This window comes from Polycyclovorans algicola TG408 (genome assembly GCF_000711245.1).
Lineage (GTDB): Bacteria > Pseudomonadota > Gammaproteobacteria > Nevskiales > Nevskiaceae > Polycyclovorans > Polycyclovorans algicola.
In genome coordinates this window covers 1,482,712-1,709,092 of record NZ_JOMH01000001.1, presented here as the reverse complement: position 1 = coordinate 1,709,092, position 226,381 = coordinate 1,482,712, and the positions used below count along the sequence as shown (strand labels likewise).

The window sequence follows — 226,381 nt, the reverse complement described above, 5'->3', positions numbered from 1 at the left end:
GGCGACCAGGTTGCCATCGAAGTACAAACGGCGGCGGTCACCATCCGCATGCAAGGCGAAGCGCTGGCCGACGGCAGTGTCGGCCAGCGCATCGCGGTGAAAAATCTCAGCTCGGGTAAGCGTGTCGAGGCGGTGGTGCGCAGCAGCGGCACCGTGCAGGTGCCGCAATAGCCCGCCTTACTGGGTCTGCCGCTCCTTCAGCGTTTCGCGAATCGCCTCACGCTTCTCGGCACAGGCGGCCGGGTCGGCCGCGCAGGCTTCGCGCCGCGCTTCGGCGCGCACTTTCATCTGCGCCTTGATCTCTTGCTTGCGCGCTTCGCAGGCGGCGGGATCTGCCTCACAGCGGGCTTTGGCGTCAGTGAGCCGCGCTTTGATCTTCTCGCAACGCTCGGGATTTTCCGCGCAGCGGGCCTCGATGCGGGCGCGCTGCTCATCGGTGAGCTTGCCGTGGTCATCGGCCGACGCGCTGCCCATCCACAGGCCCGCTAGAAGGCAGGGAATCAACAGGGATATTTTCACGGCGCTACTCCGTCACAAGGATTGAACGATCACCGAGACGGCTGATCAGCAGGCCGCGACAGTGGGTCCTGCAGGGTGAACTTGTCCTGAGCGCAGGGGAAGTGGCGCGCTAGGCGACGCCGCGCGCCTTGCCCTCCCAAAAAGGCTTGCGCAATTCGGTTTTGAGAATTTTGCCGGCGCCCGAGATCGGCAGGGCATCGCGAACGTCCATGCTGCGCGGGCACTTGTAGCCGGCGATCAGCCCCTTGCAGTGGGCGTAGAGGGCGTCCTGGTCCAGCGTCGCGTCCGGCTTGAGCACCACGGTGGCATGCACTTTTTCACCCATGTCGTCACAGGGAATCCCGATCACCGCGCAGGCTGCGACGCTGGGGTGCTTGGCGATGGCGTTCTCGACCTCGACCGAGTAGATGTTCTCGCCGCCAGAAATGATCATGTCCTTGAGCCGGTCGACGATGAACACATAGCCGTCGGCGTCCATAAAACCCATGTCGCCGGTGTGCATCCAGCCGCCTTTCAGGGCGGCGGCAGTGGCATCGGGTTTGTTCAGATAGCCCTGCATGATGTTCGGGCCACGGGCAATGATTTCGCCCACTTCGCCGCGCGGCACTTCCTGATCGTCACCATCGACCACGCGCACCTGCACGTGATAACTGCTGCGGCCGCCGGAGCGCACCTTGTTGAGATGCCGCGACTCGGGGCGGTGCATGGCGTCCGATAGAGCGGTCATCACCGCCGAGGTTTCGGTCATGCCGTAAACCTGCATCAACTGCGTGCTCGGCAAGACTGCCATGGCGCGGTCGAGCAGCGACTCGGACGCTGGAGAGGCGCCATACATCACGCGCTTGACGCTGCTGGTGTCGCGTTCCTTGGTCGCCGGAAAATCCACCAGCGCCTGCAACATCGCCGGCACCAGCAACAGGTCGGTGATCTTGCGCGACTCGATCAAGTCAAGCACCGCATCGGGCTTGAATGCCGGCAGCATCACGTGCTCACAGCCGCGCAGCAGCAGGCAGGTGATCAGCATCATGTCGGCCAGATGGAACATCGGCGCGGCGTGCAAGCCCACCGCCCCTTCCGGCAGCGCGCCTTCGGCCAGCAGGCTCAGGGCCGAACTGCACACGTTCAGATGGCTCAGCATCACGCCCTTGGGCGCGCCCGTCGTGCCGCCGGTGTAGAAAATGCCGAACAACGCGTCGTCGCCAACTTCCAGGTCCTCAATGGCGGCATGCCCGGCAATCAGCGCTTCGTGGTTGCGGGCGCCCTCCGGTGCCGCGCCATCACCACAGAAAATCAAGGTGCGCAGCAGCGGGCACCCTTCCCGCAGCGCCGGCGCGTGCGGCGCAAAGGTGTCGTCGATAAACAGGGCGCTGCATTCCGAATCTTTCAGCGAGTAAATGATCTCGGCCGGGCTCCAACGGAAATTCACCGGACTCACCACCGCGCCCAGCCAGGCAATGGCCAGATACGCCTCAAGGTACCGGTCAGAGTTCAGCGCCAGAATGCCCACCCGATCACCCTGGCGAATGCCGATCTCGCGCATGCCGGAGGCCAGTTGCGCGACCCGGACGTGTAGTTCACGAAAGGTTCTGACCCGGTTACCGCAAACGGTGGCGACCGCATCGGGCTTCTGCTGCACCGCGCGGTGCAGACCTTGGGTAAATTGCATCACGACGCTCCTCTGACTTTTGGTTTTGCCGGAGTCTGCTTCAAAGCAGCGCGCTTTGCGTCTAACCGAAAGTTTAGGCGCGGATCTGCGCCTGTTTGGTTTCAAAGCGCTCACCGCTTTTGAAAGTGGTGCCAGCCGGGACTGCCGCCGGCGACGCCTATCAGCAGGCTCGCTGCGTCGTTTTGGGTTTCAAAACCTTCAACGCTCGGGTTGATGGTTCAGTTGGCCGGGACTGCCCCCGGCGGGGCACTCACTTTTCTACTGCTAGAAAAGTAAGCAAAAGAGACACCCCATGTTTCGGCTTTGGGCTTGTAGCCCAAAGGTCCCTGCGCTTCTCGCGTCAGGCGGGCTTGCGCAACTCGCTATCGCTCAGACAAGCGCAAGCCTTGATCGCCTGCCGCTGCGATGCTCGGCCGAAACAAAGGGGGAGAACGTCAAAAACGGGCGAATCTGTATTCCCCTCTCCCGCTTGCGGGAGAGGGGCTAGGGGAGAGGGCGGCGCCCGGAGGGTGCCGGAGACCTTCGCGTCTGGATTCGACACGCGCCTATGGCGCGCCCTCTCCCGACCCTTCGGGCCACCCTCTCCCACAAAAGTGGGAGAGGGGAACTGTCTGAAGCAGCGCTGCGGGCTTCTTGCTTCTTACCCCCGTCTGACCGGGCCGAGCATCGCAGCGGGGGCGGGATCAGACTCGCGGTTGTCTGAGCGCAGCGAGTTGAAGCGAGGCCCCGCGCCTGCGAGAAGCGCAGGGCACCCCGCGACAGCGGGGCCCGGCAGTGGGGCACCTTCTTTTGGTTACTTTTCTTGGTGCTTCAAGAAAGGGAACTGCACCGCCGGGGGCAATCCCGGCCGACAGGTCCATCAGAACGAGCCGTGACGGTCATGAAACCCAGCTCACCAGCAGGCCCGTCAAAACCGGCAGCGCGGCCGATGAAACCTACAAAAGCGCCCCCCTTCAAGCCCCAATCAACGCCACCCCCACCGGCAACAACGCCCGCGGGTCAATCATCTGCACCAACCCCTGCGGCGTCCGCGCAAACCCGCAAAGCGCCAGTGGGTGCACGCCAATGTGATGCGGCTCGATGGTGTCGGCTTCGATCTTGATCACGTCAGCCACCGCGTCGACCCGCAAGGCAAAGCTTTCCGGGTGAATGTCGACAATCACCAGCGTGCCAACCTGTTCCGGGTCGTGCGGCGGCAGCGCCAGCGGCAGGCGCAGGTCGAGCACCGGCAGCACCTCGCCGCGCACGTGCATCACCCCCAGCAATGCCGGCGGGCCACCGGGGATGGGGTCGGCCGGCTGGCCGCGCATCACCTCGCGCAGCCACGGCACAGGCAGCGCGTAACGCTTGCCGGCGAGCAGCGTGAGTAACCACGGACCGGGGGGAAATGCGGTGTCGTTTGCGGCGTTGGCACAAAGAGCGTTCATGATTCGGGCGTGTCGTTGGAGGCCGGTGCATCGGCCACTTCGGTGTGTTCGGCAGCGAGCACAATCAGCGTGACGCGGCGGTTCTGGCGACGGCCCTCAGGGGTATCGTTCACCCCCAGCGGTCGAAACTCGCCGTAACCGACCACCGAGAGGCGACCGGGCAGCACCGACTGATCCCGCAGCCGCCGCACCACGGTGCCGGCGCGGGCCGCTGACAGTTCCCAGTTGGACGGAAACACCCGGGTGCTGATAGGCCGGTCGTCGGTATGGCCTTCAACCCGCACCCGGTTGTCGAAGCCGGCAAGAATGCGGCCGATCTCGTCCATCACCGGCAGCACGTCGTGGGCCAGATCGGCCGAGCCGCTGGCGAAGAGCAGGTCGGTGTTGATCTCGACTTCCAGCCAGCTGTGACGGTGAACGATGCGCACCATGTCGTCGGCCAGCAGCGGCGCCAGGGCTTGGATGATTTCATCGCCGATGGCCTGCAGGGTCGGGTCCACGGCGGCCTCGGCCTGCACCCTCAACGCTGGACCGTCGGGCGTCATGGCCAGCGGACGTACGTCGGGCCGCGCCTGTGAGATGGGCTTGCGCTGCAACATTTCACGACCTTCCTGGCGGTGCGCCGGCGCATTGAGCGGCGGTGCCTTCTGGTCACCGCCGTCGCCCTTGGCGAGGTGATCGCCAATCTGGATCGGCATCGGTGACTTGGGCGTGCCGCCGAAGGCGGCCGACATCGATGCCGCCGCAACGCGGTATTTGCCCTCGTTGATCGACGACACGGCGTACATCACGACAAAAAATGCCAGCAGCAGGGTCACCAGGTCGCCATAGGGAATGGCCCAAGCTTCGTGGTTGACGTGATCTTCGTGGGGTTGCTTGCGGGCCATGGCTGCGCTCCGGTCAGTGCAGATAGCCCGACAGGCGGGCTTCGATGTTGCGGGGGTTTTCGCCGCGGGCGATGCTCACCAGACCTTCGACCAGCATCTCCTGGTCGCGCGAGCGGGCATGGATGATGGCCTTGAGTTTGTTGGCCATGGGCAGCAGAAACAGGTTGGCGAAGCCGATGCCGTAAATCGTGGCGACGAAGGCGGCAGCAATGCCGGCGCCGAGTTTTGACGGGTCGGCAAGGTTCTGCATCACCGCCATCAACCCCATCACGGCACCGATAATGCCCAGGGTTGGCGAGTAGATGCCGGCGCTCTCGAACACCTTGGCGGCGGCCAGGTCGTGATGCTCCTTGGCGCTGATTTCGACCTCCAGCGTCGCCCGCAGGGTTTCCGGCTCGGCGCCGTCGACGAGCATCTGCAGGCCTTTCTTGATGAAGTCATCCGGCTGCGCGTCCACCGAGGCTTCCAGCGCCAGCAACCCTTGCCGGCGGGCGGTGTTGCTCCACTCGACGATCTGTTCAATGGCCTGATGCGGATTGCTTTTTGGGGGCATGAACACCCACTTGGCGATGGCCATGGCGCGCTTGAGCGTCGCGCCCGGCGTGTGCAGACACACCGCCGAGATGGTGCCCAGCACCACGATCATGAAGGCCGCACCCGACAGCAATGCGGTCACGCCGCTGCCCTTGAGAATGCTGCCGCCAATCACCGACACGATGGCCAGGATGATGGCGGCAAGGCTGACGATATCCACGGCTCAGGCCTCCATGGCCGGACGTTCCGGCGCGGTGAGTTCATCCGGATTGAGAATGACGGCGATGCGACCGTCACCGGTCACTGCCGCGCCGCCATAGCCCGGCAGGCCGCGCAGCAGCGCACCGGGCGGCTTGACGACGATGTCTTCGCGGCCTTCCACGGCATCGACCACCAGGCCGCAGTCGCCGCGGCGGGTGCTGACCCGCACCAGCAGCTTGCGCGGGCCTTGTGGCGCGCCCAGCCATTGATCGAGGAAATACAGCGGAATCGCCGGTTGCGTGCCCGACCACAGCGCTTGCCCGCTTCGTGACTGCACCTTGCCGGGCTCGAACGGCTGCAGGTCGATGATCTGCCGCAGCGGGACCGCCAGCGAGCGTCCGGCACAGGCGGTGCGCAGCGTCGGCAGAATCGCCAGCGTCAGCGGCAGGATCAGTTCGACGACGGTGCCGCGACCGGTCTCACCGCCGAGCACCAGCCGTCCGCCGAGGCTGCGGACGCTGGCAGCCACCACGTCCATGCCCACGCCGCGACCTGACACGGCCGACACCGCTTCGCGGGTCGAAAAGCCGGCCTTGAGAATCAGCTCGCGCGCCTGCGTCGCGCTCAGTTGCGCGGCGGCGGGTTCGTCGAGCAGGCCCTTCTTCACCGCCGACGCACGGATGGCGTCGGGGTCCAGCCCTTTGCCGTCGTCCTCAATGCGCAGCATCACGCTGTCGCCGCGCTGCTGCGCCGACAGGCAAAGCCGCCCGACCGGCGACTTGCCCAGCGCCTGACGCTGCGCCGGCGTTTCAATGCCGTGGTCGATGGCATTGCGGACCAGGTGAATCAGGGGGTCGGCCAGGGCATCGACCAGGTGTTTGTCGAGGTCGGTGTCTTCACCGACCAGCACGATCTCGACCTGCTTGCCCAGCTCTCGGGCCAGGTCACGGGCGACGCGCGGAAAGCGGCTGAACAGGCGGCCCACCGGCTGCATGCGGCAGCGCATCACCGCATCCTGCAGGCGCAGGGTGACGCGGTCGAGTTCGCCGAGCAGGCGCACGTGTTCGGTGCCGTCCCGCTCGTCCGCACGCTCGCCGCCCTGGGCTTTGAGCCGGTTGCGGACGATCACCAGTTCGCCCACCAGCGCCATGAGACGGTCGAGGCGTTCGGCGTCGACCCGCACCTGGGTGTCAGGCCGGCGCGGTGCAGCGGCCTTGTCGGCGGGCTTTTCCACCGGCTGGGTGATCACCTTCGCGACCGGCGGCGTCACGGCAATCTCACCGCCGGCCTGCAGCTGGTCGAGCATGGCCTCGAATTCGTCTTCGCTGATCAGTTCTTCGACACCCTGCCCCAGCAGCACGTCGAAGGCGGCCAACACCTCGGCCGGCGCCGGCTGGGGCTCGGTGCCGTCGTGCAGCGCCGCGACCTGTTGGTCGAGTACGCGGGCGGCGTCCAGCGCGGCGTCGATCAGGGCTTCGGTGATCTCCAGCTTGCCGTCACGCACCCGCCCGAAGGCATCTTCGGCGCGGTGACACAGGGCCACGACCACGTCGAGCGCAAGGAAGCTGGCGCCGCCCTTGACGGTGTGAAAGCCGCGAAAGACCGCGTTCAGGGTGTCGGCCGATGGGTCGTCGGTAAGGCGCATCAGGTCGTCGCCCAGCCGTTCGAGCAGGGGCGTGGACTCGTTGAGAAAATCGGCGAGCAGGCTGGGATCGTCGGTCATCGGTCACAGTCCCAAGGCGTCAAGCAGGTCATCGGCATCACCCTGCGTCGACGCGGCGCCGTCAAGCTCGGCGATGGCCGGACCGCAGCCGCGCGACAGATCCACCTCGGGCGTGCGCGCCGCCACCGGGCGCCCCTCGGCCAGCGCCAACAGATCGGCCTCCAGCCCGCGAATGATCTGCGTGACGCGGCGGATGATCTGGCCGGTCAGGTCCTGGTAGGCCTGTGCGGCATCGAGCTCGGCACAGTGGCCACGCTGTTCGCGGATCAGTGCCTCAAGCCGGCCGCGCGTGTGTTCGGGCAACGACGCGGCGATGCGACCCGACGCATCCAGGCTGCCGCGCAGCGCATCAACCTTGTCCAGCGTGGTGTGCGCGGCCGATTCGGTGAGCGCCACCACATGGTCAAGCCGGGCACAGGCATCGGGCAGGGCCAGGCGCGCCACGTCGACCAGGCGCGTGTCCAACGGCAGGCTATGCAGGGCCTGCTGAAACGCACGGGTGACGCCGCGCAACTCATCGCGCAACGCCCCCTCCGGCGGTGGTGGCGGGTCGGTGTGCATTAGGCGGCCTGCGCCAGGCGCTCGAACACCTTGTCGAGTTTTTCCTTGAGGGTGACGGCGGTGAACGGCTTGATGATGTAACCGTTCACCCCGGCCTGGGCGGCTTCGATGATCTGCTCGCGCTTGGCCTCGGCGGTGACCATCAGCACCGGCAACTTGGCCAGGGACGGCTCGGCGCGAATCGCCTTGAGCAGGTCGATGCCGGTCACGCCGGGCATGTTCCAGTCGGTGACGACGAAGTCGAAACCGCCCTGCTTGAGCATTGGTAGTGCGGTGGCGCCGTCGTCGGCCTCGGCGGTGTTGGTAAATCCAAGGTCGGCGAGCAGGTTCTTGACGATGCGGCGCATGGTCGAGAAGTCGTCGACGATGAGAATTTTCATGTTCGGGTTCATGGGAGGTCTCGGTGGTGATTCGGGTCAGGCGGCTTCGGAAAGATGGGTCCAGTCGCTCAGGCGGGCGCGCAGTCGCACCAGGGCCTGGCCGTGCAGTTGGCAGACGCGGCTCTCGCTGACGCCGAGCACGACGCCGACTTCACGCAGGTTGAGTTCGTCCTGGTAGTACAGGCTCATGACCAGCTTTTCGCGCTCGGGCAGCTGGTCGATACCGCGTGCCAATGCCTGTTTGAAGTCGTCGCGCAGCAGATCGCTTTCGGGTGAGTCGTGATGGGCAAGGCGCTCGAGAATCGACGGGTCGGTCTCGGCTGCGCCGTCCAGCGACAACAGCGGTGCACGCGCGGCGTCTTCGACATGCTGGTGGTATTCGCCGAGGCTGATGCCCAGTTCCTTGGCGATGTCGGCATCGGCCGCTTCTTGGCCGGTGCGTGCCTCAACCCGGCGCATGGCGTCAGCCAGCTCGCGTGCGCGGCGGTGTACCGAGCGCGGCACCCAGTCGCCCTTGCGCAACTCGTCGAGCATGGCGCCGCGAATACGAATGCCGGCGAAGGTGGCGAAGCTGGCCCCCGCGTCGCTGCGAAAATGTTGCGCGGCCTCAATGAGCCCCAGTTGTCCGGCCTGCAGCAGGTCATCGACCTCGACCGAAGACGGCAAGCGGGCCAGCAGGTGATAGGCGATGCGCCGCACCAGCGGCTGGTGGGCGGTGATCAGCTCTTGCAGGGTCGGGACCTGCTGGGCGCGATAGGCCTCGACGACGGCGTTCATGCAAAGGCTCCTGCGCCAATCAGGCGCTCGACGAAGAACTCGACATGGCCCCGCGCACCTTCCGGCGGCGGCCATTTGCGAATCGTTGCCGCCAGATTGCGAAACGCCACGGACGACGGCGCGCTGGGATACGCCTCGACGACGGCGGTCTGGCGACGAATGGCACGCTGCAGATACTCGTCGTAGGGCACGCCGCCGAGGTAATTCAGTTGCACGTCGAGAAAGCGCTCCGACACCCGGCGCAGGTGCTCGAACATCTCGTAGCCGTCGGCCGCCGAGCGAATCATGTTGGCGATGACCTGCGCGCGGTGAATGCCGTGGTCGCGTGACAGCACCTTGATCAGGGCGTAGGCGTCGGTCAGGGACGCCGGTTCGTTGTTGGCGACGATCAACACGTCCTGCGCCGCCCGGCAAAAGGTGGTGACGCTGTCGGCAATGCCCGCAGCGGTGTCGACCACCAGCGTGTCGATGGGCCGCGCCAGTTCCGAGAACGCGCGAATCAGGCCCACGTGCTCGGCGTGACTGAGGGAGGCCATCTGCTTCAGGCCGCTGGCGGCCGGCACGATGGTCAACCCGGCCGGGCCTTGCACCAGCGCCTCATTGAGCGTGCAACGACCTTCGAGCACATGCCCCAGATGAAACATCGGCTGCAGACCAAACAGCACGTCAACATTGGCCAGGCCCAGGTCGGCGTCCATCAGCAACACCTGCTCGCCGGCCAATTGCAGTGCCAGCGCCAGGTTGGCCGAGACGTTGGTCTTGCCCACCCCGCCCTTGCCACTGGCCACCGCCAACACACGCACCGGGCGATGCCCGTCTTTACGGGGCTGCAATCCGGCGGCCTGGGTGAAGCGGGAGATGATGGACTCAGCCATGACGCACGTGCTCCAGACCAGCGTTGAGGGTGGACATCGGCGGCGGCATGGCCACGGCGGGGGCGCCCGGTTTGCGCGCGACCTGCATGGCGCGCAACACCACGTCGGCGGCACGGGCCAAATGGAAATCTTCGGGGACCCGCTGGCCATCACACAGCGCGGTCAGCGGCAGTTGATGCTCCAGCGCAACCGACAGCGCGCCGCCCAACCGGGTGCACTCGTCGAGCTTGGTCAGCACCAGTGCCGTCGGCCGCGCGGGCTTGAAGCGGTGTACCGCCGCATCCAGGTCTTCGCGCTGTTGACCGGCGGGCAGCACCAGCCAGCTTTGAATGTCGTCACTGCGGCAGCCAAGGGCGTCGAGCGAGGCAACCAGCCGTTCGTCGCCCGGGCTCATGCCGGGGGTGTCGATGAACACGCAGCGGCAGTCGCTCAAATCGCGTAGGCGCTCGCCCAGTTGCTCGGGCGCCTGGGCGACATAGAGCGGCACCCCCAGCAGTCGGGCGTAGGTCGACAGTTGCTCTTCAGCGCCGATGCGGAAGGTATCCAGCGAGATCAACGCCACCTGACGCGAGCCAAAGCGGCGCACGGCGCGGGCCGCCAGCTTGGCCAGCGTGGTGGTTTTGCCGACGCCGGTGGGACCAATCAGGGCGACACGCCCCCCGGTTTCCAGCACCGCCGGGGCGCTGACGGTGAGGTGCTTCGCCAACCAGCCGACCGGCAGGCAGCGGGTGCGGGTTTCGTCGGCATCAATCGGCAAGGTCGCGGCGATTCTCTGGCCAATGCGCGGCGAAAAGCCGAGTTGTTCCATCAAGGCCAGCAGTCGCGCCCGGTTGGGGTGCGCCTGGGCAATGCGGGTTTCGGTGGCGGCCAACGTCGCCTCAAGCAGGCCGCGCAACTCGCCCAGCTCGGTTTCAAGGCGGCGAATTTGCGGGTCGATGGCCCATTCAAGTTGGCGGCTGTCGCGCGGTGACTCGGCCGGCTCGGGGTTTGCCGTCCGTACCGGCCGCGGGGCCGCTTTGGCCAAGGCTGCGGCGGGCTTGACGGTGGGCGCTTCACTGCGGGCCACGGCCTGACGCATCAGCGCCTCGTCGTAATCCACTGCGGCGACCACTTCGACGCCGTCCTGCCGGGTGTGGCTGGCGAGGATGACCGCATCGGGGCCCTGCTCTTCGCGCACCTGGCGCATCGCCTCACGCATGCTGCCCGCCAGAAACCGTTTGATCTTCATGCCCCGACTCCGTTGACTGCGCTAACCGATGGTGCCGAGATGGCGAATGCGGGCCGTCTCGGGCAATTCATGAAACGCAAGGACGTGGACCTGCGGAACCGCGGCTCTGAGAAAGCGCGCCAGCACCGAGCGAACCGTGCCGGGAACCAGCAGCACCGTGGGTTCGCCGAGGGCCTCCTGCTGTTGGACGTTTTGGTGCAGCGCGCTTTGAATCTGGTCTGCAAGGCCGGGCTCCAGGACTGCGTTGGTGTGTTGCAAGGCTTCTTGCAACAGCTGCTCCAGCGGCGCCGAAAGGGTGAAAACCGGCAGATCAGCGGTCGTGCTCTGCCCCAGCGCCGCCACGATTTGCCGCGACAGGGCCTGGCGCACGGCAATGAGCAAGGCCTGCGGGTCGGTGGTGCGCGGCGCGTGCTCGGCCAGCGCCTCGAGAATGCCGCGCAGGTTGCGCACCGGGACACGCTCGGTGAGCAGCCCCTGCAGCACCTTGGCGAACACCGCCAGCGACAGTTGTTTGGGAATCAGGTCTTCCACCAGCTTCGGCGCGTGGCGGGCAGTGGCGGCGAGCAGTGCCTGCGCTTCTTCAATGCCCAGCAGCTCATGGGCGTGCTGCTTGAAGATCTGGCTCAGGTGGGTGGCCATCACCGTGGCGCAATCGACCACGGTGTAGCCCTGCGCCTGCGCGTACGCGCGATTGCCGGGCTCGATCCACACCGCCGGCATGCCGAAGGCGGGGTCGCGTGTCGAGATTCCGTCAACCGTGTCGAGCACCTGGCCGGCGTCCAGCGCCAGGTCGCGATCGGGATGACACTCGGCCGACGCAATCTCGACACCGTGCAGCAGAATCCGGTACTGCGACGGCGGCAACTGCAGGTTGTCGCGCACGTGCACGGCGGGGAACAGAAAGCCCATCTCTTCGCTGAGCTTGCGGCGGATGCCGCGAATGCGGCTCATCAATTCACCGCCCTGGGTGGCATCGGCCAGCGGGATCAGGCGGTAGCCGAGTTCCAGCCCTAGCGCGTCGATCAGCGGCAGGTCATCCCACGCCAACTCGGCCGGCGCACTCGGAGCGCCGTCGCGTTCACCACTTTCGGCCGGTTGGGCCAAGGCGCGCCGATGCAACAGGTAAGCGAGCCCGCCGAGCAGAACCGCAAGCAACAGGAAGGCCATATTGGGCATACCCGGCACCAGACCAATCACGAACATCAACCCCGCCGCCATGGCCAGCGCACGACCGTCGCCGACCACTTGCTTCTGCATCTGCTGGGCCATGGTTTCGGCGCGTGACATGCGCGTCACCAGAATCGCCACCGCCACCGACAGCAGCAGCGCCGGAATCTGCGCCACCAAGCCGTCGCCAATGGTCAGCAGGCCATACACCGCAAATGCCTCACCAAAGCTCAGTCCATGCGAGAGGGCGCCAATGGCCACGCCGCCAAACAGGTTGACCACGAGAATCAGAATGCCGGCCACGGCATCGCCCTTGACGAACTTGCTGGCGCCGTCCATCGCGCCGTAAAAGTCCGCCTCGACCCGCACTTCTTCGCGCTTGGCCTTGGCCTCTTCACGGGTGAGCAGGCCCGCATTCAGATCGGCATCAATGGCCATCTGCTTGCCGGGCATGGCGTCGAGGGTGAAGCGCGCCGAGACTTCCGAGACGCGCCCCGCACCCTTGGTGATGACCGCGAAATTGATGATGGTGAGGATGATGAACACGACAAACCCCACCGCGTAGTTGCCTCCGATCACGAAGCTGCCGAAGGCCTCGATGACCTTGCCGGCCGCGTCGCCGCCCTCGTGGCCGTTGAGCAGCACCACGCGCGTCGAGGCGACGTTCAAGGCCAGGCGGAACAGCGTGGTGATCAGCAGCACCGTCGGAAACACCGTGAAATCAAGCGGTCGCAGCACGTACAGCACCGCCAGCAGCACCACCAATGACAGCGCAATGTTCAGGGTGAAAAACAGATCCAGCGCCAGCGGTGGCAGCGGCACCACGATCATCGCCAGCAGCAGGAACAGCATCAGCGGCGCGCCCACGGCCTGGAGCCCGCGGGTGCGGAGTTGCGTCATTGCAGTGGTCAGGCCAGGAGTCATCGACGGGCGCGGTGAGGGGTCACGCAACCTGCTGCAGTCACCGCTCCGCCATTGAGCCAAGGGCCGCTTTGGGCGGACAGATGGTCGAACCGCTGATTACACTCGTCCGCTCACACCAACCCGAGTTCGCTGATCACGATGGACGCCGTTCGCCTCGACAAATGGCTGTGGGCCGCGCGCTTCTACAAGACCCGCACCATCGCAAAGACCGCCATCGAAGCCGGCCATGTGCGGGTTGAGGGCGACCGTAGCAAGGTCGCCAAGGAGGTGCGTGTCGGCATGCTGATCCGCGTTCGACAAGGTCAGGACGAGCGCGAGGTCGTGGTCGAAGCGCTGTCCGATCAGCGTCGTGGCGCGCCCGAGGCGCAGTTGCTCTACCGCGAAACCGACGACAGCATCGAACGCGGCAAGGCCGCCCGGCTGGCGCGAAAATCCGAATCTTCGGCCACACCCGACAGCCGACCCAACAAGCGCGACCGGCGCCTCATCAACAGGCTCAAGCAGCGCTTTCTCGACGACTTATAGCCCCACACATCAAAAAACCCCGCTTGCGATGGCAAGCGGGGTTTTTTTGGCTGACCACAACATCAACGAAACAGCCGCGCGTCGACGCTGTAACGGCCTGCGCCGTGGGCCACGAGCAGCAACAATCCCCCGGCAATCGCCAGGTTCTTCATAAACATGATCTGCTCCACCGGGTTGCTGAAATCAGCGTGAAACAACACGGCCGAAACGATGCTGAAAACCGCCAAACCCAACCCGGCGACTCGGGTAAGCAAGCCGATCAGCAAGGCGAGGCCGCCGCCCAGTTCGGTGACGATCACCAGCGGCAGCAGCGCGCCGGGCACGCCCATCGCCGCCATGTAGCCCTGGGTGGCCTCATAGCCGCCGATCTTGCTCCAGCCCGCGCCGATGAAAATCAGCGCCAGTAAGAGCCGGGCCAGCACGTCAATGCCCGGGCCACTGCGGTCGAGTAAATCCTTGAGTGTGTTCATGGTGTGTCGTTCCTTGTGTTGACGGGTTCAGGCGGCCAGTTGGCCGATACGCTCGGCGGCACGGTCCAGCGCCTCGCGCTTGGGTTCGTCGCCCATCGCCAGACCCTCGGCGTAGACGAACTCGATGTCGGTGAGGCCGATGAAGTTGAGAAAGGTGGTGACGTAACCGGTTTGCGTGTCTGCGGGGGTGCCCTGATAAAGCCCGCCGCGCGCGGCCAGGATGTAGACCTTGGCACCGCCCAACAGCCCCTCCGGACCGTTGGCGGTGTAGCGGAAGCTGACGCCCGCGCGGGCCAGGTGATCAAAGTAGGCCTTCAGTTGCGAGGGCACGCCGAAGTTGTACATCGGCAGGCCCAGCACGATGACGTCGGCGCTGCGCACCTCGTCAATCAGCGCGTCGCTCTCGGCGACGATGGCCTGCTGCTCGGCCGTGCGGGATTCGGCAGGCGCCAGAAAGGCCTGAAAGCGCGCGCCGTCCAGATGCGGCAGCGGCTGAGCGGTGAGGTCGCGGACCACCACCTGGGCCTCGGGGTTGCGCGCGGTCCACGCGTTCACGAAGCGCTCGGTCAGCTTGGATGACTGGCCTTCGCCGCCGAAGAGGCTGGTGTTGATCTGGAGCAAGGTGCTCATGGGGATGACTCCGGTGTGTGAATGAGCCGTCATTGAGCGCTTGCATGATTCGATATAAAAGCGGATTTTATCGCTGATAATTATCGATTGATTAGATATGACGGCCAAAATCAGCCTCGACCAGTGGCGCGCCCTGGTGGCGGTGGTGGACGCAGGCGGCTATGCGCAGGCCGCCGAGCTGATCCACAAATCGCAATCCACCCTCACCTACGCGGTGCAGAAGATCGAACGCCTGCTGGGCCTGCGCGTGTTCGAAATCCGCGGCCGCAAGGCGCACCTGACACGCGAGGGCGAAACGCTCTGTCGCCGGGCGCGCACCCTGCTGGATGAAGCCGAAGCGCTGGAACTCGGCGCGCGCGGCATGGCCGAGGGCTGGGCGCCGGATATTCGCCTGGCGGTCGAGGTGATCTTCCCGACGTGGCTGCTGCTGCAGTGCTTCAATCGCTTCGCGTTGGAGCGACCGGAAATTCGCATCCACCTGCACGAAACCGTGCTCGGCGGCACGGTCGAAGCGCTGACCGAAGGGCGGGTGGAATTTGCGATCACCAGCCACGTGCCCGAGGGCTTTTTCAGCGACCACCTGATGCGCATCCGCTTCGTCGCCGCCGCGCATGCAGACCATCCGCTACACCACTTGGGTCGGCCGTTGACCCATGACGATTTGCGCCCGCACCGGCAACTGGTGATTCGCGATTCGGCCCAGCAGCGCACCCTTGACAGCGGCATCTGGCTGGGCGCCGACCAGCGCTGGACGGTGAGCAACAAGGCCACGTCGATTGCCGCGGCGGTCATGGGCATGGGCTTTGCCTGGTACCCGGCCGAAACCATCCAGGGCGAACTCGAAAGTGGGGTGCTGAAAGCCCTGCCGCTAACCGAAGGCGCAGAACGCTTTGCCGAGCTGTATCTGGTATTCGCCGACCGCGACTACCGCGGCCGCGCCACCGCCCGCATGGCCGAAATCATCCGCGAGGGTGTGAGCAGCTTGTGGCCTGGTTGACAGGCTGCGTCCATCGCAAACTGGCACCACGGGCTCAAACAAAAACCCCGCAGATGCGGGGCCCTTTGATGCAGCGCCCGCTCAGATTCGCTCGATGATGATCGCGGGTGCCATACCGCCACCGGCGCACATCGTCACCAGACCAAACTGCTTGTCGCGGCGTTCCAGTTCGTCGAGCACGGTGCCGATCAGAATGGCGCCCGTGGCCCCAATCGGATGGCCCAGCGCCATGGCGCCACCGTTGACGTTGATCTTCTCGCGGTCGATGTCGAGGTCGCGGATAAACTTTTCGGCGACCACCGAGAAGGCTTCATTCACTTCAAAAAGGTCAATGTCCTTGAGGCTGAGGCCGGCACGCTGCAGCACTTTTCTTGCGGCGGGGACCGGCGCATTGAGCATCAGCGTGGGGTCGTCGCCCATGTTGGTGGCGGCAATCACGCGGGCGCGCGGCTTGAGGCCGTGGGCGCGGGCATAACTTTCGGACGCCAGCAGTACCGCCGCAGATCCATCGACCACGCCCGAGGAGTTGCCGCCGTGGTGCACTGGAATGATCTTGAGGTCGGGGTATTTCTGCGCCACCAGCTTGCGATAGGTGGTGCCCTGCTCATCCAGCGGATGGTCCATCAGATCGGCAAATGACGGGTTGAGCTTGGCCAGGGCCTCCAGCGTGGTGCCGGGGCGCGGGAACTCCTCGCGGTCCAGCGCCAGCGTGCCGTCGTCGTGATAGACCGGGATCAGCGAACGACTGAAATAGCCGTTGCGAATGGCGTGATCGGCACGCTGTTGGCTGATCACCGCCAGTTGGTCGAGCGCGTTGCGGTCAATGCCTTCCAGCGTGGCGATGGCATCGGCAGCCACGCCCTGCTGCGGCTGCGGGTGCATGGCACGCAAATGCAGGTTGCCCATGTCGAGGAACGGCGAGGCCGGTGCGCCGCTGCGCTGCGACATCATTTCGGTTCCCCCTCCGATCACCAGGTCCTGCTGCCCGCTGGAGATCGTCGCGGCCGCCAAACTCACGGCGGTGATGCCGGAGCCACAGAACCGGGTCAGCGTGACGCCACTGGAGCGCACGTCAAAGCCGGCGTCCAACGCGGCCATGCGACCGAGGTCGCTGCCTTGCGCGCCAGTCTGGTTGCTGGCGCCCCAGATCACGTCATCGACCTGGGCGGTGTCCAGCTTGTTGCGCTCGACCAGCGCCTTGAGCACGGCGGCACTGAGGCGCTGCGGATGGAGACTGGCGAGTGCACCCTTGCCGGGCTTGCCGATGCCGCGCGGGGTGCGGCAGGCATCGATGATCCAGGCTTCGGACGTCAGGGGTTGGGTGCTCATTTCAGATCCTTGTCTCAGTGAGATCGCAGTTGCGGTCGACAATGATAAGGAAGCATACGATTTTTCGCCTGAAACCCACTCCGAAGCGCTGGCCGATTCAAGAGCTCATCGAGCGGTGACCGGCGCCGGGCCTTGGGCATCGCCTTCTTCGCCAATCACCGGATGCGACGAACCCACCCCGCCCAATTGCTCGCTGAGCATCTGGTCCACGTCGACCAGGGTCGGATTGTTGAGCACCTCGTTGAGCCGCTGGCGGTCCAGTTGGCCGGTCCAGCGCGCCACCACCAGGGTGCCGATGCCGTTGCCGGTGAGGTTAGTGAGTGCGCGGGCTTCGGACATGAAGCGGTCGATGCCGACGATCAGCGCGATGCCCGCCAGCGGAATGATGCTGTCGAACGCCGCCAGTGACGCGGCCAAGGTCACCAGGCCCGCACCGGTCACCCCAGCCGCGCCATTGGACGAAATCAGCATGAACACCAGCAGGCCAATTTGCGTGCTGATGGGCACGTCGATGCCGAAGGCCTGGGCGATGAAGATCGCGGCCATGGTCATGTAGATGGCGGTACCGTCAAGATTGAAGGAATAGCCGGTGGGAATGGTCAGCCCCACGACCGAGCGCGGTGCGCCCGCAGCTTCCAGCTTGACCAACATGCGCGGCAGCACGGTTTCGGACGACGAGGTGCCGAGCACGATCAGCAGTTCGTCCTTGATGTAGCGGATGTACTTGAAAATGCTGAAGCCGCACCACCAGCAGATCGGCCCGAGCACGCCGAAGGTAAACAGCAGACAGGTCAGGTAGAAACTGAACATGAACTGCGCCAGCGAGCCAAGAATCTGGCTGCCGTACTCGCCGATGGTGAACGCCATGCCGCCCATCGCGCCGATGGGCGCCAGCCACATGATGATCTTGATGATGCCGAACATGATCTTGGCGAGGGTGTCCAGCGCATCGACCGCGCCCTGGGCGCGAGGCCCCAACATGGTGATCGCGCAAGCCACCAGAATCGCCAGCACCAACACCTGAATCAACTGCCCTTCCACGAACGCACTCATGAACGAGTGCGGCACCAGGTTGAGCATGAAGCCGGTGATACCGCCGCCACTGATGCCGCCGGCGGTACTCAGGGTGGACTCGGCCGTGGACGCGTCAAAGGTCGAGATATCCAGCCCCAACGACGCACCGGGCGCCATCAGGTTGATCATGACCAGACCGATGCCCAACGCGAACACCGTGGTGATGTGGAAATAAATGATGGTGCGCAGCGCCAGCCCGCCGGCCTTGGCCAGATTGCCCAGGCTGGCGATGCCGACGGCAACGGTGGCGAAAATGGTGGGGGCAATCACGACCTTCACCGTCTTGATGAACAGGTCGGCCATCCATTTCATGTTGGCGCCGAGCTCGGGCGCGAACAGACCGATCAGGATGCCGACGGCAATACCGACCAACACCCAGAAATAAAGGTGATGCCAGAGCGGCGGACGGGCCCGGACAGGGCGGAGCGGAGCAGTGATCGCATCGGACATGACAGAGGCCACCTTGATTGCGCGGCCTTTCGGCGACCGCACCGCATACTGGCAGTGCAGACCAGCCTGTCCAATAACGCATAGGTACTAGGGCCTGTTAACAATTGCCGTATCGCTGCGTTGCCGTCCGTTTTTTCGCCAGGCAAGGCGCGACTGAGGAAATCTGGTCATTCCAAATGACCAAGGCGCAACGCCGCATGGCGGAAAAACAGCAAGCAACCCGAAGGGCCCGGCCGCAGCGATGGGCCAATTGTCGACAGCCCTAGAGACCTCGCGAGCGACAAGATCATCGGTGCCGGAGAAAATCCAAGGTCAATCGATTGAAAGCGGCCGCGTGCTCCCATTGTGCCCAATGCCCGCAGCGCGGCAGCACGTGCAGGAGCGCGTTGGGTACGCCCCAAAGGATTTTCAGTCCGTGATCAAGTGGCACGAAACGGTCATCCCGCCCCCATACCACCAGGGTCTCCGCCTTGATCTCGCCGAATCGATGCGAAACATCCCAGGCCGAGAGCGGCACCTTCTGCGCGCTGATCAGGAAATTCTTCAGATGCTCTGGGCTTCGCTGGATATTTTCCCAGCGACCCTGGATCAGCTCCTCGGTGATCAGCGACTGATCGTAGATGAACACCTGGATCATCTGCTTGAGGTTTTCGTAGCTGGGTTCGGCGTAGAGCTTGAACAGCAGCTTGATGCCCTCCAGTGGCATCGGGCAGAACAGGCTCGGTCCCATTCCGCCCGGTCCCATGAGCACGAGCTTGCCCAGCCGCTCCGGATATTCGATGGCGAAATTCAGCGCGGTCGCGCCGCCCATCGAGTTGCCGACCAGATGCGCCTTATCGATGCCCAGCGCATCCATCAAGCCCTTCACCGCGCGCGCGTTGACCAGCCCGCGCTGCTCGTCCATCACCACCGTGTCGGACTTGTTGAAGCCCGGTGAGTCCTTGAGGATCACGCGATAGCCCGCGTCCACGAACGCGCCGATGTTCCGCGAGTAATTGCTCCAGCCTCCCGCCCCCGGGCCTCCGCCGTGCAGCATGATGACGGCCTCGCCCTTGCCGGCATCGTTGTAATGGATCAGGAAGTTATCGAGCCCCTGTTCGTTGATGCGGACCTGACGGCTGCTGCTTGCTTCGGTCAAATTGCTCATGGTGCTCTCTGGTATCGGAGTTCAAGACGCGAGATATGGAAACGGACTGCCCGAATCAAACCGGCGCGCGCAAGGGCTTGTGCCCCCACATGCTTGGGACGTCGTGACGAGCAACCGACCAGGACGCGTCGACCCCGCGCGCGCCCCAGCCAAATTCCACTTCCACGCCCGAGGGCGAGGCGCAATAAAACGACACCATCTGGTCGTTGCTGTGCCGACCGATGGTCGTAGTCAGGCAGTTGTCGCCGTCGAGGCGGTCGAAGGCATAGCCCACGTCGTCCAGAGATTTCACTTCAACCATGAAATGATGAATGCGCTTGGGCATCGGGAACGCCGCCAGCGCCAGCGTGTGATGACGACCGTTGCAGTGCAGGAAATACGTTGGGATCACCACGCCGGGCGCAAGCGTCATGTCGATGACGTCAGTCATGCGAAAACCCAGTACCTCCGTGTAAAAGCGCAGCGCGACCTGCGCATCCGGAACGATCCGCACAAAGTGGCCCAGCCCTTGGTCGCCAGTCAGAAAGCCGGTGACGCCGGCGCTGGCGATGAATGGCCGGTCGCTCACTTCGCTCGGGCCGTAATAGATTTCCAGCGGCAGACCGAAGGGGTCGGCGAAGCAGATCAGGCCGAGCACCTTGCGCGTGCGTGCGAGCGCCTCGTCGCCGACCCGAACCTCGACGCCCGCGCTGCGAAGCGCATCCGCCATCTTCTCCATCGCGGCCTGGCTGGCGACTTCGTAGCCGGCATAGGCCAGATCGTCGTCCTGTCCTTCATGCACGGCGATGCGCCAGGCGCGTGAATCCATGCGAAAGCAGCTTGCATCCGGCTGCGCCGGCGCTTCCATCAACCCCAGCCTCTGACCGAGAAAGCGGCACCAAGCCGGTACATCCTTCACCGCAAAACCAAGGTATCCAAGGCTTTCGACGCTCATCGTTTTTCTCCTTGAGCAAGTTTCAGTTTTTCGGGCAGATCATGGCCACCCGCGGCAGAAAAGAAGCCGCGGACGCCGAGCCCGCCGTCGTAGTTCAGCGTGGAACCGGTCGCGGGTGCCGCATCCGTGCGCGAGGCGAAGAACACGTAGGCTCCGGTGTATTCCTCGACTGCGGGCATGCGTCCGATCGGCAGCACGCTCGCCAGCAGGTCGGCCAGCGGCACCGATGAAATGGACTGCTCGCCCAGGCCCAGAGAACCCGGCCCGCGCAAATCGGTACCGATGCCGCCCGGCGCTACACCGTTGACGCGAACATGCGGCGCCAGCTCGAACGCGAGTTCGCGCACCAGCCCCACCACCGCGTGCTTGGACGCCGTGTACAACGGCCCCCCGCCGTTGGGATAGAAGCCGGCGTTCGAGATCGTGAAGATCACGCTGCCGCGACTTTCGACCAGGGCCGGCAAGCAGGCCTTGACAGCGAGCAGATAGCCCTTGACGTTGACGGAGAAGACTTCGTCGAACGCGGCGTCGATGCGGTCTTCCGGCAGATCCACCAGCGGCGTCGAATAATCCCAGATGCCGGCGTTGGGGATCACGCAGTCGATGCGCCCAAAGCGCTCGGTACAGTTTGCGGCTGCGGCCTTGTGATCGGCCAGCGAGCGGACGTCGCCCAGGCAGCTGATCACCTTGTCGCCATGCGCCGTCTCGATCAGCTTCAGACGTTCCGCGGATTTGTCGAACACCGCCACACGCGCGCCTTCGGCCACGAAGCGGTCTACGAGCGCCCGCCCGAGGCCGGACGCGCCGCCGGTGATCAGGGCCACTTGGTCTTTCAGTCTCATGCCGCTCCTTTCGTTCTCGTTCTAGTTGTCGATGTTCAAGCGGCACTGGCCGCAGACCGGGCACGCAGTAGCTCACGAAGATTGAAGGCTGGATCGCGTAACTCCGGCAGCGTCACGCGGGTTCTGGCTTCAACCAGCCGGGCGGCGATCGCAAAATCCTTGCTTGCATCCACGGCCACTGCGGCGGCCACGGCGTTGTTGTGCACGCGCAGCATCAGCAGTGGACTGCCTCGCTCCGTGTTGCCACGCAGCAGCCAATCGCCGGGGCCATCAAAGTCGCCGATGGTCTCGATACGATGTCCCGCAATCTCGGTCCAGGCGCGCGGAATTTGTGGCGATGGTTCCACTCGGCCGAGCATGGCAGCGGCAGCGGCAACGGCCTGCGCCTGGCTGTTCAGATAAGTTTCCAGCGAGCGCTGACCACCCTCTCGAAGCGGCCAGCGCGCCGCATCGCCCGCCACGAACAGATCGGGGCTCGCACTAAGGCCGGTGGCATCCACCGGCACGCCGCGCGAGCAGGCCAGTCCTGCCTGCTGCGCCAGTTCCGTGTCGGGCTCTGCACCGACGCAGACCAGCACCACGTCAGATGAAACCCTCACACCATCAGCGAAAGCCACGGCGCGCACTCGACCGTCTTTGCCCTCGAACGCGCTGATCCGCGCATTGCGCTGCACCACCACACCGAGCGCTTCTAGCCGTTCACGGCACCAAGTTCCGACCCGCCGGCCAAGCACGCGCAGCAGGAGTTCGTCTGCCGATTCGATAATTCTGACTTCGGCACCGGCCTTGCACGCTGTGGTGGCCACCTCGCAGCCGATCAGGCCGCCACCGATGATCGACAGCGACACACCGGGCCCAAGTCGGCCGAGCAGATTCAAGCTGTCGGCCTTGTCGCGCAGGGTCAGAACGCCATCGAGCATTGCGCCCGGCACGCTCAGCGTCCGCGCCCGGGCGCCCGTGGCCAGCAGCAGCCGGTCATAGGACAGACTCGCACCCGAGGACAGCCGCAGCCAGCGATGCGCGGGGTCGATCTGCTGCACGCGCTCGCCGAAATAGACATCCACCCCCGCCGCGGTGTACCACCCGGCTTCGTGCAGCGGTGGCGGTTCTGACACCCCGCCGGACAACACCGACTTGGAAAGCGAGGGGCGGTCGTAGGCCGGAACGGGCTCGTCACCGAACAGGTGGATGCGTCCGTCATAGCCCTGGTCACGCAGGCTGCGCGCGGCCGAAGCTCCGGCCAGCCCGAAACCGACGATCGCAATGTTCCGGATCACAGCGTTACGGCTTCCGCGTCGAAATCGACGAACACCTCATCGCCTTCCAGCCGAACCGCGAAGGTCTTCAGGGGCCGACTGGCCGGGGCCGACTTCACCTTGCCAGAACGCACGCAGAACTTGCCCATGTGCAACGAACACTCGACGACGTCGCCATCGAGATAACCGTCCGACAGCGACCAATCGCCGTGCGTACATCGGTCCTGCGTGGCGAAGAACTCGCCATCGACTTTGAACAGCGCCAGCGGAATCGGAAACTGTTCCAGCTTCAGCGCTTCACCCTCTGCCACATCAGCGCGGCCACAGACTCTCACGAATGCCATGGTTCACCCTTCAAAAGAACACGCTGAGGTTGTTCGACAACAGCGTGCCCTGGTCGATCAGGATCGTACGGCGCGCGATCTTGAATCGCATGTCGGTGGCGCTGCGGCGCAGCACGTCGCGCCGCTCGCCCGCGAAGATATCGACCTGCCGTTCCAGCCGGTTCCGGTACAGCAGGAAGGCCGAGCTGACTTCGTAGCTGTCGCACTCGCTGCTCGGGCTGATCATCACGTTGGTGACCATGTGCCGCGTGCGCGAGGGCGGATTCTCTGACCAGCCGAACTCGCTCGTGGCCTTGCGCACACGGCCGTACAGGGTGGCGTAGGTGTCATCGAAGTGAGCGAAGTCGCCGTCGCCGCTGTACTCGAGATCAGCCTCGCGCATCATGCGGGTGGTCCGTAGCGGCATGAAGTATCGGAGGTCCGGCTCCATCAGGCCTAGCCAGGCCTCGTAGGCGCGACTGTCGAGCAGCACCGCCTCGCGGTAGTAGAACTGCTCGATCTCTTGTTGCAACAGCGGATCGGTTGGCTTTGTGCCCATCTGCATAAGCTTGCCGATGTCCAGTTTTTCAATCGTCATGGTGGTGCTCCGGAAAAGGCGGTCGGCAGGCTAGGCATCGGGCTTAAGCGTGTCCCAGCTAGGCTCGGACATCATCCGCGCCCAGTGCTGGTACATGCCGCGCGCGGCCTCTTCGCCATAGACGTAGCCGATACGGCCGGGGAAGTTCTGATCGTCCGTGCGCGAGCGGCCCAGCCCCATCTGCGCATTGAGCGGCCGGCTGCGCGCCTTGTGACCACGCAGCACCTTCTGTATCTCCACCCAGTTCTCGCCGTCGTCCTGTTCCAACACGCCGCCGGCAGAGAAGGTACGGATGTTCTGACGCCGGAACTCTTCCTTGACCTCAGGCGGAGCATCAGCATCGACCAAGGCGAAGGCCCAGACCTCGATCTCGTTTGGGCCGCGCGGATGCCATGTACGAATGGTGTTGATGCCCGGCAGAAACGAACAGGTCGGGAAAATCGTGGTGTGCTGCCCGAACATGCGCTTGGCGGGCATCTGCTGGAGGCGACCCTCTGCAATGTCAGCCGCTGCGCCCTGGGTCCAGTACTGCGTAACCTGCGGGCCCATGACGCCCATCAGAATGCCGGGTTCGTCCACGTACCAGCCTGCCCCGTGGCCGCCCCAGGCAGCACGGAACTGATGGCCCTGGGTGGGGATTTGGGCGTCGGCCAGGCTCATTTCCGGCGGCATCCCGGCGAGAAGGCCAGACAGATGCGACACCGTGCCGGCGTGGTACATGTCACTACAGAACTGCTCGGCGGCGAATTTCCAGTTGCAGGGGATCACCCACTTCTGAATGCCGCCGATGGCCTCGGTGCCCGCCGGCGAGCGATCAAGCATGACATCCATGTAGGGCTTGGCATCGCCGATGTAGGTTTCCAGATCGGGCGCATCGGCGTCCCAGTTGGCGAACACGAGTCCCTTGTAAATTGCGACCCGCGCCTGCAGCGGGCCCCAGTCGGCCTTGTCGAAGCCGCATTCGTGTTCCTGCTTCGAGCAGTACGCGGTGTCCTCGTAGGGCACGCTCACCAGGTTCCCTGCGATGTCGTAGGCCCAGCCGTGATAGCTGCATGTGAAAGCCTTGGCATTGCCCGCATCGGAGCGGCAGATACGCATGCTGCGGTGCCGACACTGGTTCAGGAACACGCGGAGGCTGCGGTCCTTCTGGCGCACCAGGATGACCGGGTCTTCGCCCATATAGGTGGTCAGGTAGTCCCCGGTCTTGGGCACGTGACTGACATGTCCCAGCAGCAGCCACGAGCGCGCGAACACACGCTCCAGCTCCAGCTCGTAGAGATCCAGGTCCGAGTAGATGCGCGGATCGAGCAGCCCCTTGTCCTGGTCCACCAACGCGCGAATCGCCTCCGGCGTCCAGGTGCGCTTGAACCTCAGCGGCACTTCCGTGGTGTCCTTGCCCGTGTCGCTCATGTTTTGATTCCTCCAATGATCTGCGCCTGGATGGCGCTATGAAAAGCTCGTTTAACCGCTGACGGTCCGGCGGATTGAGGCAACAGACCATGCTTGCGCACCGCCTCCAGCGAGGCCTCGATGTGTAACTTCAGCAAGGACGCGCACAACTCCTCATCGCGCGCCAGCGCCGCGTCGTGCAAGGCCTGATGTTCTGCGTGAACATCGCGTCCTGGCGAAGGGTGATTGGCAGTCAACCGCCGATACCGCTCCATGTGCAGATACAGCACCGCGCGAAAGCGCCGTGACCACTGCGAGGGACAAGCGCTCAGCAGCGCCTCGTGGAAGTCGCGATTGCAGCTCTCCCACGGCTCGAACCAGATGCGAGGATTCTTTGCCGCGCGTGGATGGATTCGCGCCAGCCTGCGAAACGTGGCGGCAACCTCCAACTGCCAGGCGTCGCCACCCATGCGCACGCTCTGGCGCAGTGCCTGGCACTCGACGAGCACGCGCGTGTGCGTCAGGTCTTCCATATCGGCCAGCGACATCGGTGCCACGCGAAAGCCGCGCTGCGTCTCGGCCTGCGCCAGGCCCTCAGACACCAGCAGGGACAGGGCTTCGCGCATCGTTCCGCCGCTCACCGCGTAGCTGCTTTTGAGATGCGCCACCGCGAGCCGCGAGCCCGGACCCAGGCGACCTTCCAGAATGTCGCGACGCAGCCGACGCAAGGTCAACTCGATCAGGCTGCGAGCATCCATGCTGTCGCACGCCGCACGACCGGCCTGGTCAGAATGCTGCGCGTTCGATATCACCTGATGTGTCCCTCCAGCCTTTGCTTGACCGCGTGTGTAATCGCAATTAGGCAAACATCTATAACCTGGTTCGTTAAAAATGTCGATATTTTTTATGCCTACTCAGCCCTCCAGCTTCCGCCACCCGCCGTTCCGCTCACTGACCGTTCGTTGAAATTCGCCAAAGCTCATCGGAGGGCAGCCATTTGTGCCGATCAGGTTTGCGTTTGGGTTTATGGCACTTGATCGTGCTGGCCTCGATGGGTTGCGGTTGTGGCCGCGAATGTGCCGAAACTCCTTAACGCCACGACATCTCGGATATTCATGTCGCGTCCGCCACCGCGGCCGGTGCAGCAAACAGCTCCGGCAGGCAACGCAGCTCGAAGATCAGCATGGCCAGCGTGACGTCATCACTCACCTTGTAAGGCCCACGTAGCTTGACTTGCCGGCTCGGACCACCGTGCGGCTCAGTAAAGACGTGTCGGGCTCCGATGCACTCGCAACGCCGCAGCAAGAAATTGCTTGCACTTACAGACAGATTGCGTCCGCAGTTCGCGATGTGAAGGGAAACGCCGATGAAAATACGTCGGCTACTCGATCATCAGCCTATAAACAGCGCGATCCATTTCGAATCGATACCCCGTTGCGTCAGAACGCGCTCGTCCAGAACGCCGCGCCCTGTGAGAGTTCTCACGAGAGTCGGTCGTGTCCCACAACGCGCTTTGCTCAAGCGCGCCGCCCGAACGAACGAATGGTTGGAGGCGCTGCACTAGTGCCGGTTCGCCATTCCGGATAAAGATGCCGCCATGTACGACGCCCCCCAAACGCGCGCGCAGCGACTGGCCCTGACGCTTGCCGTCGCGGCCGTGATCGGCTTGACGGCCTGGCTGGCCGGGTCGCAGTACGGTCGCTACAGCCTGGTCGCAAACGCTGACCAAATTCGGGAACAGCTGCGCCTGCATGACGACACCCTGCAGGCCCTGATCGAACGCTATCGGGTCCTGCCTGCGGTGCTGGCACTGGACCCGGAGGTCCACGCCGCGCTGGCCGACGAATCCACCGATGCCGCGCTGACCGAACAACTCAACCGCAAGCTGAGCCAGATCAACGGCGCCGCCGCCACCTCGACACTGACGCTGCTGCACCGTAATGGCCGCGCCGTGGCTGCCAGCAACTGGGCATCGGACGACAGCAACGTCGGGGTCGACTATCGCTTTCGACCCTATTTTCAAGAAGCCCTGACCGAGGGAAGTGGCAGCTTCTATGCCCTGGGCGTCACCACGTCGGTCCCCGGGTATTTTCTGTCTCAGGCGGTTCAGGATGCCGAGGGGCGCACCCTGGGCGTGGTGGTGGTCAAGCTGGTGCTCGAGTCGCTGCAGGATCTGTGGCGCGACCTGCCCGACACCGTGCTGGTCAGCGACCGCTACGGCGTCATTTTTCTCAGCAGCGTGGACGCCTGGCGCTACCGCGACCTTTATCCATTGGACGCCGAAACCCGTGAACGCCTCGCGGCAACCCGCCAGTACGGCGATACGGCGCAGACCACGATGCCCCTGAAGGACCGCGACCAACCGCTGCCGGACGCGCGTCGGGTCCGGCTCGAAGGCCGCGACGACATGCTGTGGATGTCGCGCCCTTTGCCTGACCAGGGCTGGACCCTCCATGTGATGCGTCCCCTCGCCCCTGTGCAACTCAACACCCTACTGGTCAGCGCTGCCGTGGCCGGCGGCCTTCTGCTGGTGACGCTGCTGGTGCTCTACCTGCAACAACGCCGCCGCATGGCCGTGATGCGCGAGCGCGGTCGTATCGAGCTGGAAAGCCTGGTCGCGCAGCACGCCGCCGAGATGCGCACCGCCCAGGATGGTCTGGTGCAGGCCGCGCGCCGCGCCGACTACGGCGAGAGCCCCAGCCTTCAGCACCTGCCGCAAGGGGTTTGCGTGATCGATGCCGAACAACGATTGATGGCCTGGAACCGTCGCTACGTCGAACTGTTCCGCTTCCCCCAGGAGCTGATCCAGGTCGGTCGGCCCATCGAGGACGTCCTTCGCTTCAACGCCTCGCGCGGCCTGCTGGGCGCCGGCCCGGCGGAAGACACCATCGCCCGGCGCCTGGAGCACCTGCGCGCCGGTCGACCGCACATGCACGAGCGCGAGGGGCCAGACGGCACGGTCATCGAGATCCGCGGAAACCCGCTGCCAGACGGTGGCTTTGTCACCAGCTACGCCGACATCACCGCCTACAAACAGGCTGCGCGAGAGCTGCGCTCGCTGGCCGACACGCTGGAGCGGCGCATCGACGAGCGCACCCGCGACCTTGAGGTGGCCAAGTCGGACGCCGAGCGCGCGAATCGCTACAAGACCCGCTTCGTGGCCGCAGCCGTCCATGACCTGCTGCAGCCGCTGAACGCGGCCCGCATGTTCACCTCGGCGCTGCGCGACCGGGTCCAGGGGGAAACGCTGCGCGGCCTCACCGACAGCGTCGATGGCGCGCTGGCGGCGCAGGACGAAATTCTCGACAGCCTGCTGGACATCTCGCGGCTGGAGTCCGGCGCACTGGAGGTGCGCCGCCGCACCCTGGCCCTGGGTCCGCTGCTCGATTCACTGGCGCGGGAAATCGGCGTGTTGGCCGAGGCCAAGGGACTGCGTTTTCGCTATCACCGCACCCGCGCCGTGGTGATGAGCGATGAGGCACTGCTGCGGCGCATCGTGCAGAACTTTCTGTCCAACGCCCTGCGCTATACGGCGCGCGGCAGTCTCCTGCTCGGCGTGCGGCAGGCCGGCGAGCAAGTACGTATCGAGGTATGGGACACCGGGCCGGGCATTGCCGAGTCGCAGCAAGGCATGATCTTCGAAGAATTTCGCCGCCTCGACAGCGGCGGCGATCTGCAGGCGCGTGGCGCCGGTCTGGGTCTGGCCATCGTCGACCGTATCGCCCGCCTGCTGGGACATCGCGTCGGACTGCGCTCATGGCCGGGCCACGGCAGCGTGTTCTCGGTCACGGTGGCGCGGGGTGATCCGGCGCAGGTGATCAGCGCGGCGGCGCCCACGCCAGCGGTCAGTGACTCACAATTGAATGGCCGGCACATCTGGTGTGTCGACGACGATTTGCGGGTCCGCGAAGGGCTGGCAGCGCTGCTCGACACCTGGGGCTGCAGGACCACGCTGCTCGCCAACGCCGAACAGGTGCTGGACGCCGCCACCCCCGATGCGGTCCCCGACCTGCTGCTGCTCGACGTGCGGCTGGGGGACGACCACGGCCCCGATCTGGTGCCGCAACTGCTGCATCGCTGGGGCCGGCCCGTGCCGCTCATTCTGGTCACCGCCGAGCGTGACGAGGTGCTGCGTGAGCAGGCCCGCGCGCAGGGCTGGGGCTGGCTGTCAAAGCCGGTGGCACCCGCCGCTCTTCGGGCGCTGATGACCCAGCGTTTGCTGCGCAGCCGTGACGCCTGAGCGCAACGGTTACTCGGCTGCGACCGGGGCCTCGTCGCCCGGCGCCACATCGGGCTCAAGCGAGCGCACCAGCACCGCCGCCTGGGTGCGGCTGTAGCAATTCAGCTTGCGCAGAATCGCGGTGACGTGAACCTTGACGGTGTTCTCGGCCAGGCCCAACTCGTAAGCAATCTGCTTGTTGAGCAGGCCGTCGGCGATGCACATCAGCACCCGCACCTGTTGCGGTGTGAGCTGCGCCAACTGGGCGGCCAGCCGGGCATCGGACTCACTGGTCTCGGCCGCCTGCTCGGGAAACCAGATACCGCCCGCCATGACCTGGCGCACGGCGTCGAGCATCTGGGCCACCGGCGCCGACTTGGGCACAAAGCCGGCCGCACCAAACTGCTCGGCACGGCGAATGGTGCGCGGATGGGCGTTCGACGAAATGATGATCACCGGCAGCTCGGGGCGCTCGCCGCGCAGAAACACCAGTGACGAAAAACCGCGCGCGCCGGGCATGTGCAGGTCAAGCAACACCAGATCGACATCAGGATGCGCGCGGACCGCCTCTTCCAGCGAACGCAGGCTCGAGGCTTCCACGGGAGGCTGGCCGGCCGTCAGCTCGCCCAGCGCGTGGACAATGGCACTGCGGAACAACGGGTGATCGTCGGCAATGACCAGCTTCATGGGGTGATGGTCGTTCGCGTCCGCAATCGATGCAAGCGGACCTGCCGCCTGGCCCCAGCGCGGCACCTCGCCGATCACGCCGGGCGCGACCGACGTCATGACGACGGGACTGCAACTCGGTCACGCGGCACCACGCGGGTTTCCAGCGCCGCCGGTTGAAAGTCGGGCGCGAAACTGCAGGCGCCGCCGAAGTCGCCACGCAAATCCTCACAGCGCGCCGCGATGCCCGCCGGCGTCGGCTTGCTGCCGGTCTCGACCCACTGCAGCAACCGATCGACCAACGTCGCGTAGGTGACGTCACTGATGTAGCCGTGCGCGCCCGCCGTGGTGAAGGTTTGGACCAGACGGTCGCCGCTGCCGCCTGAAGTCATGGTGTCTTTGAAGAAGGCGTCGAGCTCGACGAACGCGGTGGGGTCGTCGATCCAGCGCGTGGTGAGCACCGGCACCGGAATCTGCCCGGTCGGGTCGGCATCGTCGGCGAAACGCTGCACGGCAACTGCACTGGCCTGATAGCGCAGCACGCCGGCGTTGAGTGCCTCGTCGTCATCCGATCCCTGATAGACGGCGCCGGTATTGCCGAAGGGGCTCAGCCGCGAGGTGCGCCGACTGACGATGTCCTGAAAATGAAAAGTGGCCCATTCCAGATGCGCCTGGATGCTGCTGGCCGGGATGCGAATGACCTGCTCAATGACCTGAATCTTGTCGCGTTGCGCTGCGCTGCGCTGTGACGCCGAACGGTCGAGCCCCAGACATTCGGCGGTGCGTGCGCGCAGGTCGGCGCGCGTCATGTCTGAGGCGACGGGCAGCCCGATGTTCAGCGAATAGCCCAACTCGTCAGGCCGCGGGTGGTTATCGCAGAGGTACTGGTACACGACCCGCAGGTCCAGACGAAAATCGTAGGAGCGCGTGCCGCCGGCCAACACGCCGCTGGTGAGCAGCACCCCGTCATAGGGCGCGCTGCCCTCGGTCTCGGCGGTGAACATTTCGGCCGCCTTGGCCGCAACCCCCGCGCCCCAGGACTGGCCGTGGAGCACCGTCCGTGCTGGCGTGGCGACGTGGTCGTTGAAGATGCGCCTCAGGTTTTCGGTGTCTTCGGCAGCGGCGCGTACCGCCACACCGCCCTGGCGGAAGCTCGACCCGGCCCAGGCGTATCCCGCCTCCACCATCACCGCCCAGCGGTTCAGGTCATCTTCGACGCGCTGCGCGGTGGGGGCGCCGAGGCTGGGGCCACCGTGGGCGTGCAACATCAGGTGCCCGTTCCAGTTGTCGGGCATGGCGATCAGGTAAAACGCACCGCGTTCGTCCTGACCTGCAAGACACGACACCGTGGACGGCACACCGCTCGGGCAGCTCACTGCCATGGGCCGCACCTCGGTCCCCTCGGCCGGAAGGCTGTGCCCGCTGCCTCCACCGCCGCAGGCGCCGAGCACACTGGCTGCCACCAGCGTGCCCGCGATGCGCCCGACGCGCGTGGCCCGGTCAGTGTGGCCCCGGCGCACCTTAGTTCACCACGCCCAGCTCGAACGCCGGTGGGTCGCCGGCCGTCGGAATGAATCCGTAAATGCCGCCGCTGAACAGGAAGTTGCCCGACACGCCGCCGTCGACCTCGGTCACGCCGCTCACGGGCGTGTCGAAACTGAGCAGGGCCGATGTGTCACCGCGGCTGAAGTCGGCGCCCGCAATGCTCACACGGGCATTGCCACCCGCCGTATCGAGCGTGTTGAACGTGCCATCGGCAACCCCCGAGGCCAACGCATCCTGCGGCGTGAACAGGCGCATGCCGTGGCTGGCGGCAGACTCGCGCACCAGTTGCAGCGGCACCGCACTGCCGTTGACCAGACCGATGACCATCGAGCCGCTGAGTTCTCCGCCGCTGGTCACCGCGCTGCCCTCGGGGTCGGTGGTGAACAGGTCAAAGGCATCGCGGCCGGCGTTGTAGGTCAGGTAGCCCTTGTCGGTGCGCGCGCAGCCTGGCGAATAGGTGACGAAACGGTCGCTCACCTCATCGCGGCACAACTGGAAGGTGCCGGCATTGCGGATACGACCGGAACCGCCATAAGGCAACACCGTCGCGCCGTCATGCTGGGCACCGATGACGTTGGCAATGAAGGCCACGGGGTTAAAGACCGTGGGCGTCTCGGCATTGTTGAAGGTGTCGGCAAAGGCCAGCAGCGGCAGCACGGTGGTGCCGTCGCCAGCGGTCACGCCGCCCTGCAACACGCCGCCCGAAGCCAGGGTGAACTCGGCGCCGCTTTCGTCGGTGCTGTAGGTGCACTCATCCACAGGCGTCAGCGTGCCGCTGAGTTCGGTGCCGACCGTTCGCTGCACGCTGGCGTCGATGGTGATGCTGTAAGCCAGCGTGTCCGGGTCCAGTGCCAGCGTCAGCTCTTCACCCGCCGTGTTGCCGCCCTTGTAGCTGGCCGCCGCATCCGGCAAGAAACCGCAGGCCGCCACGGGGGGCAACGTCGGCTCGGCATCCTCACCGGTGGCCCGCAGCCCCAGCGCCAGCGCCGGGCCCTCGTCAGCGGGCACGAATGCGTAGACCTCACCGAGGATGATCAGGTTGCCGGCGATGTCGCCGTCGGCTTCAGCCACACCGAACGTCGGCGTATCAGGCGTCAACGTGCCAGTGGCGTCACCGCGGGTGATGTCGGTGTCGGTCACCGTGACGAAGGCGTTGCCGCCGTCGGTATCGAGCGTGACAAAGCTGCCGCCGACCAGCGGCATCGCCTCGCTGCTGTCCTGGGGCTGCAAGGTGTGCAGGCGCAGACCGAAGCCGGCGACCGCATCGCGTACCAGCTCCAGCATGACCGTGTCCTCGCCCACCAGGCCGATGATGGCCGAGCCACTCAGCGTTCCGCCGCTGGTCGGCGTGGGCTCTTCGGGCGGCGTGCTGTAGCGCTCGAAGACGTCACGGTCGGCGTTGTACGTCAGGTAGCCACGCTCGCGAGGCTCGCAGTTGTTGTCGTACAGCGCGAAGCCATTGGCGTCGTCCGGCAGGCATACCTGCAGCGTGCCGGCGTTGCGCAGACGGCTGGCCCCGCCCAGCGATTGTTGGCCCGCCCCGGCGTCATGCACGCCAATGACGTTGCCGATGAAGGCCGCTTCGTTGAAGCGCTCGGGATCGGCTGCATTGTTGAAGGTGTCGCGAAACGCCAGCAGCGGCGCGAAGTCACCGTCGTCGGGTGCGGTTGCGCCGCCCAGCAGCAAGCCGTCGCTGGCCAGGGTGAACACGGCGCCCGCCTCGTCGCTGTCGTAGGTGCAATCCTGCTCGCGCGGCACCAGGGTGCCGCCGAGCACGGTACCGGCGGTGCGCTGCAGGCTGTCGTCGATGGTGATTTCGTAGGCCATGGTGTCCGGGTCCAGCGACACGGTCAGCTCTTCACCCCAGGTGTTGCCGCCCTTCCAGGTGACGGCGTCGACCGGCAGGAATGCACAGACATCCGGATCAGGGTTGACCACTTCCGGCGGCGGACTTTGCGTGCCGTCGATACAACCCTGAAGACCCAGGCAAAGACCGGCCACGGTGAGCGCGGAGGGCAGACGAAACGGCGCCAGGGGCGCGGTGTTGAGTTTGATTTTCATAATGGTCTCCTGAGGGCTTCAGAACAGCACCTGGGCGCGCATGCCAATCGACTGGCCGCTGTCCGGGCCTTGAAAGGCCCCGACCTTGTTGTCGGTTTCCCAGTCGACGTAATTCAGCATCAGCCGTGCGTGGTTGTTGAGGTACCAGTTGACGCCCACCGTGGTGCGACGGGCGTCGGCGCCGTTGGGGGCATCGGTGAAGTCGTAGTGATCGGCGCGGGCGGCAATCTCGAAGGCGCCGATGCCGCCCTCGGTGACCGGGCGCAGCACGCGGGTCGTGCCCCAAACGCCCGAGCGGGTGCTGAAACCGGGCTTTTCACCGGTGATCAGCCAGCCGGCCGACACCGACCAGGCATCGCGATCGACGCGTTCATTGAGACCCATCGGACCAATCCCGGCGACGATGCGCCGCTCGGTCCACTCGGCAAGGCTCCAGACGCTGCGGTACACCCCGCCCAGCTCGAACCCGTAGCCCTCGTCGCGCTTGGGGTCGGCCAAGGAACTCGACGACACGCGCAGGTTGTCGTTGAAGTTCTGGCCAATGCGCGGCACGTTGTTGATGGCAGTGACGTCATCGGCCAGCTCTTCGTAGTAGTACCAACTGCCGAGGTGCACGAAGCCGGTGCCGGTTTTGATCGGGTTGAGGTGACCGCGAACCGAATAGGTCACCGAGTCGTTCTCGTTGCCCTCGTTGTCGATCTGGTCGCCGGCGACGCTGGCGCCGATGTGCCAGTTGCGTCCATACACCTTGTAGTTGGCACCCAGGCCGTAATAGCCGTTCACCGCCGCGCCCACCTGCGCCACGGCGTTGCGCTCCATGAACGGGTTGCGCGCCAGGGTGTTGCTGCCGTCAATGCTGCGGTCCTTCAGCCGGTTGCCGAGAAAGATCTCCATGGGCAGCCCGAAGCCGCGCCAGCCCCAATTGATCCACGCATCCTTGACCGACACCGCCTGGTTGGCGAAGTCGGCATCGACCTTGTAGCGCATGGCGCCGATCTGGCCCTGGGCCCCCAGCCGAACGGCGCGAAGCTCGGTACCGCTGATGTTGCGCTCGTCAAAGTTCGAGCCGCCGGTGCTCGACAGATCGAACATCACCCGGCCGCGCAACTGCATGCGGTAAAAACCGTCTGCGGTGCGGAACTCGGGACCGCCGCGACGCCAGCTGGTCAGGCCATTGCCGCTGCCGGCACCGCCGCCGCTACCGACCTGCGCCATCTGCAATTGCAAGGACTCGATCTGGTCGTAGAGCGCCTCGATCTCGGCATTGCCGTCGGTGTCGGATCGTCCGGATTCCAGCGCGCTGAGACGCTGTTGCAACGCCTCGATCTGTGCGCTCTGCTGCTCGATCAGTTGCACGAGTGCCGCCTGCGACGGATTGGCGAGCAATGGCGGCGACAACAGGCCAAGGCCCAGGGCGCCCGCAATGGCGGTGGTTGTGAAGATTTTCATGGACTTCTCCTCGTGAGCCCGGCTCTGGGTGCCGGTCGGTCAATTGCAAAAAGGCGACGTGATCAGGGCGCCGTGCGAAGGCGGCGCATAAAGCCGTGCTCGCGCGCCCAGCGACTGAAGCGCAGCGGCCACGCAGCGGGTTCAGTACCGGCCCGCCCCAGGCCCCAACTGTGGCCGCCGGTTTCAAGCAGCAGCAGATCGCTAGGAATCGACCGTGCCTGCAGCGCCTCGAACATCACGCGGCTGTGGTCGGGGTGGGCGATGGGGTCGTCCAGCGCGTGTACGAGAAACATCGGCGGCGTGCTGTCATCAACCCACAACTCGGCCGAGAACATGCGCTCGACGTCGGGCGCGCGGTCCATGTGCTGGCGGGTGCGCGTGGTGTCCAGCGGCGGGCGCATCGACACCACTGGATAGAGCAGCACCGCAAAGTCCGGCCGCGCCGATTGCCGGTCGGCGGCGTCAAGCGGTTCGTAGAAATCGTGGGCGTGGCGGGTCGCCGTCATCGCCGCCAGATGCCCGCCGGCCGACATGCCGAGAATGCCGATCTGTTTCGGGTCAATCGCCAACTCGGTGGCCCGCTCGCGGAGGAGGCGAATCGCCCGCTGGCCGTCCTGAATCGGTGCCTCCGGGGCCCAGCCGTCGCCAGGCAGGCGGTAGACCATCACCGCAGCGGTCACGCCCATCGACGCCAACCACTTGGCCACCGGCTCGCTGCCGCGACCCACCTGGATGCGAAAGTAGCCACCACCACCGGCAATCACCACGGCCGTGCCGTTAGGGCGCGCCGGTTGATAAACCTCGAGGCGGGCGTGCGAGACATTGCGTACGGCACCGGTGCCGGAGCCCTCGCGACCCACCGCCTCCGGCCCATTGACCGGGCCATTTTCGGCGACCTGTGCTGGCCAAAGGTCGATGACCATCGGCTCGGTCGCGTGCGCGAGGCCGCCCAGCAGCATCAGTGTCAGTGCGAAAGCCAGGTTGCGGCGCATTCGGTTCATTGGCGTCCTCTCGATCCCCCGGATGAAAGCCAGAGTGGCTGTGTCAGGGCTGATGCCGTTGTACCCCCGGGGCGCCCGGGCTCCAATAACTCATTGGTGTTAGGGCCACTTTCGCGACGTGCGCAACATCGGCAGATGCAGGCGTTCCCGGGTTGTTCAGCCAACAGGCCCGACCATGTATGCAGCAATCAAGCTCGAGGCAAAGCGTTCAATCGCGCGACCACCCTCGGCACAAGAATTGCGCGAGTGAATGCCATTCAACTGTCAAAGGCCGCTACATCCCATGCCGCTGCCGAAACCTGTCGTACTGGTCCTGGTCTGTCTGCTGCCCACGTGGGCGCAGGCCTTCGACTTCGACACCCTGAGTGAGCGTGCCCGAGAACTGGCCGAGTCCGGCTACCAGAAGCCTGATGTCGCCTTGCCGGAAACGCTGTCGTCGCTCGACTACGACCGGTATCGTTCGATTCGCTTCGACACGCGAAAGTCGCTGTGGCGCGACGCGGACCGGCCGTTTGAAGTGCAGTTTCTTCACCCGGGCTTCAACTACCGGCGGGCGGTGAAGATCAACGTGATCGACGCCGACGACGTCAAGCCGCTGCCCTTTGACCCTGACCTGTTCGACTACGGTCCCAACGAGATCGACCGCGAGGCAGTACGTGACGCCGACCCGGCGCTGGGCTTTTCAGGGTTCCGCGTGCATTTCCCGCTCAACGACAATGACGAGAAAGACGAGGTGCTGGTGTTTCAGGGCGCGAGCTACTTTCGCGCCTTGGGTGAGGCACAGGGCTACGGACTTTCGGCGCGCGGCGTGGCGCTGGACACCGGCGAGATGTCGGGCGAGGAGTTCCCTGAATTCACCGAATTCTGGATTGCCCGCCCCGGAAAAGAGGACCGGCATCTGGTCATCTACGCGCTGATGGACTCCCCGCGCCTGACCGGCGCCTACCGCTTTGAACTGCACCCGGGACCGAGCACGCGCATGACGGTTCGCGCCGAACTTCACGTGCGGCAAGAGGGCGGCAAGCTCGGCCTGGCACCGCTGACCAGCATGTATCTGTTCGGCGAGAACCAGCGCGCCGCGCAGCCCGACTATCGACCTGAAGTCCACGACTCCGACGGCCTGTCAGTGCATGTCGATGACGAATGGCTGTGGCGGCCGCTGGTCAACCCGAAGCGGCTGCAGATCAGTAGCTTCGCGGCCAAGCAGTTGCACGGCTTTGGGCTGATGCAGCGCGATCGCGACTTTCACCGCTACGAGGACCTGGAGGCCCGCTTCGAACGGCGACCCAGCGCCTGGGTGGCACCGCGCGGCGATTGGGGCGCAGGTCGGGTGGAGCTGGTCATGATTCCGACGCCTGACGAAACCAACGACAACATCGTGGCGTACTGGGTGCCCGATATGTCGCCAGAAAGCGGTCAGCCGCTGCGCCTCGAGTACGACCTGCGCTGGCAAATGCGCGCTGAAACCCAACCGCCTTTGGCTCGCGTCGTGCAGACACGCACGGGTCACGGCTGGCAACAATCGAAAGATGACACACAGCGGTATCACATCGACTTTGAAGGTGACGCACTCGATGCGTTGCCGGATGACACGTCGCTGCGCGCCGATGTCTGGGCGGGTGAGCGCGGCACCGTGGTCGAGCAACAGCTGTACCGAAACGAGGTCACCGACGGCTGGCGACTGAGTCTGCGCATCCGCAACGAGGCGCCCGACCGCCCGCTTGAACTCCGCGCCACGCTCAAGCACGACGACGAGGCCGTCTCGGAAACCTGGGCGTATCTGGTACTGCCCACCGACGCAGGACGCTGGTTTGACCCCGGCTGACGGCACCAAGCCGCAGTCACCCCGCGAGGCGGCGCGCGAGCGCCTGATCGGTTCCGCCGGTGCGCACGCTTCAAGCGCTTTCGGGGTTGACCGTCGCGGTGAGGCACGTCTGCTCACGACACCCCCGCTCACGCGCGCCTCGATGACCCCCCGGCCGTGGAATCAAAACCCGTTGCTGCGCCTGGCCGCGGCACTGCGCCGCGCGGTGCTCGGCAACCGCGGACGCATCAACGCGCCTGGCGATTCCGAACCGCCGCCGATCGCGCCGGGCCCTTCTGGCGCCCACCCGCCCGGGCGGGCGCGCCGCGTGCTGCTGACCGGGCTGATTCTGTCGCAGACGGTGCTGGCCACCTACCTGATGACAGCCGTACTGCCCTACGGCGGCAGCAGCGGGCTGGAGCTGCTGATTCTGGTGCTGTACGCGCTGCTGTTCTCGTGGATTTCGGCAGGCTTCTGGACCGCCATCATGGGGTTCTTCGTGTTGCTGAAGGGGGGTGATCGACACGCCATCAACGCCGCCGACACGGTCGACAACGACATTGATCCGGCCGCCCGCACCGCGTTGCTGGTGCCCATCTGCAATGAAGACGTGCGCCGCGTGTTCGCCGGGGTGCGTGCCACCTGGGACTCACTGGCGCAGACCGGCGCGGGCGCGCATTTCGACCTGTACATCCTCAGTGACAGCAATGACCCCGACCTGCGCGTGGCCGAGCTGCAGGCGTGGTTTGATCTGGCCCGGGAAGTCGAAGGCTTTGGCCGCATCTTCTATCGCCGCCGCACGCACCGCATCAAACGCAAATCCGGCAACATCGCCGACTGGTGTCGTCGCTGGGGCAGCGCCTACCGCTACATGGTGATTCTCGACGCTGACAGCGTCATGTCGGGAGACTGCCTGCAACGGCTGGTGCAATTGATGGAAGCGCACCCGCGCGCCGGCATCATCCAGACCGCGCCGATGGCCATGGGCCGCGATACGCTTTATGCGCGCATCCAGCAATTTGCCAGCCGCGTCTACGGCCCGCTGTTCACCGCCGGGCTGCACTTCTGGCAGTTGGGCGAATCGCACTATTGGGGGCACAACGCCATCCTGCGGGTGGCGCCGTTCATGCGCCACTGCGCGCTCGGTCGCTTGCCCGGCCGCGGCGGTCTGTCGGGCGAAATTCTCAGCCATGACTTTGTCGAGGCGGCCCTGATGCGCCGCGCCGGCTGGGGCGTGTGGATCGCCTACGACCTGCCCGGCTCTTGGGAAGAAATGCCGCCGACACTGCTCGACGAACTGAAGCGCGACCAGCGCTGGTGCCAGGGCAATCTGATGAACTTCAGGCTGTTTTTCACCCAGGGGCTGCACCCGGCACATCGCGCGGTGTTCATGACCGGGGTGATGGCCTACCTGTCGGCGCCGCTGTGGTTCGCCTCGCTGGTGCTGTCGACCGCACTGCTGGCGGTGTTCGTGCTGCAGGGACCGGTGTACTTCGCCGAGCCTTACCAGTTGTTCCCGCTGTGGCCGCAATGGCGGCCAGAGTGGGCGGTGGGCCTGTTCGGCGGCACCCTTGGCCTGCTGCTGCTGCCCAAGCTGCTGGCCGCGCTGCTGATTGCCCTGAAGCCCGCCGAAGCGCGCGGCTTTGGCGGTCGCGGGCGGCTGTTCGTCAGCACCGTGCTGGAGATGCTGTTTTCGGCGCTGCTGGCGCCGATCCGTATGCTGTTTCACACCCGCTACGTGGTCATGGCGCTGCTCGGACTGCCGGTGCGCTGGACCTCACCGCCACGCGACAACGCCCAGACCCCCTGGTCAGAAGCGATACGTCGCCACGGTGGCGGCACGGTGCTGGGGCTGGCGTGGCTGTTGGGCGTGTACGGGCTCAACCCCAGCTTTCTGCCGTGGTTGCTGCCGGTGGCCGGGTCCCTGGTGCTGGCCGTGCCGCTGTCGGTGATCAGCGCACGAATCGGCCTTGGGCTGGGCGCGCGCGAACTGCGACTGTTTCTGACGCCTGAGGAAGCCTTGACGCCCCGGCCCTTACGCCGGCTTCAGGCCGCACTGCGCCGCGCCGGTGCGGCGCCGCCAGGCTTTGCCGACGCCTGGCGCGATCCGCTGGTCAACGCCCTGTGCCTGCTCGCCGAGCGTCCGCGCCGCAACCGCAAACCGCGCGACAAAGCCGAAACCCGGGTCCTGATCAAACAACTGGCACAACAGGGCGCGGACACCCTCACACCACGCGAGCGCAATCATCTGCTCGCCGACAGCGACGCCTTGAGCGTGTTTCCACTGCCCGTGGCCGCGCCACGTCAAGAAAAATCATCAGCGGTAAGCGCTGATGAATCGGTGCTTGCCTAGCGCCAACCACTGCCCGCAAAGACGCCCGGCTCAAAGATTGGCAGCTCCACCCCTTCGCCGGTAACGGTGTGCGGGTTCGGCGCGGTCAGCACGCCCAGCAGCGGATTGAGTTCGCTGGTGATCGGCGGCAGTTCGACACCGCCGATGAAGCCGATCAGGCCGGTGATGCCGCCCAGACTCTGGGTGCTGACAATCGAGGCGAACTGGATGTTGCGCTCGAAAAAGATCAGCCCCACCTCGTCACCGGTCTGCAGCATTTCGCCTACCGCCGGCAACAAAATGGTGTCGTTGCCGACCTCGCGGTTGGCCGTGTGCACGCCTTCGACGAAGCCGGTGACCTGGTCATCGACCAGAATCAGTTCATCGCCACGCCGTATGCCCACGCCCACCAGCGCGCGGGTGGTGTTCACGGTAGCGCCGGGCGTGACTTCAAGACGACTGATTTTCGGCGCACCGGCCAGCACCAGACCGTCACGGTCGATGGTGGTAACGGGCACAAACTGCGGATCAGGCGCCAGCGACGTCACGGTGGTCGAGAAGCTGGGCAGATTGGCGGCGACCGTCCCGGCACCCTGCTGCTGCCCCACCGGGAAGTCGTCCAGCGCCACGCCGCGCGCAGGGGCGACGTGCGCATCGGCGGTGTCGGCCACCGAAATGCACACCTGCGGAATGGTTTGCAACGCCAGCGTTGAACTGCCGCGCAGATGGACGTCGAGCCAGCCAATGGCCGCATCAAGACCCGACACCGAACCGCAACGCGCGTCACCTTCGACCTGATTGGCGAGCGGATTCATGTGCGCGCCCTCGTTCGACAGCAGCCGCACGTCACCGCCGGCCTCACGGAAGTACTGCCAGTTCCAGTAGGCCTCGGTGAGGTTGAAGATTTCGTCGCGGTTGCCCTGCAGAAACAGCGCCGGCACCGGCCGCAGCACCGCCTCGGTTTCGCCGAAGCCCCAGGGCTGGTTGTCACGCTGACGGTTGCGGAAGTAATTCATGCCGTTGGTGAAGAACAGGTCCAGAGTTTCTTCTTCGGTCACCGGGCGCGGCATGGGCGGCAGCAAGGCTTCGTCGGACGCCGCCTGGAACAGGTCCGGCCGGGTCCGCAGACGGGCCGCGCCGACCCCTTGTACGCCCAGCAGATTGCACAGCGTCGCCACGATGGGCGTGTTGGTCACGCCGCCGGTGGCGGCGAGCAGGCACAGCAGTCCGTCAAAGCCCTGTTTGACGGTGTCACCCGGTAACAGGCTGTACGCGAGGTTGTGCCAGGTGCCGTTGGGAATGATCGCGTCGATGCGCGCGTCCAGCGCCGCCAAGGGCATCTGAAAGCCGCCGCCGTAGCTGTAGCCCAGCGTACCCACGCGGAAGTCGCGCGCAATACCGGTCTCCGGTTGGGTGGCCACACCCAGGGCCTCAGCGTTGTCGAACACCCAGTCGAGCACCGCCATGGCATCGCGGGTTTCGGCCGCAGGGTCAATGATGCGCGCCGCACCGCCGCCATTGTCCGGCACTGACTCGCCGTGCCCGCGTTGGTCAACGCTGACCACGACATAACCGCGCTGCGGCAACGCCCGAGTCAGCGCATCAAACGACGGAAAGTTGGGCAGGCTGCGGTCCGGCTGCGCGCTGTCGGCAATCGTGGTTTGCCGCGAGCCGCCGTAACCATGGCTTTGCAGCACCACCGCAAACTGATCGCCGGGGCAACGCGGGGGCAACAGCACGCTGATGGCGATGTCGGTGGTCGGGGTGATGTTGTCGCCGGTCGGGTCGAGGTCCGACGCCACCGGGCTGGTCACCGTCTCGTTGCGAACCTCGGCCGGTGTCGGCTCGGCGCAGCGTGCGGTGGGCGGCAGTGGCTCGATGCGCGGCGTGTTGTCACCGCCGTCGAGGGTGTCAAACGAAATGTTGTCGCCACAGGCAGCGAGGCCCATCAGGCCGAGCGCCGTCACGCCGATGAGGGGCCAGCGCGGCAGGGTCTTGGTCGTCATCCAGAAAATCCTCAGCGAGTTGTCTGGCCGTTTGATTGCGGCCAAATCGTGAACGTGCCGGGGAGAATACGCTGATACAAAAGCGTCACAAAGGGCGACGCCGAGCCAAACAAAAAAACCCGCAGTTGGGGTGCGGGGTTTTGCGCGGCTGCTGCCATGGCTCAGGGCAGCGGAATAACCGTGTCGACCCGACGGCCCAAGGACTGAATTCGCGTGTCGTCGGTGATGGACGTCTCGGCCATCGCGAACGGCGCTTCTCGCGGGAAGAGTTCCTGGAGGTAGGCCGCAAGCGCGTGCTGCTCGGTACCCGGATCAGCAAAGTCGACGCCAAAGTCGGGTAGCCCGCTGGCGAGGCCACAGGCCGCAGGGCGGCTGCCGTCTTCGGCCAGATAGGTGCACTCGCCTGCCACGGCCGCCGGGAACGGGTATCCATCGCCGCCCCGCTGCAAGAAGCCCAGGGTCACCATGCCGAAGGTCCGGTCCGGGTCCCCCACGATCACGCCGTTCTGAACCAGCACATCGGCCGCGCCTCCAGCGTTCGCGCCGTTGTCGTCCAACACCACCAGCGAACGCACCCGGTCGCCGTCAGGCCGGGTGGTGTCGTAGCTGAAGCGGAAGCCGCCGATCTGCGGGAACCGGCCCTGGCGTGAAGGCTGCAAGGCGACGCCGTGTTCCAGCAGGGCGCGCAGCTCACTGGCCGTCACCGTCACCACCGCCAGCCCGTTGTTGAAAGACAGTGCAGTGTTGATGTCGAACTGCGACACGTCACCAGCCTGCTTGCCCGCCGCGGGAATTTCTTGAGGCGGTCGCAACACCACCTCACTCGCGTCGGTTGACCCCGCCGGCTGCTGAACTTCACCGATGGCCGCCCGGATGCCGCCGCCATTTTTCAGCGACAAGGTCACCGCGGGATCGGCCTGCTGACCAATGAACAGGTTGGCGTCTGCCGTCAGATTGCCCAGGTTGGTTTCTTCACCGCGCACCCCAAAGTCGGCGCTGCCCGGCGCACGCCCTTCGAGGAACACCGTCGTGGCGCCAAACACGTTGCCTTCGCGCGCACTCAGCACCTCGGCGATGGCATCGGCGACGGCCACCACCTCGGTATTGGGCGCCGGCCCACCCAAGGCGGTCACGCCCGCCTCGTCGGTCGCGTAAGCCCCATTGATCGCCGGGTTGAGCGTGCCGGCAAGCACGCGGCCGTCGCCATCGAAGCCCACAACCAGACGGCCGACATAGCGGTATTGACCATCGGTGTTGACCAGCAACACCGGCTCGCCGCCGCCATCGGTGAACGTTTCGGGATAGGTGCCGGCCGCGCTGTCACCGCTGCGCAGCACGTCATTGTCATCGGCGAGGATCGTGTCGGAGCCACCCCCGACAATGATGTCGACATCGCGCAGCACGCGCGCCAGACGCCGTTCGATGTCGAGCACTTGCATGTGGGCCAGCAAAATAATCTTGTCCACGCCCTGCGCGGTCAGGCCGTCAACGGCGGTCTGGATCTCGACGGCCAGCGCGAGGATGTCGGCCGACGAAGGGGCTGGATCGAAGCCTGCCGGGGTGATCACCACGTCCGGCCCCGGCGAGGAGATGGTCGCCAGTGTCGGCGTTGTGGCACCGACGATGCCGATGGTTTCGCCGCTGACGGTCAGGGTCACGCTGCGCGCGACGCTGTTGGGCACCGCAGAGGCACCGTCACCCACCACGCTCCCGCTGAGAGCGGCGTCGCCACTGAAATCGAGGTTGGCCGACAGGTACGGGAACTGCGTGCCTTCCCAATCATTGCCATCGGGGTTGACCAAATCGGCAATGCGCGCCGTGCCCTGATCGAAGTCGTGGTTACCCAGCGCAGAGGCCTGTACGCCCAGGGCATTGAGGATGCGAATGTCGCCGCGGCCGCTGCAGTTGTCGGCCACGGCACCGCAGTCGGCACCAATCAGTGGCGCCAGCAGGGGATCTGAGCTGGCCGAGAAGAACGCACCCGGGATGAAGTTATCGCCCGACGAAAGCGTCAGCGTGGCGTCCGGCATGCTGGCCTGCAGCCCACCAAGTACGGCCGACAGGCGCGGCGCATCGTCAATCGCCGGACCGGCACCTTCAAAGTCGGCCATGTGCAGCAATTGCAGTGTGAAGGCGGCCTCGACCGGGTTGACCGACACCGTGACGGTGGCGGTGTCGCTGCCGCCACGACCGTCGGCAACGGTGTAGATAAAGCCGTCAGTGCCGCTGAAGCCGGCAACCGGCCGGTAGTTGATGCGCGTGCCATTGATGATCTCAACCGTGCCGTCGTCGGCGTCGCCGACCGCACTGATGACGAGGTTGTCATCGTCCGCATCGGTGTCGTTGCCGAGAACGTCGAGCAGGTTTTGGGCACTGTTGGTGGTCACCACCACGGTGTCGGCCATGGCCACCGGCGCATCGTTGGCAGCGGGCACTTCGACCGGAACTTCGACCTCGGTCACCGGGCCCGGTACGCGGACAATCTCTTCGTCATCGCAGCCGGTTGTCAGCACGCTGGCAAACAGTGCAGCCGCCATGACCAGCGGCCTGGGTTGAATCGACATGAGGCTCTCCGAGTTCGGCGCGCAGGCAAAACGCCGCGCACTTCGGGAGCCTAGGCAGAGCAGATGTCGTCATCGTGTCGGGCGGGCGACAGAACGATGACGCGTCCCGCCCTGCCGGGTGATCAGCTGAGCGCGGCGTGCAGCGCGTCGAGCACCTTACCCAGGGTGCCGGTCATGAGGGCAAAGTCGGCCTCGAAGGCGATCTGCGCGTTGTCGACCCGGTCGGCATCTTCGTTGTCGGCTTCGAGAAACTTCACCTTTTTGATGACCAGCGGTTCGGTGAGGGTGAAGGCCAGTTGCCCGTCCCAGGTCAGTGCCAATTGCGTCGCCCGCAAGCCTTCATCGACGTGGCGCTTGAGTTGTGCCGGCAGCAATTCATGACGCACGTAACGCACCACCGAGCGGGTATCGTCCGAGCCACTGAGCTCGCAGGCATCGTCGATGAAGAACTGTCCTGGCGCCTGACCGGCCATCAGCCAGTTCGTCATGGTCACGGCCGGTGAGCTGTCGACCGTCCACGGCACCACCGGCAAGGTGCCCAGCGCGTCGCGCAGGTGTTCGATCAGCACTTCGGCTTTGCTGGCGGTGCCAGTGTCGACGACGATGCGCTTGGCGTCGGGATCGATCCACGCGCGCAGCGCGGTGCGGCGGGTGAAGGCGCGCGGCAGCAGTTCTGCGGCCACCTGTTCCTTGATCTCTTTCATCAACTTGCGACCCGGCTTGAAGCCGCGCTGCTGCTCGAAGGCCTCGGCCTTGTCGGCGGCAGCATCATTGACCACGCCGCTGGGCAGCAGGCGGGTTTCCCAACCCAGGGCAATCAACAGGTGCTTGCCCAGCGACTGCACCAGCACGCCGTCATCGGCGGGCGGCACCCAGCCGGTGATTTCCGGACTCGACGCGGGGCACGGGGCCAGCGGCCGCTGTGCCAGCAGGGTTTCGAGCGCGGCCGGCGGCAGGGTCCAGTCGGCATCGAGTTGAAACACGCAAAGCTGCTTGAACCACATATCGATATCCGGCAGGCAAAAGGGGCGGCGATGGTACCCAAACTGCGGCCCTGCGATGTGTCGCTGCGGTATCGTTGGCAAATGAAAATTTTCGATGCCGTAACCGTGGCGCTGCTACAAGACGGCGACCTGCTGATGACCCACCGACTGCCGGAGATGACCGCATTCGGCGGCTATTTCGCCTTCCCCGGCGGCAAGGTCGACGCCGAAGATGACCTGACGCCGCCCGCCGCGTTGGAACGCAAACTGCCCGATGTGGCACCGCGCCTGCTGCGGGCACTGGCGCGAGAGTGTGCCGAAGAACTTGCCATTGACCTCGACGCGCTGGCCGATGCCGGCGAGATCATCGAACTCATCAATCTGGGCACGGCACTCACGCCGCCGATTGCCGAACGCCGCTTCAACACGCACTTCTTCAAGCTGGTGTTGCGCAATCGCCCGACCCTGGTGGTCGATCCGCGTGAAGCATCTGATGCCCGATGGGCGCCGACGGCCGAATGGCTGCAGCGCTACAACCAAGGGCGTCTGCTGGTCGCCCCGCCGACCCGCGCCACCGTGCGGGCGCTGGGCGCATCCGTCGACGCCATCCACGTTCCCGACCTGGCGGCCGGCAGCCACGATGACGACAAGGGGGCAAGGCTGATCGAACCCCTGGCCGGGGTGCGCATCCTGCCGGTGCGTTCACACACCCTGCCGCCGGCGCATCACACCAATGCCTTCGTGCTGGGTGACATGCAAAGCCACCGCATCCTCGTCGACCCCTCGCCCGCCAGTGACGACGACCTGGAAATGCTGGTCGCGCGCGTCGCCGACATTGGCGTGCACGAGGTGTTCATCACCCACCATCATCCCGACCATTGGGAGCGCGCCGACACCGTGGCCACCCGCCTTGGCGCCACCGTCGGCATGAGTGCCGAAACCCGCCGGCGCATTCGCGGCAGTCATCCCGACGCCTTCGCCGACATCGAAATTCACGAATACCGCGAGGGGGACGTGGTCTGCCGCTGGCAGGGCGAAGAGGTCAAGGTCATCGAAGTACCCGGTCACGACCCCGGCCAGTTGGCGCTGATGCCCGAAAGCCGCCAGTGGTGCCTGGTCAGCGACCTGATCCAGGGCATCGGCACCGTGGTGATTCCCGAAGACGGCGGCAACATGGCCGACTACTTTGCGTCAATGCAGCGCGTCATCGACCTCGACCCGGCCGTGGTGCTGCCGTCGCACGGCATGGCGATGGGCGGCACTTATCGCATCAAGGCGACGCTGGATCACCGCAAGCAGCGCGAGGCGCAAATTCTGGCCCTCAGCGAGCAAGGCCAGAGCGTCGCCGAGATGCTGCCGCAGCTTTATGTGGGCCTCGACCCACGGCTGGAACCGCTGGCGGCGATGAACATCCGCATGCACCTCAACAAGCTGCGCGACGAAGGGCGGCTGGCGGCCTAGCGTCAATTCTCGGCCTCAGCCGGTTGACACCAGAGCGCCCCACAAGTGCTGCGCGTTGGCGCGTCAGACGTCTCTTACGGCTTCGGCGGGGCCAACGGCAACACCAAGGTGTCGACCAGACCGGTCAGCGGCGACGTGTCCAGCGGCAGCGGCTGAAAGGCATCAAGACGCGGCACCACTGACGACAACGACCCCAGGCCGGGAAGCGCCGGGGCCACGTCCAAGGTGGTCACCAGCAGTCCGCCGACGACATTGGGCTCAACCAGGCCCATCGGTGCGGCGCGCGGCAGATTCAGCGGGCCAATAACCAACGGCGGGGGCTGTGCCAGCACGCACGTGGAGGCAAGCAGGGCGGAGGCCGCCAGTGTCAACTTCACAATCATTAATTCAACCTTGGTCTGCGCTGGGGGACGACGACGGTCGGCTGAGCCGCCATCGCTGTTCATGAATAAACTGATCGTTCAATTATAACCGCAATACCCGGTGCACACCTGTCCTGAAATGCCTTGAACCCATGCAGGTCACGGCCTACATGGGTCCCGTCAGCCACCAAAGTGGAGCAACCAACGACCGTCGCGTTGCGGCACCATGGGATGCTCGCCACACTCGCTTGCACCCGAAACCTGACCGCGCACGCGCAGACCGGACCTATTCCACGAACCCGCTGCGTCAAACCACAGCCGAAGATGAGAGCCCGCATGTCCACGATGAACTTTGACCTTGGCCCCGACCTCGACAGCCTGCGCGACGCTGTTGCCGACTTCGCCCGCCGCGAAATCACCCCGCTGGCCGAACGGACCGACCGCGAAAACGCCTTCCCCGCGCCGCTGTGGAAGAAGCTCGGCGAGCTGGGCGTGCTCGGCATCACCGCCAGCCCGGACGTCGGCGGCCTGGGCTTGGGGTATCTGGCCCACACGGTGGTGATGGAAGAAATCTCCCGCGCGTCGGGCAGCATCGGATTGTCCTACGGCGCGCACTCCAACCTGTGCGTGAACCAGCTCGACAAGAATGGCAACGCGGCACAAAAGGCCAAATACCTGCCCAAGCTGATCAGCGGCGAACACGTGGGCGCGCTGGCCATGAGCGAAGCAGGCTCGGGCTCCGACGTGGTCAGCATGAAGCTGCGCGCCGACAAGCGTGGCGATCATTACGTGCTCAACGGCAACAAGATGTGGATCACCAACGGGCCGGACGCCGACACGCTGGTCGTCTATGCCAAGACTGACACCCATGCCGGACCGCGCGGCATCACCGCCTTCATCATCGAAAAGGGCTTTGCCGGTTTCAGCACAGCGCAGAAGCTCGACAAGCTGGGCATGCGTGGCTCCAACACCTGCGAACTGGTTTTCGAAGACTGCGAAGTACCCGAAGAAAACGTGCTCGGCGCCGTGGGGCGTGGCGTCAACGTGCTGATGTCAGGTCTTGACTACGAGCGCGTGGTGCTCTCCGGCGGCCCGTTGGGACTAATGCAGGCCTGTCTGGACGTGGTGGTGCCCTACGTGCACGAGCGCAAACAGTTCGGCCAGGCCATCGGCGAATTCCAGCTCATGCAGGGCAAGCTCGCTGACATGTACGTAGGCCTCAATGTCAGCCGTGCCTATGTGTACGCGGTGGCCAAGGCCTGCGACCGTGGCGAGACCACCCGCAAGGATGCGGCGGGCGCGATTCTCTATTCCGCCGAAAAGGCCACGTGGATGGCCGGCCAGGCGATCCAGGCGCTGGGCGGCAACGGCTACATCAACGACTACGCCACCGGGCGGCTGTGGCGCGACGCCAAGCTGTACGAGATTGGCGCGGGCACGTCGGAGATACGGCGCATGTTGATCGGGCGGGAGCTGTTCGGGGAGACGGGCTGAGCGTCTCCGCTGTTCGGCCCAAGCGCCTTATATTTTTCGTACGTTTAGGCGTACGATGCATGCCGAGCTTGGAGATTCTCATGAGCACCACCCTGACCGCCAGCGAGGCCCGCGCCAATCTTTATCGTCTGATGGATGAGACGGCTGCGTCCCATCAACCCATCCTCATCTCAGGCAAGCGCCACAATGCGGTGCTCGTCGCGGAGGAGGACTGGGCCGCCATCCAGGAAACGCTGTTTCTGTTGTCGGTGCCCGGCATGCGCGAATCCATCAAGTCCGGCATGGCCGAACCGATCACGTCTTGTGCCGAAGAGATCAACTGGTGAGTTGGCGCGTCGTCTTTACCAAACAAGTCCAAAAAGACGCACGCAATCTCGGCTCTGCCGGTATGAAGGACAAGGCTCAGTCGCTCTTGTCCGTACTTGCCAAAAACCCGCTGCAAACCCCTCCACCATACGAAAAACTAGTCGGCGATCTAGCCGGTGCTTACTCCCGGCGCATCAATATTCAACATCGACTCGTTTACCAAATCGTTGAGGCTGAGCACACGGTGAAGGTCTTGCGGATGTGGTAGAGCATTATCCTTCCTAGGAGAGATTAGATGATCTACACAGAAGAGCTCATCAATAGCGTTTCTGCCGAGCCAATTACTGGCACCGTTCGCATATGTGAGCTTGCGGAAAACGCACTGGACGGCATGGGTAACGAATGGACCGAGCGCGAGTATGAAGTGCTGATTGAGGCATCAGCATTGATTGAGAGTCTTATAGAAGCAAATATCATAGAGTGCCCAATCCATCCTCCCGAGCTCTTTGGCGACATTATTCAAGATTGTCGACAGATTTTGAATTTCCTCATGGAGGTGAAGCGGCTGTTCTCGGCAGAGCAGTCACTGGCAAAGCACCAAAGTGCCAAGGCAAGATTTACAGCCACTTTGGGGGCACGATTCCACTATGAATTCTCACAGGGCGACCTTGATGAAGTTCAGCGATTGATTAATGAGCTAAGGGATATGGTTTCAGCATCCACACATCTCGAAGACGAGCATCGCCACAGAGTTCTCAAGAGACTTGAGAGGCTGCAGTCAGAATTGCATAAAAAGGTCTCCGATCTTGACCGTTTTTGGGGGCTAATAGGCGATGCTGGTGTTGTCTTTGGAAAGTTAGGAAAGGATGCGAAACCTTTTGTAGATCGCATCACCGAAATATCGCGCATTGTTTGGCAGACTCAAGCTAGGGCGGAAGAGCTCCCGAGCGGAACGCCAATACCAAAACTAGAGGACAAGAACGCAGAAGAATAGGCATAAGCATTTATGCATGCTCAGCGGCCCTTTCAGGTGGCGGCTTATGCCCAAACGTCAGGCGTGGAGAAAAATGGGTCAAGGCCACCCAATCCGCATGACGCACAAAAAAACCCGGGCCATGCCCGGGTTTTTTGTGATGTGATGCCGCGTGGGTGCGACTAGTCTTCCACGGCTTCTTCAACAGCGTCACCGGCATTTTCCATCGCGTCTTCCGCGTCTTCACCAGCATCCTTCAGCTCTTCGTTGTCACGGGTGTCGGTGGCATCACCGAATGCGTCGGTGGCTTTTTCCATTGGTGTTTCTTCGGCTTTCTGACATGCCGCAACGCCCAGCCCCATGCTCAAAACAAGCGCAATCAACAGGTTACGAATAATCATAGTGAACTCCACTTAGTGTTTGTTGTGCCTACCAAAGCTCTCGAATCGGGTTCGAGAGGCGTCCGAACGGGACTCCCATACGCTGAACACCATCTTATTCTTGCCCCGTAGAAACCTCGACACCTTCCGGGCAGAGGCAGCAGGGCAAACGAGCCGGGGCCTGGTGGACATTCACCGTGCGGACTCCGTCCCCAAAAACAGCGGATACGCCGGATTGTCGGACTCGGACCACCACGGGTAGCCCAGCGTGTTGAGCGCTTCGCGGCAGGCGGTCCATTCGCCGCGCGGCACCTGCAGGCCGCACAGCACGCGTCCATAGGCGGCGCCGTGGTTGCGGTAGTGAAACATCGAGATGTTCCAGCGGCTGCCGATGGCGCTGAGGAAGTCCAGTGCGGCGCCAGGGCGTTCGGGGAACTCGAAGCGGAACAGGCGCTCGTCCTTGAGGCCCGGCGCGCGGCCGCCGACCATGAAGCGCACGTGCATCTTGGCCATTTCGTTGGCGGTCATGTCGACCACCGGGTAGCCGTGTTCGCGCAGCTTATTGATCAGCGCAACCCGCTCGGGCTCGCCGTCCGGCGTGCGAATCCCGGCGAAGACGTGCGCATCACCATCGACGGCGTGGCGGTAGTTGAACTCGGTAATCGAGCGGCGGCCGATCTGCTTCAGGAACTTGCGGAAGCTGCCCGGCTGTTCGGGGATGGTGACCGCAAGCAGGGCTTCGGCCTCGTCACCCAGCTCGGCGCGCTCGGCGATGTGGCGCAGGCGGTCGAAATTGACGTTGGCGCCCGACAGCGTGGCGACCAGGTTCAGGCCATTGACGCCCTTTGCGGCGACCCACTTCTTGATGCCGGCGACCGCCAGCGCACCCGCCGGCTCGGGCATGGCACGTTGGTCGTAGAACACGTCGCGGATGGCCGCGCAGATCTCATCAATGCTGACGGTGAGGGTTTCATCGACCAGATGCCGGGCGACGCGAAAGCACTCTTCGCCGACTTGCTTGACCGCCACGCCATCGGCAAACAGCCCCACCTGCGGCAAGGTCACGCGCCGGCCGGCGGCCATGGCGGCGGCGAAACAGTTGGAGTCTTCAGGCTCCACCGAGATGATCTTGACCTTGGGGTTGACGGCCTTGATGGCGGCCGCGACGCCAGCCAGCAGTCCGCCACCGCCGACACAGACGAACACCGCATCGACCTTGGGGCACTGGTCGAGAATCTCGCGACCAATGGTGCCCTGCCCAGCGATCACCAGCGGATCGTCGTAGGGGTGGATCATGGTCATGCCTTTCTCGGCCGCCAGCGCCAGCGCGTGTTCGCGCGCTTCGTCATAGGCATCGCCGTGAAGGATGGCCTTGCCGCCCAGACGCCGCACCGCGTCGACCTTGACGCCCGGCGTCGTGCGCGGCATGACGATGGCGGCGGTCAATCCCAACTTGCGCGCGGCCAGCGCCACGCCTTGCGCATGGTTGCCGGCCGAGGCCGTCACCACGCCGCGCTGGCGCTCGGCGGGCGTCAGGTGCGCAATCTTGTTGTAAGCGCCGCGCAGCTTGAAGCTGAAGACCGGCTGCAGGTCTTCACGCTTGAGCCACACGCGATTGCCCAGCCGCTGGCTGAGCTGCGTGGCTTCTAGTAGGGGCGTGATCTGCGCGACGTCGTAAACGCGCGCGCTGTCGATAAGTTTTTGGTAGCGCCCGAGCAAACGCGACAGATCGGCAGCGCCGGGAGCGGAGACGTTGGAGTCGTCCAATGGTGGGCCATCTGGAAGCGGTGGAGATTGCCCTATCATACGCGGCCATTTCTCGGTTCCCTGTGCCTGTGACCCCGACACCCGCTGCGCCGCCACTCGATCCTAACCATGCCATCACCTTTCTCGGTGGCGGCAATATGGCTGCGGCGCTGATCGGCGGTCTGCTGCGCAACGGTCACACACCGTCGGCGATCAGCGTGATCGAAACCGACCCTTCGCGCGCCGCGCGTCTGGCTGCCGACTACGGCGTCGACGCAACGGCCACCCAGCCCGGACGGCTCAGCCACCAGATTGTGGTGCTGGCGGTCAAGCCGCAGCAAATGCACGACGCGCTGCGCAATCTGCGGGTCGCGCCCGATTGCACGGTCGTATCAATTGCAGCGGGACTCACGGTCGAACAGCTGGCTGTCGATCTGCCACAGGGCTGCGCCATCGTTCGCTGCATGCCCAACAGCCCGGCCTTGGTCGGCGCCGGCATGACGGTGCTGTTTGCCCCCAAGGACACCTCCGACGCGGCACGCGCCCAGGCCGAAGCCGTGCTGGCCACAGCCGGCCCCTGCGAGTGGCTAGACGACGAAGTACTGTTGGACGCCGTCACCGCCATCTCGGGCTCCGGCCCGGCCTACTTTTTCCGCTTCGCCGAAGCCCTGGCGGCCTCGGGCGAGGCCTTGGGTTTGCCGGCGAACCTCGCGGCGCGCCTAGCGCGACAGACGTTGATCGGCGCGGGGGCCTTGGTCCGCGAGCAGGCCGATGACAGCCTTGCGACGCTGCGTGCCAATGTGACCTCGAAGGGCGGCACCACCGAAGCCGCACTGGCCGCGTTTGAAGACGGTCAACTGACAGCCCGCGTACACGACGCGGCGTTGGCGGCGGCGCAACGCAGCCTGGCGCTGCGCACGCCGGCGCCCCCATCGACAGGGAGCCTCTGAGCATGTCCGGCGGCAATCAAGCATTGTTTTTTCTGGTCACCACGGTGTTGGAGCTGGTGATTTGGGTGTTCTGGCTACGCCTGCTGCTGCAGGTGGTGAAGGCCGATTTTTATAACCCCATCTCGCAATTTGTCTGGCAGGCGACGCGCTTCCCGACCGACTGGCTGAAAGGTTTCATGCCATCGGTGCGGGGCATCAATCTGGCGGTGTGCGTGGGGCTGGTGCTCAGTGCGCTGGCGTTTGTCTACGCGGTGGTGACGCTGGTGGGCACCCAGGTGGGCGTCGGCTCGGCGCTGCTTTACACAGTGCTCAAGTTGTTGGTGATGCTGCTGGCGCTTTACACCTTCACCCTGTTCGTCCAGGCCATTTTGTCGTGGGTGGGTCCGGGCACCCAGAACCCGGCGGCCACGGTGCTGTGGAGCATCAACGAGCCGCTGCTGCGCCCTGTGCGCAACTTTATTCCGCCCATTGGCGGGCTTGATCTGTCGCCGCTGGCGGTGATTATCGCGCTGCAAGTGCTGAGCCGGCTGGTGCCGCTGCCGGGGGTGCTGAGGTAGATGAGCGCAACTTTGTCGGCCCCCGGCTCGGTGGGCGTCGTTGCGCCGGAGAAGCTGGCGTTTGAGTCACCGCTGCAGCTTGAGTCCGGCAAGACGCTGCCGCGCTTCGACCTGATGGTGGAAACCTACGGCGCGCTCAATGCCGACGCCAGCAACGCGGTGCTGATCTGCCATGCGCTGTCGGGTGACCATCATGCCGCCGGCGTGTCGGCCACCGATGACCGCAAGCCCGGCTGGTGGGACTCGGCCATCGGCCCTGGCAAGCCCATCGATACCGATCATTTCTATGTCGTGTGTCTGAATAATCTGGGTGGCTGCCGCGGCTCGACCGGCCCCAACACGCCCAATCCCGCCACAGGCGAGCTCTACGGCCCCGACTTCCCGCTGCTGACGGTGTCGGACTGGGTGCGCTCGCAGGCGATGCTCGCCGACCGGTTGGGCATTGGCGCCTGGGCAGCGGTGGTCGGCGGCTCGCTGGGTGGCATGCAGGTGACGCAGTGGGCCATCGACTTTCCTGAGCGCGTCCGCAACGCAGTGATCATTGCCAGCGCGCCGCGGTTGTCGGCGCAGAACATCGCCTTCAACGAGATTGCCCGCCAAGCGATTCTCACCGACCCGGCGTTTCATGGCGGCCGCTTTTACGCGCACAACACCATCCCGTCCACCGGGCTGAAACTGGCGCGCATGCTCGGTCACATCACTTATTTGTCGGACGAGGCGATGCGCGCCAAATTCGGAAATGAGCTGAAGGCGCCCAAACCGGGGTTCAACTTCGATGTGGAGTTCGAGGTTGAAAGCTACCTGCGCTATCAGGGCCAGCGCTTCGTTGAGCGCTTTGACGCCAACACCTATCTGCTGATGACCAAGGCGCTGGACTACTTCGACCCGGCACGCGATTACGGCGGCTCGCTGACCCGCGCGTTTCAGCATGTGCAGGCGCGCTGTCTGGTGGTGGCCTTTACGTCGGACTGGCGCTTCGCCCCCGAACGCTCGCGCGAGCTGGTTCGCGCACTGCTGGATGCGCGCAAGGACGTGTCGTACGCCGTCATCGATTCGAGCCTGGGCCACGACGATTTTCTGATGCCGATTCCGCACTACCACGACGTGCTGGGCGGCTTCATGGCGAGGGCGCGGCCATGACCAAGTCGGTCTTGCGTCCGGATTTCGCGCTGATCAGCCGCTGGATTCCGCGCGGCGCCCGGGTCCTCGACCTCGGCTGCGGCGACGGTGAACTGCTGTCGTATCTGGTGGCCGAGCGCAATGTCACCGGCTACGGCCTCGACATCGACGAGCCGCACATCACCGCCTGCATCCGTCGCGGACTCAATGTCATCGAGTCCGACATCAACGATGGCCTGCGCGACTTTGCCGACCACAGCTTCGACGTGGTGATCATGTCGCATGCGCTGCAGGCACTGACGCGGCCCGATGAAGCAGTGGCCGACATGCTGCGGGTCGGGCGTCAGGCCATCGTCACCTTTCCCAACTTTGGCCACTGGCGGGTGCGCACCGCGATGTTTGCCGGCCGCATGCCGCTGACGCCGACCTTGCCCGACCGCTGGTTCGACACGCCCAACATCCACCTGTGCACGGTCAACGACTTCGAGGTGCTGTGCCGCGAGCGCGGCTGGGCCATCCGCGACCGCCATTTGCTGGACCGCAGCCACCGTCAGGGGCACTCGATCAACCTGGCACCCAACCTGTTCGGCGAGATTGCGCTGTACCTGCTCGAGGCCGACGCCAAACCCCGCGCGCCATGATCAAACACAGCCTTGCCGCAGTCATCATTGCCGTCCTGAGTCTGGTCGCGATGCCCGGTCACGCCGAGCAGGTGGTGCGCGAGGGCGACATCATCATTCACTACACGGCGATCCGCACCACCCTGCTGACGCCCGAGGTTGCAAGGCGCTTTGACGTCACCCGCAGCCGTAATCAAGCGCTGTTGGTGATCAATGCCCAGCGCGATACCGGTGAAGGGTTGCCGACGCCGATTGCCGCCACGGCCACCGGCCATGTCACCAGCCTGCTGGGTCACCGCCAGACGCTGGACCTGAAGCCGAAGCGCGAGGGCGATGTGCACTACGTGCTGGCGCGCTTCGAAACGCTCAACAGTGAGTACCTGACCCTTGACGTCGAGGTGACCCCCGAGGGGCACGACACGGCCATTCAGGTGCGCTGGCAGCAGCAGTTCTACAACGATTGAGCCTGAGCTTTATTCGGCCAACATGACCGCGCTCAGCGGCACTCGCGCCACACCGGGGTACGACAGGCTGCCCATATACAGCGTGTCGCCCCGGCGCTTGACGCTAGTAATGGGTCCAAAGATGTCGCTGCCGCTGGCCTGCGCGTTGGCAACCACCTGTCCGTCGGTGTCGAGCGCCACGATGGCCGCATAGGGCTTGGGTTCCGGGTGCATCCACTGCGGGAGGCGGAAGAGGATTTTGCGCACCCAGGGCTGCGGCAGAATGCGGTCCAGCAGCGGGTCACGCGGCGCATAGAGCGCCAGCCAGAAGCGACCCTCATCGTCATAGCTGATGTTGTCAGGAAAGCCAGGCAGGTTGTCGATGAACACGTCGGTGGTGCCGGCCTGCGGCCCTTTAAGCCAGTAGCGGGTCACCTGATAGCGCCCGGTTTCGGTCACCAGCACGTAGTCCCCGTCTGGCCCCACGGCGATGCCATTGGCGAAATACAGTCCGTCAACCAACGTTTCGGTGGTGCCGGTGACGGGGTCATGGCGCAACAGGCGGCCGGTGCCGGCGTGCTCGAAGAAGTCGTGCATCAGCTCGTCCATGCCGAAGCGGTGCGAGGCGTCTGAGAAGTAGATCCGCCCGTCCGGTGCAACGTCGACATCGTCGACAAAGCGGAACGGCCGCGCATCCGACTCGGTGCTGAGGGTGGCCACCTCGCCATCGGCATCGATGCGCAGCAGGCCATTGATGGCGTCGGCCACCACCAGTCCGGCCTCGGTCATCACCATGCCCAGCGGTCGGCCCCCCGTGTTCGCCAGTTCGGTGACCCGGCCACTGGCCGCATCCAGCGTGACCACGCGACCATCGACGAAGCCTGTGTAGAGCGCGCCATCGGCATCGAAGGCCAGCCCTTCTGGCCCCACCCCGGCGTCGGCCGCCAGCACCTCGACCGATTGCAGGCGCTGGTTGACGGCAAATGGCCCTTCATCGGTGGCCGGTGCCACCGGCGGCGACCACGACTGCGGATCAATCGGTACCGGCCAGAACAACAGGTAGGCTACAACCAGCACCAGCAGGCCGACAGCGAGGCGTTTCATGAAAGTGACCCAGCGTTCAATTTGCCGTGGAGTCTGCTGTCCCCCGGCGGTGCTGACAAGGCCGAAAGTCAGCAACCGCTGATCGTCAAGGTGACGCCGACTCGCGGGCTGCTTGGTCGTCAGGCGACGCACGAGTCCGCACCACCGTAGAAAGCAGATCGGTGATGGTCACCAACTTCTCGCGCGGCTTCGTCTGCGCAGCCCCGCAGCGCGACTCCTTGGCTTTGATCGCCAGCCAGTCGGCGTAATCGGTTGGGGCCAGACCGCGCTGGCGCAGGCGGTTAAACAGCCCACCGGGATCGACCGGCCGCGAAGCCAATGCCGGCGCGTCGGCCAGCAGCTGGGTCAAGGTTTCGACGGCACATGCGCTGTTGGTGCCGACGATGCCCGACAGCCCGCGCTTGATCCATCCGGCGGCATACAGTCCGTTGCCGTCACCAACGCGCCCGGCCTGGTGGACGATCACGCCACTGCCGGCTGCGACAGATCAAAGTTCTGGTCGCGACAAGCGGAATGGCCGTTGTACCCGCCGACGAACGCCGTGGCGGTGTGGCTACCGGGCAGGTCTTCGCCTGGGATGTCCAGCGCGCAGGCACTGGTGCAGCGCTTCTAACAAAGCGTTACGAGATGGCGCGTGTGATTGGGTGCCGATCGAGGCGCGAAAAGGAGCGATAGCGGGCACGATTGCGACACCGAGCAACGGAGCGCTGTGCTCAAGCGCGCCGCCAGGGCGAATGAATGGTTGGAAGCGCTGCACTGGGGTCTGCTCACAATTGGCGCATCACTTGTGAACAGGCTCTAAAAGCCCAGTTCCGCCCGACGCGCCTCGGCAGTGGGCAACGGCGTGCCGGTTTGGCGCACGACCGGCAAGCGACCGGCCTGCTGCGCGTTGCGGGCGATCCAGTGTTCCTGATCCGGCGGCAGATCAAACGCCTCCTGTATGGCCTGTACCGGACACGCTGGCACGCAGGCACCGCAATCGATGCAGGTGTCCGGGTCAATGTAGAGCATCTCGTCATCGCCACGAAAGCACGCCACCGGGCAGGTGGCCACGCATTCGGTGAAGCGGCACCGCTGGCAGTTGTCAGTCACGACATGGGTCACGGCGTGTTCCTCGTCAGATGAATCAAAAAGATGAAGGCGACGACGGGTCGGGGGCCGCTCAGACCCGGCTCACCTCGACGCGGTTGTCGGAAAAGGTCGGCGCACCCCCCAGGTCGGCCATTGCCGTGGGGTTGAGCGCCGCCGGCGTGGCCTGCGCCCGCGAGGTGGCCACCCAGTGGCCCATGGGTGCGATGACCACGCCCGGAATGGTGTCCTCGCCGACGCGGGCCACCGCGACGAACGCGCCGCGGTCGTTGAACACGCGTACCGCATCGTTGTGGGCTATGCCCCGCGCTTCGGCGTCCGCGGGGTGCAGCACCACCTTTTGCTCGCCCTCGCGTGCGGCCTGACGGCGGTGGTTGGGATAGGTCGAGTTCAAAAACGAGTGGCTCTTGGGCGACATCATCGCCAGCGGGTAGCCACCCCTGCCGTTGCCGTCGACGTGACCCGACTCGTTGGGCGGCCGATAGGTGGGCAAGGCCGGCACGGGCCCACCATCCTGGGCCTCGGTGTAGCCCTGACGAAAGGTGGGCAGCACGAAATTGCCGCCCGCCGCCATCGATGCCAGCAGCTCTACCTTGCCCGATGGGGTGGGAAAGTTGCCCTCGGCGTGGGGCGCGTAGACATCGGACGCCGGGAAATTCAGTCGTGCCCAACCCTGCGCCTCGAGCGTCTCCGGGGTGACGCCCTGCATGACCGGGCTATTCCAGTCCAACGCCTCGTTCATGATCTGCGCGTCGCTGCGCTGGAAATACGGGTCATCGAATCCCATGCGCTGCGCCAGGCGGCGGAACAGCTCGGAATTGGTGATCGCCTCGCCCTGCGGCGGTATCGCCGGCCGGTTGAGGGTGAGGTAAAGATGCCCCCATGAGAACATCAGGTCGTCCTGCTCCACCTGGGTGGTGGCCGGCAGAATCAGGTCGGCGTAGCGCGCGGTGTCGGTCACAAAGTGCTCGCTGACCACCGTGAACAGGTCGTCGCGCGACAGGCCTTGGGTGAGGCGCACCTGGTCGGGCGCCACCACCAGCGGGTTGCTGTTGTAGATGAACAACGCCTGGATCGGCGGCTGAAGCGCGAGGGCGCCCGTCAGCGCTTGCCCGAGCTTCCACTGGTTGAGCACCCGCGTGCCGGGCGCGATCAGATCGGCGCGATGCAGCCGCTCCCAGTTCACCGGAAACGCCCACAGCGGCAATTGCAGGATGCCGCCGCCGGGTTGGCGCCACGCGCCCACCAGTGCCGGCAAGCAGGTCAGTGCGCGCACCAATTGCCCGCCGCCGGCGGAACGTTCGATGGCCACACCGATGCGGATCGCTGACGGCTTTGCGGCGGCGTACTCGCGGGCCAGCGTGCGGATCACCTCGGCGTCAACGCCAGTTTCGCGCGCCGCGAACTCGGGGGTGTACTGCGCCACGTGCGCGGCCAGCTCGGCGTAGCCCAGGGTGTACTGCGCGATGTAGTCGTGATCGACCCGATCTTCTTCAATGATCACGTTCATCATCGCCAGCGCCAGCGCGCCGTCGGTACCGGGACGCACGCGGATGTGCTGGTCGACCAGCGCGCTGGTCTGGGTGCGCGCGGGGTCGATCACCACCACCTTGGCGCCGCTTTTTCGTGCCCGGTCGATGAACGGCCACAGGTGGGCGTTGGTGCTCAGCACGTTGCACGCCCACAGGATGATGAAGCGAGAATGCTGCAGGCTCTCGGGGTCCATGCCCGGCGTCGGGCCCACGGTCATGATGTACGCGGTGGACGCGCCGGAGTCGCAAAAGGTGCGCTCCGAAACCGTCGCGCCGAGTTTGTTGAAGAACGGATCGCCCACTGTCAGGCCGTTGACCAGTCCCTGGGTGCCGAGGTAGCTGTAAGGCAGGATGGCCTCGGGGCCGCGCTCGGCGATGATGGCCTTCCATTTGGATGCGACGGTGTCGAGTGCGTCGTCCCAGCTGATGCGTTCGAACTGCCCCGACCCCTTGGGGCCGCTGCGGCGCAGCGGGTGCAACACCCGCTCGGGATGGTAAACGCGCTCCTGGTAGTGGTTGGTCTTGGCGCACAACCGGCCTTGGGTGAACGGGTGATCAGGGTTGCCGCGTACGCTGGTGACGCGGCCATCCTGAACGTTCACTAACATTGAGCAGGTGTCGGGGCAGTCGTGCGGGCAGGCACCCAAAACCGTGATCTGCTGATCTGAAGAGTGGGGGGTCGACATGAACATCCTCGCGATTCGAGTGGGAGGAGTAGCTGTGCCACGGGTACGACCTGAAGGCTTACACGCTCAAAGGCGTGCCGCTCCCCCTCCAAAGTACGGGGCTCGATCAATGATGACAATGGCCGGACGAACCGGTCAGCGACGCAACGTTGATTATTGGCAACTGCGGGGCATTGGCTACACTCAAGTTCATATGGCCGGCAGTGACAGAGACCGGCCCCCGATTCTTATCCAAGGGGAGCGCTGCATGAACCAAGAACCCACACCCATCGACATGCTGTTGAAATGGGCCGCCGAACGACCCACTTCGCCGTGGTTGTTCCAGCCGCGGGACGGTCAGTGGTCGTCGATCACCTGGGGCGAGGCCGCCGATCAAGTCAGACGCATGGCCGGCGCACTGAAGGGCTTGAATCTGCCGCCGAAGAGCGCCATCGCCATTTCGGGTCGCAACTGTGCGCACTGGTTTCTAGCCGACATCGCCATCGCCATGGCCGGGCATATCAGCGTCGGGCTTTATCCCAAGCAGGCGCAAAGCGCGGTGAGTTACATCCTCGGTCACTGTGAGGCCAAGGCAGTGTTCATCGGCCCGATGCCGGACCCCAAAGACTTCGACGAGGCGCTGCCCAAGGGCATCATCAAGATCGGCATGCCCTATCCCAAGCTCGGGATCGAGTGTCAGTACCAATGGGACAACCTGCTGGCCGAGTACCCGCCGCTGGAAAAGCCGGTCGAGCGGGCCCCCGACGAGCTGGTGACCCTGGTGTACACCTCTGGTACGACCGGCAACCCCAAGGGCGTGATGATCAACGGTCGCAACATGACCTTTGCCGCCGAGGGCCTGCAGAAGGTGATGCCGGCGCAGGGCAAGGAACGGTTCTTCTCGTATCTGCCGCTGGCGCATGCCTTCGAGCGCGGCGCGGTAGAGATGTCGAGCCTCTACTTTGGCGCCGAGGTGCACTTTCTCGAAGACATCGAAAAGCTTGCCGTGCAATTGGCCGAGGTCGCGCCGACACGCTTCTTCGGCGTTCCGCTGGTGCTGGGACGCATCCAGGCCGGCATTCTCAAGAAGCTGCCGCAGAAGAAGCTCGACACCCTGCTCAAGCTGCCGATCATCTCCGGCCTGATCAAGAAGAAGATCAAGACCGGCATCGGCCTGCAAAACGTGCGCTATCTGATTGTCGGCGCCGCGCCGGTGCCCATGCCATTGATGGAATGGTTCAAGAAGCTCGACATCGAAGTGCTGCAGGGCTACGGCATGACCGAGAACAATATCTATGCCACCGCCAACCTGCCGGGCGCCAACCGCCTCGGATCGGTCGGCCGGGCGATGCCGGGCGCCAACATGCGGATCTCGGGCGACGGTGAGATCCAGTTCCAGCATCCGGGTGTGATGGCGGGTTACTACAAGGACGATGAAAAAACCCGCGAAACCTTCACCGACGACGGCTGGCTGCGCACCGGCGACCGCGGCAAGGTCGATGAGCAGGGGTATCTGTTCATCACCGGCCGGGTCAAGGACATCTTCAAGACGCTCAAGGGCAAGTACGTGGCCCCGGCGCCCATTGAAGGCGCCATGGCGCGCAACACGCTGATCGACCAGCTTTGCCTGGTCGGTACCGAGCTCAAGCAGCCGATTCTGCTGGTGTCACTCAACGACGCCGGTCGCGCCATGAGCAAGAGCGAGGCCGGTGCCGCGCTGGTGGCCGACATGGAGGTGGTCAACGCCAAGCTCGAAGCGCATGAGCAGATCGCCAAGGTGCTGGTGGTGAACGACGTCTGGAGCATCGACAACGGGCTGATGACGCCGACCATGAAGGTCAAGCGCAACGAGGTCGAGGGCCGCTACAAGGACCTGCTGACCCGGCATTGCGAAAGCCGTGAAAAGCTCGCCTGGGAATAGGCTGGCATCACCACAATCGGTCCACCGCAGGTGGGCCGACTTCTTTGGGGAGACCCCGCATGATTCGTCGCACCCTTCTGACGCTGGTCTTGACACTGGCGACGGTCGCGCAGGCGGCGCCACCGAGCCTGCCCGAGATCGACCGCTATCGCGGCCTGCTGCATTTTCTGCAGGTGAGTGAAACCCCGCAGTCGATGCAACCGCTGTTCGATGCCGCCGAGAGCGTGCAGTCGGCGGTGATGCGCATCGACGACAGCGGTTACGCCTGGTTGGAGCGCGTCAGCGACGATGATGCCGTGGCCATCCAGGCGCAGCTGGAAGGCTTGCGCCTGCACCGCGGGCTGGACGTCTATGCCGAGCTCGACACGGCGGTGATGCATGACTTGGCGCTGCAGCACGGCCGGCCGGTTGACCAGGCGTTTTTCGCTGGCCTGAAGGACGCTTATAACGACCAGGGGCTGCCGGTGTATCTGGACCTCACCAACCGGGCCTCGCCGTGCGTGCGTTTTGACCCGCCCGAGGTGCTCATCGACCAATACGCGCACTGGCAGACCTTTGCGCAGGCGCATCCCGGCGCGTACGGCAAATTCGTGGGCCAGTGGCTAAGCGACATCGAAGACGTGATGGCGCAGGGCACCTGCACCTGCACGCAGGAGCAGGCCCCGGTCGAAGCCGCGCTGCACGCTTTCGTGGCGGCTTTCCCGAAGACCCTGGTGCGTGCCGACATTCAGGCACGCCTGCAGCAGCTCAAGAACCAGCCTTACGAAAAACCGGTGTGGTGCCGCTAAGCCGGCTCAGGGGTTAAAGACAACCGTCTTGGTGCCGTGAATGAGAATGCGGTCTTCGAGGTGGCAGCGCACCGCGCGGGCCAGCACCTGGCGCTCAAGGTCACGACCCAGACGCTTCAGGTCGTCGACTTCGTCGCGGTGTGACACCGGCGCAACGCCTTGGTCGATGATCGGCCCCTGATCCAGCTCGGCGGTCACGTAATGCGCCGTCGCGCCGATCAACTTCACGCCCTTGTCGTACGCCTGCTGGTAGGGATCGGCGCCGGCAAAGGCGGGCAGAAACGAGTGGTGGATGTTGATGATGCGGTGCGGGTAATGACTGACGAAGTCGCCCGACAGAATGCGCATGAAGCGCGCCAGCACCAAAAAATCGGCACGGTCGCCGAGCAGCGACAGGATGTTCGCCTCGTCTTCGGCTTGACTGCCGCGACTGAACGCAACGTGCTCAAAGCGCACACCAAAGCGCTCGACTTCACTGCGCAGCGCATCATGGTTGGAGATGACCATGGGAATGTCGGCGCGCAGTTCGCCGCGCTGCCAACGCCACAACAACTCCATCAGCGCGTGGTCGTGTTTGGAGACGAAGATCGCCATGCGCGGACGGCGGTTGGCAAAACTGAGGCGCCAGTCCATGTCGAAGCGACGCCCCACAACCTCACCGAAGGCCCGGGTCAAGGTGGCGTGGCTGACATCGAGTCCGGGGGTCTGAAATTCCAGCCGCAGAAACAAGGTGCCGCCGCTGGCATCGGTGGCGTGCTGATCCAGTTCGGTGATGTTGGCGCTGTGTTCGAACAGAAAGCCGGTCACGGCCGAGACAATGCCGGGGCGGTCCGGGCAGGTCACCAGCAGGCGGGCGGTGGTTTCGGGGGCGGATAGCACGAAGCGTCTCGGTCGTCAGCGCAGGGCGCGCGAGTATATCGACGCGGCAGCAACTAATCCTCGTGCGTTCCGCTTTGGGCCGCGGCCTTGGCCTCGGCTTTGTGCGCCAGGATGAGCAGGTCGAGGGTGCGCCCCTGCGCCTCGCAGCCGGCGTGCTCGGCGTCCGAAATGGTCACGTCTTCGTCAAGAAATCCGGCCAGCATCAGGTCGGTGATTTTCTCGCGCTCGCGCTGCAGCACTTCGAGGTTCATGGCCTCCAGCTCTTCCATCGAGAATTCACGACAGTAGTCGGCGTGCGCACCGCCAGCAACGAAAACGAGCGCGGCGGCGCACAAGTGTCGGATGGGTCTCATGACCCGCAATCTAGCAACATCCGTACGCCGCTTCACGATGCGTCGAGCGGCGGCAGGTCGTCTGGTGCGCCTTCGGGGGCCTCATCGGGGTAGACGATGCGGGCATTGAACGGCTTGCCCGTGTCTGGGCTGTGCACGTTGGAGATACCGCGGTACTCCACCAAGCGTCGCTCTTCCGGCTCGTAGGTCACCTGCAGGTCGTCGACCAGCAGCCGCAGCAGCGAATCAAGCTCGATGGTGAATTGCACGGCCGGCTTGCCGTCAAAGTCGGCTTCGCCGGTCTTGCGGATTCTGAACCGGTAGCTGTCGAGGTTGCCCGCCACTGCCAGACGGATCTTGACGGTTTCGCCGTCCATCAGCGCCTTGAAGTTGTCGCGAATCTGGCTGTGAAAGCCGGAGTCGGCCGCGAGGTCGTCACCCGCCTTGAGGGTCTTCTCGCTGCGCTTGCCTTCATTGATCTTGAACATGGCCACTTCGTCACCGACCGACGAGATGCCCTCGGCGTAATCGGCGTACGGCAGGTCCAGGCGATAGACCGGCACCGATGGGTTGTCGGCGAAATCCATGGTTTTCTTGCCCATCGGACTGCCGTCGGGGCCGACGTAGTGGATGGTGCCGCTTTTCCACACGCCATCTTCGATCACCTGCTCATGCACCTCGGTGTAGAGGTACTGATCAGATTCAAGGTCGAAAGCGTATCCGTAAAAGCGAAAGGTTTCGGCGTGGGCCATGAGGCTGAGACTCGCGAGAGAAAAACCGATGAGCGTTCGAATCATGCTGCGTCACTCCAATTCAGGGGCAGCGGGCAACGCCGCAATGGCGTAGGGCTGACCAAACGTGGGGGCAATGAAATCATTTTCCGGCAACCCGGCGGCTGAACGTGCGACCGCCAGCGCGTCCACAGGTTCGATCTGCGCTTCTTCTGACAACTGAAAAGTACCAAAGTGAACCGCAATGCTGCGTACGGCCGCGAGGTCGAGGTGGGCCTGCACCGCATCTTCCGGGCTGGTGTGCTGGTACTCGGTCAGCCAGCGCGGCTTATAGGCGCCGATGGGCAGCAAGGCCAGCCGGAACGGGCCGAAAGCTGCGCCGCTGTCGGCAAAATGGTCGCCGTAGCCGGTGTCGCCGGCAAAGTAGACCGGCCCTCCCGGCGCGGTGATGGCATAGGCCATCCACAGGCTGCGGTTGCGCTGACCCTTGCCGAAGCCCCGGCCGGTCCAGTGTTGCGAGCGCTGACCGTGCACGGTGACGCGCTCGTTCAACGCGACCGGCTCACCCCAATCCAACGCCGTCACGTCCTCAAGGCCCTGCTCGCGCAGCCAGCCGTCTTCGCCCAGCCCGACGATGAACTGCGGTTGATGTGCGGCCTGCAGGCGCTGCAGGGTGGGCAGGTCAAGATGGTCGTAATGGTCGTGCGAGATCAGCACCGCGTCGATGGGCGGCAATTGTTCGAAACGCAGTCCCGGCGCGACGAAACGCTTGGGGCCCAGCCACTGCACCGGGCTGGCGCGGGCGCTCCACACCGGGTCGGTGAGCAGGTTAATGCCGTCGATCTGAATCAGCACCGTGGCGTGGTTGATCACCGTGACCTGCAGCGCGCCTTCTGCGACACGTGCGGGGGGATCTGCGAAGTCCGGCGGCGTCAGATCGCGTGTCCATTCGCCCGGCTCGCGCTCACGGTAATAACGCCAAAGCTCGCGCCAGCCGACGTTAAAGGGCTCGTCGTTGTGAAACCGCTCGCCATCAAAGTGATCGCTCACCGGACCCTGGTAACGCGCGCCGCTGGCGCAGGCCGCCAGTAGCAGCACGACCAGCAGCGCTGCACTGCGCGGCTGCAGGATCACCGCTTCTCGAACAGGTAGTGGCCCACGCCCCACTCATTGCCGTCGTCCAGCCCGAAAAACTCGGCCACGGCCATATAGAACATGCGCCAGCGGTTGAACCAGATTTTGGCTTCGGCCTTGCCGCCATAGGCTTTTTCAAAGACCGGCATGATCTGCTCACGCGCCGCGTCCATGCCCGCCAGCCAATGATTGGAGGTTTTCTCGTAGTGGCTGCCCGACACCCACCACTGACGGGCAATCTTCAGGTCGTCCTGAAAGTGGGCGAACAGGTGCTCGCTGGGCATGGTGCCGCCGAGAAAAAAATACTGGGTCATCCAGTCGTTCTCGTCCTGCACTTCATAGTGATAGGCGAGCAGCTTGTGGGCAAAAATGTGCACGAACAGCTTGGCATCGGGGCGCATCCAGCGACTGATCTTGCCCAGCAGCAGGCCGTAATTCTTCATGTGCTCGAACATTTCGATCGACATGACGCGGTCAAAGCCGGCCTCGATGCCGTTGGCCGGGAAGTCGAAATCGACGATGTTGCCGGTGATGATCTGCAGGTTTTTCAGCCCGCGCGCGGCGGCCTGGCCCATGATGAATTCACGCTGGCCGTGGCTGTTGCTGAGGCCGACGATCTCGCTGTTCGGGTAGCGCGCCGCCAGCCACAACGACAGCGAGCCCCAGCCGCAGCCCACGTCCATGATGCGCATGCCGTCGACCAGACCGGCGCGCTCGGCATAGAGCGCCAGCATCTGCTGCTCGGCCTCGGCGAGCGTCTCGGCGCCGGTCGGGTACAGGCAGCACGAATACTTCAGGCACGGCCCCAGGTGACGGTGGAAAAACTCGGCCGGCACCTCGTAGTGCTGGACGTTGGCATCGGCGGTGTTGACGGCAATCGGGCTGGCGCGCAACTCGCCCAGGAAACGCGCGAAGTTCTCACTGCGACGCTCCTGATCGACGCTGTCTGGCGACTGCAGGCGTGCGCGTATCAGCTTGCGCATGCCCGCTCGGGCCACGATATCGGGCACCAGGCCCTGCTCGACCCACTGGATGGGATTCATGCTTGGTTCTTGACTCGGTTGATGATCTGGAAAAGGGATGCCGTCGAACGACTCTGCTCAGGACTTCTTGGGGAACCATGGAATCAGCGGCGAGGTGGTGCGCATGTACTCGGCAAATCCCGCCTTGCGCTTGGCCATTTCGGCTTCAAGCAGCGGCATGCCCGACAGTCGGGTCAGTAAAAATGCCATCACCAGTGGCGCAATCAGCGCCGTCCAGCCCCAGGGCGCGCCCCAAGCCAGTGGCACGTAGGCCAGCCAGTGAACGCACTCGAAGAAGTAGTTGGGGTGCCGCGAGTAGCGCCACAGTCCGGTTCGGCAAACTTGGCCGCCGTTGGCCGGATCACTGCGAAAACGGTCCATCTGCGCATCGGCCACACCCTCGCCGACCACCGCGACAAACCAGATCAGCACCGCCACCACCATCAGCCCCATCGGCACGCTGTCGGGCCGGTAGCTGGCCGCCGCGAAAGCCGACGCAGCGAGGACCAGCGTGAACAGGTTCTGGAACTGGTAGAAAAAAAACAGGTTGCGATTGGCGTTACGGTCCCAATCGAGCCGCAACTTGGCGTAACGAAAATCTTCCGGTTTGCCGGCCATGCGCATCCACAGGTGAGTGCCCAGCCGCATGCCCCAGACCCCGCCCATCAGTGCCACCAACATGCGCACTTCGGGTGGTGCGCTACCGGCCACGCCGAACAGCACCGCCAGCAGGCCCAGCGACCATGCCCAGATGGGGTCGACGACGCCGCCATTGCCGGTCCGAAACTGAATCACCCAGGCGACACATTTCGCGGCCACAACAACAACGACCGCGAGGCACATCAGGTCTAAGAGGTTCATAAGGTCAAGGGTACACTCAGGCCCCCAGTACGCGAGACACGGCAACCATGGATGCACAACCGGCCATACGCCTTTTGGAGTCGGGCATTGCCTTCGTCGAGCGCAGCGGCCTCAAGGTCGAAGTGCTGGAGCGTGGCCGCGTGGTCTGCCGCATGCCGTTTGCCGGCAACGCCAACCACATTGGTACGATGTACGCTGGCGCGCTGTTCACCTGTGCCGAGATTCCCGGCGGCGCGCTGTTTCTGTCGAGCTTTGACCCGGCCCAGTGCTTCCCCGTCGTCAAGTCGCTGGACCTGAGGTTTCTCAAGCCCGCCACCAGCGACGTGCGCGTCGACATTCGCCTCAATGAGCCGGAAATCGCCCGCATTGACGCCGACCTTGCGGCACACGGCAAAGCCGAATTCGTGCTCGAAGGCGACCTCACCGATGCGCAGGGCGTGGTGGTGGCCCACTCCCGCGGCGTTTATCAGTTACGCGCCATCGGCCCGAAAAAATAATCGCCAGCGCGCGCAGGGTTTGCCGGGCACGCCGTGTATCACCGGGGAAGGCGCTGCATGTTGCACGCCAAGGAGCCCCATCATCATGAACCTGAAAACCCCCTCCCTCACCCTGATCTCATCCCTTGCCGCCGGTCTGCTCATGGCCGCCAGCGTCCATGCCGGCGACGGCCACAAAGGCAAGAAATACGGCGATGGCGATCGCCCCACCAGCATCAGCCGTGACGCGTTCGTCGAGAAAAGCGGCGCCCGCTTCGACAAGGTCGACGCCGACGGCGACGGCGTCATCACCGAAGCGGAAGTGGATGCCGCCATGGGCGAAAAATCCAAGCGCTGGGCCCACATGGGCAAGCACTACTTCAGCAAGATGGACGTCAACGACGAGGGTCAGGTCAGCCGTGACATGGCCGTGAATCTGGCAGCCGCACAGTTCGACAAGATGGACAGCGACGGCAACAGCGAACTCAGCCGTGACGAAATGAAGGCCCACCGCGCCGAGATGAAGGCCAAGTACGCAGAGAAGCGTGCCGCCAAGCGCGACGCTGGCGACGAAAGCTGATCGATATGGCGCCACCGCCATCAGGCCACCGTCGTCCGCACAATGGATGATGAGGACTTGATGGCGGCAACCGCCCAGGGTGACGCGCAAGCGTTCTCCGGGCTGGTTGACCGCCACGCGGACCGCATCATGGCCTTCGCCTTTCAAGTGCTCGGCTCGCACAGCGAGGCCGAAGATGTTGCCCAGGACGTGTTCGTCACGCTCTGGCAAAAAGCCGGTGACTGGCGGCCCGACCGGGGTCGGCTCAGCACCTGGTTGTTCCAGATCACCCGCAATGCCGCACTCAGCTACCGGCAGCGCACCCGCAGCCGTGAACACCACTGGCACGACGAACCGCCCGACCTTGCCAGCGACCTGGCCGGCCCCGAGCAGCAGGCCATGGCCGAAGACGAACAGCGCGCCGTTGATCAGGCCATCGCCGCCCTGCCAGAACAACAACGCAGCGCACTGCTGTTGGTCGTACGTGAAGGATTGAGCAACCGCGACGCCGCTGCGGCGCTGGACTGCTCACTCAAGGCGCTGGAGGCCCTGCTGGTCCGGGCCCGACGACAACTGCGCGCCACGCTGCAAAATCCCGCTTCGCAACCCTTACCGCAGACCGTTCCACAGGACGAACGCCGATGATGACCCCCGACACCTTTCAGCAATCTCTTGACCTGTGGGGCAGCCGGCTCGACGACTGGCCCAAGGCCGAAAGCCAAGCCGCCCGCAGCCTGCTGGCAGAAAGCGCGCAGGCCCGCGCGGCGCTGGCCGACGCTGAGCGGCTGACGCTTGCGTTGCAGCGCACCATGCCGCAGCCGGCCAGCGACGCGCTGAAGTTGCGGCTCAAACGCATCCCCGCGCACTACGCCCATCCCGGCCGGGCCGCAGCGGCGACCCCCACGCCACGCTGGACGCCCAACTGGTGGTGGGGCGGTGGCGCGGCGGTGGCCAGTGGCAGCGTCATGGCGCTGGGTTTCATGGCCGGATTCACCGGCCTGATCAGCCTCGATGGCAGCCTCGTCGACTGGGCCGCGCTGGCCTACGGCAGCCTGTGACGATTCATTGACCTTTATGCGAGTGTGCCCATGACCCGCTACCCGAAACACTTCATTGCCCTGGCGGTCATTGCCGCCGTGTCGATCACGATCAACCTGTTGGTGCTGGGCAGCCTGGCGGGCGAAAGGGCCGGGCACTCACGCCACATGGAACGCGGCCTGATGCGCCAGATGATCGGCAGCGTACCGCCCGAGGTTCGGCCACTGCTGCGCGATGAACTGCGCGAACGGCGCGACGACCTGCGCGGCAACTTCCGCGCCATGCGCGAGGCGCGGCGCGAGGTGTCCACCGCGCTGGGCGCAGAGCCTTTTAGCGACGCCGCGCTGCGCGATGCCCTCGCCGCGCTACGCCTGCAAACCGACACCGCGCAGGCGCTGATTCATGCGGCCATGGCCGATACCGCCGACGTGCTCACAGCCGAACGGCGCCTGGCCTGGGCCGAGCGCCAGTGGCGACGGAGACGGCTGCCCAGCGAAGACATGGTGGAGGCGCAGCGCGCCGGCGAGGACGCGTCAGTCGAGGCGGAACAGGCCCGCCAGCCCGGAGGTTGAGCGCGCCAGGCTCTCGCGCCACGGCCAGCCCCGAATGGCCCGGCCGGTTTCGGCGCAGGCGAACCCGGGGTCTTCGCCATCACCCAGCAGCAAACGGTAGTCGACGGTCAGTTCGGTACCGGCCGGCAGGTCATCAAGCGCAAAGATAAAGCCCAGATGCCAGAGCCCGTTGGGCTGAAAGCTGTGGTTGACGAAGCACTCGTCAGTCCATTCCGGTGTGATCGAGAACCACGACTCGAACCAGCGCACGCTGGCCTGCACTTCGAGGCTGTCGGCCGGATATTCGCGCAGCTTGGCCTCGGGCCACACGGTGTGCAGGTTGTCGGGGGCGATCATCACCGCACCGCGCGGCACCGCGGCGGTGAGCCGCAAACCCTTGCCGGCGCCGGGTATGCGCGAGGCCACCACTTCATAAGGCACGACGATCACGCCGCCACGCCGGTCGGCACGGGGATGAAGGCGTAGTCGCCCGGTTCGCTGAAGCTGCGGTAGTCGCAGGTGATCTCGTCGCCGGCGTTGATGGCCCGGACAGCGACGTAAGCATCGAGCGCTTCGTCCCAAATCGCGTTGGGATCGTCGGTGTGGTTGAAGAAGCGTGCGTCGTCGGCGCAGTAGTACCAGGCATCGCTGAGCCGGTGTTCACCTTTGCCGCGATAGCAGTATTTGATGAACTCCGTGCGCACGGCCGTGGGCATGGCATCGAGCTCGGCGTCGTCCAGGATCAGCACGAAGCGCGCGTTGTAGCGATAGATGACCGTGCCGGGCGCGATGTCGGCGCCCGCCATCAAACCGGCGCCAGCAATGCCGCTGGGACCGACAAAGTGTGCGACCTGCATCATGGTGCCGCGCCTCCCGCGAGGTGAACAAGCTCGTCAATCGACCGGCAATGCGGCGCCGGGGCACTCCATCAATGCCGGGTCGCGCGCACGTCGGCGGCGGCATCGGCGGCGAACAGCTCGACCACATCGGCGCCGGTGTAACGATAGCCGCGTCCGCAAAACTCGCAGTTGACGGCCACCTCGCCCTGCTCGGCGATGACGGAGTCCACCTCGTCGCGGCCCAGGCCCAGCAACATGGCGCCAATCTGCTGGGTTGAGCAGCGACAGACCAGCTCGATCGGACGCGGCTCGAACACCCGCACCTCGTCCTCGGCAAAAATGCGGTTCAGCAGCTCAGCGCCGTGCCATTGCTGCAGATCGTCGGGCGTTACGGTGCGCATCAGCGCGTAGACATGTTCCCAGTTGGCGTCGACCGCGCCCTCGCGCTCGGGCAGGCGCTGCACCAGCAATCCGGCCAGCTTGCCGTCGCGGGCCGACAAACGAATCAGGGTCTGCAGCTGTTCGGAGCGGCTGAAATAGATCTGCAGCGCTTCGGAGAGCGCCAACCCGACCACTTCGACCATGGCCTGATAGCGCTCGCCTTCGCCCTCGGGCTCGATCATCGCCGCCAGCAGGCCGCCCCGCATCAGCGCCTGGAAATCGCCTTCGGCGTCGGGTGCGTGCTTGGCCATGCCGCGCAATCGCAACTGTTCGTCGATCTGGGTCACCAACAGCTTGACCGGGCCTTCGCCCTGAAATTGCAGGTTGAAGCGACCCGGCTGGGTCATGTCGGCGGCCAGCAGCGGCGCGGCAGCCAGCGCCTCGCCGAGCTGGGTGGCCACGTCGGGCGGGTAGTCGCGCCAGCCGAACATGGCGTCGAGGTTCTCGGTGATCTCCACCCAGTAACCGCGCGCACCACGACCTGGAATCAGAAACGGCAGCAACTGGTTCATTCGCCCGCCAGTGCCGTCTTCAGCAGGCGGTTGACCGCATCCGGATTGGCCTTGCCCTGGCTGACCTTCATCACCTGTCCGACAAAGAAGCCGAACAGTTTGTCCTTGCCTTCGCGGTACTGCGCAAGCTGGCCGGGGTTGGCGTCCATCACCTGCCGGATGACCGCCAAGATCGCGCCGTCATCGGTGATCTGCTTGAGGCCCTTCTTGTCGATAATGGTGTCGGCGTCGCCCTCGCCTTCAAACATCGCCTCGAAGACGTCCTTGGCCATCTTGCCCGACAGGGTGTTGTCGGCGATGCGTTTCATCAGGCCGGCCATCATGGTCGCGGTGATGGTGCTGCCGGCGATGCCCTGCCCGGCCTTGTTCAGCCCGCCCAGCAGGTCGGTGATGATCCAGTTCGCGCAGAGCTTGGCGTCGGCGCCCGAGTCCTTGACCACGGTCTCGTAATAGTCCGCCAGCGGCCCTTCGCCGGTGAGCACCGTAGCGTCGTACACCGGCAGGCCGTACTGGGCGACAAAGCGATCACGCTTGGCCTCGGGCAGTTCCGGCAGGGTGGCGCGGATGCGCTCGATCTCTTCGTCGGTGACGATTACCGGCAACAGGTCGGGGTCGGGGAAATACCGATAGTCGTTGGCATCTTCCTTGACGCGCATGCTGCGGGTTTCACCGGTGCCGGGGTTGTAGAGCCGGGTTTCCTGGATGATTTTGCCGCCGCCTTCAATCACTTCGATCTGCCGCTCGATCTCGAACTCGATGGCGGCGTGCACGTAGCGGAATGAGTTGATGTTCTTGGTTTCGGTGCGCGTGCCGAACTTTTCGGCGCCTTTGCGGCGCACCGAGACGTTGGCGTCGCAGCGGAATGAGCCTTCCTGCATGTTGCCGTCGCAAACCCCCAGATAGACGACGATCTGGTGGATTTTCTTCAGGTAGGCCACGGCCTCGTCGGCCGAGCGGATGTCAGGCTCGGAGACGATTTCGATCAGCGGCGTGCCGGCACGATTCAGGTCGATGCCGGTCTCACCGACAAAGTTTTCGTGTAGCGATTTGCCGGCGTCCTCTTCCATGTGCGCGCGGGTGATGCCGATGCGCTTGGTGACGCCATCCACCTCAATATCCAACTTGCCGTGCTCAACGATCGGCAGCTCGTACTGCGAGATCTGATAGCCCTTGGGCAGGTCGGGGTAAAAATAATGCTTGCGCGCGAACACGCAGCGGCGCGCGATCTGTGCGTCCACCGACAGGCCGAACTTGATGGCCATTTCAAGCGCCGCACCATTGAGCACCGGCAACACGCCGGGCATGCCCAGGGTGACGGCATCGGCTTGCGTGTTGGGCGGCGCCCCATAAGCGGTGTTGGCGCCGGAGAAGATCTTGGTCTTGGTCGCGAGCTGGCAATGCACTTCCAGCCCGATCACCACTTCCCAATCCTGACGTGCCATTAGTTGAACCCCTTCGGCATCTGCGTGTGCCAGGCGGTGGCCTGTTGATACTGGTGCGCCACGCTCAACAGTCGCGCCTCACTGAAATAGTTGCCCATCAGCTGCATGCCGACGGGCAGGCCGTCGGAGAAGCCCGCCGGCAGGCTCATCGCCGGAATGCCCGCGAGGTTGGCGGCGATGGTGTAGATGTCATTGAGATACATCGCCACCGGGTCGTCGGTTTTCTCGCCGAAGCGGAACGCCACATCGGTGGTGGTGGGCGCGAGGATCAGGTCGACTTGCTCGAAGGCTTGGGTGAAGTCCTGCGAGATCAAGCGCCGCACTTTCTGCGCCTGCAGATAGTAGGCGTCGTAATAGCCGTGACTGAGCACGTAGGTGCCGATCATGATGCGCCGCTGCACCTCGGCGCCGAAGCCCTCACCGCGTGACTTTTTATATAACTCTTCGAGATTCTTCACGCTTTCGGCACGATGACCGAAGCGCACGCCGTCGTAGCGCGACAGGTTGGAGCTGGCCTCGGCCGGGGCGACCACGTAATAGGTGGGCACCGACAGCGGCGCGCTGGGCAGCGTCACCGGCACCATGGTCGCGCCAAGGCTTTCCAAGGTCTTGATGGCGGCATCGACCGCAATCCGCACGCCGGGCGACATGCCGTCGCCGAAAAACTCTTCCGGCAGGCCGATGCGCAGTCCCTTGACCGGCTGCGACAAGCCGCTGACCAGGTCATCGACCGGCCGCTCGGCACTGGTGGAGTCCAGCGGGTCGAAGCCGCTCATCGCCTGCAGCACATGCGCCGCGTCTTCGGCCGAGCGCGCCACCACGCCGCCCTGATCAAGGCTGGAGGCGAAGGCGATCATCCCGAAGCGTGAGACACGGCCATACGTCGGCTTGATGCCGGTCAGGTTGGTGAGTGCGGCGGGCTGACGGATCGAGCCGCCGGTGTCGGTGGCGGTCGCCACCGGTGCCAGCCCTGCCGCGACGGCTGCGACGCTGCCACCCGACGAACCGCCCGGTACGCGCTCGAGGTCCCAGGGGTTCTTGACCGGGCCGTACCACGAGGTCTCGTTGGACGAACCCATCGCGAACTCATCCATGTTGGCCTTGCCGAGCATCACCATGCCTGCCTCGGCGTGCAGCTTTTTCACCACCGTGGCGTCGTAAGGCGCGACAAAACGATCAAGCATGCGGCTGGCGCAACTGGTCCGCACCCCTTCGGTACAGAACAGATCCTTTTGAATGAGGGGAATGCCGGTCAGCGTCGTGGCGTTGCCCTGTGCCAGGCGCCTGTCGGCGGCATCGGCCTGGGCCAGCGCCTGCTCGGCGGTGACGGTGATCAGGCTGTTGAGTTGGGGGTCCAGCCGCGCGATGCGGGCCAGGAAGTGCTGGGTCAACTCGCGCGCGCTGAACTGCTTGCGGTGCAAGCCGTCCGACATCGCCTTGAGGGAAAGGGTGTGCATGGGGACTCGTGAGGCTTAAAGATTGAGGGGTAAGGGGCCCAAGCGCCGAGTGAGGGATCACGCCTCACACCTGACGTCTCACGCGTTATTCGATGACCCGCGGCACCCGATAAAGGCCGTCTTGCACCGCTGGCGCGTGGGCCTGGTAGGTGTCGCGACGGTCGGGCTCGGTGACCACGTCGGGGCGCAGGCGCTGGTGCATGTCCAAGGGGTGGGCCATGGGCAACACCCCCTCGGTGCGGGCGGCCGATAACTGCCCCACCATGTCGAAAATCCGGCTCAGTTGCTGGCTGTAGGTCTGCACCCGATCGGGGGCAAGGTCCAGCCGCGCAAGGTGCGCGACCTGTTGAATCTGGTCTGGCGTTAGGGTCATGGCAGTGGCGTCGTGAAAGCGGCGTGGCGCAGCGGACTTTCGTCTATGATGACTGAGCCGCGCCATTGTATGCTGCGCGATGCTCACCCGGGCGCTGAACCCTTCGATGCCCGCCCCTCTCCACACTCCAAGACACTCACGCTCTCGATGATCGACGCCGTCCGTCGCCTGTTCGTCAATGATCTTTCCATTGACCTCGGCACCGCAAACACCCTTATCTATGTACGCGATGAGGGCATCGTCCTGAACGAGCCGTCGGTGGTGGCCATCCGGCTCGACGCCAAGGGCAGCAAGAAGATCGAGGCCGTGGGCATCGACGCCAAGCAGATGCTGGGTCGCACCCCGACCAACATCTCCACCATCCGACCGATGCGTGATGGCGTGATCGCTGACTACACCGTCACCGAAAAAATGCTGCAGTACTTCATCCGCAAGGTGCAAAAGGGCCGACTGATGCGCCCCATCACCCGCGTGGTGGTTTGCGTGCCCTACGGCAGCACCCAGGTCGAGCGTCGCGCCATTCGCGAATCGGTCGAAAATGCCGGCGCGCGCCGGGTTTATGTCATTGAAGAACCCATCGCCGCGGCACTGGGCGCCGGCATTCCGGTCGGTGAAGCCCGCGGCTCGATGGTGGTCGACATCGGCGGCGGCACCTCCGAGGTCGCGGTCATCTCCCTCAACGGCATCGTCTATGCCGAAAGCGTGCGCATCGGCGGCGACAAGTTCGACGAAGCCATCGTGTCCTACGTGCGCCGCCAATACAACATGCTGATTGGCGAGGCCACCGCCGAGCGCATCAAGCAGGAAATTGGCACCGCCTTCCCGGGCCATGAGGTGACCGAGATCGACGTCGTCGGCCGCCACCTTGCCGCGGGTGTGCCGCGCAACTTCACCATGAACTCGAACGAAATTCTGGATGCGCTGCAAGAGCCGCTGGCCGGCATCGTCAAGGCCGTCAAGCAGGCGCTGGAACGCACCCCGCCAGAACTGGGCTCCGACGTCGCCGAACGCGGCATCGTGCTCACCGGCGGCGGTGCCCTGCTGCGCGATCTGGACAAGCTGATCAGCGAAGAAACCGGCCTGCCGGTGATCATTGCCGAAGACCCGCTGACCTGCGTCGCCCGCGGCGGTGGCATGGTGCTCAACATGCTCGATCGCCAGGGTGACTTCTACAGCTTCGACTAAGGTACGGCGCGCGATGGGCCTGCACGCGTCTCCAGCCACTGCCGCCGCGCCCGACGCCCGCCGCCGCCATGCACGGTAACTACGTCGACCCCGATTCCGGACAGATCCGCGTCGGCGGTCTGGGCTTGCCAACGCTGCTGCTGATGTTGGTGTCGATGAGCCTGGTCTTCACCGATCACCAAGGCGATCACCTGCTCAGCGTGCGCGAGGCCCTGGCCACGGCGCTGTCGCCGCTGGTCTGGGTGGCACAAACACCGGTCCGCGCCGGCTTGGTCGCCGAGCGCCTGCAAAGTCGCGAGTCGCTGGAGCAGGAGAACCAGGCGCTACAAACCACCCTGCTGCAACTGCAGGCGCGCCTGCAGCGGCTGGAGTCCATCGAAGCTGAAAACCAGCGCTTGCGTGAGCTTTTGGCGTCCAGCGAAGCGCTGGACGAGAAGGTGCTGATCGCCGAGATCATCGACATCAACCAGGACCCCTATCGCCACCAGATCACCCTCAACAAGGGCCGTCGCGACGGCGTCTACCGGGGCCAGGCGCTGATTGACGCCTACGGCGTGCTCGGTCAGGTGCTTGAGGTCTCGCAGCGGCACGCGCGGGCCATCCTCATTACCGACCCGGATCACGGCATCCCGGTCGAGATCAACCGTACCGGACTGCAGACCATCGCCGTCGGCAGCGGTGACGGCGCAGGGCTGCGACTGCCCTTCCTGCCGACCAATGTCGACATCCGCGAGGGCGACCTGTTGGTGTCGTCACCGCTGGGCGGCCGGTTTCCGCCGGGTTATCCCGTCGGCCGCATTCACAGCCTGCGCAACACGCCGGGGGCGCATTTTCTTGAAGCCCGCGCCCACCCCAGTGCCCAATTAAACCAGGGCCGACAGGCGCTGCTGGTGTGGGCCGAGAGCCTTGACAGCATTGAGGCCGAGGAGGCCGCGATGAGTGCGCCCGCAGGCGCGGGGGACGCGGCGGAGAATCCTGAGGAGACCCTCCTGCCCTCACCGTTGCCCAGCGGCGAGCCCAGCCCTGCCCCGAGCCCGAGCCCGAGCCAAAGCGAGGTTCGGCCGTGAAGAACGGACGCGCGGGCTTCTTGCTGTTGCTGGTCAGTGTCACGGTGGCGGTGATGCTGCAATTGTTGGTGCTGCCGGAATGGATGCGCTCATCGCGCCCTTACTGGCTCCCGCTGGTGCTGTCGTACTGGGCCCTAACCCAGCCGGGCGGGACCTTGCTGCTGGTCAGCGCGATTGCCGGCCTTGGGCTGGATGTCGCCTTTGGTACGGCACTGGGCCAGCACGCCCTGGCCAACGTCGTGCTGGTTTATCTCATCGCCCGTCTGCGAACCCTGTTCGTGCTGCTCGACACCTGGCAGGTGATGTTCGCGTTGGCGCCGCTGTGGGCCCTGTACGTGTTCATCCTGTTCTGGCTTGACGGCCTGACCAACCGCAGTGCCGACCCGACGCTACGCTGGATGCCCATCATTGCAACCACCTTGATCTGGCCGGCGATCTACGGCCTGCTGAAAGGCTTGCAGCGCACCAAAAGGGAGGATTAAGTGCCCGGTCCCCGGGGCACACTCTGACCATGCCGCGTCGTGAATCCCTCAAAAATCTGCAGCGCGAGAAGAACCTGTTTGCCGGCCGCATCGTGGTCGGCGCCATCATCTGCGTACTGATGTCGGGCGGGCTGTTGTTTCGACTGTCCGAATTACAGATTCAGGGCCACGACTACTACACCACCCGCGCCAACGACAACCGCCTGCGGGTGGTGCCCGTGCCGCCGGTGCGCGGCCTGATCTACGACCGCAGTGGCGTGGTGCTGGCTGAGAATCGTCCAGCCTTCGGTCTGGAAATCACCCCGGAACAGGTCGATGACATGCCGGCGCTGCTGGCGCAGATCGGCGGGCTGGTCCCGCTCACCGAGTCCGACATTCAACGCTTCAATGACCGCGTCGCCCGCACGCCCCGGTATCGCGGCGTGCCGCTGCGCACCCACCTGAGCATGGAAGAGGTGGCGCTGCTCGAGGTCAACCGTCACGACCTGCGCGGTGCCGAGGTCACGGCCGGCTTGACCCGCAACTACCCCATGTCGATCGAGGGCGCGCACGTGGTCGGCTATGTCGGCGGCATCACCGAGGCCGACCTGCAGCGCATTGACACCGACAGCTACCAGGGCCTGGGGCAAATCGGCAAAGCCGGCCTTGAACGCTTTTACGAAGACCGCCTGCGCGGCACGCCGGGCGCCCGCATCATCGAGGCCAACGCCTTCGGTCGACCGCTGCGCGAGATCGAACACCGCCCCGGCCAGGCGGGGCAGAACTTGCATCTGACCCTCGACGCCGAGGTGCAAGCGGTCGCTCAGGCGGCCCTGGGTGAGCTCAACGGCGCGGTGGTCGCCATCGACCCGCGCAGCGGTGAAATCATCGCCCTGGTCAGCAAACCCGGCTACGAACCCCACCATTTTGTCGAAGGCATCGACGCGGCCAGCTACCGCACCCTGCTGGAAGACCGGAACCGGCCGCTGTTCAACCGCGCCCTTCAGGGCCAATACCCGCCGGGCTCGACCATCAAGCCGGCCATGGCCGTCGCGGGACTCGAACACACCGTGGTCGATCCCGAACACCGCGAATTCTGCCCCGGCTCGATGCAACTGCCCGGCTCCATCCGACAATTCCGCTGCTGGCGTCGCCGCGGACACGGCTGGATGGACATGGTGTCGGGTGTCATGCAGAGCTGCGACATCTACTTTTATCAACTCGCGCTCAATCTCGGCATCGACCTGATGCACGACTCGATGCAGCAGTTCGGTCTGGGCAACGTCACTGGCATCGACCTGCCGCTGGAAAGCGCCGGTCTGATGCCGTCACGCGCCTGGAAGCGGCGCACCCGCGGCGAGTCGTGGTACCCGGGCGAGACGCTGATCGTCGGCATCGGTCAGGGCTACACCTTGGCCACACCGTTGCAGATGGCCCACATGACCGCCCGCCTGGCGATGCGCGGTGAAGGGTTTCCACCGCACCTGCTGCGCGAGACGGTCGACCCGGTCACCCAACAGCGGGTCACGCTCAGCCCGGCGGCGCTGCCGCCGATCACCCTGCGCAACCCCGAGCACTGGTCGGCGGTCATTCAGGCGATGGTCGACACCGCCCACAAACCCGGCGGCACTGCGCTGCGGATCGGCCAGAATGCGCCCTACCTGATCGCGGCCAAAACCGGGACTGCGCAGGTGGCCTCACTCTCACAGGAAGACAAAGTGGCGCGGACCCTGGAAGACACCCCGGTGAGGCTTCGCGACCACGCACTGCTGGTGGCCTTTGCCCCAGCCGACAACCCGCAGATTGCCGTGGCGGTGCTGGCCGAACACGCCGGCAGCGGCAGTGCGGTGGCGGCGCCGGTGGCGCGCAAGGTGATGGACCAGTACCTGCTCGGTGAGGTGCAGTACGAATCGCCACCGCCGGTGATCGCGCCCTACACCGGCGAACTGCGCAACGCCAGCGGGGTTGTGCCCTGATGGCCTTGATTGACGTCGGCGGTCAACGCGGCAATCCCACTCTCTCGGACTGGTTCGAGCGCTGGCACATCGATTCGTGGCTGTTGTCGCTGCTGCTGATCCTCAGCGGCTTTGGCATGTTGATGCTGTATTCGGCTTCGGGTCACGACTTTGGCGCCGTCGGCGCTCAGGCACGGCGGCTGGGCCTTGGCTTTGTGCTGATGATTGTCGTTGCCCAGGCACCCCCGGAGTGGTACCGCAGCGGCGCCGGCTGGCTCTACGGCGGCACCGTGCTGATGCTGGTGCTGGTGCTGGTGCTGGGGGACTCGGCGAAAGGCGCGCAGCGCTGGCTCGACCTGGGCGTCATCCGTTTCCAGCCTTCCGAGCTGATGAAGCTGGCGATGCCGCTGGCCATTGCCGCCTATCTGCACCAGCGCACCCTGCCGCCGCAGCTCGGCAGCATGGCGGTGACCCTGATCCTGATCGCCGTACCCACCGGACTGGTGATGGTGCAGCCCGACCTTGGCACCAGCCTGCTGGTGGTTGCGGCCGGCGGCTTCGCGCTGTTCTTCGCCGGTCTGCGCTGGCGCTGGATCGTTGGCGCCGTGGCCCTGGTCGCTGCCGCCGCGCCACTGCTGTGGCTGCGCCTGCACGACTACCAGCGTGGCCGCATCCTCACCCTGTTCGATCCCGAGCGCGATCCGCTTGGCGCGGGCTATCACATCACCCAGTCGAAAATCGCCATCGGCTCTGGCGGCGGCTTTGGCAAGGGCTGGCTGGAGGGCACCCAGGCCAAGCTCGATTTTCTGCCCGAGGCCAACACCGATTTCATCTTCGCCGTCATTGCCGAAGAGCTGGGACTGATCGGCGTGGTTTTGCTGCTGCTGATTTATCTCGCCATCGTCGCGCGCGGGCTGATCATCGCGCTGCGGGCGCAAGACACCTTTCAGCGCCTGCTCGCCGCCGCATTGACGCTCAAGTTCTTCGTGTATGTTTTCATCAACATCGGCATGGTCATTGGCCTGCTGCCCGTGGTTGGCGTGCCGCTGCCGCTGGTCAGCTACGGCGGCACCTCGGCGGTCAGCCTGCTGGTCGGCTTCGGCATGCTGATGTCGATCCAAACCAATCGCAAACTACTGGCAAATTGAACGTGCAAATCGGCCCGCTGCTTCTCGGATTCACCTGTCTGGCACTTGCACCACTGGCCACGGCCCAGTACGCCGACCATGTCGACGCCGACAAGGTGTACCAATCGCTGCAAGATGACCACGGCTTCTCGGCCGAACAACTGGCGTGGGCGCGCGCGGCGCTGGCCGACGCCAAGAAGTTGCCGCAATTGATCCAGCAGGAACAGACCGCCCCGGAACGCACCGAGACCTGGACCCGCTACGCGCGGCGTATCGACACGCCGCGCATTCGCGACGGCGCCGCCCTGCTGCGCAGCCACGCCCGGGCGCTGGCCGATGTCGAGCATGAATACGGCGTGCCCCCGTCGGTGGTCGCGGCCGTGCTCGGCATCGAAACCCGTTACGGCAACATCACCGGTAATGTGCGGGTACTCGACGCACTGGCGACACAGGGGCTCGATCACCCCACACGCACGCCGTTCTTCCGCAGCGAATTGGTCGCCTTTCTGGTGCTCGCCGACGAAAAGGGCTGGGACCCCCGCGAAGCCAAGGGTTCTTACGCTGGCGCGATGGGCGCTGCCCAATTCATGCCCAGCAACTACCGGCGTCTGGCAGTCGACTTCGACCGCGACGGCGACACCGACCTGTGGCAGATGCCCGATGCCATCGGCTCGATCGGTCGTTATTTCGTCGACTACCGCCCCGCGCTGGCATGGCGCCGCGGCGAACCGCTGCTGGTGCGCGCCACGGCCAGCCGCCCCTTGCCGGACGATTTGCCGGTCAACCAGCGCCAGCCGGACCTCACCTTTGCCGAGCTTGCTGATCTGGGCATCACCCCCAGCGTGGCCTTGCCGGATGACTTTCCGGTCGGCATTCTCAGCTTGCCGCTCGACGACGGCAGTGACGAAATCTGGATTGCGCTGCACAACTTTTACGCCGTGATGACCTACAACCCCCGCGTCTTTTACGCCATGGCGGTGGCCCAACTGGCCGCCGAGATCACTGAAGAGGCCTACCCGGCGCCATGACCGGGGGCTCAAAAAAGCCGCTCAGACGCCGCCGGATGTCCGTCGTTGCCGGGTCGAGACTGTCTGTCGTCGGCCTCCTGCTGACCCTCACCGCCTGCAGTTGGCAAGACACGCGCACCCCCCCGCGGTCAGGGTCAGAGTCTGGGCCCGAACCGACGGTGGTGCGGCCCAAACGTCCGAATGCAGTGCGTCATGAGCCCCCGGCCTCGTCACGCGGTCGCTACTCCCTTGCGCAGGACATCGGCCCCGAAGACCACGAGGTACCGGCCGATATCATGATGGTTCCCGACGCCATTCCTGTTCACGAGCCCCCTTCGCGAGGCGGCAACGGGCCGGAGTACACGGTCTTTGGCGAAACCTATCGGGTCAAGGACAAGCCGCACGGCTATCGCGAGGAGGGCGGAGCCTCGTGGTACGGCAAGAAATTTCACGGTCACTTGACGGCCAACGGCGAGACCTACGACATGTTCGCCATGACCGGGGCGCACAAAACCCTGCCGATTCCCAGCTATGTCCGCGTCACCCACCTCGAAAACGACACGTCGGTGGTCGTTCGCATCAACGATCGCGGTCCGTTCCATGAGGGCCGTATCATCGACCTGTCGTACGCCGCCGCCGCCAGACTGGGCATGCTGAGAGAGGGTTCGGCCAAGGTGCGGGTCGAAGCCGTGGTGCCTGACGCGTCGGCCACTGCGGTCGCCCAGGCACCGCCGGCCCCGACGCCCACCATTCGCGCCTCGATGTCGGCACCCCCTGACGATACCCCGGTGCTCAGTGCCAACGGCACACCGGCGGGCTACTGGCAGGCGGGCGCGTTTACCCTGAACGCCAATGCCCAGGCGCTGTACGACTCGCTGATGCGCACCGCCATCAGGCCGGTGTCGATACACGCGCTTTTGCGCGGCGAGCAGCGCTGGCACCGCGTCGTGGTCGGGCCTTTTGGCAGCCGTGCCGACGGCGAAGCCGCGCGCCAGCAACTGGTCGCAAGCGGCCTGAACCCGCAATGGGTCGTCACCCGTTGAACGGCACCTGCCTGGCATGAGCCCTCTGCTGACGCTGACACCCGCGCAACGCGAACGTTTCCTGATCCGTGCGGTGCCCCTTCACTGCCAGCTCGGCATGCGGTCGGTCAGCTGCAGCGAAGGCGGCATGCGCATCGACCTGCCATGGTCCGAGGCTCTGGCCGCCAGTGCCGAAAGCGGCCTTCATCCCGGTGCCATCGCCACCCTGATCGACGCACTCAGCGGCTCGGTGGTGTTGACGCGCATGCACGACTTTCGCCGCTCGGCAACCCTTGATCTGCGCCTCGACTTCGTGCGCCCGGCGGTGCGCGGAGAACCCGTGGTCGGTGAGGCCGAAGTGCTGCACATCGATGGCAACCTCGCCTTCACCCGTGCGGTGGCACACCACGGCAACGTCACCGAGCCGGTGGCGGTGTCCAGCGGCTGCTTCGCGGTGTTCAAGGGGCATGGCGGCAACCCGCTGGCCGAGCTCGAGGAGCCCTTGCCGACTTTCGTCCCCTGGCAGCCAACACCTGTCAACGGCGGGGCCAGCCCGCTGCAACGCATCTTTGATGCCGTGCCCTATTCGCGATTGATGGGCTTTGAGGCGGGCCTCGACCAGGGCAGCGTCACCGGCCGTCAGCGCTATGGCGCACACCTGATCGGCAATCCGGTGATGCGCTCGTTGCACGGCGGCGGCATCGCCAGCCTGCTCCAGCTCACCGCCGCCGCACAGCTCATGGCCCGGAGCGGCGCATCAACTTTGCCGCGGCTGTTCAACCTCAATCTGGAGTTTCTGCGCCAGTCCGCCCCCGCCGACGCTTATGCCCGCGCCGAGGTGATGTCGCTCACGCGGCGCTTCGCCAACCTGCGGGTCACGGCCTACCAGGACGATCCGCAGCAGCCCATCGCCATGGCCACCGTGCAGTTTGTCCTAGTCTAAGTCTCGGCCTCAGACCCGTCGCACCGCCAGCACTCCATCACCGTTGAAGCCGGTGGTGAAGCCCGCGCGCTGCAGGCGCGTGGCCACTTCGTTGGGCACGTCGCGGCGGCTGGTCAGCTTGTTGGGCGCGCCGGTGTAGTGAAACAGGCGACCACGCGGCCGAAGCACCCGTGCCAACTGGTCATAAAAGGCTTGTGAATACAGCTCGCCGGCAATGCCAAAGCGCGGCGGGTCATGCAGCACCGCGTCAACCGAGCGCTCAGCCAGGCTGGTGATCCGTTCGACCACATCGGCATGCGTCAGGCTCAGCGCGTCGTCGTCCGACACCGGCGACCACGGATTGAGACCGCGCAACCAGATCACGTCGGCATTTTTTTCGAACGAGATCACCTGGCGCGCGCCGCCGTCCAGACACCATGCAGCGAAGTAGCCCAGCCCGCCGCAGGTGTCGAGCACCAGTTTGCCGCGCGGCGCGATCAGCCCCACTTTGCGCCCTGCATCGGCATACGGCGATACCTTCGCGGTGGGCAGCATCTTGATGCCGTCGATCTCAAACGTGGGCGCGCCCCAATCAGTCGGCACCAGCTTGATCAAGCCGTCGGTGAAGCGCGAGACGGCCGCGAAGCGATCATCGGCCCAGTGATAGATCGTGCGGTCCTTACAGTCGGTCATGAAGGGGAATGACTGCCCCCGCAATTGCCACGCCGATTCAGACACTGTCACCTCGGTCTGACTACGGTCCAGGTCCAGCGAACAACGCAAGCGCTCAACGCCGCCGTCACGCGCCGCCAGCAGCGCGGCGTGCACCGGCAGGGTCAGCAGGGGTCCGATACGGTCATTCATGGGGCGCAGATGGTACCTGCGGCTGCGGCGGGTCATCGATCATCGCGTTAGGGCGGGTTACGCTGTCGGCTTATTCGCCCGCGAGAATCCATGGCTGACGTCACGTTCACCCTTGAAGCCGAATCCGTCGAGGTCAATCAACTGCTGAAACTCGTCGGTCTCTGCGACAGCGGAGGCGCCGGCAAGGCCTTGGTGGCCGAGGGCCGCGTCAGTGTCGACGGCCAGCCCGAAAGCCGCAAAACCGCGAAGATTCGCGCGGGACAAATCGTCAGGTGCCAAGCAATGTGCATCCGTGTGATCGCCGCACCCACCTCGTGAGCGATCTCGATCCGGTGTTGCGGCGCTATGTCGGTCACTACCCTGCCAACACCCAGGCGCAGGTGCGTGCGCTGGTGCTGGAAGGGCGCCTTGACCGCTATCTGGCCGACAAATATCCGGCGCAACACGACATCCAGACCGATGCCGCGCTCTACGACTACACGCAGTCGCTGAAGCAGCAATACCTGAAAAGCGCGCCGCCGCTGCACAAGGTTCAGTGGCAGGCCAAGCTCGATGTGATGCACAACGTGCTCGGCCTGCACACCGCCATCTCACGGGTGCAGGGCGCCAAGCTCAAAGCCAAAGCCGAGATCCGTATCGCCGGCCTGTTCAAAACCGCCGCGCCGGCATTTCTGGAAATGGTCGTCGCCCACGAGCTGGCCCACCTGCGCGAGCGCGAGCACAACAAGGCGTTCTACCAACTGTGCCGCCACATCCAGCCGAGTTACCACCAGGTCGAGTTTGACTTGCGATTGTTGTTGCTCAGCCGCAGCCTCGCATCAACCGCACCGGGCAGCTGAATTAGGGCCATAACCCACTCGGCCGCAGCGATGCGCCAATTGTTAACAGGCCCTAACTGACGCGGTAAACCTTGTACTCGACGGTGCCGCCCTTGAGCAGCCGGCCCGCACCGACGAACAGGGTGTGATTGACCCAGGCGTATCGGGGGTCGCCGCATTCAAGTCGCGGCGAGGTGCGGAAGTAGGCATCGGCGAACTGCGTGGCGGCGCCGCTCTGCAAGGCACCGCCCACGGTCTCATTCATTTCCAGAAAGCCGTGGTAGTGGATGTAAATGAACGCCCCGTCGTGGGTTTCAATCTGCCCGCGCACGTCGACGCGACCAAATCCATCGTTGCCCACCAACAGCCAGTCGGCGCCGGAAAGAAAGGTCCCTCGCAAGCGTTCGCCCGTCACGGTGCCAGGGCCGGCCGGGAACACCATCCGCACACCAACCGGTGTCGGACCGATCTCCAGCGGCGGTGACAGCTGCGAGGTAAACGAGAACTCGTGAATCAGGTTTGCGGCTTCGCCAGACACGGACATAAAGACTCCTCTCTCATGCACTCAGGGTTATGTAAACGGCGTCGACCGGTTGCCCCACGCGCTACCTGAGGCCGTCGCGCCAATTTGAGACGAGTATAGCCAGGTCAGATTGACCGCCTCAGCCCTCCGTCAGCGCACGTCCGGTCGACGCGTGGTAAACGAGTTACACACCCTTGAGTTGAGTGTGATGAAAGTTTTCCATTGCGACCATTGCCAGCACACCGTCTTCTTCGAAAACGTCCGTTGCCTGAGCTGCGGCCACACCCTGGCGTATCTGCCTGACATCAGCGACATGACGGCGCTAGCCCCCGAGGGCGACGGTCGCTGGCGTTCGCTGGCGCCGGCGTGCAACGGTCGGCATTACCGACTGTGTGACAACTACGCCGGGCCCGGCGTCTGCAATTGGGCGCTGCCGGTTGACGCGCCGCACACGCTTTGCCCGGCTTGCCGCCTGACCCGGGTCCTGCCCAACCTGAAGCAGCCAGGCAACCTCGAAGCGTGGCGCAAGCTCGAGGTGGCCAAGCGGCGGCTGGTGCACAACCTGGTGGCGCTGAATCTGCCGCTGCGAAGCCACCTCGACGACGCCCAAACCGGGCTGGCCTTCGACTTTCTCAGTGACGACGGTCACACGCCCGACGGTGGTGCCGTGCTTACCGGCCATCAAGACGGCCTGATCACCATCAACATCGCCGAAGCCGACGACCTTGAGCGTGAGCGCCGACGCCTCGCCATGCACGAGCCTTATCGCACGGTGCTTGGTCATTTTCGCCATGAAGTCGGCCACTATTACTGGGACTTGTTCAAGGTCGACACGGCGTGGCTGGGCGCGTTTCGCCAACGCTTCGGTGACGAGCGCCAGGACTACGCCGCCGCACTGCAGCGTCATTACGACCAGGGACCGGTCGCCGACTGGGCCCTCCAGTACGTCACCAGCTATGCCAGCACCCATCCGTGGGAAGACTGGGCCGAGACTTGGGCCCACTACCTGCACATGACCGATTCGCTTGACACGGCCGCCGCCTGCGGCTTCTCGCTGCGCCCCAGCCGGTCCGACGAGCCCTCCATGGCCGTGCCGCGCGGCGATGCGATCACCCGCCGGCCCTTCGATCTGCTCATTGAAGACTGGCTGGCGCTGATCTACGCACTCAACAATCTCAACCGCAGCATGGGCCTCGCCGATGGATATCCCTTCGTGCTTGCCGCGCCCGCGATCGACAAGCTGCGCTTCGTGCACGAGACCGTGCTCCAGCGCTGACCCACACGCCGCACGGCTCGGGCAGACGTCAAGTGACCGAACCAGCCAGTCGCGTCAGGGCCCTTGCGGCAATGCCCAAACGGATGAACGGATCAGCCTCGTCACCGCGCAGCAGGGCCAGGCGCTCGTCGACGGCAGCGATGGCGTCGGCGTGGCGGGTTTCCCAGGCGTCCAGATTCGACTCGTCCAACACGCTCAGGGTCAGGTCACGCTGAACCGCGAACAGGTCCTCGCGCAGTTCGACCCTCGCCAGCGCCGGCCAGCGGCCACCCACCTTGAGGCTGGTCAACGCAGCATGCAGGCCGGGCATGTCGAAACGGTTGCCGACCTCGAAATACCGGTTCGCCACTTTGGCAGGCGGCGCGTCCCGCGAGGCCTTGATGGCGACCAGATCGGTGAGCACGCCCAGGTACCGCGTCTTGGCCAGCGCTTCAGCGACGGCCTTCTCATGACCCTCGTGGCGTAATGCCGCGACCGCCGCGCCGTGGTCTTCGGCGTAGCGGCTGGGCAACTGCGCGGCGAAGTCATCCTGCCGCAGCCGCCGGGCAAACACCGCGTGGCGCTGCACCTCGTCGGCAAGCACCGTCGGCGGCCCTTCGCGGCGTATCAGCAGGCTGCGGGTCAGATGTTTGAGCAGGCCGGTCACGCGCCGCTGGTAAGACTGGCGTAGCGCAAACTGGCCGACGCGTGGCGTGTCCAGCCAGGCCCATTCATCGGTCACATTGACCAGCCGCGTCGCCACCGCCCAGGCGTGGACGACCTGCGCGCGGCTTGTGCCGATTTCGGTTGCCAGCCGGTGCGCAAAAGGCGCGCCCATGCGGTTACAAACGCTGTTGGTGAGAATCGTGGCAATGATCTCGCGACGCAGGCCATGTTCGGTCAGCGCCTTGCGGTAGCGCTTGACCAACTGCGGCGGAAAGTAGGCCAACAGATCGTCGGTAAAGGCCGGGTCATCGGGCACATCGCTGGCCACCAGATCATCGAACAGCGCGATCTTGGTGTGCGCCAGCACCACGGCGAGCTCGGGCGCCGTCAGGCCCTGACCGGCACGCCGCCGGCTCTGCAGGGTTTCATCGTCGGGCAGGCCGTCGACCACGCGATCAAGGTCGCCGCCCTGCTCCAACGCCCGCAACAGGTTCACGTGCTCGTCACCGCGCTCGGCCTGTTCGGCCACGGCAAAGCTCAGCGCCGAGGACTGCACCAGGTTGTCGTGCACCACGGCGGCGGCCAAGGCGCCGGTCATCGACACCAGCAGCGGATCGCGCGTCTTGCGGGTCAGCCGGCCCTGCTGCATCAACTGGTTGAGCGGGATCTTGATGTTGACCTCGCGGTCCGAGCTGTGCACACCACCGGCGTTGTCGATGGCGTCGGTGAACACCCGCCCGCCGGCCAACGCAAATTCCACCCGGCCGGCCTGGGTCAGCCCGAGATTGCCGCCCTCGCCCACCACTTTGACGCGCAGATCGCCGCCGTTGACGCGCACCGCGTCGTTGGCGCGGTCGCCGACGTCACCGTGGCTCTCGTGCCGCGCTTTCACATAGGTGCCGATGCCGCCGTTCCAGAACAGGTCAACCGGCGCCTTCATGATCACCCGCATCAGTTCAAAAGGCGTCAGCCTCGCCGTGTCACAGCCCAGCGCGCGCTGCGCGGCGGCGCTGATGTCGATCTGTTTGCTGGCGCGCGAATAAATGCCGCCGCCCTTGGAGATCAGCGCAGCGTCGTAGTCGTTCCAGCTCGACCGCGCCAGCTTGAACAAGCGCTGGCGCTCGGCGAACGAGACTGCCGGGTCGGGATCGGGGTCGATGAAAATATCGCGGTGGTCGAAGGCGGCAATCAGCCGGATCTGCTTGGACAGCAACATGCCGTTGCCGAACACGTCACCGCTCATGTCGCCGACGCCCACCACGGTGAACGGCGTGGTCTGAATGTCGTGACCGGCCTCACGAAAGTGTCGCTTGACGCTTTCCCACGCGCCGCGCGCGGTGATGCCCATCTTCTTGTGGTCGTAGCCCTGACTGCCGCCAGAGGCAAACGCATCGCCCAGCCAGAAGTCGTAGGTCGCAGCCGTTTCATTGGCGAGGTCAGAGAAGCTGGCAGTGCCCTTGTCGGCGGCCACCACCAGATACGGATCGGGTTCGTCGCGGCAAATCACGCCCTTCGGTGGCACGATCTTTTCGCCCTTGCGGTTGTCGGTGAGGTCGAGCAAGCCGCCCAGAAAATCCACATAGGCGGCGCGACCGGCCTTGGCCCAGGCCTCGCGATCACCGCGATCCCCCTGCTTGACCACGAAGCCGCCCTTGGCCCCCACCGGCACGATGATGCTGTTCTTGACCTGCTGCGCCTTGACCAGCCCCAGCACTTCGGTGCGGTAGTCCTGCAATCGGTCGGACCAACGCAGGCCGCCGCGCGCCACCTTGCCGCCGCGCAGGTGCACCCCTTCCATCTGCGGGCTGTAGACGAAAATCTCGAACATGGGCAGCGGCTTGGGCAGCTCGCTGATCTGGGTCGGATCGAGCTTGATCGACAGCACCGGCTTGTTGAGCGCCACGTTGGTGCGCAGCGTCGCCCGCACCACCGAGCGCGCGGCGCGCAGCACTCGGTCGGTGTCCAGCGCCGGAATGGCATCCAGCGCCGCGTCGATGTCGGCACTCAGCGCGTTGGCATCGGCCTGGCGTTGCTCGGCGCTGCGGGTGGCATCGAACTGCGCCAGAAACAGCCGCACCAGCAGGCCGGCAACGTCAGGGTGCGCCACCAGCTGCTGCTCGATAAAGGCCTGCGAATACGGCAGGCCGGTCTGCACCAGGTAGCGAACCACGGTGCGCACAATCACCGTCTCACGCGCCGTCAGACCGGCGGCAAGGACCAGCGCATTGAGTGGGTCGTCTTCAATTTCACCGGCCAGCAGGGCGGCAAATGCGGCTTCCATACGCTGCTGCTGCTCGCTGGCGGATCCGGCGCAGCGACCGACCGGACGCACGTCGAAGGCATGAATCCAGGCCCTGTCCTGCGTCGTGGTTGCGGCCACGGCGGTCGGTGACTGGCCGGTCACGTACAGGCCAAAGTGTTCGAGCTTGGGCAGCACCTCCGACAGCGCCGCGGGCTGGCCGTGGCTGTAAAGCCGCAGATGGGTGAAGCACTGCTCGACCTCCGCCGCCGCCTTGTCGACCGGCAGGCGCATGATCATCAAGCGGGTGTCACCGAGTTGCGCCAGGGCATCAAGGTCGGCGATGGCGGTGTCGAGGTCGGTGCGCTCCTGATAGGCCATCGGCAGTGCCTCGGCATAGGTCTGCGCACGCTGCACCGACTCGGCGGTCTCGCCCAGCCGGGCGATCAGCCGCTCGGCCCAGGTTTGCGTCAAGGTCAACAGCCGTGCCTCCAACGCCTTGAGATTTTTGGGCATCGGCGGCGCCTGCGGCGTGGTCAGCCGCACGTAGATGACCGCGTGACGACCGCCGCGTGGGAATTCCACCCGGCGGTCAATATCGGTCGCGCCCAGTTCGGCCTGAAGGGCGTCGATCAGCCGATCACGCAGCACACGGCCGTACCGGTCACGCGGCAGGTAGAGCAGCGCCGAGAAGAAGCGTCCGTAGCGGTCACGGCGCATGAACAGCCGCAGTTGATGGCGGTCGCGCAGCGCCATCACGCCGGTACCCAAGGCGTACAGCTCGTCCTCGGACGACTGCCACAACTCGCTGCGCGGCAGCATCGCCAATGTGTCGCGCAGCGTGCGGCTGCCGTGCGAACCCTCGGCATAGCCCGCCCGGGCCAGCACCCGGCTGACCCGTTGTCGCAACAGCGGTATATGTCGCGGCCGCTCGATGTACACGTCCGTGGTGAACAGACCAATGAAACGCAGCGTGCCGATGATCTCGCCCTGGGCGTCGAGGCGCTTGACCGAGATCACGTCGAGCAATTCGTCGTGGTGCACGCGCGCGCGCAAGGTCGACTGGGTGACCACCACCAAGCGGCGCGAATCGGTGTAGCGGTCGAGCTCGCTGCGCTGGGCCATCAAATCGTCGGTGTGCGCCAGGCGTCGACCTGGGGCGGCAAGGCCAAGGCTGTTGCGCAGGTCGGGCTCGAAGCCTGCCGCGCGGTCGAGCCGCCGGGTCGGCTGCACGGCAAAAAAGGTGAAATGCCCCTCGACCAGCCAGTCGAGAAAGGTGGCGACCTCGGCAGCCTCTTCCCTGAGCGCACCCTGGGTGACGGCGCGACACGCGGTGGCGGCGTCGCGTGCGGCCTTGCACATCGGCTCAAAGTCGTCGACCAAGTGGCGCAGCTCGGCCAGCGCCTCAGCGACATCGTCGCGCAGGGCCTTCTCGGCGGCGGCATCGGCCGGTGCCCATTGCAGGTGAATCTGAATCAGCGATTCCAGCGCACCCTCGTCGCTGACCTTGAGGGTCTTGCCCTTGCGGTCGAGACGCAACTGCGGGTGAAAGGTGGCAATCACCTGGGCGCCGTGACGGCGCAGCGTCAGTTGCAACGTGTCGACCAGAAACGGCCGGTCGGGGCAGACGGTGAGCAGCCGGTACTCGCGCGGTCCGGGTCCGCTCAGCCACTCGATGCGGCCTTGTGGGGGTGGCGCCTTGGCGGCCAGTTTCTGGTGCGCCAGCGCCGCCTCAATGAGCCGCGGCGTGGCGAACAACCCCAGCACTTCGGTCGACGCCTGGCGGTAGTAGGCGGTCAACCAGTCGCGCTGCGATTTCGGCGCGTCGGCCCAGCGCGATGCTGCGTTCACGGTGGTTTGCGCCATGGTGAGATCTCCTTGTTCGGGTTTATGGTGCGCCTCGACCTCTCGCCAGCGCTGCGCCAATTCACCATAACCTGCACCGGCTGATCGGGTTGCGCGCTGCCATACTCGCCACTCGACAACCCACTCCATGGCAATGACAGACCGCGAGCACCCGTCAATGCTCCGCCCCAGGACGGCCCATGACCGATAAACCCATCGCCTCAGCGCACGCTGCGCAAGCCCAACGCCACCGGCAGATCTTCTGGACGCTGGTCGTCCTGTGGGGCATCGTCGCCTACTTCGCGGGCGACTGGCTGGCCGACAACATGCGCTTTCGCGTCAATGATCTCAACGCGATATCCGGTGCGGGGCAGATCTCGCGCGACGCCGAAGGCATTTACTACCACGTCAACAACGCCAACAAGGCCCGGGCGATTTACCCCGATCTGGCCCCGCCGACCTATGCCTACGATTGTCTCGACTGCCGGCGGGTGACCAGCGAGCAGATCACCCAGATCACCCAGTTTTGCGCCACGGCCCAAAACGATTCACTGCCGGAGCTGACCTTCGAGGTCCCGTGCCGCACTTGGGCACCGCAGCACGATCTGGCCAAATTCATGAGCTTTGCGGTGTTTCTCGTCCCGCTGTTGCTGTGGCCGATCATTCGCTTCTTGTTTTCGCGCGAGAAGCTGATCATCGACCCCAAGCAGAACCAGCTTCAGTAGTCCGCAGATCCGACAGGACGTCGGGAATGGCGCGGCGCAGTTGGAAAAACCCTTTTGCCGCGTGAGGCCAGAAAGCCGCGTCCCACTCGCGAACCTGCGTCGCCACCGTCAAGCCGCTGGCGCGCCATTGTCTGATCGGCGCGGCCAACGCGTCCTGCGCCGCACCCACCGGCACATAGGGCATGACCAATTGCTGCAACTCGGCGTCTTTGGCCCAGGCCAGCACCGCCTCGACATCGACCACCGGTGCAGCGGCCAGACGCTGCCGTGCATCCTCGCGCGCCGCACTGCGAAACGCCTGCACGGGCGGCGACAGCATCGCTTCATCACCGCTGCGCAGCACCGCTGTCGCGTCAAGGGGGCGCGCCAACCGTTGTCTGAGCTGGCGATGGAGCTGCCCGTCACCATCAAGATCGTCAGCGTGCAGCAGCCAGCCGGTGCGGGCATTCGCATCAACGACTGAGGAGGTGGGCACCGGCCCGGCCGGCGGATGTTGCGGCTGGCCCAGCGGCGCCGCGTCTTCCACCAACTGGCCGCGCGGATCGAAGCGCCCCTGGGTAAATCGGGCAATGTTGTCGGCACGCGCCAGATAGTGCTTGCCCGCAGTGTGCAGACCGCCCACCCAGCGCCACGACAGGGTGTTGGATGCCGCATCGCCATCGAGCAGGTGGGTCAAGAACCAGTCGGCACCCAGGACCCAGGGCAGGCGCAGGGTGAAGATCCAGATCGACGCCGCCCACATACGCGCGTGATTGTGCAGATAACCGGTGTCGCGCAGTTCGGTCGCCCAGGCATCGAAGCAGGCAATGCCGGTCTCCCCCGAGATCGCACGCTGATAGTCGGGCAATCGTCGTTGCGAGGCGCATCGCAGCAGCTCGGTCTGGTAGTCGTGCCAAACCTGCGGACGGCGCTCCAGCCAGCCCTTCCAGTAGGTGCGCCAGCAGACTTCCTGCACAAACTTTTCAGCGGCGTCGCCGTGCATCTGAGCGGTGGCCAGCGCCACCTCGGACTCCAGCAGCAGGCGCGTGCGCAGGTAAGGCGACAGACGCGACACCGTCGCTGGCTCATTGGGCCCGCGGTCGAGGTTTCGCTGTGCGGCGTAGTCTGCCCCGGCGCGCGGCGCAAACGCAGCCCACTGCTGGCGCGCGGCATCACGCGTGGCATCGAACCTCATGGCGCGACCTCGGCCACGGCATCCAGGAGCGCGGGTACGTCGACCCGCGCGCCCAGTTGTCGCAGCAGCCAGTAATGGCCACTCAGCGCACGACCGACGAAGGCCAACGGAGGAATCGGCCGGGTGTTGCGCAGCCAAAGCCCGATCTGCTGCCGGGCCACGCGACGGCTATCGTCGATGAGGCGCCCGTCGGCAAAGTCGAAAGGCCGCTCGGCAAACAACCGGTCGGTCCCCGCCGCGGCCAGGGCGCGATACTGCGGCGAAAGCTCGGCCAGCAATCGGGCCCGGTGTGCAGGGTCATCCGCCGCCGTCGAGAGTCCTCCAAGCTGATACGTCGCCTCGTGCAGTTGCGCCCAACCGTGGTGTCGCAGGGCGGCGGCGATGGCCCGCATCTGTTGGCGATGGTCCACGCTCACCTCGCGCACACAGCCGAAGTCATAGACCGTGACCCGCCCATCGGCATGGAGCCCGAAGTTGCCGGGGTGCGGATCAGCATGTACCCAGCCACTGACCAGCACCTGTTGCAGCAACCAGCCGAGCAAGCGGGTCCCCAGCTGATCGCGCACCTCGGGGGCATAACCCAGTGCGGCGTCAATGCTCGGGGCGGGCGCCCACTCGGTGACCAGCACGGCTTCGGTGCACAGTGCTGCCACCGGCGCCGGATATTCCACACCCGGCCAAGCCGCATGCCGCGTCATGGCCTGTAGGTAGGTCAGTTCGCGTTGGTAATTGGTTTCTTCCTTGAATCGCGCGCGCACCTCGTCAAGCAGACCGTCCAGGGCTTTGCCGTCCACCGGCAGCAACTTGCCCATGCGCATCAACCGGCCCAGGGCCTTCACGTCTTCATCGACCGAATCGGCCACGCCGGGATAGCGAATCTTCACCACCACCTCGCGGCCATCGTGCAGGCGGGCGCGGTGCACCTGGCCAATGGATGCGGCAGCGAGCGCGACCGGGTCCAGGTGCGCGACCTGCGCCCACTGCGCGACCGACCACTGCGCATCCAGCACCCGCTTCATTTCGGCAAACGGATGCGCCACGGCGTCTCGCTGCAGCCGCGCCAGCGGTGCCGCCAGGCCGGGCGGCAGCACATCGGCGTACTGCGAGGCGAGCTGCCCCAGCTTCATGGCCGCACCCTTCATGTCGCCCAGGGTGCGAAACCAGTCCTCGCCGACTGCGGCCCAGGATTCATCGCCGCCACGGCCCCGCAGCTTCGACGCCGCCAGGCGCCCCATCGAGCGCACACCCGCCATCAAGACCTTGCCCGAGCGCGCCATCAGTGGCGTCCTCCATCCATCACACCCACCACTGTCGAGCGTCGCGTCATGGCGCCATCATCGCCCAGCCCGGCACACCCGGTCATGCGCCGGGCAAAGATGACAAAACGTTCATGAAGTCGACAGCTTGCCGCCACCGGACAGGGCAGAGACTGCACCGATCTTGATGACGGAGCGTGCATTGGCTTTCCGATGGTGGACCTCTCCGGCGGCGGCACTTGCCCTGCTGGCCAACGCCGTGTGCGCAGACCCACTCCCCCAGCAGCTAGATGTGCCGCCGGGCAAGCCCGTCTACATGGATTTCTGGGCCAGTTGGTGCGTGCCCTGCGCGCAGTCATTTCCGTGGTTGAACAGCGTGCAGGCGCGCTTCGGCGACGAAATTCACGTGGTTGGCGTCAACGTCGATGCCCACAAGAAAGACGCCGCGCGCTTCTTGCAGCGTTTTCCGGCCACCTTTGCCCTGGCCTACGACCCCGACGGCACGCTCGCCCAACGCTACGGCCTGCAAGGCATGCCCAGCGCAGTGCTGCTGTCGCCCGACGGCACCGTGCTGTGGCAGCACAGCGGCTTTCGCGCTGCCGACATTCCCGACTACGAAGCCGCCATTTTGAGTGCCCTGAAATGAAAATCGTGATTCCACTGGCCCTGCTGGTTGGTCTTAGTGGCTGCGTCAATGTCCAGCCGTGGCAGCGCGGCACCCTGGCGCGCGCCGACATGCAGCCGGTCACCGACGCCGCCCAGGCGGCTTTCGAAGACCACACCTACTTCAGCAAAGAAGCCTCCAGCGGTGGGCGGGGTTTTGGTGGCGGAGGCTGCGGATGCAACTGAACCCTTGCGCTCTGGCTGCTGCGCTCGACATCTCGCGTCCCGGCGGTGCTCGGGATGCTCATGTATCGACGCCATGCACTCCGCTCCCTGCGCTCCAGCGGAACGCGACCTGTCTTCGCTCGCAACGCCAGAGCGTTCAAGGGCATTTGTCGGTGTTGAACGCCGCCGCCTTGGCGCTGTTGGGCCTCAGCAGCACGGCCAGTGGCCAAACCGCCGAACCGGGCTGGGAATTTGATTCCTCGACGCTCGTCTACAGCGAAACCGACGGCCGGGTGCAGGCGGTGGAACCCAAGCTGCGCGCCACGCGGTACGGCCAGGACGGGCAGATTCTGACCGGCGCCGTCACTGTGGACGTGCTCACCGGCGCCTCGCCCAACGGTGCCGCACCGGCCTCGACGCCGCAAACCTTTTCGCGCCCCTCGGGCAACGGCCAGTACAGCGCCGCGCCCGGCGAAACGCCGCTGGACGACACCTTCAAGGACACCCGTGTGGCGCTGGACGGCGCCTATACGCTGCCCCTCGGCACTCGCAACTCACTGACGATGTCGGCCAATGCCTCCAACGAATATGACTACAGCTCGTTTGGCGGCGGTGCCACATTCACCCGCGAGTTCAACCTGAAAAACACCACCGTCAGCCTGGGCGCCAACGTTGCCAGCGACAGCATCGATCCCGAGGGCGGCATTCCCGTGGGGCTGTCACGCGTGCCCGGACCCGGCGAACCCACCGGCCGCGCTGAGGGCGGCGACTCCAAAACCATCACCGACCTGCTGGCCAGCGTGACCCAGGTGCTCTCGCCCGACAGCCTGGCGGTGTTCAGCTATTCGATGAGCCTGTCTGACGGCTACCAGACCGACCCCTACAAGCTGCTGTCGGTGGTCGGGTCCGACGGCGAGCCGCTGCGCTACGCCTACGAACTGCGCCCCGACCAGCGCACCAAACACGCCGTGTACGGGCAGTACAAGCGCTTCGTGTTTGAGCGGGATGTGTGGGACATTTCCCTGCGACTGATGACCGACGACTGGGGCATCGTCTCGCAAACGCTGGACAGCACCTACCGCTGGAACTTTACCGACAACCGCTACCTGGAGCCGCACCTGCGCTACTACCGTCAGGGCGAGGCCGATTTTTACCGCACCGCCCTGTTCGACGGCGAAGAAAACACGCTGCCATTCGCCAGCGCCGACCAGCGCCTCGGCCAGTTCGATGCCGTCACCGTGGGCATCAAGTACGGCCAAACCTTGCGCAGTGGCAACAGTTGGTCGCTGCGGCTGGAGGGCTACACACAGCTCGGCAAGACTGCCGGGGTGCCCGAGCAGGCCGCCGCCGGGCTGGCAAAGTTTGATCTGGAGCCCGAACTCAGCGCCGTGATGCTCACCGCCGGATACCGGTTTCGCTGGTGACGGCCGCGCCCGCCCCCTGGTCACTGACGCGCAGCCCCGACGGTCACTGGCGGGTGCAGTTTCAAGCCATGGCCTCGCCCTGCGAGGTGCTGATGGATGGGGTTTCCGAGGCCACCGCGCAGCGGCTGGCGGCGCTGGCGTTCGACGAGGCGCAGCGCATTGAACGCACCTGGAGCCGCTACCGTGATGACTCAGTGGTTGACCGCCTCAACCGCGCCAACGGCGCGGCGATGGCGGTCGATGGCGAAACGGCGCGGCTGATCAACTTTGGCGCCGCCCTGCATACGCAAAGCCAGGGCGCGTTTGACCTCAGCTCCGGCATTCTCGGCAGGCTCTGGCGGTTTGACGGCCACGCCCACTGGGCCAGCGCTGAGGCGGTCGCCGACTTGCTCGAACACGTCGGCTGGCAGCGGGTGCTGTGGGACGGCACAACATTGCAAATGCCTGCCGGCATGGCGCTGGACTTTGGCGGCATTGGCAAGGAATACGCGGTAGACCGCACGCTGGCGCTGCTCAGCGCCGAAACCGACGCGCCAGTGCTGGTCAACTTTGGCGGCGACCTGGCCGCCAACCGGCCGCGCCTCAATGGCCAGCCTTGGCAGGTGGGCATTCTTGAGTCCAGCGTGCAGATCAGCCTGCGCCACGGCGGCATCGCCACCAGCGGCGACGCGTTTCGTCACCTTTGGCATAACGGCCAGCGCTTCAGCCACATTCTGGACGCCCGTACCGGCTATCCGGTTAATGGGGCGCCACGCGCGGTCACGGTTGCGGCGCCCACCTGCTCAGCGGCCGGCGCCCTCAGCACACTGGCCATGCTGAACGGCGCAGACGCCGAAACATTCCTCGACGAACAAGACGCCGACTACCATGTCCATCGTTGAGGTGGCCGAACATCGGGCGCCCGTCACGGAGCCCTTCATGCGCCTGCTGCTGATTGAAGATGACGCCGAACAGGCGCGCTTTGCGGTGAAAGGCCTGCGCGAATCCGGCCACGCGGTGGACCATGCCGCCAATGGCCGTGATGGCCTGTTCATGGCGGTATCAGAGCCTTACGACCTGCTCATCGTTGATCGTCTGCTGCCACAGATGGACGGGCTGACGGTCATCACTGCGCTGCGCGCCAGCGGCAACGCCACGCCGGTAATCATTCTCTCGGCGCTGGGCCAGGTCGATGACCGCGTGCGCGGCCTCAAGGCCGGGGGCGACGACTACCTCGTCAAGCCCTACGCGCTGGTCGAACTGTTGGCGCGTATCGACGCGCTGCTGCGCCGTCACCGTGACCCCGCCATCAGCGACACCAAACGGGTCGTCGGCGACCTTGAGGTGGATCGCCTGTCCCGCACCGTCAGCCGCGCCGGACAGCGCATCGACCTCAAGCCGCAGGAATACCGGCTGCTGGAATATTTAATGCAGCACGCCGGTCAGGTGGTGACCCGTACCATGCTGCTCGAAGGGGTCTGGGACTATCACTTCGACCCACAAACCAACGTGATCGACGTGCACATCTCGCGGCTGCGCGCCAAGCTCGAACCGCCGGGCAGTGCACCGCTGATTCACACCATTCGTGGCGCCGGATATCGGCTGGGCGGGCGATGACGTCGGCGCCGCAGGTGAGTGTGGCAACGCGCCTGAGCCTGCTCAACGCCGGCATCGTGACGCTGAGCACCGCCGGGGTCATCGCGCTGATGGTGCTGTTGATCGACCGCTACCTGAGCCTGCACCTTGACGAGAGCGTGACGGCCGAACTGGAGGTCTTGGTTGCCGACTACACCATCGATGGCCTGGAAGGGGTCACCGGCCTGATCGGGATCCGCGAAGACTTCGAAAGCCCCCATCACGGTCGCATCTACCGCCTCGAAGATTCCGCAGGGCAATCGCTGGCCGGGGCCTGGCCGCGCTGGCCACCGGAGCTTACGGTCGATGGCCCATTGATCCGTCTGCCGAACCCGGACCGTAAACCCGCCACCGAGTGGTTGATGGCAGCCGCCGCACTGCCCGATGGCAGCCGCATCCTCGTCGGCTTCGACACCATCGAGCACCACACGGTCATGGCCGACGTGTATCGCGCAGCGGGCGTCGGCCTGGCAGTCGCCTTCGTGCTGTCACTGGTGTTGGGCGCCCTCATCCACCGCGCCGCGCTGCGCCCCATTGCCACCATCCGTCGCAGCGCCGAAACCATCATCGACGGTGACCTGAAACACCGCATTCCGCACGATGGCAGCCGCGACGAGTTCGGCGCCCTCAGCGCCACGCTCAACCGCATGCTCGATCGCATCGACCAGCTCATTGCCAGTGTGCGCGGCACCACCGATGCCATTGCCCATGACCTGCGCTCACCGCTGACCCGTCACCGCGCGCGGCTGGAAGCGGCGCTGCGGCAACCCCCGCCTGCGCACCAACTGCACGACTGGCTAAACGACACGCTGGCTGAAATCGACCGGGTGCTGGGCACCTTCAACGCCTTGCTGCAACTGGCGACCGTGGAGGCCGGGGTGGCACGCGCGCAGTTCGCCACCGTGTCGCTCAGCACTGTGTTGCAGGACGCCGTATCGCTCTACGAGGCTGAGGCCGGGGCGCGCAACATGCGCCTCGACCTGCACCTGCCGGATCTCGATTGCACGGTGCGGGGCGATCGCCATCTCTTGTTCCAGTGCGTCATCAACCTGCTCGACAACGCACTGAAGTACGGCCCGGCCGGTCAGACGGTGACCTTGTCGCTGCGCCGCGAGGAGAACACTGCGGTGGTCGAGGTCAGCGACGAAGGCCCCGGCGTCGCCAACCCCGAGCAGGCCTTCAATCGCATGGTGCGCGGCGACCGCGCTCGTCAGACCCCGGGTCACGGCCTGGGCCTGACCTTGGTGCGCGCCATTGCCCGGCTGCACGGTGGCGAGGCGTCGATTGTGGCTCGCACGGCGGGCGCGCAGTTGTCGGTCACCTTGCCCGCCTTGTAGCGGCGCGCCGCGAGGCCGCTGCGTTTCATGAAGCAACGTTAACCCGGCGACCATCTGAAGGTCAGTGGTCGGCGCCGAAGATGGCGCCATGAATACACGTCCGCTCTTTTTCGCCGCCGGTCACTGTATTTCAGCGGGATTGACGCTGCGCCCGGCGCGGCCACCTGGCCGTCGGTTTGCCGCCCTGGCGCTGCTGGGGCTGATGCTGATCAGCGGGCTTGCGGCGGCCCAGCCACTGATCGTGCGCGACATCCATTTTGCCGGCAACCGAATCACCCAGCCGTCCACCCTGCTGCGCGAACTCAAGGTCAGGGTTGGCGACGCTTACGACGACGCGCAGGTCGAGGCCAGTCGCCAGGCCATTCAAGACCTGGGGCTGTTCCGCTCGGTGGCGGTGGACCACGAAACCGTGGACAGCGGCATTGAACTGACCTTCACCGTGGCCGAAAAGTGGTACCTGCAAGCCTACCCGCGCCTGTCGGCAAACAGCGACGGGCAAAACAGCGTGGGCGCCGAACTCCGCTGGAGCAACCTCTGGGGGCTGAATCACAGCCTCAGAATGCTGGGCCGCAGCCGCGACTCGAACGACGCCGACCGCGGCCGGGAGCAGAGCTATCGCGCCCGCTACAGCGCGCCGTTTCTGCTCGGAAACCATGTCGGCTTGCGCGGCGGCGTGTCGCACAGTGTCACCCCGTTTATCGACCCTGCCGTCTACGATGAAACGCTGAACGAGGCCGAACTGTTGGCCACCTACGCGCTAGGGCAAGACGGCAGCGCCAGCCAGGGCTGGACCCTCAGCGCCGGTCCGCTGTGGCGCAACCACCAGATCGCCGGCAACGAACAGGTTCGCGCCTACGGCACCAGCTACGCGCTGGTGACCCAACTGGACTATCGCCGCTTTCATAACCAGATCTTCAGTGACCAGGGGCAACAACTCTCCCTGCGCTACGAGGTGGCCGGTCAATCGCTGGGCTCCGACTACAGCTACGCATTGCTGACGGCCGACTGGAATCGGTCACTGGCCATCGGCATGCGCGCCCACCAAACACTGGACTTCGGGCTGCGCTACGGCCTGTCGATTAACGGCCTCAGCAACCGACCCGCGTTCGCGCTAGGCGGCAACGACGGACTCAGAGGCTTTGACCGCCGGTCGTTCGAGGGCCAGCAGTTCTACCTCGCGCAAATCCAGTTCATGCGGCCGCTGATCTGGGACAGCCTGCGCGGCACCATCGGGCTGGAGATGGGCAACGCCGTGTATCCGGGCGAGGCCATCACCGGCACCCCGCACCTGAGTCTCAATGCCGGCCTGCGCCTGCGCCCCCGCAGACTGGTCAACTTTGAAGTGGAGCTGGGCATTGCCCTGCCGCTCAACGATGGCGGTTCACGCTTCTATGCCGACAAAGTGGGCGATCGCTGAGCGGGTTAACAAGCGTTCATGCGCGGCCCATGCTGAGGTCAGCAGCGGGCTCGCAGACTGGCCCCATGACGATCTTGACCCTTGCCGCACCCACGCTGATCTGCCGCCCCGCCCACGCCACGCTGCGGTTTCATCCGCTACGGGATCTGGCGCTAATCAGCCTGGGATTACTGCTGTTCTGGACCCTGACCCGCGGCCTGCTGCTGGGGCTGTACGCCGACCGCGTGGCCGCCACCGGCGCCTGGGGCAGCATTTTGTGGACCGGCCTGCGGGTGGACCTGATCAGCCTCGGCTGGATGCTGAGCCTGCCCATTCTGCTGCTGCCACTGGCGGCGCTGGGGCGCCCCGGCGGCCAGGTCTGGACACGCCTGACGCGGGCCTGGTGGGTCGCCGCCGGGCTGACACTGCTGACCCTTGAGCTGGCCACGCCGAGCTTTCTGGCAGAGTACCAGGCACGGCCCAATCACCTCGCGCTGGAGTACCTGAAAGACCTGCGCGAGATCTTGCCGATGCTGTGGAATGGCTTCCGCCTGCCGCTGCTGCTGGGCGTGGCGCTGTGGGCGGGCGGCACGCTGGCCGGCCTGCGCTGGGTGCTGGCGCCGGTTGCGTCTGGGCTGGGGCTGCGCTGGCGCCTGCTGCTGATCTGGCCACTACTGCTGGTGGCGACGGTGTTGATGATTCGCGGCAGCCTCGATCACCGCCCCGCCAACCCGGCCCTGTTCGCGCGCTGGAACGACGGGCTCATTAACGAGCTGGCGCTCAACAGCGGCTACCGCTTCGGTTACGCGGTGTACGCCCAGAAACACGAGCGCAGCGCCGAGGCCATCTATGGTGGCCGTAGCGAAATCGCCGTGCGGGACTTTCTGGCCATGGATGTGCGGTTCGCCGAGGCACCCGCCGCCGCGCCCACCCGCCATCGGCAGGTCGCCACGACGCCGCGCGCCACACCGCTGAACCTGATCATTGTCGTGCTCGAAAGCCAGGGCGCCGACTTCTCGGGTCGCCTGTCCGGTCAGGGTTTCACCCCGCAACTGGACCGCTGGGCCAGCCGCGGCTGGTGGTTCGAGCGCCTGTACGCCACCGGCACCCGCTCGGCACGTGGCCTTGAAGCCATCGTGGCCGGCTTTCCCCCCTCGCCGGCGCCAGCCGTCCTGAAACGCGAAGGCGCACAAAGCGGCTTCACCACCCTGGCCAGCGTGTTGGCCACCCAGGGCTACGACAACCAGTTCATCTACGGCGGCGGCTCACATTTCGACAACATGCGCGGCTTCTTTCAGGGCAACGGCTTCGACTCGGTGATTGACCGCGACGACTACGTAAACCCCCATCACACCGGAAGCTGGGGCGTGTCCGACGAAGACTTGTTCGACCGTGCGCTGGCCGAAACCGCCGCGCTGCATGACCGCGACCAGGCGTTCTTCAAACTGGTGTTCACCTCGTCCAACCACACCCCGTTTGATTTCCCCCCCGATCGACTGCCGCCCGACGCCGCAGTAACCGGCACGGTCGAGGGCGCGGTGCGCTACGCCGACTTTGCGCTGGGCCGCTTTCTGGACACGGCCGCCACCCAGCCCTGGTTTGCCAACACGCTGATCATGGTGGTGGCCGATCACGATGTGCGCATGTACGGCGACGACGTGATTCCGCTGCGCCGGTTTCAGATTCCCGGCCTGCTGGTGGGCGCCGACATCGCGCCGCAGACCATCACCAGCCTCGCCAGCCAGATCGACCTAGCCCCCACCTTGCTGTCGGTGATGGGCGTCAGCGCGACGGTGCCGTTTCCGGGCCGCGACCTCAGCAGCACCCTGCCCGAGTTCGGCATTGCAGGCGGCCCGGTACCGCGCGCCATCTTGCAATTCGACAACCGCCACGGCTGGCTCGAAGACGACACGCTGGACGTGCTGCACCCCGGCGGCCACGCCGAACGCTGGGCGGTGCAGGGCAACACCCTGTCGGGCCCCTCAACGCCGCCCGAGGCGGCCACGGCCACGCTGAAAGGCTCGGCGCAGTTGGGGGACTGGCTGTATCGCGCCGCCGCCTACGGCCCGTCGGCATCCCCTTGAAACGGTGGGCCCGCGCCTGATGGTTGCGGCACCGCAAACGAGCCCGTTTGGGGGCCGCATCCATCGCCGTGCTTCAATCGCGCACACAGTTGCTGGCGCGCGAGCGGCGTCGCGCCCTCACAAACCCTGTGCCAACAAAACGCCTGCCGCCGGAAACCCTGCATGCCCAACGCTGACCCCCGCCGCCGCCAGACCGCCCACGACGCCGCGCGCAAGCCCCGGCCGTGGTGGGAACGCGGCCTGCACTGGATACGCCGCGCCCGGTTGGCAGGGATTGCCGCGCTGATCGGCGCCATCGCGCTGGGCTGGAACCTGCGCGACCGCGACGTCGCTGCACCCGGCGTCGATATCGTCGCACTGGCGCTGGACAGCGGCGCGCTGGAGGTCACGCCGTCGGGCCACGTCGTCACCCTGATTGCCAACGATGCGGTGATTGAAGTGCGGCCGCTGGACACCCGGCGCCACGCCGATGGCCGCCACTGCCGATCATTTGACGTCAGCCACCTGGCCGATCCGCCGCAACGCCAGAGCGCCACCGCCTGCCGCAATGCCGACGGCGGCTGGCGCGCCGTTACCGCAGACCATGGTGCGAATGGCGACTTGCTCAGCGCCGAGGCGGAGGCCAGACGCATCGGCGACGACTGGCGCGCGCCGCCGCCGCCGCCGTGAGGTGAGCATGTTGACTTTGTTGGTGAATCGGCAGGCACCTGCGTCCCGAAACAAGCGCATCTCAAGGTTGGACGCGGGCAAGCCGATCACCCTGTAGGCGTGCCGATTCGACAGACGCGCTCATAAGCGGGCCTTGCGCATCCGCAGGGCATTGGCAATCACCGAAACGGAACTCAGGCTCATGGCCACGCTGGCGATCATCGGCGACAGCAGCACACCAAAGACCGGAAACAGCAGGCCGGCCGCAATCGGAACGCCAAGCGCGTTGTAGGCAAACGCAAAGAACAGGTTCTGGCGAATGTTGGTCATCGTGTCCCGCGACAGCCGAACCGCCTTGCTGATGCCGCGCAAGTCGCCCTTGAGCAGGGTGACGCCTGCGGATTGCATGGCGACGTCGGTGCCTGTGCCCATGGCGATACCGACCTGCGCCTGGGCCAGCGCCGGGGCATCGTTCACGCCGTCACCGGCCATTGCAACGGTTCGGCCTTCGGCTTGCAGGCGCCTGACCACACTGGCCTTGTCAGCCGGCAGCACGTCGGCAATCACTTCATCCAGCCCCAGGGCGTCGGCGACAGCTTGCGCCGTGCGGGCGTTGTCGCCGGTGAGCATGATGATGCGGATGCCTTCGCCTTTCAGCGCCTTCACGGCATCGGCACTGGTGGCCTTGATGGCGTCAGCGATACCCAGCAGACCGGCCGGCTTGCCGTCCACCGCCACAAAGACCGTCGTCAGGCCCCGGTCGCGAAAAGCGTCGGCATGCCGCAGCAATTCGCGGGTCTCGACCTGGTGTCGTGCCATGAGCTTGGCGTTGCCCACCCGTACCGAGTGCCCACTGGCGGTCCCCCAGACGCCCAGACCGGGATCCGATTCAAAGTCGAAGACCGCGGGCGCCGAGTCGATGCCTCTGGCTTTGGCGCCGTCAACGATGGACCGTGCCAGCGGATGTTCGCTGGCCGATTCCACAGCCACGGCAAGCGTCAGCAGTTCGCGTTCTGAAAATCCGGCCAGCGGCACCACCGCCTGCAAGCTGGGCTTGCCTTCGGTGAGTGTGCCGGTCTTGTCGACCACCAGCGTATCGACACGTTCCAGCGCCTCCAGCGCCGCCGCATCCTTGATCAGCACGCCCTCGTGGGCGCCGCGGCCAACACCGACCATGATCGACATCGGCGTCGCCAGTCCGAGGGCGCAGGGGCAGGCGATGATCAACACCGACACGGCCACCACCAGGGCGTGCGCCACCGCAGGCGGCGGCCCGAAGACCGCCCACACGACGGCAGCAAGCACAGCGATGACGACGACGGCGGGAACAAACCAGGCCGACACCTGATCAGCCAGCCGCTGGATCGGCGCCCGCGAGCGCTGGGCCTCGGCGACCATGTGAACAATCTGCGACAGCAGCGTGTCGGCACCCACCTTCTCGGCACGAATGACCAGGCTGCCGGAGCCATTGAGGGTACCGCCGGTCACCTCGCTGCCCGGGCCTTTGCGCACCGGATCGGGTTCACCGGTGAGCATGGCTTCATCGACGTGACTGGCCCCTTCCAGCACGGTGCCGTCCACCGGCAGCTTCTCGCCCGGCCGTACCCGCAATCGGTCGCCCACCTGAATCTGCTCAAGATCGGTGTCGGTTTCGTTGCCCTGTTCGTCGAGACGATGGGCTCGTTTTGGCGCCAACGCCAGCAGCGAGCGAATGGCGTTGGACGTTTGCGAGCGCGCACGCAACTCGAGCACCTGGCCCAACAGCACCAGGGTGACGATCACCGCGGCCGCCTCGAAGTACAGCGGCGGCATACCGTTGGCCATACGGATGGACGCGGGCAGCCAGTCGGGCAACAACAGGGCCGCAAGGCTGAACCCATAGGCCGCACCGACGCCAAGCGCAATCAGCGAAAACATGTTGAGACTGCGGTGCACCAGCGACTGCCAGCCGCGTACGAAGAACGGCCAACCGGCCCACAACACGGCGGGTGTCGCCAGTCCGAACTGCACCCAGGCCGACAGGGCATGACCCATCCGGCGACTGAGATCGAGGGCCGGAATCATCTCGCTCATGGTCAGCACCAGCACGGGCGCACTCAACATCAGGCTGATCCAAAACCGCCGGGTCATGTCCGTCAGTTCATGATTCTCGCCGTCGTTCAGCGTGGGCGTTGCCGGTTCCAGCGCCATGCCGCATTTCGGGCAGCCGCCGGGGCCAACCTGCCGAACCTCCGGGTGCATCGGGCAGGTGAAGATCGTGCCTGCGGGCGCGGGCGGTTGCTCGGCAGGCGGCGTCAGATACCGTTCGGGGCTTGCCTTGAAGGTCTCCCGGCAACCCGTACTGCAAAAGAAGTGTGCCGACCCGCCATGGTCATGACGCAGCGCGGTTGCAGGGCTCACCTGCATGCCGCACACCGGATCGACGGCCGGGGCAGCGTGGTCCCCATGACCGGATGATCCGGCCGGGGTGTGGTGCTTGTGGCAGTCCTTCATGCTGCGTCCTCCGTGCTCAGCGCCGCGATGATCGGGCACTGGTCCAAACGTCCGTCGCCGGGGCAAGCGGCAATGAGCTTCTTGAGACCCAGCCGGATGCGCTGGAGCGCCTTGATCTTGGTCTCCACCACCGCCAGCCTGGTTTCGGCAGCCGCCTTGACGCCCTTGACCCCGTCATCGCGCTGCACCGACAGCGACATCAGCTCGCCAATCTCCTCCAGCGTGAAGCCCAGGTCCTTGGCCCGGCGGATGAAGCGCAACTGCTTCACCGTCCCAGCCGAATAATCGCGGTACCCCGAGGCGCGCCGCTGCGGCTTGGGCAGTAGCCCCGAGCGCTCGTAGTAGCGGATGGTGTCAATGCCCACGCCGGCCTGCTTCGCAATCGCACCGATGGTCAGGGTCTGCATAAAGCGCTCCAATCAAGAACAGGACCGCAGTCTAAACCCTGGACTATGGTCCAGAGTCAAGTCGATCGCGCAACGGCAATCTGGTCTCACTGGCCATGTTGAGAGTGATCCATACCCGGCATGGACTCAGCGTCGGGCACGGCCGGCCGCGCCAGCGGGACGTCGGTTGATTTGCCGTAGGGCGCGCGGCGTGGCGGGTCGCCAAAGTCAGGGTCGGCGCTGACCTTGCGGGCCATTTTGTCCTTGGGCGTGTCGTACCAGCCGGGATCGCGATAGTCGTCTGCGGCCTGGTCATCACGCACTTTAAGTACGGTGAACATGCCGCCCATCTCGATCGGACCGAAGGGACCTTCACCGGCCATCATCGCCAGGGTGTTGTCCGGACCGGGCAACCCCATCGCCACGTGGCTGCCGTGCTCGGCCATGCCGAATTTCCCCATGGCGCCGTAACCGGGCAGAAATTTGCGCACCTCGGCATCGACACCGCGCTGGTCAACGCCCACGGTGTTGGGCACGTCGTGCCCCATGGGCCCCATGGTGTGGTGCGCCATGTGGCAATGCAGGGCCCAGTCGCCGGGTTCGGTGGCGACGAATTCGATGTCGCGCATCTGACCAACACCAATGATCTCGGTGACCTCGCGCCGCCACTGGTTGCGCGGCCAGCGTCCGCCATCACTACCGGTCACCCAGAATGGATTGCTGTGCAGATGGATGGGGTGATTCCACATCGACAGGTTGCCGACGCGGATACGCGCGCGCTCACCGGTCGCCATCACCAGATGCTCGGTGGCGGGAAACACCCGACTGTTGAAGGTCCACAGGTCGAACGCCTGCATGACGGCGGGATCGGGCCGGTAGGTGCCTGGATGCAAGGCCCAGTTGTGCAGCAGAAACGCATAGTCGCGGTCGATGGCGACGTCTTCCCCGGCCTTGGGATGAATGATGAACAGGCCCATCATGCCGAACGCCATCTGCGTCATTTCGTCGGCGTGCGGATGGTACATATGGGTGCCGTGCTGTCGCAGGGTGAACTCATAGGCGAAGGTTTCACCCGGATTGATGTGCGGCTGGTTGAGCCCGCCCACGCCGTCATAACCGGCCGGAAGATCAATGCCGTGCCAGTGCACACTGGTCCATTCGCCAAGACGGTTGGTGACGAAGATACGCACCCGGTCGCCCTCGACCACCTCAATGGTTGGCCCCGGCGTGGTGCCGTTGTAGCCCCAACATTTGGCGCGTGAGCCGGGCGCGAACTCGTGCTCGATCTCTTCGGCCACCAGGTGAAATTCCTTGACACCGTCGTTCATCCGATACGGCAGCGTCCAGCCGTTGAGGGTGCGCACCGGCAGGTAGCCCTGAGCGTGCCGTTCGACGTTGGTGGCGGTAGCGCGCTCGGGTGGCGGCGGCCGCGCGGCGCCGTCCGGGTTCATGCCGGACATATCGTGCCCCTCGTGCTGCGCCGTGGCGGCATCAGAACGGGCTGTCAGCGCCGCCGCCGCGCCGGCGGTCAAGGTGTTCAGAAAATTGCGTCGCGTCAACATCAGTGATGTCCTCCATGGTCATGCGTTGCAGGGGCTGGGTCGTCAGGATGCAGCAGGTCGGCGGGGTCCAGGGTGGGCTCGGCGGCCTGCGCACTGCTGGGCAGGCGGCGACCCACGACGCGGGCCAGATCAGCACGCGCGGTCCAGTAGTCGCGCACCGCTTCGATGTACCCGGCGTAGGCGTCGTAGGTCTGCTGTTGGGCGAGGATCAGCTCAAAAATGCCGATCAACATGAAGTTCTGCTCTTTCTGTGCCTCGGCGACAATGACCTCGCGCTGCGGCACCAGCACGCTGCGGTACTGCTCGGCCCGCGCCTTGGCGGCAGCGACTTGGGCGGCCCCGAGGTGCACGGCGTTCGACACATCAAGCACCCGTGCGTCCAGCTCAGCCTCGGTCTCGTCCAGCGCCGCCTTGATGGCCGCGGTGCGACCGCCGCCCCAGTTGAACAACGGCAGCTCCAGCGCCAGCGTGGGCCCGGTATTGACGCTGCCATCGAACTCACGCTCGCGCTCGGCGCCCAGCTCAACGCCGCCGATCAGCCGCGTACGCCGAGCAACGCCGTAGCGGTCGGCGATGGCCCGGGCCCGGCTGCGCAGGCTGGCCAGGTCAAGACGGCTATCGAGGCTGAGGCGCTGCAAGGCGTCCGGCGAATCGTCATCGGCCAACGGCTCGGCCAGCCGGGCGTCCAGCGTCCAGCTGCTCTGCCCGGCGTCAAGGCCCATCAGCCGGTTCAGCGCCGAGCGCGTGGCCACCGCCTCGGCCCGCGCCGAAAGGGCATCCAACCGGGCTCGACTGGCCGCCGCCTGTTCCATCGCCTGCGCCCGGCGGGTGATGTTGCCCGCCTCGAAAAAGCGCTGCGACAGGTTGGCCGACGCCGCTTGCGCTTGGGCGGCGGCCTCGCGCATCTGCGCCAGTTGCTCGGCGCCTACGGCGGCGAACCATGCCGCCTCGACGCGGGCAGCCAGGTCCAGCGTTGCCGCCGCTACATCCTGTTTGGCCGCCTCAAACTGCGCCTCGGCAAAGCGCGTGTTGGCGGGCATCAAAAGCAGATTCACAAAGTTAACGGCAATGCCCAGATTGACCTGCGCGCCTCGCGTGGACGCGTCATCGGAAGTCAGCCGCGAGGCCGAGAACACCGGGTTGGCCAGTCGCCCAGCGTCGTAAACCTCGGCCGCTGCGAACCCGAGTCTCGCCGTTTCCAGCCGAACCGCCGGGTTGTTGAGCAGCGCAAGTTGAACGGCGGCCTCGGCTGTCAGGGGCGCTCGCAAGATGCGCTCGGTGAAAGCCTGCGCCTCGGCCGTCTTCGGCAATTCGCGGCCGCGCTCGGCGGTCATTTGCGCCACTTCGGCGCGGCCCCAGTCGCTGGGCATGCTGGCGCACGCCGAGAGGGAGAGCGACAGCAGCAAGGCCTGCCATCGCGGGCTCAGCAATATTTCGAAGTACACGGGAAGAACTCCTTCGCCTGGGCGTGGATTGGGGACGCGCGTCGGTCGTCGCAGACACCACCTGCATGCGTCAGCCGACCCGCAGGGCGCGTAAACGAGGGATGCACCGACTTGTTCACAAACCGATCCTGCGTCGCCGCATCAGCAGATACGCGGCCGGCAACACGACCATCGACAGCAGTGGCGCGGTGATCATGCCGCCGATCATGGGCGCGGCGATGCGCTGCATGACCTCGCTGCCGGCCCCGGTGCCGATGAACAGCGGCAGCAGCCCGGCAATGATCACCACCACGGTCATGGCCTTGGGCCGCACCCGCATCACGGCGCCTTCGATCAGCGCCGCGCGCAGGTCGGCTGCGGTGGTCAACTGGCCCCGCTGCTCGCGCTCGCGCAGCGCCTTGTCGAGGTAGATGAGCATGATCACGCCAAACTCGGCCGCCACGCCGGCCAGCGCAATGAAGCCGATGCCCGAGGCGACCGACAGGTTGTGGCCCAGCAGCGCAATCAACCAGAAGCCGCCCACCAGCGCGAACGGCAGGCTCGCCATGATCAGCAGCGCCGGGCCGACGCGGCCGAAGGTCAGGTACAGCAGCACGAAGATGATGGCCAAGGTGAACGGCACCACCACCTGCAAGCGCTGCGTGGCCCGCGCCAGGTACTCGAACTGCCCGGACCAGGCAATCGAATAACCCGGCGGCAGTTGCACCTGCTCGGCCACCGCGCGCTGCGCGTCAGCCACGTAGCCGCCCAGGTCGCGGCCGCGAATGTCCACGTAGATCCAGCCGTTGGGGCGGGCATTCTCGGACTTGATCATGGGCGGGCCGTCGCTGATCTCGATGCGGGCCAGACTGCCCAGCGTGAGGGTTTCTCCGCCCCGGGTGACGATGGGTAAGGCACGCAGGTCGGGCAGCGAATCGCGCAGTTCACGCGGGTAGCGCAAGTTGATGGGGAAGCGTTGCAGGCCCTCGACGGTCTCACCAATGTTTTGGCCGCCGATGGCCACCGCGACGATGCGCTGCACGTCGGCAATGCTCATGCCGTGGCGCGCAGCGGCAAGCCGGTCGGGGTTGATCTCGATGTAACGCCCGCCCGACACGCGCTCGGAAAATGCCGAGGCGGTGCCGGGTACCTGTTTGACCACCGATTCGACGGCGCTGCCGATCTGGTCGATGACCCCCAGGTCGGGCCCGGCAATCTTGATGCCCACCGGCGACTTGATGCCGGTGGCCAGCATGTCGATGCGGTTGCGGATGGGCTGCACCCAGACGTTGCCCATGCCGGGAATGCGCAGCGCCGCGTCCATCTCTTCAACCAGGCGCTCGGCGGTCATGCCCTCGCGCCACTGATCGCGCGGCTTGAGCATGATGGTGGTTTCAATCATCTCCAGCGGCGCGGGATCGGTGGCGGTGTCGGCGCGACCGATCTTGCCAAACACCCGCTCCACTTCGGGAAAGCGCTTGATGATGCGGTCGGTCTGCTGCAACACCTGCGCGCCCTTGCCCACCGCCAGCCCCGGCAGCGCGGTGGGCATGTACAGCAGGTCGCCCTCGTCCAGCGGCGGCATGAACTCGCTGCCCAGCCGGCTCAGCGGCCACAGTGTGGAGGCCAGCACCACGCCGGCCAGCAGCAGCGTGAGGCGCGGGTGGTCGAGCACGGCGTTGATGACCGGGCGGTACACGGCGACCAGCGCGCGGTTGAGCGGATTGGCATTTTCGCGGGCAATGCGACCGCGAATGAAGCTGACCATCAGTACCGGCACCAGGGTCACCGACAAGCCTGCGGCGGCGGCCATGGCATAGGTTTTGGTGAAGGCCAGCGGTGCAAACAACCGCCCTTCTTGCGCTTCGAGCAGAAACACCGGCACGAATGACACGGTGATGATCAGCAGCGAGAAAAACAGCGCTGGGCCGACTTCGGCGGCCGCGTCGGCAATCACCGTGACCCGTGACGGGCGCGGCGTCGGCGGCACCTCGTCAGGGTCGCGCGACGCCCACGCTTGCTCGGCCTCTTCCAGCCGCCGATGGGCGTTTTCGACCATCACCACCGCCGCATCGACCATGGCGCCAATGGCAATGGCGATGCCGCCCAGCGACATGATATTGGCGTTGATGCCCTGCGACTGCATCACCGCAAAGGCGGCGAGGATGCCCAACGGCAGGGTGACGATGGCCACCAATGCCGAGCGCAGGTGCCATAAAAACAGCAGACACACCAGCGCGACGATGGCGAACTCTTCCAGCAGCTTGACCGACAGGTTTTCGACCGCGCGCTCGATCAGCACCGAACGGTCATAGGTGGTGATGACCTCGACGCCCTCGGGCAGCCCCGCCTTGAGCGTGGCCAGCCTGGCCTTGACGGCCTTGATGGTGGCCTGCGCATTCTCGCCGCTGCGCATGATGACGATGCCGCCCACCACCTCGCCTTCACCGTCGAGTTCGGCAATGCCGCGGCGAATGTCGGGGCCAAGCTGCACGGTGGCCACGTCGCCCAGCAGCACCGGCGTGCCGCCCTCACCCGCGCCCACCGGAATGCTGCGAAAGTCGTCAAGGCTCTTCAGGTACCCGCGGCTGCGCACCATGTACTCGGCCTCGGCCAGTTCCAGCACCGAGCCACCGGCCTCGGCGTTGGCATCCTGCACGGCGTCCATGACCGCCTCCAGCGGCAGGCCATAGGCGCGCAGCCGCGCCGGGTCGAGCACGATCTGGTACTGGCGGTTGAAGCCGCCCAGGGTGGCCACCTCGGCCACGTTGTCGACCGACTTCAGCTCGAACCTGAGAAACCAGTCCTGCAGGGCGCGCAGCTCGGACAGGTCATGACGGCCGCTGCGGTCCACCAGCGCGTACTGGTAAATCCAGCCGACGCCGGTGGCATCTGGCCCCAGTTCGGCGCGGGCGCCTGCGGGCAACCGGCCCTGCACCTGCGACAGGTATTCCAGCACCCGCGAGCGCGCCCAGTACAGGTCCACGCCGTCTTCAAACAAGATGTACACAAAGCTTTCGCCAAACATCGAGTAGCCGCGCACCGTTCTGGCGTAGGGCACCGACAGCAGCGCGGTGGTGAGCGGATAGGTGACCTGGTCTTCCACCACCTGCGGTGCCTGGCCGTCAAAGGTGGTGCGGACGATGACCTGCGTGTCCGACAGATCGGGCAGCGCGTCCAGCGGCGTGGTCAGGGCGGCATAGATGCCCCAGGCGGCCAGCAACGCCGCGCCCAGCAGCACCAGAAAGCGGTTTTGGATCGACCAGCGAATCAGTGCGGCGATCATGGCTGGGCCTCGGCGCCGGGGGCCGACCCGTCGATACGGCGGTACGCGCCCAGCAGACTGGCCTCGGAGTCAATCAGAAACTGTCCCGACACCACCACCTCGTCGCCCGCCGCCAGACCATCGCGCACGATGATCTGGCCGTCACGTTCATCGCCCAGGGTCACCGCCACCGGGCGGTAACGACCCTCGGCTTCGGCGCGGATGACCACGCTGCGCGTGCCGGTGCGAATCACCGCTTCGCTGGGCACCAGGGTGACGTCGTCGCGCGGCCCACCGAACAGCGCCACCTCGGCATACAGGCCAGGCCTGAGGCGGCCGTCGGGGTTGTCGAACACCAACCGCGCCCGCAGGGTGCGGGTGGGCGTGTCGAGCTGCGGGTACAAAAACTCGACTTCGCCGGTCAGCACCTCGCCGGGCCGGCTTCTGAGCCGCGCCTCGGCCGGGGCGCCCACCGTGACCCAGTCCGCCTGCGCCTCGGGAATGTCCACCAGCACCCAGACGCGCGTCAGGTCAGCGAGGGTCATCAGCGCCATGCCGGGGGTCAGCTCGGCGCCCTCACGCACCATCAGCTCGGTGACCACCCCGGCCTGCGGCGCCACCACGGCAAACTGCCGCTGCGGCGTGGCGTCGGGCTGTACGTCCAGCAGCCGCAGGCGACTGCGGGCGGCGGCCATCAGCGCCGGGTCGTCAAGCTCGCGCGCCAGCGCCAACTCCTGCTGGGCGGCCAGCACCTCGGGGGCGTACACCTGGGCCAACACCTGCCCGGCGCGCACCGTCTCGCCCACCGCGCGCACCGCCAGTTGCTCGACCCAGCCGGTGGCGCGCGAGGTGACGGTGACCATGCGCCGCTCGTCCACCGCCACGCTGCCGGTGGCGTCTACCCGCTGCCAGAAGCGCCCGCGGGTCACCGGCGCAGTGCGCATGCCAAGGTTTTGCGCCATGCGCGGGTCAATCTCGACGACGGTCAGACCGCCATCTCGCGAACCGTCTCCGGCGGCGTACTTCGGTACCAGTTGCATGTCCATGAAAGGGGACTTGCCGGGCTGGTCGAAATGCTGATCGGGCCGCATGGGGTCGTACCAGTACAGCACCTGGCGCTCGGCACCCGCAGATGCTTCTTCGCGCTTGCTCAGCCTCATGCCGCAAATCGGGCAATTGCCCGGCGCGTCCTGGCGCACCTGCGGGTGCATGGCGCAGGTGTAATACACATTGCCTGCCGCGTCAGTCTGCGGTTCAAGCTGATGCTGATGCGCGGCTTCGGGCGCCAGGGCGTCGGCCAGCCACCAGCCCCCCGCAGCGGTGAGTACGACCAGGCCCACGATGACGACGGGGCGCTTATTCATGAGGGTGCTCCAGGGTGGCGGACGCTTCGTCCACGGCGAAATAGGCCAACTGGACCTGCCGCTGCGCGAGGGCGTGGCGCAGGTCAAGCTGGCTGAGTTGCAAGGTGAGTTCGTCGCGGCGCGCCTGAATCACGTCGCGCAGCAGACCGCGACCGTTGCGCCACGCAATCAGTGCCGCCTCGCGGCGCGCGGCGCTTTGCGGGATGAGCCCGGCGTCGTAGTCGGTAAGCCGCGCGTCGAGCCGCTGCGCATCCACATGCAGGCGCCGCAATTCGGCCTGCAACTGGCGCTGCACATCGTCTACGGCGGCATCGGCAACGTCCTGCTGGGCCAGCGCCGCAGCGAGTTTTCGGTCTTGGCGCTGGGCGGTGAACAGCGGCAGGTCCATGCCCACTTGCAGCATCACCATTTCCGAGAACGCGGGGCGGTGGCCGTAGCCCAACTCCAGCCACCAGTCGGCCTGGAACTCGGCGCGGGCCAGCGCCGTGCCGGTGTCGGCCACAGCGCGCTGCGCAAGCGCGGCGGCAAGCTCGGGGTGGCGCCGGGTCTGCGCCAGCAAGGTCGGCAACGGCTGGGGCGGGGCCAGCGCAAGGCGCCGTTCGACCGGGCGCCACGCCGCCTCGCCCACCCAGCGGCTGAGCGCACTGCGCGCCTGCTCGATCATCTGCGCGCTGGCGCTGACCTGATCGGCCAGGGTCAGTGCCTCGACCCGCGCGGCCAAAAACTCGGCCTGCGTGGCCGTGCCGGTTTTCAGTGCAATCTCGGCCAGCGCCACCTGCGTTTGCGCGTCTTCCTGCTGGGCCGCGACGAGGCGCTGCGCGGTGGTCTCGCGCCACAGCGTCAGCCACGCCAGCGCCACCTCGCGCCGCACTTGCCGACGGGTGCGCAACTGCTCGACATCAAGCCGCTGGGCGTCGCGCACCATCACCTCGCCGCGCAGTCGCCGCTTGTCAGCACGCGGAAAGGCCTGCTTGACGCCCACCACGATCTGCGTGTCGCTGTCATCGGTAAGCGAATAGGCCTCGTCGGTGTCCACCGGCAAATCCACCAGCCCAAGATTGAGTTCCGGATCGGGCAACTGGCGCGCGGCCACGGCCGACTCGCGCAGGGCGCGCGACTGGGCGGCAATGCCGCGCAGCAGCGGCTGCTCGGTCAGCGCCAGGGTGACGGCCTCATCAAGGCTCAGCGGCGTTTCGGCATCGGCCGATCGCGCCAACAGCGGCAACGCCAGCAGCAGCGCCAGCAGGCACCGCGCAGCGGCGCGGCAGGTCAGGACAGACATGGGAGTGACTCCACAAGCGGGCCGAGCAGCGCGGCCCCAAACGGCTCAGATCGAGCCGGGCGACGGAACTAACCGTGCAGGGGAATCGGTGGGCGTATCGGCAAACTGCGCCGTGCTGCGGGCAGGTTCAGCGCCAGCACCGGCGCACGCAGACTGGCGGCCTCGGGCAGCACCAGCAGCGGCAGCGTCGCCACCGAGGCGTGGCCCAGCGCGCATGCCGCCATGTGCGGGCAGCCCGCGTCACAGCACGAGGTGCGCTCATCCGAAGCCAGGGTCACCGGCATGTCGTGACAGGGCGGCACCGGTGCGGTCGTCACGCTGTCCGGCGGCGGGGTCATCGCCCCGGCTGGCCCAGCCGCCACCGCGTAGCCCTGCACCAGGAACACGAGTCCCAGCAGCAGATTCACAAGCGGGCGGTGGCGGTGACGGATCATGACCGCTCAGACTCTAAGCGCGGCACGCCAGTTCCGCAACAAGCCAGCGGCGTGCTCAGCGCTACGGCGGCGAATCCTCTTCCACCGGCCACAGCCGCCATGCCAGCGCGGTGCCGGTCAGGGCCAGCGCGGCCATGCCCCACAGGGCGGCGACGGTGCCCAGCGCACTGCCCAGCCACCCCACCAACGGATAGGCCAGCAGCCAGCACAGATGCGATAGCGAAAACTGTGCGGCAAACAGCGCGGGCAGTTGCTCGGCGCTGGCGGAACGTCGCAGCAGCCGCCCGCCGGGCGTGGCCAGGGCCGCGTAGGCCATGCCCAGCAGCGCCCAGCCGGTCAGCATGAGCCACCACTGCCCGGTTGGGGCCATCTGCGGCCATGCCATGGCCAGAACCGTGAGCAGCACGGTCATGACGGCGGCGGCGGCCAGCATCAACGCGCGGTCGCGGTAGCGCGCCAGCAGGCGCGGCAACAGTAGCGCCAGGGCCATGGAACCTGCGCCATAGGCCATCAGCGCCAGCGCCACCGCGCTCTCGGCACGGGCCAGCCCTTCGCGCACGATGACCACGGTGTTGACGATGACCAACGCGCTGCCCGCCGCCGCCGCCAAGGTCAGGGCCAGCAGGCCGCGCAGGCGCGGGGTGGCCAGATACAGCCGCAGCCCCTCGGTCAGCTTGCGGCCGATGCCACGGGGTTCGGTGACCCGACGTCGCGGCGGCAGCACCACCGACACCACCAGCAGGGCCGACCCCGCAAAGCCCAACGCGGTGCCCACGAACAGCCCGTGGTAGCTGAGCACCAGCAGCAGCATCGCCGCCAGCGCGGGGCTGAGCAGGCTTTCGAGGTCGTAGGCCAGCCGCGACAGCGTCAGCGCGCGGGTGTAGTCGGCCTCGTCGGGCAGCACCTCGGGGAGGGTGGCCTGGAACAAGGGAGTGAAGGCCGCCGAGCTGCTCTGCAACAAAAAAATCAGCATGTAGATTTGCCACACCTGGGTGACCCAGGGCAGCGCCAAGACCACCGCCAGCCGCGCGCCATCCAGCGCCACCAGCAGGGCGCGACGCGGCACACGGTTGGCGTAGGCGCCCGCGATGGGCGCGACCAGCACGTAGGCAATCATCTTGATCGCCAGCGCCGTGCCCAGCACCACCGCCGCGTCGGCACCGGCCAGGTCGTAGGCGAGCAGGCTCAGGCCCACCGTGGCCAGCCCGGCGCCCACCAGCGCCACCACCTGCGCGAAGAACAGGTTGCGGTAGGTACGGTGGCGCAAAACGTCAAACATGGTCTACCCGGCGTGGCAGGCGTTGAACGGGCTGAAGCCTGAAGTGCTCACGGGCCCCGCCGACAACCCGGCAGCGGTTGACTGAAAACCGGCGCGGTGCCTGCCACTGATCTGTGCGTGTTGGCGCTTGAAGGGTCGTGCCAGCTACTCGGGACGGTACAGCGCGCCGAAGTAGCCGCTCACGTTTACCGTCACCGTCACCGGCTCGCTGCCCTTGTTGACCCAGTACCAACCGTGGGTGCCGTCGAAGGGTGCGGTGAAGCTGCCGTTGCCGCCGGTCTGATCGCGGTCGCGCCAGTAGCTACTGAATTCTTCACCCGCATTCGGCCGTTCGCCGTGCATGTCAACGTGTACCGGGCCGCCGTCGGTTTGCCACGAGAACACCATCACCTGCCCGGCCTGCATCAGGCTCTTGATTTCGGCGCCTTCGTTGCTGCCCAGCGTCAGGCTCATCTCGCTGCTTTGATACGGAGCGTCGCTGCGCGTCACCGCCATTTCGGGCGTGGGGGCGGCGGCCGGGCCGGTGGTTTCGGCGCTGGCGCTGAGGGCGGTCAAGCCCAGCGCCTGGCCGATGCCGGTGGGGTCAACGCCGTACTCGGCGGGCAGGATGGTCGTCACCAGCACCACACCTGCCACCGCCAGCGCGACGGCGGTGGCCTTGAGTAGTTGCGGGGTGGTGGCGTTGACGGTGCTGGGGTTTGGGGTGGTCATATGCGTTCTCAGGAGAAGAAATAGCCCGCGAGCTGATAGCCCGTGAGCAGAAAACCGGCGCCCATCAACAGCGCGTTGGCGGTGAAGGCCTGGCGTGCAAACAGTGGCGAGCGCCGCCAGAAGCCCATGGCAATCAGAATGGCCCCCAGCGCCAACAACTGGCCGATCTCGACGCCCACATTGAAGGCCAGCATGTTGGCGACCAACCCGTCGGGCGACAACTGAAAATCCTGCAGCTTGGTGGCCAGCCCAAAGCCGTGGAAGAAGCCGAAAATCAGCACCGCCGCCTTGAGGTTGGGCTGTACGCCAAACCAGGTCCTGAAGGCACCGAGGTTGTCCAGCGCCTTGTAGACCACCGACAGCCCGATGATGGCGTCTACCAAAAACGGGTTGACGTGGGTGCCGCTAAGCACACCGTAAAGCAGGGTGCTGCTGTGCCCGATGGCAAACAGGGTCACGTACAGACCCACGTCGCGCATGCGGTACAAGAAAAAGATCACCCCAAACAGAAACAGCAGGTGGTCGTAGCCGGTCACCATGTGCTTGGCGCCCAGATACAAAAACGGCAGCAACTGCATACCCGCGCTGCCTTCCAGAAACAGCTTGTCGTCGTCCGCGACGCCATGGGCTGCGGCTGCACTGGCCAGCAGCAGGCCAGGCAGCAGCAGCGCGAGGCTGCGGATCAGTGCGCCGAGGCTCACGGCTGCTTCGGTTCGGACGCCGCGTCGGGCTGCGGCGTCGGTTCGGGTGTGGCGGTGGGCTCAGGCTCGTCAAAATCGTGGCCACCATGGGCGAACGTCGGTGCGGCCAGCACGCTGAGCAGCAAGATCGCAACGTATTTCAGATTCAGTTTCATCGACAACTCCTTGGTTTTTGGGTCGGTCAAGCGGGGTGAACCACATCAACAACGTTTGACTGCGTTTTGCGGGCGGCCATGCGGTACAGCCCCGGCAACACCAGCAAGGTCAAAAGCGTCGATGAAATGATTCCGCCGATCACCACCGTCGCCAGCGGACGCTGCACTTCCGAGCCGATGCCGGTGTTGAAGGCCATGGGCACAAAGCCCAGGCCGGCCACCAGCGCGGTCATCAACACCGGGCGCAGGCGGGTCAGCGCGCCTTCGATGATGGCGTCGTCCAGCAACCGGCCCTGTTCGCGCAGCGACTTGATGAAGCTCACCATCACCAGGCCGTTGAGCACGGCAACGCCAGACAGCGCAATGAAGCCGACGCCCGCCGAGATCGAAAACGGAATATCGCGCAGCACGAGCGCGAGCACGCCGCCGGTGAGCGCCAGCGGCACGCCGCTGAAAATCACCAGCGCTTCGCGCATCGACCCGAAGGCCAGAAACAGCAGGCCGAGAATCAGCGCCAAGGTCACCGGCACGACAATGGCCAGGCGCTTGGAGGCCGACTGCAACTGCTCGAAGGTACCGCCGTAGTCCAGCCAGTAGCCGGGCGGTACATCGACGTCGGTGCGCATCTTGGTCTGCACCTCATCGATGAACGAACCCAGATCGCGGCCGCGCACATTGGCGGTGACCACCACGCGACGCTTGCCCTGCTCGCGGTTGATGGCGTTCGGCCCCAGGCCCAGCTCAAGGCTGGCGACTTCCCCCAGCGGCACGTAGTCGCCGTTGGACAGCATGATCGGCAAGCGCAGCATGGCCTCGGTGTCGGTACGCAGCGCTTCCGGCAGGCGCACGACGATGTCGCTGCGGCGGTCGCCCTCGTACAACAGTCCCGCCGTTTCACCGCCGTAGGCCGTCGCCACCAGATTCTGCAAATCAGCCACATTGAGGCCGTATCGCGCCAGCACCTCGCGCTTGGGCGTGACGGTGAGTATGGGCAGCCCCGTGGTCTGCTCGGTCTTCACATCGGCCGCGCCAGCGATGCCGCCGATCACCTGCTCGATCTGCGCCGCAACCTCGTTGAGCATGTCCAGATCATCACCAAACACCTTCACCGCCACGTCGGCACGCACGCCAGAAATCAGCTCGTTGAAGCGCATCTGAATCGGCTGGGTGAACTCGTAGTTGTTGCCCGGCACCGCCATCGCCAGCGCTTCCAGTTCTTTCACCACCTCGGCCTTGGGCTTGCCGGGATCGGGCCAGTCCTTGCGATCCTTGAGCATGACGAAAGTGTCGGCGACGCTGGGCGGCATGGCGTCGTTGGCAATTTCGGCGGTGCCCAGCTTGCCGAAGACGCGCGCCACCTCCGGCAACTGTGTCAGGGTGGATTCCAGTTGGCTCTGCATCTGCACGGCCTGGGTCAGGCTGGTGCCGGGAATGCGCAGCGCGTGCAGCGCGACGTCGCCTTCATCGAGGCTGGGAATGAACTCCGAACCCAGCCGTGTGGCCAGCGCGCCGCAGACGACGACGAAGGCCAGCGCCGCAATCACCACCGGCACGCGCCAGCGCAGCGCCCAGTCGAGCAGCGGCGCATAGCCGCGCCGCGCGAGGCGCATCAGGGCGTTGTCGTGCTCGGCGACCGGGCCCTTGAACAGCAGCGCCACCGACGCGGGCACAAAGGTCAAGGCCAGCAGCAGGGCGCTGGTCAGCGCCATCACCACGGTGATCGCCATGGGATGAAACATTTTTCCTTCCACGCCGGTCAGCGCGAAAATCGGGATGTACACCGCCGTGATGATGCCCACGCCGAACAGCGCGGGGCGAATGACCTCGTTGGTGGCCTGAAAGACCACTTCCAGCCGCTCGCTTTGACTGAGCGTGCGGGTGCCCCCGGTGGCCAGCCCCAGCCGGCGCAGGCAGTTCTCGACGATGATCACCGCGCCGTCCACGATCAGACCGAAATCCAGCGCGCCCAGGCTCATCAGGTTGGCGGAGGTTTTCGACTGCACCATGCCGGTGAAGGTCATCAGCATCGCCAACGGAATGACGGCGGCGGTCAACAGCGCGGCGCGGATATTGCCGAGCAGCAGAAACAGCACGACGATCACCAGAATCGCGCCCTCAAGCAGATTCTTTTCCACCGTCGCCAGGGTCTTGTCCACCAGCGTGGTGCGGTCGTAGACCACATTCGCGACGATGCCCGGCGGGAGGCTGCGCTGCGCTTCCGCCAGCTTTTCGGCGACCGCGCGGGACACTTCCCGGCTGTTCTCGCCCACCAGCATGAACACCGTGCCCAGCACCACTTCGCGACCGTTCTGCGTGGCCGCGCCGGAGCGCAGTTCCGGGCCGATCATGAGCTGCGCTACATCGCTGACCCGCACCGGCGCGCCGTCGCGCTCGGCGATGACGATGCGCCCCAGATCGTCCAGCCCGGCGGCCTGACCGGGTACACGGATCAGTTGTTGCTGGCCGCGCTTCTCGATGAAGCCGGCGCCCTGGTTGGCGTTGTTTGCGGTCACCGCTTTAACCAACTCGTCGAAGCTCACGCCGTAGGCCAGCAGGCGTCCCGGATCGGGACGAATCTGAAATTGCTTGTCGTAGCCGCCGATGCTGTTGACCTCGATCACACCCGGCACCTGCAACAGAATCGGCCGCAGGATCCAGTCCTGCGCCTGGCGCAGATCGGTGGGCGTGATGGGCGAGCCATCCTGGTTGCGCGCACCCGGCTCTGCATCCACCGTCCACATGAAGATCTCGCCCAGGCCGGTCGCGATGGGTCCCATCTGCGGCTCCAGCCCGGCGGGCAGTTGCGCTTTCAGCGATTGCAGGCGTTCGGAAATCAGTTGCCGCGCAAAGTAGATATCGGTGCCTTCCTTGAACACCACCGTCACCTGCGACAAACCGTAGCGCGACAGCGAGCGCGTGTAGTCGAGCATCGGCAATCCGGCCATCGCGGTTTCAACCGGATAAGTCACGCGCTGCTCGGTTTCCAGCGGCGTGTAGCCCGAGGCCTCGGTGTTGATTTGCACCTGCACGTTGGTGATGTCGGGCACCGCGTCAATCGGCAGATGCTGAAAGCTCCACACGCCCAGACCGGCCAGCGCAAACACCAGCACCAGCATCAGGCCACGACGATGAATCGCAAATCGCAACAGGGCTTCAATGATCATGGCTGGCCCCGGACTTTTCGATGTCGGCCTTGATCAGGTAACTGTTTTCACTCACGTAGGGCGCGCCGGGCTTGAGGCCGCCCAGCACCTCCACGTACTCGCCGTCGCTGCGCCCGAGTTCGAGCATGCGTACCTCGTAGGTCTCGTCCACGCGCGTGAAAACCACGGTGAAATCGCGGAAGGCCTGCAGGCCCGAGGTCTTGACGGCCAGCGGCACTTCGGCGCCGCCGGTCAGCACCTCGGCGTTGACGTACAGGCCGGGCGTCCAGCCGCCAGCGTCGCCGTCAAAACGTGCCCACACCTTCAGCGCGCCGCCGCTGTCAGCGTTGGGCGAGATGCGCGCCACCGTGCCGCGGGTGCTCTGCTCGCCGTCCATCGCGCTGAGGCGCACGGCTTGCCCAAGCCGGATGCGCGCCAGGTCACGCGGAAACACCCGCAGCTCGGCCCACACCTGGGTCAGGTCACTGACCGTGAACAGCGCCGCTGCCCCGGCCTGCTCGCCAGGATTGGCCCTGCGCGCGGTCACGGTGCCGCTGATCGGCGAGGTGACCGCATAAACCTGTAAAGACTCGTTGGACTCGACGCGCGCCAGCACCTCGCCCGCCTGTACCGCATCGCCCACCGACTTGGTGACGCTGACAACGGCACCGGGAAAGCGCGCCCCTACCTCGCGCACCGCTTCAGGGTTGACGACGATCTGCCCATACAGCGGCAGCACCTCACGAATCATCCGCGGACCAGCCTCGGCAAGCTCGATGCCGGCCGCCTGCGCACTGGCGTCCGAGATCTTCACCCGGCCTTCGTGGCTCTCATAGGTCCATTCATACGCCTGGTCGGCGTACTCGGCACGCACTACAACGTCGAAGGAGTGCGGCTCGGTGACCACGCCGTCGCCATGCAGCGCACCCTCTTGCGGGACGAAGCGGAACAGGTTGGTCTCGCCGTCGAGCCGACTCAGTTCCACTGTGAGCGTCACGTCCTCGGGCGCCAGGGTCTCGCCGTCGAAGGTGGCCCAGGCGCGGTACTCGGGCGGCACGCCGTCTTCGACAATGGCCAACTCCAGCGCGAAATCGCCGTCTTCCAGCAACCGTCCGCCGTTGGGGCCCTTGACCATTTCGTCGTCGTGCGCCGTTTCGCCGTGGCCGTGGCCATCGTCTTCAGCGTGATGGTCGCCGGGCTGGCAGGCCGATAAGGTCAGCGCAAGCATCAGCCACGGTGCCAGGAAAAGGGTGCGGTTCATGGGGCGACTCCTGCGGTGGTTGCGGCATTGGGGTCGGTCAGCGCGGCGCCGGTGAGGCGCTCGATCTCGACCCGATAGAGATGGGCGTCGGCAGCTGCGACGATCAGCGCGCGTTCGATCTCGATACGTTCGCGCTGCGCTTCGGTCCATTCCAGATAGCTGTAACGGCCGCGCTGCCACGCCGTGCGGGTGTCGGTGAGGGCCGCTTCCATCTGCGGCAATACCTCGTCGCGCAGCACCGTGGCCTCGGTGATGGCGTGGCGCAGTTCCTGTACCCATGCAAACAGGCTGGCCTCGGCGCGGATCCGCTGCGCGGCGGCCTTGCTGTCGATGCCCGCGCGCAGCGCCTCGGCTTCAGCGATGGCCGGCTGCGCGCGGCGCGCGCTGAACAGCGGCATCGAAACCCCCGCCACCAGGGCAGTGTCCTGAGTTTGTTGCAGGCGCCGCAGACCGCCGCTGACGGTGATGGCGCCGCGTGCCTGCGACAACGCGACGGCGATCTCGGCATCGCGCTGGCGGGCTTCGGTAGCGAACTGCATGAAGTCAGGGCTGCGGCTGAGACGCTGTGCCAAGGCCTCGAAGTTCTTGATCCGGGGCAGTTCAAACAGGGCCGCATCCACCGGGCCGAAGTCGGGCTCGCGCTGGCCCCACATGGCGGCCAGCTTACGGCGCGAGGTCAGCAGTTCGTGCTCGGCGTGTTCTTGAAGCACCTTGGCGCGTGCCAGGGCGATGCGGGCACGGTTGAGCTCCACCCGCGGCGAGCGTGCGTCATTCACGCGGCGCTCAATCTCGGCAACGGTCTGCTCGGCCAGCCGCGTCGCGAGGCCGGTCAGTTGCAACTGCTTCTGGTCCGATGCCGCATGAACGAAGCGCCGACCCAGTTCGGCCAGCACGTCAAGCTGGGCAATCTCGCGGGCCACTTCGATCTGGTCGCGCCCGCCCTGCGCGGCTTCGATACGCCGCGAACGCTGACCGCCCAGCTCGATGACCTGCGACAACGCCAGGGTCGCCTCGGCGTCGTCGAGTCCGCGCGTGCGGCCGGTGCCCAGCACGTTGTCAAACTGCAGGCTGACCTCGGGTGCGGGCCGCAGCCCGGCACCGTCGGCGCGCGCGTCCTGCGCCTGTAACTGAAAGGCGAACTGCGCCAGCTCGGGGTTGTGGTCGAGGGTGTTGCGGACCGCCTCGCGCAGGCTCAGCGGTGGGCCGTCGGGGAGGGTCGGATCGGTTTCGGCGAAGGTCGCGGAGGCCGCGACTAGGCTCAGCAGCCCGCAGGCCGCGGCAAGCCGGAATTGAAAGGTGAACACGTGGGTTTCTCGTCACAAGCCCGGATGACTCCGGGCGGCCGCCGTGGCGGCAAACCGCATCCCGACAACGGGACGGGCGCTAAAGGCTGTGAGAGAAAGCGACCGGCGGCGCCTGCGACGGCGGTCGCAGGGCAAAGCGTGGCGGGGCCCGCCAAGGCGGGTTGATCACCGACCGCAGCAGCGGTGCAGGTGGCGCGGTCAGCCGCAGCATGAAGGCCAAAACGAACACCAGCCCCAGCGGCAGGCTGTCGGCAAAGGCCTTGATCAGGCCGTCTGCCACGACCTTGGTTTCAACATCGACGTGAGGGTGTGCCGCTTCGGCGTGCGAGTCGTGTGCTTGGCCGTCGTCTGCCGCCTTCCAGTGGTGTCCGGCATCGGCAAAGTGCAGTGCACTGCCGTGACCTTGTGGGCCGTGACCCACCTCCAAGTGCCGATGGTGATGCACTCCGCCGAGCTGCAACAGAAACAGGGCCAGTGCTATGAGCACGGCCATGGATCGTTGGGCGTTCGACGAGATTTTCACCGCCGCAGGTTAGCAGAACACCTGCGAGGCCCGTCGGCGCAAGGCGTGAAGCCCAGAACGGGCCGCAAGGGCCGCGCTTGGTGCAGATCAATTGGGAGAAGAATGTGAATGGTGCGCTCGGAGAGATTAGACAAATCCGCAGGAGCGGATTTGCGCGTCGCGCACAGCGCGAAGCCCGGAGCGAAGCGAAGGGTGAGGCCCATGGATGGGCCGAACTTCTCCCGACCCCAGCGGGCCGCAAGGGCCGCGCTTGGTGCCAATAAATTGAGAGAAGAAGGTGAATGGTGCGCTCGGAGAGATTCGAACTCCCGACCCCTTAGTTCGTAGCCAAGTGCTCTATCCAGCTGAGCTACGAGCGCACAAAACAGCCTTTGAAACCTTGCCAATCCGTCATGGCGGAGAGAGAGGGATTCGAACCCTCGATAGGGGATAAACCCTATACTCCCTTAGCAGGGGAGCGCCTTCGTCCACTCGGCCATCTCTCCGGCGTAACGGTCTTGCCTTCGGGGTGATATGACATGGTGCGCTCGGAGAGATTCGAACTCCCGACCCCTTAGTTCGTAGCCAAGTGCTCTATCCAGCTGAGCTACGAGCGCGTGTCATCGGCACCTGCCGAAGGGGCGCGATTGTAGCCGCGTGTCGGTCGGGGGTCAAAGCAATTCGACGGGTTCATTCGACCAGGTCGTCGGTCTCCTGATCGATACGATCCCGAACCTCGCCGCGATGCACGGCCACATCGCGCGGGGCGTCGATGCCGAGACGCACCTGCCCCCCCTTGACTGCGAGAACCGTCACCAAAACACCCTCACCTATGGTGATGGTTTCACCCACCTTGCGGGTCAGAATCAGCATTCAGCGATCTCCGAAATTTAGGAGCTGAGCCTGACGTCCTTATCCGGCAATGAATATCGTTAGGGTCACCCACGATCTGTGGGTAATCGGGGTCAGACGGTTGCAATGTCCAGACCAAAGGCCTTGTGCAGCGTACGCACCGCAAGCTCGAGATACATCTCTTCGATGACCACCGAGATCTTGATCTCAGAGGTCGAGATCATGCGGATGTTGATGCCCGCCGCCGCCAGCGCCTTGAACATTTGGCTGGCAATGCCGGCATGGCTGCGCATGCCGACGCCAACCACTGAAACCTTGGCGATGTCGGTGGCGCCCCTGACGCCCTTGGCACCCAGTTCGGCGGCGATGCCCTGCATCAGTTCCAAGCCACGATCATAGTCGTTCTTGTGCACGGTGAAGGTGAAATCGGTGGTGCCGTCCGCGGCGACGTTCTGCACGATCATGTCGACTTCGACATTGGCCTCGCCCACGGGCCCCAGAATAGCCGCCGCAATTCCGGGACGATCGGGCACACCGGTCACGGTCAGTTGGGCTTCGTCGCGATTGAAGGCAATGCCGGAGATCAGGGGGTCTTCCACGTGGTGTTCCTCTAGCGTAATCAGCGTGCCCGGCCCGTCCTTGAATGTGGACAGCACCCGCAGCGGGACTTTGTACTTGCCGGCAAATTCCACCGAGCGAATCTGCAGCACTTTGGAGCCCAGACTGGCCAGCTCCAGCATTTCTTCGAAGGTGATCCTGTCGAGCCGCCGTGCCTTGGGCTCAACACGCGGGTCGGTGGTGTAGACGCCGTCGACGTCGGTGTAGATCTGGCATTCGTCGGCTTTCAGCGCGGCGGCCAGTGCGACGCCGGTGGTGTCGGAGCCGCCCCGCCCCAACGTGGTCACCGAGCCTTCGCCCGTGAGGCCCTGAAACCCCGCCACGACCGGCACGATGCCCAGCCGGCAGTCGGCCATCAGACGCTCGGGATCGATCTTCTGGATACGCGCTTTCTGATGCGCGGCATCGGTGTGGATCGGCACCTGCCAACCGGTATACGAGCGCGCCTTGACGCCCTGTGTTTCCAGCGCCAGCGCCAGCAGACTGATGGTGACCTGCTCACCGGTGGCCAGAATCTGGTCGTACTCGCGCTTGCTGCCGCGCGGGTTGATCTCCCTCGCCATCTTGGTCAGCCGGTCGGTCTCACCGCTCATGGCCGAGACCACCACCACCACCTGGTCGCCGCGCGCGATGAAGCCCGCCACCTTGGCGGCCACATGCTGGATGCGCTCCACCGAGCCCATCGAGGTGCCGCCATACTTCTGAACAATCAATGCCATGAACGTGATTCTCGCTCAGCGAGTCATTAACCCCTCGCCCGCACGCGGGAGAGGGAACCGGATGGGACGTTCACGATAAATGTCCCTCGACTTGCGAATACACCGATTCAAGCGCGGCAGGCAGTGCCGACGCATCGGTACCGCCGGCCTGCGCCATGTCGGGCCGACCGCCGCCCTTGCCGCCCACTTGCGCGGCGACGGCCTTGATGATGTCGCCGGCCTTGATGCGTCCAACCAAATCCTGCGTGACCCCGGCAATCAGACTGACCTTGTCGCCGTCGGCGGCGCCGAGCACGACGATGCCGCTGCCGAGCTTGTTCTTGAGTTGATCCTGCAAATCGCGCAGGTCGTTGCCGGACACGCCATCCACCTGGGCGGCGAGCACTTTCACGCCCTTGATGTCACGCGCCTGGCTTAGCAGATCACCGCTGGCAGCCCCGGCCAGCTTGCCCTTGAGCGCGGCGACTTCCTTCTCCAGCGCCTTGGCACGCTCCAGTTGGGCATCGAGCTTTTCGACCAGCTCTTCGCGCGAGCCGCGCAGGCGGTCCGCGGCGGTTTTCAGGGTGAATTCCAGCCCGCGCAAATAGCCCAGCGCATTCTCGCCGGTGATGGCCTCGACGCGGCGGATACCCGAGGCCACGCCGCCCTCGGAGACGATCTTGAACAGTCCGATGTCGCCGGTGCGGGTCACGTGCGTGCCGCCGCACAACTCGGTGCTGTAGTCGCCCATGCTCAGCACCCGCACTTCATCGCCGTATTTCTCGCCGAACAGCGCCATGGCGCCGCTGGCGATGGCGTCGTCAAAGGCCATCAACTCGGCCTGCACCGGCACGTTGGCGAGGATGCCGCGGTTGACGCGGTTCTCGATCTCCACCAGCTCATCTGCGGTCACCGGCTGCGGGTGCGAGAAATCGAAGCGGGTCTTGTCGGCATCGACCAGAGAGCCTTTCTGCGCCACATGGTCGCCCAGCACGTCGCGCAGCGCGCGGTGCAGCAAATGGGTGGCGGAGTGATTGCGCATGGATGCGCGGCGCACGCTTTCGGTGACTTCTGCGATCACCGCATCGCCGACGCTGAGCACGCCCTCGGCCAGACGGCCGTGGTGGCCGAAAACGCTGCCCTTGATCTTGAGGGTGTCTTCAACGATGAAGCCGTGAGGCGTGAGGCGTGAGGCGTGAGGCGTGATATGGCCCACATCGCCCACCTGCCCGCCCGACTCGGCGTAGAACGGCGTGCTGTCGAGAACGACAACGCCTGCTTCACCGGCCTGCAACGCGTCAACCGGCTGCCCCTCACGGAACAGCCCCACCACGGTGGCCTCGGCCTTGAGGCGGTCGTAGCCGACAAAACAGGTGGCCGCGCCGTCATAGCTGAGCTTGGCGTCGGCCTTGAAGCCACTCGCCGCCCGCGCCCGGTTGCGCTGCGCGGTCATCTCGCGCTCGTAGCCGTCCACGTCCAGCGTCAGGCCGCGTTCGCGGGCGATATCGGCGGTGAGATCCAGCGGGAAGCCGTAGGTGTCGTAGAGCTTGAATACGTCACGCCCGTCCACAGTCCCTGAAACTTCACTTCTATTCTGAAGTCGAGCGTTGAAAATAGCATGGGCCCGACTCAACGCTCCTTCAACCCGGCTGAGCACATCTTGGCCTAGGGCATCCCCGAGCACTCGATAGTGAATTTGTTGCGGAGCTGGTTGCAGACTCGAATTTTCAAGCAGCTCCGCGAGGTCAACTTCAACCTGAAACTCCGAAAAATTTACCGGGGCTTGGACTACGACGATTTGCTCACAACCAGCATTTGTATCGACGTAACCCTCCAAAAAATACTCACTTGCCCTAGGGCCTGGTGCTCGAACTAAGCCACCAACGCTTCTAGCGATCTGGTAGAACAGTCGGTATCGCACATCAGTTGCGAGATCGACGAATTTCATACCCTTGTCGAGCGTTGTGGCAAACGCGTCTTCCTCGGCGCGGATGGTTTTTTCCAGCCACGCACGCTTGTCGACCAACTCGGGATAGCCCTGCCCCATCGCGCGGCCCAGTGGCTCGACCAACTTGTAGAAGAAGGCGTCGTTCAGGCCCAGCTTGTAGCCGTGGCGAATGGCGCGGCGCATGATCCGTCGCAGCACGTAGCCTCGGCCTTCGTTGCCCGGCAGCACGCCATCAAGCATCAGGAAACTGGCGGCACGAATGTGATCGGCAATCACTTTCTGCGAGGCGCTGTCGTACGGCTTTTGGCCTGCGAGTCGAGCGATCGCTTCAATCAGGATACGGAAGCTGTCGATCTGGTAATTGTCATTCGTGCCCTGCATCAGCGCGGTGATCCGCTCCAGGCCCATGCCGGTGTCGACGCTGGGCGCCGGCAGCGGCGTCATGCGGCCGTCGGCGTGGCGCTCGAACTGCATGAACACCACGTTCCAGATTTCAATCCAGCGATCGCCGTCTTCATCCGGCGAGCCCGGCGGGCCACCGGGAATGTGGGCGCCGTGGTCATAGAAGATTTCGGTGCAGGGCCCGCAGGGACCGGTGTCGCCCATGGTCCAGAAATTATCGCTGGCGTACTCGGCGCCTTTGTTGTCACCGATGCGCACGATACGTTCGACCGGCACACCGACGACATCTTTCCACAGCGCGTAAGCCTCTTCGTCGGTGTGGTAAATCGTCACCAGCAGGCGCGTGGGGTCGATACCCAGCCAGTCTTTGGAGGTGATGAACTCCCAGGCCCAGGGAATGGCGTCCTGCTTGAAATAGTCGCCAAAGCTGAAATTGCCCAGCATCTCGAAAAACGTGTGGTGTCGCGCGGTGTAGCCAACGTTTTCCAGATCGTTGTGCTTGCCGCCGGCACGCACGCACTTTTGGCTGCTGGCGGCGCGCGTGTAGGGGCGCTGCTCGGTGCCGGTGAACACGTCTTTGAAGGGCACCATGCCGGCGTTGGTGAACAGCAGCGTCGGGTCATTGCCGGGCACCAGCGGCGCCGATGGCACCACCGTGTGTTGCTTGGATTCGAAGAACGCCAGAAACCTGGCGCGGACCTCGTTGCTGTTCATGCGGGCAGCCGCGAAAAAAGGTGCGGTAGTTTAAGGAGGCGCCGACCAAACCGCACGTTAGACACGATCTCCGAACTCCTCGAAAACTGGATTGCGGTCTGAATCGATTACAGCGGGGGGGGTTACAAAATTTTCACCGCTCATCCTGAGGGTTCAGTTGGCCGGGACTGCCCCCGGCGGGGCAGTTACTTTCTTTTGCAGAAAAGAAAGTAACCAAAGAAACCTGCCCGCTGCCGAGCCCCGCTACGCGGGGTGCCCTGTGCTTCTCGCAGGTGCGGGGCCTCGCGCAAACTCGCTACGCTCAAACAAGCGCGAGTCTGATCCCGCCCCTGCTGCGATGCTCGGCACGGCAGAACGGGGGAACAGCGAGAAGCCAAAGCAACAGCGGCGCGTTGCTTCTGCGTTTGATTTTGACTTACCCCCGTCGGCTCCGGCCGAGCATCGCAGCAAGCGGCGAAAAGGCGGGCGCTTGTCTGAGCGTAGCGAGTTTGCGCCCGCCCGCCGATTGCGAGAAGCGCAGGGGACTTTGGGCGTAAGCCCAAAGCCGGAACGCTGGGCGCCCTCTTTTGCTTACTTTTCTGGGCGACAGAAAAGTAAGTGCCCCGCCGGGGGCAGTCCCGGCCAACTGAAACCTCAAAAAGAGCAGTGAGGGCGTTGCAACCCACCCAAACCCAACCGCGGCCGCCGACCTAATCCTCGTCCGGCGATCGCTGCGCCGCCCGCGCATGCTCACCCGTGAACCCACGTTGCGCCAGGGTCCTTCGCGCTTTCAGACGGGTGGCGGCATCAGCCGCATCGGCGAGGCCCTTGCGCGCCAGCAGATCGCGCGCCCGGTCGGCCCAATCGATGTCGAGTTCATCCATGACTCGCGCCACCTCATCGCGTGCAACGCCGGCCTGGCCCAACTCGGCACGAATCCAGTTGGGGCCATAGCCCTGCTGCGCGCGATGGGCCACCAACCGCTCGGCATAACGCTCGTCCGACTGGTAGCCGCGCTCGGCCATCAACTCGACGGTGGCTTCCGCCAGTTCGCGACTGGCGCCGCGTGCCGTGAGTTTTTGCTTCAGCTCCCGCTGGCCGTGCTCGCGCCGTGCCAGCAAACCCAGCGCCTTCTCCCGGGCCTCTCCGGGTTCCAGCGGCTTGGTCGGACGCCGTTGCACGGCGACGCGTTACTCCGAAGCCTCTTCGGCGGCAACAGCCGCGGTGTCGGACTTACGCTTGCGGCCGGGCACCAGCAGGTCGCGCAGGGTCTTCTCCAAGGTCGCGGCGATCTCGGGATTTTCCTTGAGGAAGTTGCGGGCGTTTTCTTTGCCCTGCCCGATCTTTTCGCCGTTGTAGGCGTACCAGGAGCCGGACTTTTCGACCAGCTTGTTGGCCACACCAAGGTCGATGAGTTCGCCTTCGCGGGAGATGCCCTCGCCGTACATGATTTCGAACACCACCTGCTTGAACGGCGGCGCCAACTTGTTCTTCACCACTTTCACACGGGTTTCGTTGCCCACCACCTCGTCACCCTTGCGGATGGCGCCGATGCGGCGAATGTCAAGGCGCTGGCTGGCGTAGAACTTGAGTGCGTTGCCGCCGGTGGTGGTTTCCGGACTCTGGCCGGGCATCATCACGCCGATCTTCATGCGCAGCTGGTTGATGAAGATGATGGTCGTCTTGGAGCGGTTGATGCTGCCGGTGAGCTTGCGCAGCGCCTGGCTCATGAGGCGGGCCTGCACGCCTACCGAGGCATCACCCATGTCGCCTTCCAACTCGGACTTGGGCACCAGCGCGGCGACCGAGTCGACCACCACCACATCGATGGAGTTGGAACGCACCAGCATGTCGGCAATTTCCAGCGCCTGCTCACCGGTGTCCGGCTGGCTGATCAGCAGGTCGGGAATGTTCACGCCCAGGTTCTCGGCGTAGTTGATGTCGAGCGCGTGCTCGGCGTCGATATAGGCCGCCACACCGCCCGCTTTCTGCGCCTGCGCCGCCACGTGCAGGGCGAAGGTGGTTTTGCCAGAGGACTCCGGCCCGTAGATTTCCACCACCCGGCCACGCGGCACGCCACCGATGCCGAGGGCGGCATCGAGGGTGATCGAGCCGGTGGAAATCACGTCGATATCGGGACGTTCATCCACACCCATCCGCATGATCGCGCCCTTGCCGAACTGGCGTTCGATTTGAGCGAGTGCGGCTTCAAGGGCTTTTTTGCGGTTGTCGTCCATTGCGTGTGTCCGGTTTGAAACAGGGGTGACCGCGAATTATCCCACACCCACCTGTCGAACCAACCCGTGTAGCGCCCGCTCGACGGTTTGCAGGCGCACCGATGCCCGGTCGCCATTGAACAGGCAGTGCGCCGCATCGACGCTGCCGTCCGGGCCCGCCCAGGCAATCCACACCGTACCCACCGGCTTGTCCGGCGTGCCGCCGCCCGGCCCGGCAACGCCGGTCACGGCCACCGTCCAGTGCACTCCTGCGCGTTGCCTGAGCCCTGCCGCCATGGCCCTGGCCACCTCGCCACTGACCGCGCCATGCGCGGCGATCAGCGCTTCGGGCACGCCCAGCAACTCGGTTTTGGCGCGGTTGGAATAGCTGACCACGCCCCGGTCAAACCAGCCGGAGGCGCCGGGAATGTCGGTGATCTGCGCGGCAATCAGACCGCCGGTGCAGGACTCGGCAACGGCCAGCCATTGGCTGCGCTGTTGTAGTCGATGGCCCAACTCAATCAGGGATTGATGGTTCATTTATTGAGACTCGGTGTATTCCCAGCCGCCGCAGCCGGGAGGGGGTGGCGCCCAATGAGGGCGAGGGGCGCAGCGGCTTGGCGCATCAATAGTGCGCTCCCCGTGCAATCTGCTCGCGCGCCATCTGGTCGGCCACCACCGCCGGTGACACGCCCTGCTGTGCGGCGCGCTGCAACACCTGGTTCAAGGTCACCCCAATCCGGTCCAGGTGCGCGGTGGCCGCCGCCGTGTCGTAGCCGATGCGCTGATGGTGAATGTCGATGATGCCGCCGGCACTGACCACGTAATCCGGCGCAAAGGTGATGCCGCGCGCCAGCAGGCGGTTGGCATCGTCGGGGGTCGCCAGTTGGTTGTTGGCCGCGCCGCACACCAGCTTGCATTGCAGCGCGGGAATGGTTGTCACGTTCAGCACGGCACCCAGCGCGTTGGGCGACAGGATGTCCACCGGGGCGGCGTGGATCGCGTCAACATTCACCGCCTGCGCATCAAAGCGCCGCACGGCTTCGTCCACCCGCGCAGGCCGGGTGTCGGTCACGGCGAGCCGCGCGCCCTCGTCATGCAACCGTTGGCAGAGCCGCATGCCAACGCTGCCAAGGCCCTGCACCGCGACGCGTACGTTGCGCAGATCGGCCTGCCCGGTCAGTCGCTGCCAGGCGGCGCGCATCGCCACCCAGGTGCCATAGGCGGTGGCTGGGGACGGGTCGCCGGTACGGCCATCTGCCGTGACGCCGCCCGGCGTCCAGCCGGTCACGTAGGGCGTGAAAGCCGCCATGCGCTGCATGTCGGCCACGGTAGTGCCGGAGTCTTCAGCAATCAGATAGCGACCCTCCAGGCGTTGTACGAAGCGACCCATGGCGTCGATCAGCGCGTCGGTTTTGTCGTGATGTGGATCACCCCAGATCACGCTTTTGCCGCCACCCTGCGGCAGCTCGGCGAGCGCGGCCTTGTAGCTCATGCCGCGCGACAGGCGCAGCACGTCGGTGAGTGCCGCGGCGGCATCGGCGTAATCGACCATGCGGCAGCCGCCAAGTGCCGGACCCAGCGCAGTGCTGTGCACGGCAATGATCGCGCGAAGACCGGACGCCGCGTCGTGGTGGAACACGATTTCCTCGTGGGCATCGAATTCGGGGTGATCAAACATGGGCGCGGGGCCCGGACATACGCTTCGCCATCGTCAACAGCCAGCCTTTGGTTGGGATGCTGGAGTGTAGCGGCGACCGGCCGGCGACTCGCTGGGCGATAATGCGCGCCCGATTCAGAACCACATTCCGGAGATTATTGCCATGAGCACCGCCGACGACATCGTCATCCTCAGCGCCGTTCGCACCCCCATGGGCGCATTGCTGGGCAGCTTCTCGGCACTCAGCGCCAGCGACCTGGGCGCGGTGGCGATCAAGGCCGCCGTTGAGCGCGCCGGCCTCAAACCCGAGCAGATCAACGACGTGATCATGGGCAACGTGCTCGGCGCCGGGCAAGGCCAGGCGCCAGCCCGCCAGGCCAGCCGCAAGGCCGGGCTGCCCGACAACGTGACCGCGCTGACCATCAACAAGATGTGCGGCTCGGGTCTTAAGGCAGTGATGCTGGCCCATGACGCACTGCGCGCCGGCAGCATCGACGTGGCGGTGGCCGGCGGCATGGAGAGCATGACCAACGCCCCGCATCTGATTCGCGCGCGCGGCGGCATGAAGTACGGCCACGGCGAACTGCTGGACCACATGGCCATCGACGGCCTCGAAGACGCCTACCAGACGCGCACGCCGATGGGCGTATTCGCCGAAGACGCGGTGCAGCGCTACGGCTTTTCGCGCGAAGACCAGGACGTGTTCGCCATCGAATCGCTGCGCCGCGCCAAGCACGCCGGTGACAGCGGCATTTTCGACGCCGAGATCGTGCCGGTGGAGGTGAAAACCCGTAAGGGCGTCGAGGCCGTAAAGCTCGATGAAGGCCCGCAACGCGCCATGCCGGACAAGATTCCCTCGCTGAAGCCAGCGTTCAAGAAAGACGGCACGGTCACCGCCGCCAATGCCAGCTCGATCAACGACGGCGCCTCGGCGCTGGTCATCACCCGGGCCTCAAAAGCTGCTGAACTGGGCGCCACGCCGCTGGCACGTATCGTCGCCCACGCCGGGCACGCACGGTTGCCGGCCGAATTCACGATTGCCCCGGTCGATGCCATGAAAAAAGTGCTCGACAAGGCCGGCTGGACCAAAGACGACGTGGACCTGTGGGAAATCAACGAGGCCTTTGCCGTCGTCACCCTCGCCGCGATCAAGGAACACGGACTGGATCCTGCCAAGGTCAACGTCAACGGCGGCGCCTGCGCGCTGGGCCATCCCATTGGCGCGTCGGGCGCGCGCATTCTCACCACTTTGATTCACGCGCTGCGCGCCGGGGGCGGCAGCAAAGGCGTGGCGACCCTGTGCATCGGCGGCGGCGAAGCCGTGGCGCTGGCCATCGAATTGATGTGACGGCCTGCGGGCGTGGCCGCCATCCCGGCCGCGCCCTCACCCCGCCTTGCGGAAGGTCAGGTTGATGCGCTGACGGCCCAGCAGCGGGTGTGGCGAGTCCTTGAGCGGCAGCACGCCGTGGTAGCGCAGCCGGTCCGGGCCACCCCAGACCATCACGTCACCGTGGTGCAAGGGCAGTCGGGTGGTCTTGCCGCCGCGCTCCATGCCGCCGAACAAGAAGGTCGCGCTCATGCCCAGCGAGACCGAGACGATGGGCTGGCTGAAATCGCGCTCGTTGCGGTCCTGGTGCAGGGTCATCCGCGCGCCGGGCACATAGCGGTTGATCAGGCAGGCGTCGGGCTCGAAGTCGGTGAATCCGGCCTGCGCGGCGGCGGCGGTCGCGAGGCGCTGAAACACGGCGGGCATGGCCGGCCAGGGGCGCCCGGTGTCGGGGTCGTGCGACACATAGCGATAACCGCTGCGGTCTGACATCCAGCCGAGCGCGCCGCAACTGCTCACCGCGACCGACATCGTGAAGCCCCCCGGCGTGACCAGATGCCGAAACGCGGAGACCGCTTCCAGACCCTGCAGGGACTCCAGCAGATCGGTCATGACGGGCGCGGCAAAGCCGCGCAGCAGCGCCGCGCCGGCACCCAGTATTTCGGGTTGGTCGGCGACGGCAAGGCTCAGGGACAGTTGCTGGCTGGTGGCGCTCACGCCGTGGCCTCACGCGCCAGCAGTTCACGCTTGCGCTCAACGCCCCAGCGATAGCCTGACAGGCCGCCGTCGCTGCGCACCACGCGGTGGCAGGGAATGGCGACCGCCAGCGCGTTGGCGCCGCAGGCCTGCGCCACCGCGCGCATCGAGGTGGGCGCGCCGATGCGTCGCGCCACGTCGCCGTAGCTGGCCGTCTCGCCCGCCGGAATGTCGCGCAGTGCCTGCCAGACGCGCTGCTGGAAGGCGGTGCCGCGCACGTCCAGCGGCAAGTCCAAGGCCCGCCGACCCGGCGCTTCGATCAGGCCCACGACCTGCGCGACCAAGGTCTCGAACGCGGCGTCGCCGCCGATCAAGGTGGCCTTGGGAAATCGATCCTGCAGGTCGCGCAGCAGCGCGTCAGGGTCATCCCCAAGCAAGATGGCGCAGAACCCGACCGGGCTGCTGGCCACCAGCACCGCACCGAGCGAGCACTGCCCCACCGCGAAGCGGATCTCGCGGTCGGCGCCGCCCTCCCGAAAATGCGTGGGGCTCATGCCCAGTAGTTGATCAGCGTTCTCGTAGAAGCGGCTGCTGGAACCAAAGCCGGCGTCAAAAATCGCGTCGGTCACCGTGTTGCCGCGCTGCAGACTGGCGCGCACCCGCTGGCTGCGATGGGCGACCGCGTACTGTCGCGGGGTCAGGCCGGTGGCGGCCTTGAAGACCCGCTGAAAGTAGAAGGCGCTGAGCCCGACTTTGGCGGCCAGCACGTCCAGGGTTGGCACCTGCTCATCCTGCTCGATGAGCCGGCAGGCCAGGGTGACGCGCGCGCTGTGATCGACCGCATGCGATGTCTGGTCAGGCTTGCAGCGCTTGCAGGCACGAAACCCGGCCTGCTCCGCCTCGGCAATCGATGCGTGAAACACCACATTCTCCGGCCGCGCCGGACGCGCCGCACAAGACGGGCGGCAGTACACGCCGGTGGTGCGCACCGAATAATAGAACTGACCATCGGCCATGCGATCACGGGCCTGAACCTGCTGCCAACGGGGATCGCGAAGCGCTGCTTCAGCGCGCTTCAAATTCAGTTGCTGGGACGATGTCATGGGCTGTCCTTCACGGTTGAGGAGTCTGCCGCCATTGTTCTCGGCACCACAAGGCGCCGCACCCCGAATCTTGCGCTGCAATTCGGCCGTATCGCGGGCGCTGCCACCCAAAACAAAAAACCCCGCATTGCGGGGCTTTTTGTTCCGAACCGCTCTGGACCGATTCGGATATTGGCTGGGAGACTAGGACTCGAACCTAGATAAACAGTGTCAGAGACTGCTGTCCTACCATTAGACGATCTCCCAAACGTTGGGCCGAAACCCAGCGTAAAAGATCGCGGATGACAGGGCCGGGAACAACCGCACCTGCCACCCGCTTCGCCGTTAGCGCTTGCTGTATTGCGTGGCGCGGCGGGCTTTGTGCAAACCGACTTTCTTACGTTCAACTTCGCGGGCGTCGCGGGTCACGTAACCGGCCTCGCGCAGCTGCGGACGTAGGCTTTCGTCATAGGCCATCAATGCACGGGTGAGGCCGTGACGGATCGCGCCGGCCTGGCCGGTGGGGCCGCCGCCGGCAACGGTGATCTTGATGTCGAAGCGGGTCAACGCGTCGATCAGTTCGAGCGGCGAGCGCACCATCATGCGTGAGGTTTCGCGGCCAAAATACTCTTCAACGGTCTTGCCGTTGACACTGATCTCGCCGCTACCCGGCTTGATGAACACGCGAGCGGTGGCGGTCTTGCGACGGCCGGTGCCGTATTTCTGTTCAGCTGAAGCTTTCTTGATAACCATGGTTCGGGGGCCTTAAAGCGTGAGGGTCTTGGGCTGCTGGGCGGTGTGCGGGTGGTCGGCACCGGCATACACCTTCAGCTTGCGGAACTGGGCAAAGCCCAGCGGGCCGCGGGGCAACATGCCCTTGACCGCCTTTTCGATCACCCGCTCGGGATGCTTGGCAAGCAGCTCGCCCAGCGTCTGCGACTTCAGACCGCCCACATACCCGGTGTACCGGTAATAGATCTTGTCGTTGACCTTGTTTCCGGTGGTGCGCACCTTGTCTGCGTTGATAACGACGATGTAATCACCGTTATCCGCGTTGGGGGTGTACTCGGGCTTGTGCTTGCCGCGCAGGCGCTTGGCCACTTCGCTGGCGAGCCGACCCAGTGTTTGACCGTCCGCGTCCAGAATGTACCAGTCACGCTGCGCGTTCTGGTTGTTAATAAAGACCGTCTTCATCTTGTCCCCGTGGGGTTATGGTTGTTCAGTTCGCCCAGAAGACGAACCTCGAAAAAGGGTGAGGATACTACGGCGCGGCGCTTCGCGATGCAAGTTGTCAGCATGAATGCCGACCTACACCCGCGCACCTGTAGGTCGGCATTCATGCCGACAGCGAACCCTGGCGTCGGGTTGAAACCCGACCCACAGCCCGACCGCGCACCGGGGCAGTCCAGGGCTGTTAACCGCCGAAGCTGATGCGGGCCTGTAGGTTGGCGCTGGAATCGGCATTGGCCAGGGCTTCTTCAACGCTGATACGGCCGCTGTGCTGCAGCTCGAACAAGGCGTCGTCGAAGCTCTGCATGCCGCTGTCGCTGGATTGCGCCATGGCTTCGCGGATCTCGCTGATTCGCCGGTTAAGGATCAGCTCCTGGATAAACGGCGTGTTGACCAGCACTTCGACCGCCACCACCCGCTTGCCGTCGGCGCCGCGCACCAGCCGCTGGCTGACGATGGCGCGAAGGGTCATGGCCAGGTCCATGTACAACTGGTCACGGTTCTCACTCGGGTAAAGGTTCACGATGCGCTGCAGAGCCTGATAGGCGTTGTTGGCATGCAGGGTCGACAGGGCCAAATGACCCGTGTTGGCGAGTTGCAGCGTGGCGTCCATGGTTTCACGGGTGCGGATCTCGCCGATCAAGATCACGTCGGGCGCCTCGCGCATCGCACTTTTCAGCGCGCGCTCGTAGCTTTCGGTGTCGGTGCCGACTTCGCGCTGGTTGACGATGCTGCGCTGGTTGGGGTGGACGAACTCAATGGGGTCTTCGATGGTGAGGATGTGACCCGCCATGTTGGCGTTGCGGTGACCGATCATCGCCGCCAGCGTGGTGGATTTGCCCGAACCGGTGGCGCCGACCAGGAGAATCATGCCGCGCTTGGCCAGCGCCAGCGTCTTGAGCACTGGCGGCAGGCCCAGCGCGTCGACGGCGGGAATCTGCCCTTCCACGCGGCGCAGCACCATGCCCAGCGAGTTGCGCTGGGTGAAGACATTGACGCGGAAGCGGCCCAAGCCACCGGCCTGGGTGGCGAAGTCCAGCTCAAGGTCGCCTTCGAGAACCGCCTGCTGCTCGGGCGTGAGGATACTTTCGACCAGCTCACGCAAGCCTTCACCGGTCATCCGCGTCTTGCCAATGGCGGCAAATTCGCCCTCGATCTTCATCATCACCGGCGCGTCAGCCGAGAAGAACAGATCAGAGGCGCGGTGTTCAACCGCCAGCCGCAGGTACGGCAATATCTTGATCATGGGCGCGAGCGCCCCGGCACCTGTGTGGCCCGCTCTTCTTCGCGCATGGTCAGGCTGTTGACGCCGGCATCCTCAAGCAGATTCTGCCGCTGCCGCGTCGAGTTGAGCTTGACGTTCAACCGCAGCTCGTTCTGGCTGTCAGCATTGCGCACCGCCTCTTCGTAGCTGATCTCACCCGTCTCGAACAGCTCGAACAGCGCCTGATCAAACGTGATCATGCCCTGCTCGCGCGAGCGTCCCATCACCGCTTTCAGTTCGTGGATTTCGCCCTTGAAGATCAGGTCGGCAATCAGCGGTGAGTTCAGCATGATCTCGATGGCCGCCGAGCGCCCGCCCGCTTCGCGCCGCACCAGGCGCTGCGAAATGATCGCGCGCAGGTTGAACGACAGGTCCATCAGCAGTTGCGAGCGCTTCTCTTCCGGGAAGAAGTTGATCACCCGGTCCATCGCCTGGTTGGCGCTGTTGGCATGCAGGGTCGACAGCACCAAGTGCCCGGTCTCGGCGAAATTGATGGCGTATTCCATGGTCTCGCGGGTGCGGATTTCGCCAATCAAAATCACGTCCGGCGCCTGGCGCAGGGTGTTCTTAAGCGCCGCATCCCAACTGAGGGTGTCGGCACCGACTTCACGCTGCGTCACCACACAACCGCCGTGCGGATGCACGTATTCCACCGGGTCTTCAATGGTGACGATGTGGCCGCGTGACTCGGCATTGCGATGGCCGAGCATGGCGGCCAGCGAGGTCGACTTGCCCGAGCCCGTGCCGCCCACCATCAGCACCAGGCCGCGCTGCGACATGACGATGTCCTTGAGCTGCTTCGGCAGTTTGAGTTGCTCAAAGGTCGGGATATCGGTCTGGATCGTGCGCAGCACGCCGCCCACCCGGCCCTGCTGGACGAAGGCGTTGACGCGAAAGCGCCCCAGCCCCGGCGGCGAAATGGCGAAGTTGCACTCGTTGGTGGATTCGAATTCCTTGGTCTGCCGGTCGTTCATCAGGCCGCGCAGCAGCATCGCTGAGGCGTCGGCCGGCAGCGGCTTGTCGCTCACCGGCGTCATCTGGCCGTTGAGCTTGATCGCGGGCGGGTACCCGGCCGTGATGAACAGGTCGGAACCCCCTTTCTCGTTCATCAGGGCCAGCAGTTGCTGCATCAGACGGATCGCCTGGTCACGTTCCATTTCTGGGATTCCCGGGTTCAGATATCGAGGGGTTTGTTCGACTTGCGCCGCGCTTCTTCGGCGCTGACCAGCCCGCGCTTCACCAGGTCACGCAGGCACTGCTCTAAGGTCTGCGAGCCGTCCTTCTGGCCGGTCTGGATGGCCGAGTACATTTGCGCAATCTTGTTTTCGCGGATCAGGTTTCGAATGGCCGGTGTGGCAATCATGATCTCGTGCGCAGCGATGCGGCCGCCGCCCTTCTTCTTCAGCAGGCTTTGCGAGATCACCGCGCGCAGACCTTCCGAGAGCATGGTGCGCACCATGTCTTTTTCGGCGCCGGGGAACACGTCGACGATGCGATCCACGGTCTTGGCCGCCGAGCTGGTATGGAGGGTGCCCAGGACCAGGTGCCCGGTTTCGGCGGCTGACAGGGCGAGGCGAATGGTTTCAAGGTCACGCAACTCGCCCACCAGAATGGTGTCGGGGTCTTCGCGCAGCGCCGAGCGCAGCGACTCGGCAAAGCCGTGGGTGTCGCGGTGGACCTCGCGCTGGTTGATCAGACATTTTTTGGGTGGGTGAACGAACTCGATCGGGTCCTCAATGGTGAGAATGTGCCCGTAATCGGTCTCGTTCTTGTGATTCACAATCGCCGCCAAGGTTGTCGACTTGCCCGAGCCGGTCGGGCCGGTGACCAGAATCAACCCACGCGGCAAGTCAGCCAGGTCCTTGAAGATGGGCGGGCATTGCAGGTCTTCCAGACTGAGGATTTTCGACGGGATGGTGCGAAACACCGCCCCGGCGCCGCGCGACTGGTTGAAGGCGTTGACACGAAAGCGCGCGAGGCCGGGAATCTCGAACGAGAAATCGGTTTCAAGATGTTCGTCCCAGGCCTTGCGCTGCCGGTCATTCATGATGTCGTAGACCATGTCGTGGACCTGCTTGTGGTCCAGTGCCGGCAGGTTGATGCGCTTGACGTCGCCATCGACGCGGATCATCGGCTCGACGCCGGCCGACAGGTGCAGGTCTGATGCGCCCTGCTTGACGCCGAATGTCAGTAATTGCGCAATGTCCATGAAGCGCGGGTCCCTTGTTGGTGGAATAATTCGAGCCACGTTAGCCCGCGCCCCTCTCCCCGGCAAGACGCCTTTGGACACCCATCCCCAATTGACTGACATACGGCACCGTATGCACCTCGCCTGCGACCTTGCCGGGCGTGACGCGCGCGCCGTGCAGTTGGTTGCGGTATCAAAAACCCGCAGCACGGACGAGGTGCGCGCACTGGCCGAAACCGGCCAGACCGCGTTCGGTGAAAACTACCTGCAAGAGGCGCTGGGCAAGATGGAGGCGCTGGCCGATTTGCCGCTGCAATGGCATTTCATCGGCCCCCTCCAGTCCAACAAGACCCGCGAAATTGCGGCCCGTTTCGACTGGGTGCACGGTATCGACCGTCTCAAGATCGCGCAGCGCCTCAGCGACCAGCGCCCCGACGACCTGCCGCCGCTGTCGGTGTGCGTGCAGGTGAATGTGTCGGGCGAAGACAGCAAGTCAGGTTGCAACCTTGAGGACCTGCCGGCACTGGCCACCGCTGTCCACGACCTGCCCCGGCTTAAATTGCGCGGCCTGATGGCCATTCCCGCCCCGGTCGCAGATGGCGCCGATCCCGCCGCACCCTTCATCACCCTGCGCGACGCGTTCAACGCGCTGTACGCCAACGGCCTGCCACTCGACACCCTGTCGATGGGCATGTCCGACGATTTCGAAACCGCCATCGCCCATGGCGCCACCCTGGTCCGCATCGGCACTGCGCTGTTCGGCCCCCGCACTCCCAAGACCTCGCCATGACCTCTGCCAAGCAACGCGCCGCTGAAGCCGCGCTCGCCTACCTCAAGCCCGACACCGTGCTCGGGGTCGGCACCGGCTCCACCGTGAATTTCTTCATCGACGCCTTGGCCGCCCATCGGGACCGTATTCCTGGCGCGGTGTCCTCATCCAACGCCAGCACCGAGCGTTTGAAAGCGCTGGGCATTCCGGTGCTGGATCTGAACGATGTGGGCCGCATTTCAATCTACGTCGATGGCGCTGACGAGGCCGACCCTGGCCTGCACCTGATCAAGGGCGGCGGCGCGGCACTGACGCGCGAGAAAATCGTCGCCGCCTGCGCCGACACCTTCGTCTGCATCGCCGATGCCAGCAAACAGGTCAAGGCGCTGGGCCGCTTCCCGCTGCCGGTGGAAGTGATTCCCATGGCCCGGCGCTTTGTGGCCGCCGCCTTGCGCGCGCTCGGCGGTGACCCGCGCTGGCGCGAGGGCGTGGTCACCGACAACGGCAACGACATTCTCGACGTGCACGGGCTGGCGATTACCGATCCGGTGGGGCTGGAAACGCAGATCAACCAGATCACCGGCGTCGTCACCGTCGGGTTGTTTGCGGCGCGCAGGGCAGATGTCTTGCTGATTGGCGGGGAAGATGAAGTCCTGACCCTCACCGCCTGAGCCGCCGCTTGCGATTCCCTCGGGGCCGGGCCGCTGGTCCGCTACAGGTCGACGCTCAAACGTTCACCCTTGGCACGCGAGATGCACAGGCACATCTGGTCATTCGCGGCTTTTTCCGTTTCTGACAGGTAGGCGTCTCGGTGATCGACCTCGCCCTCCACCACTTTGGTGATGCAGGTGCCGCAGGTGCCTTGCATGCAGGCGTAGGCGGGTTCAACGCCGGAGTGCTGCAGCGCATCAAGGATGGACTGGTCGGCCTTGACCTTGATGACCTTGTTCGACTTGACCAGGTGCAAGCTGAACTCGCGATTGGCAACGTTTTCGGCAATGGGCGCCGCAAACGACTCGATACGGATGTTCTGCTCGTTCCAGCCGAGCCCCACCGCTGAGCTGCGCAGCCATTCCATGAAGCCGCCCGGGCCACAGATGTAAATCTGCGCCTCGTCGTCGGGGTTGGCCAGCACCGTTTCCGGCGACAGGCCGCTGCGGCCGTTCTGCCGGTCCAGATGAATGTGCACATGCTTGGCGAGGCGGCTGATGGCGAGCTCGTCCTTGAACGGCACGGCGTCTTCGTTGCGAGCGCAGACGTGCAGTTCGAAGTCACGGTTGAGCCGAATCAGTCGATGCGCCATCGCCAGCATCGGCGTGATGCCGATGCCGCCAGAGATGAGAATGAAGCGCTTGGCGTTCTCGTACAGCATGAAGTTGTTCTTGGGCGGGCCAATCTTGATGACCTGCCCCTCCTTCAGTTCATGCATGGCACGCGAACCCCCGCGGCCGTTGTCTTCCCGCTTGACGGCAATGCGATAGCGGTTGCGGATGTCATCGTGGGCGACCAGCGAGTACTGCCGGATCAGCCCGTCACCGACGTGCACGTTGATGTGCGCGCCTGCCGGCCCTTCGGGCAGCAGGTGGTCGGCACTGGTCGGCTCGAATTCGAAGGAACGCACCCCCTCGGCCACATCCTGGGTGCTGACGACGCGGACTTCGATCGGCGCATTGGGGTCCGGGCTCGGCACATTGAGCATGTGGGGGTTGGCATGCAGCCAGCCGCGCTGGGGCACGTTCTGCTTGCGCAGGATGCCGTTGCCCAGCTCCCACACCTTGCGGTACTTGTACCAGGGCACGTGCGGCAGCAGATGATGAATGTGGTGGTTTTCCTGCCCGAACATCAGGCCGCGCAGTGGCGAGCTTTCATAAATGTGTACGGTTGATTTGAACGGCTCGTTCTCCCAGGTCATGCCGTGCGGGTGCTGGATGTGCGCAAAGGTGTAGGCCACGAGGCCCAGCCCCAGCCGCTGCGGCAGCACGTAGAGCAGCAGGAATTCCGCCCAGTACGGTGAGGCCAGAAAGGCGATGTGGAGCAAGGTGACCGTCGCGATCATCCCGTACACGTACGCCTTGATGCGCGGCGACCAGTGGTCGCGCCCGTGCTTGAAAAACCACGTCAGCCAGTGGATGTCGGTGAACATCAGGTACGAAAGCCCCGCCCATTTGGGCACGTCCACCAGCCCGCTGTCGGGGTCGCGGCCTTCCTGGCCGACATAGCGGTGATGGTCCATGTGAATGGCGCGGAACGCCGGCATGTTCATGCCCGGCAACAGAATCTGACCTGCAGCGGTGCCGAGCAGGTCATTGATGAAATTGTTCGACGACACCGATCGGTGCGACCCGTCATGCATGGGCGTGAAGGCCAGAAAGACGGCCAGCACGTTGAACATCACCGCCAGCCACCAGGGGATCAGGCCGGTCATGTACAGATAGCAGGACAGGATGAAGGTGCCCAGGGCGGCGACCGTGAGCAGGGTCTGCACCAAATCAACCTGACCGAGCGTGTTGACCTGCTTGTAATGCGGGTCATGAATGATCTGGTTCAGAACTTCCCGAACCGTCTGGTTGGTGGTGACAGTCATGGTGATTTTTCTGGGTTGGCGTTTGAGTCGGCCGGCCGGTCGCCTCTGGTGTTTTCAGCCCGGCACCGATGTTGAAAACGTCGGCGCCTCAGTCGAAAAGATGTCGAACCGATAGTATTCCCCTTGATGCCGCATGTTCAAATTCTACAAGCTCGCTTTTCGGACGCTTGCGTCTGAGATGCCTGCTGCCGGCGTCGGTCGGGCTCGTTTTTCAAAACGGCCCGCACCAACAATCCGCAAGGTGATCATTCACCACGCCCGTCGCCTGCAAATAGGCATAAATGATCGTGCTGCCGACAAAGGTGAAGCCACGCTTTTTCATGTCCTTGCTGATGGCATCAGACAACGGCGTGGTCGCCGGCACTTGATTCATCGCCGTCCAGCCTCCCACCACCGGTTGGCCGTCGACACGGTCCCAAAGGTAGGGCGCCAAGCCCCCCACCTCGTTCCGCAGCCGCAGGTAGGCCTGCGCGTTCTTGCGCACGCCCCACACCTTGAGCCGGTTACGCACGATGCGCGCGTCCTGCACGCGGGCTTCTAGATCCGCCTCGGTGTAGCGCGCCAGGCGCTCGACATCAAAGCCGTCGAATACGGCGCGATAACCCTCGCGCTTGTTCAAAATCGTCCGCCACGACAGTCCGGCCTGCGCACCTTCGAGAATCAGAAACTCGAACAGCACGCGCTCATCACGCTGCGGACGGCCCCATTCGGTGTCGTGGTAATGCGCCTCTTGCGGCGTATGCGTGGCCCAGGCGCAGCGAATGCGGTCATCGATCACGGCGTGGCTCAGATCAGGTTCGCGGCATCATAAGGCGATGACCGACCCCAACGGCCCCCTCGAAGACACCGGCCCACTCGCTGACCTCGCCCGAGAGGTGCGCGCCTGCACGCTGTGCGCCGCGCATCTGCCGCTGGGGCCGAGACCGATCCTGCGGGTCGATGAACGCACGCGCATTCTCATCACCGGGCAGGCGCCTGGCACTCGCGTGCACAACACCGGTATTCCGTGGAACGACCCCAGCGGGGAGCGCCTGCGCGACTGGCTGGGCGTGGACCACGAAACGTTCTACGCGTTGGAAAATTTCGGCGTCATGGCGATGGGCTTCTGCTACCCCGGCAAGGGCAAGGGCGGCGACCTGCCGCCACGACCCGAATGCGCGCCGCTCTGGCACGCGCGCGTCCGCGCCCTGCTACCCAGGGTGCAGCTCACCCTGCTGCCCGGCGCCTATGGCCAGCGGCATTACTTGGGCACGGGCAGCACGGCGCTCACCGACACCGTGCGCGATTTTCGCCGGCACCTGGCCCAAGGTTTCTTCCCGTTGCCCCACCCCAGCCCGCGCAATACACGCTGGTTGCGCGACCGGCCATGGTTCGAGGCCGAGGTGGTGCCGGTGCTGCGCGAAACAGTGGCCGCCATACTCGGCGCGACCAGGCGGTAACCGGCGCCCGCCGCTCAGGCCAAAAGCTGCGGCATCAGGTACATGCCCACCACGCCGATGGTCACCACGGCCACCCAGGCCTCGAACACCAACCGTACCGGTGTGGGCGCGTGGTTCAACTCCATGAAGTGCATCAGCACCATGCGCACCTTGATGGCGGCAATCACGAAGATCGCCGCAGTCGACCATTTCGGGTCGAAGTTGTCTTTGGCCAGGCCCCAGGTGGTGACAATGGTCGCCACCATCAACAGCGCCCAGACCACGCTGCCGGGTCGATGCAACAGGTTCATCGTCATCACCTCATCAGATACAGCAGCGGGAACAGCACGATCCACAGCAGATCGACCATGTGCCAGTAGATGCCGCCGCCCTCGAGCACGGCCATGCGCTGGCTGTTGTAGGCGCCGCCACGCGCACGCAGCCACAAGTACACCAGCATCACGCAGCCGCCGGTCACATGCAGCAGGTGCAGGCCGGTGAGCGTGTAGTAGTACATGTAGAAGTCGTTGGTGACCGGCGTGATGCCTGCGCCCAGCTTGTCGCCGTACTCGATCACCTTCGACACCCAGAAGGCGATGCCGCAGGCGAATGCCGCAAGCAGCCATTTGGCAATCTCGGCGCCGCGATCCTGCTTGGCGGCGTGCACCGCCTGCACCACAAACCACGAACTGGCCAGCAGAATCAGGGTGTTGATGCCGCCGATGTCGGCGCTCAGGCCGGTGGCCGACGCCTGAAACACGTCGGTCTGCTTGACCCGGTCCGACATGAACGAAAAGAACAGCACGGCAAAAAAGAACATGTCCGCGCCAACGAAAACCCAAACGCCTTCAACTGCGGGAAGGCGTTTGGTTGCAACCGTTGCTTTTGACATGCCGGGTTAGCGTGCCGCCGCGTAGCCTGAGCCACTGACCGGCACTTCCTTCGCTGCTTTGGCGCCGTCTTCAATCTCGATGCGGTTCACCGCCTTGATGATGAAGAACGACAGCGACACGATCCAGATGTACCAGGTCGGGAAGGCGATCCAGAAGTTGAACATGCCGTGGAAGGCAAACGGACCTTCCTTAAAGAACGGGATCAGGCTGACCGGGAAGAACGATGCCACGGTGACAAAGCCCCACCAGCACACCCAGCTCGGCACCAGCTTTTTCTCGCGCTTGTCACGCAGAAACACGAGCGACACCGCAATGATCTGCCAGCTGGTCACCATGTAGGCGATGTCGATGATCATCCAGCCGAGGTAGTACATGGTCTGGATGGCGACAGGCGGCAACACGTCGACTTGCAGTGCGCCGGTCAGCCAGATGCCGCAGGCCACGAGAATCGGGGCATACGTGATGGTGGCGCCCATCATTTCCATGTTGGACAGCATTCCCTCCGGCCCCTCGATGCGGCGCATCACGCGCGACACCGCGATGCCGAAGGTCATATAACAAGAGCCGAGCACGATGCACACCGACATGCCCAGCATGATTTCGAACTGCAGGTCCTTGTAGTGCTGCCACATGCCTTCGGCAGAAGTCGATGCCGCCATGGGCGGGAAATTGCTGGCCAGCAACCCCCACATGAAAAAGAAACCAATAAAGAAAATCGGGCCGGTCCAGGCCATCAGTTTCCAGGTGCCGTAATCGTTTGCGCGGGCTTGCATGGTTGAGATCTCCTCTCGCTGGCGGCGGGTCCCATGACCACACCTTTTGCCCCGAGTATGACCAAACCCGGTCCAGAGGAAAAGGGGTCGTGAGCAAATTGACTACTTTCGACAGTTTAGTGCGTGCCCTACATGCCTGCCCCGGCGCCTGCACCAATTGAAGGGAGCCGGGCAATCGTTCGGCAAAGGCCTTTGCACGAACGCATTGCGCCCCGCCCGGGAAGCCCGGACGGGGCGCAGTCAACAAACGCATAGCGCTGGCTTTGCGCTACTGCACCGTCGACGAGGGCACCCAACCCAAGGCATCGTCAACGCGAATGAAATGCCAGTGGCCGTCGCTGTTATAAACCCGCTGGTAGGCACGCGCCTGCGTGCCCGACGGCACGGCAACACCGGGCCGTACATCGCTGCGCGGCTGTTCACGCAGCGCGGTTGCCTCGATCAACACCACCGCCGTGGCCGGCCCGAGGCGCTGCGCCAGCGCGGCTTCGCTCACCTGCTCTTCCCCAGCATCCACGGCCGCATGCGCCGTACCCCCCAAAACAATGCTGCCAATCAACGCCGCCGCAGCCGCGATCAATCGCCCCGTTTTGCCTGAAAGAATGTTGTTCATGATGAATCCCCCTTCGTGAGACCGCCGATTCAAAGTGATGGGTTGCTGCCCGCGTGTCAACGTGCAGCCTAAAGCAGGTGACCAGCATGTTCACCGCAACCCGAACCATTCATGAAGCACTGGGGCGTGCCCTATAAGCTAGCTCCACTTCAATACGCTGCGGCCCCGCACCTCGTGACCCCACTGCCCCGCTGGCGACAATGGCTGCCGCCGCTCGCCTTGCTGCTTTACGGCCTGATTCTGATGCTCGGCAACATGCGCGGCATGGACGAGCAGTTGCTGCCCGACGCCAGCGACAAACTGATTCACGCCCTCGCCTATGGCGGCCTTGCCGCGCTGTTGTTTGTCGGGTTGCGCGCGCCCGCGTGGCTGCGTGCGTTGGGAATCGTCGCACTCATTGCCGTGCTGGGGGCCATTGATGAATTCATCCAGTCCTTCATGCCGCATCGAGAGGCCGACATCCTCGACTGGATCGCCGACGTGCTGGGCGCCACGGCCGTCTGCGCCGTGTTGGCCTTGATCAGAGTGTGCTTGCCGCCGCGGCTGCGGCGCTGGTGGCGCGGCGTTTGAAGCCGTGTTGCATCACAAAGTGGGCAAGCCACCAAGCTGCCGCCAACGACCCATACTCCACCCGACGGCATCGGCTTGGGGCAAGTTTTGGCTCGGTTGCAATCCGCCCTCGCCGCCCTTCGGCCGCCCGGTCGTCAGCCAAAGACCTCGTCCAGTCCGTAGCGACCTGCAGGCCGCCCGGCCAATGCTGCTGCCGCTCGCACCGCGCCTCGGGCAAAGTTCATCCGGCTGGAGGCCTTGTGGGTGAGTTCGAGGCGCTCACCGTCGCCCAAAAAAAGTACGGTGTGATCGCCCACCACGTCGCCGCCACGCACGGTCGCAAAGCCGAGGCTGCCGCGTGGGCGTGGACCAGTGTGGCCTTGCCGGGCGTAAACAGCCTGAGCGTCGAAATCAGTTTGCGCACCGGCGGCTGCGGCGCGGCCGAGCATCAAGGCCGTTCCACTGGGCGCATCAACCTTGTAGCGGTGGTGGGCTTCAACAATCTCGATGTCGAAGTCTGAGCCCAAGGCCGCCGCTGCCTGCCGGACCAGTTGCTGCAACAGGTGAATGCCGACGCTGAAATTGCCCGATTCACACAGGGCGATCTGGCGCGCGGCAGTATCAAGCGCGCGGCGACCGCCGGCATCGAAGCCGGTGGTGCCGATGACCATCGCGGTGCCGCTGCGGCAGGCCTTTTCAAGCGTCGCCAGCGTGGCCTCAGGACGGGTGAAGTCGATCAGCACGTCGACGGCCTCGGGCGACCAGTCGTCGGCCAACACCAGGGCGCCATCCGCATCGCTCAGTGCGCGGCCCAGCAGCGGGTGTCCGGAGGACTCCACCAGCGCCGCCAATTGGAGGGCAGGCCCGGCGGCGTTTACGGCCTCAATCAGGGTCCGTCCCATGCGGCCCGCCGCCCCGAGTATCCCGATGCGCGGGGTCGACAAACTGGCCATAGATCAATGTGTTTTGCTGGAATGATTCAAAAGGGTAGCGCGTGCGGCTCGTCGGCGAAGGCCAAGGTCAAGGCGCCGGGGCCGACGTTGATACCGCCGGTCATCGACAGCACGCTCTCAACCCGCTCGACCCCGTGCTTGGCGCAGGCGGCTACCAGCCGCTCATAGCCGGGCAACAACCGCATTCCCTCGAGGTTGCCGCCGTAACTCATGACCAGCGTGGGCGCCAGCAAGCCGCTTTCGATGCGAGAGATCGCGTAGTCAAACAATTGCTCGGCGCCGCGATCAAAGTGACGAAGCTTGGCCACCGGGCCGGTCTCGTTGCGATAACCGCGAATCAGCGGCTTGATGTCGAGCGCCGTGCCGAGCATCGCACCGATCCAGCCGACGCTGCGATCGCCCTTGGTTTTCGCACGGGCCCGCAGGTAGAACAGGTCCTGCGGCAGCATGTAGCCATGGATGTTCTGGGTCAGTGCTTCGAGCCGCTCGCGAATCTTGATCGGGTTTTCACCCTGCTTGATCATGCGGATGGCCTCGACCGCCATGAGACCCTGTGCGGCAAACAGGTTCTGGCAGTCAATCACACGCAGCGCAAACGGCCCGTTGATGCCGGCCTTGGCGCGAAACGGTTTGTAATCATTGAGAATCGCGAACGAGGCCTTCACCGCATTGTCGAACATCGGGCTGCGGCTGGAAGCGATGGTCAGGCAGAACACGAAATCGAAATCGATCACCAACTTTTCGAGGAAGAGTTGCTTGATCTGCTCGGTGGAAAACGCCGATGAGCCGGCATCGCCACGGCGGTCCCACTTGCTTTGGTAAAAGTGCTCCGTTTTTTCAGGGTCTCGCGTGTCGATTTCGTCGTGATCGCCCAAATGCAGGGTGATCGGCAAAATCACGATGCCGTGCGCCTCGATGAACGACTGCGGCAAGTCGCAGGCCGAGTCCACCACCAGTCCGATTCGCATGTTTCTCCTCTGGCGCGCTGGCCGCACAGTTATTTTTGCAGGACTCTAGCACGCTGAAAAATCGCCCTTCGGTCGCCATCAGCGACGTTTAACTTCACCCTTCGCCCGCTGCCAGCACGCCTCCATGGCGGCCAAGCGCGCTGGGTCGCCCGGCGGCGGAAAGGTCTCTTCAGCGGACTCCACCACGGCAAAGCGAGCGGCAAAGCGTACGTTGGCCGCATCAAGCGCCGCCGCTGGATCAACCCCCAGGTGGCGCGCCAGATTGACCACGGTGAACAGCACGTCACCCCACTCCTCGGCCACACGCTGCGGACCCTGGCTGCGGGCCTCGGCAAGTTCACGCCATTCTTCATCGAGCTTGGCCCATACCGAGACCAGATCGGGCCAGTCGAAGCCAATTTCTGCAGCACGCCGTTGCAATTGCAGCGCGGCACGCAGGGGCTCAGTGGCCATGGTGCTGAACCTTCATTGCCAGCATGTGCAGTAACCCGGCAGTGGCGCCCCAAATGCGGTGCCCGAGATGCTCAAGCTCGAAGAACGGCAACTCGATCCCGCCGCGGGCGAGCGTCTTGCGCCGGTAGGCGCCGGGGTCCAGGGCCGTTTCCAGCGGAAGTTCGAAAACCTCGGCGACTTCGTCAGGCGCCGGCCGCCAGGTGGCGGGGGGATCGGCAACATGCCCCACCACGGGCGTGATGCGAAATCCGGTCAGCGTCGGGTAGTCGTAGAGAAAGCCGATGACCCGAACCTGCGCAGGGTCCAGTCCGACTTCTTCCTCGGCTTCACGCAGGGCGGTGATGCGGCAGTTCCCGTCTGCAGCGTCACAGCGCCCGCCGGGAAAACTCACCTGCGCCGCATGCGCGCGCAGGTGCTCGGCGCGGCGGGTCAGCAAGATGCTGGGCCCCTCGGGGCGCTCCAGAAGTGTGATGAGCACGGCGGCATCCGTCAGCGGACGGCTCAGTTCACGTTTGGCCCAGTCGCGCAGGGCCTCCGGGATCTCGAGCAGGCTGAGCGATCGCGGACCGGCATCGCTGGTCGCGGACAGTGCGCTAGCGACCTTGCGACTGAGCGGCGACAATGCGCGCTCGGTTTCGTAGGGGGCTTCAGCAGCAGGCGACGAATGGAACGATCCTGGCATCAGTGGCTCACGCTCCGTGAGTGTGATCAGCGGTTGGGCGCCCCGAAGGGTACGGCGTTCAGAGCCTTCAAGTCGTCGCTGGACCGCTGGGTCGAAGGCCAAGATTTTCACCGCCTCGACGCGCACTTGCATGCGGACGACATTCAACGACTGCGACGCGGTAATCGACTCTACGATAGCACCGTGCATGTGGTCCTGTTGTCGCAGCAGACGGCCGAAATTATGGGCTTTATTGAGCGGTAATGTGGCTTTCCAATTGGCAAGGACGAACATTGCACGGCGGCGAGCGGCTGCGTAGCATGCAGGACCTATTTTCCACCCGGAGCCTCACATGTCTGCTACCGATCTGATCAAAAAGCTGCCCGCCGCGCTCAACCCTGATGCGGCCGCCGGCACCGATGCCACCATCCAGTTCAACATTTCGACGCCGATGAATGTCGTGATCAAGGACGGGGCCTGCACCGCCAACGACGGCGCGGCCGCCAGCCCCGATGTGTCCCTGACAATGGAAGACGACGATCTGGTCGCGCTACTGAAAGGCGAGCTCAACGGCATGACCGCGTTCATGACCGGCAAGTTGCAGCTCGAGGGCGACCTGATGCTCGCCCAGCGGATCGGCAGCCTGTTCGATACCAGCAAGCTCGGCTGAGAGACCACCCGTGGCACCCGAGTCAACCACCCCGGTCGTCGTCGATGACCGGGGTTTTTCTTTGCGCCGCGACGGCCAGGGTCGCCTCGGCTTGCACGCCGGGCATCATCCGCGCATCGGCGACGTCATTGCCGACTGGCTGGGTCCGGAGCAACGCCGCCGCCTGAGCGGCGGCAAGAAGCAACTGCTGGCAAGGGCCGTCGGCATCGGCAAACGCATGCCGCTGAGCGTGCTGGACGCCACCGGAGGGCTGGGTCGCGATGCCCACGTCATGGCTCACCTCGGCGCCACCGTGACGGTGTGTGAGCGTCAGCCGCTGATCGTCGCCCTGCTCGAAGACGCGTGGTCAAGGCTGGAACTGGTTGACGAGGCATGTGCCCGCCGCCTGAGGCTGCAGCCGGACGACGCTCAAGCGGTACTGCAGGGCGATCAAGATTGGGACGTCGTCTATCTGGACCCGATGTATCCGGGCCGCGACAAGTCGGCCCTGCCGGGCAAAGAGATGCAGTTTTTCCGTGAATTGACGGGTGGCGACCCCGATGCCGACACCCTACTGACACTCGCCCGTGCGCGGGCGCGCTGGCGGGTCGCGGTCAAGCGACCGCTGTCGGCGCCGCCACTGGCCGACCAGCCACCCGACCAGAGCCTGCGCGGCACGCAGGCGCGCTTTGATCTATACCTGACGAAATGATCCGATCCGAGGAGACGCGATGAAGCGACTGACGCTGATCCGCCACGCCAAATCCAATTGGAATGACCCTGACCTCACCGACTTTGAGCGGCCCCTCAATGGCCGCGGTCGCCGCGATGCGCCAGTCATGGCGTTGCGTCTGGCCGACGCAGTGGGCGCGCCGGACCTCTGGGTCAGCAGCCCGGCATTGCGGGCCATCACCACCGCCAGGCTGTTCGCCGAAGCCTTGTCGATGCCCGATACCGACGTTCTGCTGAGCCCCGACATCTACGATGCCGACTTGGCGCGATTGCGTTCGGTGCTGCAGGCGTTAAACGAGTCGGCACGCCATGTCTGGGTGTTCGGTCACAACCCGGGGCTCAGTGATCTGGCCCACTGGCTTCACAGCGCTGCGCCAGGTCACTTGCCGACCTGCGCGGCCGTGGCTTTCGACCTGCCGCCCGACCCGTGGTCAACGCTGCGGCCCGGCAGCGGACGGGTGCTGGCGCACCTCTATCCCAAGCAGACGGCGGGCTAAAGCCTGTTGACAGGCTAGCCGAGCGGCTTTAGGCCCTGTTCAAAGCGCCGCGCATTCTGGCGGTAGTGCTGCGCAGAAGCGGCGATGATCTTGATCTCGGCAGGGCTGAGTTCGCGCACAACTCTGGCCGGCGCGCCCATCAACATCACGCCGTCGGGGTAGACCTTGCCCTCGGGCACCAGCGCGCCCGCCGCCACCAGTGAATTGGCCCCAATCACCGCTCGGTTGAGGATGACGCTCTGTATGCCCACCAAGGTGTTGTCGCCGATGGTGCAGCCATGGAGCATCACCTGATGCCCAATCGTGCAGTCCTTACCGACCCGCAATTCAATACCCGCGTCGGTGTGCAGCACCGACGAATCCTGAATGTTGGAACCCTCGCCAATCACCAGGCGCTCGGTATCACCGCGCAGCACGCAGTTGAACCAGACGCTCGCGTACGCCCCGAGCTCCACCTGGCCGATGACGTCTGCAGAAGGCGCAACCCAGGCGCCACTGCCGAGCTGCGGCGAAACCCCATCAAGCGCGTACAGCACCCTGGGCTCAGGCTGCAGCGGAGACGGTGGCTTCGTTGCGGCCGAATCCGTGCCCGTTGTCGATCAGATATTCCAGCCACTTGCCAAGCGTGAGGTTGCGCCGCCACTGCTCGTCAAGGAAGCGCTCTGCCCACGGATCACCGTCATTTTCGGCCTGCCAGGGCGGCCGGTTGGGCTGATTGAGGGCCTCCGCAACGCAGGCATCGCGATAAATGCGCACCCAAAGGTCAGGCTGGTTGCGAACGCCCTTGTCGTCGACAAACTCGTAGGTGAGCTTGCAGGTCAGGGTGTAGCGGTCGCGCTCGGTGACCTGCAAATGCAAGGGCGGATCGGCCAATGTGTGAGAAATGGCTTTTTGCGGCGGCAGGTCCAGCGCAGGAATCAGCCGCTGCAACAACTTAAAGTTGCGCTCATACAGGTCGATCAACACCGCGAGCCTCTGGGGAGACGTCGTCGGCGCGGCGCGGGAGCGTTCTGGGTACGTCGGCATAGGCGGACTATAAGATATGGGAAAGAGCGAAGACAACGAAGACAACATGACAACCCAAGAAATTCCCGTAACCGCATTTTCCGATCAACGCCCGGGGACTGCGGGCTTGCGGAAGAAAGTGGCTCTAATGCAACAACCGCATTACCTGGCCAATTTCGTCCAGTCAATCTTCGACTGCGCCCCTGAATTGCGCGGCAACACCTTGATTATCGGTGGCGACGGTCGCTACTGGAACCGCGACGCCATCACCACATGTGTTCAGATGGCGGCGGCCAATGGAATTTCAAGGGTGCTCATCGGCCAAGGCGGACTTTTATCCACCCCGGCGGCCTCGAATCTGATCCGTCAGCGCGGCGCAGCGGGCGGTCTGGTGCTGACCGCCAGCCACAATCCGGCCGGTCCGGACGGTGATTTCGGCATCAAGTACAACATTGCCGGAGGCGGCCAGGCGCCTGAAGCGCTCACCGAGCGCATTTTTGAAACCAGCAAAGCGCTGACGCGCTACCGAATCGACCCGGACGTGCAGGTCGACCTCGACCGCGTTGGCACATCGCAGCAGGGCACGCTCGCGATCGAGGTCATCGACAGCGTCGACGACTACGCCGCACAAATGGCGACCCTGTTCGACTTTGAGCGCATCCGCGCCTGGCTCAGGCAAGGTCACCGCGTTCGCTTCGATGCGCTGCACGCTGTCACCGGCCCCTACGCGCGGCGCATTCTTGTCGAACAGTTGGGCGCCGCCGAGAGCGACATCGTCAACGCCGAACCGCTGGAAGACTTTGGCGGCGGGCATCCCGACCCCAACCTGATCTATGCCGCCGACCTGGTCGCCGCCATGAATGGCCCAGACGCCGCAGATCTGGGTGCCGCCAGCGATGGCGACGGCGACCGCAACATGATTCTCGGCCCCGGCGTGTTCGTCTCGCCCGGAGACTCCTTGGCAATGCTGGCGGACAACCTCCACCTATGCCCGGGTTATGCCGATGGCGTGGTCGGCATCGCCCGCTCAATGCCCACCTGCCGGGCGGCTGATCACGTCGCGCGGCGGCGCGGCATTGCGATTCACGAGACGCCCACCGGCTGGAAATTCTTCTGCAACCTGCTCGACGCGGGGCACATTACCGTCTGCGGTGAAGAAAGCTTCGGCACCGGCTCGACCCATGTTCGCGAGAAGGACGGGCTTTGGGCCGTGCTGGCCTGGGCCAACATCCTCGCCGCCAGCGGCCGTTCGCTGCCCGAAATCGCCACGGCACACTGGCAGCGCTGCGGTCGACATTACTTTCAGCGTCACGACTATGAGGGTCTGCCAGCCGAGACTGCTGACGGCATCGTCGAAGACCTACGGGCGCGCCTGCCGACACTGGTCGGACAAACGCTGGGCGGCCTGGGCGTCACCGCTGCCGATGATTTCGCCTACACAGACCCCATTGACGGCAGCCGCGCCACTGGCCAGGGCCTGCGGGTGGTGATGGGCGATGCAGCCCGAATCGTGCTGCGAAAGTCCGGAACCGGCACCGACGGTGCCACCCTGCGGCTGTACCTTGAACATTGGCGTCAGGATGCGCTGGACCTTGATCCGGCGGCGGCACTGGCGCCGCTAGCGGCAGTGGCGGACACTCTGATCGACCTGCGCCAACGCACTGGCCGGGCGAAGCCTGACGTGGTGACCTGACGCGGCCATTGCGCCATACCGACGAAGGACCTTTTCATGCGCTTGATCATCGTGCTCGGAGTGCTGCTGGTCGCCCTGACCGGCTGGATCGTCTGGAACAACCCGGAGCGAATCGACCTCGACTCGGCCGCCCGCGCCGACGTCGACATGCAGTTCATCGGCCTCTCGCAGGGCACCACCGGCTACACGCTCGGCGGTGATGACGATGCGCCCTGGGTGGTGCTGATTCACGGCTACTCGGTGCCCAGCGCCCAGTGGGCCGACACCGCCAAGGCGCTGCAGGATGCCGGCTACAGGACCCTGCATTACGACCTTTATGGCCGCGGTTGGTCGGATCGCCCCGGCGGCGATTACGACCTGGATCGCTACGCGCAGCAGCTCACCGAATTGCTCGACGTGCTCGGTGCGCCTGAGCAGGTGCGGCTGGTCGGCCTGTCGATGGGTGGCCTGATTGCCGCGCATTACGCCGTCACGCGCCCCGAAAAGGTCGCCGAACTGGCGCTGATCGCGCCCTTCAATGCCGTGCCGGACATACCCGACATCCTCACCTGGCCGCTGATCGGCAAGGTGGTTGCCCATGCCCTGTACTTCCCGCGGCAAATCGAGATGCAGAAGGACGCCTTCGCCGACCCGGCAATGGCCGAGCAGTACCTGCCGCTGTTCACCGAGCAGTTGCCGTACCGCGGCTTCAGGCGGGCCATTTACTCGACCCTGCAAACGGTCATCCTCAAAGACCCGCTGCCCACGTATCTTGAGCTAGGCACGCAGGGGCGCGACATTCACCTGATCTGGGGCAGCGAAGACCGTGTCGTGCCCATTGACCAAGCCACCCGCCTGCTGCGCGCCCTGCGGCCCGACGCCAACCTGGTGACCATTGACGGTGCCGGCCATGCGCCGCATCTCGAAGCTCCAGAGGCGACGCAGGCGGCGCTTATCGATGCGCTCGGGGCAGCCCAACCCGAACCAGTGGCGCCGGAAGACGTTCCGAGCTGACATCCAGCGCAGCGCCATCGGCCGTCAGGGCCGCCGACTCAATCTGTGGATAGCGCGGCAGTGGCAAGCTGATCGGCGGCCGCTGAAACGCCTTCGCCCAAGATTCACCCGGCTCACGATCATAAAGATGCACCTGCGCCAGGGTCACCACGGCGGCGCGACGTCCCGCCGCATCGAAGTCCATCGCCGTGACCCAATTGAGGCGCCGCGCCTGCCGCGCTGGCCCTGGCTGGCGCGGGATATTGATAGACCCCAGCGCCTCGGCAACCTGCAAGCTCAGCGGCGCGGGTGGGTCGAGTGACACGCGATACAACCGCGGCACCGGGTCGCGCTTGCTGAGCAGGTAGACCTGCCGATTGGCCGTGTCGACCGCCACCGCCTCGACGTCACGAGGGCCATCGGGATAGCGCAGCGTCAACGTCCGCTGCGGGACCAGCACCGTCGCCACATCAAGGCGGCGCGGCTCGGGAATCACATACAAGCTCACCGTGCCGCGAATCGCGAAGTTGTCTCCAACGTCAGCCAGCAGCAGCGCCGGATCGCCGTGATTGTCGAAGGCCGCGATGTCTTCCCAGTCGATATTGAAGGTATTGCGCAGGCCAAAGGCGCCCAGCGTTTCGCCGCTTTTCCGTGACACCGCGAACAATTGCGCGCTGTTGAACGCGTCGTTGTGGGTCCAGAGCCGGTCGGCATCGAAACCGCTGCGTGCCAGGCCGCTGGATTCATCAATGCGCTTGTCCAACAGCGTCACCACGCCAAGTGACTGACCCGGCGATGGCGCGTTGTCGACGTTGGCGGTGGCGCACCCAGTGGCAATCATGCAGGCCAGAAGGCTTGCCCGCCCGCTGCGCAAGCCACGCCATTTGCCAACCCGGGGAATAATCAAAACAGCGTCTTGCGCAGCGCTTTTTCTTGCATGATCAGCGTGGTCATTTCTTCAATCGACATATTGGCCGAGTTGAGAAACGGCACCTGATGCTTGCGATACAACGCTTCGGCCTGGCGCAGCTCGAAGGCGCACTGCGCCAGCGACGCGTATTGCGAACCGGGTCGACGCTCCGAGCGGACTTGCGACAGCCGCTCGGGGTCGGAGGTCAAGCCGAACAACTTTGTGGGGTTCTCCCTGAGCACATCAGGCATGCGGCCGGCTTCGAGGTCTTCGGCAATCAACGGATAGTTGGTGGCGAACACGCCGTACTGCAGCGCCATGTACAGGCTTGTGGGCGTCTTGCCGCAACGCGAGGGCGCAATCAGGATCAGCTCGGCCTTGGCCAGATCGCGCACCGACTGGCCGTCGTCGTGCTCCATGGCGTAGTTCATCGCCGCGATGCGCGCGTTGTAGCGCTTGTTGTCGGTCAGCCCGTGCGCACGGCCCTGTGCGTGGGAGGAGTCGCGGCCCAGCTCCGCCTCCAGACCCGGAATGAACTGGTCGAAGAAGTCGAGAAACAGGGCGTTGGCATCGCGCAGCACGTCGCGCACCGCGTCGTTGACCGTGGTGCTGATCAGGATCGGCCGCGAACCACCGCGTTCGGCAACGTGGTTGATGTACTCCACCGTTGACCGGGCGCGCTCAACCGTGGTGATGAACGGCAGCGTGGTCTTGTGAAACACCTCGCCTTCGAACTGCGTCAGCAGCGTGTTGCCCAGTGTCTCGGCAGTGATGCCGGTCCCGTCGGACAGGAAGAAAACGGATCGCGGCGTGCTCATAAGGGCATCGGTGTAAGCTTGCCGGCAGTGTGCGGCAGTCGGCTGCGTGTTGCAGCCAGACGCCATGCTTTCGATAATCGCGCCCCGCGCCCAACTTGACACCCCAGACTCTATGAGCGACCAACCGCAGGTCCTTTGGTACTCCACGCTCGGCATGCACGATGTCGAGATCGTCGGCGGCAAGAACGCCAGCCTTGGCGAAATGATCTCCAAACTGGCCGAAACCGGCGTCAAGGTGCCCAACGGCTATGCCACCACGGCCGAGGCGTACCGTATTTTTCTGGCGCATGAAGGGCTGGACGTCAAAATCAAAGGGTTGCTCGACGGTCTCGATATCGATGACGTGACGCGTCTTGCCGAGGTCGGCAAGCAGATCCGCGCGGCGGTGATGCTGGCGCCCTTTCCGGCCACGCTGGAGGCGCAGATTCGCGACGCGTACCAGGTGTTGCTCGACGAATCCGGCGCCGAAATCTCGGTGGCGGTGCGTTCATCGGCCACTGCCGAAGATCTGCCGGATGCCAGCTTCGCCGGTCAGCAGGAGACCTTTCTTAATGTCGAGGGCATCGACAACGTTCTGAAGGCCATCAAGGAGGTCTTCGCCAGCCTCTACAACGACCGCGCCATTGCCTACCGCGTGCATCACCACTTCGCGCACGACGTGGTGGCTTTGTCGGCCGGCATCCAGCGCATGGTGCGCTCCGACAAGGGCGCGTCGGGTGTGATGTTCACCATGGACACCGAATCGGGCTTCCGTGACGCGGTGTTCATCACCGCCAGCTACGGACTGGGTGAAGCCGTCGTCCAGGGCGCGGTCAATCCTGACGAGTTCTACGTTTACAAACCGGCGCTAAGGGCCGGTCGCCCGGCCATTCTCAAGCGCGGTTTGGGCGAGAAAGCCAAACAGATGGTCTACACCCAAGACCGCACCCTGGGTCGCACCGTGGCCTTCGAGAATGTGCCCAGCGAGCTTCGCCAACGTTTCTCACTGACCGATGCCGACGTCGAATCGTTGGCCCGCCAGGCGCTCATCATCGAAGACCATTACGGCCGACCGATGGACATCGAATGGGGCAAGGACGGCATCGACGGGCAGCTTTATATTCTTCAGGCACGACCCGAAACCGTGCAAAGCCGCGCCAGCGCCAACGTGTTGCGCCGCTACAAGCTCAAAGGCTCGGGCACCAAACTTACCGAAGGACGCGCCATCGGCCAGAAGATCGGGGCCGGAAAGGTGCGCATCCTCAAGGGGATCGACCAGATGTCCAAGGTCGAAAAGGGTGACGTGCTGGTCACTGACATGACCGACCCCGACTGGGAACCGATCATGAAGCGCGCCAGCGCCATCGTCACCAACCGCGGCGGTCGCACCTGCCATGCGGCGATCATTGCCCGCGAGTTAGGAATTCCCGCCGTGGTCGGCTGCGGCAACGCCACCGAGGTGATCAAGGACGGCGTCGACGTGACCGTCTCCTGCGCCGAGGGTGACACCGGCGTCATCTATGCCGGCAACATCGATTTTGCGGTGGACGAGATCGCGCTCGACCAGATGCCGGAGATCCCCGTCAAGATCATGATGAACGTCGGCACGCCCGAGCAGGCCTTCGACTTTGCCGCCCTGCCGCACCACGGCGTGGGCTTGGCGCGACTGGAATTCATCATCAATCGCCAGATCGGCATCCACCCCCAAGCCTTGCTGGAGCTCGACAAACAGCCCGCCGAACTACGCCGCATCATCGACCCGATGATCGCCGCCTACGACAGCCCGCGCGACTATTTCGTCAAGCGCCTGACCGAGGGCGTGGCGACAATTGCCGCAGCCTTTGCCCCAGAGCCGGTGATCGTGCGCATGAGCGATTTCAAATCCAACGAATACGCCAACCTCGTCGCCGGTACGCGCTACGAGCCGCACGAAGAAAATCCGATGCTCGGCTTCCGCGGGGCATCGCGCTACATCGCCGAATCTTTCCGTCCCTGTTTCGACATGGAGTGCGAAGCACTCAAGTTCGTCCGCGACGAAATGGGTCTGACCAACGTCAAAATCATGATCCCGTTTGTCCGCACATTGGGCGAAGCCAAACGCGTCAGCGAAATTCTCAAGGAGAACGGGCTCGAACGCGGCAAGAACGACCTGCAGCTGATCATGATGTGCGAGTTGCCGTCCAACGCCCTGCTCGCCGATGCGTTTCTCGAATACTTCGATGGCTTCTCAATCGGCTCCAACGACATGACCCAGCTCACGCTGGGGCTCGACCGCGACTCGGGACTGATCGCCCACCTTTTCGACGAGCGTGACCCTGCCGTGAAGAAGATGCTCGAGATGGCGATTCAGGCCTGCCGCCGGCAAGGCAAGTACATCGGCATCTGCGGTCAGGGTCCGTCCGACCACCCCGAACTCGCCAGATGGCTGCTCGACCAGGGCATCGAATCGATGTCGCTCAATCCCGACACCGTGGTCGAGACCTGGTTGTTCCTCGCGGGACAGACCCCTCACTGATCGCAAAAAAGCTCAAAAAAGTCTTCCCATTCGCAAATTTTTCCCTATAATTGCGCTCCCTATTTTTAGGGGCTATAGCTCAGCTGGGAGAGCGCTTGCATGGCATGCAAGAGGTCGTCGGTTCGATCCCGACTAGCTCCACCACCGTTTCAAAGCCTCGTTCCCATCGTCTAGAGGCCTAGGACACGTCCCTTTCACGGATGTAACCGGGGTTCGAATCCCCGTGGGAACGCCATTTTGGTACAAAAGACAGAACTCCCCCCTGGGGAGTGATGTTGCCTCTAGAAGCAGCACTGGCAAGGATTTCCTTGCTCCCGCTGATGACAATCTCATCTTTGAGAATCGTGATTTTGGCCACGAACGCGCGGATGTAGGCCTTGCGCAAAGGGACGTCTCCTTCTGAGATCCGCTTCCCAAGATCGGCCGAGAATTCTTTTATCTTTTCAGCGCTTGGCGGCGCACTCGACGCCTCCTTCAATGCCTTGCAGCGACCGAGCTCGTCTTCAGCCTCAACTCTGCGCAATTTGAGTCCATCCAGCTGCTCCTTGAGGATCGGCTCGGTTGGATCAAGCACACCCGCTGTGACGCCCTCGTAAACCCTCCTGAACGCGAGCTCGGCTTCAGCAAGCACTTTTTTAGCCTTCTGCGTCCGTTCGTCGACATCAGACTGCGCGCGCGCGTGCTGCACGCACGCAGCCACCAGCCCATCGATGTGCTCAACGGCCAGCACGCGCTCGGCGAGGGCATTGCAGACCATGTCCTCGACTATCTCCTTGCGGACGCTCCGACCATCGCAAACGCCAATACCGGTCCTCCGGCGATTTGAACAGGCGTAATAGATGTACTGCCCACCCTTGCCTGTCATCTGGGTCATAGCGGCGCCACAACACCCGCATTGAACAATCCCGGTCAGCAACATCGGGCTACCTGGCAACCTTGGTGCCATCTTGTTGGGAGAACGCGCCTTCAGGTTTCGGTTGACCGCCTCAAACAACTCAAGATCCACGATTGGCTCAGACGAGACGAGGATCCACTCTTCGCGGGGCCTCACTGTTTTGGTCCTGGAGCAAGATTTATTAAAGAAGTGCCGACCAAGGCAGGTTTCACTGCTCAAGACTCGATGAACCGAGCCAGTGCCCCACCGACTACCTCGTGAGGACTTGATGCCACGTTCGTTGAGCCAATTGACGATGGCTTTGACCCCCATAGGGCCTGCTCCATTGCCATTGAGCGCCAAATTGAAGATGTTGACGATCACATCCGCTCGTATCGGATCGGGCGCCAACACATATCGAATTTTGTCTCCGACCTCACGCGCTGCGACCTTCCGGAAGCCGTCAGGTGCGTGAGAGCCAGGCCAATATCCGTCCCTGGCAACCTGAAGCATCCCTCTGGTCACATGTTTAGAGATCTGCTCGCTCGCGTACTCATCGATCAACCCGTAAAAACCCCTGACCATCCTCCCTTCGGCGCTGTCCTCAACCGACTGCGTCACCGCATCAAGGCGGACTCCAAACTTTGCCAGTTCCCTGCAACAACCCTCCAGAACGTACTTGTCGCGGGCAAAGCGAGAAAAGCTGTGGACCAGCAGGAGGTCGTACGGTCGATCCCGAGCGCACGCCCTTGTCATCATCTTCTGAAATTCGGGCCGCGACTCATCGCGCCCCGACGCCCCCCGCTCTTCAAACACGTCCACCACATCGATGTCGTTCTGCTCGCAATGCTCGCGCAGATGTCGAATCTGGTCGGGGATACTGAGTTCGCGAGCAGCTTGGCGGACCGTGGAAACGCGAACGTACAGCGCAGCAAGTTGACGGCGCTTGGTGTTACCTCTTGGCACAAGTTCTCCTAGTGGGCGCGTGTTGCGCCACAAAAATAAAGGGGCTCGGCCTGAGGCTACGGTTCGTGCTGAGTTACGACCCCATTAACTCGTCCAGCAGATCAGCGGCGTACTGGACGATGACAGACAGCTCACAAATGGTGACCGGTAGTGATTCCGGTAAATCTGATACTACCTCCCACTTTTGACGCCGACTAGGTAAACCAGCCTGTTGCTCCGACCGATTTTTGATATCGGTTGCGGGCTGCATTTCCGGCTGGTTATCCGGGTCGTCGGCAGGCGATTTTGGGGCTGCTTGGGAGATACGCATGCCACTGCGGTATCCACCCGTTTCAAGCTTTTACGTCCGGCGTAAATTGGCGCCGATTTCGAGGTCACTCCATCAGCCAGGAGGCCAGCCGCTTGCGCGCGATCTTCAATGAGCCTGGCGCCTGATCCGACAGGATTGCTGCACATCCCAGCGCCACCGCCGCCTCGCCAGTCGTCCCCGATCCTGCCGTGGGGTCGATGACAAGATCACCCGGCCGCGCCGTCATCATCAACAGCGGCGTGATCACGGAAAGTGGCTTCTGCCCCCCACGAAATCCGGTCTGTTCATTCCGGCGAATGAAACCTGTTAGCAGCGGCTCGGCGATGATCACGTCACGGTGCGTCATCAGGTACGGGAGCTTTCCTCTCGCGTGCATTTCCTGATGCCTCTGGGACAGGAATGACTCGTAATGCAACTTCGCATCGGGCCGACGGAGATGAAGTGCAACCTGCTGTGCGCCACGCCAGCTGCGTGCCCGGTTGGCCGAGTTCGTGTACACCCAGGTGATCCATCCTTCCGGCACCAGATGCGCGGGCTGATGGTCTACCAGCCTCGCCACGGCCATGGGGAATCCCCAAACGATCACGTGGTCGGCGATGTCGCCCGCGACGCCGATCAAGGGGAGCAGTTCCGCGAGGTACTCAGCGCGCCCTTTCGCCCCCACACGACGGTAGTGAGGATCCAGAATCACCACCGCCGCCCTGACCTTCAGTTCACGCAGGCGCGTGAGCTGGGTCAACGCAGATATGGGGCCGTCGAGCCTGACCTGCCCTTGGCTGGGCAGCGCGTAGTCTGACGGCAGCGCTGTGTCTCTTGGTTTGCGCTTCGCCGCGATTTCCACCGCCTGCGCCGCGAGCATTTCAGCCACCTGCGGCACCAGCGATTCCGGGATGCTTACCTGCACGGATCGCTCGCCGAACCGGCCCGTACCGGGTGGTCTGCCCGCGCCTGTTCTCGTTCCGCCTCTCGGCACGGACGGCTCCCTATGATTGTCCTTTGTAGAATCATAGATTGTTATTCCCGCCTCAGACATCGAAGCCGATACGCGATGCCCGATCACGCCCGCGCGCTGATCTCTGACGTTGTTCAAACACATGGCCGAAGGCCGGACAGCCGGGATGGCGGTGGGTCGATATTTGGCCAGCCCTGACCACCGCCATCCCCTCTCGCTCACCTCATATTTAGGCGCCAGGTGCACCCTGATTGCCGCCCGCTTTGGGTCCGACGATCCCTGCCAGCTCCCGCTCGGCACGACTCAACATGCGGATCAGCGACAAGGAAAGCGCCTCTTCCAGTTGGGTGTGATGTCCGGCTTCTTTGGCTTGACGGGTCAGGCGGTCAAGACGCCTCCAGTTGTCCGCCGACAACTTGATGGCAACCTTGCGAGATTCGAGTTTGGGTGTCTTTTTCAGCAGCATTGGAACCTCGTTACATGATGTGTGGACGTTGGCGGTATCCACCGCTTTCGAGACATGACCAGCGGCTTGCCACCGCCCTTTCCAGCGCTGAAGCCCTACTCAGGGAACCAGCTGGAGGCCCCCTTCTTCGCACGCGCAACCAGGGTCGACAGCGGCACGCGGGCGTAATGCTGGTTGCGGACCCAGGGGATGGTCTGCGGGATGTCGGGACAGGTCTTTTTCTTGATGCGGCACTGGCGCTTGGTGAACCCATACAGTCCATAGACGTCTTGGCGGATCCCGCGAAATCCGGGTGCCTTGCGGATCGACATCACTTGTTGGGCAAGGCGCTGATCCTGCTTTGTGACCAGAAACCTGATCTGCTGCTTGAGCCCTTTGACGATCACCGGCTTGATGCGCCAGGTCCAGGTGACCGCGTTGATCCGGGCCCTCTCTTCCTTCTCCTTTTTCCTGGAATTGCTGTCTGACTTCTTGTTCTTTTGGGTCTCGCTGTCTGCCTTTGGCGCGTACTTCTTGCGGTGTGCGGGAGGCACCGGCAGGCGGACCAGCTCATACCACCAGATCCACTCCAGACGATGCAGGCGGATGTCTTCCCAGAGTTTGGGATTATCGCAATCCGCGCCCTCGGTTTTCATCAACCACCAGGCAATCTCCTGACGGTTTGGCACGGGATACATGATGAGTTTGTACACCGCCTGCTTCTTGCTGCGGCGGTAGTTGCGCTGATCTGGCGTCGCGCTGACCTGGTGACGGCGCTCAAAGGTTTCGGCCAGTGCCTGAGCTTCGTCAATGGGCACGAAGCCGCTCCGGCAATACGTGAATCCGGCTGCAGCGGCGCGCTGAATATCCGTCATTGCGCCTTCAACTTGTTTGCAGATGAGTGGGTTGTGCATGGGTGCTCCTGTTGGGTTGGAGCACCGTCGGTATCCACTGAATTCAGAGAAGTGGAATTCGCAGCTATTGCCGGGAAGCAGCCAGCGGGCAGCGGCTGAAACCGGGGGTTGAGATCAGGCGCGGCGAGCGGGCTTGGTCCGAGCCGAAATGCGGCGCTGCTATAGGCGGCGGATTTTGGCGAGGATGCTTATTGAGATTCCGAACAGACCCATGCCGCGCAGCGGCATACGTTCGGCGGCCTCCGTAGCGGACGGAGCGAATCGCGCAGCGGATTGAGCGACTCGCGGAGGGGGCCGTATGCGCCAGCACCATCGTCATCGAAAGGCATGGATACCGGGACAGTGCCTCAAATGATTTCGAGGGCGGATCAGCCATCCGTTGCGGAGCCGAAAGTCGGCAAGCAACGTCGGGGGCTAGCCACCCTCGACGCATCTGAAGCATCCAATGATCCCCGCTGGGGGGATCGCGCAGGTTTAACGAACCTGTAAATCGACCGCTGTCGCCGGATGCTCTTAAACGAGCTCGTCCGGTGGCAACGGGAGCCGGGGGTGTGACTCCTCCGACGACCCAGTCGCATCAATGAGCGAGTGTTCGCTCCTTTTTGAGATTGGGCGACAACGAAACGGGAGCCGCAGCAATGCGGACGATGCAATGGGTGAGGATTACCCGGCGTGTCTCAGGTGGACAAGGATGTCCACTGAAACCCTGTGATGGTCTGTAAGCAGCGAAGCGGTGACGAGGCATGTCACCGTGAATCCCGGCGTGCAGAGGTTGTGCACGTGACCCGGATGAAACCGGGATGACTGGGTGAAGCCCTCAAGCGAAGCCGTGGCGCGAGCCAGAAGTAGCTTGAGAGGTGGAGCGACGTACACCTGGGTTTGTGCAGGTCGGGAAAACGCCTTTGCGTACAACCGGTCTGACCTAGCGTCGATCCAATGGGATTGGCGGCGACAGGAGGCACCGTGGCGACACGGGTCTGTGATAGCTCAAGGGTGTAAACGGCTGGGACGGCAACCAGTCTTTGCGTGGAAAACCTGTGAAGTTGTTCCCCGGATGGGGATTGGCTTGTCCGATGATGGGAGAAAGTGGCGGGGTAAGGCTTGGGAATCTCGCGAGCCCCGAAACGCTACGGCGGAGGTGAAAACCCCATGTAATCCTTAGGACGTCATCTAAGCAGGTGTCATCACTAAGTTGTGAAAAGCCAGGAGTGCCCGGTTCGTAACCGGGAATCAGCCTCTTGGCAGGAGCGGTCTTGATGAGTAGCGGCGTTCCCAGAAATGGGCGTCGGCGTGGACATGTGATGAGCACGAAGCATGTCGACGTGGAAGGCGGTTGATGCGGTTTGTCAGCTGCTTTGCGAGCTAAGGGACCGGCGGTCGTATGGATGCTTCAGGCACGAGTGGCACTCGTGCAATAGATGTGTGGGGCGAAGGCGAGACGGTGGCACCGTACGCTGACGCTTGGGACCAGGCTGGTTGAGCTGGATCATAAACCTGTCATTGAACTGACTGGAGGCAGCAACGCGAGGCGGACAATTTGTCCGCTTCCGATTGGACAAGGGGCGCTCCCTTTCAACCAGCGACGGTCTCAGGACGTACCTGATGGCTGGCCGACTACGGCTGCTGACAATCTGTATCCGTCAGCTATTCAGACCCGGCACAAACCGGGTTCCCGGACGCCAACATTCAATTCATGGCCACGGGATTCAGGTCCCCCTCTTCGGAGGGGGCCTTTTTGGGAATGCGAAAAGCAGGTGAGCGAGGGGGTGATGGGCCTGATGTCGTTATCCATTCTCCGGGCTGCCCTGCTCATGTCGCGCTTGGTTTCCGGGCTGCGTGAAGCCGCAGCCCTGCCGTCGGGCGATGCTCGCCCGACATGGGTCACTCAGGCCCTCACAGGCGCTGACTGCGGTGGTCAGGCTGCGAGACTTCAGGTGATCAGTTCAACGTGCCACCCTGCGCTTGCAGGCGCCTCGGGACGCTGATTAGCGCAGCGTTTGCGCGTCGGTCAGCTGCATCAGTTGCCCACGGAGATGCCCAGCCTCGGCGGAGGCCTTTGCCGTGGCGTCCATGGCCGTCTGTAAAGATTCGAGCGCCTTGTCGAGTTGGCGTTGACGCTCCTCGATCAGTGACTCGGCGCGCGCTGCGCGCGCCACAAGGACAAGCTCTTGGTCGCGATGTCGCGCAACCTGCTGTATCAGCTCGTCACGCTCGGATTCAAGGCGGGTGATCTCGCTTTCAGCCGACTCCAGGGCGGCGACTTTGCGGGCCACGCGGGCTTCCGAATCCGCATGGTGCAGTTCGATTCTGGCGTTCGCGGCCTGATCGCAGATTCCGAAGATCTCGGTGATCATCTTGATGCCCCGTTCACGGATGTCAGGAGGCAGGACCACGGGCACCGCTCCGGCCTCGCATGAGCCCGCTCCAGAGAGCTCCTTCAGGTGACGACTGATCGTCGAATAGCTACCGGTTCCGAGATGCTGTCTGATCCGTTCATTGGTGGGCGTCTGCCCTTGCTGCTTGATGGCGTCGATGGCGCCTTGAACGTCCTTCTGGGTGACGCCTTTCGTGTTCATTTTCTGCTGACCTCGGAGATCGTCGTATTACGTAATACGGGGCTGTATTACGTTCTGATCCTCTGCCGGTATCCGCAGCGTTCAAGGGGCACGATCTCTGGTCAGGTCATCGGCGATGTGGCACGTCAGCGAGCTGGGCCGCCGAAACACCAGGTGATGTGACAACACCGGCGGAGCGGCTGTCTGCGGCAGGTGGTTCGGGCGCTATAACGCCTTCATCAAATTCGCAGCAAATTCCCTCACCAACTCCTCGTCGTCATCATCCTCGTGGCGATCAGAATTGACCCACATCGACACTCTGATGGTGTCCCCGAACTGCACCGACATATCGATTCCTGGTGCGGTCAGATTAAGATTGAGATCGACGGTCGTCTCCATCAGCATGCCCTCAGCAGCGGTCAGCATCCTGTGCAGGGTCGGATAACGCAGATCACCGACGACCTGGTTGTCGTCTTCGATCACCGTGATGCGATATTTCATAGACCACCGCCCAACTGGCGGCCTGATCCGCCAACGGTTTGGGCATCAATACCCTGTGCGTTCTTGCAGACTGAGGTGATCACGGCAACCACCTCAAGCAGCCTTGTAAGCCGATTCAAACGCGCAGAACTGCCTTTCATGCGCAGGCGATACCTGCTCCAGGTCATACATCTGCTTGTTCAGCATCGCCGCCGCCTCCGGCGCCGCCTGCCGCAGCCGCATCATCTCGCGCAGCATCAAGTCCAGCGCGGCAATGTCATGGCTGGCCATCGACACCCCGTCCAGTAGTGCGGCGGCGATAGCAGCCTCGCCTTCCAGCTTTTCCTTCGCAGGCTTGCCTGCAATCCGCAATGCAATCTCATGTGCGGCCATCGAGTTGCGGAGCGCCATCCCACCGGGGATGCCGTAATGCGAAGGCGAGTGCTTCATGACGGGCATGGCGAAGTAACCGGGATACACCTCCGGATCACCCAGCACCCGATTCACCATGTGCTTCAACGGAGCCGACGAAATCTTCCGAGCAATCTCATGAATATGTTGCTGGGCCAGCCGCCCAGCACGAGTCAACTCGCTGGCGGGAATATTGAAGATGGTGAAGTCGTCGTACTGCACCTCGACTTCATGTGCCGAGCAGGCGCAGCCATTCAGTTCGCGATCTTGGTCAAAGTCGAGCGAGAGCAGCACGACCTGCCCCGTCATGAGGTGGTAATCGAATCCGGTGCGGTCGTCTGCCAGAACCATCAGTGAGCGCTCCATGTTCGCCATGTGCAGCACCGTGGTCCGATCATCGCCATAGCGATGGACCATCTCGGTGATTCGCAGCTCGGCTCGAAGCATCCTGCCCTCGCCAAACATTGAGGGGAACGGCAGGTCATCGTTCCAGGGCTTGGGCATTAGTTGATCTCCTTCGTGTTGCGGGGCAGATAGCCATTGAGTGGGTTTGCGTGTTTGCTGGGCGTATGAGCCGCCTTGACGCTCGCGGACGAGCGACGGAGCACTGCACGGTGGGTCCTGCGGCGCATGCCATTGGCGTCACACACAGCGGTGCTGGTCCACGCCTCGGATGCGGCAAACATCCGGCGCGCGGTTTCAACGCTGGCGCCGACGCGATCCGCCCAGATCAGGTGGTGCACCTCCGGCACCGGGCTGCAATGCTCACGGCGGCGCGCGGGGTCAAGCAGATACAAAAGGAATTCAGACTGGCTGCGCTGAGCGCTGCGGTACTGCTCCCAGGCGTCGAGGGGGATCAGTCCCAGCAGGCGGAGTTCATGTGCCACCGCGAAATTATGATATCCACCATCGCTGGCCATCACCTTGCCCAGATCGTGGAGGATGACCGCCGCCAGCAATGCTTCGCGCGAGGCCGCGTCAGTGAATTCGGCCAACGACAGTGACGTCAGGCGAGACAGCATCGCCGCTGTATGAATCACCAAGCCACCAGGGCCACTGTGGTGGTCTGAGACAGAGGCCGGTGCTACGGCCACCCGCTCCGCAACTTTCCTGCGGCCGAGGACCTGGGACAAGAAGCGACCGAGGTCAGGCGAGAGCGTGGCGACAACCGCCGCCATCAGCTGCATGGACACAATGGCATCTGTTGCGCACCAGGCCTGCGGGGTGATGTCGAGGGTCAGCTCGGAATCCGGAATCGGGGCAATCTCGATGGCTACGCCGACGGCATCCTCAAATTTCTGGGGATAGCCATAGACCTCCACAGCATCACCGAGACACGGGATGCCAGTCGTGCCGCCTTCGGCTTCGAGGACAAGTCTGAAAGCGGTCTGGCCCGACAGGTTGCTGATGACTACGCGACAGGGCTTGCCCGATGGGCTCTTCGAAATGTCAGTTACAACGCCACGGCAGCGGATCACGTCGTCAGCGTGATCTGAGTTGCCGTCATCGGCGGGGATAGGAAATGCGTGGATGCTCAAGGTGTTTCTCCGGCTAGTGGCAAGCGGAGTCACCGCTTGATGGATACGTGATGTATCCATAAACGGTATCTAAACACTCTTATATGATTACGTCTAGGGGTTTCAGCCCTTTCTACTGTTCATCAGGGACCAACAACTTCCATGGCTCGACTTTGAGCACAATCGCCAGCCTCTCTATGACATCAACCGTAGTGGAGGTCTCGCCCTTTTCGATGGCGCCGATCCTGTTGGGTGAAGTCCCGGCCATCTGCGCAAGCTGGCGCTGAGTAAGCTCGCGCCGGGTGCGATATAGCCGGATATTTAGGCCGAGGACCGCTCGCAGTTGAGCGGTGTCGGAGGGCGGGCGTTTCAAGGAGATTGCTCACGGACGATGTTGAAGCGAATCCTAGCCCGCCCAGCAGGAGATCGACAGTTTGCCAAGGTGAGTGGGGTCACTCTCAACTTCAAGCCCGCCGATCCGATTCACACGAACAGGAGTTTTACCGCCACAAAGCGCATCGGAAATATAAAGATCGCGATATTTTCTAGAACTTTGGTCAGTCACTTTTTCGAATTCCGCCCTCGCCGCTCATGCAGAAGTTGCATCCATAGTGGCGCGGTGATGCAGACCATGGCGAAGAGGGTGCCGAACACCATGGCGAGGATCTGACTGGTTTCCATCGTTCGCACCTCCAAGGTTGTCGACCTCAAATGTTCAATCGGCGGATGGTCCGCGCGCATGCTGTTGGCACCCGGACCATCCGCCGTGGCAATTGCCAACCCCAGCGTCTAGTTGGTGACCTCCTCGGCGTACCACCCCTCGTCGGTTTTGGTCATCAAAAACCGCGTCCGATAAGTCCCATCGGCCGCCAACAGGAAACTCATCGAGCTCGCGAAGGGCGCCTTGAACTTGACGCTCACCGAACAGACATGCCCGCCACTCACCCGGCTACAGCCATGACGGTTGACTGACTCGATCATGTGGGATGGCCTGAAGTCCTTGGGCACATTGGGATTCATCAGCTGCATCATGGGCATGGCGGCATCCAACGCATTGCGCGCGGCCTGATCCACCTCCGCCTGCCCAGGGGCACAGCCCGATATCAAACCCGTGAGTGCAAGTGCCAGGAGCGCTTTTGCAGAAAATGACTTTCTGTAGGCGGCGTTCGTGCGACTGCCTCTCCCGCCAGATGCTGGATGGTGGTTACTCATTGGGCGTGGCTCGGTTCAGGAATTCCACGACGGGCTCTTCCAGAAGCTCATCCCAGACGTACTGACCCGCCGTACCCGCCAGCGTCTGGTCTGGAGAGTCGAAAGTCTCCAGTGACAGATTCAGCAGGCCGCTGACGATGTTGCCCTGCCCGATGACGTCGTTCTGCGAGCCATCAATGCTGCGGGCGTAGGTCAGTGCGCCGGAGGTGGGTGCATCCACCGAGATGGCAGCGGGTGTCCTGCTACCCGGCGAGCGCAGCGATGAAACATCCAGCTGCACATTCCGATCCCGAGACAGGATGTCCCGGAACGTGACGCGGCTCGGGCTCACCACCAGCTCCTGTGCACTCTCGCGCCACAGCAGCTCTGTGTTGAGTGCAACGATGCCGCTGTTGCCGTCGATCAGCACCTGATGGCTGTCGATCCCGCCCCTGGCGACGAGGAAAAGATCGCCATTGGCCATGCGGGTCGTCTGACAGGTGGTGATGTCGAGTTCGTATCGATTGCCGTTGATGCTCAGCGGCCCTGACAGACCACCACAGGGCGAGGCGCCGATGTTGTCGGTCACGCCATTGAGCTGACGGGTAAAGCTCAGGCTGCCGTCGATGACCCCCACAGCCTCAATGCACTGGTTAAAGCTGACCGAAAAGCTGGGGCGGTTGGTGGTTTCGCTGACCAGCAGTGCCCGGAAGCTCCCGCCCAATGAGCAGGCAATCGGCGCATCACCAATCGTGTTGACCAGATCGGCGTGGTACAGCACGCCCATCAGCACCGGCAGCACTTCGCCGAAGTAGAGCGCCGGACCTGCGAGCGACCGGGCCTCGTAATCAACATCCAGGCTGCCGTTGCTGCTGCCCGAATCGTCACCGGAGCAACCGGCAAGCAGCGCGCCCAGTGTCAAGACTGACAGCGCCGCGAGCGCTGACCGCAACCGCGTTGAAAATGACTTTCTGTTGATGACGATCATGCCGTCACCTTCCTGACGACGACCGTCCCGACAATGAAGTCATGCAGGGCCTGTTTTCGCTTGGTCCATCCCGCCAGATAGAAACCGATGATCGACAGGATCGACAGGTACTTGGAGATGTATCGCCCCGAGGCTCGCCCCAGGCTCATGCGGCTGCCATCAAGTGTGGTGACGCGAATGCCAAGCGCCATCTTGCCGAGCGTCGCCTGCAATGCCGACGACTCCATCAAGGCGAAATAAAGCCACTGGAGTGTCAGGGCCAGGCCGACGCTCACCACCGTGTACAGCGCCTCAAGATCTGATGGCGCGACATGGCCCGTCAGGTAGTAACCAATTGCCAACCCAATCGGGAATGACACGATGACGACCACGACTTGGAGCATCAACACATCCAGCAGGATGGCCAGCGCCCGTCGCCAGAATCCTGCGTACAGCGTTTCTTTCAGCGGTTCATTGATATTCATCGTGCCCCCTTCAAAGATTTTTCATAAGCAGCCGCCACCCAAATGGCTTTCTCGCCGCGCTCGGCAATGGCGCGGCTCTGTGGTTCGGTTTGTGGTGGAAAGCTCTTGATCAACATCTGCATGACCGAGACGCCGATCAGCCGCTGGGTGTCGGCGTAGTCGGCCAGCACCTCATAGCGCTGCTCATGGACGACTCGCCCGGTACCCGACTCGACCAGCAGCAGACGACCCCGCAGCTTGTGTCCGAGACTCAAGCGCTCGATCAGGGAGCGGTGGTAGTCGTCCTCGACGAACTGCACCGTCATGGCTCCCGGACAGCTGACCTGAGAGGGGCAGACGCGCAGCGGTGCGCCGACGACACCGATGGCGGTGTTGAGGGCGTGATCGAAGTTGCCGGTGAAGGCGGCTCGAACTTGCTCTTCGTCCTTACGGGGGCCGATGCGGGATTCGGCCCGCAGCAGCTGTACCCCGACAAAGGCGGGCGGCAGATCCTTCAGGTCGCTAACCGACTTTGAGGCGTTGTAGGCCGCCGTTGCGGAACGCACCTGTCCCACACGGTCGATGACCTGCATCGCCTGACAACCGCTGAGCAGCATCAATGGCAGCAGCAGTGCCGACAGCAGCGGCAGCGACACCGGTCCCCATACGCGGCTCATTGAAACACCACCGGCACATCACGCTCAGCACAAACGCTGGGGAAGCCTGCGCAGGTCTGGACACGGACCCGGTAGGTGCCGGGCAGTCCGACTGCCTGAGCAAAAAACTGACCCACGTTGCTGACCGTCCCACCATCGTTCTGGCCCTGGCTGCCTGCTGGGCAACGCATGCGGGTGCCGTTGCTGGCCGGGTCGAAGTCGCAGGCCAGACGGTTCATGCCCTGTGCACAGCCGGTGTCGACACCGACATCGCAGTTGCGATTGTTGAGGATGTCCAGGGTCTGGCCTGCATTGGCGCCAGACACGCTGACCAGCGTGAACTTGACCCGATAGGTCGGCTCACCGCCACCGCCTACGGAACGCACGTCCCACTGGACATGGAAGCGACCGTTGTTGGCACCAGACATGGTCTGCACCACAGGGCTGGTGCTGCTCCCGTTCGTGCCTTCGACGCTGACCTGCCGAAGGTCCATGGTCGTGGTGCCATCACCACCACCCGCACCGAGGCCACCAAAGTCGTTTTCATCTGAGCAGGCCGACACCAGCATTGCAGCCAAACCCAGCAGCACAGCGCCCAACCCACGAAATGACTTTTGTACCGTTCCCCGCGAGATCGGCCTACCAAACTTCAATGATCCATTTTCCATGCACCCCCTCCTTCTTCATCCAATGAACATGAAAGGGGCGCGGCAGGCGGTCAGACGTCAGGCCGCCCGGAGATCAGGCGGCAAAAGTCGTTTCACAGATCGAGTCCCTTGCGTTATTGCGGGCCACCGGAGGTTGCCCTGCTGATTCACAATACCACTTATAGGGCGTGTACTCAATATAAAGCAGGCACCAAGCATGTGTCGTTATTTATCAATGACATATGATCACTATTCATCAAGCGATGCGGACTTTTAGCCACAAAAACGACTTTCAGACGCCTCACGAAATACCACTTATAGAGCGTGGCCTCCGCAAGCGTGTCGCAATAGCGTTACGGCATGCCGGCTCTCCACCCCCACCTGAAGCTGCTCAGCGCCCGAATCCGCAAGCTGCGCCAGCGCAGCCCGTGGTCGCAGGAGAACTTTGCCGTTCACATCGGGCTTGCCCGCAGCTACTACTCGGCGGTGGAGAGAGGCGAGCGAAATCCGGGGGCGGTCAACCTGATCAAGATCGCGGGCGGACTGGGGATAGAGGTCGGCGAGCTGTTTCCGCCGATGGCCTCGTTGCCGGAGCTCAGGGGCAAGTCGAAGACCAGGGGTACCCGGAAGTCCGTGGCCGATGCTGCTAAAGCGATTTCGGAGTCAGAGCTGCCTGAGTCTGGTGGGCGTGGAGGCGGTGAGCCTAGCGGGCCGTTGGTGCCGGGGCTGGATTGGTAGACCAGCTGGTGGGGTGACCGCTGGCGCAAGGCAGAGGACTAAAGAACCTCTGCACAACCGTCATTCCCGCGCAGGCTGGAATCCAGAAAGCATGCTCATCGTGATGCCGTTCACCATTCGATCAGGCCAAAACCGGGTCCCCGCCTTCGCGGGGACGACTGGGAAGGACGATCTGATCGGTTGTGCAGAGCATCCCTAGGTCTCAACTTCGATTTCGGCATACAGCTCATCCGCGAGCCACCCTTCTCCAAAAAACTCACGGACTTGGGTGATTTCATCAACGACAACGGCCCTAATTCGATTAGCACGCCCTTGAATTATGTTCATCTCAGCAAGCTGGCAGATGTATCGCCCGCCTATCGTGCGGTACAAGGCAAGCACGGTCCATGAGCCAATTTCTCCAGAGAATTTGTGGCCGAATTCCCCTGAAGATTGAACTTCAGCCACAATTTCTCCTGTGAACTGAATATGTGGGCCAAGATGGCTATATACCGTGTAAGTTTCATCATCACGGCCAGGGTCCACATCGACATTGATGACGTCGTCTTTGCCCAGGCAAGAAAAGTCAAAATCGCGCATGCCCCTTTCAAGGAGGAGCATTTCAATGAATTCATCTTCATCTTCATACTCGTCCTCGTCCTCCTCATCATCCACAATCTCGAAGCTCTCGCCCTCATCAAGGAAAGTATCGTGCGTATTTTCGCTAAGTTTGGCCATTGAAGGCTTGCCGACCGGGTGTATGAAATGCCTAACACATCGAATGATGATCCCGTCATGCTCTAGTTGATTGAAAATATATCCGGAGTACATGTCAGGCCGATACCAATGGTCATGACCATAATCCTGATACTCCTCAACCTCGCCTTGGTCGTGACCAGACGTTAGGGATGCCTTGTCGATGAAAGCCTCGAATTCGGCAAAAGTAAATGTCTTCATTTGATGTCCTTTGAGTGTTGGTCGGTAGAAGTAAAAATTTCCATTTGGGCTCCTTTGATTTGAAAGCGGATACATGGGACATTCCATGCCTCTATATGAAAATATGCTTCTTATGATCCGTCAAGGTAAAGCAAGTCATAGCGGGTTGAAATTAATTTTTGAGGAAAATGCAGTGCTTTGGCTTCCCCTTGATTATTTTTTATGTTAGGGACTGCCCATAGGCCTTGGAGTGGAATCCTTAAAGCAGCCTCTGCCCAAGTGAATAACTTCACGTCAGTTGTGCTCGGGCGGCGCCTCTCGCTAACCGTGGCTGCAAGACGGCGGTTCAGGTGGGCACGCGGATACGCCTCCGATCTGGCGCTCGGCGCGGGCGATCTGTCTGAACAGGTGGTCGGTGAGCGCGCCCGCTATATCGATCTCGCCGCCAGCATCGCGGGCTGACCGCTGAAGGCGATCTAGCCGTGTCCATGCGTCATCCGGCAGCCGGATCGTGACGCGACGGGTGCTTGTCCTGGGTGGGTGTCGGAGCATCATCATCAGGCCCTTTTGTGGTTGCCACTGTGACGGTATCCGTCTCCATCAAAGCCATCGCTGTGTGTGTGACGATGCCACTGGGCGTGCCACGTCGAGGCGGCGGAAACCATGCGTCCTGCCCCCGGATGGCTCTCATCACCAGCACGGACAGTGGGTATTCCGCACAGCGTCGGGCGCGAAGACAGGGCGGCATCTGTTGCCGCGCGTTGAAAACTGACCAGCGGGGGGTGCGGCAGAAATCTTGGACTGATTAAACAGCGATTCCAAGGTGCCTACGGTGTTGCATGGGGCTGCGAAACCCAAGTGAGATCTTGATCCTCACCTCGTTGTACCAGCGAATGTAGGCGTCCAAGGCTGCAACAAACTCTTCGATAGTCGTGGACAGCCAGTCGCGGGAGTAGAACAGTTCTTTTTTGAGGCGCCCGAAAAAGCCCTCGCACGCCGCATTGTCGGGCGAACACGCTTTACGTGACATAGAGCAAGAAGCAAGTGAAACGCTATATTGGGCTGACCTGCGACCGGTTTCTCGTCACAGTGAGGCGAATGGGCAGGCTCAGCTGAGGCCGACGCATCTCGTCATCATGTTTGAGCATGGTTGTTATTCCGCCATAGATAAATAGGCAGCAGTTAACGTTCGAGAGCAACATCGGAGCGGTGCGCTTGCGGAGAAATCATTGAAGTCGACGGTAGCCATTGGAGTGTTGGCACTGATGTGGTCAGGCATTGGCTGCGCCGCCTCGCCACCACTTGGTGATGAAGATGCAGCCCGACCGACGGTGGTGCTGTTGCATGGCTTGGCACGCCGGGCCGCTTCGATGGACCGCATGGCACAAGTGCTGAGTGAAGCGGGCTACCACGTGTGTAACGTCGGATACCCATCTCGTGAGCACGCTATCGCCGATTTGGCAGCACAGGTTGTGGCGCCAGCCGTGGCGGCCTGTGCCCCAAACCCGGTCGTGCCGGTGAATTTCGTCACTCACTCCATGGGCGGCATAATCGTGCGTGAATTGGCCAGGGCGGCGTCTGTTCAAACCCTCGGTCGCGTCGTGATGCTGGGGCCACCTAATCAGGGCAGTGAGGTCGTCGATGCGCTGGGTGGCTGGGCGCTCTTTGCCGCGATCAACGGCCCGGCCGGTGGAGAACTGGGCACCTCGGAAACGTCGGTCCCCAATCTGCTTGGCAAAGCGACTTTCGAAGTGGGTGTCATTGCCGGGAATCGCTCTATCAATTGGATCAATTCGCTCATGATCCCCGGTGTCGATGATGGCAAGGTATCGGTCAGCAACACAAAGCTGGAAGGCATGCAGGACTTCATTGTTGTACATACGTCTCACCCCTTCCTGATGAAGGATCGAGACGTCATCGAGCACACCCTTCATTTCCTGTCGACGGGCTGCTTCGCCCATGAGGAAGCGCCACTGACAGATCTCCTACCGTGCAATCCTGACGTACTACCATCGTTGCAAAGCGATGCAGCACCAGTTAGCAAACAGCAACGGTGAGCCCCTTCATCCGCCGTGAATGGACTGTCACTGTTGGCTGGCCAGCGCTGGCAGCTAGGTGCGAATTGCGGTCTGTGGCGACCCAGCGGTATCAACTAAATCTACGAGCCCATCCGATCCAAACAGCACGCACAATTGTTGGGCTCGCTCCCGCCTGGCGCGGCGTGGCGACGCATTGACTTGGGATGGACGACATCCCACAGTCAGGCCCAACCGATTGTCGTTAAGACTCACTGGGAGTGCCACATGAATGACAAAAATGCAGTCTCAGCTGTACATGAAGTGATTCGGGAGCTTTGCCGTCTTATTGACAGCGGGTCATTCATGAAGCGAAATCAGTTTCATGAACTATCTGAGCAGGAAAGGTTCGTTGCTTTTCTTATCGAGGAATTCAGCCAAACAGTAAGATTTGACTATTTGGCAGATAGCTCACCATTGTTTGAGAAAGATATTTTTTTATTCGTTGAAAATGCATTTGGTCGCCATGCGAATGTCGTTGTAATGGAGGACTTTGGTCTTAGGTCAAACTCATTGCTGCTCGCAATCAACATCTGCGTCGCGATTCTGCGAGAACTTCAGGAAGAAGCCTAAAAAGCAAGTTTTAAGGCATAACATATAAGTTGATGCGGATACTTCGGGTTAATTTAGGCATTAGACCACCATATATACATATTGGACAATAACGTGAAGTTTACAGAAGAAAACATTGCAGAGATTTTTGGACACGAGGCAGCGGAAGACGAAGATATCGAGCGCCTAAGATCCTACTATTTCAAGAGCAAGACTTTTGAGCAAGTGGCAAACGAGCTTCCGATTCGAATACTCGTGGGACACAAAGGCATAGGAAAGTCGGCCTTGTTTCACGTCGCAATGGCAGAACAACGTTCACAGAAAAAGCTCACGCTACTGATCAAGCCGGACGACATTGTAGGAATCGGCGACGACGAAACGAATTTTCTGAAGCTTATTCGAGAATGGAAGAATGGAATATCCGAAATAATTGCGCGAAAAGCCCTTGTTTCGTTTGGCCTACTCCAAGAGGGTTGGCAGGCGCAGCTTAAAGGTTATGGTGGCCAATTCATTGATTACCTCCAATCGACCTTCGTCCCAGAGAAGTACGCGAATATGGAGCCAACCAAGCTAGCGATAATTAAGCAGTTCTTGAAGGATCAAAAAATATTTATTTATCTCGATGATCTCGACCGAGGCTGGCAGGGAACATCATCTGACATTCGAAAGATTTCGGCCCTACTCAATGCAATACGAGATCTCACGTCTGAGTGTCGCGGAGTTCATTTCCGTGTGAGCCTACGTTCTGACGTTTATTACTTGGTAAGAACGTCAGACGAATCGACCGACAAAATAGAAGGCTCTGTTGTTTGGTATTCTTGGACGAACCATGAAATTCTTGCGCTCTTGGTCAAGCGAGTAGATCAATTTTCTAATAAAGAGATCACTGCGGAAGCACTTATGCAGCTCACGCAGCCAATGCTCGCTGGACATTTAAGCTCTGTGATGGAGTCAACTTTTAATGGACGGGGCAAGTGGTCTAACATTCCGACCTATCGAATGTTGATGTCCTTGATTCGGAAACGCCCTAGGGACTTAGTGAAACTGTGTACTTTGGCAGCTAAGCACGCGAGTTATAATGGCAACGTCCTATTAGGGACCGAGAACTTTAACTCCATTTTCGAAGAATACTCACAAGGCAGGCTTCAAGACACGATAAATGAGTATCGGTCGGAAATGCCAGATATTGAGAAGCTCCTCTTCTCCATGAAGCCGTCTCGGACGGAAAAGCGGACTAGCGGGGGATACGTATATACCACCGCAGAGTTACTGGATAAGATTAAAAATATTCAGCAAAATCACACATTGAAATTCTATGGGAGCCGAGCTGCGGAAGTTAAAGATCTTGCGGCGTTCCTTTACAAGATAAATTTTTTGACCGCTCGAAAAGACAAAGGAGACTTTATCGAAAGGCGATATTTTGAAGAGAGCCGCTATTTGTCGCATAAGTTTGTAGATTTCGGATTCGATTGGGAGGTGCACCCTGCTTATCGTTGGGCACTTCAGCCGGACAGTCTCAGCGACGTCTTTAGCAACTTGGCTCCAAGTGCTTAGACAGGTGGCTCGGCGCTCTAACCATGCAATCCAGTCGGATGGCGAGTTCCCTGCGCTGCCTTGCCGCCGCTGAACCAACGGGTTTAGCCTAATACGCTTGGTAAGATGTCTCCTTTAGGCTTTTCACAGAGAGTTATAGAGGGGCCAGAAGCGGACATGAAAATTGCTACGCGGAAGCCATTGAACTCTGCTGCCCTGAAATCCCGGGCGTGTCGACTCAGGTTAAGCTTTCCAAACAGAAGTTAACAAGGACACGTTCAATGGTATTCGTCGAAGAAGTTGCTAAGGCAAGAAAGAAGATCGTCTCGGATGGATACGAGATGTCAGTGGGCGAGCTAATGAACTTATATAGGGACGAAGAAATACGAATCAACCCGGAGTTCCAGCGGCTATTCCGGTGGAAAGCAACTAGGAAAACCCGGTTTATCGAATCGATCCTCTTGGGTTTGCCCCTACCACCAATCTTTGTTTACCAAAATGAAGATGGGGTGTGGGAGCTGATTGACGGCCTACAGCGATTGTCAACGATCTTGGAGTTCGTTGGACTGCTAAAAGACCATAATGGAGACGTGGTCCTAGCTGATCCGCTAGAGGGAACACAGTTAATACCAAGCTTGCTGGACAAGCGTTGGGAGGAGTCAGCACCAGATGCTGGAGATGGTATCGGTACTGCCACCCAAGTCCAGATCAAACGAGCGCGTATGCGCGTTGAAATTCTGAAGCAGGAAAGCGATCCACATGCAAAGTTCGAGCTTTTCCAGAGATTAAATACGGGGGGTGCAAATTTATCGGAGCAGGAAGTTCGCAATTGTGTCGGTCTGATGCTGAATAGTAGCTTTCAGCGATGGCTTTCATCACTTGCCAACTTTGGCCCGTTCGTCAGCGTGATAAACCAGACCGAAAACGCGATTGAGAAACAGGTCCACGTCGAACTCGCACTTCGTTTTTTTGCTTTCAGAAAAGTGGAATACCAGCGAGGCTTGGATGTCAACGAGTATCTTGATAAAGCGATTTTTGATTTGACTACCGACGATTCTTTTAATTTGAACGAGGAGCAATCGATATTTGAGCGCACATTCACGATCTTGAACGACTCACTTGGATCAGACTCTTTTCGTAGATGGAATAATGCTACACAGTCCTTCACCGGAAAGTTTTTAATGAGTCTTTTCGAGGTTGTCGCCATTGGTGTCTCGAAGAATCTGGAAGCTTTAGAAGACATGACACAGACCGAACGCCTTGATTTCTTGCGCGACCGTTGTGTCGCTTTGTGGGGCAACGACACCTTTACAACAAACTCTGGCGCCGGAGTCCGTGGCACAACACGCCTTTCAAATCTGCTGGCACTTGGTCAACCTACTTTTTCGCCGTGAAAAGTAAGTTAAGTACTATTTCGGATTTTCAAACCGAGATTGATCAGGCATCTGCATGGCGTGTGAAAGAGATTGGCGATCTCAAGTCGCAAGCCATTTCTAGAACAAGTATTGCCGCGGCATCAGTGATCAGGGCTGGGGTCCCTCTTGTCTATGCGCACTGGGAGGGATTCATCAAGCAAGCGTCTCAGCTATACCTTTCACATGTAGCTGCGCAGCGGCTGAAATACAGCGAGCTAACAAGCTGCTTTATAGTTTTTTGCGCGAAGCAACACATCCAACATTTAGTGGTCTCACGAAGATCAATGGTAAACATAGAAGCCGTAAATTTTTTCAGGACGGCGGGCGACTCAAGGGCAGATCTGTCTCTATCGAACGCGATCGACACTGAATCAAATCTTAGCTCTGAGGTTTTCAAAGACATCGCGATTTCCCTCGGCATTTCACTTGCGCCATACGAGCACTACTACAATTTGATTGACGAGCAGTTGTTGAGGAAGCGAAATACCATAGCGCACGGTGAGTGGTTGGATCTGAGCGCTGATGCTTTTCGGGGGTTGGCCGACGCGGTTATTAAACTATTGAGAATGTATAAAACAGACTTAGAAAACCTTGCTTCGACGACTGCGTATCGCCTACCCTTGGCAGCACTAACTGACACCATTGTGGCTCAGGGTAAAGTGCACCTCGCTTAGCTGAGCCAGTGTCCGGTTGGGGCTGTTTCGCGACTAACTGGATTTATAAAGGTCGGTAGTAGCCGAGGTGCGCGGCTGGCACCTGATACTGGCGCTGGAAACGCTCCACATTGCAATAGCCGTTGATCGCAACCCGACCCCTACGTCCTGGACGCTTCGAGGTATGAGCCCGACGGTGTGTGTTGCGTCAACGGCCAAGCAGCATTGTATGACATGCACTTCGATATTGAGCTGGACGATAGTGAGGCTTGGCGCGCCCGAATTGGGCTGCTCGCTGTCGAACTTCATCAATGCCCAGATACCTTTCTAGCGGACTGTCTGGGCTCACTTGGCTCAGCCTGATCTTCGAAATCACTTTCTTCGAATAGCCGCATGAAGTGATGTCGATCTGAAGCTTTTGCATTCAGCCACTCATTACGCTCATCTCCGTCCAGCAACACAACCGAACGCTTCTGGTCTTCAGGTTCATGCATTCGCCCCATGATTGAGTGCCCTTCGGCAGATATGGTCAACAGGGTGAAGGACATCCGCGTTGGGCCGGGATCGTCTAGCCTCCGCTCCCAGAGACCCGCCAACCAGAATGGTTCACGGTCTTTCCGGCGGATGGCATGGCGGACTGCTTTCCCGGATTCATAGCTGGGCTCAAAGAAGCTCTGAACCGGGATGGCGCCGAGCTGCCCGTTACGCCAGGCGGCTCTGAAACTGGGTTTACTGGCGACCGTCTCGCTACGGGCGTTGTAGGTCATGCGGGCAAGCTTGGGTTCCGCCCAGTGCGGCACCAGGCCAAAGCAGGCCATATGAATCCGGTATGGATCAGCACTGGTGACGATCGGCGCCACCTGACCGGGGAAGACCTCCGCCTTGTACTGAGCGTCTTCGGCAATGGCGAAGCCCCAGGCCAGCAGCTTCTCAAGTGGCGGCGGTTGAAAGTTGGCGCACATGTCCGCGCTACCCCGTTTCAGCAACCATGACGGCCCCTGTCCAGCGAATTCGGATTGACGGGGACAACTGCCCGGCAATTACCCCCGCCAATCCAAAACGCTGTTCGGCGCGTCAAGCAGAAACCGGGGGCTCAAGCCTCCTTGATGACCGTCGTCGAGGAATTGGTCTTGACGGACTCCACACCCTTGTCGCGAGCGGCCGCCGTCGTATACATCTCGCTCTTGCCGATGGTCTGGCCGTTGGTGGCCTTCAGCAAAAACCAGAAGTTGCCCTTGTCAGACTGCTTGCGCTCGTAGCGGGCTTCATCGCCGCCGTTCTTCTGCACAGAGGCGATGCCATTTTCGGCGCCGCTCTTCGCGGTGTAGCCCTCGGATTGCAGGATGATCTCGTGGTTGCCCGCTTTGAGGTTGAAGTAATACTCGCCGCTTTTGTCGCTTTTGAATAGCGTGTAGTAGCCCGCCATGGTGTGTCCCCTCTGGAATGGAATCCAGAATGTATCGGATCAACACCTCATCAAGGTGACATCGATTCCCCTCAGGCAGATCACCTCGACCCGCTACGCTCGGTCAGCGCACCTACACAACTTCCTGCCAGAGGCCAGTGCGCGCTGCGAGAGCCTGACGATCCGGCTGAACGCTAACGCCTGAGCCTCCGGAGGTCAGCGATCTCGACCCCGTGTTGTCTCATCAGCTCAAGAATCTTGTGAATCTCTTGCTTTCGCTCCTGCGCCTTGATCATCCGGGCCTGAGCTTCCAGCACTTTGATGCTCGCCAGCAGCTCTTCGTGACTGGGGTTGGGAGCGGTCATGTGATCCTTCAGGTTGGTGGAAAAGCAAAGGAGCCAAGAGTCCGTGTCGGGACCGTAGGTTGATGATATTCGGGCAGACGCTCGGAGGGTTGCTGCGGTCAGTACAGCACCACAAACGGATTCGACACCCCGGTGATCGCGGCCAGTCGCTGGTCCCGCTCGATCTCGAATGCATCGGGTGGAAACTGCTTATTCCAGGCATCGAAAAGTCTCCGCTGCGACCTGCCAATGCGATGGCCGTAGCGGTCCTCCATGTAGAAATGGATTCGGGCAATCTTGCCCTTCACCTCATCTGGCGGCTCGACGAAGCGGCCCCCGCCTTCCCTGGCGACCCGGAATCCGCAGCCAGAAACGACAGGGTCTTCGTTGCCGGCAGTGACCACCCCGAACCGGTAATTCGAGCGGATGCCATTCAGCGCGCCGATGACCGGGATCAGGTTGTGGGGATCGGCTTCCATAACCCGGAAAGCCTCATCGACCCGGCCACAGTGAGTTCTGCCATCAATCCCGGCTGGGGCATTACGCCAGCAAGGACGCTGTTGTCCAAAATCGGATGCTGGGACCACATGCTCCCACTCGATTCCTTTTTGCCGATCTTCGAAGAGCGCTGTCCTCATCGGACAGGTCGAGAGGTCCACGCGCAGGCCACCGTCGAAGGTGCAACCGCAGTACCGGTCCGTCCGAACGTCAAAATAGACGTCTCGCGCCAGCATTTCCTTCGCGGCGTCAAAGCTGGCTGGAAAGCCTGATGACGCCTCCAGGATGATCGCCTGATGTTGCTTCCACGCTTGTTGCCCAACAGAATCCGGTGATTCGTTATCGACCGTAACCGGCTTCAGTGTCGGTGAAACTTTGGGGATGGGGACCTGCGTTGAACCGGCTCTGGTTGCCGCCGCCAGGTCCCGTGCGGGAGGTCTGGATGCAGGAGCGGCCTCGGGTGCGCCTTCAGAGCTCGCCGCCACTAATCTCGGCTTAGAGCTTGTCGGGAGCTGGCTCTGATTTTCAACCCCAAGATTCGCCAGTGTCTTGACCACCCATGCCGATCCAGGCTCAGTTCGAACGAACGCGATCACCAGGACCACCATCAGCAGCACCCACAGCGGCACGATCAGCTTGCCAAGGCGCGAGTGCGTGCGACGAGCTGGCGCTGCCTTCCGGCGGGGAGGCCGCGACCTAGGGGTCTTGGTTTTTGTTTTGGGCATTGGGAGCGAGCCAGCGCGCTTGAGCACCGGGCTGACGGTGAAATTAGAGGTGAATCATTGTCGCCGTAGATGCCCGTGAATGAGCAGAACAGTCAGCGCGAAAGTGATAGTCATTTCCACCCCCTGTCACATCAACACCGGCCTCGACGGCTTGCCGACTGCCGAAGTGCGTGAGACTGTATATCCAGACAGCCCACGATTTCCTTCAGGCATTTCCCCATGCAGCGCACTCTGATCCCGGCAACCCACACGCCGCAATTTCCTTCCGCGATGTTCAGAAGAAACGCCTTTCATCTTGGCCCCGCGCATCCAGAACCAATCTCGCAACGCCTGCCGCTGATTGCCTCACCCTGCCCACAGGCGGGCTTCCCGTCCCCGGCGGCCGACTACGTCGAAGAAACGCTCGATCTGAACGAGTTGATGGTGCGCAATCCACCCGCCACTTTCTTCGTGAGAGTGCGCGGCGAGTCCATGGTCGATGCCCGCGTCTTCGAGGGGGACATGCTGTCGGTCGACCGCTCCATCGAACCAAGGCCTGGTCATATCGTGGTGGCCAGCTACTCGGGCGATCTCTACGTGAAGCGCCTCTCACGGCTATCCGGCGGACGGCTGGCACTGGTCTCCGAGAATGCCGCCTTGCGTGATGAGTACCCCATCCTCTATCTCGACCAGGCGGAGGACTGCACGCTATGGGGCGTGGTCACTGGATCGGTGCGTCGGTTTTAGGCAGCGCGGCTGTGAGATCTGGCGCTGCACCAGTGGGCGGCGTCTCACGGTTTGAGACAGCAGCCCAATAGCCTTCTGGGCATGGACACGACTACCCCATCTAGCGTCAACACCGCCAGCCTCGCGACCGGAGCGCGGCCACGGCTGCAAACCCGATTCGCCCTGGTCGACGTCAACAACTTCTATTGCAGCTGTGAAGCCGTTTTCGATCCCCGGCTCGTGGGCAAACCGCTGGTTGTACTGTCGAACAACGACGGATGCGTGGTGGCCCGCTCTGCCGAAGCCAAGGCTCTCGGCATCAAGATGGGCCAGCCCTGGCACCTGGTGCCGAGAGAGTTCAAAGCTCAGGGGCTGAAAGCGCTGTCCAGTAACTACACCCTGTATGCCGACATGAGCCATCGGGTGATGACCATCCTCGGGGGCATGGCCCCCAGACAGGAGGTCTACTCCATCGATGAGTGCTTTCTCGATTTCTCTGGGATGGGATTGATCACCACCTCACTCAGAGACCACGGCCTGCTCATCCGAAACCGGATTCAACAGTGGACAGGTCTCACGGTTTGCGTGGGCATCGGCAGCACCAAGACCCGCGCCAAGCTGGCAAACCACATTGCCAAGAAGAACCCCCAATGGGCAGGCAGCTTCGATTTGGAATCGCTCAGCATCGATGAACAGCAACAATGGCTGTCATCCCTGGATGTCGGTGAGGTCTGGGGCGTGGGTGGTCGATTGACCGAACAACTAAAGGCTATGGGCATCAACACCGTGCAGGACTTGAAGGAGGCCAACCCAAAGCGGATTCGGGGTCAGTTCTCGGTGGTTCTGGAACGGACCGTCGAAGAGCTCAACGGCATCAGTTGCCTCGTCCTTGAAGAGCTGTCACCGAAGAAGCAGCAGATCCTGTCGTCACGCAGCTTCGGTCGGCACGTGACTTCAGAGGCAGACCTCCGAGAGGCCGTTCTGACCTATCTGGCCCGCGCGGCCGAGAAGCTGCGCGCCCAGGGATCCATCGCCGGGATGTTGCAGGTGGGTATCAGAACCAATCCCTTCAAGCCGGATGTGCCCCAGTACAACAAGGCCATCAGCTGCAAGCTGGCTGAAGCCACTGACGACACCTTGGTACTTGGGCAGTACGCCATCAGGATGCTCAAGCAGCTTTACCGCGAGGGGTACATCTACCAAAAAGCATCCATCATGCTCACCGACCTCAGCCCCAGAACAGAACGGCAGATCACGCTGTTTGAGGACACGGCAGGTAGAGAGAAGCGGGAACGGCTGAATGCCGCACTCGACACCGTTAATCGGCGCTATGGCAGTCGCACGCTACAAACAGCAGGTGCAGGCATCCACAAGAGTTGGAGCATGAAGCGCGGCAACCTGTCGGCGGCCTACACGACGGATTGGCGTTCGCTGCCCACGGTGCAGTGAGCCAGCCACCCATCCACAAAAGTGAGTGGCGAGGTGATGCAGCCAACTCTGGAACACCTCCACATGCAGTGCATGCTCGGACACCTTCGAGGTCGACTTGATTTCGTCGAGGGCGCTGAAACAGACGCCAAAGATAGACCGAACCTCGCCATGGGGGGCGCTGCTGTCGAGATGTTGATCCCGGGGTGTGAAAACGGTCAGAATGTCCTAAATAATTCCCAGAGATAACGTCCCAGTGACCCCTCAAGCCCAAGATGCTCTCAGAGCCGCATCCCAAGTCATGACTCAGGCAGAAATGGCGCACGTACTGGGCAAGTCCGAGCGAACCGTCAGACGCTGGTTCGCGGGAGAGGTCGAGGCTCCCCTTATGATCGTTCCTGCGCTGAGGGACGCAATGCAGGCGAGAAGGGCAAACGCAGGCCCTTCGAGCGAGACCGATTTCACGTTCATCGACCTGTTCGCCGGTATCGGCGGAATCCGCATGGGATTCGAGCAGGCTGGCGGGAAGTGCGTCTTCACCAGCGAGTGGAATGACTGGGCTGTGAAGACTTACGCCGCTAACTTTGGTGAAAGCCATCCTGTGGCGGGAGACATCACCAAAGTTCTCGACCCGGCTGCGGAGATACCCGCTCACGATGTTCTTCTTGCGGGCTTCCCCTGTCAGCCCTTCTCCATTGCCGGTGTCTCCAAGAAGAATGCACTGGGAAGGCCTCATGGCTTCGAATGCACCACGCAGGGCACCCTCTTCTACGATGTGGCGAGGATCATTCAGGCCTGCCGACCGAAAGCGTTTCTTCTGGAGAACGTGAAGAATCTGCTTTCTCACGACAAGGGCAATACCTTCCGCACCATCCGCGACGTCCTAGAAAAAGAGCTGGGCTACCAGATCCACTTCCGAGTGATCGATGGAATCTCATTCGTTCCCCAGCACCGGGAGCGCATCCTGATAGTGGGATTCCGCGAGCAGACCGACTTTGCATGGGATGCGTTCAGGGCTCCGAAAGAGGGGCCGCGACTGGCGTCGATACTTCACCGCACCGACGGATCGGAGCCACGGATCGAGCATGATGAAGACCGCTTCTTCAATCATGCAAAGAAGAAGGTGAACCCCAAGTACACGTTGACGGACAACCTCTGGACCTATCTCCAGAACTACGCAGCCAAACACCGGGAGAAGGGAAACGGTTTTGGCTTCGGACTCGTGACGGGGACTGACACAACCAGAACCCTTTCAGCCCGCTACTACAAGGACGGCAGCGAGATACTGGTCGCCCAGAATCGCAGGAATCCCAGACGGCTGACTCCACGAGAGTGCGCACGGCTGATGGGCCTCCCCGACAGTTTCAGGATTCCGGTGAGCGACACTCAGGCCTACAAGCAGTTCGGGAACTCGGTCGTCATGCCGGTTATGGCCGAGACCGCAAGACTGATGAAGCCTCACATCATGGCTATGGCATCCGGGGAGTCCGAGCACCAGCAGCTTCTTTTCGCTGCGGCCTGACGAAATGGCTGACATCGTCTCCGTTGCCACCCGCAGCAGGATGATGTCGGGCATCAGATCCCGAAATACAGCTCCAGAACTGATGGTCCGTCGTGGACTTCACGCGCACGGATATCGCTATCGTCTGCACGTGAGAGAACTTCCGGGTTCTCCGGACATTGTGCTTCCCAAGTGGAAGACTGTTCTCTTTGTAAATGGCTGCTTCTGGCACGGCCATCCCTGTCATCTATTCAGGTTGCCCGCTACGAGGCAGGAATGGTGGCAGGCAAAGATCGAGACCAACAGAAAGAGGGATGCAAGGATCACGGAAACGCTGAGCTCACGCAGCTGGAAGATCCTGACAGTGTGGGAGTGCGCCATAAGGGGACGTACTGCGCGAGGGATCGAGGAGACCGTATTCCTGATCGATCAGTTCGTGAGGTCAAACGCGACCATAGGGGAGGTCAGCGGAAAATGAGCAGACCACGGCACGGATTTCTTTCTGAGTACTTCACGGGTGTCGCTGCCAAGACGCTCAGTGCTGTTGAGGCTGACCCGGTCAAGTCCAACCAGCACGAATTCAATGGCTCGAATCCGTTGATCAAGATTTTCGGGGAGGCGGGCACGGAGAGGCACCCGTTTCAGGCCACAATGCTCTACCTTGATGAAAACGGTGATGAGCCAGTAGTGGCCTCATCGTGGGTCACCTGGTACGACGCGCGTGCGAAGAGTGCAGCCCGCACGGGTAGATCCGAACACCGGCTTTACTTCCCGACGACACAGGTTTCCCAGTGTGCTTCGGCGGGCGATGTCCTGTTCATCGCGCGCACGCCGGATGACCATGTGTTGGTGATCATCGCAGAAGCTGCATCAACCATTTCCACGCAGCTCCAGTGGCTTTTCGGGCTGACCGATCTGGCTCATCCCGGCTTCAGCGTACGCGCCGAACTTGAGACGGAGCAGGACCGTCTCGGATTTGCCGCCAGCATCGTTCTTGAACAGATCGGAATCGTTACCGATCTGAGTGATGAAACATATCTCGATGAGATGTTGCGCCGTTTCGGACCCGCCTTCCCGAAGACAAAGGACTTCTCAGCCTACGCCCGCGAGACTCTCCCGGACGTTCGCCCGATGGCTGATGGTGCTGATCAGACACTCATGGCATGGATGGAACGCGAGGAGGTCCTGTTCCGGACGCTTGAAAAGCATCTGCTCGGCGAACGCCTGAGGCAGGGTTTCCTTCGGGAGGATGACCCGGACGTGGATGGTTTCCTCAGCTTCTCCCTTTCAGTTCAGAACCGTAGAAAGTCGCGCGCGGGCTCTGCACTTGAAAACCACGTACAGGTGATTCTAGGAGACTTGGAGGTACGTCACTCTCGTGGGGTGGTGACGGAACGAGGCAATCGGCCCGATTTCCTGTTCCCTGGGGGTATTGAGTACCGCGACTCCAGCTTTCCCGAAGAGAGTCTGACCATGCTTGGCGCGAAAACAACGGCAAAGGATCGCTGGCGCCAGGTCACGAAGGAGGCTGATCGCATTAATCTGAAGCACCTACTGACCCTGGAGCCTGCAATCTCCGAGAAACAGACTGACCAGATGAGGGACAGCAACGTGCAGCTGGTGGTGCCGAAACCACTTCATCGGGATTTCACACTGGCTCAGCAGGCATGGTTGATGAATTTCGCTGATTTCATAAGCTTGGTACGAGTGAGACAGGGCGCATGATGGCCCTCTGCTATCCACTCACGCCACGAGGCTGGATGTCGATGAATGTTGGACTGCTCCATTGATTAAAAAAGACGACATTGTCGAGATGCTAGAGGCGTTCCGAGATCCGGGCGACGAGTCTTTGACTTGGCTGGTCTTGAGTGACGAAGAGAAAGGGCGCATCGATATCACGCCTTTGGAGTTGCGAATGGCCATCAAGCCCACTTACACCGTCGCTACCAGCCAGGTCAGGCGTATCCGAAGCGCTGACCGACGAGCGCGCCCTCAGTCGTCAACCTGAAAGAATTCTCATCGAGCTGGATCAGGCGAGCCGACACTCCTCGTTGAAGCAGCATCTCTCCGGGCAGACTACCTGCTCTGCTTGTAGCGGACCCTGTCACTCCGAAGACTGCGCCCAACAGCGGAAAGAAAACTTGAGCTCCACGCTAAAAGTCCAGTAGGTCCATCTGGTTTGCGCGTTCTACAGTCTGTTCGGCAATGCTAACGCCGCGTACTTTTCCAAGATCGACCACAACCCGAGTAATGTGATGAGTAGTGTTCACTTGACGCCAAGTCGTTGGATTTCCAGGACCATCTTGGTTCATTGCGGTCCTGTGAATGTAAGCGTCGGCGGTCGAAAAACTAGGGCCATCAAATTTGCCGCTCACAAGAATTTTCTGACAAACCCGCTGCATAGCTGCTTTGTTCTTACCATCCTTCGGACCACGCACCACTAGCCAATCATCCTGTGTCGTATATCGGTAATGCTTGATGGGAGCGCCCCCGCTACCTCCGAAGGCAATTTTCGCGCAGTCGGCAGCATAATCTCCGAACATTATATTCGCAGCAGTTGAGGGATCGAAGTTTACGGCCCGTTTCCAAGCAATCCATTCGTTGCGAGGCCAAAGGAAGACCGCATCATGTCCTGCGGGATTGTTTTCAGGATAGTGAGTCCCTTGGAATATGACGTGCTGCCACAGCCCAAGATCTTGTAGCAACTCAAGCGTGCCATTGATGATTGGCGCCACAAGCTCGGGGTCCGAAAAGTCGGCAGCGTGAAAATCGGCAATTACAGCGCAATCGTGCTCAGCCAAGTCGAGACGTGTCAGCGCGGCTTTCAAGTCGGTTTGGAACGACGGCCCCACCATATCGTCCGACGACACGGATATCGCGAATTTCAGCGTGTGGTCACTCGAAATTGCCGCTCGGAAGGCAGCAGCTTCAATAGCTCCAAGATCACTCAAGCCTGCCATCGGTATGGCCCTGACTCCAGCCTTGCGGGCTTGCGAGAACATCTGCGGAAGCCATTCCGCTATTCGTTCACGGCCACACTCATCCAGCAGATATGTTGAATCAATTAAGGCCGCTCGACCGTACCAATGTCGCGATATCAAAGAGCTGATATCGGGCGTCTTGTCGACTGCGAAAAGCTCATGTTGCGTCCCATCGCGCTCTTCGGGAGGGGGCACAATAAAGCGTGGAAGCGTACAGCTGGCCACGTCTTCAGCCAGTTCGCGCACCCCTGCAAGCTCACCCGCTTTCATTCGCAGCGCCGGGCAATAGAGAAATGATGATCGCTTCATGAGGGCAACCCGTTGTTGGAGGATGAGAGAAACTGTTTGCGGACTTTTTCGCGCCCAATCTTGTTGGAAAATATGGCGAAGTTTTTGCGCTCCATCCGAATGCGTCCGAAGATAATTGCAGGAGAAATTCCAAGCTGCGTAGCCAACCGCTCAACTGGCTCGGCCGACTTGGTAATGCGCGCGGGAGAGCGGGACCAGATCTCCTCGGGAATTAGCAAGCTGCCCGCAAAGGCATTTGCCTCGGCTTCAATTTCGTCCACGTGGGCCGCTTCAGCGTCGTCGAAAAAGCCAGCCGAAAGTCCCGTGCGATAGTGCAGGATCACGTGAGCAACTTCATGCATGAGCGTAAACCAGAAGTTATCAAGAGAATCTCGGCGCAGCGTCATTCCGATCACTGGCACGTCGTCTACTAGAAAGGCAGCACCGTCTACAGCCATCCCTGGAATCTGTCGCTCTACAACTAAAATGATCCCGTGTTGCAGTAGCAGCCTTACAGCTTGAATTGGGCCATCTTCAACACTACTCAGACGAACCAAGTCCATCAACCAAGATACGTCCAAGGTGCGGTACTTAACCTTGTGCTTCGAAATAACGGCCTTGGCCCGTTGAGTAACTTGGGCCTTCCATGAAAGGAGCATCCAGTCACCTGAATGATCGACTACATTCAGGCCCGTCCTCAGGAGGGACGGCGTCCCATGCACCTCAACGTGCTCTGCAATATATCGAGTGAGCTGACTCAGTCCGCCGTCATCGACTGCAACTTCGCTGGATTGGATCCATTCGTTATCTCGGGCATGCTTTAGGGCTTTTTGGACTTCGGCGGATGAGGGCATCGGAGGCACCCAGTACGCTTCGCGTGGGCTGCTGATTTCGGCCGAAAGGTCAACAGAAAGCGCCCGTGCAACTCTCAACAGATTGGACAGGCTTATGCTGCGGTAGCGTTCAGCCTCGTACCTTTGAATCGCCTGCTCTTTTAGCCCCAGCTTCCGTGCGAGCTCCTTTTGTGACCATCCGCGTACGATTCGGGCGACAATCAATAAAGCACCGGGATCATCACCGGCGCGCTGTTTCATTGGTGCACAGTCGCCACTTTTCGCGGCTTGGTACGACTCCAGCGTTGCTACAAGCTCGCGCCGTTCATAGATTAGTGAGCGGCGGACTCCTTCGATCACTTCGCGAGGGAGCCCCCCTACGATTGCCTTCAGCACCTGCTCCGAAGACAACGCACTGCTGATCTGCTCGATCGAGGATGCGACGTCTCGGGCCTGTCGTTCGTTTGAGATTACTGCGCTAGAAAACATGCTCTATTATCACACAACATATATGTTGTGTACAACACGACACAGCTCCGCCTCATAAACGGTTCATGTTTTTCACCACTGAACTGCTGCTCTCACGTCAATCCTTTTAACTGGGTCGCGGGTCGCCCCGTCATTTGCGCTGGCAGCGCCAAGTTCATTAGTCGTATCGACATGGCCTCACTTTGGGCAGGGCACCGTCTCCTGCCAAGAGTTCTGACTTTCGTCCTGCTGGGCACGCCACATATCGCTTCTGAGACTTCCTCAGAAGCCTTAGAAAGCCAATCAAAGCCCCGTAACTGGGGCTTTTTTTGTGCTCGTATGTCCGGGGTCATCCGTTGACATCCGGATTGCATCGGGGGAACAGTGGGGGGAACGAAGCCCCCCAAATGCGCGATTCCGAGGATGTTCCCCCATGCTCACCGAAGTCAAAGCTGTTGCTGCCGATTGAAAACTGACCATCCAGGCGCGGTTCTGCTGACTGAAAATTGACCAGGGTGTTCTTCACTAGCCTGCCGGGTTTTGGCCCGAGTAGGTAGACGAGGTGCACACCATGGCGATGTACGCGAAGGTTCGAAGAATGCGGTACCGGGACGGCCTGTCGATCAGCGAGATCGCACGCCGGACGAGTTTGTCGAGAAACACCGTCAAGACCTGGCTGCGAGAGCCAGTCCGCAGTGAAATGACGTACCGGCGACCGGGTGGGCCTTGCAAGCTCGATGCTCACGCCGAGTGGCTTGTTCAAGCGCTGGAGGCCGATGCAAGACGGCCTCGTAAAGAGCGGCGCACGGCGCTGCGCCTCATGGGGCAGCTTCGCGAGCGAGGCTATTCCGGCGGATACAGTCAGGTCACTGCGTTTATCCGCTCGTGGCGTGCTCGTGCTGGGGCTGTCACTGCCCGATCAGGCTTTGTGCCGCTGCGCTTTGACTGGGGCGAGGCGTTCCAATTCGACTGGAGCGAGGAAAGCCTTCTGATCGGTGGGATTTGGAGAAACAAGATCCAGCTAGCACACATGAAACTGTGTGCCAGCCGCGCCTTCTGGCTGGTCGCCTATCCAAGCCAGGGCCATGAAATGCTCTTTGATGCTCACACCCGTTGTCTGACGGGTTTGGGCGGCGTTGCCCGTCGCGGCATTTACGACAACATGAAGACGGCTGTCGACCGAGTTCCGGGTCGCGGCAAGGCGCGCATTGTCAACGCACGCTTCGCAGCGATGACGGCGCATTACCTATTCGATCCGGACTTCTGCAATGTCGCCTCGGGCTGGGAGAAAGGCCGAGTCGAGAAAGGCGTGCAGGACACGCGGCGGCGCATCTGGCAGCTCGCCGCTGAACACTCCTTCGCCAACTTCGGCGAATTGAATGTATGGCTGGGGCAGCGATGCATTGAGGCGCGCAATGCCCCCCATCCCGACATTTCTGGGATGAGCATTCAGGAAGCCTGGGAGCAGGAGCAGACGCAACTGATGCCTGTACCGACGCCCTTTGATGGCTATGTTGAATCGCCAGCACGGGTGTCGAGCACAAGCCTTGTTTCGATTGCACGTAACCGCTACTCGGTGCCCTGCGCCCATGCTGGGCATCGGGTGAGCGTGCGCCTGTATCCAGAGCGCGTTGTCATCGTTGCTGACCAGCAGATTGTTGCCGAGCACCCGCGCGCCAGCGACCGTGATCATGTGGTGTATGACTGGCGACACTACGTACCGCTGATTGAGCGAAAGCCGGGGGCTTTGCGTAACGGTGCGCCATTTGCCGATCTGCCAGCGCCACTACAGCGTCTCAGCCGCGCGCTGCTCCGCCGCGACGGCGGTGACCGAGTCATGGCACAGGTGCTGTCGGCGGTGCCCGCGCACGGGCTGGAAGCGGTCTTGGTCGCTGTCGATCTGGTGCTCGAATCCGGGCGTCCGAGCGCCGAGCATGTGCTTAACGTTCTGGCGCGTCTCAAAGAGGGGAAGCCGCCACCCACCGTCGATACCGATCTGACCGTCTCGGAAGCACCGGTCGCCGACCCTCAGCGGTACGACAGCCTGCGCACGGAGGTGAGCCATGGATGATCTGGTCGTCGAACTCAAAGCACTGCGCCTCTATGGCATGGCGACCCGTTATGCCGAGCTGCTGGAAAACGACGGGGCAGCCACGATCAGCAACTCCGAATGGCTGATCAAACATCTGCTGCAGGCCGAGACGACTGATCGGGCGATGCGCTCGATCCGTTACCAGATGCACAGCGCACGTTTTCCGATTCACCGTGATCTGGCTGGCTTCGATTTCGAGCAGTCAAAGATTGATCGCCGACAGATCAGCAGCTTTGCCACGACCGACTTCACCGAGAAAGCCGAAAACATCGTGCTGATCGGCGGCACCGGCACGGGCAAGACGCATCTGGCGACGGCGCTCGGCGTCGAAGCAGTGACCCGCCATGGCAAGCGCGTGCGCTTCTACTCCACCGTCGAGCTGGTCAATACGCTGGAACAGGAGAAGGCAGCCGGCAAAGCCGGCCGTCTGGCGCACCAGCTGATGCATTTGGATATCGTGATTCTCGATGAGCTGGGCTATCTGCCGTTTTCACAGTCCGGCGGCGCGCTGCTATTTCACCTGCTGTCGAAGCTCTATGAGCACACCAGCGTGATCATCACGACCAACCTGGTGTTTGGCGAATGGGCGTCGGTCTTCGGCGACCCAAAGATGACAACAGCGCTGCTGGACAGGCTCACGCACCATTGCCATATCGTCGAAACCGGCAACGACTCCTTCCGCTTCAGGCACAGCAGCCACATCGCCAAAGCGCGCATCAAGTCACGCGAGCAGGCCAAGGGCAAAACAGCGCAGGAGATCGACCAGATGATCTGACCCAAACCGATAGAATCAAACCACGCCGAGGGCTACCGCCCCCGGCTTCCACCCCTGGTCAATTTTCAATCGGTAGAGGTGGTCAGTTTTGGGTCGGCAGCAACAGGCGTACCGCTGGTAGCGGCTCGGCATGCACCGTCATCGTCGTGGTGGCAGCAGTGCCGAGAAGGAAAAGTGATGCCGCAAATGCCTTGACGCGATGCGTTCGCATGTTGCACTCCTCTGATGCGATCACATACTCACTGTTGCTGCCCTGACCGAGATGTATCGGTTCTAAGGACGGGTGTACTGCACGTGAAGTACGTCAAGAATCGGGGCATTCTGGGCCTGCAATAATGGAGGCCGTGCCGAGTTTCGATCAGCGTTGCTCGCGCCAGCGTCAGCGCTCAGCATCACTGAACGAGGCAGCGATATGCCCAGGATGGCAAGCACCTGTGCATTGAGCGTGGTGCGGTTTCCGGCGGCGTCCAGTTGATATGTCCGCTCACCAACGACCCCGGAAATCTGCGTCAACCGACCAGCATCGTCGTAGGTGTAGGCAATTGACCCAGCTTCAGCCCGAGCGAGTCCAACAAGCAATGCCAGACAAGTCAGGGCCGGCAAAGCCAGCAGCGATTTCGTTGTGATGGTGCGAGTCCGTTTCATGCGTAAGCTCCTCCGCCCACATCTTTTTGATCTCTTCGAGATTCCACGTGGGTGCATGCGGTTGAGATCAATCGCTTTACCCAACGAATATCTGCTGTCGGTGGATTATTCTCATGCGACACGAAGAGATGCAACTTTTGCCCAGATGAAGGCGTGGCCCAATTGACGGAGGCAGCCGCGTTCAACGCACCCGCAGAAAACCCTTGAACCTCAGCGTCGTAAGGGGCGCCAGCTGAGGTCGGGGCCAAACCACTTGCGTCAGTCGACGGTTGGCCGAGCCTTCATGCAGGTTACGACCTCATGCCAAAAGTTCTGACTTTCATCCTGTCGGGCACGCCACTTTGGCAGCAAATCAACCGACCCAGCGTCGGTTTTTTTGTGCCTCAGGGCAGACACGTCCCTTTCACGGATGGTGAACCGCCCCATCTTTCCCGGAGGCTCTAAACCTTGAGAGGATGGAGCGATGAACAAAGGAATACGGTATTCCCCGGAGCTGAAGGAGCGAGCGGTACGGCTGGTGCTGGAGCATCAATCTGACTACAGCTCGCAGTGGGCGGCGATGGAATCGATTGCTGGAAAGATGGGGTGCAAGGCCGAGACCCTGCGGGTGTGGGTCCGGCAGCACGAGCGTGATGTTGGGCAGCGGGAGGGCCTGACCACCGACGAGAAGGCGCACCTGAAGGCGCTGGAGCGCGAGGTTCGCGAACTGCGTCAGGCCAACGAGATTCTGCGCAAGGCATCTGCGTATTTTGCTCAGGCGGAGCTCGACCGCCCATTCAAACGATGAAGGCGTTCATCGACGCACATCGTGATGTCCATGGGGTCGAGCCGATCTGCAAAGTGCTGCCGATTGCCCCATCGACCTACTACGCACACGCTGCCCAGCAGCGGGATCCAGGACAACGATCTCTTCGAGCTAAACGAGACGATCAACTCACCCCGTTGATTCAGCAAATCTGGAACGACAACTTCCGGGTCTACGGAGTACGCAAGGTCTATCGTCAATTGCGACGCGAGCAGGTAGGAGTTGCGCGATGCACCGTGGCACGGCTGATGAAGCGGCTGGGGCTGCGCGGCGTGATTCGCGGCAAGGGGGTGCGCACCACTTTCAGTGACAAGAACCTTTCATGCCCACTGGATCACGTACAACGGCAGTTCAAGGCAGATCGGCCAAACCAGCTTTGGGTGTCCGACTTCACGTATGTGTCCACCTGGCAGGGCTTTGTCTATGTTGCCTTTGTCATTGATGTTTACGCCCGACGCATCGTCGGCTGGCGAGCCTCATCATCGGCACGCACCGATTTCGTGCTCGATGCCTTGGAACAAGCCTTGCACGACCGAAAGCCCTTTGGATCGGGTCGGCTGGTTCATCACAGCGATAGGGGCGTCCAGTACGTCTCGATTCGATACACCGAGCGCCTGGTCGACGCGGGACTGGAGCCCTCGGTGGGCAGCGTCGGCGACAGCTATGACAACGCCCTGGCCGAGACCATCAACGGCTTGTTCAAAGCCGAAGTCATCCACCGGCAGTCGTCATGGCGCAAACGCGAGGACGTCGAATGGGCCACCTTGAACTGGGTGGACTGGTTCAACAACCGAAGACTGCTGGAGCCCATCGGGCACATCCCGCCAGCCGAAGCAGAAGCTAACTACTATGCACAACACCCTGAGTACGTCAAAGCTGCGTGACTCAGACTAAATGGCCTCCGGGATACTTGGGGCGGTTCAGATGGTCATCCATCCGGGGGGTCCGAATCCCCGTGGGAACGCCACTTTGGCAGCAAATCAACCGACCCAGCGTCGGTTTTTTTGTGCCTCAGGGCAGACACGTCCCTTTCACGGATGGTCATCCATCCGGGGGGTCCGAATCCCCGTGGGAACGCCACTTTGGCAGCAAATCAACCGACCCAGCGTCGGTTTTTTTGTGCCTGAGGGCAGACACGTCCCTTTCACGGATGGTCATCCATCCGGGGGGTCCGAATCCCCGTGGGAACGCCACTTTGGCAGCAAATCAACCGACCCAGCGTAGGTTTTTTGTGCGTGAGGTCGGACACGTCCCTTTCACGGATGGTCATCCATCCGGGGGTCCGAATCCCCGTGGGCACGCCACTTTGGCAGCAAATCAACCGACCCAGCGTCGGTTTTTTTGTGCCTCAGGGCAGACACGTCCCTTTCACGGACGGCCCCTGACAAAATCGTAGCGACTCGGCACGCCCAGTCCCAGCCCCTTCAATGCCAACGCTGTGGGCGCGGGCGTCAAAAGACCCTAAACTCGCGCCCTACCCAATCACCTGTTGGCTCACCGCCCAACGCGAGGGATCCCCATGCCGCGAAAGCCTGCACACGAGCAGGGCGATACGCTCGGCAACATCGAGCGTCACGCGTTTTATCTATTTGGCCGCTATGGCTACGAGGGCGTGTCGATTGGTGATATCGCCAAGTGCGCCAAGCTTTCAAAGGGCGCGCTCTATTGGCACTTTCCGGGCAAGGAGGCGCTGTTTCTGGCCTGCCTGTCGCGCGTGCATCGCCTGTTCAATGCCCGCATTTTTTATCCCATGCGCGACGAGCCGCTGCCGGGCATGGGCATGATTCGGTTGTTCGAGGGCATGGAAATGCTGATCCGTGACGCCGAGCTGAAAGAGGGCTTGGCCGGCTACTGGCTGATACCGCCGTCGCCCGAGTACAGCCAGATCATCGAAAGCCAGCGCGCCTTCGAATATCAGGCTTTTCAGACGGTTCGGGCCGTGTTGGAGCGCGGCCAGCAGGCGGGTTTTTATGACCTGGGCACCGACCTTCGGGTCATGAGCCGCGCCATTATTTCGATCTGCGAAGCGGTGCTGTTGCCGCTGCGCTATCAGTCAGCCGAGGACGTCCACAAAATTCTGGTCGTGCTGGCCCGAACCCTGTTCAAGGCGTACGGCACCCCGGCCGCGCTGGCACTGCTCGATGACTTTGCCAAACGACCGCTGGTGTCATGATCGCCCCCGCTGAACGAAAGCCGACCCCGGCGGTCCCTTATTCGCCACTGCGGCGTCGTTGCGGATTCTCGCCCTAGTTGAGCGGCATGCAGCAGCTTCCCGAATTAACCTCGTTTCAATGTTGGGCGCAGGCAAGCGGGTCAAACGCTTTGCGTGCCGATTCAATAATGGCTGTTTCGCTTCATGACCAAGGATGCCCGCGTGTCTGGCCCACTCCAACGCCTGTTGACGGCTTTACCCCTGCTGTTCGTTGCTGTGATTGCGGGGTGCCGGGATGCGCCTGCGGCTGAGGCGCGACCACAGGCTGGGGCGGATCGAGCCGTACAGATTCGCAGTGTGGTGATCACCCCGGAGGTGCTGGTGCGCCGCATCCGGGCCCTGGGCACGCTGCAGGCGGATGAAACCACCCAGGTGTCGGCCGAAATCACCGGACGCATCACCCGCATCAACTTCGAGGACGGCCAGCGAGTTGAAGCCGGCCAGACCCTGTTTCAGCTCGACGACCGAATTGATCGCGCCGACCTGACACGTGCCGAGGCGCAGTTGGCACTGGCCAAGCGCAGCCACGCGCGGGCGACCGAACTCAATGGCCGCGGTCTGCTGTCGACCGCCGAACTGGACCAGACCCTGTCGGCGCTGCGGGTCGCCGAAGCGGAAGTTGCCGTGGCGCGTACCCGGGTCGAAAAGGCCCGCGTGCCGGCACCTTTCAGTGGGTTTGTCGGCCTGCGCCAGGTCAGCCCCGGCGCCTACGTCAGCCCCGGCGAAGCGCTGGTCAACCTTGAATCGGTTGACCGCATCAAGCTCGACTTCAGAGTGCCCGAGGCCGAACTCGCCCACCTGTCGGTGGGCCTGCCGGCCACGGTGTCGCTGGACGCACTGCCCGACAAGACGTTCGAGGCTGAAGTGATCGCCTTGAACCCGCGCGCCAGCACCGAGTCGCGTTCCATCGAGTTGCGCGCACGCATCGACAACCGCGACGGCGTGTTGCGCCCTGGGCTGTTCGCCCGCGTCCAGCTGGAGCTGGGCCGTAGCGAAGACGCCTTGATGGCGCCGGAGGCGGCGGTGTTCCCCCGCGGCGAGAAGAACTTCGTCTACCGCATCGACGGTGAAGACCGCGCCGAGTTGGCCGAAGTGGTGCTGGGCCAGCGCGAGCCCGGCTACGTCGAGATCCGCGATGGCATTGCTGCCAACGACGAGATTGTGACGGGTGGCATCCAGCGTCTGTCCGATGGCATGGCCGTCCAGCGGCAAACGGCGACCGCCGCTCGGTAAAGGGCGTTCCAGCCTTCTGCGGCGGTCGCCAAGTCAGGGCCAATTCAGCGCTGCGCGCCTACCTTCGGGACCTTATCGGAGGCTGACGCATGACACCCACCCCGCACCACTTCATCGAACCGCACCGACGCGGTGCTGCTTCGATGGCGTGCCGCAGACCAAGGGCGATACTGGTCGGGCTGGTTTCGGACTTGAACGATCGGTATTGTTCACGAGCAAGATTCATCTGCCTCGATGGGGCAAATGCCGACATTTCTCTTCCCGCAAGACTGACATGATCAAGCAATCCATGGCCCTGTTTGGACTGATCACCGCCCTCGTTGGCACCGGGCTTTCCCCAGTGCATGCACAATTGCGTGACGAACGCTTGACCCGCCAATTGCTGGAAGGGTTGCCGAGCGACCATCGCGCCTCAAGCAGTGCGTTGACGCCCGGGCAGGCGGCGCGGCAGGTCCAGCGCAAACATGGCGGTGAGGTGCTGTCGGTAGACAAGGAGGCGCGCGGTTATCGGGTCAAACTGCTGGTCGACGGTGAGGTTCGCTTCGTCAACATCATGGATTGAGTCAACGGTCCATACGGAATCGCCCGGCGCGGCATCGGGGGGTTTTTCAATCGCAAACGGGTGAGGGGAACAACATGCGTGCTTTGGTCATAGAAGACGATGCAGCGCTGCGCGAGCAGATCATTGAAGTGATGAAAGGTGCGGGCTTCGCGGTGGACTCCGCAGCCAACGGCATCGACGGTAATTTCATGGCCGAAGAGTATTCAGCCGACATCGCAATCATCGACCTCGGCCTGCCCGAGGTGCCGGGGCTTGAAATTATCCGGCGCGCACGCGAGGCCGGCCGCAGCTATCCCATCCTCATCCTCACCGCCCGCGATGGTTGGCAGAGCAAGGTCGAGGGTCTGGAAGCCGGTGCCGATGATTACCTGGTCAAGCCCTTCCACAAGGAAGAACTGATTGCCCGCGTGCGTGCACTGCTGCGTCGGTCCGGGGGCTGGTCGCAGGCCAAACTCACGTCCGGGCCTCTGGTACTCGACACCTCGGCACAAACCCTGACCCTGTCCGGCCACCCGGTGGAATTGACCAGCTACGAATTCCGCGTGCTCAACTACCTGCTGCTGCATGCTGGCAAAGTGATCTCAAAATCAGAGTTGAACGAACACCTCTACGCTGAAGACTCCGAGCGCGACAGCAATGTCATCGAGGTTTTCATCCGTCGCTTGCGCAGCAAGATCGACCCTGACGGCACCGGCAACCCGATCACCACCCTGCGCGGCGCGGGGTACCGTTGGGACTGGCCGCGACCCGAGGGTGACGACTGATCCAGATTCCCGAGTCGCTGAACTCGCTACGCACCCGGCTGCTGCTGGCGGCGTCGCTGGTGTTGGCTGGCTTTGTGCTGGCCTGCGCTGCGGCGCTGGACCACGCCTTTGAAGATCGGGCGTTGCAAACCCAATACGACCGTATGCAGGGGCTGGCCTACGCGCTGCTGGCCGCAACCGAGCCGACCGCCGACGGCACGCTCAGCCTGTCGATGTTTCGTATGCCCGACTCGCGACTCAACAACCCCGGTTCGGGGCTGGCTTCGGCGCTAATCGACGAACGCGGCGGGCTGACCTGGGGTAGCGTCAGCCTCACCGATGACGTCCCCCTGCCGCCGATGGTGGCGCCGGGCGACTGGAGCTTCGAGAGCACCGACACCTCGTTTTTGCTGGCCTTCGGGCTGCGCTGGGCCAACCCGGTTGAAGGCGATCAGACTTACACCCTGCTGCTGATCGAAGATCGCGCCGCCTTCCGCAGCCAGGTTGCCGAGTTCAGACGCACGCTGTGGAGCTGGCTCGCGATTGCAGCGGTGGCACTGCTGTCGGTACAGGGCGCGATTCTGGCCTGGGGTCTGATCCCGTTGCGGCGCCTGCGTCGCGATCTGCGGTTGGTCGAGAAGGGCAAAGAAGCGGCGCTGGCCGGAGACTATCCGCAAGAGCTGATCCCGCTGTCAGAAGCGATCAACGGGATGATCAGTACCGGCCAAGCGCAGCTTGAGCGACACCGCCACGCGCTGGGCGACTTGGCGCACAGCCTGAAAACCCCGCTGGCCGTGCTGCGCGGCATGAGTGAAGACGAGCGCCTGAGCGCCGACCTTCGTCAACAGATTGCCGAGCCGGTGACCCGCATGCACACCATCGTCGACCACCAGTTGCGGCGCGCGGTAATGGCCGGACGACGCACCCTGTCAGAACCGGTGGCGCTGCGCGAAATCATTGAAAAGCTGTGCCGCACCCTGGAAAAGGTTTACCACGGCAAGTCGCCGCGTTTTGAGCTCGACATCCCCCCCGCCCTCAAGGTCCGAATCGACGGCGGCGACCTGTTCGAAATGATGGGCAACCTCATTGAAAACGCGGTCAAGTACGGCAAGGGCCGGGTGCGGGTTCACGCCAGCCGCAACAAGCAGGGCCAGTGCACCATTCGCGTCGAAGATGATGGCGCCGGCTTTCCCGAATCACCGGAGCGACTGCTGAGCCGCGGCGTAAGGGCCGACACGTTGACGCCAGGCCAGGGCATCGGCCTAGGCGCAAGCGCTGAATTGGTGGCCGCCTACCGCGGTCAGATTCAGTTGATCCGCAGCGAGGCGCTCGGTGGTGGCGCCGTGGTCATCACCCTGGTGGCTTGAGGCCGGAGCGGTCAATGGGCCCTGCCGCCGATAAAGTGTGTTCGGTAATGGCGCAGTTCGGCCACCGAGTCGCGAATGTCGTCCAGCGCCAAATGGCTGGACTGCTTGGTGAAGCCCTCGGCCACTTGCGGTGCCCAGCGCTGCGCCAAGATCTTGACCGTCGACACGTCGAGATGGCGATAGTGAAAATAGCGCTCCAGGCGCGGCATGTAACGCGCCAGGAAGCGCCGGTCCTGGCAGATGGAATTGCCGCACATTGGTGACATGCCGGCCGGCACCCAGTCGGCCAGAAACTGCAATGTCGCGGCTTCGGCGTCAGCCTCCGCCTGGTCACTGCCGCGGACCCTCGACACCAGCCCCGAGCCCCCGTGCTGGCGGGTATTCCACTCGTCCATACCGGCCAGCAGCGCGTCTGACTGGTGCACGGCAATGACGGGCCCCTCGGCCAGAATGTTGAGGTCGCTGTCGGTCACCAGCGTGGCGATTTCGATGATGCGGTCCGTCTCTGGCGACAGGCCGGTCATCTCAAGATCAATCCAGATCAGATGTTGCGCTGAAACCGACATGCAAACTCCACGGGCGATTACGATGGGTCCACATTGTAGGGATCGCGCCCCGGCACATCCCCCCGACATGAGAGATGCCCATGACCGACCTCAAATCCCGCCGCTGCGTTCCGTGCGAAGGCGGCATCCCGCCGCTGGATCTGGCCGCCGCCACCCGTCTGCAGAAATCCCTCGACGCCCGCTGGAAACTGACCCACAAAGGCGAGCGCCTGAGCGCCGGTTTCGATTTCAGCGATTACTGGCGCACCCACGCCTTTGTCAGCGCGGTGGCATGGATCGCTCACACCGAAGATCACCACCCCGACATCGAATTTGGCTACAACCGGGCGACCGTCACCTTCTGGACCCACGCGGTCAAGGGCCTGACCGAAAACGACTTCATCTGTGCCGCCAAAGTCGACGGACTGCTTCCTGACTAGCTTTCTGGCTGTGGGCTGCCCTGCCGACGCAAGAAAGCGTGGGCCAGCGTGCCGCCGTCAACGTATTCGATCTCGCCGCCCATGGGCACGCCCTGGGCAATGCGGGTCACGGTGGCCCCCGCCGCCTTGGCCATCTGCTCGATCAGGTGCGCAGTGGCTTCGGCCTCGACCGACGGGTTGAGCGCCAGGATCACCTCGCGCACCCAGCCTTCGCGCAGCAGCACCTCAAGGCGGTCGAAGCCAAGTTCATCGGGACCGATGCCGTCCAGCGGCGATAAATGCCCCATCAGCACGAAATAGCGGCCACGAAAGTCGGTGCTGCGCTCGACCGCCATCAGGTCGGATGGCTGCTCGACCACGCACAGCTGGCCCGTGGCCGCACGGCGTTCATGACACAGGCCGCACTCGCCTTCGCACAGCATCCGCGACGACTCGCAGCGGCCGATGCCGGTCAGCGCCCCGCCCAGGGTGTTGACCAGCGCCTCGGCACCGCCACGGTCGCGGGTCAGCAAATGAAACGCCATCCGCTGCGCCGACTTGGGACCCACGCCGGGCAGACGCCGCAAGGCGTCAATCAATTGCATCAAGCGGGGGGAATAACTCATCGGGGCAGGCGCGGAATCACATGCCCAGGTTCAGGCCGGGCGGCAGGTTCATGCCGCCGGTGACGCTGGCCATTTTCTGCGCGACCGCCGCTTCAACTTTCTGGCTGGCATCGTTAATGGCGGCCGCAATCAGGTCTTCGAGAAATTCCTTGTCTTCCTGCAGCGCGTCGGGCGAAATCTCGACGCGTCGCGCCTGATACTTGCCGGTCAAGCTGACCTTGACCAGGCCGGCACCGGACTCGCCTGTCACTTCAAGACGCGCAACCTCGTCCTGTGCCTTCTTGAGATTTTCCTGCATCTGCTGGGCCTGCCGCATCATCTGGCCAAGTGCGCCTTTCATCTTGCGTCTCCTGAAAAATGGCTAATGCACGCTCGGCGATGCCGGCGGCTGAATCGAGCCCGGACGCACGCGCGCACCGAACTGTTGGACAAAGCTGGCAACAACCGGGTCGCGCGTGACGGCCGCCTCAGCCTCGGCCTGACGGGCATGGGCATCGGCGGCGTCCAGCTGCGCCGGCACGTCATCCAGCTCGCCAGCGGCCACCGTGATGCTCAAGCGTCGCGGTGCGCCCAAGGTATCGGCGACGGCGGTTTGCAGCGCCTCCAGCCGATCGGCCTTCAGCAAGTACTGGGCGCTGGGGGTCAGTTCCAGCCGCCAGTCGGTCGCTGTCTGTTCGCGCAGCACACTGTTGCGCGCCAGCCCTTTGACGAAAGCGTCCACCGGCAAGCGCTCGACCAGCAACCGCCAGCGTTGCGCCAGCACGCCATCCGAAACCGGTGTGTCAGGCAACTGAACGGCAGGCCCTTCGACCGGCGGCGCCGCGTGCAGGGCCGGACCGGGGTTGGGTTTGGGCTCTGGCTCGGCAACCTGAGGCGCTGCCGGCGGTGGCGCGGCCGCCAGGGCCTTAGATGACGCTGCACTAGGACCCGGACCGGCAGCCTCGCCATGGTCGATTGTCCCTGCGCCGTTGCTGCCGTTGCGCGATCCACCGGGCGACGATGGTCCGGCCGCAGGCGGCGCATCGTCCAACTGAAAGGCCAGCATGCGCAGCAGAATCATCTCGAAACCCAGCCGTGGCTCGGGGGCCCATTGCAGGTCGCGACGCCCGTTGACGGCGATCTGGTAAAGCACCTGTATCTGCTCGGGGTGAACACGCTCACATAGCGCCAGCAGCTCGGCTTCGTCGGCTTCGTTGCGCGCATCCGGCAACAGTTGCACCACCGCCAGCCGCTGCAGCACGGCCACCAGTTCGTCGGCCAGCGCCGCGTAGTCGGGTGACAGCGCTTCGAGCCGGCCAAACTGCGCGGCAACGCCGGGACGGTCATCGGCCAACAGCGCGTCGAGCACCGGCCACAGCGCGCTGCGGCCGACGTGACCGATCAGGGTATCGACCGCATCCTCGGTCACCGCGCCGCCACTGGCAAAGGCAATGGTCTGGTCCAGCAGCGACAGCGCATCGCGCATCGAACCATCGGCCGCACGGGCGATGGCGCGCAAGGCGCCGGTTTCGGTGGTGACGTTTTCGGCGGTGGCCAACTGCAGCAGTTGCGCCTGGATCAGCGCCACGGTCATGCGCCGTAAACCGAACTGCAGGCAGCGCGACAAGATCGTCACCGGCAGCTTCTGTGGGTCGGTGGTGGCGAGTATGAATTTGACGTGCGGCGGCGGCTCTTCCAGCGTCTTCAGCAGCGCGTTGAAGGCGCCTTTGCTGAGCATGTGCACTTCGTCAATCAGGTAGACCTTGTATCGACTGCGCGCCGGCGAATACTGCGCGTTCTCGATCACTTCGCGAATGTTTTCGACGCCGGTATGGCTGGCCGCGTCGATTTCGAGCATGTCGACCGCGCGGCCCTCGTCGATTTCACGGCAACTGTCACACACGCCGCACGGCGTACCGGACACACCTTCACTGCAATTCAGGCCTTTGGCGAGAATGCGCGCCAAAGTCGTCTTGCCCACGCCACGGGTGCCGGTCAACAGGATGGCGGGGTGCAAGCGGTCGTGGTCCAGCGCGTGGCGCAGCGCCTGCACCACCGGGCCCTGCCCGACCACATCGTCGAACTGCCGGGGCCGCCATTTGCGTGCCAGTGCGAGATAGCTCATGGCGTCGAATCCTGGGGATGAGAAGGCCCGCGCCGACGATCTCCGGCGCCCGGCATCACCGCTACCGTTGCTCCCTTCCGGGCCTGGCGGGGTTCACGGATTGCCGCCGCGAAGGGCCGGCGCGGACCAGCGCGGAGTATCCCTCAATTCAGACCCCTCGTGGGGCGCGCAGGGCCTGCTGCTCGAGCCGGGTAAGCGCCACCTTGTTGCGCAGGTACAAGGGCTGCAATCGAGCGGCATCAACCCCCTCGCCGCGCGCCAGCATGGCGCGGCCAATGGCCAGCGCCTGCTGCGCATTCGGCAGGGCCGCATCGTCGACGGATGAGATTGGCGCGCCCCAGGCACTGACCAGCGCCTCGCGATATGCCGCAAAACCGGAGCCGCGCGCCTGCCAGATCAGCGCCGGATCGGGGGCCGCCGGCAAAGCTTCCGGCGCACACAGAATGGGCGCCATGACGACCTGCCAGTGACCGTGCGCGTCGCGCTGCCAAGCGGCGGCATAAACCGCCGACAGGCGTGCATCAATGACGGTCAGCACGCGGTCAGCGCGGGTCGTCGGCCCGGCCAGCATCTGCAGCGAACTGACGCCCACAGTCGGCAGGTCAGCGACCATGGCCAGACCTTTGGCGTACGACAAGCCGATGCGCAGCCCGGCAAAGCTGCCAGGGCCGATGCCGCAGATCACGCCATCAAGCTCGGCGACCGACAGCCCGGCATCCGCCAGCACCTCGGCAACCTGTCGCGGCAGGATCTGCGTGTGCGAGCGTCCGGCGACCACATGACGCGCCGTCACCGCGTCGCCCACCTGCAGTGCGACCGAGCAGGCCTCGGTGGCGGTGTCGAGCGCCAGCAGTTTCACAACTGTTGCGCCCAGGCCATGGCCCCGGCCTCATCAGCGCATTCGGGCATCTGCGGCAGGCTGGCCCGTACCAGTCGCCCGTACGACTGGCTTTGCAGACGCGGATCGCAGATCACCAGCAGCCCGCGATCGGCAGGGTCGCGGATCAGCCGACCGGCGCCCTGGCGGAGTTGCAGAATGGCTTCCGGCAACGCCATGGCGCGGAACGGGTGCTCGCCGCGCGCCTTGAGCGCCTGCGCCCGTGCGTCGGCAACGGGATCGCCGGGCGGCGCAAACGGCATCCGGTCAATCATCAGCACCCGCAAGGCCCGGCCACGCACGTCAACGCCCTCCCAGAAGCTCTGTGTGGCGACCAGAATGGCATGGCCGTCGGCGGCAAATTCAGCCAACAGTTCCGCCTTGCCGGCGTCGCCCTGGCGCAGCACACGCTGCGACGCCTGCTTGCGCAGGTGGTCGCTGATTTCTCGCAGCGCGCGGTGACTGGTGCACAGCACCAACAGGCCGCCTTCGGTGACGCCCGACAAACTGGCCGCCAACTGCGCCACCCGCAGGCTGTGCTGCGGATCGTTGGGTTGCGGCAGGCTGCGGGGAATCCACAGCCGGGCCTGCGTCGCAAAGTCGAATGGCGAACCCAGCGCCAGGGTCCGCGCAGCTTCCAGGCCCATCTGCGCGACGTAATGATCGAAACGCAGCCCGGCCGTGAGCGTCGCCGAGGTCAGAATCCATGCGCCGGGGTACGTGCCGACCATCTGCCGGAATCCGTCGCTGACCGACAACGGCGTGGCGTAGAGGCTGCCGCCACGCTCAGCGGGTTCGACCCACCGCACCTGTTCGCCCTCGGGTTCGTCGAAAAGCTGCTGCAGTCGCTCCTGCTGGTCGAGCGCCCGCGCGGTGAGCGCAGCAAACTCGGCACTGCGTTCTTCCAGCGGCCGCAGCGCCTCGAAGATGGCGTTCACGCCGGCACGAACCGTGTCCAGCGCCTCGGGTGCGTCGGGTAGCGCCAGAAACTGTGCCAGGGTGCGGCGCTGCGAACCGAGCTGCGCGAACACCTCGTCCAGCGCGGCGGGGGCCTGCGCAAGGGTCTCGGCAAGTTGTTCAAGCTCGGGCAGGTCGCCGACCTCACGCGCCGCGTCGCGACTGTCACGTGCCAACTCGCGCCACTGACGCGACGACACGCGCACCCCGAAGAACTGTGCCGCCAGCGCCGGCAGTTGATGCGCCTCGTCGATGATCACCGCATCGACGCTGCCCAGCAGTTGGCCGAAGCCATCCTGACGAATCACGTAATCCGAAAACAGGACGTGGTGATTGACCACCACCATCTGTGCGGCGATGGCCTTGCGCCGTGCCTTGGCAACATGGCAATCGTTGAACACCGGGCATTCGCTGCCCAGGCAGTTCTCGGCGGTGGAGGTGATCTGCGGTCGCAGCGCAGGGTGGCGTTCCAACTGCGCTTCCAGCGGGGCCAGGTCGCCGTCCTCGCTGTGCCGGGCGAAGACCTCGACCGCAATCACCGCCTGCTGCAGCGCCGGGTTGCCCTGAACCGAGGGCAGCGAGCGGGCGCGGTCCATGCGATACAGACACAGGTAGTTGGCGCGCCCCTTGAGCAGGGCAATTTTCAGCGGCACGCCGGCGCCGCTGAGCAATTGCGGCAGGTCACGCCGAAACAACTGATCCTGCAAGGCCTTGGTACCGGTGGAAATCAGCACCCGTTTGCCTGAGGCCAGTGCTGGCGCCAGATACGCGAACGTCTTGCCGGTGCCGGTGCCGGCCTCGACGATCAGGGTGGCATCGTCGGCCAGCGCCGCTTCGACGGCCTCGGCCATCTGCAATTGTTCAACGCGGGGCTGAAAGTCGACGAGCCGTTGACTCAGCAAACCGCCGGCGCCGAGCCAGTCCTGCGCGATGCTCACTCGCGTGGCAGCTCGCGGCGCAGTGATTCGGCGCGGGCACTCGCTTCCATGCTGGCCTGCGCCTGACCGCGGGCGCTTCGAGCAGCGGCGATCACGTCCCAGTTGGCCGCCTCGATATACGGATTGCCGCGCGCCAGGCTGTTGGCGCGCAGAGCAATGGCCTCGGCCTGATCGTAGTCGCCCTTGTCGATGTAGACCGCCGCCAGTTCGGCCCAGACAAAGCCATTGCGTGACTCGAAACGGGTGGCGCGCTCCAGATGCGCGGCCGCGACGTCGGCGCGCCCCTCGGCCCGGGCTTCACGCGCCTGCTCGAGCAGCGCAACGACCGCCGGGCCGCTGACGTCTTCGGCCGACTTGGGCCATTTGGGGAGCGATTCGTCAGGGTCCAGCTCGACCGGCGCGGTCGAACCCGGCGACACCGGACGCGGCGTTCGATCAGGCGTCGGCTCATCGGTGGGTGTCGGGGTGGGCCGCGTGTCCTGCTCGTCAACCGGCGGCCAGCGGGTGCGCTCACCCACTTGGGGCGTCTGACAGGCGGCGACCAGCGCCGCTAGGATCAAACCGCCCGCCACCACTTTGATGCGCTGCTTCATCCGCTCACAACCTCACCCGAAATAAACGCGGAGTGTACCGGCCACGCCTCGCCGGAGACTGAACGCAATGCAGGTGACGCGATTACCGCGTGGGTTGCGGCTGACCGCCCTGGAAGATGTTGAGGAACCAGTCCACCGGCGAATCGACCTGCGGACGCGCAGCCTCCGAACACGGCGCCCAGGCGAGCGTCTCGATGTGGCCACGCAGGTAAGGCACCGCCACCGGGGCCTGACAGCCCTGGTCGGCGCGAAGCCCGGTTTGCGAGTCGATGAGCACCGATTGCACGTCGGCCGGCATCAGCGGCTCGCGCGGTTGCACATCCAGGTCGTGCATCAAGCCGGCCCATAGCGGCAGCGCGCCGCTGGTGCCGGTCAGGCGGTGCGACTTGTTGTCGTCACGCCCGACCCAGACCACCGCCACCGTGTCGCCGCCGAAGCCGGCAAACCAGGCGTCGCGGTAGTCATCGGTGGTGCCGGTCTTGCCGGCCAGCGACAGACTGCGATCAACCTGCTGATAGGCGGCGCGCCCGGTGCCCATGAGCATGACCTGCTCCAACGCCCAGTTGGTGAGATAGGTCGGCGCCTCGGGCAGCGCCTGCCGCACCCGCAACGGGAAGCGTGACAGCGGCTCGCCATCGGCCGTCAACACCTCGCGGATGGCTGACAGCGGCACCTGATAGCCCCCGGCAGCAAGCGTGGCGTACATCTGCGCGACCTCGAACGGAGCAATCGAGATGGCGCCCAGCAGGATCGAGGGCAGCGGCTGTGCGCCACCGCTGTAGCCGGCACTTTTCAGGGTTTTGAGCACTTCCGCCGGGCCGACGTCGAGCCCGACATGGACCGACGGCAGGTTGTACGACTGCGCCAGCACATTAAAGAGTGGCTGGTCACCATGAAACTTGCGGTCGTAGTTCTGCGGCTTCCAGACCGGGCCGTGGGCCATCTTCACTTCGACCGGCTGATCCGGCAGCCAGGTGTAAAGGTGATAGCGATCGGGCCGCGACAAGGCGGTCTGAAAAATGAACGGCTTGACCAGCGAACCAATCTGCCGCTTCGCGTCCAGTGCACGGTTGAAGCCGGGAAAGCGCACATTGCGGCCCCCGACCAGTGCCAGCACTTCACCGCCCTCAACGTTGGTGACCACCCCGGCGACTTCCAGCGACTGGTCGTCGAGCTTGCGGGCCTTTTCAATCTCGGGCAGCCGCTTGATCACCTGGCGCTCCAGCGCTTCCTGGGCCTGCGGGCGCAGGGTGGTGAACACCCGCAAACCTTCCTGGGTCAGGTCGTCGTCGCTGTACTGCGCCTGCAACTGACGCCGTACCAAGTCAACAAAGGCCGGGTAGCGTTCGACGCCGCGACCGTCGCTGCCGGCCAGGTCCAGCGGCCGGGCGACCGCCGCTTCGTAGGTTTCCTCGTTGATCAGCTCGTCGTCGCGCCAAACCCGAAGCACCAGATTGCGGCGCTCAAGCGCGCGCTCGGCGTTGCGCCGCGGGTTGTAAAACGACGGGCCTTTGACGATGCCGACCAGCAGCGCGATCTCATGCGGCATGAGCTCCGGCAGCGGCTTGTTGAAGAAGAATTGCGCGCCCAGGCCAAAGCCGTTAACCGAACGTCCGCCGTCCTGCCCGAGATTCACTTCGTTGAGGTAAGCCTCGAGAATTTCGCCTTTGCTGTAGTTGACCTCGAGCAGCACCGACATGAAGGCTTCGTTGATCTTGCGTGCCCAGGTCTGGCTGCGGTCGAGAAAAAAATTCTTCACCAACTGCTGGGTGAGCGTGCTGCCGCCCTGCACCACCGAGCCGGCTTTGAGGTTGGCGATGCCGGCCCGCAGGATGCCTTTTGGACTGATGCCCCAGTGCTCGTAAAAGCTGCGGTCTTCAACCGCCATCAAGCCCAGGGGCAGCAGGCCGGGCACTTCATCAAGCTTGACCAGCACCCGGTCTTCGCCGTGCTGCGGGTAGATGCTGCCGATCAGCATCGGGTCGAGGCGGGCGATGGTCACCGGCTCGCCGCTGCGCGCCTGGGAAACACTGGCCACGCGGTTATCGGCAAAGCGGATCGACAGCGGCACGGCGTCTTGCGCGCCATCCCAGAAATCGAAGGCGCGCGCGTACACGTCAACCTGCTGGGCATTGCGCTCGACGAAGCTGCCGACGCCTTCAAGCTGGGTGAGCGCGCGATAGCCCAGACGCCGCAATTCATAGGTGAGTGTGCCGGCGCTGACATAAGCGCCGGGATAGAGCTCCAACGGCGCCGCGTAGACCTGCGCAGGCAAGGCCCACCGGGCCCCGGCGAACTTGCTGCGTATTTCGCCGTCAAGCCTGATCAGTGTGGCGGCGAGCACCAGCGCGCCCACGCAGCCGACCACAACCAGCATGGCGAGCAGCGCCCAAGTGATGCGGCGCATCAGCGGCGGCTTCGAAGATTTCTTGCGGGTGGGGCGACGTGCAGCCATCCGTCTATGGTAAGTCACCCGGCCAGTGGCGGCGCTGACGAACAGTGATGCCGGCCTCAGCTGCTGCCGTTGATCACCCGCTGCATTTCCTCAATCGAGACGTGGCGCACATCACGCCCTTCAACCGAATAAATGACGTGCTCGGCCAGATTCTTGGCGTGGTCACCGATCCGTTCCAGCGCGCGGCTGGCCCAGATAATGCTCATCACCCGGCGAATGGCGCGCGGCTCTTCCATCATGTAGGTCATGCAGACGCGCAACACCGATTCATACTCGCGGTCGATGACCTGATCCTGCTGCGCGACGCGCAACGCCAGATCGACATCGGCGCGCGCCAGGGCGTCGAGCGCATCACGCATCAATTCCCCGACGTGGCGTGCCAGATGGCTGACCTCTGTCACCTCACGCGGCAGTTGCTCCTGCTCACTGAGCTCGATGGCCATGCGCGCGATCTTTTCAGCTTCGTCGCCCATTCGCTCGATGTCACGCACCACCCGGGTGATGGAAATGACCATGCGCAAGTCGCCGGCCGTGGGCTGGCGGCGAGCGAGAATGCGTGCGCACTCGTCATCGACCACCACTTCGAAGGCATTGACCTTGTTGCCGTGTGACAGCGCTTCACGACCGCGCACCGCGTCCAGGTCCAGCAGCGCGCCGGTGGCCAGGGTCAACTGCTGCTCGGCGATGCCGCCCATCGCCAGCACACGCTGACGGATGCCTTCCAGCTCGGCATTGAACTCGCTGGAGATGTGCTGCTTGTAACCTGGCTTGTCCACTGCCGAACCCTCGAAAAAGTTGGTGCCCTGAAAACCCGCGTGACGCGCCACCGGCGTTAGCCGTAGCGACCGGTAATGTAATCCTCGGTCTGCTTTTTTGACGGCTTGGTGAACAGCGTGTCGGTTGCGTCAAATTCGACCAGATTGCCGACGTACATGAAGGCCGTGTAATCCGACACCCGCGCGGCCTGCTGCATGTTGTGGGTGACGATGACGATGGTGAACTGCTTCTTCAGCTCGTTGATCAGCTCTTCGACCTTGAGCGTCGAGATCGGGTCCAGCGCCGAGCAGGGCTCGTCGAGCAGGATCACCTCGGGCTCGATGGCAATGGCGCGGGCAATCACCAGTCGCTGCTGCTGCCCGCCCGAGAGTCCCAGTGCGGACTCGTGAAGGCGGTCCTTGACCTCGTTCCACAGCGCCGCGCCTTGCAGGGCCCATTCGATCTTGTCGTCGAGGTACGCCTTGCTGTTCTTGCCCGCCAGGCGCATGCCGTAGGCGACGTTCTCGTAAATGGTCTTGGGGAACGGGTTGGGCTTCTGGAACACCATGCCGACATTGCGCCGCAGCGTGGCGACATCGACGTCGCGGTCAAAAATGTTTTTGCCATGCAGGTTGATGGCGCCTTCGATGCGGCAGCCGTCGACCAGGTCGTTCATGCGGTTGAAGCAGCGCAGCAGCGTCGACTTGCCGCAACCCGACGGGCCGATGAAGGCGGTGACCTTGTTCTGGGCGATGTCGAGATTGACGTCTTTCAACGCCTGCGTCTCACCGTAAAACAGGTTCAGGTTGCTCACCTTCAGGGCAATGGTCTCGTCCTGCATCGATGCCGCCTGACGGCCGCGCGACAGCGCTTCCATGTCAATGCCGGCCGCGAGCGGCGTTTTGTGTTGAGCATGGCTCATGGAATTAGGGTCCAAAGGAGAGTCCTCGGTCGGTCCGAGCGGGAAGGCTGAAAAGGGCGTCCATCAATTGTCCAGGGCCTTGTACTTTTCGCGCAGCCGGTTGCGGATGGCCACGGCGGTCAAATTGAGCACCATGATCACCACCACCAACAGGAATGACGTGGCGTAGACCAGCGGCCGTGCGGCTTCGACGTTGGGGCTCTGAAAGCCGACATCGTAAATGTGAAAGCCCAGGTGCATGAACTTGCGGTCAAGGTGCAGAAACGGGAAATTGAGATCGAACGGCAGGTTGGGCGCCAGCTTGACCACACCCACCAACATCAACGGTGCGACTTCGCCGGCGGCACGGGCGATGGCCAGAATCAGCCCAGTCATCATCGCTGGGCTGGCCATCGGCAGCACCACGCGCCACAGGGTCTCGGCCTTGGTCGCCCCCAGCGACAGCGACGCCTCGCGCAGATGGCGCGGAATGCGCGCCAGCCCTTCTTCGGTGGCGACGATCACCACCGGCAGCGTGAGAATCGCCAAGGTCAGTGACGCCCACAGCAAGCCCGGCGTGCCAAACACCGGCGCCGGCGCCGCCTCGGGGTAGAACAATTGGTCGATGCCCCCGCCCACGGTGTAAACAAAAAACCCGAGACCAAACATGCCGTAGACGATGGACGGCACCCCGGCCAGATTGTTTACCGCCACGCGGATGGCCCGCGTCACCGCGCCCTGCTTGGCGTATTCGCGCAAGTACAGCGCCGCCAAAATGCCGAACGGCGTCACGAAAATCGACATCAGCAGGACCATCATGATGGTGCCGAAAATGGACGGAAAAATACCACCCTCGGTGTTGGCCTCGCGCGGGTCCTCGGTCATGAAGCGCCAGACATTGACGAACCAGTTGCCGGTCTTGACCAGCACATTCATCTGGTTGGGCTGATAGCCGCGAATGATCTGGCCCATGTCGAACGTCACTTCGCGGCCGTCGATGCTGCGCATCACCACCGAATCACGGCGCAGATCCGCATAGAGCGCCAAACGTCGCGCCGCCAGCGTCTGGTACTCGGCGTTCATCTCGGCTCGCACCCGCTCGAAGCGCGCGAAGGCATCCGGGTCGGTTTCGGGCGTACGACCGTCAAGCTCAAGCTTTCGCTCTTCGAGGCGTGCCCGATCAAGTGCGTAGTTGACGCGGCCAATGTCACCTTTTTCGATCTTTTCGATCTGTTCACGCAGTTCGCTGGCGCGGTGGTTGGCGTCGCGAAACGCCGCCCATGCGCCGATGCCGGTGATCACCTGACCGTCGAGCGTCACCCGCTCGATGAAGCCCTGAAAGTTACCCCATTCTTCGCGCTCCAGGACCACGACTTCCGGGGGGTATTCGCCGACGCTCAGCCAGTCTTCGACCACATAGCGAAAGTCCACGCCATTGAGGTCGCGGTTACCGATTTTCAGCAGCACGCGGTCGTAGAGGTCTTGCGCGGGGTCAACCGGCAGCCCGGCTTCGGCCAGTCGGGCGCTGGTGACCGACTCGCGGCTGCGAATCTCGGCGAGCAGCACCTGCGGCTCGGTACCGGGCTCGGCGTAGGTGGCCTGGACGATCTGCTGCGGCCAGAAATGCACCATGCCGCGCGCGGCGATCAGCACCAGCAGGCCGACGGTGATGATGATGCTTGCGGCCACCGCTGCAGCGGTCACCCACACATAGGGTTGTCCCGACTTCACATAGGCTTTGGCCGTGGTGTCGTCCTGCCCGGTGAGGGTGGCGTGTTGTTTGCGCGACATGGGATTTTCCGGGCCGGGGGTCAGATGGAGGCGTACTTCTGACGCAGCCGCTGACGCACGACCTCGGCCAAGGTATTGAAGAAGAAGGTGAAGAGGAACAGCACCAGCCCGGCGAGGAACAGCAGCCGGTAATGGGTGCCGCCGACTTCGGACTCAGGCAGTTCCACCGCAATGTTGGCCGACATGGTGCGCAGGCCTTCAAACATGCTGAAGTCCATCACCGCCGTGTTGCCAGTGGCCATCAGCACGATCATGGTCTCGCCCACCGCGCGGCCGACACCGATCATCACCGCCGAGAAAATACCCGGGCTGGCGGTGGGCAGCACCACCCCCACCAGGGTTTGCCACGGCGTGGCGCCCAGCGCCAACGAGCCGAGCGTGAGCTGCTTGGGCACGCTGAACACGGCGTCTTCGGTGATCGAATAAATGGTCGGGATCACCGCAACGCCCATCGCGATGCCCACCACCAGCGCATTGCGCTGGTCGTAGCCGATGCCGAAGTGATGATCCAGCCATTGCTGCAGGGTCCCGGTGAACATCCAGGCCTCGAGCGGCAGGGCAACGATGAAGCACAGCCAGACCACCCCGCCGACCACGGGAATCATCAGCGCGGCTTCCCAGCCCGGCGGCACGCGCCGCTTGATCACCGCCGGCATTTTCAGCCACAGATAGCCAAAGATCGGGATCGACACCGGCAGCAGCAGCAGCACCATGAACACGCCGAGCAGGTTGGTCTCGACAAAAGGCGCCAGCCAAAGGCCCGCGAGAAAGCCAAGAATGACCGTCGGCAGCGCTTCCATCAGCTCGATGGTCGGCTTGACCGCCTGACGCATCTGCGACGACATGAAGTTGGCGGTAAAGATGGCGCCGAGAATCGCCAGTGGAATGGCGAACAACATGGCGTAGAACGCCGCCTTGAGCGTGCCGAAGGCCAACGGCGACAGGCTGAACTTGGGCTCGAACTCATTGACCGCCGCCGATGACTGCCAGACAAACTCGGCCTGCTCATAGCCTTCGTACCAAACGCGTTGCCACAGCGCCGAGAACGAAAACTCAGGGTGCTCGTTCTCCACCGAATAGCCGTAAGCACGTCCGCTCTCGCCCACCACCGCCAAGTACTGTGAGCGCGGATTGAAGTACAGACCGGCCACCGGCTCGTCGAGCAGGCGCCCTTGCCAAACCTTGCGCTGCGCGGTGGCATGCATCAGCGCCACCGAACCGTCATCGGCCCCCACTGCAAAGCTGCGCCGGTACAGCTCGGGGCCGAAAGCGGTGATTTGCGGGTCGCCGAAAACCTCCAGCGCGCGCACCTGGGCAAACTGCACCGTGCCGTCGTCGCGTCGGGCCGGGAACCACTGCGACACCCGTCCGTCGGCCTGCCCCACGATCAATGACAGCGCGCCGCCGAGCATGTCGGTCTGGCGAATCGGGGCATCGGTACGCACCTCATCCACCAGCGTCGGCTGTTCATCGCGGAGGTTGAACAGGGCCATGCGGCCGTCGTCGTTGATCACATAGAGCCACATCATGCGGCTGTCGATGTAGACCCGGTCCGCGGTAAACGGCGTCACGACCGTGACCGGCTCCCGCGCCTCAATCGTGCTGTCGCCGAACAGCGAGGTCTGCACCTGGAAGCGCTTGACGGTCACCACGCCGGCTTCATCGGCGGCGGCCATCACCACTCGGTCACGGTCGGCGCGCAGGGCGAACCACGCCGAGGCGCCGTCCGTGAAATCCAGCGACGCCTCGCCAAACGGATACTCGATCGACGGCACCATTACCCGGCTGCCGGACTCAAAACTTTCTTTGAACACCAGTTTCGCGACCAGCACCGAGCCATCGTCCAACTGCAGGCCGTACTGGTAATCGGGCCTTGAGGCTTCGAAGAAGTGGGTGATGCGCCGCTCGCCGACAGGCAGTTGGCTTCGTGACTGCTCGACACCGCTGTCAAGGTCATAAAGATAAGCGGTGCCGGCATCGGTGAGCTGCATGCCCTTGGTCGCGAGAATGTCGGATGCCAAATGCACCGTGCGCTCGTCCGCCGGGGCCGGCAGGGCGAAGGCTTGGCGACGATGGACCTCGGCGCCGCCGAACAGCGGCGCCACCTCGCTGACCAGGTAAACGAAAATCAGCAAAAGCGCCGCGATGACCCCCAAACCGCCCGCAAGCACCACGTAGCGGGCGAGGCCGTCACGCAGGTAGCGGCCACGCATGGCGCGCGACTGCCCGCCGACGATGGAGCGCGCGTGCCGGTCGCGGGTGTCGGCGTCAGCGGTGGCGGGGTGATCGGACATTGAACAAACTCAGGTAACGGACATCGGGCTGGGCATTTTCGCAAGCGACACGCAATGTTCTGCGCTTGCGAAAATGCCCGGTGGCATGACGCCACCGGGCAACCACATCAGAGGCGCGGCATCACAGCGGCCGCGCCGGGTCAAAAGGCGAATTGCAAACGTGTGGTAATCGCGGCCACATCAATCCCGCTGGGTTCGATCTCGGCCATCACATACTCCACCATCGCACGCACGTTGTGGTTGAAGTAATGGTTGAAACCCACTGCCCACTGGCGCACCGACCCGTCGGGCGCCGGACCGTCGTTGTCGATCCGGTCGTAGCGAACCTTGAGCTCGGTCTCGCCGCCACCGCTGCCGGGCGCCTTGAATACGCCCTTGCCGAAGTCGTAGCGTTTCTGCCCGGTCCCCATGAACATGCTGGCCTGCAGGTAGAACGCGTCGACGTCAACATCCGGCGCCGTATCCTGCTCAAAGGTCGACCTCGCGTATTCGGTCTGCGCCGAGAAGCTTCCCCGCTGCAGGGCGGCTTCAAACCCCAGCGTGCCGTTGCGGCTGCCGCTCACGCCCTGGCCCACCGTGGCCAGCGTCGGACGCGTCACCCCGTCGGCCCGGCCGATGGCTCGCGCGCGGGCGCGAACATTGTTGGCCGCGTTGTCGAAATCGGGGTTGTCAAGACTGTAAGACAGGCCCAAATGCACGGCGGTCGTGTCGCTCACGATCGGTGCGTAGTAGCCGCGCGCATTGACGCCAAAACCGTCGTTGGCCGGCTGATCTGCACTTTTCAAAGAATACAGCGCGCTGCCCCAGCCGACCTTGCCCGCAGTGCCGTCGGCAAACGCGCCGGTCTGATATTGCCGCCCGTCGAAGATGCCGGACGACGTGGCGTACGGCCGCTCCATGAACAGCACCTCGTTGGAGCTGGTGAGGTCTTCCATGCCGCGATAGGGCTTTGCTTGGCCGAGCCGCAGGTTGGCGCCGGCAACCTCGGTGCCAATCCACATTTCACGGAAGCCGGCGCGGTCCGACGCGACAAAATCATTCTCGAACTTGTACGTCCAGCGGCCGGCATGGCCTTGCATCGTCAAGCGGGCGCGGCGCATGAAAACATCATTTTTCAGCCCGCCGACGACATCATCGTCGTCAGTGAAAAAATTGGTGTCGAAATGAATTCGGCCACCCAACTGGCCGGAGTACTGGCCGTCGGCGGACGTCACCTTGAGCCCCCCTTTGGTTTCAACGGTCTGGGCATGGCCGGAGCCTCCCATGGCCACCATGACAAACGCAATGGCCGACAAAATCGAGAACCTGTTCAGTGCAAAACCTCCAGAGGAGCGCAAATGGGCCCGCAGAATGCGGCCGAGGGTAAGGCAGCAAAACCAATGTCTGCATCAGAGTCCGGGCCGGCTAGAGGCCCAGTGCGTCGCGGAATCGCTGGGCAGCTGCGGCCGGCAGCGGCACGTAGCCGTCGCGGTTGACGATCTCCTGGCCTTGCTTGGACAGCACCATGCGGAAGAATTCGCGCTCAAGCGGGGCCAGCGGCGCGTCCGGCTTCTTGTTGACGTAGACAAACAGGAAGCGCGACAGCGGGTAGGTGCCGTCGCCCGCATTTTCATTGCTCGGCTCGATGTAGTCGGTGCCGCTACGTGACAACGGCAGTGGGCGCACGCCCGAGGTGTTGTAGCCAATGCCGGAGTAGCCGACGGCATTCAGGCCTGTCGAAACCGATTGCACCACCGACGCCGAACCCGGCTGCTCATTGACGTTGGACTTGAAGTCACCTTTGCACAGCGCGACGTCCTTGAAGTAACCGTAAGTGCCCGACACGGAGTTGCGCCCATAGAGTTGCACCGGCCGGTTGGCCCACTCCCCGGTCAGGCCCAACTGGCCCCAGCGGGTGATGTCTTCGCCGCCGCAAGAGCGGGTCACCGAAAACACCGAGTCGACCTGCTCAATCGACATGCCCTTGATGGGGTTGTCCTTGTTGACGAACACCGCCAAGGCATCGATGGCCACACCGACACCGGTGGCCTTGTAGCCATATTGCTTCTCGAAGGCCTGCTGTTCGCCATCCTTCATTTCGCGCGACATCGGCCCAAAGTTGGCCGTGCCTTCGGCCATCGCCGGCGGTGCGGTTGACGACCCGGCCCCCTGGATCTGGATGTTGACGTTGGGGTAGTAGCCCTGGAAGGCCTCGGCCCACAAGGTCATCAAATTGTTGAGGGTGTCGGACCCGATGCTGGTCAGGTTGCCGGAAACCCCGGACACCGTTTCATAGTCGGGCAGGTTGGGATCGACGTTGGCAACTGCAGAAAGCGAGGCGGCTGACAGGCCGAGTGCGGCAGCGATGACTTTTAATTTCATTTCAGGTCCTTTAGGTGTCGATCAGCACGATCACCGCTTGTGCCGACGCTGCGCACACTAATCGCCGATTGTTACAGTCTTGTGACAGTCATCGGCCGGCGCAGCATGACGGTCACGTGACAGACCCCTGGAAACCGCCTGAAAGGTCGATTTGACGGGCTTCTCGGTCCCACGGAAGCGCTTCCGCAGCGCTGGGGCGGGATGAATAAGTCACTTTTGTGAAATGCGCTTCCGGCCCAACCGGCTTTTGTCACATTGCGCCTGCATCAGGCCCAGACCACCGCCGCCTTCTGCGCCGCCCACCGTTCAAACGCAGCGCCGTAGACCTTCTCGATTTCATTGCGCTTGACCTTCAAGGTCGGCGTGACCAGGCCGTTTTCGACGGTCCACTGCTCGGCGACCACCACCAGAAAGTCCAGTCGCTCGTGCGGGTCAATCTGCGCATTGACGGCTTCAAGATGCTCGGTCAGCGAGCGACTGATGCTCTCTTTGGCATTGACACTGGCCTTGACCGCGTCGAGCGCCTCCTGCGGCAGCATCACCAGCGCAAACGGCTGCGGAAAACTGACGCCCGCCACGCAACAGGCCTCAATCTTGTCGTGCTGCTGCAGCTTGTTTTCAATCGGCGCAGGCGACACGAACTTGCCTTTAGAGGTCTTGAACTGCTCGCGGGCGCGACCGGTGATGCGCAACCGACCGGCTTCGTCGAAAGCCCCCAGGTCGCCGGTGCGCAGAAAGCCGTCATCGGTCAGGGCCTCGCGGGTTTTCTCGTCCTCACGGAAATAACCGAGCATGGTCGTCGGTGACTTGACCAGCACCTCGTTGCTGTCGGACAGCTTGCATTCCACGCCCGGCCACGGGCGCCCGACATAGCCGACCCGCCCGTCACCAGGAAACGAGCCATGCGACAGACCGAAATTTTCGGTCATGCCATAAACCTCGACAATCTCGATGCCCAGTGACGCCCACCAATCAATCAGCGACGGCGGCATGGGTGACGCGCCGCCGCCGGCAAAACGCACCGCATCCAACCCCAGACCTTTAAGAATCTTTTGGGTGATGAGGCGATTGACCAGCGGAATCTTGAGCAGCAGATCCAGCTTCTTCTGCGGCAACTTGGACTGCACGCCCTGCTGAAACTTGGTCCACAGACGCGGCACCGAAAAGAACATGGTCGGCCGGGCACGCACCAGGTCCTGCACGAAGGTGTCCAGCGAGTCGGCGAAATAAACGTGAAAACCGAACGCCAGCGCATTGGCTTCGACAAACACCCGTTCGGCCACATGCGCCAACGGCAGATACGACAGCAGTCGGTCGTCACTGCTGGCACCGAAGCCGTCACGAACGATCTCAGGCGCCTTGGCGAAGGTGCTGAACGGGTGCATCACGCCTTTGGGGTTGCCGGTGGTGCCCGAGGTGTAAATCAGCGTTGCCAGCTCATCTGCGGCGCGCGTCGGGACCGTGGCCAGCGGCTCGGTCTCCCGCACGATGTCATCCCACGACGGGAACGGCGTGTCTGGCGACAACGGATAGCTGATGGCGTGCACATTGGACGGAACGCCTGCTTGCATCTCCGGCCACGCATCGAGCTTGCCGACAAAGCAGGCCACCGCCTCTGAATGCTCGAGCACCAGCTTCACACTGTCGGCCGTCAAGGTCGGATAGATGGGCACGCTGACGTGGCCCGCCATCCAGATCGCGAAGTCGCTCATCAGCCAGTGCGCGCAGTTTTTCGACAGGATGGCAATGCGCGAACCCGGCGGCCAGTTGAAGCGCTGCAGGTAAGCCGCAACGCGGCGCGATTCGTCGAGTACCCGCCCGAAGCTGTAGTTCTCGGTCTTACCGTCACCCATTGGCTGGGTCAGAAAGGTCGCGTCAGGGCGCTCACGGGCCCATTGCTGCAGCCGCGCCAGCGGCAGGTGATCAGGGTTGGTCAGCATCAACATTCTCCATCTCGGTAATTTGTATTACTGATTGCGCATACGGCTTTTAAACTTGCGGCAAAAGCCTTTGCCCGATAGCTTGGCCGACTGACGAGTCCACAATCCGACATAAGGTAATCATTCTGACCATGGCTGCGCATCCTTTCCTCACTGCCGAACACGAGGCCCTTCGAGACCAGGCGCGCCGCTTTGTTGATGCCGAATGTTGCCCCAATATCGACGCGTGGGAGCGCGCGCGCGCCCTGCCCCGCGAGCTTCACAAGGCAGCGGCCAATGCCGGGCTGCTACAGATCGGCTTTCCGGAGAACTGCGGCGGCATCGCCGTGCCCGATCTGTTTTACATGATCACGCTCACCGACGAACTTGCCCGGGCGG

Annotated in this window: 216 protein-coding genes, 6 tRNA genes, 1 other RNA gene, 2 pseudogenes and 1 other annotated feature (2 of these 226 running past the window's edge); of the genes and pseudogenes, 81 read left to right on the top strand and 144 right to left on the bottom strand. The window is 63.6% G+C overall.

Going from position 1 to position 226,381, the window contains the following annotated elements:
• A protein-coding gene (gene flgA / locus U741_RS0108245; RefSeq protein ID WP_161776160.1) for a flagellar basal body P-ring formation chaperone FlgA crosses the window boundary here: on the top strand, positions 1–171 show its end. 477 nt of this gene lie to the left of the window's left edge; only the last 171 of its 648 coding nucleotides appear in the window; its start codon lies off the left edge, out of view; the stop codon is at positions 169–171.
• A gap of 6 nt (positions 172–177) precedes the next feature.
• Here flgA and U741_RS17725 read toward each other — a convergent pair whose 3' ends face one another.
• The 12 genes from U741_RS17725 to flhA form a co-directional block, all read right to left on the bottom strand.
• Positions 178–519 (bottom strand): hypothetical protein, encoded by a 342-nt coding sequence (locus U741_RS17725; RefSeq protein WP_152551544.1) that lies wholly within the window; start codon positions 517–519, stop codon positions 178–180.
• A 109-nt stretch (positions 520–628) separates the two neighbouring features.
• Positions 629–2,185 (bottom strand): long-chain-fatty-acid--CoA ligase, encoded by a 1,557-nt coding sequence (locus U741_RS0108235; protein WP_029890002.1) that lies wholly within the window; start codon positions 2,183–2,185, stop codon positions 629–631.
• A gap of 953 nt (positions 2,186–3,138) precedes the next feature.
• Positions 3,139–3,612, bottom strand: a complete 474-nt coding sequence (locus U741_RS18330; protein WP_052378628.1) for a chemotaxis protein CheW — start codon at positions 3,610–3,612, stop codon at positions 3,139–3,141.
• The gene (gene motD, locus U741_RS0108225) at positions 3,609–4,499 is read right to left on the bottom strand and encodes a flagellar motor protein MotD (protein ID WP_052378627.1); all 891 of its coding nucleotides are present in this window, start codon (positions 4,497–4,499) and stop codon (positions 3,609–3,611) included. The genes U741_RS18330 and motD overlap by 4 nt, the downstream gene beginning before the upstream one ends.
• Before the next feature lie 13 nt (positions 4,500–4,512).
• A complete protein-coding gene (locus tag U741_RS0108220; protein WP_029889999.1) occupies positions 4,513–5,253 on the bottom strand; it encodes a flagellar motor protein in 741 nt (246 codons plus the stop codon).
• Positions 5,254–5,256: 3 nt separating this feature from the next.
• Positions 5,257–6,957, bottom strand: a complete 1,701-nt coding sequence (locus tag U741_RS0108215; protein ID WP_029889998.1) for a chemotaxis protein CheA — start codon at positions 6,955–6,957, stop codon at positions 5,257–5,259.
• Between the two features lie 3 nt (positions 6,958–6,960).
• Positions 6,961–7,518, bottom strand: a complete 558-nt coding sequence (locus U741_RS0108210; protein WP_052378626.1) for a protein phosphatase CheZ — start codon at positions 7,516–7,518, stop codon at positions 6,961–6,963.
• Positions 7,518–7,910, bottom strand: a complete 393-nt coding sequence (gene cheY / locus U741_RS0108205; protein ID WP_029889996.1) for a chemotaxis response regulator CheY — start codon at positions 7,908–7,910, stop codon at positions 7,518–7,520. Before cheY ends, U741_RS0108210 begins: the two co-directional genes overlap by 1 nt.
• 24 nt (positions 7,911–7,934) lie before the next feature.
• A complete protein-coding gene (locus U741_RS0108200) occupies positions 7,935–8,675 on the bottom strand; it encodes an RNA polymerase sigma factor FliA (protein WP_029889995.1) in 741 nt (246 codons plus the stop codon).
• On the bottom strand, positions 8,672–9,550 hold the full coding sequence (locus U741_RS0108195; RefSeq protein ID WP_029889994.1) for a MinD/ParA family protein: 879 nt from the start codon (positions 9,548–9,550) through the stop codon (positions 8,672–8,674). The genes U741_RS0108200 and U741_RS0108195 overlap by 4 nt, the downstream gene beginning before the upstream one ends.
• Positions 9,543–10,778 (bottom strand): flagellar biosynthesis GTPase FlhF, encoded by a 1,236-nt coding sequence (gene flhF, locus U741_RS0108190; RefSeq protein WP_052378625.1) that lies wholly within the window; start codon positions 10,776–10,778, stop codon positions 9,543–9,545. Before flhF ends, U741_RS0108195 begins: the two co-directional genes overlap by 8 nt.
• A gap of 21 nt (positions 10,779–10,799) precedes the next feature.
• Positions 10,800–12,845, bottom strand: coding sequence for a flagellar biosynthesis protein FlhA (gene flhA / locus U741_RS0108185; RefSeq protein ID WP_029889992.1), 2,046 nt, complete (start codon positions 12,843–12,845; stop codon positions 10,800–10,802).
• Between the two features lie 162 nt (positions 12,846–13,007).
• On the opposite strand from flhA, the gene U741_RS0108180 reads away from it, so the two are divergent.
• Complete coding sequence (locus U741_RS0108180) at positions 13,008–13,394, top strand: RNA-binding S4 domain-containing protein (protein ID WP_029889991.1); 387 nt, start codon at positions 13,008–13,010, stop codon at positions 13,392–13,394.
• Positions 13,395–13,456: 62 nt separating this feature from the next.
• Here U741_RS0108180 and U741_RS0108175 read toward each other — a convergent pair whose 3' ends face one another.
• Positions 13,457–13,864, bottom strand: coding sequence for a DoxX family protein (locus U741_RS0108175; RefSeq protein ID WP_029889990.1), 408 nt, complete (start codon positions 13,862–13,864; stop codon positions 13,457–13,459).
• A 27-nt stretch (positions 13,865–13,891) separates the two neighbouring features.
• Positions 13,892–14,494 (bottom strand): FMN-dependent NADH-azoreductase, encoded by a 603-nt coding sequence (locus tag U741_RS0108170; RefSeq protein ID WP_029889989.1) that lies wholly within the window; start codon positions 14,492–14,494, stop codon positions 13,892–13,894.
• Positions 14,495–14,591: 97 nt separating this feature from the next.
• Here U741_RS0108170 and U741_RS0108165 point away from each other — a divergent pair, with 97 nt between their 5' ends.
• Complete coding sequence (locus tag U741_RS0108165) at positions 14,592–15,491, top strand: LysR family transcriptional regulator (RefSeq protein ID WP_029889988.1); 900 nt, start codon at positions 14,592–14,594, stop codon at positions 15,489–15,491.
• An 81-nt stretch (positions 15,492–15,572) separates the two neighbouring features.
• Here U741_RS0108165 and U741_RS0108160 read toward each other — a convergent pair whose 3' ends face one another.
• From U741_RS0108160 to U741_RS0108115, 10 genes are all read right to left on the bottom strand, one after another.
• A complete protein-coding gene (locus tag U741_RS0108160) occupies positions 15,573–16,820 on the bottom strand; it encodes an acetyl-CoA C-acetyltransferase (RefSeq protein WP_029889987.1) in 1,248 nt (415 codons plus the stop codon).
• Positions 16,821–16,925: 105 nt separating this feature from the next.
• On the bottom strand, positions 16,926–18,344 hold the full coding sequence (gene dctA, locus U741_RS0108155) for a C4-dicarboxylate transporter DctA (protein WP_052378623.1): 1,419 nt from the start codon (positions 18,342–18,344) through the stop codon (positions 16,926–16,928).
• Positions 18,345–18,630: 286 nt separating this feature from the next.
• Positions 18,631–19,491: a 2-hydroxy-6-oxo-6-phenylhexa-2,4-dienoate hydrolase gene (gene bphD / locus U741_RS0108150; RefSeq protein WP_029889985.1), complete on the bottom strand. Its 861-nt coding sequence runs from the start codon at positions 19,489–19,491 to the stop codon at positions 18,631–18,633.
• Between the two features lie 55 nt (positions 19,492–19,546).
• Entirely contained in the window at positions 19,547–20,425 is an 879-nt protein-coding gene (gene bphC, locus U741_RS0108145) for a biphenyl-2,3-diol 1,2-dioxygenase (RefSeq protein ID WP_029889984.1), read from the bottom strand.
• The gene (gene bphB / locus U741_RS0108140; protein ID WP_029889983.1) at positions 20,422–21,267 is read right to left on the bottom strand and encodes a cis-2,3-dihydrobiphenyl-2,3-diol dehydrogenase; all 846 of its coding nucleotides are present in this window, start codon (positions 21,265–21,267) and stop codon (positions 20,422–20,424) included. The genes bphC and bphB overlap by 4 nt, the downstream gene beginning before the upstream one ends.
• Before the next feature lie 35 nt (positions 21,268–21,302).
• Complete coding sequence (locus tag U741_RS0108135; RefSeq protein ID WP_029889982.1) at positions 21,303–22,544, bottom strand: NAD(P)/FAD-dependent oxidoreductase; 1,242 nt, start codon at positions 22,542–22,544, stop codon at positions 21,303–21,305.
• Positions 22,541–22,867: a non-heme iron oxygenase ferredoxin subunit gene (locus tag U741_RS0108130; RefSeq protein ID WP_029889981.1), complete on the bottom strand. Its 327-nt coding sequence runs from the start codon at positions 22,865–22,867 to the stop codon at positions 22,541–22,543. Before U741_RS0108130 ends, U741_RS0108135 begins: the two co-directional genes overlap by 4 nt.
• A gap of 10 nt (positions 22,868–22,877) precedes the next feature.
• The gene (locus U741_RS0108125; protein WP_029889980.1) at positions 22,878–23,411 is read right to left on the bottom strand and encodes an aromatic-ring-hydroxylating dioxygenase subunit beta; all 534 of its coding nucleotides are present in this window, start codon (positions 23,409–23,411) and stop codon (positions 22,878–22,880) included.
• Between the two features lie 63 nt (positions 23,412–23,474).
• Complete coding sequence (locus tag U741_RS0108120; protein WP_029889979.1) at positions 23,475–24,854, bottom strand: aromatic ring-hydroxylating dioxygenase subunit alpha; 1,380 nt, start codon at positions 24,852–24,854, stop codon at positions 23,475–23,477.
• The gene (locus U741_RS0108115) at positions 24,851–25,591 is read right to left on the bottom strand and encodes a GntR family transcriptional regulator (RefSeq protein WP_084154746.1); all 741 of its coding nucleotides are present in this window, start codon (positions 25,589–25,591) and stop codon (positions 24,851–24,853) included. Before U741_RS0108115 ends, U741_RS0108120 begins: the two co-directional genes overlap by 4 nt.
• An 839-nt stretch (positions 25,592–26,430) precedes the next feature.
• Between U741_RS0108115 and U741_RS0108105 the strand changes: the two genes are divergently transcribed.
• The gene (locus U741_RS0108105) at positions 26,431–29,073 is read left to right on the top strand and encodes a hybrid sensor histidine kinase/response regulator (protein ID WP_029889977.1); all 2,643 of its coding nucleotides are present in this window, start codon (positions 26,431–26,433) and stop codon (positions 29,071–29,073) included.
• Positions 29,074–29,082: 9 nt separating this feature from the next.
• Here the strand turns inward: U741_RS0108105 and U741_RS0108100 are convergent, their stop codons facing one another.
• From U741_RS0108100 to U741_RS0108080, 5 genes are all read right to left on the bottom strand, one after another.
• On the bottom strand, positions 29,083–29,739 hold the full coding sequence (locus U741_RS0108100; RefSeq protein ID WP_029889976.1) for a LuxR C-terminal-related transcriptional regulator: 657 nt from the start codon (positions 29,737–29,739) through the stop codon (positions 29,083–29,085).
• Positions 29,740–29,834: 95 nt separating this feature from the next.
• A complete protein-coding gene (locus U741_RS0108095; protein ID WP_200872696.1) occupies positions 29,835–31,238 on the bottom strand; it encodes a hypothetical protein in 1,404 nt (467 codons plus the stop codon).
• A gap of 1 nt (position 31,239) precedes the next feature.
• On the bottom strand, positions 31,240–33,324 hold the full coding sequence (locus U741_RS18325; RefSeq protein ID WP_052378622.1) for a hypothetical protein: 2,085 nt from the start codon (positions 33,322–33,324) through the stop codon (positions 31,240–31,242).
• Between the two features lie 18 nt (positions 33,325–33,342).
• Positions 33,343–34,773, bottom strand: a complete 1,431-nt coding sequence (locus U741_RS0108085) for an OprO/OprP family phosphate-selective porin (RefSeq protein ID WP_029889973.1) — start codon at positions 34,771–34,773, stop codon at positions 33,343–33,345.
• 62 nt (positions 34,774–34,835) lie between these two features.
• A complete protein-coding gene (locus tag U741_RS0108080; protein WP_084154745.1) occupies positions 34,836–35,774 on the bottom strand; it encodes an alpha/beta hydrolase in 939 nt (312 codons plus the stop codon).
• A gap of 283 nt (positions 35,775–36,057) precedes the next feature.
• Here U741_RS0108080 and U741_RS0108075 point away from each other — a divergent pair, with 283 nt between their 5' ends.
• Both U741_RS0108075 and mdoH read left to right on the top strand, forming a co-directional pair.
• Positions 36,058–37,599 carry an OpgD/OpgG family glucan biosynthesis protein gene (locus U741_RS0108075; RefSeq protein WP_029889971.1) on the top strand — a complete coding sequence of 514 codons (1,542 nt, stop codon included), beginning with the start codon at positions 36,058–36,060 and terminating at the stop codon, positions 37,597–37,599.
• Positions 37,586–39,931, top strand: a complete 2,346-nt coding sequence (gene mdoH, locus U741_RS0108070) for a glucans biosynthesis glucosyltransferase MdoH (protein ID WP_052378620.1) — start codon at positions 37,586–37,588, stop codon at positions 39,929–39,931. Before U741_RS0108075 ends, mdoH begins: the two co-directional genes overlap by 14 nt.
• On the opposite strand, the gene U741_RS0108065 is transcribed toward mdoH, so the two are convergent.
• The 3 genes from U741_RS0108065 to U741_RS0108055 all read right to left on the bottom strand — a co-directional run bounded on the left by U741_RS0108065 (position 39,928) and on the right by U741_RS0108055 (position 45,484).
• Complete coding sequence (locus U741_RS0108065; protein WP_152551543.1) at positions 39,928–41,916, bottom strand: alpha/beta hydrolase; 1,989 nt, start codon at positions 41,914–41,916, stop codon at positions 39,928–39,930. The two genes, mdoH and U741_RS0108065, sit on opposite strands and share 4 nt — an antisense overlap.
• Positions 41,917–42,077: 161 nt before the next feature.
• Positions 42,078–44,480 carry a 5'-nucleotidase C-terminal domain-containing protein gene (locus U741_RS0108060; protein ID WP_084154743.1) on the bottom strand — a complete coding sequence of 801 codons (2,403 nt, stop codon included), beginning with the start codon at positions 44,478–44,480 and terminating at the stop codon, positions 42,078–42,080.
• A gap of 122 nt (positions 44,481–44,602) precedes the next feature.
• Positions 44,603–45,484, bottom strand: a complete 882-nt coding sequence (locus tag U741_RS0108055; RefSeq protein WP_029889967.1) for a recombination-associated protein RdgC — start codon at positions 45,482–45,484, stop codon at positions 44,603–44,605.
• A 30-nt stretch (positions 45,485–45,514) separates the two neighbouring features.
• Here U741_RS0108055 and U741_RS0108050 point away from each other — a divergent pair, with 30 nt between their 5' ends.
• The gene (locus tag U741_RS0108050; protein ID WP_029889966.1) at positions 45,515–46,924 is read left to right on the top strand and encodes an MBL fold metallo-hydrolase; all 1,410 of its coding nucleotides are present in this window, start codon (positions 45,515–45,517) and stop codon (positions 46,922–46,924) included.
• 74 nt (positions 46,925–46,998) lie between these two features.
• Here U741_RS0108050 and U741_RS0108045 read toward each other — a convergent pair whose 3' ends face one another.
• Positions 46,999–47,307: a hypothetical protein gene (locus U741_RS0108045; RefSeq protein ID WP_152551542.1), complete on the bottom strand. Its 309-nt coding sequence runs from the start codon at positions 47,305–47,307 to the stop codon at positions 46,999–47,001.
• Between the two features lie 324 nt (positions 47,308–47,631).
• Here U741_RS0108045 and U741_RS0108040 point away from each other — a divergent pair, with 324 nt between their 5' ends.
• The 4 genes from U741_RS0108040 to U741_RS0108025 all read left to right on the top strand — a co-directional run bounded on the left by U741_RS0108040 (position 47,632) and on the right by U741_RS0108025 (position 50,080).
• Positions 47,632–48,780 (top strand): isovaleryl-CoA dehydrogenase, encoded by a 1,149-nt coding sequence (locus tag U741_RS0108040; protein WP_494951206.1) that lies wholly within the window; start codon positions 47,632–47,634, stop codon positions 48,778–48,780.
• 80 nt (positions 48,781–48,860) lie between these two features.
• A complete protein-coding gene (locus U741_RS0108035; RefSeq protein ID WP_029889963.1) occupies positions 48,861–49,106 on the top strand; it encodes a type II toxin-antitoxin system Phd/YefM family antitoxin in 246 nt (81 codons plus the stop codon).
• Entirely contained in the window at positions 49,103–49,354 is a 252-nt protein-coding gene (locus U741_RS0108030; RefSeq protein ID WP_029889962.1) for a Txe/YoeB family addiction module toxin, read from the top strand. The genes U741_RS0108035 and U741_RS0108030 overlap by 4 nt, the downstream gene beginning before the upstream one ends.
• 27 nt (positions 49,355–49,381) lie before the next feature.
• Positions 49,382–50,080: a hypothetical protein gene (locus U741_RS0108025; protein WP_029889961.1), complete on the top strand. Its 699-nt coding sequence runs from the start codon at positions 49,382–49,384 to the stop codon at positions 50,078–50,080.
• Between the two features lie 161 nt (positions 50,081–50,241).
• Here U741_RS0108025 and U741_RS0108020 read toward each other — a convergent pair whose 3' ends face one another.
• Positions 50,242–50,460, bottom strand: coding sequence for a hypothetical protein (locus U741_RS0108020; RefSeq protein ID WP_029889960.1), 219 nt, complete (start codon positions 50,458–50,460; stop codon positions 50,242–50,244).
• A 171-nt stretch (positions 50,461–50,631) separates the two neighbouring features.
• Complete coding sequence (gene ilvA / locus U741_RS0108015) at positions 50,632–52,158, bottom strand: threonine ammonia-lyase, biosynthetic (RefSeq protein ID WP_029889959.1); 1,527 nt, start codon at positions 52,156–52,158, stop codon at positions 50,632–50,634.
• Between the two features lie 116 nt (positions 52,159–52,274).
• Between ilvA and proC the strand changes: the two genes are divergently transcribed.
• The 5 genes from proC to U741_RS0107990 are packed head-to-tail and all read left to right on the top strand — an operon-like array spanning position 52,275 to position 55,895.
• Positions 52,275–53,135 carry a pyrroline-5-carboxylate reductase gene (gene proC, locus U741_RS0108010; RefSeq protein ID WP_235200155.1) on the top strand — a complete coding sequence of 287 codons (861 nt, stop codon included), beginning with the start codon at positions 52,275–52,277 and terminating at the stop codon, positions 53,133–53,135.
• A gap of 2 nt (positions 53,136–53,137) precedes the next feature.
• On the top strand, positions 53,138–53,692 hold the full coding sequence (locus U741_RS0108005) for a YggT family protein (RefSeq protein WP_029889957.1): 555 nt from the start codon (positions 53,138–53,140) through the stop codon (positions 53,690–53,692).
• Positions 53,693–54,832 (top strand): homoserine O-succinyltransferase MetX, encoded by a 1,140-nt coding sequence (metX, locus tag U741_RS0108000; protein WP_029889956.1) that lies wholly within the window; start codon positions 53,693–53,695, stop codon positions 54,830–54,832. It abuts the gene before it with no gap.
• Positions 54,829–55,452, top strand: a complete 624-nt coding sequence (gene metW, locus U741_RS0107995) for a methionine biosynthesis protein MetW (RefSeq protein ID WP_029889955.1) — start codon at positions 54,829–54,831, stop codon at positions 55,450–55,452. The genes metX and metW overlap by 4 nt, the downstream gene beginning before the upstream one ends.
• Positions 55,449–55,895, top strand: coding sequence for a DUF4426 domain-containing protein (locus U741_RS0107990; RefSeq protein ID WP_052378618.1), 447 nt, complete (start codon positions 55,449–55,451; stop codon positions 55,893–55,895). Before metW ends, U741_RS0107990 begins: the two co-directional genes overlap by 4 nt.
• Before the next feature lie 9 nt (positions 55,896–55,904).
• Here U741_RS0107990 and U741_RS0107985 read toward each other — a convergent pair whose 3' ends face one another.
• The 4 genes from U741_RS0107985 to U741_RS0107970 all read right to left on the bottom strand — a co-directional run bounded on the left by U741_RS0107985 (position 55,905) and on the right by U741_RS0107970 (position 60,285).
• Positions 55,905–56,978 carry an SMP-30/gluconolactonase/LRE family protein gene (locus U741_RS0107985; protein ID WP_029889953.1) on the bottom strand — a complete coding sequence of 358 codons (1,074 nt, stop codon included), beginning with the start codon at positions 56,976–56,978 and terminating at the stop codon, positions 55,905–55,907.
• A gap of 85 nt (positions 56,979–57,063) precedes the next feature.
• Entirely contained in the window at positions 57,064–57,444 is a 381-nt protein-coding gene (locus tag U741_RS0107980) for a hypothetical protein (protein ID WP_029889952.1), read from the bottom strand.
• 332 nt (positions 57,445–57,776) lie between these two features.
• Positions 57,777–58,082: a ferredoxin family protein gene (locus U741_RS0107975; RefSeq protein ID WP_029889951.1), complete on the bottom strand. Its 306-nt coding sequence runs from the start codon at positions 58,080–58,082 to the stop codon at positions 57,777–57,779.
• 58 nt (positions 58,083–58,140) lie between these two features.
• On the bottom strand, positions 58,141–60,285 hold the full coding sequence (locus U741_RS0107970; RefSeq protein ID WP_029889950.1) for a molybdopterin-containing oxidoreductase family protein: 2,145 nt from the start codon (positions 60,283–60,285) through the stop codon (positions 58,141–58,143).
• A 247-nt stretch (positions 60,286–60,532) separates the two neighbouring features.
• Between U741_RS0107970 and U741_RS0107965 the strand changes: the two genes are divergently transcribed.
• Both U741_RS0107965 and U741_RS0107960 read left to right on the top strand, forming a co-directional pair.
• On the top strand, positions 60,533–62,185 hold the full coding sequence (locus U741_RS0107965; protein ID WP_029889949.1) for an AMP-binding protein: 1,653 nt from the start codon (positions 60,533–60,535) through the stop codon (positions 62,183–62,185).
• 59 nt (positions 62,186–62,244) lie between these two features.
• Positions 62,245–62,973, top strand: coding sequence for a hypothetical protein (locus U741_RS0107960; protein ID WP_029889948.1), 729 nt, complete (start codon positions 62,245–62,247; stop codon positions 62,971–62,973).
• Positions 62,974–62,979: 6 nt separating this feature from the next.
• Here U741_RS0107960 and purU read toward each other — a convergent pair whose 3' ends face one another.
• The 6 genes from purU to U741_RS0107930 are packed head-to-tail and all read right to left on the bottom strand — an operon-like array spanning position 62,980 to position 67,866.
• Positions 62,980–63,852 carry a formyltetrahydrofolate deformylase gene (purU, locus tag U741_RS0107955; RefSeq protein ID WP_029889947.1) on the bottom strand — a complete coding sequence of 291 codons (873 nt, stop codon included), beginning with the start codon at positions 63,850–63,852 and terminating at the stop codon, positions 62,980–62,982.
• 53 nt (positions 63,853–63,905) lie between these two features.
• On the bottom strand, positions 63,906–64,205 hold the full coding sequence (locus U741_RS0107950; RefSeq protein ID WP_152551541.1) for a hypothetical protein: 300 nt from the start codon (positions 64,203–64,205) through the stop codon (positions 63,906–63,908).
• Between the two features lie 32 nt (positions 64,206–64,237).
• A complete protein-coding gene (locus U741_RS0107945; RefSeq protein ID WP_152551540.1) occupies positions 64,238–64,981 on the bottom strand; it encodes a hypothetical protein in 744 nt (247 codons plus the stop codon).
• 6 nt (positions 64,982–64,987) lie between these two features.
• Complete coding sequence (locus tag U741_RS0107940) at positions 64,988–66,049, bottom strand: MBL fold metallo-hydrolase (RefSeq protein ID WP_052378617.1); 1,062 nt, start codon at positions 66,047–66,049, stop codon at positions 64,988–64,990.
• The gene (locus tag U741_RS0107935) at positions 66,046–67,092 is read right to left on the bottom strand and encodes an SAM-dependent methyltransferase (protein ID WP_029889943.1); all 1,047 of its coding nucleotides are present in this window, start codon (positions 67,090–67,092) and stop codon (positions 66,046–66,048) included. The genes U741_RS0107940 and U741_RS0107935 overlap by 4 nt, the downstream gene beginning before the upstream one ends.
• A gap of 57 nt (positions 67,093–67,149) precedes the next feature.
• The gene (locus U741_RS0107930; RefSeq protein WP_235200142.1) at positions 67,150–67,866 is read right to left on the bottom strand and encodes a DUF1295 domain-containing protein; all 717 of its coding nucleotides are present in this window, start codon (positions 67,864–67,866) and stop codon (positions 67,150–67,152) included.
• 113 nt (positions 67,867–67,979) lie between these two features.
• Here U741_RS0107930 and U741_RS0107925 point away from each other — a divergent pair, with 113 nt between their 5' ends.
• From U741_RS0107925 to U741_RS0107905, 5 genes are all read left to right on the top strand, one after another.
• Complete coding sequence (locus tag U741_RS0107925) at positions 67,980–68,429, top strand: PaaI family thioesterase (RefSeq protein ID WP_029889941.1); 450 nt, start codon at positions 67,980–67,982, stop codon at positions 68,427–68,429.
• Positions 68,430–68,514: 85 nt separating this feature from the next.
• Entirely contained in the window at positions 68,515–68,988 is a 474-nt protein-coding gene (locus U741_RS0107920; protein WP_029889940.1) for an EF-hand domain-containing protein, read from the top strand.
• A gap of 60 nt (positions 68,989–69,048) precedes the next feature.
• Positions 69,049–69,612, top strand: a complete 564-nt coding sequence (locus U741_RS0107915; protein WP_161776158.1) for a sigma-70 family RNA polymerase sigma factor — start codon at positions 69,049–69,051, stop codon at positions 69,610–69,612.
• Complete coding sequence (locus U741_RS0107910) at positions 69,609–70,025, top strand: hypothetical protein (protein ID WP_029889938.1); 417 nt, start codon at positions 69,609–69,611, stop codon at positions 70,023–70,025. The genes U741_RS0107915 and U741_RS0107910 overlap by 4 nt, the downstream gene beginning before the upstream one ends.
• A gap of 30 nt (positions 70,026–70,055) precedes the next feature.
• Complete coding sequence (locus U741_RS0107905) at positions 70,056–70,577, top strand: periplasmic heavy metal sensor (RefSeq protein ID WP_029889937.1); 522 nt, start codon at positions 70,056–70,058, stop codon at positions 70,575–70,577.
• Here U741_RS0107905 and U741_RS0107900 read toward each other — a convergent pair.
• The 6 genes from U741_RS0107900 to gatC all read right to left on the bottom strand — a co-directional run bounded on the left by U741_RS0107900 (position 70,539) and on the right by gatC (position 75,620).
• Positions 70,539–71,006: an SET domain-containing protein-lysine N-methyltransferase gene (locus U741_RS0107900; protein ID WP_029889936.1), complete on the bottom strand. Its 468-nt coding sequence runs from the start codon at positions 71,004–71,006 to the stop codon at positions 70,539–70,541. The two genes, U741_RS0107905 and U741_RS0107900, sit on opposite strands and share 39 nt — an antisense overlap.
• Positions 71,003–71,416: an SET domain-containing protein gene (locus tag U741_RS0107895; protein ID WP_052378615.1), complete on the bottom strand. Its 414-nt coding sequence runs from the start codon at positions 71,414–71,416 to the stop codon at positions 71,003–71,005. Before U741_RS0107895 ends, U741_RS0107900 begins: the two co-directional genes overlap by 4 nt.
• A gap of 68 nt (positions 71,417–71,484) precedes the next feature.
• Positions 71,485–72,348 carry an Hsp33 family molecular chaperone HslO gene (gene hslO / locus U741_RS0107890; RefSeq protein ID WP_052378614.1) on the bottom strand — a complete coding sequence of 288 codons (864 nt, stop codon included), beginning with the start codon at positions 72,346–72,348 and terminating at the stop codon, positions 71,485–71,487.
• Positions 72,345–73,790 carry an Asp-tRNA(Asn)/Glu-tRNA(Gln) amidotransferase subunit GatB gene (gene gatB, locus U741_RS0107885; protein ID WP_029889933.1) on the bottom strand — a complete coding sequence of 482 codons (1,446 nt, stop codon included), beginning with the start codon at positions 73,788–73,790 and terminating at the stop codon, positions 72,345–72,347. The genes hslO and gatB overlap by 4 nt, the downstream gene beginning before the upstream one ends.
• Positions 73,790–75,247 (bottom strand): Asp-tRNA(Asn)/Glu-tRNA(Gln) amidotransferase subunit GatA, encoded by a 1,458-nt coding sequence (gene gatA, locus U741_RS0107880; RefSeq protein ID WP_029889932.1) that lies wholly within the window; start codon positions 75,245–75,247, stop codon positions 73,790–73,792. Before gatA ends, gatB begins: the two co-directional genes overlap by 1 nt.
• An 85-nt stretch (positions 75,248–75,332) precedes the next feature.
• Positions 75,333–75,620 carry an Asp-tRNA(Asn)/Glu-tRNA(Gln) amidotransferase subunit GatC gene (gene gatC, locus U741_RS0107875; RefSeq protein WP_029889931.1) on the bottom strand — a complete coding sequence of 96 codons (288 nt, stop codon included), beginning with the start codon at positions 75,618–75,620 and terminating at the stop codon, positions 75,333–75,335.
• 147 nt (positions 75,621–75,767) lie between these two features.
• Between gatC and U741_RS0107870 the strand changes: the two genes are divergently transcribed.
• The 8 genes from U741_RS0107870 (at position 75,768) to U741_RS0107835 (ending at position 84,387) form a co-directional block, all read left to right on the top strand.
• A complete protein-coding gene (locus U741_RS0107870) occupies positions 75,768–76,805 on the top strand; it encodes a rod shape-determining protein (protein WP_029889930.1) in 1,038 nt (345 codons plus the stop codon).
• Between the two features lie 68 nt (positions 76,806–76,873).
• Complete coding sequence (gene mreC, locus U741_RS0107865) at positions 76,874–77,872, top strand: rod shape-determining protein MreC (protein WP_052378613.1); 999 nt, start codon at positions 76,874–76,876, stop codon at positions 77,870–77,872.
• Positions 77,869–78,354, top strand: coding sequence for a rod shape-determining protein MreD (mreD, locus tag U741_RS0107860; RefSeq protein WP_052378612.1), 486 nt, complete (start codon positions 77,869–77,871; stop codon positions 78,352–78,354). The genes mreC and mreD overlap by 4 nt, the downstream gene beginning before the upstream one ends.
• A gap of 29 nt (positions 78,355–78,383) precedes the next feature.
• The gene (gene mrdA, locus U741_RS0107855) at positions 78,384–80,309 is read left to right on the top strand and encodes a penicillin-binding protein 2 (RefSeq protein WP_084154740.1); all 1,926 of its coding nucleotides are present in this window, start codon (positions 78,384–78,386) and stop codon (positions 80,307–80,309) included.
• The gene (gene rodA, locus U741_RS0107850; RefSeq protein WP_029889926.1) at positions 80,309–81,436 is read left to right on the top strand and encodes a rod shape-determining protein RodA; all 1,128 of its coding nucleotides are present in this window, start codon (positions 80,309–80,311) and stop codon (positions 81,434–81,436) included. Before mrdA ends, rodA begins: the two co-directional genes overlap by 1 nt.
• Positions 81,437–81,438: 2 nt before the next feature.
• Entirely contained in the window at positions 81,439–82,443 is a 1,005-nt protein-coding gene (locus tag U741_RS0107845) for a lytic murein transglycosylase (protein ID WP_152551538.1), read from the top strand.
• Positions 82,444–82,628: 185 nt separating this feature from the next.
• A complete protein-coding gene (locus tag U741_RS19885; RefSeq protein WP_052378611.1) occupies positions 82,629–83,465 on the top strand; it encodes a septal ring lytic transglycosylase RlpA family protein in 837 nt (278 codons plus the stop codon).
• Between the two features lie 16 nt (positions 83,466–83,481).
• On the top strand, positions 83,482–84,387 hold the full coding sequence (locus U741_RS0107835; protein WP_029889923.1) for a PaaI family thioesterase: 906 nt from the start codon (positions 83,482–83,484) through the stop codon (positions 84,385–84,387).
• A 9-nt stretch (positions 84,388–84,396) separates the two neighbouring features.
• On the opposite strand, the gene U741_RS0107830 is transcribed toward U741_RS0107835, so the two are convergent.
• A complete protein-coding gene (locus tag U741_RS0107830; protein WP_029889922.1) occupies positions 84,397–85,230 on the bottom strand; it encodes a class I SAM-dependent methyltransferase in 834 nt (277 codons plus the stop codon).
• 90 nt (positions 85,231–85,320) lie between these two features.
• Here U741_RS0107830 and U741_RS0107825 point away from each other — a divergent pair, with 90 nt between their 5' ends.
• Together U741_RS0107825 and U741_RS0107820 are read left to right on the top strand one after the other, a co-directional pair.
• On the top strand, positions 85,321–85,548 hold the full coding sequence (locus U741_RS0107825; protein WP_029889921.1) for an RNA-binding S4 domain-containing protein: 228 nt from the start codon (positions 85,321–85,323) through the stop codon (positions 85,546–85,548).
• Complete coding sequence (locus tag U741_RS0107820) at positions 85,545–86,069, top strand: YgjP-like metallopeptidase domain-containing protein (RefSeq protein ID WP_029889920.1); 525 nt, start codon at positions 85,545–85,547, stop codon at positions 86,067–86,069. Before U741_RS0107825 ends, U741_RS0107820 begins: the two co-directional genes overlap by 4 nt.
• A 52-nt stretch (positions 86,070–86,121) precedes the next feature.
• On the opposite strand, the gene U741_RS0107815 is transcribed toward U741_RS0107820, so the two are convergent.
• Positions 86,122–86,592 carry a DUF3237 domain-containing protein gene (locus U741_RS0107815; RefSeq protein WP_052378610.1) on the bottom strand — a complete coding sequence of 157 codons (471 nt, stop codon included), beginning with the start codon at positions 86,590–86,592 and terminating at the stop codon, positions 86,122–86,124.
• Positions 86,593–86,779: 187 nt separating this feature from the next.
• On the opposite strand from U741_RS0107815, the gene U741_RS0107810 reads away from it, so the two are divergent.
• The gene (locus U741_RS0107810; RefSeq protein ID WP_029889918.1) at positions 86,780–87,847 is read left to right on the top strand and encodes a zinc-binding metallopeptidase family protein; all 1,068 of its coding nucleotides are present in this window, start codon (positions 86,780–86,782) and stop codon (positions 87,845–87,847) included.
• Between the two features lie 28 nt (positions 87,848–87,875).
• On the opposite strand, the gene U741_RS0107805 is transcribed toward U741_RS0107810, so the two are convergent.
• On the bottom strand, positions 87,876–92,597 hold the full coding sequence (locus U741_RS0107805) for an NAD-glutamate dehydrogenase (RefSeq protein WP_161776156.1): 4,722 nt from the start codon (positions 92,595–92,597) through the stop codon (positions 87,876–87,878).
• 179 nt (positions 92,598–92,776) lie between these two features.
• Here U741_RS0107805 and U741_RS0107800 point away from each other — a divergent pair, with 179 nt between their 5' ends.
• Positions 92,777–93,301 carry a hypothetical protein gene (locus U741_RS0107800; protein ID WP_029889916.1) on the top strand — a complete coding sequence of 175 codons (525 nt, stop codon included), beginning with the start codon at positions 92,777–92,779 and terminating at the stop codon, positions 93,299–93,301.
• Here the strand turns inward: U741_RS0107800 and U741_RS0107795 are convergent.
• Positions 93,270–94,475, bottom strand: a complete 1,206-nt coding sequence (locus U741_RS0107795) for an FAD-binding domain-containing protein (RefSeq protein WP_043110232.1) — start codon at positions 94,473–94,475, stop codon at positions 93,270–93,272. The two genes, U741_RS0107800 and U741_RS0107795, sit on opposite strands and share 32 nt — an antisense overlap.
• Positions 94,472–95,752 carry an ABC1 kinase family protein gene (locus tag U741_RS0107790; protein ID WP_029889914.1) on the bottom strand — a complete coding sequence of 427 codons (1,281 nt, stop codon included), beginning with the start codon at positions 95,750–95,752 and terminating at the stop codon, positions 94,472–94,474. The genes U741_RS0107795 and U741_RS0107790 overlap by 4 nt, the downstream gene beginning before the upstream one ends.
• 181 nt (positions 95,753–95,933) lie before the next feature.
• Here U741_RS0107790 and U741_RS0107785 point away from each other — a divergent pair, with 181 nt between their 5' ends.
• The 9 genes from U741_RS0107785 (at position 95,934) to U741_RS0107745 (ending at position 105,083) form a co-directional block, all read left to right on the top strand.
• Positions 95,934–96,377, top strand: a complete 444-nt coding sequence (locus U741_RS0107785) for a TlpA family protein disulfide reductase (RefSeq protein ID WP_200872693.1) — start codon at positions 95,934–95,936, stop codon at positions 96,375–96,377.
• Positions 96,374–96,580 (top strand): DUF4266 domain-containing protein, encoded by a 207-nt coding sequence (locus U741_RS0107780; RefSeq protein ID WP_029889912.1) that lies wholly within the window; start codon positions 96,374–96,376, stop codon positions 96,578–96,580. Before U741_RS0107785 ends, U741_RS0107780 begins: the two co-directional genes overlap by 4 nt.
• Positions 96,581–96,732: 152 nt before the next feature.
• Entirely contained in the window at positions 96,733–97,983 is a 1,251-nt protein-coding gene (locus tag U741_RS0107775; RefSeq protein WP_052378608.1) for a DUF3570 domain-containing protein, read from the top strand.
• Positions 97,980–98,864 carry an FAD:protein FMN transferase gene (locus U741_RS0107770; protein ID WP_200872692.1) on the top strand — a complete coding sequence of 295 codons (885 nt, stop codon included), beginning with the start codon at positions 97,980–97,982 and terminating at the stop codon, positions 98,862–98,864. Before U741_RS0107775 ends, U741_RS0107770 begins: the two co-directional genes overlap by 4 nt.
• A gap of 37 nt (positions 98,865–98,901) precedes the next feature.
• Positions 98,902–99,579 (top strand): winged helix-turn-helix domain-containing protein, encoded by a 678-nt coding sequence (locus tag U741_RS0107765; protein WP_029889909.1) that lies wholly within the window; start codon positions 98,902–98,904, stop codon positions 99,577–99,579.
• Positions 99,580–99,599: 20 nt separating this feature from the next.
• Positions 99,600–100,934, top strand: a complete 1,335-nt coding sequence (locus U741_RS0107760) for a sensor histidine kinase (RefSeq protein WP_161776154.1) — start codon at positions 99,600–99,602, stop codon at positions 100,932–100,934.
• Positions 100,935–101,022: 88 nt separating this feature from the next.
• A complete protein-coding gene (locus U741_RS0107755) occupies positions 101,023–102,351 on the top strand; it encodes a POTRA domain-containing protein (RefSeq protein ID WP_152551537.1) in 1,329 nt (442 codons plus the stop codon).
• A 65-nt stretch (positions 102,352–102,416) separates the two neighbouring features.
• Positions 102,417–104,414 carry an LTA synthase family protein gene (locus tag U741_RS0107750; protein WP_052378606.1) on the top strand — a complete coding sequence of 666 codons (1,998 nt, stop codon included), beginning with the start codon at positions 102,417–102,419 and terminating at the stop codon, positions 104,412–104,414.
• 162 nt (positions 104,415–104,576) lie between these two features.
• Positions 104,577–105,083: an RT0821/Lpp0805 family surface protein gene (locus U741_RS0107745; RefSeq protein WP_029889905.1), complete on the top strand. Its 507-nt coding sequence runs from the start codon at positions 104,577–104,579 to the stop codon at positions 105,081–105,083.
• A 120-nt stretch (positions 105,084–105,203) separates the two neighbouring features.
• On the opposite strand, the gene U741_RS0107740 is transcribed toward U741_RS0107745, so the two are convergent.
• The 26 genes from U741_RS0107740 to U741_RS0107610 form a co-directional block, all read right to left on the bottom strand.
• Entirely contained in the window at positions 105,204–107,555 is a 2,352-nt protein-coding gene (locus tag U741_RS0107740; RefSeq protein ID WP_084154735.1) for a heavy metal translocating P-type ATPase, read from the bottom strand.
• Complete coding sequence (locus U741_RS0107735) at positions 107,552–107,962, bottom strand: MerR family transcriptional regulator (protein WP_029889903.1); 411 nt, start codon at positions 107,960–107,962, stop codon at positions 107,552–107,554. Before U741_RS0107735 ends, U741_RS0107740 begins: the two co-directional genes overlap by 4 nt.
• A gap of 86 nt (positions 107,963–108,048) precedes the next feature.
• A complete protein-coding gene (locus tag U741_RS0107730; RefSeq protein ID WP_084155059.1) occupies positions 108,049–109,500 on the bottom strand; it encodes a multicopper oxidase family protein in 1,452 nt (483 codons plus the stop codon).
• A gap of 2 nt (positions 109,501–109,502) precedes the next feature.
• On the bottom strand, positions 109,503–110,948 hold the full coding sequence (locus U741_RS0107725) for a TolC family protein (RefSeq protein ID WP_029889901.1): 1,446 nt from the start codon (positions 110,946–110,948) through the stop codon (positions 109,503–109,505).
• A gap of 115 nt (positions 110,949–111,063) precedes the next feature.
• Entirely contained in the window at positions 111,064–114,213 is a 3,150-nt protein-coding gene (locus U741_RS0107720) for an efflux RND transporter permease subunit (protein WP_029889900.1), read from the bottom strand.
• Positions 114,210–115,556, bottom strand: coding sequence for an efflux RND transporter periplasmic adaptor subunit (locus U741_RS0107715; RefSeq protein ID WP_052378605.1), 1,347 nt, complete (start codon positions 115,554–115,556; stop codon positions 114,210–114,212). The genes U741_RS0107720 and U741_RS0107715 overlap by 4 nt, the downstream gene beginning before the upstream one ends.
• Positions 115,549–116,838, bottom strand: a complete 1,290-nt coding sequence (locus U741_RS0107710; protein WP_052378604.1) for a TolC family protein — start codon at positions 116,836–116,838, stop codon at positions 115,549–115,551. Before U741_RS0107710 ends, U741_RS0107715 begins: the two co-directional genes overlap by 8 nt.
• Before the next feature lie 68 nt (positions 116,839–116,906).
• The gene (locus tag U741_RS0107705) at positions 116,907–117,272 is read right to left on the bottom strand and encodes a hypothetical protein (protein ID WP_152551536.1); all 366 of its coding nucleotides are present in this window, start codon (positions 117,270–117,272) and stop codon (positions 116,907–116,909) included.
• 61 nt (positions 117,273–117,333) lie between these two features.
• Positions 117,334–118,551 (bottom strand): MFS transporter, encoded by a 1,218-nt coding sequence (locus U741_RS0107700; protein WP_052378603.1) that lies wholly within the window; start codon positions 118,549–118,551, stop codon positions 117,334–117,336.
• A gap of 144 nt (positions 118,552–118,695) precedes the next feature.
• Positions 118,696–119,262, bottom strand: a complete 567-nt coding sequence (locus U741_RS0107690; RefSeq protein WP_029889895.1) for a hypothetical protein — start codon at positions 119,260–119,262, stop codon at positions 118,696–118,698.
• An 8-nt stretch (positions 119,263–119,270) separates the two neighbouring features.
• Positions 119,271–119,963 carry a HupE/UreJ family protein gene (locus U741_RS0107685; RefSeq protein WP_084154734.1) on the bottom strand — a complete coding sequence of 231 codons (693 nt, stop codon included), beginning with the start codon at positions 119,961–119,963 and terminating at the stop codon, positions 119,271–119,273.
• Positions 119,960–120,118 (bottom strand): hypothetical protein, encoded by a 159-nt coding sequence (locus U741_RS19420; protein WP_161776152.1) that lies wholly within the window; start codon positions 120,116–120,118, stop codon positions 119,960–119,962. Before U741_RS19420 ends, U741_RS0107685 begins: the two co-directional genes overlap by 4 nt.
• A gap of 26 nt (positions 120,119–120,144) precedes the next feature.
• On the bottom strand, positions 120,145–123,279 hold the full coding sequence (locus tag U741_RS0107675) for an efflux RND transporter permease subunit (protein WP_043110486.1): 3,135 nt from the start codon (positions 123,277–123,279) through the stop codon (positions 120,145–120,147).
• Entirely contained in the window at positions 123,272–124,522 is a 1,251-nt protein-coding gene (locus tag U741_RS0107670) for an efflux RND transporter periplasmic adaptor subunit (RefSeq protein WP_029889891.1), read from the bottom strand. The genes U741_RS0107675 and U741_RS0107670 overlap by 8 nt, the downstream gene beginning before the upstream one ends.
• Positions 124,519–125,826, bottom strand: a complete 1,308-nt coding sequence (locus U741_RS0107665; RefSeq protein WP_052378601.1) for a TolC family protein — start codon at positions 125,824–125,826, stop codon at positions 124,519–124,521. Before U741_RS0107665 ends, U741_RS0107670 begins: the two co-directional genes overlap by 4 nt.
• 79 nt (positions 125,827–125,905) lie before the next feature.
• Entirely contained in the window at positions 125,906–126,319 is a 414-nt protein-coding gene (locus U741_RS0107660) for a hypothetical protein (protein WP_029889889.1), read from the bottom strand.
• A gap of 312 nt (positions 126,320–126,631) precedes the next feature.
• A tRNA-Arg gene (locus U741_RS0107655) sits at positions 126,632–126,708 on the bottom strand.
• A 34-nt stretch (positions 126,709–126,742) separates the two neighbouring features.
• Positions 126,743–126,834: transfer RNA gene (locus tag U741_RS0107650), tRNA-Ser, on the bottom strand.
• Positions 126,835–126,868: 34 nt separating this feature from the next.
• A tRNA-Arg gene (locus U741_RS0107645) sits at positions 126,869–126,945 on the bottom strand.
• A 73-nt stretch (positions 126,946–127,018) separates the two neighbouring features.
• The gene (csrA, locus tag U741_RS0107640) at positions 127,019–127,201 is read right to left on the bottom strand and encodes a carbon storage regulator CsrA (RefSeq protein WP_029889888.1); all 183 of its coding nucleotides are present in this window, start codon (positions 127,199–127,201) and stop codon (positions 127,019–127,021) included.
• A gap of 92 nt (positions 127,202–127,293) precedes the next feature.
• The gene (locus tag U741_RS0107635; RefSeq protein ID WP_029889887.1) at positions 127,294–128,517 is read right to left on the bottom strand and encodes an aspartate kinase; all 1,224 of its coding nucleotides are present in this window, start codon (positions 128,515–128,517) and stop codon (positions 127,294–127,296) included.
• A gap of 70 nt (positions 128,518–128,587) precedes the next feature.
• Entirely contained in the window at positions 128,588–131,560 is a 2,973-nt protein-coding gene (alaS, locus tag U741_RS19970; RefSeq protein ID WP_029889886.1) for an alanine--tRNA ligase, read from the bottom strand.
• Positions 131,561–132,249: 689 nt separating this feature from the next.
• On the bottom strand, positions 132,250–132,720 hold the full coding sequence (locus tag U741_RS0107625; protein WP_052378600.1) for a regulatory protein RecX: 471 nt from the start codon (positions 132,718–132,720) through the stop codon (positions 132,250–132,252).
• A 9-nt stretch (positions 132,721–132,729) separates the two neighbouring features.
• A complete protein-coding gene (gene recA, locus U741_RS0107620) occupies positions 132,730–133,776 on the bottom strand; it encodes a recombinase RecA (protein WP_029889884.1) in 1,047 nt (348 codons plus the stop codon).
• Positions 133,777–133,812: 36 nt separating this feature from the next.
• Positions 133,813–134,295: a CinA family protein gene (locus tag U741_RS0107615; protein WP_029889883.1), complete on the bottom strand. Its 483-nt coding sequence runs from the start codon at positions 134,293–134,295 to the stop codon at positions 133,813–133,815.
• Between the two features lie 85 nt (positions 134,296–134,380).
• A complete protein-coding gene (locus U741_RS0107610; RefSeq protein WP_029889882.1) occupies positions 134,381–135,436 on the bottom strand; it encodes a Glu/Leu/Phe/Val family dehydrogenase in 1,056 nt (351 codons plus the stop codon).
• Positions 135,437–135,578: 142 nt separating this feature from the next.
• On the opposite strand from U741_RS0107610, the gene U741_RS0107605 reads away from it, so the two are divergent.
• Entirely contained in the window at positions 135,579–136,763 is a 1,185-nt protein-coding gene (locus U741_RS0107605) for a thiolase family protein (protein ID WP_029889881.1), read from the top strand.
• Positions 136,764–136,799: 36 nt separating this feature from the next.
• On the opposite strand, the gene alkB is transcribed toward U741_RS0107605, so the two are convergent.
• The 8 genes from alkB to U741_RS0107565 form a co-directional block, all read right to left on the bottom strand.
• Complete coding sequence (alkB, locus tag U741_RS0107600) at positions 136,800–137,459, bottom strand: DNA oxidative demethylase AlkB (protein WP_052378599.1); 660 nt, start codon at positions 137,457–137,459, stop codon at positions 136,800–136,802.
• Complete coding sequence (ada, locus tag U741_RS0107595; RefSeq protein ID WP_029889879.1) at positions 137,456–138,541, bottom strand: bifunctional DNA-binding transcriptional regulator/O6-methylguanine-DNA methyltransferase Ada; 1,086 nt, start codon at positions 138,539–138,541, stop codon at positions 137,456–137,458. The genes alkB and ada overlap by 4 nt, the downstream gene beginning before the upstream one ends.
• 172 nt (positions 138,542–138,713) lie before the next feature.
• Positions 138,714–138,787 (bottom strand) — tRNA-Gln (locus tag U741_RS0107590).
• A gap of 78 nt (positions 138,788–138,865) precedes the next feature.
• On the bottom strand, positions 138,866–139,273 hold the full coding sequence (gene rpsI, locus U741_RS0107585; RefSeq protein WP_029889878.1) for a 30S ribosomal protein S9: 408 nt from the start codon (positions 139,271–139,273) through the stop codon (positions 138,866–138,868).
• Positions 139,274–139,285: 12 nt separating this feature from the next.
• On the bottom strand, positions 139,286–139,714 hold the full coding sequence (rplM, locus tag U741_RS0107580) for a 50S ribosomal protein L13 (RefSeq protein ID WP_029889877.1): 429 nt from the start codon (positions 139,712–139,714) through the stop codon (positions 139,286–139,288).
• Between the two features lie 220 nt (positions 139,715–139,934).
• The gene (locus U741_RS0107575) at positions 139,935–140,996 is read right to left on the bottom strand and encodes a PilT/PilU family type 4a pilus ATPase (RefSeq protein ID WP_029889876.1); all 1,062 of its coding nucleotides are present in this window, start codon (positions 140,994–140,996) and stop codon (positions 139,935–139,937) included.
• Entirely contained in the window at positions 140,993–142,171 is a 1,179-nt protein-coding gene (locus U741_RS0107570) for a PilT/PilU family type 4a pilus ATPase (protein ID WP_029889875.1), read from the bottom strand. Before U741_RS0107570 ends, U741_RS0107575 begins: the two co-directional genes overlap by 4 nt.
• Positions 142,172–142,188: 17 nt before the next feature.
• Positions 142,189–143,223 carry a type IV pilus twitching motility protein PilT gene (locus tag U741_RS0107565; protein WP_029889874.1) on the bottom strand — a complete coding sequence of 345 codons (1,035 nt, stop codon included), beginning with the start codon at positions 143,221–143,223 and terminating at the stop codon, positions 142,189–142,191.
• Between the two features lie 112 nt (positions 143,224–143,335).
• On the opposite strand from U741_RS0107565, the gene U741_RS0107560 reads away from it, so the two are divergent.
• Together U741_RS0107560 and rpiA are read left to right on the top strand one after the other, a co-directional pair.
• A complete protein-coding gene (locus U741_RS0107560) occupies positions 143,336–143,992 on the top strand; it encodes a YggS family pyridoxal phosphate-dependent enzyme (protein WP_052378598.1) in 657 nt (218 codons plus the stop codon).
• A complete protein-coding gene (gene rpiA, locus U741_RS0107555) occupies positions 143,989–144,642 on the top strand; it encodes a ribose-5-phosphate isomerase RpiA (protein ID WP_029889872.1) in 654 nt (217 codons plus the stop codon). Before U741_RS0107560 ends, rpiA begins: the two co-directional genes overlap by 4 nt.
• A gap of 41 nt (positions 144,643–144,683) precedes the next feature.
• Here the strand turns inward: rpiA and U741_RS18320 are convergent, their stop codons facing one another.
• Together U741_RS18320 and U741_RS0107540 are read right to left on the bottom strand one after the other, a co-directional pair.
• On the bottom strand, positions 144,684–146,555 hold the full coding sequence (locus tag U741_RS18320) for a fatty acid desaturase (protein WP_052378597.1): 1,872 nt from the start codon (positions 146,553–146,555) through the stop codon (positions 144,684–144,686).
• A gap of 211 nt (positions 146,556–146,766) precedes the next feature.
• Entirely contained in the window at positions 146,767–147,333 is a 567-nt protein-coding gene (locus U741_RS0107540) for a DNA-3-methyladenine glycosylase I (protein ID WP_029889870.1), read from the bottom strand.
• Positions 147,334–147,370: 37 nt separating this feature from the next.
• On the opposite strand from U741_RS0107540, the gene U741_RS0107535 reads away from it, so the two are divergent.
• Positions 147,371–147,994 (top strand): uracil-DNA glycosylase family protein, encoded by a 624-nt coding sequence (locus U741_RS0107535; protein ID WP_052378596.1) that lies wholly within the window; start codon positions 147,371–147,373, stop codon positions 147,992–147,994.
• 14 nt (positions 147,995–148,008) lie between these two features.
• On the opposite strand, the gene U741_RS0107530 is transcribed toward U741_RS0107535, so the two are convergent.
• The 4 genes from U741_RS0107530 to U741_RS0107515 form a co-directional block, all read right to left on the bottom strand.
• Positions 148,009–148,284 carry a cytochrome C oxidase subunit IV family protein gene (locus U741_RS0107530; protein WP_029889868.1) on the bottom strand — a complete coding sequence of 92 codons (276 nt, stop codon included), beginning with the start codon at positions 148,282–148,284 and terminating at the stop codon, positions 148,009–148,011.
• Between the two features lie 5 nt (positions 148,285–148,289).
• Positions 148,290–148,865 (bottom strand): cytochrome c oxidase subunit 3, encoded by a 576-nt coding sequence (locus U741_RS0107525; RefSeq protein WP_029889867.1) that lies wholly within the window; start codon positions 148,863–148,865, stop codon positions 148,290–148,292.
• Positions 148,866–148,871: 6 nt separating this feature from the next.
• Complete coding sequence (locus U741_RS0107520) at positions 148,872–149,639, bottom strand: hypothetical protein (RefSeq protein WP_029889866.1); 768 nt, start codon at positions 149,637–149,639, stop codon at positions 148,872–148,874.
• A 268-nt stretch (positions 149,640–149,907) separates the two neighbouring features.
• On the bottom strand, positions 149,908–150,252 hold the full coding sequence (locus U741_RS0107515) for a hypothetical protein (protein ID WP_029889865.1): 345 nt from the start codon (positions 150,250–150,252) through the stop codon (positions 149,908–149,910).
• A gap of 174 nt (positions 150,253–150,426) precedes the next feature.
• On the opposite strand from U741_RS0107515, the gene U741_RS0107510 reads away from it, so the two are divergent.
• Complete coding sequence (locus U741_RS0107510) at positions 150,427–150,822, top strand: VanZ family protein (RefSeq protein ID WP_052378594.1); 396 nt, start codon at positions 150,427–150,429, stop codon at positions 150,820–150,822.
• 134 nt (positions 150,823–150,956) lie between these two features.
• On the opposite strand, the gene dapB is transcribed toward U741_RS0107510, so the two are convergent.
• The 4 genes from dapB to U741_RS0107490 all read right to left on the bottom strand — a co-directional run bounded on the left by dapB (position 150,957) and on the right by U741_RS0107490 (position 153,857).
• Positions 150,957–151,754: a 4-hydroxy-tetrahydrodipicolinate reductase gene (gene dapB / locus U741_RS0107505; protein ID WP_029889863.1), complete on the bottom strand. Its 798-nt coding sequence runs from the start codon at positions 151,752–151,754 to the stop codon at positions 150,957–150,959.
• 26 nt (positions 151,755–151,780) lie between these two features.
• A complete protein-coding gene (locus U741_RS0107500) occupies positions 151,781–152,722 on the bottom strand; it encodes a DegV family protein (RefSeq protein ID WP_029889862.1) in 942 nt (313 codons plus the stop codon).
• Positions 152,723–152,800: 78 nt separating this feature from the next.
• Positions 152,801–153,175 carry a pyrophosphohydrolase domain-containing protein gene (locus U741_RS0107495; RefSeq protein ID WP_029889861.1) on the bottom strand — a complete coding sequence of 125 codons (375 nt, stop codon included), beginning with the start codon at positions 153,173–153,175 and terminating at the stop codon, positions 152,801–152,803.
• Positions 153,165–153,857, bottom strand: coding sequence for a CoA pyrophosphatase (locus U741_RS0107490; RefSeq protein WP_052378593.1), 693 nt, complete (start codon positions 153,855–153,857; stop codon positions 153,165–153,167). The genes U741_RS0107495 and U741_RS0107490 overlap by 11 nt, the downstream gene beginning before the upstream one ends.
• Between U741_RS0107490 and U741_RS19415 the strand changes: the two genes are divergently transcribed.
• The 4 genes from U741_RS19415 to U741_RS0107470 all read left to right on the top strand — a co-directional run bounded on the left by U741_RS19415 (position 153,840) and on the right by U741_RS0107470 (position 155,714).
• Complete coding sequence (locus tag U741_RS19415) at positions 153,840–154,100, top strand: hypothetical protein (RefSeq protein ID WP_052378592.1); 261 nt, start codon at positions 153,840–153,842, stop codon at positions 154,098–154,100. The genes U741_RS0107490 and U741_RS19415 overlap by 18 nt on opposite strands.
• Positions 154,101–154,188: 88 nt before the next feature.
• A complete protein-coding gene (locus U741_RS0107480; protein ID WP_029889858.1) occupies positions 154,189–154,506 on the top strand; it encodes an SCP2 sterol-binding domain-containing protein in 318 nt (105 codons plus the stop codon).
• 10 nt (positions 154,507–154,516) lie between these two features.
• A complete protein-coding gene (locus tag U741_RS0107475; protein ID WP_052378591.1) occupies positions 154,517–155,197 on the top strand; it encodes a class I SAM-dependent methyltransferase in 681 nt (226 codons plus the stop codon).
• 19 nt (positions 155,198–155,216) lie between these two features.
• Positions 155,217–155,714: a SixA phosphatase family protein gene (locus tag U741_RS0107470; RefSeq protein WP_029889856.1), complete on the top strand. Its 498-nt coding sequence runs from the start codon at positions 155,217–155,219 to the stop codon at positions 155,712–155,714.
• 14 nt (positions 155,715–155,728) lie between these two features.
• Here U741_RS0107470 and U741_RS0107465 read toward each other — a convergent pair whose 3' ends face one another.
• Together U741_RS0107465 and U741_RS0107460 are read right to left on the bottom strand one after the other, a co-directional pair.
• Positions 155,729–156,250, bottom strand: a complete 522-nt coding sequence (locus tag U741_RS0107465) for a gamma carbonic anhydrase family protein (protein WP_029889855.1) — start codon at positions 156,248–156,250, stop codon at positions 155,729–155,731.
• A 7-nt stretch (positions 156,251–156,257) separates the two neighbouring features.
• Positions 156,258–156,680, bottom strand: a complete 423-nt coding sequence (locus U741_RS0107460) for a DUF1249 domain-containing protein (RefSeq protein WP_043110231.1) — start codon at positions 156,678–156,680, stop codon at positions 156,258–156,260.
• 106 nt (positions 156,681–156,786) lie between these two features.
• Here U741_RS0107460 and U741_RS0107455 point away from each other — a divergent pair, with 106 nt between their 5' ends.
• Positions 156,787–158,412: an alpha-D-glucose phosphate-specific phosphoglucomutase gene (locus U741_RS0107455; RefSeq protein WP_029889853.1), complete on the top strand. Its 1,626-nt coding sequence runs from the start codon at positions 156,787–156,789 to the stop codon at positions 158,410–158,412.
• A 36-nt stretch (positions 158,413–158,448) separates the two neighbouring features.
• Entirely contained in the window at positions 158,449–159,405 is a 957-nt protein-coding gene (locus U741_RS0107450; RefSeq protein WP_029889852.1) for an alpha/beta fold hydrolase, read from the top strand.
• Here the strand turns inward: U741_RS0107450 and U741_RS18315 are convergent.
• Entirely contained in the window at positions 159,344–160,225 is an 882-nt protein-coding gene (locus U741_RS18315; RefSeq protein ID WP_152551534.1) for an SdiA-regulated/phytase-like domain-containing protein, read from the bottom strand. The two genes, U741_RS0107450 and U741_RS18315, sit on opposite strands and share 62 nt — an antisense overlap.
• A 62-nt stretch (positions 160,226–160,287) precedes the next feature.
• Entirely contained in the window at positions 160,288–161,112 is an 825-nt protein-coding gene (gene ppsR, locus U741_RS0107440; protein WP_029889850.1) for a posphoenolpyruvate synthetase regulatory kinase/phosphorylase PpsR, read from the bottom strand.
• 112 nt (positions 161,113–161,224) lie between these two features.
• Between ppsR and ppsA the strand changes: the two genes are divergently transcribed.
• The 4 genes from ppsA (at position 161,225) to U741_RS19675 (ending at position 164,432) form a co-directional block, all read left to right on the top strand.
• Positions 161,225–163,606, top strand: a complete 2,382-nt coding sequence (ppsA, locus tag U741_RS0107435) for a phosphoenolpyruvate synthase (RefSeq protein ID WP_029889849.1) — start codon at positions 161,225–161,227, stop codon at positions 163,604–163,606.
• 68 nt (positions 163,607–163,674) lie between these two features.
• Positions 163,675–163,750: transfer RNA gene (locus U741_RS0107430), tRNA-Ala, on the top strand.
• Positions 163,751–163,765: 15 nt separating this feature from the next.
• Positions 163,766–163,841, top strand: a tRNA-Glu gene (locus U741_RS0107425).
• 444 nt (positions 163,842–164,285) lie between these two features.
• Entirely contained in the window at positions 164,286–164,432 is a 147-nt protein-coding gene (locus tag U741_RS19675; protein ID WP_235200134.1) for a hypothetical protein, read from the top strand.
• Here the strand turns inward: U741_RS19675 and U741_RS19965 are convergent.
• From U741_RS19965 to U741_RS0107345, 14 genes and pseudogenes are all read right to left on the bottom strand, one after another.
• Positions 164,406–165,446, bottom strand: a pseudogene (locus tag U741_RS19965) (recombinase family protein); the annotation flags it as partial. The gene U741_RS19675 and the pseudogene U741_RS19965 overlap by 27 nt on opposite strands.
• 374 nt (positions 165,447–165,820) lie before the next feature.
• Positions 165,821–166,660, bottom strand: a complete 840-nt coding sequence (locus tag U741_RS0107410) for a DNA methyltransferase (RefSeq protein WP_029889847.1) — start codon at positions 166,658–166,660, stop codon at positions 165,821–165,823.
• Between the two features lie 277 nt (positions 166,661–166,937).
• On the bottom strand, positions 166,938–167,174 hold the full coding sequence (locus U741_RS0107405) for a hypothetical protein (RefSeq protein WP_029889846.1): 237 nt from the start codon (positions 167,172–167,174) through the stop codon (positions 166,938–166,940).
• A gap of 95 nt (positions 167,175–167,269) precedes the next feature.
• Positions 167,270–168,067: a hypothetical protein gene (locus tag U741_RS0107400; RefSeq protein ID WP_152551533.1), complete on the bottom strand. Its 798-nt coding sequence runs from the start codon at positions 168,065–168,067 to the stop codon at positions 167,270–167,272.
• Between the two features lie 1,985 nt (positions 168,068–170,052).
• Positions 170,053–170,643 (bottom strand): DNA-binding protein, encoded by a 591-nt coding sequence (locus U741_RS0107395; protein WP_029889844.1) that lies wholly within the window; start codon positions 170,641–170,643, stop codon positions 170,053–170,055.
• Positions 170,644–170,847: 204 nt separating this feature from the next.
• Positions 170,848–171,123, bottom strand: a complete 276-nt coding sequence (locus tag U741_RS0107390; protein ID WP_029889843.1) for a hypothetical protein — start codon at positions 171,121–171,123, stop codon at positions 170,848–170,850.
• Between the two features lie 93 nt (positions 171,124–171,216).
• Positions 171,217–172,017: a hypothetical protein gene (locus tag U741_RS0107385; protein WP_029889842.1), complete on the bottom strand. Its 801-nt coding sequence runs from the start codon at positions 172,015–172,017 to the stop codon at positions 171,217–171,219.
• The gene (locus U741_RS0107380) at positions 172,017–173,051 is read right to left on the bottom strand and encodes a TraI domain-containing protein (RefSeq protein ID WP_152551532.1); all 1,035 of its coding nucleotides are present in this window, start codon (positions 173,049–173,051) and stop codon (positions 172,017–172,019) included. The genes U741_RS0107385 and U741_RS0107380 overlap by 1 nt, the downstream gene beginning before the upstream one ends.
• 112 nt (positions 173,052–173,163) lie before the next feature.
• Positions 173,164–173,403 (bottom strand): helix-turn-helix domain-containing protein, encoded by a 240-nt coding sequence (locus tag U741_RS0107375; RefSeq protein ID WP_052378589.1) that lies wholly within the window; start codon positions 173,401–173,403, stop codon positions 173,164–173,166.
• 416 nt (positions 173,404–173,819) lie between these two features.
• The gene (locus U741_RS0107365; RefSeq protein ID WP_029889839.1) at positions 173,820–174,104 is read right to left on the bottom strand and encodes a hypothetical protein; all 285 of its coding nucleotides are present in this window, start codon (positions 174,102–174,104) and stop codon (positions 173,820–173,822) included.
• 130 nt (positions 174,105–174,234) lie between these two features.
• Positions 174,235–175,209: a hypothetical protein gene (locus U741_RS0107360; RefSeq protein WP_029889838.1), complete on the bottom strand. Its 975-nt coding sequence runs from the start codon at positions 175,207–175,209 to the stop codon at positions 174,235–174,237.
• Positions 175,206–175,673 carry an RDD family protein gene (locus U741_RS0107355; protein ID WP_029889837.1) on the bottom strand — a complete coding sequence of 156 codons (468 nt, stop codon included), beginning with the start codon at positions 175,671–175,673 and terminating at the stop codon, positions 175,206–175,208. The genes U741_RS0107360 and U741_RS0107355 overlap by 4 nt, the downstream gene beginning before the upstream one ends.
• On the bottom strand, positions 175,670–176,329 hold the full coding sequence (locus tag U741_RS0107350; RefSeq protein ID WP_152551531.1) for a hypothetical protein: 660 nt from the start codon (positions 176,327–176,329) through the stop codon (positions 175,670–175,672). Before U741_RS0107350 ends, U741_RS0107355 begins: the two co-directional genes overlap by 4 nt.
• Positions 176,326–176,976, bottom strand: a complete 651-nt coding sequence (locus U741_RS0107345) for a hypothetical protein (protein ID WP_152551530.1) — start codon at positions 176,974–176,976, stop codon at positions 176,326–176,328. The genes U741_RS0107350 and U741_RS0107345 overlap by 4 nt, the downstream gene beginning before the upstream one ends.
• Before the next feature lie 339 nt (positions 176,977–177,315).
• On the opposite strand from U741_RS0107345, the gene U741_RS18900 reads away from it, so the two are divergent.
• Complete coding sequence (locus U741_RS18900) at positions 177,316–177,693, top strand: helix-turn-helix domain-containing protein (RefSeq protein ID WP_084154725.1); 378 nt, start codon at positions 177,316–177,318, stop codon at positions 177,691–177,693.
• 195 nt (positions 177,694–177,888) lie between these two features.
• Here U741_RS18900 and U741_RS0107335 read toward each other — a convergent pair whose 3' ends face one another.
• The gene (locus tag U741_RS0107335; RefSeq protein WP_029889833.1) at positions 177,889–178,629 is read right to left on the bottom strand and encodes a hypothetical protein; all 741 of its coding nucleotides are present in this window, start codon (positions 178,627–178,629) and stop codon (positions 177,889–177,891) included.
• Positions 178,630–178,887: 258 nt separating this feature from the next.
• On the opposite strand from U741_RS0107335, the gene U741_RS19195 reads away from it, so the two are divergent.
• Complete coding sequence (locus U741_RS19195; RefSeq protein WP_152551529.1) at positions 178,888–179,070, top strand: hypothetical protein; 183 nt, start codon at positions 178,888–178,890, stop codon at positions 179,068–179,070.
• Between the two features lie 343 nt (positions 179,071–179,413).
• Here the strand turns inward: U741_RS19195 and U741_RS0107325 are convergent.
• Positions 179,414–179,641 (bottom strand): annotated as a pseudogene (locus U741_RS0107325) (IS3 family transposase); the annotation flags it as partial.
• Positions 179,642–179,873: 232 nt separating this feature from the next.
• On the opposite strand from U741_RS0107325, the gene U741_RS0107320 reads away from it, so the two are divergent.
• The 5 genes from U741_RS0107320 to U741_RS19190 all read left to right on the top strand — a co-directional run bounded on the left by U741_RS0107320 (position 179,874) and on the right by U741_RS19190 (position 184,857).
• Complete coding sequence (locus U741_RS0107320) at positions 179,874–180,665, top strand: esterase/lipase family protein (RefSeq protein ID WP_152551528.1); 792 nt, start codon at positions 179,874–179,876, stop codon at positions 180,663–180,665.
• A gap of 246 nt (positions 180,666–180,911) precedes the next feature.
• Positions 180,912–181,256 carry a hypothetical protein gene (locus U741_RS0107315; RefSeq protein WP_152551527.1) on the top strand — a complete coding sequence of 115 codons (345 nt, stop codon included), beginning with the start codon at positions 180,912–180,914 and terminating at the stop codon, positions 181,254–181,256.
• Positions 181,257–181,349: 93 nt separating this feature from the next.
• A complete protein-coding gene (locus U741_RS0107310) occupies positions 181,350–182,789 on the top strand; it encodes a P-loop ATPase, Sll1717 family (RefSeq protein ID WP_029889829.1) in 1,440 nt (479 codons plus the stop codon).
• Between the two features lie 260 nt (positions 182,790–183,049).
• Complete coding sequence (locus tag U741_RS0107305; RefSeq protein ID WP_029889828.1) at positions 183,050–184,162, top strand: DUF262 domain-containing protein; 1,113 nt, start codon at positions 183,050–183,052, stop codon at positions 184,160–184,162.
• Positions 184,159–184,857, top strand: coding sequence for an MAE_28990/MAE_18760 family HEPN-like nuclease (locus U741_RS19190; protein ID WP_029889827.1), 699 nt, complete (start codon positions 184,159–184,161; stop codon positions 184,855–184,857). The genes U741_RS0107305 and U741_RS19190 overlap by 4 nt, the downstream gene beginning before the upstream one ends.
• A 287-nt stretch (positions 184,858–185,144) precedes the next feature.
• Here U741_RS19190 and U741_RS0107295 read toward each other — a convergent pair whose 3' ends face one another.
• From U741_RS0107295 to U741_RS18895, 4 genes are all read right to left on the bottom strand, one after another.
• Positions 185,145–185,798: an SOS response-associated peptidase gene (locus tag U741_RS0107295; RefSeq protein WP_043110230.1), complete on the bottom strand. Its 654-nt coding sequence runs from the start codon at positions 185,796–185,798 to the stop codon at positions 185,145–185,147.
• Between the two features lie 131 nt (positions 185,799–185,929).
• Positions 185,930–186,262 (bottom strand): YegP family protein, encoded by a 333-nt coding sequence (locus U741_RS0107290; protein WP_029889825.1) that lies wholly within the window; start codon positions 186,260–186,262, stop codon positions 185,930–185,932.
• A 173-nt stretch (positions 186,263–186,435) separates the two neighbouring features.
• Positions 186,436–186,606, bottom strand: coding sequence for an H-NS histone family protein (locus tag U741_RS19185; RefSeq protein ID WP_152551526.1), 171 nt, complete (start codon positions 186,604–186,606; stop codon positions 186,436–186,438).
• A 98-nt stretch (positions 186,607–186,704) separates the two neighbouring features.
• Positions 186,705–187,808: an endonuclease gene (locus tag U741_RS18895; RefSeq protein ID WP_152551525.1), complete on the bottom strand. Its 1,104-nt coding sequence runs from the start codon at positions 187,806–187,808 to the stop codon at positions 186,705–186,707.
• Between the two features lie 219 nt (positions 187,809–188,027).
• Here U741_RS18895 and U741_RS0107270 point away from each other — a divergent pair, with 219 nt between their 5' ends.
• The 5 genes from U741_RS0107270 to U741_RS0107250 all read left to right on the top strand — a co-directional run bounded on the left by U741_RS0107270 (position 188,028) and on the right by U741_RS0107250 (position 193,167).
• Positions 188,028–188,534: a LexA family protein gene (locus tag U741_RS0107270; RefSeq protein WP_200872690.1), complete on the top strand. Its 507-nt coding sequence runs from the start codon at positions 188,028–188,030 to the stop codon at positions 188,532–188,534.
• Positions 188,535–188,615: 81 nt separating this feature from the next.
• Positions 188,616–189,962, top strand: a complete 1,347-nt coding sequence (locus tag U741_RS0107265) for a Y-family DNA polymerase (protein WP_084154723.1) — start codon at positions 188,616–188,618, stop codon at positions 189,960–189,962.
• A gap of 295 nt (positions 189,963–190,257) precedes the next feature.
• Positions 190,258–191,463 carry a DNA (cytosine-5-)-methyltransferase gene (gene dcm, locus U741_RS0107260; protein ID WP_301331319.1) on the top strand — a complete coding sequence of 402 codons (1,206 nt, stop codon included), beginning with the start codon at positions 190,258–190,260 and terminating at the stop codon, positions 191,461–191,463.
• 4 nt (positions 191,464–191,467) lie between these two features.
• Positions 191,468–191,920 (top strand): very short patch repair endonuclease, encoded by a 453-nt coding sequence (locus tag U741_RS19960; protein WP_029889819.1) that lies wholly within the window; start codon positions 191,468–191,470, stop codon positions 191,918–191,920.
• Positions 191,917–193,167, top strand: coding sequence for a type II restriction endonuclease (locus U741_RS0107250; RefSeq protein ID WP_029889818.1), 1,251 nt, complete (start codon positions 191,917–191,919; stop codon positions 193,165–193,167). Before U741_RS19960 ends, U741_RS0107250 begins: the two co-directional genes overlap by 4 nt.
• Before the next feature lie 428 nt (positions 193,168–193,595).
• Here U741_RS0107250 and U741_RS0107240 read toward each other — a convergent pair whose 3' ends face one another.
• Complete coding sequence (locus U741_RS0107240) at positions 193,596–194,732, bottom strand: beta family protein (protein ID WP_029889816.1); 1,137 nt, start codon at positions 194,730–194,732, stop codon at positions 193,596–193,598.
• Positions 194,729–196,033: a helix-turn-helix domain-containing protein gene (locus tag U741_RS0107235; protein ID WP_029889815.1), complete on the bottom strand. Its 1,305-nt coding sequence runs from the start codon at positions 196,031–196,033 to the stop codon at positions 194,729–194,731. Before U741_RS0107235 ends, U741_RS0107240 begins: the two co-directional genes overlap by 4 nt.
• Before the next feature lie 550 nt (positions 196,034–196,583).
• Here U741_RS0107235 and istA point away from each other — a divergent pair.
• Positions 196,584–198,083, top strand: coding sequence for an IS21 family transposase (gene istA, locus U741_RS0107230; protein WP_029889814.1), 1,500 nt, complete (start codon positions 196,584–196,586; stop codon positions 198,081–198,083).
• Positions 198,076–198,879, top strand: coding sequence for an IS21-like element helper ATPase IstB (gene istB / locus U741_RS0107225; protein ID WP_029889813.1), 804 nt, complete (start codon positions 198,076–198,078; stop codon positions 198,877–198,879). The genes istA and istB overlap by 8 nt, the downstream gene beginning before the upstream one ends.
• An 82-nt stretch (positions 198,880–198,961) precedes the next feature.
• On the opposite strand, the gene U741_RS19850 is transcribed toward istB, so the two are convergent.
• Together U741_RS19850 and U741_RS18890 are read right to left on the bottom strand one after the other, a co-directional pair.
• Positions 198,962–199,090 (bottom strand): hypothetical protein, encoded by a 129-nt coding sequence (locus U741_RS19850; protein WP_268844376.1) that lies wholly within the window; start codon positions 199,088–199,090, stop codon positions 198,962–198,964.
• A gap of 62 nt (positions 199,091–199,152) precedes the next feature.
• Positions 199,153–199,524, bottom strand: coding sequence for an RHS repeat domain-containing protein (locus tag U741_RS18890; RefSeq protein WP_152551524.1), 372 nt, complete (start codon positions 199,522–199,524; stop codon positions 199,153–199,155).
• Positions 199,525–199,987: 463 nt separating this feature from the next.
• Between U741_RS18890 and U741_RS0107215 the strand changes: the two genes are divergently transcribed.
• The 6 genes from U741_RS0107215 (at position 199,988) to U741_RS0107190 (ending at position 206,446) form a co-directional block, all read left to right on the top strand.
• Positions 199,988–201,213 (top strand): IS3 family transposase gene (locus tag U741_RS0107215; protein WP_152551436.1). Its coding sequence is split into 2 segments (ribosomal slippage): positions 199,988–200,273 and positions 200,273–201,213, totalling 1,227 coding nucleotides; the frame shifts between segments, so codons are not numbered across the junction.
• Positions 200,266–200,382: a sequence feature (AL1L pseudoknot), on the top strand. Its footprint overlaps the gene before it by 117 nt.
• Positions 201,214–201,848: 635 nt before the next feature.
• Positions 201,849–202,502 carry a TetR/AcrR family transcriptional regulator gene (locus U741_RS0107210; RefSeq protein WP_052378585.1) on the top strand — a complete coding sequence of 218 codons (654 nt, stop codon included), beginning with the start codon at positions 201,849–201,851 and terminating at the stop codon, positions 202,500–202,502.
• A gap of 201 nt (positions 202,503–202,703) precedes the next feature.
• Positions 202,704–203,774 carry an efflux RND transporter periplasmic adaptor subunit gene (locus tag U741_RS0107205; RefSeq protein WP_161776150.1) on the top strand — a complete coding sequence of 357 codons (1,071 nt, stop codon included), beginning with the start codon at positions 202,704–202,706 and terminating at the stop codon, positions 203,772–203,774.
• Between the two features lie 148 nt (positions 203,775–203,922).
• Positions 203,923–204,336, top strand: a complete 414-nt coding sequence (locus tag U741_RS0107200) for a hypothetical protein (RefSeq protein ID WP_152551523.1) — start codon at positions 203,923–203,925, stop codon at positions 204,334–204,336.
• Positions 204,337–204,410: 74 nt separating this feature from the next.
• A complete protein-coding gene (locus U741_RS0107195) occupies positions 204,411–205,100 on the top strand; it encodes a response regulator transcription factor (RefSeq protein WP_029889809.1) in 690 nt (229 codons plus the stop codon).
• Positions 205,101–205,159: 59 nt separating this feature from the next.
• Positions 205,160–206,446 (top strand): ATP-binding protein, encoded by a 1,287-nt coding sequence (locus U741_RS0107190; protein ID WP_052378584.1) that lies wholly within the window; start codon positions 205,160–205,162, stop codon positions 206,444–206,446.
• Between the two features lie 11 nt (positions 206,447–206,457).
• Here the strand turns inward: U741_RS0107190 and orn are convergent, their stop codons facing one another.
• On the bottom strand, positions 206,458–207,012 hold the full coding sequence (orn, locus tag U741_RS0107185; RefSeq protein WP_029889807.1) for an oligoribonuclease: 555 nt from the start codon (positions 207,010–207,012) through the stop codon (positions 206,458–206,460).
• An 80-nt stretch (positions 207,013–207,092) separates the two neighbouring features.
• Between orn and U741_RS0107180 the strand changes: the two genes are divergently transcribed.
• Positions 207,093–207,431: a 4a-hydroxytetrahydrobiopterin dehydratase gene (locus U741_RS0107180; RefSeq protein ID WP_029889806.1), complete on the top strand. Its 339-nt coding sequence runs from the start codon at positions 207,093–207,095 to the stop codon at positions 207,429–207,431.
• Here the strand turns inward: U741_RS0107180 and recR are convergent.
• The 15 genes from recR to U741_RS0107110 form a co-directional block, all read right to left on the bottom strand.
• Positions 207,428–208,036, bottom strand: a complete 609-nt coding sequence (recR, locus tag U741_RS0107175) for a recombination mediator RecR (protein WP_029889805.1) — start codon at positions 208,034–208,036, stop codon at positions 207,428–207,430. The two genes, U741_RS0107180 and recR, sit on opposite strands and share 4 nt — an antisense overlap.
• 16 nt (positions 208,037–208,052) lie before the next feature.
• Positions 208,053–208,376, bottom strand: a complete 324-nt coding sequence (locus U741_RS0107170) for a YbaB/EbfC family nucleoid-associated protein (protein ID WP_029889804.1) — start codon at positions 208,374–208,376, stop codon at positions 208,053–208,055.
• 21 nt (positions 208,377–208,397) lie between these two features.
• Positions 208,398–210,140, bottom strand: coding sequence for a DNA polymerase III subunit gamma/tau (gene dnaX, locus U741_RS0107165; protein WP_029889803.1), 1,743 nt, complete (start codon positions 210,138–210,140; stop codon positions 208,398–208,400).
• Between the two features lie 32 nt (positions 210,141–210,172).
• Positions 210,173–210,263: signal recognition particle sRNA small type (gene ffs / locus U741_RS18885), an RNA gene on the bottom strand.
• Between the two features lie 25 nt (positions 210,264–210,288).
• Positions 210,289–210,999, bottom strand: a complete 711-nt coding sequence (tsaB, locus tag U741_RS0107160; RefSeq protein ID WP_029889802.1) for a tRNA (adenosine(37)-N6)-threonylcarbamoyltransferase complex dimerization subunit type 1 TsaB — start codon at positions 210,997–210,999, stop codon at positions 210,289–210,291.
• Positions 210,996–212,912, bottom strand: coding sequence for a DNA repair helicase YoaA (yoaA, locus tag U741_RS0107155; RefSeq protein WP_043110226.1), 1,917 nt, complete (start codon positions 212,910–212,912; stop codon positions 210,996–210,998). The genes tsaB and yoaA overlap by 4 nt, the downstream gene beginning before the upstream one ends.
• The gene (locus tag U741_RS18300) at positions 212,909–213,505 is read right to left on the bottom strand and encodes a tetratricopeptide repeat protein (RefSeq protein ID WP_052378583.1); all 597 of its coding nucleotides are present in this window, start codon (positions 213,503–213,505) and stop codon (positions 212,909–212,911) included. Before U741_RS18300 ends, yoaA begins: the two co-directional genes overlap by 4 nt.
• 82 nt (positions 213,506–213,587) lie before the next feature.
• Positions 213,588–215,960, bottom strand: coding sequence for a penicillin-binding protein 1B (gene mrcB / locus U741_RS0107145; RefSeq protein ID WP_043110225.1), 2,373 nt, complete (start codon positions 215,958–215,960; stop codon positions 213,588–213,590).
• Positions 215,961–216,016: 56 nt separating this feature from the next.
• Positions 216,017–216,787 carry a phosphate signaling complex protein PhoU gene (gene phoU, locus U741_RS0107140; protein ID WP_235200126.1) on the bottom strand — a complete coding sequence of 257 codons (771 nt, stop codon included), beginning with the start codon at positions 216,785–216,787 and terminating at the stop codon, positions 216,017–216,019.
• A gap of 5 nt (positions 216,788–216,792) precedes the next feature.
• On the bottom strand, positions 216,793–217,638 hold the full coding sequence (gene pstB / locus U741_RS0107135; RefSeq protein ID WP_029889797.1) for a phosphate ABC transporter ATP-binding protein PstB: 846 nt from the start codon (positions 217,636–217,638) through the stop codon (positions 216,793–216,795).
• A gap of 63 nt (positions 217,639–217,701) precedes the next feature.
• Entirely contained in the window at positions 217,702–219,408 is a 1,707-nt protein-coding gene (gene pstA, locus U741_RS0107130; protein WP_052378582.1) for a phosphate ABC transporter permease PstA, read from the bottom strand.
• A gap of 20 nt (positions 219,409–219,428) precedes the next feature.
• The gene (locus U741_RS0107125) at positions 219,429–221,702 is read right to left on the bottom strand and encodes an ABC transporter permease subunit (protein ID WP_029889795.1); all 2,274 of its coding nucleotides are present in this window, start codon (positions 221,700–221,702) and stop codon (positions 219,429–219,431) included.
• A gap of 140 nt (positions 221,703–221,842) precedes the next feature.
• The gene (locus tag U741_RS0107120; RefSeq protein WP_152551522.1) at positions 221,843–222,976 is read right to left on the bottom strand and encodes an OprO/OprP family phosphate-selective porin; all 1,134 of its coding nucleotides are present in this window, start codon (positions 222,974–222,976) and stop codon (positions 221,843–221,845) included.
• 130 nt (positions 222,977–223,106) lie between these two features.
• A complete protein-coding gene (locus U741_RS0107115; protein WP_029889793.1) occupies positions 223,107–224,063 on the bottom strand; it encodes a PstS family phosphate ABC transporter substrate-binding protein in 957 nt (318 codons plus the stop codon).
• A gap of 266 nt (positions 224,064–224,329) precedes the next feature.
• Positions 224,330–226,003: an AMP-binding protein gene (locus tag U741_RS0107110; protein WP_052378989.1), complete on the bottom strand. Its 1,674-nt coding sequence runs from the start codon at positions 226,001–226,003 to the stop codon at positions 224,330–224,332.
• Positions 226,004–226,134: 131 nt separating this feature from the next.
• On the opposite strand from U741_RS0107110, the gene U741_RS0107105 reads away from it, so the two are divergent.
• Positions 226,135–226,381: the start of an acyl-CoA dehydrogenase family protein gene (locus U741_RS0107105; RefSeq protein WP_029889791.1), read on the top strand. Its footprint extends 896 nt past the window's final position; only the first 247 of its 1,143 coding nucleotides appear in the window; its start codon is at positions 226,135–226,137; its stop codon lies off the right edge, out of view.

What these genes read in the sequence shown, in the direction of transcription:
- U741_RS0108235 (WP_029890002.1), bottom strand. Translation starts at nt 2,185, where the DNA reads ATGCAATTTACCCAAGGTCTGCACCGCGCGGTGCAGCAGAAGCCCGAT.
- U741_RS18330 (WP_052378628.1), bottom strand. Translation starts at nt 3,612, where the DNA reads ATGAACGCTCTTTGTGCCAACGCCGCAAACGACACCGCATTTCCCCCC.
- motD (WP_052378627.1), bottom strand. Translation starts at nt 4,499, where the DNA reads ATGGCCCGCAAGCAACCCCACGAAGATCACGTCAACCACGAAGCTTGG.
- U741_RS0108215 (WP_029889998.1), bottom strand. Translation starts at nt 6,957, where the DNA reads ATGACCGACGATCCCAGCCTGCTCGCCGATTTTCTCAACGAGTCCACG.
- U741_RS0108210 (WP_052378626.1), bottom strand. Translation starts at nt 7,518, where the DNA reads ATGCACACCGACCCGCCACCACCGCCGGAGGGGGCGTTGCGCGATGAG.
- cheY (WP_029889996.1), bottom strand. Translation starts at nt 7,910, where the DNA reads ATGAACCCGAACATGAAAATTCTCATCGTCGACGACTTCTCGACCATG.
- U741_RS0108200 (WP_029889995.1), bottom strand. Translation starts at nt 8,675, where the DNA reads ATGAACGCCGTCGTCGAGGCCTATCGCGCCCAGCAGGTCCCGACCCTG.
- U741_RS0108195 (WP_029889994.1), bottom strand. Translation starts at nt 9,550, where the DNA reads ATGGCTGAGTCCATCATCTCCCGCTTCACCCAGGCCGCCGGATTGCAG.
- flhF (WP_052378625.1), bottom strand. Translation starts at nt 10,778, where the DNA reads ATGAAGATCAAACGGTTTCTGGCGGGCAGCATGCGTGAGGCGATGCGC.
- flhA (WP_029889992.1), bottom strand. Translation starts at nt 12,845, where the DNA reads ATGACGCAACTCCGCACCCGCGGGCTCCAGGCCGTGGGCGCGCCGCTG.
- U741_RS0108180 (WP_029889991.1), top strand. Translation starts at nt 13,008, where the DNA reads ATGGACGCCGTTCGCCTCGACAAATGGCTGTGGGCCGCGCGCTTCTAC.
- U741_RS0108175 (WP_029889990.1), bottom strand. Translation starts at nt 13,864, where the DNA reads ATGAACACACTCAAGGATTTACTCGACCGCAGTGGCCCGGGCATTGAC.
- U741_RS0108170 (WP_029889989.1), bottom strand. Translation starts at nt 14,494, where the DNA reads ATGAGCACCTTGCTCCAGATCAACACCAGCCTCTTCGGCGGCGAAGGC.
- U741_RS0108165 (WP_029889988.1), top strand. Translation starts at nt 14,592, where the DNA reads ATGACGGCCAAAATCAGCCTCGACCAGTGGCGCGCCCTGGTGGCGGTG.
- U741_RS0108160 (WP_029889987.1), bottom strand. Translation starts at nt 16,820, where the DNA reads ATGAGCACCCAACCCCTGACGTCCGAAGCCTGGATCATCGATGCCTGC.
- dctA (WP_052378623.1), bottom strand. Translation starts at nt 18,344, where the DNA reads ATGTCCGATGCGATCACTGCTCCGCTCCGCCCTGTCCGGGCCCGTCCG.
- bphD (WP_029889985.1), bottom strand. Translation starts at nt 19,491, where the DNA reads ATGAGCAATTTGACCGAAGCAAGCAGCAGCCGTCAGGTCCGCATCAAC.
- bphC (WP_029889984.1), bottom strand. Translation starts at nt 20,425, where the DNA reads ATGAGCGTCGAAAGCCTTGGATACCTTGGTTTTGCGGTGAAGGATGTA.
- bphB (WP_029889983.1), bottom strand. Translation starts at nt 21,267, where the DNA reads ATGAGACTGAAAGACCAAGTGGCCCTGATCACCGGCGGCGCGTCCGGC.
- U741_RS0108130 (WP_029889981.1), bottom strand. Translation starts at nt 22,867, where the DNA reads ATGGCATTCGTGAGAGTCTGTGGCCGCGCTGATGTGGCAGAGGGTGAA.
- U741_RS0108125 (WP_029889980.1), bottom strand. Translation starts at nt 23,411, where the DNA reads ATGCAGATGGGCACAAAGCCAACCGATCCGCTGTTGCAACAAGAGATC.
- U741_RS0108120 (WP_029889979.1), bottom strand. Translation starts at nt 24,854, where the DNA reads ATGAGCGACACGGGCAAGGACACCACGGAAGTGCCGCTGAGGTTCAAG.
- U741_RS0108115 (WP_084154746.1), bottom strand. Translation starts at nt 25,591, where the DNA reads ATGGATGCTCGCAGCCTGATCGAGTTGACCTTGCGTCGGCTGCGTCGC.
- U741_RS0108105 (WP_029889977.1), top strand. Translation starts at nt 26,431, where the DNA reads ATGTACGACGCCCCCCAAACGCGCGCGCAGCGACTGGCCCTGACGCTT.
- U741_RS0108100 (WP_029889976.1), bottom strand. Translation starts at nt 29,739, where the DNA reads ATGAAGCTGGTCATTGCCGACGATCACCCGTTGTTCCGCAGTGCCATT.
- U741_RS18325 (WP_052378622.1), bottom strand. Translation starts at nt 33,324, where the DNA reads ATGAAAATCAAACTCAACACCGCGCCCCTGGCGCCGTTTCGTCTGCCC.
- U741_RS0108085 (WP_029889973.1), bottom strand. Translation starts at nt 34,773, where the DNA reads ATGAAAATCTTCACAACCACCGCCATTGCGGGCGCCCTGGGCCTTGGC.
- U741_RS0108080 (WP_084154745.1), bottom strand. Translation starts at nt 35,774, where the DNA reads ATGAACCGAATGCGCCGCAACCTGGCTTTCGCACTGACACTGATGCTG.
- U741_RS0108075 (WP_029889971.1), top strand. Translation starts at nt 36,058, where the DNA reads ATGCCGCTGCCGAAACCTGTCGTACTGGTCCTGGTCTGTCTGCTGCCC.
- U741_RS0108065 (WP_152551543.1), bottom strand. Translation starts at nt 41,916, where the DNA reads ATGACGACCAAGACCCTGCCGCGCTGGCCCCTCATCGGCGTGACGGCG.
- U741_RS0108060 (WP_084154743.1), bottom strand. Translation starts at nt 44,480, where the DNA reads ATGTCGATTCAACCCAGGCCGCTGGTCATGGCGGCTGCACTGTTTGCC.
- U741_RS0108055 (WP_029889967.1), bottom strand. Translation starts at nt 45,484, where the DNA reads ATGTGGTTCAAGCAGCTTTGCGTGTTTCAACTCGATGCCGACTGGACC.
- U741_RS0108050 (WP_029889966.1), top strand. Translation starts at nt 45,515, where the DNA reads ATGGTACCCAAACTGCGGCCCTGCGATGTGTCGCTGCGGTATCGTTGG.
- U741_RS0108045 (WP_152551542.1), bottom strand. Translation starts at nt 47,307, where the DNA reads ATGATTGTGAAGTTGACACTGGCGGCCTCCGCCCTGCTTGCCTCCACG.
- U741_RS0108040 (WP_494951206.1), top strand. Translation starts at nt 47,632, where the DNA reads ATGAACTTTGACCTTGGCCCCGACCTCGACAGCCTGCGCGACGCTGTT.
- U741_RS0108035 (WP_029889963.1), top strand. Translation starts at nt 48,861, where the DNA reads ATGAGCACCACCCTGACCGCCAGCGAGGCCCGCGCCAATCTTTATCGT.
- U741_RS0108025 (WP_029889961.1), top strand. Translation starts at nt 49,382, where the DNA reads ATGATCTACACAGAAGAGCTCATCAATAGCGTTTCTGCCGAGCCAATT.
- U741_RS0108020 (WP_029889960.1), bottom strand. Translation starts at nt 50,460, where the DNA reads ATGATTATTCGTAACCTGTTGATTGCGCTTGTTTTGAGCATGGGGCTG.
- U741_RS0108005 (WP_029889957.1), top strand. Translation starts at nt 53,138, where the DNA reads ATGTCCGGCGGCAATCAAGCATTGTTTTTTCTGGTCACCACGGTGTTG.
- metX (WP_029889956.1), top strand. Translation starts at nt 53,693, where the DNA reads ATGAGCGCAACTTTGTCGGCCCCCGGCTCGGTGGGCGTCGTTGCGCCG.
- metW (WP_029889955.1), top strand. Translation starts at nt 54,829, where the DNA reads ATGACCAAGTCGGTCTTGCGTCCGGATTTCGCGCTGATCAGCCGCTGG.
- U741_RS0107990 (WP_052378618.1), top strand. Translation starts at nt 55,449, where the DNA reads ATGATCAAACACAGCCTTGCCGCAGTCATCATTGCCGTCCTGAGTCTG.
- U741_RS0107985 (WP_029889953.1), bottom strand. Translation starts at nt 56,978, where the DNA reads ATGAAACGCCTCGCTGTCGGCCTGCTGGTGCTGGTTGTAGCCTACCTG.
- U741_RS0107970 (WP_029889950.1), bottom strand. Translation starts at nt 60,285, where the DNA reads ATGTCGACCCCCCACTCTTCAGATCAGCAGATCACGGTTTTGGGTGCC.
- U741_RS0107965 (WP_029889949.1), top strand. Translation starts at nt 60,533, where the DNA reads ATGAACCAAGAACCCACACCCATCGACATGCTGTTGAAATGGGCCGCC.
- U741_RS0107960 (WP_029889948.1), top strand. Translation starts at nt 62,245, where the DNA reads ATGATTCGTCGCACCCTTCTGACGCTGGTCTTGACACTGGCGACGGTC.
- U741_RS0107950 (WP_152551541.1), bottom strand. Translation starts at nt 64,205, where the DNA reads ATGAGACCCATCCGACACTTGTGCGCCGCCGCGCTCGTTTTCGTTGCT.
- U741_RS0107945 (WP_152551540.1), bottom strand. Translation starts at nt 64,981, where the DNA reads ATGATTCGAACGCTCATCGGTTTTTCTCTCGCGAGTCTCAGCCTCATG.
- U741_RS0107935 (WP_029889943.1), bottom strand. Translation starts at nt 67,092, where the DNA reads ATGAATCCCATCCAGTGGGTCGAGCAGGGCCTGGTGCCCGATATCGTG.
- U741_RS0107925 (WP_029889941.1), top strand. Translation starts at nt 67,980, where the DNA reads ATGGATGCACAACCGGCCATACGCCTTTTGGAGTCGGGCATTGCCTTC.
- U741_RS0107920 (WP_029889940.1), top strand. Translation starts at nt 68,515, where the DNA reads ATGAACCTGAAAACCCCCTCCCTCACCCTGATCTCATCCCTTGCCGCC.
- U741_RS0107915 (WP_161776158.1), top strand. Translation starts at nt 69,049, where the DNA reads ATGGCGGCAACCGCCCAGGGTGACGCGCAAGCGTTCTCCGGGCTGGTT.
- U741_RS0107910 (WP_029889938.1), top strand. Translation starts at nt 69,609, where the DNA reads ATGATGACCCCCGACACCTTTCAGCAATCTCTTGACCTGTGGGGCAGC.
- U741_RS0107905 (WP_029889937.1), top strand. Translation starts at nt 70,056, where the DNA reads ATGACCCGCTACCCGAAACACTTCATTGCCCTGGCGGTCATTGCCGCC.
- U741_RS0107895 (WP_052378615.1), bottom strand. Translation starts at nt 71,416, where the DNA reads ATGATGCAGGTCGCACACTTTGTCGGTCCCAGCGGCATTGCTGGCGCC.
- hslO (WP_052378614.1), bottom strand. Translation starts at nt 72,348, where the DNA reads ATGAACCAGTTGCTGCCGTTTCTGATTCCAGGTCGTGGTGCGCGCGGT.
- gatB (WP_029889933.1), bottom strand. Translation starts at nt 73,790, where the DNA reads ATGGCACGTCAGGATTGGGAAGTGGTGATCGGGCTGGAAGTGCATTGC.
- gatA (WP_029889932.1), bottom strand. Translation starts at nt 75,247, where the DNA reads ATGCACACCCTTTCCCTCAAGGCGATGTCGGACGGCTTGCACCGCAAG.
- gatC (WP_029889931.1), bottom strand. Translation starts at nt 75,620, where the DNA reads ATGACCCTAACGCCAGACCAGATTCAACAGGTCGCGCACCTTGCGCGG.
- U741_RS0107870 (WP_029889930.1), top strand. Translation starts at nt 75,768, where the DNA reads ATGATCGACGCCGTCCGTCGCCTGTTCGTCAATGATCTTTCCATTGAC.
- mreC (WP_052378613.1), top strand. Translation starts at nt 76,874, where the DNA reads ATGCACGGTAACTACGTCGACCCCGATTCCGGACAGATCCGCGTCGGC.
- mrdA (WP_084154740.1), top strand. Translation starts at nt 78,384, where the DNA reads ATGCCGCGTCGTGAATCCCTCAAAAATCTGCAGCGCGAGAAGAACCTG.
- rodA (WP_029889926.1), top strand. Translation starts at nt 80,309, where the DNA reads ATGGCCTTGATTGACGTCGGCGGTCAACGCGGCAATCCCACTCTCTCG.
- U741_RS0107835 (WP_029889923.1), top strand. Translation starts at nt 83,482, where the DNA reads ATGAGCCCTCTGCTGACGCTGACACCCGCGCAACGCGAACGTTTCCTG.
- U741_RS0107830 (WP_029889922.1), bottom strand. Translation starts at nt 85,230, where the DNA reads ATGAATGACCGTATCGGACCCCTGCTGACCCTGCCGGTGCACGCCGCG.
- U741_RS0107825 (WP_029889921.1), top strand. Translation starts at nt 85,321, where the DNA reads ATGGCTGACGTCACGTTCACCCTTGAAGCCGAATCCGTCGAGGTCAAT.
- U741_RS0107815 (WP_052378610.1), bottom strand. Translation starts at nt 86,592, where the DNA reads ATGTCCGTGTCTGGCGAAGCCGCAAACCTGATTCACGAGTTCTCGTTT.
- U741_RS0107810 (WP_029889918.1), top strand. Translation starts at nt 86,780, where the DNA reads ATGAAAGTTTTCCATTGCGACCATTGCCAGCACACCGTCTTCTTCGAA.
- U741_RS0107805 (WP_161776156.1), bottom strand. Translation starts at nt 92,597, where the DNA reads ATGGCGCAAACCACCGTGAACGCAGCATCGCGCTGGGCCGACGCGCCG.
- U741_RS0107800 (WP_029889916.1), top strand. Translation starts at nt 92,777, where the DNA reads ATGACCGATAAACCCATCGCCTCAGCGCACGCTGCGCAAGCCCAACGC.
- U741_RS0107795 (WP_043110232.1), bottom strand. Translation starts at nt 94,475, where the DNA reads ATGAGGTTCGATGCCACGCGTGATGCCGCGCGCCAGCAGTGGGCTGCG.
- U741_RS0107790 (WP_029889914.1), bottom strand. Translation starts at nt 95,752, where the DNA reads ATGGCGCGCTCGGGCAAGGTCTTGATGGCGGGTGTGCGCTCGATGGGG.
- U741_RS0107780 (WP_029889912.1), top strand. Translation starts at nt 96,374, where the DNA reads ATGAAAATCGTGATTCCACTGGCCCTGCTGGTTGGTCTTAGTGGCTGC.
- U741_RS0107765 (WP_029889909.1), top strand. Translation starts at nt 98,902, where the DNA reads ATGCGCCTGCTGCTGATTGAAGATGACGCCGAACAGGCGCGCTTTGCG.
- U741_RS0107755 (WP_152551537.1), top strand. Translation starts at nt 101,023, where the DNA reads ATGAATACACGTCCGCTCTTTTTCGCCGCCGGTCACTGTATTTCAGCG.
- U741_RS0107750 (WP_052378606.1), top strand. Translation starts at nt 102,417, where the DNA reads ATGACGATCTTGACCCTTGCCGCACCCACGCTGATCTGCCGCCCCGCC.
- U741_RS0107745 (WP_029889905.1), top strand. Translation starts at nt 104,577, where the DNA reads ATGCCCAACGCTGACCCCCGCCGCCGCCAGACCGCCCACGACGCCGCG.
- U741_RS0107740 (WP_084154735.1), bottom strand. Translation starts at nt 107,555, where the DNA reads ATGAAGGACTGCCACAAGCACCACACCCCGGCCGGATCATCCGGTCAT.
- U741_RS0107735 (WP_029889903.1), bottom strand. Translation starts at nt 107,962, where the DNA reads ATGCAGACCCTGACCATCGGTGCGATTGCGAAGCAGGCCGGCGTGGGC.
- U741_RS0107720 (WP_029889900.1), bottom strand. Translation starts at nt 114,213, where the DNA reads ATGATCGCCGCACTGATTCGCTGGTCGATCCAAAACCGCTTTCTGGTG.
- U741_RS0107715 (WP_052378605.1), bottom strand. Translation starts at nt 115,556, where the DNA reads ATGAATAAGCGCCCCGTCGTCATCGTGGGCCTGGTCGTACTCACCGCT.
- U741_RS0107710 (WP_052378604.1), bottom strand. Translation starts at nt 116,838, where the DNA reads ATGTCTGTCCTGACCTGCCGCGCCGCTGCGCGGTGCCTGCTGGCGCTG.
- U741_RS0107705 (WP_152551536.1), bottom strand. Translation starts at nt 117,272, where the DNA reads ATGATCCGTCACCGCCACCGCCCGCTTGTGAATCTGCTGCTGGGACTC.
- U741_RS0107700 (WP_052378603.1), bottom strand. Translation starts at nt 118,551, where the DNA reads ATGTTTGACGTTTTGCGCCACCGTACCTACCGCAACCTGTTCTTCGCG.
- U741_RS0107690 (WP_029889895.1), bottom strand. Translation starts at nt 119,262, where the DNA reads ATGACCACCCCAAACCCCAGCACCGTCAACGCCACCACCCCGCAACTA.
- U741_RS19420 (WP_161776152.1), bottom strand. Translation starts at nt 120,118, where the DNA reads ATGAAACTGAATCTGAAATACGTTGCGATCTTGCTGCTCAGCGTGCTG.
- U741_RS0107670 (WP_029889891.1), bottom strand. Translation starts at nt 124,522, where the DNA reads ATGAACCGCACCCTTTTCCTGGCACCGTGGCTGATGCTTGCGCTGACC.
- U741_RS0107660 (WP_029889889.1), bottom strand. Translation starts at nt 126,319, where the DNA reads ATGGCCGTGCTCATAGCACTGGCCCTGTTTCTGTTGCAGCTCGGCGGA.
- csrA (WP_029889888.1), bottom strand. Translation starts at nt 127,201, where the DNA reads ATGCTGATTCTGACCCGCAAGGTGGGTGAAACCATCACCATAGGTGAG.
- U741_RS0107635 (WP_029889887.1), bottom strand. Translation starts at nt 128,517, where the DNA reads ATGGCATTGATTGTTCAGAAGTATGGCGGCACCTCGATGGGCTCGGTG.
- alaS (WP_029889886.1), bottom strand. Translation starts at nt 131,560, where the DNA reads ATGAACAGCAACGAGGTCCGCGCCAGGTTTCTGGCGTTCTTCGAATCC.
- recA (WP_029889884.1), bottom strand. Translation starts at nt 133,776, where the DNA reads ATGGACGACAACCGCAAAAAAGCCCTTGAAGCCGCACTCGCTCAAATC.
- U741_RS0107615 (WP_029889883.1), bottom strand. Translation starts at nt 134,295, where the DNA reads ATGAACCATCAATCCCTGATTGAGTTGGGCCATCGACTACAACAGCGC.
- U741_RS0107610 (WP_029889882.1), bottom strand. Translation starts at nt 135,436, where the DNA reads ATGTTTGATCACCCCGAATTCGATGCCCACGAGGAAATCGTGTTCCAC.
- U741_RS0107605 (WP_029889881.1), top strand. Translation starts at nt 135,579, where the DNA reads ATGAGCACCGCCGACGACATCGTCATCCTCAGCGCCGTTCGCACCCCC.
- ada (WP_029889879.1), bottom strand. Translation starts at nt 138,541, where the DNA reads ATGACATCGTCCCAGCAACTGAATTTGAAGCGCGCTGAAGCAGCGCTT.
- rpsI (WP_029889878.1), bottom strand. Translation starts at nt 139,273, where the DNA reads ATGGTTATCAAGAAAGCTTCAGCTGAACAGAAATACGGCACCGGCCGT.
- rplM (WP_029889877.1), bottom strand. Translation starts at nt 139,714, where the DNA reads ATGAAGACGGTCTTTATTAACAACCAGAACGCGCAGCGTGACTGGTAC.
- U741_RS0107575 (WP_029889876.1), bottom strand. Translation starts at nt 140,996, where the DNA reads ATGATCAAGATATTGCCGTACCTGCGGCTGGCGGTTGAACACCGCGCC.
- U741_RS0107570 (WP_029889875.1), bottom strand. Translation starts at nt 142,171, where the DNA reads ATGGAACGTGACCAGGCGATCCGTCTGATGCAGCAACTGCTGGCCCTG.
- U741_RS0107565 (WP_029889874.1), bottom strand. Translation starts at nt 143,223, where the DNA reads ATGGACATTGCGCAATTACTGACATTCGGCGTCAAGCAGGGCGCATCA.
- U741_RS0107560 (WP_052378598.1), top strand. Translation starts at nt 143,336, where the DNA reads ATGCACCTCGCCTGCGACCTTGCCGGGCGTGACGCGCGCGCCGTGCAG.
- rpiA (WP_029889872.1), top strand. Translation starts at nt 143,989, where the DNA reads ATGACCTCTGCCAAGCAACGCGCCGCTGAAGCCGCGCTCGCCTACCTC.
- U741_RS18320 (WP_052378597.1), bottom strand. Translation starts at nt 146,555, where the DNA reads ATGACTGTCACCACCAACCAGACGGTTCGGGAAGTTCTGAACCAGATC.
- U741_RS0107535 (WP_052378596.1), top strand. Translation starts at nt 147,371, where the DNA reads ATGACCGACCCCAACGGCCCCCTCGAAGACACCGGCCCACTCGCTGAC.
- U741_RS0107530 (WP_029889868.1), bottom strand. Translation starts at nt 148,284, where the DNA reads ATGAACCTGTTGCATCGACCCGGCAGCGTGGTCTGGGCGCTGTTGATG.
- U741_RS0107525 (WP_029889867.1), bottom strand. Translation starts at nt 148,865, where the DNA reads ATGTCAAAAGCAACGGTTGCAACCAAACGCCTTCCCGCAGTTGAAGGC.
- U741_RS0107520 (WP_029889866.1), bottom strand. Translation starts at nt 149,639, where the DNA reads ATGCAAGCCCGCGCAAACGATTACGGCACCTGGAAACTGATGGCCTGG.
- U741_RS0107515 (WP_029889865.1), bottom strand. Translation starts at nt 150,252, where the DNA reads ATGAACAACATTCTTTCAGGCAAAACGGGGCGATTGATCGCGGCTGCG.
- dapB (WP_029889863.1), bottom strand. Translation starts at nt 151,754, where the DNA reads ATGGCCAGTTTGTCGACCCCGCGCATCGGGATACTCGGGGCGGCGGGC.
- U741_RS0107500 (WP_029889862.1), bottom strand. Translation starts at nt 152,722, where the DNA reads ATGCGAATCGGACTGGTGGTGGACTCGGCCTGCGACTTGCCGCAGTCG.
- U741_RS0107495 (WP_029889861.1), bottom strand. Translation starts at nt 153,175, where the DNA reads ATGGCCACTGAGCCCCTGCGTGCCGCGCTGCAATTGCAACGGCGTGCT.
- U741_RS19415 (WP_052378592.1), top strand. Translation starts at nt 153,840, where the DNA reads ATGGAACGATCCTGGCATCAGTGGCTCACGCTCCGTGAGTGTGATCAG.
- U741_RS0107490 (WP_052378593.1), bottom strand. Translation starts at nt 153,857, where the DNA reads ATGCCAGGATCGTTCCATTCGTCGCCTGCTGCTGAAGCCCCCTACGAA.
- U741_RS0107480 (WP_029889858.1), top strand. Translation starts at nt 154,189, where the DNA reads ATGTCTGCTACCGATCTGATCAAAAAGCTGCCCGCCGCGCTCAACCCT.
- U741_RS0107470 (WP_029889856.1), top strand. Translation starts at nt 155,217, where the DNA reads ATGAAGCGACTGACGCTGATCCGCCACGCCAAATCCAATTGGAATGAC.
- U741_RS0107455 (WP_029889853.1), top strand. Translation starts at nt 156,787, where the DNA reads ATGACAACCCAAGAAATTCCCGTAACCGCATTTTCCGATCAACGCCCG.
- U741_RS0107450 (WP_029889852.1), top strand. Translation starts at nt 158,449, where the DNA reads ATGCGCTTGATCATCGTGCTCGGAGTGCTGCTGGTCGCCCTGACCGGC.
- U741_RS18315 (WP_152551534.1), bottom strand. Translation starts at nt 160,225, where the DNA reads ATGATTGCCACTGGGTGCGCCACCGCCAACGTCGACAACGCGCCATCG.
- ppsR (WP_029889850.1), bottom strand. Translation starts at nt 161,112, where the DNA reads ATGAGCACGCCGCGATCCGTTTTCTTCCTGTCCGACGGGACCGGCATC.
- ppsA (WP_029889849.1), top strand. Translation starts at nt 161,225, where the DNA reads ATGAGCGACCAACCGCAGGTCCTTTGGTACTCCACGCTCGGCATGCAC.
- U741_RS0107405 (WP_029889846.1), bottom strand. Translation starts at nt 167,174, where the DNA reads ATGCTGCTGAAAAAGACACCCAAACTCGAATCTCGCAAGGTTGCCATC.
- U741_RS0107400 (WP_152551533.1), bottom strand. Translation starts at nt 168,067, where the DNA reads ATGCACAACCCACTCATCTGCAAACAAGTTGAAGGCGCAATGACGGAT.
- U741_RS0107395 (WP_029889844.1), bottom strand. Translation starts at nt 170,643, where the DNA reads ATGAACACGAAAGGCGTCACCCAGAAGGACGTTCAAGGCGCCATCGAC.
- U741_RS0107390 (WP_029889843.1), bottom strand. Translation starts at nt 171,123, where the DNA reads ATGAAATATCGCATCACGGTGATCGAAGACGACAACCAGGTCGTCGGT.
- U741_RS0107385 (WP_029889842.1), bottom strand. Translation starts at nt 172,017, where the DNA reads ATGCCCAAGCCCTGGAACGATGACCTGCCGTTCCCCTCAATGTTTGGC.
- U741_RS0107360 (WP_029889838.1), bottom strand. Translation starts at nt 175,209, where the DNA reads ATGATCGTCATCAACAGAAAGTCATTTTCAACGCGGTTGCGGTCAGCG.
- U741_RS0107355 (WP_029889837.1), bottom strand. Translation starts at nt 175,673, where the DNA reads ATGAATATCAATGAACCGCTGAAAGAAACGCTGTACGCAGGATTCTGG.
- U741_RS0107350 (WP_152551531.1), bottom strand. Translation starts at nt 176,329, where the DNA reads ATGAGCCGCGTATGGGGACCGGTGTCGCTGCCGCTGCTGTCGGCACTG.
- U741_RS0107345 (WP_152551530.1), bottom strand. Translation starts at nt 176,976, where the DNA reads ATGGAAAATGGATCATTGAAGTTTGGTAGGCCGATCTCGCGGGGAACG.
- U741_RS18900 (WP_084154725.1), top strand. Translation starts at nt 177,316, where the DNA reads ATGCCGGCTCTCCACCCCCACCTGAAGCTGCTCAGCGCCCGAATCCGC.
- U741_RS0107335 (WP_029889833.1), bottom strand. Translation starts at nt 178,629, where the DNA reads ATGAAGACATTTACTTTTGCCGAATTCGAGGCTTTCATCGACAAGGCA.
- U741_RS0107320 (WP_152551528.1), top strand. Translation starts at nt 179,874, where the DNA reads ATGTGGTCAGGCATTGGCTGCGCCGCCTCGCCACCACTTGGTGATGAA.
- U741_RS0107315 (WP_152551527.1), top strand. Translation starts at nt 180,912, where the DNA reads ATGAATGACAAAAATGCAGTCTCAGCTGTACATGAAGTGATTCGGGAG.
- U741_RS0107305 (WP_029889828.1), top strand. Translation starts at nt 183,050, where the DNA reads ATGGTATTCGTCGAAGAAGTTGCTAAGGCAAGAAAGAAGATCGTCTCG.
- U741_RS0107295 (WP_043110230.1), bottom strand. Translation starts at nt 185,798, where the DNA reads ATGTGCGCCAACTTTCAACCGCCGCCACTTGAGAAGCTGCTGGCCTGG.
- U741_RS0107290 (WP_029889825.1), bottom strand. Translation starts at nt 186,262, where the DNA reads ATGGCGGGCTACTACACGCTATTCAAAAGCGACAAAAGCGGCGAGTAT.
- U741_RS19185 (WP_152551526.1), bottom strand. Translation starts at nt 186,606, where the DNA reads ATGACCGCTCCCAACCCCAGTCACGAAGAGCTGCTGGCGAGCATCAAA.
- U741_RS18895 (WP_152551525.1), bottom strand. Translation starts at nt 187,808, where the DNA reads ATGCCCAAAACAAAAACCAAGACCCCTAGGTCGCGGCCTCCCCGCCGG.
- U741_RS0107270 (WP_200872690.1), top strand. Translation starts at nt 188,028, where the DNA reads ATGCAGCGCACTCTGATCCCGGCAACCCACACGCCGCAATTTCCTTCC.
- U741_RS0107265 (WP_084154723.1), top strand. Translation starts at nt 188,616, where the DNA reads ATGGACACGACTACCCCATCTAGCGTCAACACCGCCAGCCTCGCGACC.
- dcm (WP_301331319.1), top strand. Translation starts at nt 190,258, where the DNA reads ATGGCGCACGTACTGGGCAAGTCCGAGCGAACCGTCAGACGCTGGTTC.
- U741_RS19960 (WP_029889819.1), top strand. Translation starts at nt 191,468, where the DNA reads ATGGCTGACATCGTCTCCGTTGCCACCCGCAGCAGGATGATGTCGGGC.
- U741_RS0107250 (WP_029889818.1), top strand. Translation starts at nt 191,917, where the DNA reads ATGAGCAGACCACGGCACGGATTTCTTTCTGAGTACTTCACGGGTGTC.
- U741_RS0107240 (WP_029889816.1), bottom strand. Translation starts at nt 194,732, where the DNA reads ATGAAGCGATCATCATTTCTCTATTGCCCGGCGCTGCGAATGAAAGCG.
- U741_RS0107235 (WP_029889815.1), bottom strand. Translation starts at nt 196,033, where the DNA reads ATGTTTTCTAGCGCAGTAATCTCAAACGAACGACAGGCCCGAGACGTC.
- istA (WP_029889814.1), top strand. Translation starts at nt 196,584, where the DNA reads ATGGCGATGTACGCGAAGGTTCGAAGAATGCGGTACCGGGACGGCCTG.
- istB (WP_029889813.1), top strand. Translation starts at nt 198,076, where the DNA reads ATGGATGATCTGGTCGTCGAACTCAAAGCACTGCGCCTCTATGGCATG.
- U741_RS19850 (WP_268844376.1), bottom strand. Translation starts at nt 199,090, where the DNA reads ATGCGAACGCATCGCGTCAAGGCATTTGCGGCATCACTTTTCCTTCTC.
- U741_RS18890 (WP_152551524.1), bottom strand. Translation starts at nt 199,524, where the DNA reads ATGAAACGGACTCGCACCATCACAACGAAATCGCTGCTGGCTTTGCCG.
- U741_RS0107210 (WP_052378585.1), top strand. Translation starts at nt 201,849, where the DNA reads ATGCCGCGAAAGCCTGCACACGAGCAGGGCGATACGCTCGGCAACATC.
- U741_RS0107195 (WP_029889809.1), top strand. Translation starts at nt 204,411, where the DNA reads ATGCGTGCTTTGGTCATAGAAGACGATGCAGCGCTGCGCGAGCAGATC.
- orn (WP_029889807.1), bottom strand. Translation starts at nt 207,012, where the DNA reads ATGTCGGTTTCAGCGCAACATCTGATCTGGATTGATCTTGAGATGACC.
- U741_RS0107180 (WP_029889806.1), top strand. Translation starts at nt 207,093, where the DNA reads ATGACCGACCTCAAATCCCGCCGCTGCGTTCCGTGCGAAGGCGGCATC.
- recR (WP_029889805.1), bottom strand. Translation starts at nt 208,036, where the DNA reads ATGAGTTATTCCCCCCGCTTGATGCAATTGATTGACGCCTTGCGGCGT.
- U741_RS0107170 (WP_029889804.1), bottom strand. Translation starts at nt 208,376, where the DNA reads ATGAAAGGCGCACTTGGCCAGATGATGCGGCAGGCCCAGCAGATGCAG.
- dnaX (WP_029889803.1), bottom strand. Translation starts at nt 210,140, where the DNA reads ATGAGCTATCTCGCACTGGCACGCAAATGGCGGCCCCGGCAGTTCGAC.
- U741_RS18300 (WP_052378583.1), bottom strand. Translation starts at nt 213,505, where the DNA reads ATGAAGCAGCGCATCAAAGTGGTGGCGGGCGGTTTGATCCTAGCGGCG.
- mrcB (WP_043110225.1), bottom strand. Translation starts at nt 215,960, where the DNA reads ATGGCTGCACGTCGCCCCACCCGCAAGAAATCTTCGAAGCCGCCGCTG.
- pstB (WP_029889797.1), bottom strand. Translation starts at nt 217,638, where the DNA reads ATGAGCCATGCTCAACACAAAACGCCGCTCGCGGCCGGCATTGACATG.
- pstA (WP_052378582.1), bottom strand. Translation starts at nt 219,408, where the DNA reads ATGTCGCGCAAACAACACGCCACCCTCACCGGGCAGGACGACACCACG.
- U741_RS0107125 (WP_029889795.1), bottom strand. Translation starts at nt 221,702, where the DNA reads ATGTCCGATCACCCCGCCACCGCTGACGCCGACACCCGCGACCGGCAC.
- U741_RS0107120 (WP_152551522.1), bottom strand. Translation starts at nt 222,976, where the DNA reads ATGGTGGCCATGGGAGGCTCCGGCCATGCCCAGACCGTTGAAACCAAA.
- U741_RS0107115 (WP_029889793.1), bottom strand. Translation starts at nt 224,063, where the DNA reads ATGAAATTAAAAGTCATCGCTGCCGCACTCGGCCTGTCAGCCGCCTCG.
- U741_RS0107110 (WP_052378989.1), bottom strand. Translation starts at nt 226,003, where the DNA reads ATGCTGACCAACCCTGATCACCTGCCGCTGGCGCGGCTGCAGCAATGG.